The sequence below is a fragment of the Streptomyces sp. H39-S7 genome (assembly GCF_027158205.1).
Lineage (GTDB): Bacteria > Actinomycetota > Actinomycetes > Streptomycetales > Streptomycetaceae > Actinacidiphila.
On the sequence record NZ_JAPVLU010000018.1, the window covers coordinates 1 to 180531 of the forward strand.

Here is a 180531-nt window from a genome sequence, read left to right on the forward strand (position 1 = left end):
GAGGAGTACCGGGCCAAGACCGGTACTCCTCGGTGTCGTCCTGCGCGGCGCCGCGCAGCTCCTGCGCGGACGCCTCGGCCTGGCCGCGCAGCCGCTCGGCCTCCGCCTCGGCCTCGCCGCGGATGCGCTCGGCCTCCTCGGCTGCCGACCTGGTGGTGGACCGGGCGTCCTGGGACGCCTTCGTCAGCACCTCCTCGGCGCTCCTGGCGGCCTGGGCCAGCTGGGCCGCGGCGTCCTCGGAGGCGGCTGAGCGTGCCTTCTCCTGCGCCTCGGCGCGGATCCGCTCGGCCTCGGCGAGCGCGTCGGCGCGGACCTGCTCGGCCTCGGCCTTGGCGGCCTCGGACTCCTTGGTCGCCTCGGTGACCATGCGGGCGATCTCGGCGCGGGCGGTACGGGTGCGCTGCTCGTTCTCCGCCTCGGCGGTCGACAGCCGCTTCGAGGCGGCCGCGTTGGCCTCCTCGCGCAGCCGGTCGGCCTCCGCGCGGGCCTCGCGCAGCGAATCGTCGGCCTCGCGCATCCGCTCCTGGGCGAGCCGGGTGAGCTCGGTGGCCTCCTGGCGGGCCGCGTCGGAATCGCTGAGGGTGGACGTGCGCAGCTGCTCGGCCTGGCTGCTGGCTTCCTGCGCCTGGTTGGAGGCCGCGTTCAGCAGCCGTTCCGCGTCGGTCCTGGCGCGCCGCAGCAACTGCTCGGCCTCGGACTTCGCGGACTCCGCGTCGGCGGTGAGCCGCTCGCGGGTCTGCTCGGCGATCCGGGTCGCCTCGGCACGGGCGGCGGCGAGCGCCGCCTCGGACTCGGCGCGGGTCTCGTCCAGCAGCCGGCGGGCCTGGGACTCGCTGCGGGCCCGCAGCTGCTCGGCCCAGGCCACGTTCTCGTTGACGTGGGTCTCGACGGTGGCCCGGCGCTCGCCCAGCTCCTCGTCGAGCTGGCGGCGCCGGGCGACCGCCTCGGCGTGCCATTCGGCCTCGAAGCGGGACTGCCGCTCGGCCTGCTCCTGCAGCAGGCGCTGGGTGGCCGCCCGCGCCTCGCGCAGCTCGCGCTCCGCGTCGGTGCGCAGCTGGTCCGCCTGGATCTGGGCGTTGCGCAGCAGCTGGTCGGCCTGGTGGCCGATGTTGTCGTAGGCGGGGCGCGAGGCGAGATTGCGCCGTGCCTCGTGAAGTTTGGCGCGCAGAACCTCGACCTGGTAGCCCAGGTCGTCGGCGTGCTCGACGGCCTTACCCCGCTCGGTCCGAAGCCGCTCCATCTCGGCCTCGAACAGCGAGAGGTGGTCATCGGCCTCGTAGCGGTCGTTGCCCCGCACTCCGCGGTCCCATCCGTCCCCTGGCGTTCTCACCCGCCAACCGGGTGAGACTCTCCGGAACCCCGTTTGCGCGGGGCCCTATGGAGAAGTGTGTCTGATCCACGCCGTGGAGCGGGCCGGTACCCCACGCCCACCCGTCGGCTGGGCCACTCTACCGGCCCAAGGGGGGCTGGGGTCAGTGGTCCTTGGCCGCGGTCACCAGCTCGGTGAGGACACCATGGCAGTCCTTGGGGTGCAGGAACGTGATCCGTGACCCCATGGAGCCGATCCGCGGCTCTTCGTAGAGCACGCGGACGCCCTTTCCCGCGATGTCCGCGGCGTCGCCGTCGACGTCCGCGGTGCCGAAGGCGATGTGGTGCACGCCCTCGCCGTTCTTTGCCAGCCATTTGCCGACCGCGGAGTCCTCGCGGGTCGGTTCCAGCAGCTGGAGGTAGGAGGCGCCGCCGTCGGAGGTCTCGTTGATCTTGAGCATGGCCTCCCGGACACCCTGCTCCTCGTTCACCTCGGAGTGGTGGACCTCGAAGCCGTACGTGGCGCGGTAGAACTCGACGGTGGCGTCGAGATCGAAGCACGCGATACCGATGTGGTCGATGCGAGTCAGCATGGGAACAGTGCACCGCTACCTGACCCCGTAACGCAACGTGCGCGCGATCACACGTTCCGCCCGATGACCGCGCGCTTACCGCTCAGTACATTGACGGTAACCCTCGTTAACTTCTCTCTTCCTCTGCTGAAGGGGCCGCACCATGAGCCAGCCACGTACGTCCGTGATCGTCGCAGGTGCCAGAACTCCCATGGGAAGGCTGCTGGGATCCTTGCGATCCTTCAGCGGCGCCGACCTCGGGGGTGTCGCGATCAAGGCGGCGCTGGACCGCGCGGGGATCGGCGGCGACCAGGTGCAGTACGTCATCATGGGACAGGTGCTACAGGCCGGCGCCGGCCAGATCCCGGCCCGCCAGGCCGCCGTCAAGGGCGGCATCCCGATGAACGTCCCGGCCCTGACGATCAACAAGGTCTGCCTCTCGGGCCTTGACGCGATCGCGCTCGCCGACCAGCTGATCCGCGCCGGCGAGTTCGACATCGTCGTCGCCGGCGGCCAGGAGTCCATGACGAACGCCCCGCACCTGCTGCCGAAGTCCCGTGAGGGCTTCAAGTACGGCGCGATCGAGATGCTCGACGCGATGGCGTACGACGGTCTCACCGACTCCTTCGAGAACATCCCCATGGGCGAGTCCACGGAGAAGCACAACACCCGCCTCGGCATCGGGCGTGCGGCCCAGGACGAGATCGCGGCCCAGTCCCACCAGCGCGCCGCCGCCGCGCAGAAGAACGGCCTGTTCGAGGCCGAGATCACCCCCGTCGAGATCCCGCAGCGCAAGGGCGAGCCGGTGATCTTCGCCAAGGACGAGGGGATCCGCGCCGAGACGACCACGGAGTCGCTCTCCAAGCTCCGTCCCGCCTTCGCCAAGGACGGCACGATCACCGCGGGCACCTCCTCGCAGATCTCCGACGGCGCCGCCGCGGTGGTCGTCATGAGCAAGGCGAAGGCCGAGGAGCTGGGCCTGGAGTGGATCGCCGAGATCGGCGCCCACGGCAACGTCGCGGGACCGGACAACTCGCTGCAGTCCCAGCCCTCCAACGCCATCGCGCACGCCCTGGCGAAGGACGGTCTGACCGTCGAGGACCTGGACCTCATCGAGATCAACGAGGCCTTCGCCGCCGTTGCCGTGCAGTCGATGAAGGACCTCGGCGTGACACCTGAAAAGGTGAACGTCAACGGCGGTGCGATCGCCCTGGGTCACCCGATCGGGATGTCCGGCGCGCGCGTCGTCCTCCACCTCGCGCTGGAGCTCAAGCGGCGCGGCGGCGGAACGGGCGCCGCTGCGCTCTGCGGCGGGGGAGGTCAGGGCGACGCCCTGATCATCCGCGTCCCCGGCAAGTAACCGGACAAAGACGCAACTGGCACCACCCACCGGCGAGTGAGCCGAAGGGGCGCGTCGGTGTCGGGGGAGGGAGCACGGTCGACTTCCCCCAGACTCCGTCCGGGGGGACCCCCGGACCGGCTCCAGCGCCCCGGAGGCGAACCGAGCCTTGACAAAAGAGGAGCGCGAAGCGATGGACGTCGCCACGCTGGTCGAGCAGGCGCGGGAGGGCAGGCCGCGGGCTGTTGCCCGGCTGATCTCGCTGGTCGAGGGGGCGTCCCCGCAGCTGCGCGAGGTGATGGCGGCGCTGGCGCCGCTGTCCGGCGGTGCGTACGTGGTCGGCCTGACGGGCTCGCCGGGCGTGGGCAAGTCCACCTCGACGTCCGCCCTGGTCACCGCGTACCGCAAGCGCGGCAAGCGGGTCGGCGTGCTGGCGGTGGACCCGTCCTCGCCGTTCTCCGGCGGCGCGCTGCTCGGTGACCGGGTCCGGATGTCGGAGCACGCCTCCGACCCCGGCGTCTACATCCGCTCGATGGCCACCCGGGGCCACCTCGGCGGCCTTGCCTGGTCGGCCCCGCAGGCGATCCGGGTGCTCGACGCGGCCGGCTGCGAGGTGATCCTCGTCGAGACGGTCGGCGTCGGGCAGTCCGAGGTGGAGATCGCCGCCCAGGCGGACACCTGCGTGGTGCTGCTGGCGCCGGGCATGGGCGACGGGATCCAGGCCGCGAAGGCCGGAATCCTGGAGATCGGCGACGTCTACGTGGTCAACAAGGCCGACCGCGACGGCGCCGACTCCACCGCGCGCGAGCTGAACCACATGCTCAGCCTGGGCGAGTCACGCGGCCCGGGGGACTGGCGCCCGCCGATCGTCAAGACCATCGCGGCCCGCGGCGAGGGCATCGACGAGGTCGTGGAGGCCCTGGAGAAGCACCGCGCCTGGATGGAGGAGCACGACGTCCTGAACGCCCGCCGACGCCGCCGCGCCGCCAACGAGGTGGAGAACATCGCCGTCACCACCCTGCGTGAACGCATCGGCGACCTCCACGGCGACCAGCGCCTCGACGCCCTGGCCGAACGCATCATCACCGGCGCCCTGGACCCGTACACGGCGGCGGACGAACTGATCGACAGCGTGACGCAGGCGTAGGCGCTTGGACCAGCAGACGCGATCGGATGCGAGGGGCCGGGCTCGCACTGGGGGTGCCCCCGGCCGGAGGTTGGGGGAGGGTTCCGAAATGCTGCCGTGTATGTGTGGGCGGCCACGCCCGTAAATACACGATTTCGGAACCCCCCGCCGGAGAGATCGGCCGCACCCGCGACCCGCGACCCGCGACCCGCAGGCGACTACCGCCCGCGCGCCGACCGCAAGTGCTCAGCGACCGGCGCCAGCGCCCGATAGAGCGCAGCCAAGTCGTCCCCCGGCAGCAGGTCGATGAAATTCTCCCGGACCGACGCCACGTGGTGCGGCGCGACCTTCCGCATCGTGTCCCAGCCCAGCTCCGTGAGCACCGCGTACAGCCCCCGCCGGTCGGACTCGCAGTTCTCGCGCCGGACCATGCCGGTGCTCTCCATGCGGGTGATCTGGTGGGAGAGCCGGCTCTTGGACTGAAGGGTGACGCGCGCGAGGTCGCTCATCCGCATGCGCCGGTCGTCGGACTCCGAGAGGTTGACCAGGATCTCGTAGTCGTTGTTGGTGAGGCCGAACGGCTGCAGGTCACGCTCCAGCTGGTGCATCAGCAGTCGGCTGACGTCGAGATGGGTGCGCCAGGCGCGCTGCTCGTCCTCGGTGAGCCACTTGGTGCCGTTCTGAGTCTCCATGCGTTGAATTCTACAGGTAGTTGAAATCCGTATGAACGGGCCCCGTAGTCAACCGGTCACAGCCCGGCACGAAGCCGTCCGAACGCCTGGTCGGACGGCTTCCCGTCACAGCCCGAAGCGCCGCTGCAGATCCCCCAGCTGACCGGGCAGCCGCGGCACCTGTCCCTGCTGTCCGCCGGGAGCCCCCGGAACGCCCGCGCCGGGCACGCCCGGCCCCGCCGACGCCGGAACGCCGCCGGTCGCCGTCTCCGGCATCAGGACCTCCGTGGACTGCAGCAGCACCTGCCCGGCACCCACGAACTCGAACTGGTGCTCCTCGCCCGAGGTCCCGCCGATCCCGGTGAGCGCCCGCAGGCCGCCCAGCACGCCGCGCATGTAGCCGTGGTCGTAATGGTGGCAGGGGGAGGGGCAGTCCGCCCAGCCGACCAGTGCCTGCGGGTCCACCCGGATCGGGGGCTCCACGAAGTGCACCGCCCCGTTCGACGCGGCGACGAACTTGCCGGTCCCGATCAGGGTGAGGAAGCCGGGGATGATCGACTGCTTGAGCGCCAGGCCGGGCTGAAAGGCGAGCAGGTTCCCCGACCGGATGGTCAGGTTGCCGTTCTCCAGGTCGAAGGAGTTGACGTCGTACGCCCGGTCCGCGAGCAGCAGCTTGCCCTGGCCCTCGGCGACCACCCAGTCCGCGGCGTGCATCGGCGAGTGGAAGTTGGCGGCGACCAGCCGGTCGAGCCGGCCGTTGCCGATGCCGTGGAAGTCGATCTGCCCGTAATAGGCGATCATCTTCCCCTTCTGCAGGAACCACTGCCCCTTGAGCTCGACGCTGAACGCGTACGGGTTGACGTTGTCGTCGACCGGCAGCGAGTGCGGATCGTGGATGACGGGCCCACCGGCCATCGCGGTCACAGCGCTTCTCCGTTCGCTTCTCCGCCCGATCGGCGAAAGTCCCGCCTGGCCTGCGACCGCGGCCCGCAGACCGCTCGTGCGCCGCTCACAGCTTGTCCTCCGACGCCTGTACGTACACCGTGCCCTGGCCGGACAGCTCCAGCTGGAACGCCTCGCCCGAGCCCCGCCCGACCATGTCCCGCCAGCCCAGCGCCGTGGACAGCTTGTTGCGCACGTCGCCGCGGTGCGCCACGTACGCCTGCGGGTCGACGTGCACCGGTCCCTGGTGGGTGATCGGCAGCTCGATGACGCCGCCGTGCGCCATGACCGCGACCGAGCCCTTGCCCTGCAGCGTCGTGGTGAACAGTCCCTGGCCGGTGACCTGGCCGCGGATGACGCCCATGACGCCGCCCTGCGATCCCATGAACATCGTGGACTGCTGCAGCGTGCCGTCGAAGGCCAGCAGCCGGTCCGCCTCGACGTAGAGCGTCTCGCCGCTCAGGTCGATGGTGTGGATGTGGTGGCCGCCGTGCCCGAACATCACCGAGCCCTGGCCCTCGACCGTCATCAGCGGCGTCGCCTCGTTGGCGACCCGCCGGCCGATCATCGAGGCGATACCGCCCTGGCCGCCCTGGATGTTCGGCGTGAACGACACCTCGCCGCGGTAGGCGAGCATCGCGCCGCGCTGGCTGAAGAGCCGCTGGCCGGGCAGGATCTGCGCCTCGACCATCTTGGAATTGATCTTGGTGAACGGCACTAGAGCTGTCCCCCGATCGTGTTGCGCTCGCTGGGCTGCACGTAGACCAGGCCCTCGCCCTCGAAACGGATCTGGAAGCTCTCGCCCGATCCCTCGCCCATCACCGTCCGCCAGCTGACGCCGGTCTGGAAGTGCTGCTGCAGGTTGCCGGTGTGCGCCACGTACGCGCCCGGGTCGACCTGCAGCGGCATGCCCGCCGAGACCCGCAGCACGATCGCCGGGCCGTCCGAGGTGATCGCGGCCTGGCCGACGCCCTCGACGGTCGTGGTGAACAGGCCGTTGCCCTGGGTCGCGCCGCGCAGCCCGGTGAAGGTGGTGCCGGTCCGCAGCCCGGGGTCGGTCGCCAGCAGGTTGCTGGCCTCGACGTAGAGCTTCTCGCCGTTCAGCCGCACCAGGTTGATCTCGCTCGCACGGTCGGCGAAGTAGCACGTGCCGTGCCCCTTCACCTCCATGACCTCCATGGATTCGCCGGTGAGCCGGCGGGTCACCATGCCGCGGATCCCCTCACCGCCCCCGGACATCTTTTTGAACGCCATCTGGCCGTCGTAGGCCACCATTGCGCCGTTCTTCGCCTTGACGGCGTCGCCGGTCATCTCCACGGCGAGTACCTTGCTGCCCTGCAATCGGAACATGGCCACGATCAGACGCTATCCGTCCGTGCGGGAACCGTCACCGGTTCCGGGTGAACAGGCTTTTCCCCGGCTGCCACCTCGACCTCCAGCAGCGATGCGCTGCGGCGCTCGGCCTCGAACGCCTCGACGCCGCCGCGCAGCCCGAACAGCCGCTTGGACAGCGCGATCCACAGCACCGCCAGGATGTTGAGCGCCAGCGTCGCAATCTTGATCCAGCTGATCTTCTCGGTCAGCTCGAAGATCTCCAAGGGCAGGAACGCGGCGGTCGCGACGACCGTCAGGTACTCCGCCCAGCGCTTGCCCCACCAGAGCCCGAACGCCTCGATGATCTCGATGAGCGCGTAGACCAGCAGCGCGACGGCGACGATCACCAGCGTCGAGTGCTTGTAGTCGAAGGTCTTGCGGATGGTGTCGACGACCGGGGAGTGGTCCAGGTCGTAGTGGAAGTGCTCGGCGACCGGGCCGAAGACCGAGAGCTGGTCCTCGAAGAGCCGGCGGACGGAGTCCTGGGAGTTGCTGAAACTCCATACCGCCCACGCGGCGAGCACGATGAAGACGCCGCGCAGTCCCCGCTCGACCGCCAGGAACCGCAGGATGAACAGATCGCGCAGCGCCCGCCCGCGCGGCACCTCGGGTGCCTGGTCGGCGGGGCCGAAACCGTGCGGCTCGCCCAGTGCGAAGTCACCGCAGCGCAGGCAGCGCCAGACCTCGCCGACGGACGTGGTGGCGTGCAGCCGCTCGCGCAGGTGGGTCTCGTCCGGCGCGTAGGTGATGTGGCCCCGGCGCGAGCAATGGCGCCGGTCCCAGTCGAACTTCATCGGTGCCGTTCCCCCGGTTGTCGTCATCCTCGGTGGTCTTCCGAGTGCTTCTTCGTGGAGGGGGACGCTATCGCCCGCCCTCCGGTTCTCGACCCCCGGGGCCGGGCCGGGGGAGAGAGCGGCGATAATGGACGGGCCTTGTGATCACGTTCACAAGAACCGCCCCCGTCGATGATGAGGAATCCGTGGACATCAAGACCGCCTCCGCCCTGCGCCGGCTCCGCCTGGTCTCCGCCCCCGAAGCGGTGTCCTTCCTGCTGCTGCTGGTCTGCTCGATCCTGAAGCGCACCACCGACTTCAACGCCGTCCCGGCGATGGGCATGATCCACGGGGTGCTGTTCATCCTCTACCTGATCCTCTGGGCCTGGGCCTGGTACAAGGCCCCGTGGACGCTGGGCCGTGCCGCGCTCTACGCGGTCCTGTCCGTCCTCCCCACCGGCGGCTTCTTCGCCGAGCGCATGCTGCGCCGTGAGGCCGAGTCGGAGATCGTCGCCGCCCGCGCCCGCCAGGAAGGCGTCGTCGCGTGATCGTCGCCTTCTCGGTCTCCCCGCTGGGCGTCGGCGAGGACGTGGGCGAGTATGTCGCCGACGCCGTCCGCGTCGTCCGGGAGTCGGGCCTCCCGAACCGCACCGACGCGATGTTCACCACGGTCGAAGGTGACTGGGACCAGGTCATGGATGTCGTCAAGCGCGCCGTCGCCGCCGTCGAGGCCCGCGCCCCGCGCGTGTCCCTGGTGCTGAAGGCCGACATCCGGCCGGGCGTGACGGACGGGATGACGTCGAAGGTCGAGACCGTCGAGCGCTACCTCGCGCCAGAGGACTGAGCAGCGCCCCTACCCCCCGCCGGTGGCGAGGGTGAGGCCGAGCGGTGTCCTCTCGTACAGCACCCGGTGGCCTTCGCGGTGCGAGGTGAGCAGCCCCGCCTCGCGCAGGACGGACAGGTGGGCGGAGACGGACGACAGCGCCAGTTCATGACGGCGGCCGAGCGCGCTGGTCGTCGTGGGCGCGTCGAGGTGGGTGAGGATCGCGGCCCGGTTGGGCCCCAGCAGCCGGATCAGCGGTTCGGCCGGCGCCGGTCCCGGCACGGTCCACAGGGTGGCGGTGCCGCGCGCCGGATAGACCAGCGTGGCCTGCCAGGGCGGGTCGAAGCCGCTCACCACGTCCGGCCGGACGAAGACGCTCGGCACCAGCAGCAGCCCCTTGCCGTCGAGGGTCCTGACGTGGTCGGGCCGCCGGTCGACCGTGAGCGTGCCGTCCGTCCAGCTCATCCTGGGGTGCAGGTCGGCGAAGAGCCGCTCCGGGCCGCCGTCGGCCAGCCGGCGCGAGTGGAAGGCCACGTCGGCCTCCAGCACGGCGCGCATCCGGGGCCAGAACGGGGCGAGGAGCGTGTCCCAGACGCGGGCCATCAGCTCCGCGAGCTCGTCCACCGTCCGCGCGGGATCGTCGAGCAGTGCTCGCGCCCGTTCGCTCTCGGCGGCGCCCGGCGTCACCGCCAGCGCCCTGACCAGATCGGCGCGGGCCACGGCCGGGTCGGTGCCGCGGACCCGTGCCAGCTCCTCGTCGATCGTGGCGAAGACCCCGTCGGGCGGCGGGCAGAGGAAGTCGGGGTTGTGGCCGCGGCGCGGCATCACCAGCTCGAACGGGCTCAGGTCGAACCTCCGGGCCACCGTTCTGACCTGCCGCAACCACGGCAGGTGGTACCCCTGTCGGGCGGGTGTCCGCAGGGTGCGGATCGCCTCCTGGGTCTCCCAGAGCGGGGAGATGGCGAACCGGGAGGAGAGCAGGTCCTCGGCCATGAAGTGCATGTGGAACGGCATGACATCTCCGAAGTTTCGTTTTCAGCCGAAACAGTAGAAGGCATGTCCCGGTGTCCGCCAGGCTGCGTCCATGACAACGGAAAACTCAGACTCGGGACTTCAGAAAAGTGACGAGCCGCCCTGCGACGGGACAGCGGGGGCGACGGCCGATCCCGTCGAGCCGCAACCCGCCGGATATCGCACGGTGTTCGCGGTCCGTGAGTTCCGGCCGATCTTCGCCGCTCACGTGCTGTCCATGTTCGGCAGTTTCTTCGCCGAGGTCGCACTGGCGATGCTGGTCTTCCAGCGCACCGGGTCCCCGTTGCTGACGTCTCTGATCTTCGCCCTCGGCATGCTGCCGTACGCGCTCAGCGGAGTGCTGCTCTCCGGCGTCTCCGACCGGTACCCGGCCCGCCGGGTGCTCGTGACGTGCGACCTGCTCTGCGCCGGCTGCGTCGCGCTCCTCGCGCTGCCGTTCACGCCGCTGGCGGTGCTGTTCGTGCTGCGGGCGGTCCTCGCGATGATCACGCCCCTCTTCCAGGGGACGCGGGCCGCGAGCCTCGCGGACATCCTGGAGGGCGACGTGTACGTCCTGGGACGTTCGCTGCTCAGGATCGTCTCGCAGAGCGCGCAGATCATCGGGTTCGGGATCGGCGGCCTGGTGCTGGTGGTGCTGTCGCCGCGCGCCGCCCTCACCGTGGCCGTGGGCACCTTCCTCTGCTCGGCCGTGCTGCTGCGCTTCGGCACCTTGGACCGGCCCGCGCGCGTCACCGGCAACGGCTCGATGATGCGGCAGTCCCTGCTCGGCGCCCGCCAACTGCTGAGCCACCGCAGGATCCGGGCGCTGCTGCTGTGGTGGTGGGTGCCGCCGATGTTCTTCGCGGTGGCCGAGGGGCTGGCGACGCCGTTCGCCGTCGCGGCCGGCGCCGGTTCCGCGGGAGTCGGCCTCCTGCTGGCGGCGATGCCCGCCGGGACGGTGGTCAGCGAGCTGGCGGCCGGCACGCTGCTCTCGCCGGCCGCCCGCACCTGGATCGCGATGCCGCTCGCCGGCCTCGCCCTGGTGCCGATGGCGCTGTTCGCCTTCCACCCGCCGCTGCCGGTGGCCATAGGGATCATGCTCGTGGTGGGGCTCTGCTCCGCCTACGCGCTGGGCATGGACAAGTGGTTCGTCGAAGCGGTGCCGGAGGAGATGCGCGGCCAGGCGATGTCCTTGCTGGGCGCGGGCATGATGACGCTCCAGGGGCTCGGCATGGCGATCGGCGGCGCGGTGGCCGAGGTGGCCCCGCCGTACGCCGTGATATCCGGGGCCGGGATCCTCGGCGTGGTGAGCACGCTGCTGGTGCTGCGCTCGGTCGCGGCGACCGGCCGAAGCGCCGTGGAGACGGTCTGAAGGACACCTTTTTGCCGCAGGTCGACGCGCGTAACACTTCGCCCGGGCGAGGGCCGGGAACCGGTCGGCGACGGCCGGTTCCCGGCCCGTCCGGTCAGCGCCGCGCCAGGTAGGCGTGCATCGCCCGGTGCAGGGTCTTGTTGACCGCGCCCTGCAGCGGCAGCTCCCACTCCCCGAGCGTCTCGACCGCCTCGCCGCCGGTGCCGAGCTTCCAGCGCAGCAGCCCGAACGAGCGCGCGTCGGGATCCAGGCTGTCCGGTACGCCGCGCATGTCGTACACGGACGCGCCGAGCACGTGCGCGTCGCAGAGCATCCGCCACTGCAGCGCGTTGCTCGGCCGCACCTCGCGGCGGTGGTCGGCGGAGGCGCCCGTCTGGTACCAGACCCGGGATCCGTCCGGGGAGACGAGCAGGGTGTGCGCGGCGAGGATCTCGCCGCCGTGGCGGGCGGTGTAGAGCCGCATGGCGCCCGGCCGTTCCGCGTTCAGCACCTCGTACTGGCGCCGGTAGTACGCCAGGTCGCGCCCCAGCCGGAAGCCGTCGCGCCGCTCGGTGACGCCCAGCAGCTCGTGGAAGACCGCCAGCTCCTCCTCGCCCGCGACGGCGGTCTCCACCCCCGCCTTGGCGGCCTTCTTGACGTTCCGCCGCCACTCCTGGTTCAGCCCGGTCCACAGGTCGTCCAGGCCGCGGCCGGCCAGCGGCACCTCGAAGATCAGCCGGGGCTGGGCGTCCCCGTTGTAGCCGTCCTCCCCGCCGCGCCGCCAGCCCGCCTCGCGCAGCCGGTCCGCGACTGCGGCGCCCAGCGGGTCCACCAGGTCCGGCAGGACGTCGCCCATCCGGCGGCCGGGCGCCACCGCCTCCTTGAGGGTGCGCGCCGACCACCGCCGGTACGGCAGCGGCGGACCCATCCGTACGGCGAAGGCGCCGGTACCGCGCAGATGGTCGAGCAGCGGGTCCAGCCAGCGCTCCAGGTCCGGCGCCGACCAGTCCAGCACCGGGCCCTCCGGGAGGTACGCGAACGACCTGCGGACGCCGGGCAGCTGCCGGTACAGGGCCAGCGCCGAGCCCACCATCGCCCCGGTGTCGTCGAACCAGCCCAGACTCTCGGCGGACCAGCCCGGTTTGACCCGGGCCCAGGAGGGGCTCTGCAGGAAACTGACCGCGCGCGGGCCCGGCCGCCGCACGAACTCCAGGTGCTCGGCCTCGCTGACGGGGCGCAGCACGAGACGTGGCGCCGGGCCGGGGAAGACGTCGCGGGCGGAGTCCTGGTGGGTGGTCATCGTCAAGGCTCGTCCTCCACGGTGCGGTGGGCCTGGCGGCCCGCTCACCTGTCTCACGCCCCACAGGGGTGCGATGTGACAGAGATGTTCGCGACAGTGCGCACCGGTTTCCCAAGGGGACTCGCGACGGGCAGACTTCGGCCTCTGCGCGGCCGCCGGCCGCGCCCGGCCGGGGAGCACAACGGGTGACATCAGCAGTGGGCAGTGACGCGGGGACCGGCGACCCCGGTCGGGACGCGGTGCGCGGCGCCCCCTACGGCGGTCCCCTCCCGCCGGAAGTCGTCCTCCCGCCCGCCCCCGCGGGACAACCGGCACCCGTGGAAGCACCCGCCGCCTCCACCGGGACGGACTCCGCCGCCTCGCTCAAGCGCAGCGGCAGCGTCATGGCGCTGGGCTCGCTCGCCTCGCGCGCCACCGGGTTCGTGCGCAGCGGCATCATCACCGCGGCCCTCGGCACGACCCTGCTCGGTGACGCGTTCAGCGTCGCGAACACCGTCCCGAACATCCTGTACATCATGCTCATCGGCGGGGCGCTGAACTCGGTGTTCGTCCCTCAGCTGGTGCGCGCCGCCAAGGAGCACAGCGACGGCGGCGCCGCCTACACCGACCGGCTGCTCACCCTCTGCCTGATCGCCCTGCTGGTGATCACGGCCGCCGCCGCGCTCGCCGCCCCCTGGCTGGTCAGCGCGTACGGGCCGGACTTCACCAGCGCCCAGCGCGACCTGACGATCGCCCTCGCCCGGTACTGCCTGCCGCAGATCCTCTTCTACGGCGTCTTCACCCTGCTCGGCCAGATCCTCACCGCCCGCGACCGGTTCGGCGCCATGATGTGGTCGCCGGTCCTGAACAACGTCGTCGTCATCGCGGTGTTCGGCCTGTACCTCGCGGTGGCGCACGACACCACCGCCGCCGGCACCATGAGCGAGGCCAACGCGCTGCTGCTGGGGCTCGGCTCCACCGCGGGCATCGCCGTGCAGGCCCTGGCGCTGATCCCGGCGCTGCGCGGCGCCGGATTCCGCTGGCGGCCCCGTTTCGACTGGCGCGGCTCCGGCCTCGTGCAGCCCATGCGGGCCGCCGGATGGACGCTGCTGCTGGTCTTCGTCAACCAGATCGCGTACTGGGTCGTCACCCGGCTCGCCACCTCGGCCGGCGCCCACGCGCTGGCCGGCGGCAGCCCGGTGGGTGTCGGCTTCGCCGCCTACAGCAACGCCTACCTGCTGTGGGTCGTCCCGCAGGGGATCATCACCGTCTCCCTCGTCACCGCCCTGCTGCCGCGGATGAGCCGGGCCGCCACCGACGGCGACCACGCGCGGATCGGCGCCGACCTGTCGTACGGGCTGCGCGGCTCGGCCGCCGCGATCGTGCCGGCGGTCCTGGCCTTCCTGGCGCTCGGCCCGCAGATCACCGGTGTCGTCTTCCAGCACGGCCGCACCACCGACGCGGACGCCCAGGCCATCGCCTGGATCCTGATGGCGTTCGCCCTCGGCCTGCCGGCCTTCGCCGGCCAGTACCTGCTGGCCCGCGGCTTCTACGCGCTCGGCGACACCCGTACGCCCTTCTTCCTCAACGTGGTCATCGCGGCCGTCAACGCCGGGCTCGCCCTCGCCTCCTACACGCTGCTGCCCGCCCGCTGGGCCGTGGCCGGCATGGCGGGCGGCTACGCGATCGCCTGCTGCGCCGGGCTGGCGTGCACCACGTGGGTGCTGCGCCGGCGGCTGAAGTGGCGGCCCGCCGTCCTGGGCATGCATGTCCGGCTGGCCGTCGCCTGCCTGCCGGGCGCGGCCGCCGCGTACGGGATCGCGCAGGGCAGCGGGCGGCTGCTCGGCACCGGCTTCGCCGGGGACGCCGCCGGGCTGCTGTTCGGTGGCGCCGCGCTCGTCTGCTCCGTCCTGGCGCTGTCCGGACCGCTGCGGCTGACCGAGGTGCAGTCCCTGGCCGCCCCGGTCCTGCGGCGGCTGCCGGGTCGTTGAAAGTTCTCCCAGCTGAAAGTTTTCTTGATTTCGTTGTCACCTTTTGGGCCCGCTGAGCGTGTACGTAGCGGGAGGGACATTGATTATCCGTACGGCACACGCGCTCCCGGGGTGGGTGTGAGTCGGCACGCGACACCGCAGGACGACTTCGACGAGTTCTACGCGGTTACCGCGAAACGCCTGGTCGCCGCGGTGTTCGCGATGACCGGCGATCTTGGCGAGGCCGAGGACGCCGTGCAGGAGGCGTATGCCCGCGCGTGGCAGCGGTGGGCGAAACTCACCGCCGAGGGGGACCCGACGCCCTGGGTGCGGACGGTGGCCCTGCGGCTGGCGGTGAGCACGTGGCGCAAGACACGCAACCGGGTGCGGGCACACTTCAGGTACGGCGCACCGGCTGACGCGCCCGCCCTGGCACCCGACCGGGTCGCTCTGATCGCGGCCCTGCGGGAGTTGGGCGAGGAGCAGCGGACGGCTGTCGTGCTGCACCATTTGATGGACCTGCCGGTCGAGGAGGTCGCCCGGGAGACCGGAGTGTCCAACGCGGCGGTCCGTACCCGGCTCAGCCGCGCACGCAAGGCGCTGGGCGACCGGCTGACCGAGGAAGAGGAGGTGCCCCTCCATGGCTGACCCGCTCGACGACCGCCTGCGGGACCTGGCTCGCGACACCGAGCCGCTGATCGTCCTCGCCGGTCCCGCGGACGTCCGCAGGCGTGGGGAGCGCCGCCGTGCCCGGCGCCGGGTGGGCGCGGTGGCCGTGGTGGCCGCGGCCGCGCTGGCCGTGGGCTCCTGGCTGGTCGTGCCCCGGCTGGAGAACGGCGCGCAGACGCCGATGGTCGGCGGTTCGTCCTCGCCCGACCCGCTGCCGGCGGACGTCCTGGCGGGCGAACTGCTCCGGCCGACCGCCCTGCCCTGGGACTCGGTCTGGCACTGGCGCACCGGCTCGCCGGCCGCCACGGCGAAGCTCCCACTGATGCGGTGCGGGACGTCGCTGTACGATCCGGCCTCGGCGAGTGTCCGTTTCTATCTGGGGAACGAGACCAGCGGCGCGCGCTACACCGTCCACGGCCTCCGTGACGCGGAGGCCGCCGCCGCGGAACTGGACCGCGTACGCGCCGAACTGGGCAAGTGCGGAGTCGTCCCTTCTTATGGGGGGAAGGATGGGATGACCACGGAAGCCGTGCTCCGCGTCTACGGGGCGACGAAGAAGGACGGTTGGCTGAGCCAGGTCTGGCTGGCGACGAAGGGCCGGTACGTGTCCCTGCTGCAGACGGTCACGCCGGTGATCGTGGGCGTGAACACGCCCTACCTCGACGGGACTCCCTTGCTGTGCATGTTCCGCTCCCTCGACAGGCTCGCTCCCTCCCGCGCCCCGGGCACCCCCACCATCACCCCCACGACTTCTCCCTCCACCGGATTCGCCGGGGGCTTCCCGGCCGGCGTGGAGCCTTCGGCCGGAAGCGGGGCCACGGCGGTCCCGCCGCCCGACAGGAAGCTCCCGCTGCCGCACTACATCGTTCCCAACTCTTCTGACCGCTGCTGATGAGGACAACTTCCGTGACACCCATACGTACGTCCCGCGTTCACTTCGCCCGCATACGTGCCCTGGCCGTGCCGGCGCTGCTGGCCGTCGCGCTGACCGCCTGTGGCGGCGGTGGCGGTGACAACGGCGCCAAGGGCGACGACTCCAAGGGCGGCGACAAGGGCGCCCCGGCAGCCGCGCCGGTCACCTTCTCGCCCGCCAACGGCAAGACCGGGGTGGACCCGGGCAGCCCCGTGAAGGTGTCGCTGACCGAGGGCACCATCGGCGCGGTGACCGTGACCGCCGCGGCCAAGAGCACCGACGGCGTCGAGCCCGTCGAGGTCACCGGCAAGCTGGACGCCGCCAAGCACAGCTGGCTGTCCGACCGCACGATGACCCCCGGCACCGCCTACACGGTCAAGGTCACCGCGGCCGACAAGTCCGGCACGCAGAAGGAGCAGACCAGCACCTTCACCACGCTGGCCGCGGCCAAGACCAACGGCGTCACCGTCACCCCGCTCGGCAACGCGGTGGTCGGCGTCGGCCAGCCCGTCTCCATCGCCTTCGACAAGCCGGTCACCAACCGCGCGGCCGTCGAGAAGCAGCTGTCCGTGACGACGACGCCCGCCGTGCAGGGCAGCTGGGGCTGGATCACCGACCCGCTGACCGGCACCCAGCGCGCCGACTGGCGCCCCACCGCGTACTGGGCCAAGGGCACCAAGGTCACGATGACGGCCAAGCTCAGCGGCCTCGACACCGGCGGCGGCCGCTACCTGCGCCGCGATGTCACCTCGACCTTCACCATCGGCACCGCCCGGGTCTCCAAGGTCGACATCAAGGCGAAGAAGATGACGGTGACCGAGGACGGCAGGACCGTCAAGGTCATCAACATCTCGGCCGGCAAGGCCGACTTCCCGACCTGGAACGGCCGCATGACCGTGATCAGCAAGCAGTCGACGATCCACATGACGTCGTCGTCGGTCGGCATCGCCACCAACAAGGACGCCGCGGACTTCTACGACAAGGACGTCAAGATGGCGGTGCACCTGACGACCTCGGGCACGTTCGTGCACGCCGCTCCGTGGAACGACGCCAAGATGGGCAAGGAGAACACCAGCCACGGCTGCGTCGGGATGTCCGACGCCGACGCCAAGTGGTTCTTCGACAAGGCCGTCCGCGGTGACGTCGTCGAGGTCACCGGATCGACCCGCGCCACCGTCGACAAGGGCAACGGCTACGGCGAGTGGAACCTCGACGCCGCGGCCTGGGCGAAGCTGAGCGCCCTGTCCTGACCCGGCACGGAATCCGCTCCCACGGGGGCCGGGTTCCGATGGACGAGACAGCCCCTCCCACTATGTGACCGACGGGTAGGCTCAGCGGCGTGCCGAAGCCCCTGAGCCTGCCCTTCGACCCCATCGCCCGCGCCGACGAGCTGTGGACCCAGCGCTGGGGACGCGTTCCGTCGATGGGCGCCATCACCTCGATCATGCGGGCCCAGCAGATCCTGCTGGGCCAGGTCGACGCCGTCGTCAAGCCGTACGGGCTGACCTTCGCCCGGTACGAGGCGCTGGTGCTGCTCACCTTCAGCAAGGCGGGCGAACTGCCGATGTCGAAGATCGGCGAGCGGCTGATGGTGCATCCCACGTCGGTCACCAACACCGTGGACCGCCTCGTCGGTTCCGGCCTGGTCGCCAAGCGCCCCAACCCGAACGACGGACGCGGCACCCTCGCCTCCATCACGGACAAGGGACGCGAGGTGGTCGACGCGGCCACCCGCGACCTGATGGCGATGGACTTCGGCCTCGGCGTCTACGACGCCGAGGAGTGCGGCGAGATCTTCGCGTCGCTGCGCCCGCTGCGGATAGCCGCGGGCGACTTCGAGGACGGGCGGTAGCCGGGCCCGGTGAAGGCGCCGGAAGGCACCGGCTACGCTCGATGCCATGAAGCAGAGTGTGCTGACCCGCTACCGGGTCATGGCCTACGTCACCGCCGTCATGCTGTTGGTGCTGTGCGCCGCGATGGTCGTCAAGTACGGGTTCGACAAGGGGCAGGACCTGACCCTCGTGATCTCCCAGATCCACGGCGTCCTCTACATCATCTACGTCGTCTTCGCCTTCGACCTGGGCAACAAGGCGAAGTGGTCGCTCCCCAAGCTCGGCTGGGTGCTGCTGGCCGGCACCATCCCGACCGCGGCCTTCTTCGTCGAGCGCAACGTGACGCGCGAGGTGGCCCCGCTGGTCCTGGCCGCGGACGGCGAGCCTGCCCGGGCGTGACGCCGGCCGTGTGACACATTGCACGTGACGCATCGCACCGCCCTCCCCGCAAGGGATGGGCGGTTTGCCATCGACATTTACTAGGACGTCCTAGTAAATTCGAGGGTATGGACGCCGAAGGCATCGAAGAGGGCCGCCAGCGCTGGCAGGCCCGGTACGACGCGGCTCGTAAGCGGGACGCGGACTTCACCACACTCTCCGGGGACCCGGTCGAGCCCGTCTACGGGCCCGCCCCTGGCGAGGCCGTGGACGGCTTCGAGCGGATCGGCTGGCCTGGCGAGTACCCGTTCACCCGTGGTCTGCACCCGACCGGCTACCGGGGCCGCACGTGGACGATCCGGCAGTTCGCCGGCTTCGGCAACGCCGAGCAGACGAACGAGCGCTACAAGATGATCCTGGAGGCCGGCGGCGGCGGCCTCTCCGTCGCCTTCGACATGCCGACCCTGATGGGCCGCGACTCCGACGACGGCATGGCGCTGGGCGAGGTCGGCCACTGCGGTGTCGCCATCGACTCGGCCGCCGACATGGAGGTGCTCTTCGCGGGCATCCCGCTCGGCGACGTCACCACCTCGATGACGATCTCCGGCCCGGCCGTCCCGGTCTTCTGCATGTACCTGGTCGCCGCCGAGCGGCAGGGCGTCGACCCGGCCCTGCTCAACGGCACCCTGCAGACCGACATCTTCAAGGAGTACATCGCGCAGAAGGAGTGGCTCTTCGCCCCCGAGCCCCACCTGCGCCTCATCGGCGACCTCATGGAGCACTGCGCGACGGGCATCCCCGCGTACAAGCCGCTCTCCGTCTCCGGCTACCACATCCGCGAGGCCGGAGCCACGGCCGCGCAGGAGCTCGCGTACACCCTGGCCGACGGGTTCGGGTACGTGGAGCTGGGGCTGTCCCGCGGCATGGACGTCGACGCGTTCGCCCCCGGGCTGTCGTTCTTCTTCGACGCGCACCTCGACTTCTTCGAGGAGATCGCCAAGTTCCGCGCCGCCCGCCGCATCTGGGCGCGCTGGATGCGCGACGAGTACGGCGCGAAGACCGACAAGGCGCAATGGCTGCGGTTCCACACCCAGACCGCCGGCGTCTCGCTCACGGCCCAGCAGCCGTACAACAACGTCGTGCGCACCGCCGTGGAGGCGCTGGCCGCCGTCCTGGGCGGCACGAACTCCCTGCACACCAACGCGCTCGACGAGACCCTCGCGCTGCCGAGCGAGCAGGCCGCGGAGATCGCGCTGCGCACCCAGCAGGTCCTGATGGAGGAGACCGGCGTCGCGAACGTCGCCGACCCGCTCGGCGGCTCCTGGTACGTCGAGGCCCTCACCGACCGTATCGAGGCCGACGCCGAAAAGATCTTCGACAAGATCAGGGCGCTCGGCGCGAAGGCGGTCCCCAGCGGGAAGCACTCCGTCGGTCCCATCACCAGCGGCATCCTGCGCGGTATCGAGGACGGCTACTTCACCGGCGAGACCGCCGAGTCGGCCTTCCAGTACCAGCGCGCCCTGGAGAAGGGCGAGAAGCGCGTCGTCGGCGTCAACTGCCACCACGGCTCGGTCACCGGCGACCTGGAGATCCTCCGCGTCAGCCACGAGGTCGAGCGCGAGCAGGTACGCGTCCTGGCCGCCCGCAAGGCCGCCCGCGACGACAGCGCCGTCCAGGCCGCCCTCGCCGCCATGCTGGCCGCGGCCCGCGACGGCTCGAACATGATCGCCCCCATGCTCGAGGCGGCCCGCGCCGAGGCCACCCTCGGCGAGATCTGCGGCGTCCTGCGCGAGGAGTGGGGCACGTACACGGAACCGGCCCGTTTCTGAGCCGCGCGCGATCGTGGGCTCCCCTCCGCACGGGTGGAGCGGAGCCCACGAGCGGGTGATCCCCGCCCTCAGCGAATAGGCTGAAAGCGGTTGGGGGAACACCGCTGGAGGGAGCGCCGTGGAATACGCCCGCATGCGTCGGATCGCCGATGAGCTGTCGGCGAGGCCGGAAGCCTGGGCTGTGGAGATCAGCGGCGGCGAGATCATTATGATAATGAGTCCGGCGAAGCGGCATGAATTCATCGCGTTCCAGATCGCTGACCAGCTCAACGACCAGCTCAGGGGCACGGCCCCGCGGGTGATCGCGCAATCCGGCGCCGAGATCGAGGACCCGCGCGGGGCGGCGGCGCTGCGCCGTCCGGACATCACGATTCTCCCCCTGGATGTCCTCAACGAGGACGGAGACACCGTCGACCCCGCGGAAGTGGCGGCGGTCGTGGAAGTCGTGTCGAAGTCGAATCCCGAAAACGACTACGAGGGCAAGACGCGCGACTACGCGGTGATGGGCATCCCGTTCTATCTGCTCGTGGATCCCCGCAGGGGCACAGGTCTCGTCCTCTCCCGGCCGCGCTCCACGCCGGAAGGTCCGCGATATGCGGCCCGTGTCGAGTTCCTGTTCGGTGAACGGGTGCAGGTGGGCGCGTGGCATGTCGACACGGAGGGCTTCCCGCTGTACTGAACGCCGGGTGGCATTGCCCCCGCAGCGGAATCTGGATCACCATGGTCGTGTCGCTGGAGCACAACGGAAGGCACCACATGGCCCTCGAAGCCACCGTCGGGGACGACGGAATGATCTACATCCGCGAGACGGACGAGCCGGAGATCGTGGCCGTCACCAGTCCCGCCAAGTGGGAGGCGTTCGTGAAGGGCGTCAAGGCAGGGGAGTTCGACGCGTTCGCGGAGGAGCCGGACGAGGCCGGCTAGGGGCTCCTCGGGCCCGGCGGGGCCTCGAAGGCCAGCCGGAACAAAGCGCCGCCTCCCGCTGCCGGCTCCGCCGTGATCGTGGCGCCGTGGGCGTGGGCGATCTGCCGGGCCATGGCGAGGCCCAGGCCGGAGCCGGGCAGCGCGCGGGCGGAGTCCGCGCGGTAGAACCGGTCGAAGACGTAGGGGGCGTCCTGCGGGGCGATCCCCGGTCCGTGGTCGCGGACCGTCAGCTCCACCACGGCGCCCGCCCGGGTGAGGGCGACCTCCACCGGAGCCCCCGGTGGGCTGAACTTGGCCGCGTTGTCCAGGAGGTTGGTCAGCAGCCGGCTGAGCCGGGCCGGGACGCCCGGGACGTGCGCCGGAGCCGCGGCCGGGTCCGCGGTCAGGGTGAAGGGGACGTCGGGCCAGTGGCCGCGGGCGGCCCGTACGGCGTGGCCCGCCAGGTCGGCGAGGCCCACGTCCTCGACCAGCGGCAGCGGTTCCTCGTCCCGTGCCAGCTCGATCAGGTCGTTGACGAGCTGCGTGACCTCGCGCAGCTGCCGCTGCAGCGCGCCGGAGGCACGGTCGCGCTGGGCGTCGGTCAGCCGGTCGGCGCGCGCCAGCAGGTCGGCGTTGGTACGCAGCGCGGTGAGCGGGGTGCGCAGTTCGTGCGAGGCGTCGGCGACCAGCCGGCGCTGCGCCGTGACGGACTGTTCCAGCTCGCCGAGCATGGTGTTGAACGCGGTGGCGAGCCGGGTGACCTCGTCCTGGCGGCGGGCGGGCCCGGCCGGGATCTCGATCCGGTGCCGGGCGTCCCGGGTGGCGGCGATCCGTTCCGCCGTGGCCGTCAGCCGGGCCACCGGCGCAAGTCCCGTCCGGGAAACCCAGTAGCCGAGGACCGCGGCGAGCAGCACCCCCGTCCCGCCGACCCCCGACAGCAGCCAGGCGGCCTGCCGCACCCCCTGCTCCACGGTGTCGGACCGCACGGCCACCTGCAGTGCCCTGCCGCTGCCGAAGCGGCTGGTGAACATCCGTGCCGGATGCCCGGCGAGCGTGACGTTGCTGAAGTACGCCGGACGGTCGCCCGCCGCGACCTCCCGTACCGGCCCGGAGACCGGCAGCCGGTACGGCTCCCGCGGGTCGGCCGCCGGGTCCGCCGGGACGATCTGCGAGCAGGCGGGCGCCGACAGGTACACGCACTCCCCGGCCACCACCTGCGGACCTTCACCGCGGTGCTGCTGCTTGACGAGCGTCGCCGACTGGGTGAGATGCAGGTCCAGTTGATGGACGAGCTCGTAGCGGATGACGAAGAACGCGGCCGCGCAGACCCCGACCGCGACCAGGGCGACGGCGGCGGACGCCGCGACCGCGAGCCGGGTGCGCAGCGGCCGGTGCCGGCGCCAGCGCGCCATCCCGCGGGTGCCCGTCACCCGAGGTCCAGCCGGTAGCCGACGCCGTGCACGGTCTGCACCAGCCGCGGCTCGCCGCCCGCCTCCAGCTTCCGCCGCAGATAACCGACGTAGACGGCGAGCGAGTTGGAGTCCGGGCCGAAGTCGTGGCCCCAGACCCGCTCCAGGATCACCTCGCGCGGCAGCGCCTGGCCCGGGTTCCGCATCAGCAGCTCCAGCAGCGCGAACTCGGTGCGGCTGAACTCCAGCGGCCGGCCACCCCTGCTGCCGGTGCGGGTGAGCGGCTGGACGACCAGATCCGCGAAACTCAGCTCCGGATCCTCGCCGGCCCCCGACGCGGCCCGGCGCAGCAACGCCCGCAGCCGGGCCAGCAGTTCGTCCAGCGCGAACGGCTTGACGAGGTAGTCGTCGGCGCCCGCGTCCAGGCCGTCGACCCGTTCGCTCACCGAGTCGAGCGCCGTGAGGACGAGGACGGGCGTGCGGTCGCCCAGCCCCCGCAGGCGCCGGCACACCGCCAGCCCGTCGAGCACCGGCATCATCACGTCCAGCACGATCGCGTCCGGCTGCCAGGCCGCCACCTCCGACAGGGCGGCGAGCCCGTCGGCGGCCCCGCGCACCGCGTACCCCTCGACGGTGAGGCCGTCCTCGACGGCGGCGCGTACCTCGGGTTCGTCGTCCACGACGAGGATGCGGGCGGGCGGTTGCGCAGTGTCCATGGGCCCAAGGGTCCCAAACCGGACTCTTAGAACCCTCTTAGAGCGTCCCGTCAGCGTTGCGGCCATGCGGAACTCAGAGCACATCCCCCTGTCGGTGGTCATCGGGGCGGGCGGTACCGGCGGGCACATCTATCCGGGACTGGCCCTCGCCGACGCCCTGCGCCGGGCCGATCCACGGGCGGTCGTCACCTTCGTCGGCACCGAACGCGGGCTGGAGACCCGGCTGATCCCCGAAGCCGGCTACCGGCTGCACACGGTCGACATGATCCCGTTCGACCGGTCGCTCGGCGCCCGCCGCTTTCTGCTGCCGGCCGCGCTGCTGCGGTCGGCGGTGGCCTGCCGGGCCATCCTGCGCGAGCAGGGCGCGCAGATCGCGGTGGGGATGGGCGGCTATCCCAGCGCGCCGGTGATCCTGGGCGCGCGGCTGGCCGGACTGCCGAGCCTGGTCCACGAGTCCAACGCGGTGCCGGGCCGCGCCAACCGGTTCGCGGCCCGGCTCACCCCGCACGTCGCGCTGGCCTTCGACCGCAGCCGCGCCCATCTGCCGTCGGGCATCAGCCCGGAGACCGTCGGCATGCCGCTGTCCGGGCCGCTGGCCACCCTGGACCGGGCCGCCCTGCGCGGCAGGGCCCGCGCCGAACTCGGCGTGCCGGCGGGCGCCCGGCTGATCCTCGTCAACGGCGGCAGCCTGGGCGCCACCCGGCTGACCGAGGCGGCCGTCGGACTCGCCCGGCGCTGGCGGGACCGGGACGACGTGCGGCTGCTCATCAAGACCGGCCCCGCCGCCCTCGCGGAGACCAGGACCCGGCTGGCCGGGAGCACGGTCGCCGAGGCCGTCGCGTACCTGGACCGGATGGACCTCGCCTACGCGGCCGCCGACCTGGTGATCTGCCGGGCCGGTTCGGCGACCATCGCCGAACTCGCCACGACCGGGGTGCCCGCCGTGCTCGTCCCGTACCCGCACGCGCCCGGCGACCACCAGACGCACAACGCCCGCGTGCTGTCCGACGCCGGGGCCGCCGTACTGCTCCCCGACGCCGAGGCGACCGCCGACCGGCTGGCCGCCCTCGTCGAACCGCTGCTCCGTGATCCCCGCCGGCTCGCCGCGATGAGCGGCGCCGCCGACCCCGGCACCCACGCCCGCGCGGCCGATCTGCTCGCCGCCAAGACTCTGGAACTGAGGAACGCCGCATGACCGACACCGCATCCCCGAACTCCGACTGGACCGGCCGCACCGTCCTGGTGACCGGCGCCGAGGGCTTCATCGGCAGCACCCTGACCGACCTCCTGGTCGAGCGCGGCGCGAACGTCCGCGCCCTGGTGCACTACAAGCCGTACGGCGAACGCGGCCACCTCGCCCGCTACCTGCGGCCGGGCAGCCCCGTCGAGATGCTCGCGGGCGACGTGCGCGACGCGGGCCGCGTCATGGACGCCGTCGACGGCTGCGACACCGTCTTCCACCTCGCGGCCCTGATCGGCATCCCGTACAGCTACCAGGCCCCCGAGGCCTACGTGCAGACGAACGTGGCCGGCACGCAGAACGTGGCGGGCGCCTGCCTGCGCCACGGGGTGCGGCGCCTCGTCCACACCTCCACCAGCGAGGTCTACGGCAGCGCGCTCACCGTGCCGATCAGCGAGAGCCACCCGCTGCAGCCGCAGTCCCCGTACTCCGCCTCGAAGATCGGCGCGGACATGACGGCGCTGTCGTACTTCCACTCCTTCGAGCTGCCGGTCACCGTCGTCCGGCCCTTCAACACCTACGGCCCCCGGCAGTCCGCGCGCGCCGTCATCCCGGCGATCCTGGCCCAACTGCACTCCGGCGCCCGCGAGATCCGCCTGGGATCCCTCACCCCGACCCGCGACTTCACCTACGCCACCGACACCGCCGCCGGCTTCCTGGCACTGGCCGGCTGCGACCGGGCCCTCGGCGAGGTGGTCAACCTCGGCACCGGCCGCGAGGTCTCCATCGGCGACCTCGCCCGCTCCCTGATCGCCGCCTCCGGCCGCGAAGCCGAGATCGTCACCGACCCCACCCGCCTCCGCCCGTCGGGCAGCGAGGTCAACCGACTACTTTCGGACAATTCTCGCGCGCGCGAATGGGCGGGCTGGGAGCCGCAGGTCTCCCTGGAGGAGGGCCTGCGCCACACCTCGGACTGGATAGCGGAGAACCTGCACCTCTTCGCACCGGACCGCTACCAGGTGTGAGCGGCGGCCCGGTCAGCGGATGGCGGCCAGGCCGCCCAGCAGCAGCGTCGTGAAGGTCCGGGCCCAGGTGGGGTCCACGGGTTCGCCGCTGACCAGGGTGCGGTGGACGACCGCGCCGGCGATGACGTCGAAGATGAGGTCGATCTGGGTGGTGGCGTCCGTGCCGGCGGGGTCCTGGGGCTCGTCCGGGGGGAGTTCGCCGCGCTCCTGGGCGCGGCGGCGGCCGAGGACCACCAGGCGCTTCTGGCGGTCCACGATGGCCTCGCGGATGCGCTGCCGCAGCGCGTCGTCGGAGGTGGACTCGGCGACGACGGCCATCAGGGCCGTCCTGGCCTCGGGGAGCGCCAGCAGGGCCGCGAACTGCAGCACCACGTCCTCGATGTCCGCCTGGAGGCTTCCCCGGTCGGGCAGTTCCAGTTCGTCGAAGAGCACCGCCACCGCGTCGACGACCAGCTCGTTCTTGCCCGCCCAGCGGCGGTAGAGCGTGGTCTTGGCGACGCCGGCCCGGGTGGCGACGTCGCCCATCGTCAGCTTGCCCCAGCCCAGTTCGACCAGGGCGGCCCTGGTGGCCTCCAGGATCGCGTGGTCGGCGTCGGCGCTGCGGGGGCGGCCGGTCTTCTTCGCGGAAGTGCCGTTGTGCATGGCTGGGACCATACCGGTCAGTACGTGGAGGGGCCCGCGGCCGCACCGTGACCGGGATCACGTCGTCTCACGGGGTTGGCGCTTGCCGCGATTGGACATCCAGCAGTTACGCTACGACTCGTAGCGAAAGAGCGATGACCACTGGCGCAGGTGGGGACCCACGCCGAGAAGGACACTCTTGAACAGCGGTGCGCGCTCCCGGCTGTCCGCGAACCAGCGGAGCGGCCGGGGGCCGTTCACACTTTTTTACGACGAGGGGGGAGGATTGACCTCATGCAGCCACGGAACATGTCCATGAGCGGTGTGGTCGACCTCGCCGCACTGAAGGCGGCCGGTGAGGCCAAGACGAAGGCCGAGCAGGCCAGGGCGCAACGGCAGGACGCCGGCGCCCCCGCCCCTTCCGCCGCCACCCCGCTCGTCATCGATGTCACCGAGGAGACTTTCGAGAGCGCGGTACTGCAGCGCTCCTCCGAGGTCCCGGTCGTCATCAGCTTCTGGGCCGAACAGGCCGAGCAGAGCAAGCAGCTCAACGCGACGCTGGAGCGACTGGTCGGCGAGTACGCCGGCCGGCTCCTGCTCGCCCGCGCCGACGTCTACGCCAACCAGCTGCTGTTCCAGCAGTTCGGCGCCCAGGGCGTGCCGGCCGTCTTCGCGGTACTCGCCGGTCAGGCGATGCCGCTCTTCCAGGGCGCGGCCGCCGACGACCAGATCCGCGAGGTGCTGGACCAGCTGATCGCCGTCGGCGAGCAGCGCTTCGGCATCGTCGGCACTCCCGTCGAGGCGGGCGCGGCTCCGGCCGCCGCCCCCGAGCCCCGGCCCGCCACTCCGCAGGAGCTGGCACTGTCCGCCGCGCACGACGCGCTGGACGCGGGCGATCTGGGCGGCGCCGTCCAGGCGTACCGGAACGTGCTGGCGACCGAGCCGGCCAACGCCGAGGCCAAGCTCGGCCTGGCCCAGGCCGAGCTGCTGCAGCGGGTGCAGGACGCCGACCAGCAGGCGGTCCGCAAGGCCGCCGCCGACAACCCCGCCGATGTGCCGGCCCAGCTGGCCGCGGCGGATCTCGACCTCGTCGGCGGACATGTCGAGGACGCCTTCGGGCGGCTCGTGGACACGGTGCGGCGTACGGCGGGTGACGACCGGGACGCGGCACGGCTGCGTCTCCTGGAACTCTTCGACGTGATCGGCACCGACGATCCCCGCGTGGTGACAGCGCGTGCAGCACTGGCTCGCGTGCTGTTCTGACCGCGGCTGATTCCGTGATTCGGCGACCGCACTTTACGCAATCGTGATGAAGTGCGGTCGCTGTCACGTCGGGTGAAAGATCGACACCCTTTCGTACGGCAATCTTCTCCTTTGTCGGACATTCACGCCCTCGACGTAACTACCGAGCGTCATATCGCGACGTTCGATGATCGCGCTCTCGTCATGCTTCCGTTACTCGCTAGTAACGAGACCTCTTGTGCAGCGGCTGGGAATGGACCACCATCGGCCAAGCTCGGTCCTGTACCCCCGACCATCCGACAGCCAGTCGGCACGGCTGGGGGCGACCCTCGGCGGAAGCCGGGGGAGGGTCCCCACCGAGTGGAAGCGCACGGCGAACCTGTCGGCGCTTCCGGACAGGGGGGTCTCTGCCCACCCAGCAGGGCCTGTCCAGCAGGTTGCGCGAGAGCGTGGCCAGTGGTTGTCGCTCGGGGGTGATCGCTGATGAATCGGACTGTGCCGTCCGCATACCCGCGGACCGGCCTTCGGTGACGGCGCTCCCTTTCCCGAGGACGTAGCTCTTCTCCCCATCCCGGCCCCGGATCTCCATATCCGGCCGGATGTGTACGTCCGATCAGGAGGAAAGTCATGGAGTCGGTCGTTAGAGGCGGCACCAAGTGGAAGCGGTTCGCCGTAGTCATGGTGCCGAGCGTTGCTGCCACGGCAGTGATCGGCATGGCGCTCGCCCAGGGCGCGCTCGCGGCGTCGTTCGCGGTGTCCGGCCAGAGTTTCAAGGTCTCCGCCGAGCGGCTCGACGGTGAGGGCTTCGTTCAGTACGGCGGTCTTGACGCCCACTCCGGCGGGGGTGCCCCTGAGGCGGTCGCCGTCTCGGGCTTCAAGAAGGCCTACATCACCAAGATGTGCCAGTCCGTCGTCGTTCCCGTCCCCGGCTTCGGCAGCGTCTCGCTGAACCTGAACGCGGGCATGAAGGGCGACCAGGGCGCCAACAAGGATCAGCGTGTCGAGGCCGACAACCTCTACATCGACCTGAACCAGCTCGACGCCGACGCTGTCTTCGAGGACATCAACATCGGTGTCGCGGCGGGGTCGACGAACAAGGCGCAGGGTCCGGCGCAGACGTCCGGCCAGGGCGCTCCCGCCCTGCCGAACAGCTTCGCGCAGGAGGCCCGCAAGGCCACCCTGACCGACGTGAAGCAGACCGCCTGGGCGACCAGCGCGGGCACCTTCAAGCTCAAGGGCCTCAGCATGTCGGTCAAGCCCGGCGTGCACGAGTGCTACTAGGCACTTGAAAGACCGGGTGCGGGGCCTTGCGCCCCGCACCCGGCTCCCCTCCAACTTTCTTGCGCAAAAGCCAGTCCCAGGGAGCTGTTCCATGAGTGCCGAGTCGCCAGGGCTGCGTCATCACCAACCGAATGCCTTTCACACCGCCCACACGCGGTTCCGCAACTGGCGGTGGCAGCGACCGTTCTGGGCGGGCCTGCTGACCCTCCTGGGTGGTATCCCCATCGCGTACTTCCCGTACGCGAACATGACCCTCGGGCAGCTCACCGTACGGATGTCCACGACGACCGGCTCCAGTTCACTGGTCATCGGCATCCTGTTGATGGTGCTCGGTCTGACGTTGTGGTTCCAGCCGCTCGTCCGCGTCTTCGCGGGAGTGGCCGCGATCCTGCTGGCACTGGTGTCCATCCCGGTGTCCAACTTCGGCGGATTCCTGATCGGCTTCCTGCTGGCCCTGATGGGCGGAGCGCTCGCTGTCGCCTGGGCCCCCGGTGTCCCGGCGAAGGCCGAGAAGGCCGAGCCGGCCGCGTCGGCCGAGCTGCCCGACGGTGGCGCCGCGGTACCGCAGCAGTCCTACGCACCACAGACGGAGCAGCACGCGGCGTCGACGGGCACTGGCACGGACGACGAGACGACCAACAACCATAGGAGGGCGTAGTGCGGGGTGACGAGGCTCTGCCGGCCCACGGCGACGGACCCCGTACCAGATTGGTGCCGCGCCACGCCGCACCGAAGAAGTCGCTCTTCACCAAGCTCCACATGCCCGCGGGCAAGGCGATAGCCATCGCCGCGATGCCCACAGCGGTACTGATGGGCATGGGCATAACACCGCATCTCGCGCTCGCCGACGAGATGCCGAAGAACCCGTACGCTCCCGGCCCGTGTGTCACGCAGTCCGACACGCCCGCCCCGGACGCCACCACCACGAAGCCGAGCACGAAGCCCTCCGCGTCGGAGAGCGCCGCGCCGAGCACCAAGCCCACGTCCTCGCCCAGCCCGTCGGCGAGCACGGCCGATCCGCAGGCCGCCGCCAAGGCGCTGCCGAAGACCGTCGTGCCCACGACCGTGCCGAAGAGCGAGGCCGCCGCGCCGAGCACCGCCCCGCAGGCGACGCCGAGCCCGACGAAGTCCATCAACCCGTGGGACCCGCTGGGTGTCGGTGACGCCATCAAGGACGTCCTCGGTCTGAACAAGCCCGCCACCCCGACGACGGCGCCCACCACCGCGCCGACGACGGCGGCGCCGACGACCGCGCCCACCACGGCGCCGACGAAGGCACCGAGCACGAGCCCCGCCAAGGTCCCGGCGGCGAAGTCGTCGTCCCCGGCCGCCCTGACCGAGAAGTCGGCCAAGGCCCTGGAGGACGCGGCCGACAAGGCGGCGGCCGCCGAGAAGTCCGCCACCGCCACCGCCACGCCGTCGGCGTCGGCGAGCGCCGCGGACGGCAAGACGCCATTCCCGTGCCCGACGCACGACGCCAAGGCACTGGCCGACGCCTCGTACGAGAAGACCCCCGCGCCGCTGCCGGACCAGCCCTGGTTCCTGGAATCCAGCATGCTGACGCTCAAGGGCCTGGACTACAAGGGCATCGTCGAGGTCAGGACGGCCGGCGGCGTGGTGAAGAAGGTCCTGAAGTTCACCGCGAGCTCGCTGGACATCCAGGACCTGCACCAGATCGTCAGCGCGAACGGGCACGTCTACCACGTGCAGGGACCGGGCACGACGTCGACGATCCAGAACGGCACCGTGACGATGTACACCGAGGAGCTGAAGGGCAACCTCTTCGGTCTCATCCCGGTGACGTTCAGTCCCGACACGCCCCCGCCGATCAACGTCCCGCTGGCGGTCTTCACCAACGTCAAGATCCGCCAGGCCGGCCAGTTCGGCGGCACCCTGCACATCAAGAACCTGCACCAGACGATCACGCAGGGTTCGTACCCGTAAAGACCCGTCCGGGAGCCGCACAAAAGCCGAGGGCGCCGACCCCACTGGGGTCGGCGCCCTCGGCGCGTCCGGTACCGCTCACGCCCCCGGCCGCGACGCCATGTGCGATGGCGTCGTGGGCCGGGTGGGGCAGGCCGGCCGGTGACTACTTGCTGAGATCGTCGCCCAGGTGGTGCACCCGGACCATGTTGGTGTTGCCGGGGACGCCGGGGGGCGAACCGGCGGTGATGATCACGGTGTCACCCGCGTTGTACTCCTTGAGCTTGAGCATCTCCGTGTCGACGACCTCGACCATGGCGTCGGTGTTGTCGACGTACGGGACCACGTACGTCTCGACGCCCCAGGTCAGCGCGAGCTGGTTGCGGGTCGAGGGGTCGGTGGTGAACGCCAGCACCGGGGCCGGGACGCGGTAGCGGGCCAGGCGGCGGGCGGTGTCGCCGGACTGGGTGAACGCGACCAGGGTCTTGGCATCCAGGAAGTCGGCCAGCTCGGCGGCGGCACGGGCCACGGCGCCGCCCTGGGTGCGGGGCTTCTTGCCCGGCGCGAGCGGCTGGAGACCGCGCTTGAGCAGCTCCTCCTCGGCGGCCTCGACGATGCGGGACATCGTCTTGACCGTGTCGATCGGGTACTTGCCCACGGAGGACTCGGCGGAGAGCATGACCGCGTCGGCGCCGTCGAGGATGGCGTTGGCGACGTCGGAGGCCTCGGCGCGGGTCGGGCGCGAGTTGGTGATCATCGACTCCATCATCTGGGTCGCGACGATCACCGGCTTGGCGTTGCGGCGGCAGAGCTCGATGAGCTGCTTCTGGACGACCGGCACGCGCTCCAGCGGGTACTCCACGGCGAGGTCGCCACGGGCGACCATGACCGCGTCGAAGGCCATGACGACGGCCTCCATGTTCTCGACCGCCTGCGGCTTCTCCACCTTGGCGATGACGGGGACGCGGCGGCCCTCCTCGTCCATGACGCGGTGGACGTCCTTGACGTCCGAGGCGTCGCGGACGAACGACAGGGCGACCATGTCGACGCCCATCGCGAGCGCGAAGCGCAGGTCCTCGATGTCCTTCTCGGACAGCGCCGGGACGTTCACGGCCGCGCCGGGAAGGTTGATGCCCTTGTGGTCGGAGATCACTCCGCCCTCGACGACGAGACAGCGCACGCGCGGTCCCTCGACCTCGATGACGCGCAGGGCGACGTTGCCGTCGTTGATCAGGATCGGGTCGCCCTTGCTGACATCGCCGGGCAGGCCCTTGTACGTGGTGCCGCAGATGGTCTTGTCGCCGGGTACGTCCTCGGCGGTGATGGTGAACTCGTCACCCGAGACCAGCTCGACGGGCCCGTCGGCGAACTTGGCCAGCCGGATCTTGGGGCCCTGCAGGTCGGCGAGGACGCCGATGGCACGGCCGGTCTCCTCGGCCACCTTGCGCACCCGCTGGTAGCGCTCCTCGTGCTCGGCGTGTGTTCCGTGGCTGAAGTTGAAGCGGGCCACGTTCATGCCGGCCTCGGCCAGCGTCTTCAGCTGGTCGTAGGAGTCGACGGCGGGTCCCAGGGTGCAAACGATCTTTGCTCGGCGCATGGGCGCAATCCTATCGGGTTTGTTCCGCTCCGGAATATTCCTGGGGCGTCATGGGTATGAAGCGTGGTCAACGTTGAGCGAACGCGTAGGTGGCGCGGGCGATCTCGAGCTCCTCGTCGGTGGGGACCACGGCCACAGCGACGCTGCTGCTGTCCGTGGAGATCAGCCGCGCGGCGTGGCCGCGGACGGCGTTGCGTACGGCGTCGACCTCGATACCGAGGGCGCCCAGGCCCCGCAGGGCCGCCTCGCGCACCGCGGCGGAGTTCTCGCCGACTCCTGCGGTGAAGGCGATGACGTCCACTCGGCCCAGTACAGCGGTGTACGCGCCGACGTATTTGCGCAGGCGGTGGACGTAGATGTCGAACGCCAGCCGGGCGGCCTTGTCGCCCTCGGCCATGCGGCGTCCGATCTCGCGCATGTCGTTGTCACCGCACAGGCCGAGCAGGCCACTGCGTTTGTTGAGCAGGGTGTCGATCTCGTCCACCGTCATTCCACCTACGCGCGCCAGGTGGAAGACTACCGCCGGGTCGAGATCGCCCGAACGGGTGCCCATGACCAGACCCTCCAGCGGCGTCAGGCCCATCGAGGTGTCCACGCAGACCCCGCCCGCCACCGCGGAGGCGGAGGCGCCGTTCCCCAGGTGCAGCACGATGGCGTTGACCTGCGACGACTCCTTGCCCAGCAGCTTCGCGGCGGCGCGTGAGACGAACGCGTGCGAGGTGCCGTGGAAGCCGTAGCGCCGGATGCCGTACTCGTCCGCCGTCGCGGTGTCGATCGCGTACCGGGCGGCGTGCTCGGGGATCGTCGAGTGGAACGCGGTGTCGAAGACCGCGACCTGCGGCAGGTCAGGGCGCAGCTCGCGGGCGACCTTGATGCCGGTGATGTTCGCCGGGTTGTGCAGCGGGGCGAGCGGCACCAGCTCCTCGATCGCCGCCACGACCTCGTCGGTGATCAGCGTCGGCTCGGTGAAGCGGGTGCCGCCGTGCACGACGCGGTGGCCGACCGCCGCCAGCTCGGGGGAGTCCAGGCCGAGGCCCTGCCCGTTCAGCTCGTCGGCGATGATGCGCAGCGCCGCGTCGTGGTCGGCGACCTCGCCCTCGCCGATCCGCTCGACCAGCCCGGAGGCGAGCCGCGCGTCCGGGCCCGGGGCGGCGGCCATGTCCAGCAGCTGGTACTTCACCGAGGACGAGCCGGAATTGAGGACGAGGACGCGGGACGGGGTGCCGGCCCGGCCGTCGGGGCTGCTCACTGGGTTTCTCCTTCGCCCTGCGCCTGGATGGCCGTGATGGCGACCGTGTTCACGATGTCCTGGACCAGCGCGCCGCGCGACAGGTCGTTGACCGGCTTGCGCAGGCCCTGCAGCACCGGTCCTACGGCGACCGCGCCGGCCGACCGCTGGACCGCCTTGTAGGTGTTGTTGCCGGTGTTCAGGTCCGGGAAGACCAGCACGGTGGCCTGGCCGGCCACCGCGGAGCCCGGCATCTTGGTGGCCGCCACCGACGGTTCGACGGCCGCGTCGTACTGGATCGGACCGTCGACGGCCAGGTCCGGGCGGCGCTCGCGCACCAGCTCGGTGGCCTTGCGGACCTTGTCGACGTCCGCACCGGAACCCGAGGTTCCGGTGGAGTACGACAGCATGGCGATCCGCGGCTCCACGCCGAACTGGGCGGCGGTGGCCGCCGCCTGGATGGCGATGTCCGCCAGCTGTTCGGCGTCCGGGTCCGGGTTGACGGCGCAGTCGCCGTAGACGAGGACCTTGTCGGCCAGGCACATGAAGAACACCGAGCTGACGATCGCCGCGCCCGGCGCGGTCTTGATGATCTCGAAGGCCGGGCGGATGGTGGCCGCGGTGGAGTGCACCGCGCCCGACACCATGCCGTCGGCCAGGCTCTCCTGCACCATCAGGGTGCCGAAGTACGAGACGTCGGAGACGACGTCGTAGGCCAGCTCGTAGGAGACGCCCTTGTGGGCGCGGAGCTCCGCATACAGCTCGGCGAACCGGTCGCGCAGCGGTGACGTCTGCGGGTCGACGACGGTGACGCCCGGCTGGTCGAGGCTGATGCCCAGGTCCGCGGCCTTCTTGCGGACCACGTCCTCGTCGCCGAGCAGGATCAGGTCGCACACCCCGCGCCGCAGCAGCACCTCGGCGGCCTGCAGGATGCGCTCCTCGGTGCCCTCCGGCAGGACGATGCGGCGCCGCCCGGACCTGGCCCGTTCGATCAGGGTGTGCTCGAACATCATCGGGGTGACGCGCTCGCTGCGCGCGACCGACAGCCGCTGCGTCAGCTCGGCGGTGTCCACATGCGTCTCGAACAGCCCCAGCGCGGTCTCCGCCTTGCGCGGGGTGCCCGCGCCCAGCTTGCCGTCCAGCGCGAACAGCTCGGCCGCGGTGGGGAAGCTGCCGGCCGCGACCGCGATCACGGGGGTGCCGGGCGCGAGCCGGGCAGCCAGCGCCAGGATGTCCGGGCCGGGCCGCTCATCGAGGGTGAGCAGCACGCCCGCGATCGGCGGCGCACCCGCCGAGTGCGCGGCGAGTGAGCCGATGATGAGGTCGGCGCGGTCGCCGGGGGTGACCACCAGGCAGCCGGAGGTCAGCGCGGGCAGGAAGGCGGGCAGCATCGCGCCGCCGAAGACGAAGTCCAGCGCGTCCCGGGAGAGCCCGGCCTCGTCGCCGAGCAGGACGTCCGCGCCGAGCGCCTCGACGATCTGCGCCACCGTGGGCGCCGACAGCGCGGGCTCCTCGGGGATGACGTAGACGGGCACCTCGGGCCGGTGGGCGAGCCTGCGGCCGGCCTCGACGGCCTCCGCGGGACCCACGCGGTTGGCGACCACGGCGATGACGTCGCAGCCGAGGTTGGTGTAGGCGAGATAGGCGTTGCGGACCTCGGCGACCACCGATTCGGCCGTCTGGTCGATGCCGCCGACCACCGGCAGCACGGAGGCGCCGCATTCGTTGGCGAGCCGGGCGTTGATGCCCAGCTCCGCGGGGAGGTTCGTCTCCGCGAAGTCGGAGCCGAGGATCAGCACCGCCTCGTACTCCCGGGCGACCTCGTGGAAGCGGTCCACCAGCCTGGCCGTCAGCGCGTCGCGCCCCTGCTCGGCCTGGAGCGCCGCCGCCGCCTCGTACCCCATGCCGTAGACCGTGGACGGGTCCTGCGTCAGCCGGTAGCGGCTGCGCAGCAGATCGAACAGCCGGTCGGGCCCGTCGTGCATCAGCGGCCGGAACACCCCCACCCGGTCGACCTGGCGGGTCAGGAGCTCCATCACCCCCAGCTCGACCACCTGGCGGCCGTCGCCGCGGCCGATCCCCGTTACATAGACGCTGCGCGTCACGCGCGTTCTCCGATCCATCGTCGCGCTGGGTTGATCTTCATCGCTGCTGTATCACTACTGCTCTCGCCGCTTCTCGGTCCGGACTTCTCGTTCCGGAGTTCCCGGTCCGGACCTCTCGATGGCTGGATCCCGCCGCCGCTTTCCGGTTCGTGCCTACCCCAAGACGCTAACGCGACGCTGGTGCGGTCGCTTGCCGACGCCGGGCCCGTGCCACGGCGGCTTCCGGCCCGTCCCACGATGCCATCTGCCCGTTCGCCGGGGACAATGCCCCCCCGGGGGGTGGCGGGAGAGGGGCGCTTCGGCCCGTCGCGGGCGCGGTGCGGGACCCTGTGAGCCGGCGCCGTGTCCCCGGGGCACGCGGCGGTACGTATCACCGCACTGTTCCCATAGGGTGAAATAGGCTGACGAGGGAGGGGCGACGGTGGAGATCCTGGCGACCGGAGTGCAGAAGGACGAGCGGCCCCTGCTGGAACGGGATTTCGCCGGCCGCTACTCGCTGCGCTGCCTGGAGACCTTCCTGACCATCGACACGGTGCCGCTCGCGGCGGGTTACGAGATCGTCAGCACCAGCGTGAACGCCCAGCTGGACGCCGACGTGCTGGAGGTGCTCGCCGAGGGCGGCACCAAGCTGATCGCCCAGCGGTCCACCGGGTTCAACAACATCGATCTGGAAGCGGCGGAACGGCTGGGCGTCGCCGTGTCCCGCGTCGCCTACTACTCCCCCTACTCGGTGGCCGAATTCGCCTGGACGCTGGCCACCGCCCTCAACCGCCGGATCGTCCGCGCTGCCATCCGCACCCGGGACTTCAACTTCCGCCTCGACGGACTGCTCGGCCGGGACTTCCGGGGCCGTACAGTCGGCGTCGTCGGCACCGGCAAGATCGGCGCGGCGTTCACGAGCATCGCGCACGGCTTCGGGATGAAGCTGCTGGGCTGGGACATCACGGCCGATCCAGCCTGTGTCGAGCTGGGCATGGAGTATGTCGACCTGGACCGGCTGTTCCGCGAGTCCGACCTGATCTCCCTGCACGTACCGCTGCTTCCCGAGACCCACCACCTCGTCGGCGCGCAGGCGCTGGCCCGGATGAAGGATGACGCGATCCTCATCAACTCCAGCCGCGGCGGGCTGATCGACTCCGCGGCCCTGGTCGAGACGCTGCGAGCCGGCCGGCTCGACGGCGTGGGCCTGGACGTCTACGAGGAGGAGGCCGGTGTTTTCTTCCTCGACAAGTCGTTGGAGATCATGACGGACGACACCCTCGCCCGCCTGCTCACCTTCTCCAACGTCCTGATCACCTCGCACCAGGCCTACTACACCGTGGACGCGCTCGACCAGATCGTCGAGGCCACGGTCCGCAACGTCGACGACTTCCTGGCCGGCCGGGCCGGCGCCGGCACCCTGGTCCCCAGGCCCGCGCGGCCCGGAGCTCCCGAAGCCGCGACCGGCCCGGCCACCGCCCCCTAGCACCCCAGATCCCGTAACCCTCCAGGAGAGACCAGCCCATGCGTATCGGAGTCCTCACCGCAGGCGGCGACTGCCCCGGCCTCAACGCCGTCATCCGGTCGGTCGTGCACCGCGCGCTCACCGGCCACGGCGACGAGGTCATCGGCTTCGAGGACGGCTTCGTCGGGTTGCTCGAAGGCCGCTTCCGGCCGCTCGGCCTCAACTCGGTCAGCGGCATCCTGGCCCGCGGCGGCACCATCCTCGGCTCGGCGCGCCTGGAGCGCGCCCGGCTGCGCGAGGCGGCGGACAACGCCGAGGAGCTGTGCCGCCAGTACGGCATCGACGCCCTCATCCCGATCGGCGGCGAAGGCACCCTGACCGCCGCCAAGATGCTGTCGGACGCCGGGATGCCGGTCGTCGGCGTGCCGAAGACCATCGACAACGACATCTCCGCCACCGACCGCACGTTCGGCTTCGACACCGCCGTCATGGTCGCCACCGAGGCCATCGACCGGTTGAAGACCACCGCCGAGTCCCACCAGCGGGTCATGGTCGTCGAGGTGATGGGCCGGCACGCCGGCTGGATCGCCCTGGAGTCGGGCATGGCGGGCGGCGCGCACGGCATCTGCGTCCCGGAGCGGCCGTTCGACCCCGCCGACCTGGTCGCGATGGTCGAGGAGCGCTTCGCGCGCGGCAAGAAGTTCGCCGTCATCTGCGTCGCCGAGGGCGCGCACCCGGCCGCCGGGACCATGGACTATGGCGTCGGCGCGGTCGACAAGTTCGGCCACGAGCGGTTCGGCGGCATCGGCACCCGGCTCGCCGTCGAACTGGAGCAGCGCCTCGGCAAGGAGGCGCGTCCCGTCATCCTCGGCCACGTCCAGCGCGGCGGCGTCCCCACCGCCTACGACCGGGTGCTGGCCAACCGCTTCGGCTGGCACGCGGTCGAAGGCGTCCACAAAGGGGCCTTCGGGCACATGACCGCGCTGCGCGGCACCCAGATCGAGATGGTCCCGCTCGCGGACGCGGTGGTCGAGCTGAAGCGGGTCCCGGACGAGCGGATGGACGAGGCCGAGTCGGTCTTCTGAGCAGGGCGCTCTCCTGAGCAGGCCGACGCGGCCTGCCGGACGATTCGGCTGAAGTACCCCGAACGCACCACGCACTTGATCCGGTGGGCACCGGCGGTGCAGTCTGATCCATCCGACGACGGAGGCGGATGAAAGCAGGTGCCCCGCGTGGCGACGACAGTGGACGATGCACCCGGCTACGGCTCCGACCACGGACCGGCCGGCTGGCGGTGGACGCTGTTCTTCTGTCTGGCGGCCGCGGGTCTGCTCGGGGGCGCGCTGGGCGGCAGCCTCTTCGAACTCACCGAGTACGGGCAGTACACGTATCTCGCCCTCGGGCCGATCGTCGGCGGCGCGCTCGGAGCGGTCTGCGGCGGCCTGGCCGGCGGGGTGCTGGTCTGCCTGCCGCCGCGCTGGGCCTTCGCTCCCGGGGCGGCGCCCTGCGCCGCCGCCGCGGCGGTGCTCCTGCTGGAACTGGGCACGGTCGACGCGTTCACCTCCGAGGGTGCCGCGGAGCAGTTCTTCTCCGGCGGCCCCGGGCTGACGATGCTGCTCGTCCCCGCGCTGGCCGCGGCCGGTGTCGCGCACGTGGTGGCGCGCGGCTGCCGGCGGTTCGGGCAGGCGGGCTCCGCCACCCCGTGACATGACCGAGCCCCGGACAACAGCTCGTGGCTGCGGGCCGGGGCGCGGAGTTCGGAGGAGGCGGGATCAGCCGGTGTAGACGGCGAGCGCCTTGGTGAAGTCCCAGGCGTTCTGGGTGATGCCGCTGCAGGCGTCCGGGTCGGTGCCGGAGCCGCACTTGCGGTCGCGGTTGACGGACCAGTAGCTGACGCGGGCCAGGTGGTGGCTGGTCGCGTAGGAGACCATCGACTTGAAGTTGGCGAGGGTGACCTTCTCGCCGGCGCTGTCGGTGATGCCGTTCATCGAGGAGAAGCCGACCTTGCGGTAGGCCGCGTCCGAGGAGAGCCCGTAGGCACCGGCGACGTCGTTCTTCAGGCCGTCGACCGCCGACTTGGTGGTGGCGGCCATGTCGACGGCGCCCTGGTCGTAGTCGAACGGCATGACGGCCCAGGCGTCGGCGTTCAGGCCGGCGGCGGCGCCCTTCTTGATCAGGTCCTTGCCGTTGGAGTCGGGCCCCGTGGGGGTGGTGCCGAAGGTGATGTACACCTTCACGGCGCTGTTGTTGGTCTTGATGATCTTCAGGGCGTCCACGGTGCGCTTGCGGACCGTGGAGTTCTCGACCGCGGAAGCCTCGATGTCGATGTCGATGGACTTCAACTGGTAGGCGTTGATCACCTTCTGGTAGGCGCCGGCCAGTGCGGAGGCCGAGGTGCACTTCTCCTCGAGCTTGTTGCCGCTCCAGCCGCCGAAGGAGACGGTGACGTCGCCGCCCGCGTTGCGGATCGCGTTGATCGTCGACTGGTCGGTGCCGCCGGTGAGGGCGCGGGACCCGTCCCACTTGGGATTACAGCCGCCGTCGGAGAGCATGAAGGCCATCGTGAACTGCTTGATGCCGGTGGCCGACATCACGGACGTCGCGGACGGCGGGGTGCCCCAGCCGAGGTACAGGTAAGGGGCCGCCATGCCGCTGGGGAGAGCGGCGGCGGCCTGCGGGGCGGCCTTCGCGGCGGTGGGGGTGGTGGCCTGGGCGGTCGCGCCGAGCGCCGCCGCCGCGGCGAGTCCTGCGGTCGCGGCCAGCGCGATGCGGCCGCGGCGGGAGTGCGGGAGAAAGAGCATGGGGGAGAACTCCTAGCGTGTACGGGAGTTGGCTCTGGAACGCTGCGTGAACGCTAGTGGTCCCGCAACCCGACGACAAGAGATTGGTTAGGAAAGTTTCCTATTGCTGCGGGGAGAGCAGCCGTTCAGCTGCCGACGCGGCCGTCCCGACCCGGCCCCGGGGACCAGCGGTAGCTGAGCTCCGGTCGCCCCACCTGCCCGTACTGGGGGCTGCGCACCGCACGTCCGGTGTCCACCAGATGTTCCAGATAGCGCCGGGCGGTGATCCGCGAGACGCCGACGGCGGCCGCGGCCGCGTTCGCCGAGATCCCGTCGTCCGCCTCGCGCAGCGCGCTCGTGACGGCCTCCAGCGTCGGGCCGCTGAGCCCCTTCGGCAGCACGGGCGACTCCGGGCTGCGCAGCGACGCCAGCGCCCGGTCCACCTCGTCCTGCCCCGAGGCCTCGCCCCCGGCCAGCTCGCGGCGGAAGCGGGCCCACCGGTCGAGGCGGTCGCGCAGGGTCGGGAAGGTGAACGGCTTGAGCAGGTACTGGACGACGCCGGCGGACACCGCCTGCCGGACCACCCCCAGGTCGCGGGCGGAGGTCACCGCGATCACGTCGGCGGTGTGGCCGGCGGCCCGCATCGCCTGGACGACCTGCAGACCGTGCCCGTCCGGCAGATGGAGGTCGAGCAGCACCAGGTCCACCGGGTGCTGCCGGAAGAAGCGGAGCGCCTCCCCGCCGGAGTGCACCGTGCCGACGACCGTGAAACCGGCCACCCGCCCGACGTACAGCGCGTGGGCGGCGGCGGCGATCGGATCGTCCTCGACCACCAGGACGCGGCTGGTGCCGGCGCCGGGATTCTGTCCGGTCCTGGCGGTGTCGCTCATGTCCGTGCCTCCCGCTGCAGCGGCATGCGGACGGTGAACACCGCGCCGCCCTGGTCGTCCTGCCGGCCCAGTTCCACGGTGCCGCCGCCGCGCCGCGCGGCCTGCTCGACCAGGGCCAGGCCGAGCCCCCGCCCCTCGCTCTTCGTCGTCCAGCCGCGCCGGAACACCTCGCGCAGCACCTCGGGATCCACCCCGCGGCCGGTGTCGGTGACCTTCAGCAGCAGTTCGTTCCCTTCGGTGCGCGCGGTGACCGCGACCTTCGGGCGGCCCACGCCCTCGACGGCCGCGTCCAGGGCGTTGTCGACGAGATTGCCCAGGATCGTCACCAGGTCGCGCGCCGCGAACCCCTCGGGCAGGACGCCGTCGTCGATCCGGCTGTCGTCGGTGACGGTCAGCTCGACCCCGCGCTCGTTGGCCACGGCCGCCTTGCCCAGCAGGAGCGCGGCGAGAACCGGTTCGCCGACGGCGCCGACGACCTGGTCGGTGAGGGTCTGCGCGAGCTCCAGTTCGGCGGTCGCGAAGTCCACGGCCTCGTCGGCGCGGCCCAGTGCGATGAGCGAGACCACGGTGTGCAGCCGGTTGGAGGCCTCGTGCGCCTGGGAACGCAGCGCCTCCGCGAAGCCCCGCACCGAGTCCAGCTCGCCGGTCAGCGCCTGCAGGTCCGTGTGGTCCCGCAGGGTGACGACGGTCCCCCGGCGTTCCCCGCCGAGCACCGGTGAGGTGTTGACGACCACGACCCGCTCGGCGGTCAGATGCACCTCGTCGACGCGGGGCTCGGCGGCGAGCAGGGCGCCGGTGAGGGAGGCCGGCAGCCCGAGCCCGTCCACGTAGCCGCCGACGACCTCGCCGGTCAGGCCGAGGAGTTCACGGGCCGCGTCGTTGCAGAGCAGCACCCGGCGGTCGGCGCCGAGCAGGATCAGCCCCTCGCGCACCGCGTGCAGGGTCGCCTGGTGGTAGTCGTACATCCGGCTCAGCTCGCCGGCGGCCATGCCGTGCGTGTGACGGCGCAGCCGGGCGTTGGCGAGGTACGTGCCGAGGCCGCCGATCGTGAGCGCGGCGGCCGCGACGGCGAGGAGGACGACCAGTTGGCCACGCACCTCATGGCTGATCGCGTCCACCTTGATGCCGACGCTGACCAGCGCGACGACCCGGCCGCCGGGCCCGTCGCGCACCGGGGCGACGACCCGCACCGACGGGCCGAGGGTGCCGGTGTACGTCTCGCTGAAGGTCTCGCCGCGCAGGGCGCGCGCGGTGTGGCCGAGGAACGGCTCGCCGATCCGCTCGGGGTCGGGGTGGGTCCAGCGGATGCCGTCCGGGGCCATGATCGTCACGAAGTCCACCCCGGCGTCGGCCACCACCCGCTGCGCGTACGGCTGGAGCTCCGTGCTCGGATCGGTGCCGGGCGCCGCGAGGGCGGCCCGCCGGACGGCGGGGGAGTCCGCGAGCGACGCGGCCACCGCCCGCACCCGGCCGTCCGCCGCGTCCTCGGCCCTGCTGTGCGCCTGGACGTAGGCCAGTAGGGCGCACCCCGCGACCACGGCGGCCACGATCACCACCTGCATGGCGAACAACTGGCCGGCGAGGCTGCGGGGACGCGGGGGTGCGCGCCGGATGGTCGGCATGTCCCACAGTGTGCACGTCCCGCCGCGAACTCAATGAACGCAAACGTGACCCCGGTCACGCGGGCCGCGCATAGTCACCCCAGTTACGAAGACCTCGGGAGGCAGACGTGACAGCGCAGAGCCGCGATGTGACACCGCAGACACCGCAGATCCGCAAGAAGGACCGCACGCACTACCTGTATCTGGCAGTGATCGCGGCGGTCCTCGCCGGGATCGTGCTGGGGCTGGCCGCGCCGGGTGTGGCCAAGGAGTTCAAGCCGCTGGGCACTGGCTTCGTGAACCTGATCAAGATGATGATCTCGCCGATCATCTTCTGCACGATCGTGCTCGGCATCGGATCGGTCCGCAAGGCCGCCAAGGTCGGCGCCGTGGGCGGGCTCGCGCTCGGCTACTTCATGGTGATGTCGACGGTGGCGCTCGCGATCGGCCTGGTGGTCGGCAACGTGCTGCACCCCGGCAGCTCCCTGCACCTGACCACGGCGGCCAAGGCCGCCGGGCACAAGCAGGCGGCGGGCAGCGAGGGGACCGTCGACTTCCTGCTCGGCATCATCCCCAAGACGATGGTGTCGTCCTTCACCGAGGGCCAGGTGCTGCAGACGCTGCTGGTCGCGCTGCTGGTCGGCTTCGCCGTGCAGGCGCTCGGGAAGTCCGGGGAGCCGGTGCTGCGGGGCATCGGGCACATCCAGCGGCTCGTCTTCCGGGTGCTGGCGATGATCATGTGGGCGGCGCCGGTGGGCGCGTTCGGCGCGATGGCGGCGGTGGTCGGCGAGACCGGCACGGACGCGCTGAAGTCGCTGGCCGTGATCATGATCGGGTTCTATCTGACCTGTGCGCTGTTCGTGGTCGTCGTGCTCGGCACGCTGCTGCGGCTGGTCGCCGGAGTGAACCTCTTCGACCTGCTGAAGTACCTCGGCCGCGAGTTCCTGCTGATCCTGTCGACCTCGTCTTCCGAATCGGCGCTGCCGCGGCTGATCGCCAAGATGGAGCACCTGGGCGTCAGCCGTCCGGTCGTCGGTATCACCGTGCCGACCGGCTACTCCTTCAACCTCGACGGCACCGCCATCTACCTGACGATGTCCTCGCTGTTCATCGCCGAGGCGATGGGCGACCCGCTGTCGGTCGGTCAGCAGATCTCCCTGCTGCTCTTCATGATCATCGCCTCGAAGGGCGCGGCCGGGGTCACCGGCGCGGGCATCGCCACCCTGGCGGGCGGCCTGCAGTCGCACCAGCCCGCCCTGGTCGACGGGGTCGGCCTCATCATCGGCATCGACCGCTTCATGAGCGAGGCCCGCGCCCTCACCAACTTCGCGGGCAACGCCGTCGCGACCGTCCTGGTCGGCACCTGGACCAAGGAGTTCGACAAGGAACGCGCCGTGCGGGTCTTCGCCGGAGAGCTGCCGTTCGACGAGGCCACGCTGGTCGACGACCACGCGGAGGTCGCCCCGGGCGACAGTGACAGCGACGGTGTCGACCTCGGAAAGGCCGACCCGGTGCCGGCCCCCAGGGACCGCGAGACCGCACCGGCCTAGAGAACGGCCTGGGGAGGGAACGGCCTAAAGGTTCTGCAGGCCGCTCCAGAAGCGCTCGCTGACGGTGTCGAGGAAGGCCCGGCCGCTCTCGCCGCCCGACGCGGGCACGTCGTTGCCCCAGTTGAGGGTCGCGACCATCACGGACTGGTACTGCGAGTGCAGGCCGCGCAGCACCGCTTCGATCCGGTGCCGGGGCAGCGGTACCAGGGCCGTGACGGGTTTGACGTAGGCCTGCCAGCGGGACGCCACGGCTTCCCGCAGCAGTCCGTCCAGCCGCTTGTCGCCGCCGGTGACCGTCAGGAGTTCCGGCAGCGACAGGCCGAGCGCGTCGGCCAGCGCGGTGGTCTGCCGCTCGTTGCCGGTCCAGCGGCCCGTGACCTCCATGCGCTCGTAGTCGGAGATCGGCATGCCGATCGCCCGCGCGAGGTCGGAGGGGGCGACACCGCGGGCCCAGCGGTGTTCCAGCAGGGTGGTCGGCGTGCTCATGAGATCGGACGGGTCGCACCACAGGGCGCCGGCCAGAGCGGGCAGCTCGGAGGCGCGGGGCACGAGTTCACCGCGCTCCCAGGCGGCGATGGTCTCGGGCCTGACGGGAGTGCCGTAGGAGATCCACATGGCGTGGGCTATGTGGGAGTGGTTCATCCCGAGCTGGGCACGCAGCCGTCTGATCGCCGATGCGTCGAACGGCAGCCGGGGCGGATCAGAAGAGGGTCGGTGCACGGGGTCAGCGTAGGGGCGCTGGTCCCCCGTCCACATGGTACGGACCCCCGAACCGGGGGGCGTGAATGCGCCACCGGTTCGGAGGAACGTACGAGTGCGGAGGTCAGGCCGGTCGCAGCCAGACCGTGGCGAGCGGCGGGAGGGTGAGCAGGACGCTCTGCTCCTGACCGTGCCAGGGCGTCGCCTCGGGCTTGATGACCAGATGCCCGGTGCTACTGATGGGCGTGCCGCTGCCGCCGTACCGCGCGTCGTCGGTGTTCAGCACCTCCTGCCAGGCCCGGTCGGGAACGCCGACCCGGTACTTCTCACGGATCACCGGGGAGAAGTTGCTGACGCACACCAGCGGTTCGCCGTCCGCGTCGTAGCGCAGGAACGAGAAGGTGTTGTCGTCGGCCGCGCCGCCGTCGATCCAGGCGAAACCGCCCGGGTCGGTGTCGCGCTGCCAGAGCGCCGGCGTCGCGCTGTAGGTGCGGTTCAACTCCCGGACGAGATCGCGGACCCCGCGGTGGTCGGCGGCCGCCGGGTACGTCTCGTCCAGCACCCACCAGTCGGGCCCGTGGTCGTGCGACCACTCCGAGCCCTGCGCGAACTCCTGCCCCATGAAGAGCAGCTGCTTGCCCGGGTGCGCCCACATGAAGCCCAGGTACGCGCGGTGGGTGGCGCGCTGTTGCCACCAGTCGCCCGGCATCTTCGAGACGAGCGCGCGCTTGCCGTGCACGACCTCGTCGTGGGAGATCGGCAGCACGTAGTTCTCGGAGTAGGCGTAGACCATCGAGAACGTCATGTCGTTGTGGTGGTACTTGCGGTGCACGGGCTCCTTCGACACGTACTCCAGGGAGTCGTGCATCCAGCCCATGTTCCATTTCAGGCCGAAGCCGAGCCCGCCGGAGTCGGTGGAGCGGGTGACGCCGTCCCAGGCGGTGGACTCCTCGGCGATCGTCACGACCCCCGGGCAGCGCCGGTAGACGGTCGCGTTCATCTCCTGCAGGAACGCCACCGCGTCCAGGTTCTCCCGGCCGCCGTGCTGGTTGGGCGTCCATTCGCCGTGCTCGCGCGAGTAGTCCAGGTAGAGCATCGAGGCCACGGCGTCGACCCGCAGGCCGTCGATGTGGAACTCCTCGCACCAGTAGACGGCGTTGGCGACCATGAAGTTCCGCACCTCGGTGCGGCCGAGGTCGAACTCCAGGGTGCCCCAGTCCGGGTGCTCGGCGCGGTTGGGATCGCCGTGCTCGTAGAGCGGCGCGCCGTCGAAGCGGGCCAGTGCCCAGTCGTCCTTCGGGAAGTGCGCGGGCACCCAGTCCATGATCACGCCGAGGCCCGCCCGGTGCAGCGCGTCGACGAGGTGCTTGAAGTCGTCGGGGGAGCCCAGCCGCGACGTCGGCGCGTAGTACGACGTCACCTGGTAGCCCCAGGAGCCGCCGAACGGGTGCTCGGCCACCGGCATCAGCTCGACATGGGTGAAGCCCAGGTCAGCGACGTAGGTGGGGAGCTGTTCCGCCAGCTCGCGGTAGGTCAGACCCGGCCGCCAGGACGTCAGGTGCACCTCGTAGACGGAGAACGGCGCCTGGTGGACGGGGACCGCGGCACGCCGGGCCATCCACTCGGCGTCGTTCCAGGTGTACTGCGAGGACGTGACGATCGACGCCGTCGCGGGCGGCAGTTCGGTGCTGCGGGCCATCGGGTCGGCCTTGAGCGTGCGGCCGCCGTCCGGGCAGGCGATGTCGAACTTGTACGCCGTTCCCTCGCCGACGTCCGGCACGAACAGCTCCCACACGCCGGTGGAGCCGAGCGAGCGCATCGGGAAGCCGGTGCCGTCCCAGAAGTTGAAGCCGCCGGCGATCCGCACCCCGCGCGCGTTGGGCGCCCAGACGGCGAACCGGGTGCCGGTGACGCCCTGATGGGTCATCGGCCGGGCGCCGAGCGCGTGCCACAGCTGCTCGTGGCGGCCCTCACCGATCAGGTGCAGGTCCAGCTCGCCGAGCGAGGGCAGGAACCGGTACGGGTCCTGCACGGCATGTTCGCCGTCCTCGTACCGCACCAGCAGCTCGTACTCCGGGATCTCCCGCAGCGGGAGCACTCCCGCGAACAGCCCGTCGCCCTCGTCCAGCAGCTCCGCGCGCAACCCGCTCGCGGAGACGGCCACCCCGAGCGCGTACGGCCGCAGCACCCGGAAGAGCACCCCGCCGTCGACGGGGTGGGCGCCGAGCAGACCGTGCGGGTCGTGGTGCGCACCCTCCAGCAGCCGGCCGCGGTCCGCGTCCTCCAGCGGATCGGCCGGGCGTACGCCATGGCTCGCGACCCGCAGCGGAGCGGTCGTCCGGGGCGGCGCGGCGGGCGGTGAGACGGGCCGGGCCGGCGCGACAGGGGCCGGCGCGGCGGGAGCGGCGGGAGCCACCGGCGGCGCGGGGGTGGCCGGGGGAACGGGCCGGGGGGTGGTGATGGCGCCGGGGTCACGGGTCTCGCCCCGGGACGGCGGAACGGCTTCGGCGGCGTGCCGGGGAGTGCCTCCCGAGGCGGGCGGACGGGTCGCTCCGGACTCGTACCCCCGGGCGGCGGCCTCCGACACCGCAGGCGCCGGAGCGCGGGCGGGGGCGGGAGCAGGAGCGGGGGCGGGGGCGGCGGGGCGTCTCGCGGGGGCGGGCGCCGGAGCCGCTGTCGGTACCGGCGCGGGCGCCGCGGCGGCGGGCGGCACGGGCACCACCGGCCGGCCGAGCGGCGGCTCACCCGGCGCCTTCTCCTCCGGGGGTACGGCGGTGGGGGGCACGGCGCCGGGCGTGCCCGGCGTGAGGGGAGACGGGTTGCGCTCGGTCACGGTGTGATCCTCCTCGGAGGGGGGTTGGCGGCCAGACGATCGATGGCTGACATCGGGATGGGGAGCCAGGCGGGGCGGTGCCGGGCCTCGTACAGGACCTCGTAGACGGCCTTGTCGGTCTCGTACGCGCGTATCAGTACGGGCCGGTCGCGCGGGTCGGTGCCCGAGGTCGCGGCATAGCCCGCGCAGAACGCGTCCCGGTGGCGCTCCGCCCACGCGCCAGCCGTGGGAGCGGCCGGGTCGCGGTGCCGGGCCGCGTAGTCGAAGGAGCGCAGCATGCCCGCGACGTCCTGGACCGGTGGCGCGGGCAGCCGGCGCTCCGACAGCGGGCGCGAGGGCTCGCCCTCGAAGTCGATCAGCAGCCACTCGCGGCCGCCGGTGCGCAGCGCCTGGCCGAGGTGCAGATCGCCGTGGATGCGCTGGGCGGCCACCCGTTCCCCGGTGCCGCCGAGTTCCGACAGGTCGTGGAAGGCCGCCCGCAGCCGGGTGCGGTACGGGCGCAGCTCCGGTACTTCGGCCGCGGCGGTGTCCAGCCGCTGCGCCATGGTCGCCGCGATCAGCTGGATCCTGCGGCGGTCCAGCGAACCGGTGGGCAGCGCCCGGGCCAGCGCGGCATGGACCTCGGCGGTGGCGGCGCCCAGGGCGCGGGCGTCGGCGGTGAACTCCGTACCGTCGTCCATGGCCCGCAGGGCCAGCTCCCACCCGTCGGCCGAGCCGGGCAGGTAACGCTGCAGCACGCCGAGCGTCGCGGGTTCCGCGCCGATGCCGTCCGGGGCGCCGGCCCCCGGTGGTTGCAGCGACTCGAACCAGGCCGCCGGCGCCGCGACCCGCCGTGAGCCGTCACGGGCGAGGGCGAGGGAGAGTTCGAGGTCCGGGTTGGCACCGGGGGAGACCCGGCGGAAGACCTTGAGGATGTACTCGTCGCCGTAGATGACCGAGGTGTTCGACTGCTCCGCGGTGGACAGCCGTGGCGGCAGCCCGGCCGGGACGTTGGCCGCGGGTTCGGTGAAGAAGCGCAGCCGCCCGGTGCGGCCCGGGGCGCGGAGACGTTCCAGCAGCACCGCGGTGAGCCGTGGGTCGTGCAGCCCCTCGTAGACCGTCAGACCGTCGAGCGGCCCGCCGGTCGCCTGGCCGAGGGCGGCGGGCACGAGGGAGGGCGGCAGGAGGCTGCGGGTGCCGAGCAGCAGTTGGTAGCAGTCGGCTCGCTGGCCGTTCTGTTCCACGTCGAGCAGCAGGTGGAGCAGGCCCGGGGTGCCCGGGCGGCCGCCCACGGGCAGCAGTTCCGTCGCCGACACCAGGTCGAAGCCGGTGATCGGCCGGCCCTTGCCGGCGAACCAGCGCTGCCGCGGTAGCCATTCCAGCAGCAGTGGGCCGAGGGAGTGCAGCAGCCCGGGGGCTGTGGCCGGTGAACGGCCGGTGGTAGGAGAGGTGCGGGTCCAGGAGCTGTCCGACATGACGTCCTTTCCCCGGGGAATCGCGCACCCGCCCGGAAGCATGCGGCGGGGAGTGCGCGTAAGCCTCCCGGATGACGGGCGGTGGCTGTCCGGCGACACGGGGAGCCTGCCCCGGCCGGGTGACAGGAAACCGCCGTACGGGCCCGCCCGGAGAGTGTTCCGGGCGGGCCCGCGCGCCAGGACGGCCGAGGGGATCGACGCGCGGCCGGCGGCGCTTACACGGGATCGCGGCGCAGCCGGAACCAGTAGAAGCCGTGACCGGCGAGGGTCAGCAGGTACGGCAGTTCGCCGATGGCGGGGAACCGCACCCCGCCGATGAGCTCGACCGGGTGCCGGCCGCTGAACGTCCGCAGATCCAGTTCGGTGGGCTGGGGGAAGCGGGAGAAGTTGTGCACGCACAGGACGAGGTCGTCGCCGTACTCCCGCAGGAACGCCAGCACGGCGGGGTTGCTCGACGGCAGTTCCGTGAAGGAGCCGAGGCCGAAGGCAGGGTTCTGCTTGCGGATCTCGATCATGCGCCGGGTCCAGTGCAGCAGCGAGGAAGGGCTGCTCATCGCCGCTTCGACGTTGGTGACCTGGTAGCCGTAGACCGGATCCATGATGGTCGGCAGGTAGAGCCGGCCGGGGTCGCACGAGGAGAAGCCCGCGTTGCGGTCGGGCGTCCACTGCATGGGGGTGCGGACCCCGTCCCGGTCGCCGAGCCAGATGTTGTCGCCCATGCCGATCTCGTCGCCGTAGTACAGGATCGGCGAGCCGGGCAGCGACAGCAGCAGTGCCGTGAACAGTTCGATCTGGTTGCGGTCGTTGTCCAGCAGCGGGGCGAGGCGGCGGCGGATGCCGATGTTGGCCCGCATCCGCGGGTCCTTGGCGTACTCCGCGTACATGTAGTCGCGCTCTTCGTCGGTGACCATTTCGAGGGTCAGCTCGTCATGGTTGCGCAGGAAGATGCCCCACTGGCAGGTCTGCGGGATGGCCGGGGTCTTGGCCAGGACTTCCGAGACCGGGTAGCGCGACTCGCGGCGCACCGCCATGAAGATGCGCGGCATCACCGGGAAGTGGAACGCCATGTGGCACTCGTCGCCACCGGCCTGGAAGTCGCCGAAGTAGTCGACGACGTCCTCAGGCCACTGGTTGGCCTCGGCGAGCAGCACGGTGTCCGGGTAGTGCAGGTCGATCTCGGCGCGGACCCGCTTCAGGAACCGGTGGGTCTGCGGCAGGTTCTCGCAGTTGGTGCCCTCCTGCTGGTAGAGGTAGGGCACCGCGTCGAGCCGGAAGCCGTCGATTCCCAGGTCGAGCCAGAACCGCAGCGCGGCCAGGATCTCCTCCTGGACCTGCGGGTTCTCGTAGTTGAGATCCGGCTGGTGGGAGAAGAAGCGGTGCCAGTAGTACTGCTTGCGCACCGGGTCGAAGGTCCAGTTGGACGTCTCGGTGTCGACGAAGATGATCCGTGCGTCCTGGAACTCCTTGTCGTCGTCCGCCCAGGTGTAGTAGTCGCCGTACGGGCCGTCCGGGTCGGAGCGGGACTGCTGGAACCACTCGTGCTGGTCACTCGTGTGGTTCATGACGAAGTCGATGATCACGCGCATGCCGCGCTGGTGCGCCGCGTCCACGAACTCCACGAAGTCGGCGAGGTCGCCGAATTCCGGGAGCACCGCGGTGTAGTCGGAGACGTCGTAGCCCCCGTCACGCAGCGGCGAGGCGAAGAAGGGCGGCAGCCACAGGCAGTCCACCCCCAGCCATTGCAGGTAGTCGAGCTTGGCGGTGATGCCCTTGAGGTCGCCGACACCGTCACCATTGCTGTCCTGGAAGGACCGCACGAGGACTTCGTAGAACACCGCCCGCTTGAACCAGTCGGGATCTCGGTCCTTTGCCGGTGTGTCCTCGAAGGTGTCAGGAACGGGTTCGTTGACGATCAACTGAGTGACCCTCCGATCGAAGGAGACGGTCGCAGATGAACGATGTGCGCGGGCGTACAGCCCGGTTCGAGGCGCACATAGTTTTCCCTGCCCCAGTGGTAGGTCTCGCCGGTGAGCTCGTCGCGCACCGGGACGGACTCGTGCCATTCCAGGCCGAGTTCCGGCATGTTCAACGAGACGGTGGCCTCCTGGGTGTGGTGGGCGTCGAGGTTGACGACCACCAGTACGACGTCCTCGCCGCTGCGTTTGGAGTACGCGAGCACCGCGTCGTTGTCCGTGGGATGGAACGCCAGGTCACGCAGCTGTTGCAGGGCCGGATGGCGGCGCCGCAGCCGGTTGAGCCGCGTGATGAAGGGGGCCAGCGAACGTCCTTCCGCCTCGGCCGCGGCCCAGTCGCGGGGACGCAGTTCGTACTTCTCGGAGTGCAGGTACTCCTCGCCGCCGTGTCGTACGGCGTCGCCCTCGCACAGTTCGAAGCCCGCGTAGACCCCCCAGGTGGGTGACATCGTCGCGGCCAGCACGGCACGCACCTCGAACGCCGGGCGGCCGCCGTGCTGAAGGTACGCGTGCAGGATGTCCGGCGTGTTGACGAAGAAATTCGGCCGCATGTAACTTGCCGCGTCACCGGACAGTTCGGACAGGTAGTCGGTCAGCTCCTCCTTGGCGGTGCGCCAGGTGAAGTACGTGTACGACTGCTGGAAGCCGATCTTCCCCAGGGTGTGCATCATCGCCGGCCGGGTGAACGCCTCGGCCAGGAAGATGACGTCGGGGTCGGTGCGGTTGATGTCGGCGATGACCTTCTCCCAGAAGACCACCGGCTTGGTGTGCGGGTTGTCGACCCGGAAGATCCGTACGCCGTGCTCCATCCAGTACCGCAGCACGCGCAGCGTCTCGTGCACGATGCCGGGCATGTCGGCGTCGAAGGCGATGGGGTAGATGTCCTGGTACTTCTTCGGCGGGTTCTCGGCGTAGGCGATGGTGCCGTCGGGCCGGTGGGCGAACCACTCGGGGTGCTTGTCGACCCAGGGGTGGTCGGGGGAGCACTGCAGGGCGAAGTCGAGGGCGATCTCCAGCCGCAGCTCACGGGCCCGCTGCACGAAGAAGTCGAAGTCCTCGATGGTGCCCAGGTCCGGGTGGACGGCGTCGTGCCCGCCCTCGGGCGAACCGATCGCCCAGGGGCAGCCGACGTCGTCGGGGCCCGCGATGAGACTGTTGTCCGGGCCCTTGCGGAAGGCGCTGCCGATCGGGTGGATCGGCGGCAGGTACAGGACGTCGAAGCCCATGGCGGCGACGGCCGGCAGCCGTTCGGCCGCGGTGCGGAAGGTGCCGGAGACCGGCGGGCGGCCCGCCTCGACGACCGCGCCCTCGGAGCGGGGGAACAGCTCGTACCAGGAGCCGAAGAGCGCCCGTTGCCGCTCGACCTGCAGGGGCATCGGGCGGGAGGCGGTGACCAGCTCCCGCAGCGGGAAGCGGTCGAGGACGGCGGTGACCTCGGGGGTGACGGCCGCCGCGTGCCGGTGCGCCGCAGTCCTGCTCTCGTCGAGCAGCACGTCGACGGCGGCCAGCACGGCGGCCCTGCCGTCGTTCTTGGGCACTCCCGCGGCGGCCTGCTCGTGCAGCCGGGCGCCTTCGGTGAGAACCAGTTCGGTGTCGATCCCGGCCGGGATCTTGATGCCGGCGACGTGCCGCCAGGTGGCGACCGGGTCGCTCCAGGCCTCCACCGTGTACGTCCAGCGGCCTTCGGCCGGCGGGGTGACGTCCGCGCCCCACCGGTCGCTGCCGGGAGCCAGCTCCCGCATCGGGGTCCAGGGTCCCGAACGGCCGTTGGGGTCGCGCAGCACGACGTTGGCTGCGACCGCGTCATGGCCTTCGCGAAAGACCGTGGCAGTGACCTGGAAGGTCTCGCCGGCGACCGCCTTGGCGGGTCGGCGGCCGCAGTCCACAAGCGGGCGGACGTCGAGGACGGGGATACGACCGATCATTTCCTCACCTGGGAGCGCTGGTGGATGGACAGGAGAAGGATGCTCCGGAGGCTGCTTGCGCCGACGGGCGGCGGCGCGGCGAGCAGCTTCCTTGCGTGCTCCCGCTCTTTGTATCTGCTCCTGTGGATGTGTTCTCGCGTGCATGGCCGCTCCTGTCCGCGTTCACTCGGTTGGAGGGTCGGGCTAATGGCGGAGTGACGACGGGGATCGGACGGCTCCGCATTGCCGGGAGCCTTCCCATTGGATGGCAGACAAAAGCTCCCGTGAAGGGGTACTCGTGCGTACTTTGCGGGGAGTTGGCGAAGCCGCCCGGCCCTCGGGACGGAGGGGGCCGGGCGGCTGGTCGGTGAAGGTGCCGGTAGAAGGTCAGAGCGGGCGGCTGGACCACGTCTGCCAGGGCTGCGCGGCCACCCAGTCGGCGACGGAGGTGAGCTTGATCCCGAGCGCCTGCTCGGCCTCCCGGGGGTCGCCGTCCATCAGCCGCTCGTCCGTGCCCTCCGCCATGTAGTGGTAGATCCCGGCGACGCCCGCGGCCGCGTTCGGGCCGATGGCCTTGGCCAGCGCGGCCTCGAAGGCTGCGGGCGGCAGCGCCTGGTAAGCGACCGGCCGGCCGAGGCCCTCGGCGAAGGCGGCGGCGAGTTCCCCGCCGTCGACGGCCTGCCCGCCGCCGATGTCCAGAATTCGCCCGTCGAGGCCGTCGTTGAAGAGCGCGGCGGCCACCGCGACCGCCAGGTCGTCGTGCGAGATCCACGCGACCCGCTGGTGGGCCGGGAGCGGGTATGCCAACACGCCCTCGTCGACCAGGGCCGGGCCGTTCCAGGGACTGAACAGGTTGTCCAGGTAGACCGGGGGCCGCAGCACGACCAGCGGCACACCGCAGTCGGCCAGCACCGCCTCGGCGATCCGGCGGGTCTCGAACGCTGCCACGCCGGCGGTGTCCGCCGGTACCCGGGTGTTCGCGTTGTACACGATCCGGGTCACGCCGGACTCGAGCGCGGCCTCGGCGATGTGGATCGCGTACGTCTCTATACGTACAGGGTCGTACTCCAATGGCATGGTTACCACTGCGTGCGTGGCGCCCTTGAACGCCCACATCACGTCGTCCCGGCTGCCGAGGTCACCGGCCACGAACGAGACCCCCGCGATGTCGGGGCGCGCCACGGCGGGCCGCCGCGTCAGGCTGCGGACCCGGTGCCCGCGTCCGGCGAGCAGCCGGGCCACCGCGCCCCCCTGGAAGCCGGTCGCACCCACGACCAAGCAACGCTGGTGAATCTCCTCCGACATCGGTGTGTCGCCCTTCGCTAGAATGAATCTGCGATTCCGCCTCATCTCAGGCTGGACGGGGCGCACAGAGGCGGCAATAAGCAAACCGGGACGGGGATTAAGGGTTCGTCCATGGAATCTGGCGGGAACGACCTCCTCAGCGAACTACTGCGGCCACTGCGCCTGACCGGCGTCTTCGACAGCCTCTGGACGGTGCGCGCGCCCTGGGCCATCGAGGGGGACTCCGAGCAGAGCTGCGCGATCCTGCACTACATGGTCGAGGGCGACTGCTGGATCAGCGCGGGCGGCGACTGTCCGCCGATCCAGCTCCATCAGGGGGACTTGGCGGTCTTCCCCACCGGGACCGCCCACCGCCTCTCCGACCTGCCCGACCGGCAGGGCGTCCCGCTCAAGGCGGTGCTCCCGCAGCGCGAGCCCGGCACGTCCGGGGTGCTCGTCGTGGAGGGCACCGGGGAGCGCAGCCGCATCCTGTGCGCCGGGCTGCACTACGACGCGACGGCCGCGACCTCGCTGTACCGGGCGCTGCCGTGGGCTCTGGTGCTGGACCGGACGCAGGTCGACAAGGAACCGCTGCTGCGCGAGACCCTGGCCTCGCTCGCCGTCGCCGAGCGGCGCGGCGAGCCGGGATCGCAGCTGGTCACCCTGCGGGCGTTCGAGATGGCCTTCGTGCTGGCGCTGCGCCCGCTGCTGCGCGAGCTGTCCGACAACCCGGCGGTGCTGCCGGCGCTGCGCCACCCGGGCATCAGCAGGGCGCTCGTCATCGTCTCCACCCGCTTCGCGGAACCATGGACGATCGAGGCGCTGGCCCGGGAGGTCGGCATGTCCCGTTCGGCCTTCACCGCCACGTTCCGGGAGCTGGTGGGCGAGGCGCCGGCCCGGCATCTGACCGGGCGTCGGATGCAGGAGGCCGCCCGGCTGCTGACGGAGACGGCGGTTCCGCAGGCCGCCGTGCCGCCCCGCGTCGGCTACCAGAGCGCCGTCGGGTTCCATCTGGCGTTCCGCAAGTGGTTCGGGACGACTCCTGGTGAATACCGTGGCAACTGGCCGGTTCATAAACGGGACCGGCAGGACGTTCATTGATTAGCACACGTGTATGAGGCAGTCTCTTCAACGGCGCGTCGAAGATCGTTGAGGAGACACGGTGACCAGGTCCGGCCAGGAGTACAAGGATTCGCTGCGAGACGGACGCGAGATATGGATCGACGGTGAGCGGGTCAAGGACATCACCGTCCACCCGGCCTTCCGCAACACCGTCGACTCCATCGCGGGGCTGTACGACCTGTCCCACGACTCCCGGCACTTCGCGGCGCTCACCCGGAACGGCGTGCACCGGGCCTTCCTGATACCCCGTTCGTACGAGGACCTCGTCGCCCGCCGCACCGCGCACAAGCTCTGGGCAGAGGCGAGTTTCGGCCATCTGGGCCGCACCCCCGACTACATGGCGGCCGGGATCACGGGCTTCGCGGCAGCACCGGCACTCTTCACCACGGACACCTTCGACGGCGCGCCCAACGTCGCCGCGTACCACCGGCGGATGTCGGAGGGCGACCTGTACCCGACGTTCACCATCACCAACCCGCAGATCGACCGGACGAAGTCCGCGGCCGAGCAGGAGGAGGACGACCTCGTCGTCCGGGTGGTGGAGGAGCGTGACGGCGGCATCGTCGTGCGCGGTGCCAAGATGATCGGGACCGCGGCGGTCTTCGGCAACGAGGTTCTCGTCGGCACCATCGAACCGCTGGCCCCGCAGGACGTCGAGCACGCGCTCTGCTTCTCGATACCGGTCGACACCCCCGGGCTGAAGTTCATCTCCCGCACCTCCTACGAGGCCCAGGCGCGCAGCGTCTTCGACAACCCGCTCTCCTCGCGCTTCGACGAGAACGACGCCCTGCTGGTCTGCGAGGACGTCTTCGTCCCGTGGGAGAACGTGCTCGCCTACCGCAACGTCGACGTCTGCTTCGGCCAGTGGTGGCAGACCCCCGCGTACGTGAACTTCGTCCACCAGGCGGCCACCCGCTTCTGGACCAAGCTGGAGTTCCTCACCGGCGTCGCGATCCTGCTCGCCAAGGCCAACAACACCTACCAGCTGCCGGCCGTGCAGATCCAGATCGGCCGCCTGATGGGCTGGGTCGCGCAGGCCAAGTCGATGGTGCTGGCCGCCGAGGCCGGGTACGAGCAGGTCGACGGCGGACGCGGCGGCGTGATGCCCGACAAGGAGATCTCCTACGCGCACCGGATCATGGCCGGTGACATCTACCCCCGGGCGATCAGCGAGATCAAACTGCTGGCCGGCGGCGGCGTCATCCAGCTCCCCGCCTCCGCGCAGGACCTGCTGCACCCGGAGATCGGCCCCGTCCTCGCGAAGTACATCCGCTCGCCCGGACACCCGGCGCAGGACCGCGTCAAGCTGCTCAAGCTCGCCTGGGACGCCCTCGGCACGGAGTTCGCCGGACGGCACGAGCAGTACGAACGCTTCTATCACGGCGCTCCGCACGTCTATCTGATGCAGCAGGCGTGGGAGGGCGACACCGGTGCCTGCGAGAGCCTGGCCCGGACCTGCCTCGACGGGTACGAACTGCCGCCAGTGCCCCGTGCCTGAGGCGATGGCGCACGGACGCGGCCTCGCCCTCGCCCTGCTGGCCTCGACCCAGCTCCTGCTGATCCTCGACACGGCGATCATCAACGTGGCGCTGCCGTCCATCGGCGACGACCTCGGCACCGACGCCGCCGGCCTCTCGTTAGTGGCCAACGCGTACCTGATCACCTTCGGCGGCTTCCTGCTGCTGGCCGGACGGATCGCCGACCTCGTCGGCCACCGCCGGCTCTTCACGGCGGGGCTGGCGCTGCTGTCCGCGTCCTCCCTCGGCGGCGCCTTCGCTGGCGACGCCCGGCTGCTCGTGGCGGCCCGCGCCCTCCAAGGGGTCGGTGCGGCCTGCGCGGCCGCCGCCGCGTTCGCGCTGGTGCTGCTGCTCTTCGCCGAGGGCCCGGAACGGCACCGCGCCCTGGGGGTGTTCGCGGCACTCGGGGGGCTGGGCGGCGCGCTGGGCACGGTGCTGGGCGGCGTGCTCACCTCCGGCCTGGGCTGGCGCTCCACGTTCGTGCTGAACGTGCTGGTGGGCGTGGCGCTCATCGCCCTGACCCCGGCCGCGCTGGGGCCATTCCCCGCCCACCGCGATCGGACCGCCGCAGGCCGCGGCGGTGGCCTGCGGGAGTTCGACCTCGGGGGCGCCCTCACCGCCACCGGCGGCCTCAGCCTGATCGCGTACGCGCTGGTCGACGCGGGTAGCGCGGGCTGGACCGGCGGCGGCACCCTCCTCGCCGGAACCGCCGGACTGCTCCTGCTGGCGGCGTTCGCGGTCATCGAGACCCGGGCCGCCCGTCCGCTGGTCCCTCCCGGCGTCCTCGGCCGGCCGACGCTCCGGCTGGCCAACATCCTCAGCGCGCTGGCGCAGATGGCGCTGTTCCCGATGTTCTTCCTGGTCAGCCTCTACCTGCAGAACGTGCTGGGCTACGCACCGGTCACCGGCGGACTCGGGCTGCTGCCGCTGTCCGCCGTCGTCGTGCTGACCGCGCCCAGGACCGGGTGGCTGGTCGCCCGCTTCGGGCTGCGTCCGGTGATGACCGCCGGATTCGCGACGGTGGCCGCCGCCACGGTGTGGCTCGCCCTGTCGCTGTCACCGGACGGTTCCTTCGCCACCACGGTCCTCGCCCCCAGCCTGCTGATCGGGATCGGGCTGCCGCTGGTCATGGTCACCACCAACATCGCCGCGACCGCGCAGGCCGGAGCCGGTGAGACCGGACTGGTGTCGGGGCTGGTCAACACCAGCCAGCAGTTCGGCTCCGTCCTCGGACTCGCGGTACTCGTCGCGGTGGCCGCCGCCCACACCCGCACGGCGGGACACGGCGCCGCCGCCGAGACCGCGGGCTTCCGCACCGCGCTGCTCGTCGGCGCCGCGTTCGCCGCGGCCGCCACCCTCCTGACGCTGCTGCCGCGCGCCGTGTCGCGCGAGAAGGCCGACCCCACCCCCAGCACACACACATCCTTGTGACCCTCGGAATGACGGTGCCCCACATGTCTGTGCTCCACGTGCTCCAGGGCCAAGAGCCCTACTACCGGATCGAGGAGATACGGGGTGCCGACCCGCTGGGAGCGGACGAGGCCTGCGAGAAGCTCCGCGTCATGAACGCGGACGGCGACGTGTCCGGCATGGTCACCGCGCTGCGCGAACTCCTCCCGGCCGCCGACGTCCTCGACGACCTCTCCACCGTCGAGAACCTCGCCGCCATGCGGGACCTGGGCATCTTCCTCGGCTCGATCAAGCGGCACGGCACCGAGCCCCTGGACGCCGTACCGGAAGCGCTGCCGGTGCTGCGCGCGCTGGGCCGCCGCACCGGCATGGTCCCGCGGGACACCGTCCACCACTACACGGCCTGGAACCCGGTGGGCGCACGCCAGCGCATGTACACCGGGGACCCCATGGAGGCCTGCCTCCAGGACGCCGTGCGCATGGTCTTCCCCAGCCTCTGCGCGTCGCTGGACGCCTGCTCGGAACTGGCCGCGCTCGAACCCCACGACACCCGGTTCGCGGCCTGCCTCGACCGGCTCGCCGGACTCGTCCAGGCCATGGTCGATTCGATCGACTTCACCATCGCCAACGTCTCACCGGTCTTCTTCGCCCGGGTGCTGCGCCCCTACTTCGAGGAGATCACCCTCGACGGCCGCGAGTACCTCGGCCCGGCGGCGGCCCAGGTCCCGCTCTGGCTCGTCGACCTGACGCTCTGGCAGTCCGACCGCAGCGCCGGGCGGTACGAGACGTTCCTCGCCGAGTCGGTGCCCTACAGCCTCCCCGCCTGGCGCACCTTCCACGCGCGGTACAAGGGATCCCCCTCGGCGGTCGGCAAGCTCTCCTTCGCGTTCAGCTGGGAGGAGGGGGACCGGCTGCCCCCCACCCTGCGGGCCGGCGCCGTCGCGCTGGCACGGGTGCTGCGCATCCTGAAGACCTTCCGCGCCCGGCACATCCGTATCGCCCGCGAGGCGTACAGCGACGAACTGCGGCTGTACGACTACGGGAGCGGCGGCGCACCGGTCGAACTGCTGCGCTCCGTACTCGACCTGACCCGTGAGAACGAAACGCTCGTCCGGCGCTCCACCGAAGGGGAACGATGAACCGCGTCGTCATCGCGGGAGGCGGCATCGCCGGCCTCACCGCGGCGCTCAGCCTGCACGCCGTCGGCCGCACCGACGTGCTGGTCGTCGAGGCCGCCCCGGAGATCCAGCCGGTCGGCGCCGGACTCAACATCATGCCCAACGCGGTCCGGGAGCTGGCGGCGCTGGGGCTGTACGAGGAACTGGCCGCCGTGTCGGTGCCCACCAGTGAGCTGCGCTATTACCACAGCAGCGGGAGCCTCGTCTGGCGGGAGCCGCGCGGTATCGGCGCCGGATACCGCTGGCCGCAGCTGTCGATCCACCGGGGCCGGCTGCAGGACGTGCTGGCCCGCGCGGTCCGGGAGCGGCTCGGCCGCGGGGCGATCCTCTCCGGCGCCCGCGTGGACGACTTCGCCGAGCTGCCCGGCTCGCGGCTGCGGGTGGCCGTCAGGGAGCGGGCCGGCGGGACCACCACGGACATCGGCGCGGAGATCCTGATCGGCGCGGACGGCATCCGCTCGGCGGTCCGCTCCGCCATGTACCCGGGCGAGGGCGAACCGCCGTGGAACGGCATGCTGGTCTGGCGCGGGGTGTCCTGGATGCCGGCCGACCGGGTCGCCACCTTCATGTTCATCGCGGGGAACGACCGGCAGAAGGCCGTCGTCTACCCGCTGACGGTCCCCGCCGCGCCCGGCGAGCGGGTGCTCGTCAACTGGGCGCTGGCGATGCCGGCCGAGCGGGGCGGCGCCACCCCGGACCGCAGTGCATGGAACCGCCGGGTGCCCACCGGCACGTTCCGCCACCACTACGAGGGCTGGACCTTCGAAGGGGTCGACGTGGGCGAGGTCATCGACGCCGCCGAGGCCGCCTTCGAGTACCCGATGGTGGACCGCGAACCGCTGGTGCGCTGGACCTTCGGCGGGGCGACGCTGATCGGCGACGCCGCCCACGCGATGTATCCGATCGGCTCGAACGGCGCCACCCAGTCGATCATCGACGGCCGGGCGCTGGCGCACGCGATGGCTGCCCACGAGGACCCCGCACGGGCCCTGCTGGCGTACGAGGCCGAGCGCCGGCCGCCCATGACCGAGCTGCAGCGCTCCAACCGGCGGCTGGGCCCGGAGGTGGTCATCAACATGGCCCACGAGCGCGCCCCCGACGGCTTCACGGACATCCACGACGTGATCCCGCGCACCGAGCTGGAGACGATCGCCAGGCGGTACGCCGTGGCGGGCGCGTTCGACCCGGCCTCGGTGAACCAGGGATCGCCGTACGACGTCCCCGCCGTCCGGCCGGCGCGCTGAGCGGACCCGCGCCGCCGCGCGCGGTGAACGCGCCGGGGCGGATGCCTCGGCGCACGTCCGTTCGGGCGTTTGAACGACCGGATCGTGGAGAGCGGACGGACCGGGGGGCGGGACCCCGCTACCGTCGTAGCGTGAAGGCAATCCGTCGTTTCACCGTGCGAACTGTCCTGCCGGAACCGCTGCGTCCGCTCGGCGAACTGGCACAGAATCTGCGCTGGTCCTGGCACCCGGAGTCCAGAGAGCTGTTCCAGAGCGTCGACGAGGAGGGCTGGCGGGCCGCTGCAGGAGACCCGGTGCGGCTGCTCGGCGCCGTCTCCAAGGAACGGCTCGGGGCCCTCGCCCAGGACCGCAGATTTCTCCGCCGTCTCTCCTCAGCCGCCGAGGACCTGACCGACTACCTCACCAATCCGCGCTGGTACCAGGGGCAGTCCTCCGAACTCCCCGCCGCCATCGCCTACTTCTCGCCCGAGTTCGGGATCACCGCGGCCCTGCCCCAGTACTCGGGCGGCCTCGGCATCCTGGCCGGGGACCACCTCAAGGCCGCCAGCGACCTCGGCGTCCCGCTGATCGGCGTCGGCCTGCTCTACCGGCACGGCTACTTCCGCCAGAGCCTCTCCCGGGAGGGCTGGCAACAGGAGCACTACCCGGTCCTCGACCCCAACGAACTGCCGCTGACCCTGCTGCGCGAGCGGGACGGCACCCCCGCCCACGTCGTCCTCGCCCTGCCCGGCGGCCGGTCGCTCACCGCCCACATCTGGAAGGCCCAGGTGGGCCGCGTCCCGCTGCTGCTCCTCGACTCCGACGTCGAGGAGAACCACCGCACGGAACGCGATGTCACCGACCGCCTCTACGGCGGCGGCAGCGAGCACCGGCTGCTTCAGGAGATGCTGCTCGGCATCGGCGGGGTGCGCGCCGTCCGCGCGTACTGCCGGCTCACCGGGCACCCGGGCCCCGAGGTCTTCCACACCAACGAGGGCCACGCCGGATTCCTCGGGCTGGAGCGCATCCGCGAACTCGGCGGGGAAGGGCTCGACTTCGACGCGGCCGTCGAGGCGGTCCGCGCCGGCACCGTCTTCACCACCCACACACCCGTCCCCGCCGGGATCGACCGCTTCGACCGCGAGCTGGTCGGGCAGCACCTCGGCGACGGCGGCGAACTGCCAGGCGTCGACATCCAGCGGGTGCTGGAACTGGGCATGGAGACCTACTCCGGCGGCGACCCGAACGTCTTCAACATGGCGGTGATGGGGCTGCGGCTGGCCCAGCGCGCCAACGGCGTCTCCACCCTGCACGGCGCCGTCAGCCGGCAGATGTTCGCCGGGCTGTGGCCCGGGTTCGACGCCGACGAGGTGCCGATCGCCTCGATCACCAACGGGGTGCACGCCCCCACCTGGGTGGCCCCCGAGGTCTTCCGGCTCGGCGCCCGCCAGATCGGCGCGCAGCGTGCCGAGGACGCCCTGATGATCGGCGAGACCCAGCGCTGGGAGCCCGTCGCCGAGATCCCCGACCCCGCGGTGTGGGAACTCCGCCGGGTGCTGCGCGAGCAGCTGGTGGAGGACGTACGGCGCCGGGTGCGCGCCTCGTGGCGGCAGCGCGGCGCCGGCCACGCGGAGCTGGGCTGGGTGGACGACGTCCTGGACCCGGACATCCTGACCATCGGCTTCGCCCGCCGCGTCCCGTCCTACAAGCGGCTCACCCTGATGCTCCGCGACCAGGACCGGCTGATGGACCTGCTGCTGCACCCCGAGCGGCCGATCCAGATCGTCGTCGCCGGAAAGGCCCACCCGGCGGACGACGGCGGCAAGCGGCTCGTCCAGGAGCTGGTGCGCTTCGCCGACGATCCCCGCGTGCGGCACCGCATCGTCTTCCTGCCGGACTACGACATGGGCATGGCCCAGCACCTCTACCCCGGGTGCGACGTCTGGCTCAACAACCCGCTGCGCCCCCTGGAGGCGTGCGGCACGTCGGGCATGAAGGCAGCTCTCAACGGCTGCCTCAACCTGTCCGTGCTCGACGGGTGGTGGGACGAGTGGTTCGACGGCAACAACGGGTGGGCCATTCCCACGGCCGATGCCGGGGAGAACGGGCAGAGCACGGGCCATGATCCCGACCGCCGGGACGACATCGAGGCGACGGCGCTCTACGAGCTCATCGAGAACCAGGTCGCCCCGCGCTTCTACGACCATGACGCGAACGGCCTGCCCGCCCGCTGGATCGAGATGGTCCGGCACACCCTGGTGACCCTGGGTCCCAAGGTGCTCGCGGGACGCATGGTGCGCGACTACGTCGGGCAGCTCTACGCCCCGGCCGCCCGCGCGCACCGGACCATCGCCGGCGACGCCGCCCGGGAACTCGCCTCCTGGAAGGCCCGGATCCGCCGGGGCTGGAACCAGGTCGCCGTCGAGCACGTGGAGACCGGCTCGGTGGGCGGCTTCCCCGAGCTGGGTTCCACCCTGACCCTGCGCGTCCAGGTGACCCTGGGCGACCTCGACACCGGCGACGTCGACGTCCAGGTGCTGTCCGGGCGGGTGGACGAAGCGGATCGGATCTCCGACCCGGCCGTCCTGTCGCTCAAGCCGTCGTCGCATCCCGACATCGAGGGCCGCAGAGTGTACGAGGGCCCGCTCACCCTCGACCGGACGGGCCCCTTCGGCTACACCGTCCGGGTCCTGCCCACCCATCCGCTGCTCGCCGCTCCGGCGGAGCTCGGCCTGATCGCCACTCCCGCCGAGTCCGAGGGCATGACGGCGGGCATACTCCGCTGACGCACGAACGCGACGGCCGGTACCAGGAACTCCTGGTACCGGCCGTCGCGCTGTTCGCTCGTGCTGTCGTGCGGTCGAGCCGTGCGGTCAGGCCGCGCGGCGGCCGCCGCCCGTGCCGTCCTCGCGGCGGGCACGACGGCCCACGGCGCCGCCGCGGCCCGCTGCCGTGCGGCTGCCGGCGGCGGGACGGCCGGGGGTGCCGCCGCGGCCGTTGACGCCGGCCCGGCCGGAGCCGGCCGCCGCGCCCTCGGCGTCGGTGCGGGGGCGTCCGCCGCGTCCGCCGCGGGTGTTGCCCCCGCTGCGCGGCGGGCCCGTCGGAGCGGCGGTGGCGCCCGCACCGACGGCGGTCGCGCCACCGGGGCGGCGGCCGCGGCCACGGGTGCCGGCGACCTTGTTCGTCTTCGGCTTGGCGGCTTCCTGGGCCGCGGCGTGCACCGGGTCGTGGATGGTGACGGCCGCGCCGGACGGCTTGCGGGCACCGGTGACGCGCACCAGCTCCGGGTCGCCGGGGCGGACCCGTGCGGTGTGCGGCTTGATGCCGGCCAGCGCCATCAGCCGGGCGTTCTCGCGGCGCTGCGCGGGCAGCACCAGGGTGATGACGGTGCCGGACTCGCCGGCCCGCGCGGTACGGCCGCCGCGGTGCAGGTAGTCCTTGTGGTCGCCGGGCGGGTCGACGTTCACGACCATGTCGAGCCCGTCGATGTGGATACCGCGGGCGGCGACGTTGGTGGCGACCAGCGCGGTGGCCTTGCCGGTGCGGAACTGGTCCAGGGCGCGGTTCCGCTGCGGCTGGGACTTCCCGCCGTGCAGGGCGACGGCGGTGACGCCGGCGGCCAGCAGGTGCTTGGTGAGGCGGTCGGCGCCGCGCTTGGTGTCGACGAACATGATCACGCCACCCTCGCGGGCGGCGATCTCGGCGGTCACGGCGCGCTTGGTGTCGTCGTCCACGTGCAGCACGTGGTGCTCCATGGTCGTCACGGTCGCGGCCGACGGGTCGACCGAGTGCGTGACCGGGCTGTGCAGGAAGCGCTTGACCAGCCGGTCGACGTTCTTGTCCAGCGTGGCGGAGAAGAGCATCCGCTGGCCGTTCGGCTTCACCTGGTCGAGCAACTTGGTGACCTGCGGCAGGAAGCCCATGTCGGCCATCTGGTCGGCCTCGTCCAAGACCGTGATCTCGACCCGGTCGAGCGCGCAGGCCCGGCGGTCGATGAGGTCGGCGAGCCGGCCGGGGGTGGCGACGAGGATCTCGGCGCCGTTGCGCAGCGCGGCGATCTGGCGGGTGATGGACGCGCCGCCGACCACGGTCGTCTGGCGCAGCCCGAGCACCTGGGCGTAGGGCGCGAGCGCCTCGGTGACCTGGGTCGCGAGCTCACGCGTCGGTACCAGCACGAGCGCCAGCGGACGCTTGGGCTCGGCGCGCTGTCCGGCGGTGCGGGTCAGCATCGGGAGCCCGAAGGCGAGGGTCTTGCCGGAGCCGGTACGGCCACGGCCCAGCACGTCCCGGCCGGCGAGCGCGTCGGGCATCGTCGCGGCCTGGATCGGGAACGGCTCGGTGACGCCGTTGGTGTTCAGCGCGGTGACCAGCGCGGGAGAGATCGAGAGTTCTGAGAACAACTTCAAGAGTGAACCTTCCTCGTGACGGAGACGAGGGAGGTCCCTCGGCGCCAGGGGCCGTCCGGCGGATCGCGGACTGCCTCTTCGACGCCTGCGGACCGGCGTCCTGCGGTGCTCCGAAGAGCGCCGCACTTGTTTTGTTTCCGCTGCGCGCGAGAGGCCCGCACCGCCAAACGGTGCGGGCCTCTCACTACTGGGCGCGGTGAGCGCTCAGGGGTGCCTTAAAGAGGCGTGATGTTCTCGGCCTGCGGGCCCTTCTGGCCCTGCGTGACGTCGAACTGGACCTTCTGGCCCTCAACGAGCTCACGGAAGCCCTGGGTGGCGATGTTCGAGTAGTGGGCGAAGACGTCAGCGCCGCCGCCGTCCTGCTCGATGAAGCCGAAGCCCTTTTCCGAGTTGAACCACTTGACGGTTCCGGTAGCCATGTCTGTCTCCCTAATGGGTGCAGTTAATACAGCACCCGCACTTTACGGATGCCGCGTCGCCGCGATGATCTCCCCACACCGGACATGACGCCGGTAAAACAAATGTGCGCCTGGCCGCAAGGACCGGGCGCACATGGAGTTCATGGGTACCACAACTGCAACGCAGCCCACTGTATCAGAAACGTCGCGGACGATCATCTCGAAAGCGGTCGCGCCGCATGACTCACGTCACACCGCGCGACCGCCGCATCGAGCCGATCAGTCCGTCCGGGGTGCCCTCAGAGGATCCTCAGGGCGTCCGTTCCGGGTCAGAAGGTGAGCTTCCAGCTGTTGATGTAGCCGGTGTCGGCGCTGTAGACGTCCTGCACCTTGAGCCGCCACGTGCCGTTCGCGACCTCACTGGAGGCGTTGACGGTGTAGGTGGCGACCACGTTGTCCGCGGAGTCCGACCCGCTGGAGTTCTTCAGCCGGTAGGTGCTGCCGTCGGGGGCGACCAGGTCGATGACCAGGTCACCGCGGTAGGTGTGGACGATGTTGACGGCTACCTGCAGGGTGCTCGGGGCGTTGCCGGTACGTCCGGTCACGCTGATGTTGGAGTACACCGCCGCGCCGGCGTCCGGGATCGAGACGTCGGTGGTGTTCTCGAAGACGTTGCCACCGCCGGTGGAGGTGATCGTCCAGGTGAACGTGGCCGAGCCGGTGGCGTTGGTGGAGTCCTTCGCCGTGACCGTCGGGTTGTAGGTGCCGATGGTGGTCGGCGTGCCGGAGATCAGGCCGGTGGAGGCGTTGATCGTCAGGCCGGTCGGCAGGCCGGTAGCGGAGTAGGTGAGCGCTCCGCCGTTGGTGCTGCTGGCCTGGATCTGCAGGCTCGCCGCGGTGTTCACGACGGTGCTCTGGTTGGCCGGCTTGGTGACGGTGACGCCACTGGTCGGCACGCGGGCGCCGACGCCGATGGCGGCCCAGGTGTTGGCGACCGTGTTCCACGTCGCGCTGCCGGATCCGTACAGGTCAGCGGTGGCCTGCAGGCTCTGGGTGCGGGCGGCCGCGTAGTTGGTCGTCGAGGTGAAGCGCTCGCTCAGCGCCTTGTACCAGATCTTCGAGGCGGCGTCCCGGCCGATGCCGGGGACCGGCAGGTTGTCGGCGGTCGGGCTGTTGTACGAGACCCCGTTGATCACCTTCGTGCCGCTGCCCTCGGACAGCAGGTAGAAGAAGTGGTTCGCCGGGCCGGACGAGTAGTGCACGTCCAGGTTGCCGATGCCGGAGTACCAGTTGTCGGGCGACGTGCCGTCGCGCGAGGGCTTGTCCTGGTAGCGCAGCGGAGTGCCGTCGCCGTTGATGTCGATCTTCTCGCCGATGAGGTAGTCGCCGACGTCGCTGGCGTTGTTGGCGTAGAACTCGACCGAGGAGCCGAAGATGTCGGACGTCGCCTCGTTGAGGCCGCCGGACTCACCGCTGTAGTTCAGGCCGGCGGTGTTGGAGGTGACGCCGTGGCTCATCTCGTGGCCCGCGACGTCGATCGCCGTCAGCGGCTTGTTGTTGCCGCTGCCGTCCCCGTACGTCATGCAGAAGCAGCCGTCGTCCCAGAAGGCGTTGACGTAGGCGTTGCCGTAGTGGGTGCGGGAGTACGCGCCGACGCCGTCGTTGCGTATGCCGGAGCGGCCCATCACGTTCTTGTAGAAGTCCCAGGTCTCCTGGGCGCCGTAGGCCGCGTCGACGCCCGCTGTCTCGGCGTTGGACGGAAGGCCGTTGCCCCACGTGTCCGTGGACTTCGAGAAGAGCGTGCCGGTGCCCGAGGAGCCGTGGTTGAGGTTGTAGGTCTTGTGGTTGCCACGGCCGCTGTCGGTCATCGTGTACGTCGAGCCGGACAGCGTGGTGCCGATGGTGACCTGGCCGCTGTACTCGCTGTTGCCGACGCCGGTCTCGATGCCCTGGTACTGGAAGAGCCGGGAGCCGGTCTTGGCGTCGGTGATGACGTGCAGCTGGTTCGGGGTGCCGTCGTCCTGCAGCCCGCCGACGACGGACTCCCAGGCCAGGGCCGGCACACCGGAGGCCGCCCAGACGACCTTGCGCGGGGAGCCGGCCAGGGCCGGGCTCTTCGCGCCCGCTTCCTTGGCCCGGCTGATCGCGAAGGACTTCGCGGATTCGGCGCTCGCGGTGGCGGTGGTGCTCGGCACCGAGATCTCGGCGTTGGTCGCCCGGTTGACGCTGGTGGTGGCGCCGGCCGGCGTGCTCGCGATGACCAGGTCGCCGCCCAGGACGGGCAGGCCGTCGTAGGTGCGCTGGTACCGGGTGTGCACGGTGCCGTCGGCGTCCCGCAGAACGCTGCTCGGGATGAGTCGTTCCTTGGCGCCGAGCCGCAGTTCGCCCGCGGTGCGGGAGACGTTGGCGTTGGCGTCGGCCAGGAGTGTCGCGCGCTGCGAGGGCGACAGCGCGGCGGGCAGGCCGCCGGAACGGGGCTGGACGTGGGAAGCGCTCTGTGCGTCGGTGCCGGCCACGGCGGTGCCGGAGGGCAGCGCCACGGCCAACAGTGCGGCGGTGGCGGCGAGTGCGCCTGCCGCGACTGCCTTGCGGGGGGATCGTCTCACTACGGAACTCCTTCTGCGGCGGCCACTGGGTCGGGCCGTGAACAGACGGGCAGGTGGGGTTGTGTGCTGCCCGGGTAGAGCGACGTGCTGGTGGGACGTGCGTAACCGCCGCTTCTGCGCGGCCCCGCGGTACTGGTGGGGTAGTGCTCTGCGGCGGCTGCGGGAAGAGTGCCACTGTTTACCGGTACATGTCATTGGGATGGCGCAAACTTGGCCGGTTTCCGTCCGTTGACCGATGAGCGGCGCCCGTTATACGGACGCCGCCGTTTCGGATGACGGGCGGCAGCGGGCACGGCCAGGTCGGCGGGGCCGTCCCGCTCAGACCAGACTGTCCCGCCAGGCCGTGTGCAGATCCGCGAACCGGCCACGCTCCGCGATCAGTTCGGCGGGGGCTCCGTCCTCGACGATCCGGCCGCCCTCCATGACCAGCACCCGGTCGGCGATCTCCACCGTCGAGAGCCGGTGCGCGATGATCACCGCGGTCCGGCCGCGCAGCACCGTGTCCATCGCGTGCTGCACCGCACGCTCGCCCGGGACGTCCAGCGAGGACGTCGCCTCGTCCAGGATGAGGACGGCGGGATCGGCGAGCAGCGCCCGCGCGAACGCCACCAACTGCCGCTGGCCGGCGGAGATCCGGCCGCCGCGTTTGCGGACGTCCGTGTCATAGCCGTCCGGCAGCGCGCAGATGAAGTCATGTGCTCCGATCGCCTTCGCGGCCCCCTCGACCTCCTCGCGTCCGGCATCCGGTCTGCCGATCGCGATGTTCTCAGCGACCGTTCCGGAGAACAAGAAGGCCTCCTGGGTCACCATCACGACCCCGCGCCGCAGTTCCGGCAGCGCGAGATCCCGCAGGGGGACGTCGTCCAGCGTGATCCGTCCGTCCGTCGGGTCGTAGAAGCGGGCCAGCAGCTTGGCGAGGGTGGACTTGCCCGCGCCGGTCGCCCCGACCACCGCGACCGTCTGCCCGGCGGGAATCCGCAGGTCGAAGACGGGGAGGATCTCGCCGCCGGTGCGGTACGCGAAGCGGACGCCGTCGAAGCGCACCTCGCGACCCGGCAGCCCGCCCTCACGGCCCGGCAGCCCCCGCGGGTCCTCCGGCTCGGGCACCGAGGGGCGCTGCGCCAGCAGGCCGGCGATCTTCTCCAGCGACGCGGCGGCCGACTGGTAGGAGTTGAGGAACATCCCGAGCCGGTCGATGGGGTCGTACAGCCGCCGCATGTACAGCACGAACGCCGCGAGCACCCCCAGGGCCAGACCGCCGCCGGCCACCCGGTACGCGCCCCACAGCACGATGCCGGAGATCGCGGCGTTCGCCATCAGCCGCGAGCTGACGACATAGCGCGCCATCTCCAGGATCGCGTCGCCGTTGATCCGCTCATGGACGCCGTTGAGCTCGGCGAAGTCCGCCTCGTTCGGTTTCTCACGGCGGAACGCCTGGACCGGCCGGATGCCGTTCATCGTCTCGGTGAACTTCACGATCACCGCGGCGATGGCCGTGGACCGCTTGCGGTAGACGACCATCGAGCGCTTCTGGAAGGACCGGATCATCAAGTACAGCGGGCCGCAGGAGAACAGCGCCGCCAGCCCCAGCCTCCAGTCCAGCCAGAGCAGGATCACCGAGATGTAGACCGACGACAGGATGACGCCGATCAGCTCCTCCAGTCCCTCGCTCAGCAGCTCGCGCAGCGACTCGACGTCCGAGGTGGCGCGCGCGATCAGCCGGCCCGAGGTGTAGCGCTCGTGGAAGTCCAGGCTCAGCGCCTGCGCGTGCCGGAAGATCCGGCCCCGCAGATCGATCAGCACGTCCTGGCTCACCCGGGCCGCGACCCGGATGAACCACCGCTGCAGCAGCCCGGAGGCCAGCGCGCAGCCCAGGTAGACGCAGCCGAGCAGGATCAGCGGCCCGTGCCGGCCGTCGCGCAGCGCCGGGATCGCCCGGTCGATGCCGTACGCCACCAGCAGCGGCCCGGCCTGCACCGCGGCCTGCTGCACCAGCAGCAGCACCGCCGCCAGCCGGACCCGGCGGGTGTGCGGGGCCAGCAGCGACTTCAGCAGGCTGAGCTGAGCGCCCTCGGGGGAGGGCAGCACGTCCTTCGTGAACGGGTCGTCCGGGGCCTCCGGACGGATCGGGTCGCCCGCGGCGCTGCCCGGCTCCTCCTCGGAACCGGCCGTTCCGGTCTGTTCGGCCACGGAGGTCATCGGGCCACGCTCCTCTCGCTGTCGCCGGACATCAGATGGCGGTACTCGGCGCTGTCGGCCAGCAGTTCGTGATGGGTGCCGACGGCGGTGACGCGGCCCTCCGACATCAGCGCGACGCGGTCGGCCAGCATGACCGTGGACGGCCGGTGGGCCACGACGAGCGCGGTGGTCTCCGCCAGGACCTCGCGCAGCGCGGCCTCGACGAGCGCCTCGGTGTGCACGTCCAGCGCGGACAGCGGGTCGTCCAGCACCAGGAAGGCCGGACGGCCGACGACCGCGCGGGCCAGCGCGAGCCGCTGCCGCTGACCGCCGGACAGGCTCAGGCCCTGCTCGCCGACCTGGGTGTCCAGGCCGTGAGGCAGGCGGGCGACGAAGTCGCACTGGGCCGTCTCCAGCGCGCGCAGGACGGCGGCCTCCTCGGCGCCGCCCGGCCCCGCGCCCATCGCCACGTTCTCGCGGACGGTCGCGGAGAAGAGCGTCGGCTCCTCGAAGGCGACCGCGACCAGTTCGCGCAGCCGCTCCCGGGACAGCGTCGCGATGTCGGCGCCGTCGAGCGTGATCCGGCCACTGGTGGCGTCGTGCAGCCGGGGGATCAGCGCGCTGAGCGTGGTCTTGCCGCAGCCCGTGGCGCCGACCAGCGCCATCGTCTCGCCGGGGCGGATGTGCAGATCGATGCCGTGCAGCAGGTCCGGGGTGTCCTCCGGCGCGTCCGGGTAGCGGAAGCCGACGCCCTCGAACCGCACCCCGTCCGCGAGCTCCGCCGCCCTCGCCGGCTCGGCACCGAGGCCGGAGGCGTCGGCCTGTACGGCGTCCATCGCCTCGAAGTAGCGGTCCGTCGCCGTCGCCGACTCGTTGCTGATCGCCAGCAGGAAGCCGATCGACTCCACCGGCCAGCGCAGCGCGAGCGCGGTGGTCAGGAAGGCGACGAGGGTGCCGGCCGACAGGTCGCCGTCGGACACCTGCACGATCCCCAGGATCAGGGCCGCGCCGATGGCAATCTCGGGCAGCGTCATGATCAGCGCCCAGATGTCCGCCAGCAGCCCGGCCTTGTGCAGTTCGGTACGGCGCAGTCCGTGCGCCTTCGTGCGGAACGCGTCCGTCTGGCTGCGGTGCCGGCCGAACGCCTTGATGATCCGCACGCCGAGCACCGACTCCTCGACCACCGTGGCCAGGTCGCCGGCCTGGTCCTGCGCGGAGCGGGCGGCCAGCGAGTACCGGGCCTCGAACACCGAGCAGAGGATCACCAGCGGGACGATGGGCAGCAGCAGCACCAGCCCGAGCGTCCAGGCCTGGGAGAACAGGATCGCGAAGCCCAGCACGATCGCGGCGCCGTTCACCACCAGGAACACCAGCGGGAACGCCAGGAACATCCGCACGATCTGCAGGTCCATCGTGGCCCGCGACAGCAACTGCCCGGAGGCCCAGCGGTCGTGGAAGGCCACGGGCAGCCGCTGCAGGTGCCCGTACAGGGCGGCGCGCATCGACGCCTCGACGCGTGCCAGCGGCCGCGCCACCAGCCAGCGCCGCAGCCCGAACAGCCCGGCCTCCAGCAGGCCGAGGAGCAGCAGTACACCGCCGCCCAGCCACACCCCGGACGGGTCGTGGTCCGCGACCGGGCCGTCCACCATCCACTTCAGGACGAGCGGGATCAGCAGCGCCATGCTCGACGCGAGGACGGCAGCCAGCGCGGAACCGGCCAACCGGCCGCGGATGGGGCGTACGTAGGGCCACAGCCGCACGAGGGACCGGACGGCTGATCGGGGTCTGGGGGGCGCGGGGTCAGAAGTCGCTTCAGGCATCGATTCGACGATACGGGCGAGCACCGACACCGCTCACCCGGTTTTCGCGCCGGATGGTGCCACCCGCCGCAGATCACGGATGGCGGGCACCGACAGCAGCGTCACACAGACGAGCACGGCCACCACGCTGCCCGCCAGCAGCACGTGCCGGGCGCCGAACGCGGATGACGCGGGCCCGGACAGGGCCTGGCCCACCGGCAGCATCGCGACCGACCCCGCGACCTCGTAGGCGTGGATCCGGTTCAGGATCTCGCCGGGCACCTGCGTCTGCACGCTCGTCGCCCAGTTCACGCCCCAGTACGCCCACGAGGCGCCCGCGACGAAGATGCAGCCGCAGATGGCCGGGACCGGCAGGTGCAGGCCGACGGAGCCCGGGTACAGCGCGCTGCCGAACAGCGCGATGGATCCCGCCCGCAGCGGGAAGTGCGACCGGAACCGCATCGCGAGCAGCGCCCCGAGCGCGGTGCCCGCGCCCAGGCAGGAGTTGACCAGGCCGTACGCCTTGGGGCCGTGCTCCGGCAGGATCTCGCCGGCGGTGAGCGGGGTGGCCGGGCCCATCACCACGACCATGAAGACCATCCAGATCACGATGACCGTCCACATCCACGTGCGGCCCCGGAACTCCCGCCACCCTTCGACGAGGTCGGCCCGGAAGGTGCTGGTCTTCGGCCCGGTGCTCTCGTGGGCGACGGGCGGCAGCCGGAGCAGGAACACGCAGACCGCGCTCACCCCGAAGGTGACCGCGTCCACCGCGATCACGCCGCCCGCAGACGCGAACGCCACCAGCAGCCCCGCCACCGCGGGGCCGGCCAGCGCCATCACCGACTCGGCGGTCCGCACCACCCCGTTGGCACCCTGCACATCGGTGGCGACCCGGGGCACCGTACTGGCCACGCCGGGCTGGAACATCGCGGCGGCGACGCCGTTGACGGCGGTGATCGCGCACACCTGCCACAGCACCACGTGGTCGGCGAAGAACAGGCCGGCCAGCAGCGCCATCATCACGAGCCGCACGAGGTCCGCGCCGATCATGAGCAGCCGGGCGTTGAACCGGTCCGCGATCACGCCGCCGAATATCACCAGTCCGGCGAAGCACCCCATGTACGACGCCATCACCAGCCCGACGGCGCCGGCCCCGTACCCGTACTGCAGCAGCCCCGCCGCCATCGCCACCGGCAGCATCGAGTCCCCGAGCATGGCGATCGACCGCGCGGTGAAGTACAGCCGGAAGTTCACCGTCCACAGCCCGGGGACTTTCCCGGGTGCGGTGGGCGGTTCGGCCGACAGGTCGGTGAGGAGGGGATTCTCGAAGGGCTGTGGTGTGGATGAGGTCACGGAGATCGAGTGTGGACTGGACCAATTCTCCGTGTCCAGGGGTTTCAGTCGGTGGACGTCCGCTGGGCCGGGGCGGTCGTGGCCGGGAGGGCGCGCAGCAGCAGGAGGGAGCGGCCGGGCACCGTCAACGAGCCCCCCGCCGGGTAGCCGGTGCCGGGGGGTCGCGACTGGTCCTCGGCGGTGGTGTCGAGGAGCAGTTCGTAGGAGTCGGCCCAGGGACGGCCGGGGAGGACGAAGCGGGCGGGGCGGTGCGAGGTGTGGGCGATGATCAGGAAGCTGTCGTCGGTGATGGGGACGCCCTGGGCGTCGCGCTGCGGGATGTCGTCGCCGGAGAGGTACATGCCGATGGTGTGCGACGGGGCGTACCAGTCGCCGTCGGTCATCTCGCCGCCCGCCGCCGTGAACCACGTGAGGTCCGGCAGCCCGCCGGGGGTCTGGGAGCGGCCGGAGAAGAACGCGCGGCGGCGCAGCACCGGGTGGGCGCGGCGCAGTGCGATGAGGCGGGCGGCCAGCGTGCTCAGCCCCTGCCAGTCGGGGTCGTCCAGGAGCGACCAGTCGATCCAGCTGATCTCGTTGTCCTGGCAGTACGCGTTGTTGTTGCCGCCCTGGGTGCGGCCCATCTCGTCACCGGCCACCAGCATGGGGACGCCGGTCGACAGCAGCAGCGTCGAGAGCAGGTTGCGCAGCTGGCGGCGGCGCAGGGTGTTGATCCCGGGGTCGGTGGTCGGGCCCTCGGCGCCGCAGTTCCAGGAGCGGTTGTCGTGGGTGCCGTCGTTGTTGTCCTCGCCGTTGGCCTCGTTGTGCTTGGACTCGTAGGAGACCAGGTCGCGCAGGGTGAAGCCGTCGTGCGCGGTGATGAAGTTGACCGAGGCGTACGGGCGCCGGCCGCCCCACGCGTACAGGTCGCTGGAGCCCGAGAGCCGGTAGCCGAGGTCGCGGACGTCGTGCTGGGCACCGCGCCAGAAGTCGCGCACCGCGTCCCGGTAGCGGTCGTTCCACTCCGTCCACAGCGGGGGGAAGGCGCCTACCTGGTAGCCGCCCATCCCGACGTCCCACGGTTCGGCGATCAGCTTCACCCGCCGCAGGACCGGGTCCTGGGCGATGACGGCGAGGAAGGGGGAGAGCATGTCGACGTCGTGCATGGAGCGGGCGAGCGCCGCGGCCAGGTCGAAGCGGAAGCCGTCCACCCCCATTTCCGTCACCCAGTAGCGCAGGGAGTCGGTGATCAGGCGCAGGACGTGCGGCTGCACGACGTGCAGGGTGTTGCCGCAGCCGGTGTAGTCGGCGTAGCGGCGCGGGTCGTCCTGCAGCCGGTAGTAGCCGCGGTTGTCGATCCCGCGCAGCGAGAGGGTGGGGCCCTGCTCCCCGCCTTCGGCGGTGTGGTTGTAGACGACGTCCAGGATGACCTCGATACCGGCCGCGTGCAGGGCGCGCACCATCCGTTTGAACTCGCCGACCTGCTCCCCGCGGGTGCCGCCGGCCGTGTAGGCGGCGTGCGGCGCGAAGTACCCGACGGAGTTGTAGCCCCAGTAGTTCTTCAGCCCGGCCCGCTCCAGGTGCTCCTCGTGGGCGAAGTGGTGGACGGGCAGCAGCTCGACGGCGGTGACGCCCAGTCGGGTGAGGTGCTCGATCGCGGCCGGGTGCGCCAGGCCCGCGTAGGTGCCCCGCAGCTCCTCCGGTATGCCGGGATGGCGCTTGGTGAAGCCCTTGACGTGCAGTTCGTAGATGACGGAGTCCGACCACGGCGTCTTGGGGCGGTGGTCGTCGGACCAGTCGTCGTCATCGTGGACGACGACGCCCTTGGGCACGTACGGGGCCGAGTCCCGGTTGTCGCGGACGGTGTCGGCGATCTGCCGCTCCGGCCAGTCGCGGACGTGCGCGTAGACCTCGGGCGGCAGCGTGAACTCCCCGTCCACCGCTCGGGCGTACGGGTCGAGCAGCAGCTTGGCGGGGTTCCAGCGGGCTCCGGTCCACGGGTCCCAGCGGCCGCTGACCCGGTAGCCGTAGCGCTGCCCCGGCAGCACGCCGGGCACGAAACCGTGCCAGATCTCGTGGGTCAGCTCGGTGAGCGGTGCCCGGGTCTCGGTGCCGTCCGCCTCGAACAGGCAGAGCTCGACGGATTCGGCGCCGCCCGCCCACAGCGCGAAGTTGGTCCCCGGGCGGCCGTCGGGGCCGGTGTGGAAGCGCGCGCCGAGCGGCTCCGAACTGCCGGGCCAGACCGTTCGGGGCGCGCTGCCGCCCTCGGCCTCCGGGTCGGGAACCGACTCCGCCGGCTGTTCCTGGGCGGGCCCCGGCACCGCCGGCGGAGGTGCCGTCCGCAGGCCGTTCGGCCGGGGGACCGCCTCAACGGCCTCCATGGCCTCGTGCTCGCGTGTCTCTGACACGTGCTCGCCTCCCGCGGCTCGACAGGATCCGGCCATGCGCGTCCGCGGCCACGGTACGGCGGAACCCCACGCGTCCCACTAAAGCCCTGGCCGGACGCGGCCCTTCCCGGCGTCCCGTGCCGGGTCGGTGCCGTCTCCTCCTACCATTCCTTCCCATCGGGACGCGTGGAGTCACACGTGTGATCGGTGTCGTACCTGTTGCGTGACTGTTCTCGTACAGGTGGGCGGCGGGACGTTTCCCCGGGGGTGCCCCTCTCGTTGACCCCGTGTGACGAACGCGGTTGTGAGGCGCGCCCTGAGCGCCGGGGCGGGACTGGTAGGAGCGGTAGTACTCGGCGGGCTCCTCGCCGGATGCGGGGCGGCGGGCGCCAGGGACGTCGTCCCGCAGGTGTCGGAGGCGGTCATCGTCATCACACCGGACGACGCCGCGCACGATGTGCCCGCCGACGGGCAGTTGCGGGTCGGGGTGGAGAAAGGCGAGCTGACGCAGGTCAAGGTGGCCGACGGCGAGGGCGTACCGGTCGCCGGCACCCTCGCGGAGGACCGCCGCGGCTGGCTGCCCACGGGCCGGCTGGCGCTCTCCACCCAGTACACGGTGGACGCCTACGCGGTGGACGGGCAGGGCCGGCGGGCCGCCAAGCACGCCGTGTTCACCACGCTGGTGCCCAAGCACAAGTTCATCGGCTTCTACACTCCCGAGGCCGGATCCACCGTCGGCACCGGCATGATCATCACCGTCAACTTCAACCGGCCGGTCACCGACCGTGCGGCGGTCGAGCGGGCGATCACCGTCCAGGCGAAGCCCGAGGTGGAGGTGGCCGCGCACTGGTTCGGCAGCCGGCGCCTCGATCTGCGCCCGAGAAAGCACTGGCGGGCCGGCACCGTGGTGACGATGTCGCTGCGCCTGCGGGACGTCGAGGGCGCCGAGGGCGTGTACGGCATCCAGGACAAGAACGTCCGGTTCACGATCGGCCGCGACCAGACCAGCACGGTCGACGCGGACGCGCACACCCTGACCGTGCGGCGTGGCGGCCAGGTGTTCAGGACACTGCCGATCTCGGCCGGCAGTCCTGAGCACCCCACCTATCAGGGCACGATGGTGATCGCCGAGAAGTTCGCCCTGACCCGGATGAACGGCCAGACGGTCGGCTTCGGCGGGGAGTACGACATCCCCGACGTCCCGCACGCCATGCGCCTCACCCGTTCCGGGACGTTCCTGCACGGCAACTACTGGGCCCCGCCCGGGACCTTCGGCGCCACCAACACCAGTCATGGCTGTGTGGGGCTCGCCGACGTCAAGGGCGGTCGCTCGACGACGGCGGCGGGATGGCTCTTCGAGCACTCGCTCGTCGGCGACACCGTCGAAGTGATCAATTCACATGACCGCACGGTCGCGGCGGACAACGGCATGGGCGGCTGGAATCTCAGCTGGCGGGAGTGGCGCGCGGGCTCCGCCGTGCCCCGGGACGCAGAGTCCTCCTCCTGACGCCGCCCCCTCCGCGCTCCCTCCGGGCCCGGTCCGCCCCCGGTCGACAACCGGGTGGAGGGCCGGGCCCGGAGCCCGTTTCCGGAAACGATTCCGGAGCCGGATCCGACCTCATGCCGCGCTCACAGCCGACTGGGACTGAATGGTGACAATCCCGTGTCACCGGCCCTACCTTGCGTGTGATTATCTGTCGTTTGCGTGAGCACCATGCGCGCAGAAGCCCCAGCGGCTCTGCAGCGGCCACGTGCAGGGGGGTCAGGGTCGGATCGGCCGGGCAGAATCGCTACCGGGGTGCCGTAGTCGGGCATTCCGGACGCGTGGGCGGGCGGCCGTGTGAGGGGAGCAGAAAGTTGAAGCCGATACAGGCGGCGCCGGGCGCCAGGCAGACATTGCTGGCACTGGCGCTGGGGGCGCTGCTGTTGATGACCACCGCGTGCGGTGGCGGTGGCAACGGTACGAACAGCGGTGGCACCGGCGGCACCGGCGGTGACAAGCCGGCCGGGGCGCAGGCCGGCACGACCGCGGACACCAAGGCGTCGGCCGCCGTGGTGACCATCACGCCGAAGGACGGCGCGAACAACGTGGCCACCAGCGGCGCCCTGAAGGTCACGGCCGCGAGCGGCAAGCTCAGCTCCGTCACCGTCAAGGACGACAAGGGCGCCACGGTCAAGGGCGACATTGCCGGCGACGGTGCCAGCTGGGCGCCGGCCGAGCACCTGGGCACCTCCACCAAGTACACGGTGGACGCGATCGCCAAGGACAACGACGGCCGCGAGTCCGCCAAGCACGCGGTGTTCACCACGATCACGCCGAAGGATTCCTTCGTGGGCTTCTACACGCCGGAGGACGGCCAGACCGTCGGCGTCGGCATGGAGGTCTCGCTCAACTTCAACCGGGCGATCACCGACAAGAAGGCCGTCGAGGCGGCCGTCCGGGTCACCGCTTCGCCGTCCGTCCCCGTCAAGGGCCACTGGTACGGCAACCAGCGGCTGGACCTGCGCCCCGAGAAGTACTGGGCGGCCGGCACCAAGGTGACGCTGAGCCTGCGGCTGAACGGCGTCGAGGGCGCCCCCGGCGTCTACGGCAAGCAGTCCAAGGACGTGAAGTTCACCGTCGGCCGCAGCCAGGTCAGCGTGGTCGACGCCGCGAAGCACACCATGACCGTGAGCCGTGACGGCGCGGTGATCCGCACCATCCCGATCAGCGCGGGTGCCCCGGCGAACCCCACGTACAACGGCAAGATGGTGATGACCGAGAAGTACGACGTGACCCGGATGAACGGTGACACGGTCGGCTTCGGTGGCGAGTACGACATCAAGGACGTGCCGCACGCCATCCGTCTGACCAACTCGGGCACGTTCATCCATGGCAACTACTGGGCCGCCAAGTCGATCTTCGGCGGCTCCAACACCAGCCACGGCTGCGTGGGGCTGTCCGACACGCGTGGCGCCGGTGACCCGTCCACCCCGGCCGCCTGGTTCTACAACCAGTCGATGGTGGGCGACGTCGTCCAGGTGATCAACTCCAAGGACAAGACCGTGCAGTGGTACAACGGCCTCAACGGCTGGAACCTCTCCTGGAGCGAGTGGACCAGCTGACCCGCTGAACCACTGATGTGACCTCCGTCGCCGGGCGGGCCTGTTCTTCGGGCCCGCCCGGCGAAGTAGTCTCCGGACCATGACTGTGAGCCTCGAAGTCGCCGAAGGCGTCGGCACGATCCGCGTCGACCGCCCGCCGATGAACGCACTGGACATCGCCACCCAGGACCGGCTGAAGGTGGTCGCGGAGGAGGCGGGGCGGCGCGACGACGTACGCGCCGTGGTCGTCTGGGGCGGGGAGAAGGTGTTCGCCGCCGGAGCGGACATCAAGGAGATGCAGGCCATGTCCTACGAGGGCATGGTCGACCGGTCGCGCGCCCTCCAGGAGTCCTTCACCGCGATCGCCCGCATCCCCAAGCCGGTGGTCGCCGCGGTCACCGGTTACGCACTGGGCGGCGGCTGCGAACTGGCGCTCTGCGCCGACATCCGCATCGCGGCCTCGAACGCGAAGCTGGGCCAGCCGGAGATCCTGCTCGGCCTGATCCCGGGCGCCGGCGGCACCCAGCGGCTGACGCGCCTGGTGGGTCCCTCCCGGGCCAAGGACCTGATCTTCACCGGCCGGATGGTGAAGGCCGAGGAGGCGCTCGCCATCGGCTTGGTCGACAAGGTCGTCCCCGCGGAGCAGGTCTACGCCGAGGCGCACGCCTGGGCCGAACGCCTCGCCCGCGGCCCCGCGTACGCGCTGCGCGCGGCGAAGGAGGCCATCGACGGCGGCCTGGAGACGGACCTGGAGACCGGACTGACCATCGAACGTGCCCTGTTCGCCGGGCTGTTCGCGACGGCCGACCGCGAGACGGGCATGCGCAGCTTCGTCGAGGACGGCCCGGGTAAGGCGAAGTTCCACTAGGCATCGCCCGGGGCGGGACGTCCGGGGAAGGGTCGGGCGCGGGTCCGCCGTGGACCGGCGCCCGACCCACCGCACCTCTTTCGGGGGCCTGTTGACATTGGGCCGACCGGGTGGCGGGACCTTAAAACAACCTTAAGCAAGCCTTAAGGAAAGTGCGGCCGACCGGGCTGGTAGCTGATCGTCAGCGCGTCATCACTGCAGGTCACGACAGCTTCTGATCGATGATCGATGCCCATGGCATATGCCTGGGAACGCTTCTGGAACCCCTCATTCCGCTCGGCCAATTCCGTCGGATCCACCCCGAACCCCCTCCGGTGCGGCCATGATGAACGCATGGCGGGCCGGGGAGCATCGGAACAACCGCAGCGGGCGGGCATCGCCGCTGCGGAGTGGCCGTCGGCGGCGCCCGACGAGGCGGCCGCCAAAGCCCTCGATCTGGTCGGGGACCCGTCGGTGGAAGAGGTCCGGCTGACCTCGCGGCCCGAATCGGCCTCGACCGCGCGCCGGCTCTCCGTCTCGGTGGTGCGCCAGTGGGCGCTTCCGCAACTCGCGGACACCGTCGAGTTACTGGTCTCGGAGTTGGTCGGAAACGCCGTCCGGCACACCGGCGCCCGCACCTTCGGGATCCGGATGCTGCACCGCCGCGGCTGGATTCGCGTGGAGATCCGCGACCCCTCGCGGGCGCTGCCCTGCCTGCTGCCGGTCCGCGAGCTCGACATCAGCGGCCGCGGCCTCTTCCTTGTCGACAAGCTTTCCGACCGCTGGGGTGTCGACCTCCAGCCGCGCGGCAAGACGACGTGGTTCGAACTGCGCGTCCTGGACCGCTGAGGGCCGTACGTCCTTACCTTCCTCCGGTGCAACGCGAAGAGGCCCTCTCGTGTCGTTGTACGACACGGTGAGGGCCTCTTCGTACCGCCGCGGAGCAAGGGGGGGTGTGGTCCGCGGCGCCCGAGGAACGGCTCAGCCCGGGTCAGGGGGCCGTTGGCACCGACTCTGACACAGGGGGCAGGGGGCAGGCAAACCCTTATTTGGGACATTTGATAGCATAAGGAACTAATCGCTTGCGTATGGGGGAGTGAACTGTGCCACTTGCCTTGTAAACAGCGAATATGAAGTGACTCGATCTTGCTTTCGAACCATTCGCTATGCGGTGGATCGTATGGACCCGGTGCTCATCAGGGGGATCGCGGCCGCACGCAGCTCGTCGCTCAGCGGGCTGGGGCGCAGGGTGGCCGGGTCCAGCTTGACCTGGGCCCGGCGCCCCGACGCGTGCACGGTCCCGTGGTCGGCGGAGAGCAGGCGGAAGCCGTACACGATGCTGGTGCGCCCCAGGTGCTCGATCCAGATGTGCACAGCCGCGTCGCCCGCGCCGAGGATCGGCGCCAGGTACTCGATCCGGAACTCACGGACCGCGAGGAACGTGTCGTCGTACTGGGTGCGGTCCGCGGTGTACGACCAGCCCCGGTCGACCCAGTAGGCGGTGATCGCGCGCTCGACGAACAGCGCGTAGCGGGCGTTGTGGACCATTCCCAGGGCGTCGAGGTCGTCGAAGTGGATCTGGACGGGGAAGATCTGCGCGGCCGGCGCCTCGGGGGCGGCCGGCGGCTGGGCGGTGGTCGTCATGGTTCAGCTCTCCGGGAGGATCGAAGGGTCGGTGCAGCGGGATCTGAGCCGTTCCAGGACGGCCCGGTGCGCTTGGGCGAAGACGGTGGCCCGGTCCATGAGCCGGGAGCGGGTGACGACGGCCTCGCCGAGCGCGTCGATCTCGAACGTCAGCTGGGCGGCGTCCACGTCCGCCCGCAGCTCGCCGAGGGCGATCGCCTCCTCGACGAGGTCCTGGATGTGCCGCACCCAATCGGTGACCGACTGGGCGACGCGGTCGCGCACCGCGCCGGGCCGGTCGTCGAACTCCGTCTGTACGGCGGCGAAGAAGCAGCCGCCGGGCAGCACGTCCTCGGCGTAGAAGGCCAGCCGGGCCTCGTGCAGGGCGAGCAGCCGCCGCACCCCGGCCGGCGCGTCCTGCGCCGGCCGCATCACGAGCGCGCCCCACTGCTTGCGGGCCCGGTCGATCACGTCGAGCTGGAGCTGTTCCTTGTCCCGCCAGTGCGCGAACAGTCCGGACTTGCTCACCCCGAGCGCTCCGGACAGCCGGGCCAGGGAGAGCCCGTCCAGTCCGTCCACCGAGGCGAGGGCCACGGCCGTGTCCAGCACGGCCTGCCGCGTCCGCTCCCCGCGTACGCGCCTGCCGTCGGGCCGCTCGCTGTCTGCCATGGCATCACCGTAACAGAAAGACGACCGACCGGTCGCACTTATTGTTCGGGTCGGAAACCCCGATAATCTGAGCTCGTCAATCAGGCACAGAGAAGGGGCGGGTCACGTGGCGGACATCGAGGCAGCGAAGAGGGCTTTCGACCGGTATGACCTCGACAAGGACGGTCAGATCACGGCGGCCGAGTACAAGAAGGTCATGGCCGAGCTCGGGGACTTCTACACCACCGAGCCGGTCGCCCAGGCCGTGATCAACGCCAACGACACCGACGGTGACGGGCAGCTCTCGTGGGACGAGTTCTGGGCCAAGCTGCAGGGCTGACGCCCGTGAGCGGGGGGCTGACGCCCACGACTGGGCCCGGCACCATGAGGTGCCGGGCCCCAGTCGTTCCGGCCCGGCGGCCTCAGCACTCGATGACGTTGACCGCGAGGCCGCCGCGCGCCGTCTCCTTGTACTTCACCTTCATGTCAGCCACTTTTGATCATGGACTTGACCTGCGATTTTGGCGCAGCAAGGTTCGATTCGCAACACGTCAGGGACTAGCCAGGGACTTTCACCCGACGGCTACCTGCAAGGTGTCCGGCGGCACTCGGCACCCATGGGGCGGGGTGGGATCGCACACCGAATGTTGGTGTTCTCGCGTCGAGGCCGGCTTTGTTGAACTGGCGTACTCGTCATGCGTAGGTCTCGGGTCCGAATCCCGCACGGGGGACGGGTCAGATCTTGATCACGCGGATACCTGGGCCGCACAGCATCAGGAGATCCTCAGGGTCCGACGTCAGGACGGTCACGGGGGCGGGCGAAGCGAGTGCGGTGGCGGACACGATGGCGTCGAGTGCGTACTTGTGGCCGTGCAGCCCCGCCGTGGCGAGCAGCTTGCTCGCGTGGCGGGCGATGGCCTCCGTGGGCGGGATGATGTTCACGCGTGAGACGGCGTGGTCGAAGCGGGCCTGGTTGGTCCTGGGATCGCGCGCTTCGACGAGTGTGACGGAGCTGGTGATGACGCGGATGTCCTCGGCCTCGGCTGCGGCCAGCCATTCGGTGAGTTCCGGTGTGCGTCGTACGAGCTTGGACAGGCCTTCGCAGTCCAGGACGAGGGTGCCGCTCACGCGGCGTCCGCCGAACCCGCCGTGGCGCCGCGCAGAAGCGCTCGCTTGGCCTCAACCGCGGCCTGGTCGACCGGGCCGTGCTCGGCTTCCGCGTCCTCGATGAGCTCGCGCAGCCGGTCCCGTTCCAGCTGGCGCTGAATGAGGGCCTCGACGTACGCGGACATGCCCCGGTTGCCGGTGCGCGCCTTGAGGGCCGCGATGGTGCCTTCATGGAGCGAGACGGAGACCGGACGGACGGGGCCTTCTCCGGGCGCTGGCGAGGTGGTCATGACGCTACATTAACAAAAGTCTTGTTATTGGAGTCGGGTGATTTTGGGCGCCACCCTGCGGACCGCGGCCCATCCTCAAGGTCACCAATGGCTTCCCCACAGGCGCCGAGCGGCTGGCGATGGAGCTTGGGTGGCCGCTCTTCGCCAGGGATCTCCCAGGGACTTTTCAGGGACTTTCAGCTCTGTCACGGGGACTCTTCAGGGACGATCCGCCGTGCGGACGGGGAAGGCCGTGACAGAGCTGAAAGAACCGGAACCGCTGATCAGATGCGGTTTCTCAGCACTCGATGACGTTGACCGCGAGGCCGCCGCGCGCCGTCTCCTTGTACTTCACCTTCATGTCAGCGCCGGTCTCCTTCATGGTCTTGATGACCTTGTCGAGGGAGACGTGGTGCCGGCCGTCGCCGCGCATGGCCATCCGGGCGGCCGTGATGGCCTTCACCGCGGCCATGCCGTTGCGCTCGATGCACGGGATCTGGACCAGGCCGCCGACCGGGTCGCAGGTCAGGCCCAGGTTGTGCTCCATGCCGATCTCGGCCGCGTTCTCGACCTGCTCGGGGGAGCCGCCCAGCACCTCGGCGAGGGCGCCGGCCGCCATCGAGCAGGCGGAGCCGACCTCGCCCTGGCAGCCGACCTCGGCGCCGGAGATGGAGGCGTTCTCCTTGAAGAGCATGCCGATCGCGCCGGCGGCGAGCAGGAAGCGGACGACGCCCTCCTCGTCGGCACCGGGCACGAAGTTCATGTAGTAGTGCAGGACGGCCGGGATGATGCCGGCCGCGCCGTTGGTGGGCGCGGTGACGACCCGGCCGCCCGCCGCGTTCTCCTCGTTGACGGCCATCGCGTAGAGGGTGACCCACTCCATCGCGAGCGCCTTCGGGTCGCCCTCCACCCGCAGCTGCCGGGCGGAGTTGGCGGCGCGGCGGCGGACCTTGAGGCCGCCGGGGAGTATGCCCTCGCGGGACATGCCGCGCGAGACGCACGCCTGCATGACGCCCCAGATCTCCAGCAGCCCGGTACGGATCTCGGCCTCGCTGCGCCAGGCCTTCTCGTTCTCCAGCATCAGGGCGGCGATCGACAGGCCGGTGTCGCGGGAGAGCCGCAGCAGTTCGTCGCCGGTGCGGAAGGGGTGGCGCAGCACGGTGTCGTCGAGCTTGATCCGGTCCTCGCCGACCGCGTCCTCGTCGACGACGAACCCGCCGCCCACCGAGTAGTACGTCTTCTCCAGGAGGGGCGCGCCGTCCGTGTCGTAGGCGAAGAGCGTCATGCCGTTGGCGTGGTACGGCAGGGAGCGGCGGCGGTGCAGGATCAGCTGGGACGAGGCGTCGAAATCGATCTCGTGGGCGCCGAGCAGGTTGAGCCGGCCGCTGGTGCGGATGCGGGCCACCTCGTCGTCGGCGGTCCCGACGTCGACCGTGCGGGGGGAGTGGCCCTCCAGGCCGAGCAGCACCGCCTTGGGGGTGCCGTGGCCGTGGCCGGTGGCGCCCAGTGAGCCGAAGAGCTCGGCGCGGACGCTCGCGGTGTGGGCGAGCAGTCCCTCGTTCTTGAGGCGGTGGGCGAAGATCCCGGCGGCGCGCATGGGGCCGACGGTGTGTGAGCTGGACGGGCCGATGCCGATCGAGAACAGGTCGAAGACCGAGATGGCCACGAGAAGACTCCTTGGTCGAGCAGACGCCGTTGTCTGCCGGGTAGTGCGCGGGACAGGGGGTGCGGGGGACATGGTGCGGGGCACCGGCTCACCTTCCAGTGTGCGCGGTGCCCCGACCTGACGCGTACGGCGGGCTGATTACAGTCCGGGGTACAGCGGGTGCTTCGCCGCCAGTGCGGAGACGCGGGCGGACAGGTGCTTGGCCTGGTCCTCGTCGAAGGCCGGCTTCAGGGCCTCGGCGATGATGTCGGCGACCTCGGTGAAGTCCTCGGTGCCGAAGCCGCGGGTGGCCAGCGCCGGGGTGCCGATCCGCAGGCCCGAGGTGACCATCGGGGGACGCGGGTCGTTCGGGATGGCGTTGCGGTTGACCGTGATGCCGACCTGGTGGAGCCGGTCCTCGGCCTGCTGGCCGTCGAGCTCGCTGCTGCGCAGGTCGACCAGGACGAGGTGCACGTCGGTGCCGCCGGACAGCACCGAGACGCCGACCTCGGTCAGGTCGGGCTGGATGAGGCGCTCGGCGAGGATCTTGGCGCCTTCGAGGGTACGGACCTGGCGGTCCTTGAACTCGTCGGTGGCCGCGGCCTTGAAGGCCACTGCCTTGGCCGCGATCACGTGCTCCAGCGGGCCGCCCTGCTGGCCGGGGAAGACCGCGGAGTTGATCTTCTTGGCGTACTCGGCCTTGGAGAGGATCACGCCACCGCGCGGGCCGCCGAGCGTCTTGTGGGTCGTGGTGGTGACCACGTCCGCGTACGGCACGGGGGAGGGGTGCAGCCCGGCCGCGACGAGGCCCGCGAAGTGGGCCATGTCGACCATCAGGAGGGCGCCGACCTCGTCCGCGATGCGGCGGAACTCGGCGAAGTCGAGCTGGCGGGGGTAGGCCGACCAGCCCGCGATGATCAGCTGCGGGCGGTGCTCCTTGGCGAGGCGCTCGACCTCCTCCATGTCGACGAGGCTGGTCTTCTCGTCGACGTGGTAGGCCGCGACCTTGTAGAGCTTGCCGGAGAAGTTGATCTTCATGCCGTGGGTGAGGTGCCCACCGTGTGCCAGGTCCAGGCCGAGGATGGTGTCGCCCGGCTTGATCAGGGCGAACATCGCGGCCGCGTTGGCCTGGGCGCCGGAGTGCGGCTGCACGTTCGCGGCCTCGGCGCCGAACAGCGCCTTGACCCGCTCGATGGCGAGCGTCTCGATGACGTCGACGTGCTCGCAGCCGCCGTAGTAGCGGCGGCCGGGGTACCCCTCGGCGTACTTGTTGGTCAGGACCGAGCCCTGGGCCTCCAGGACGGCGACCGGCGCGAAGTTCTCCGAGGCGATCATCTCGAGGGTGGACTGCTGGCGGTGCAGCTCGGCGTCGACGGCGGCGGCGACGTCCGGGTCGAACTCATGAAGGGAGCTGTTCAGGAGCGACATGGGATCTTCCTGGTCGAGGTCGGGATCACGGAGCGGGGTCCGGGAGGCTCAGCTGCCGGTGAAGGCGGAGTACTCCTCGGCGGAGAGCAGGTCCGAGGGCTCGTCCGACGTCTTCACCTTGAACAGCCAGCCGCCCTCGAAGGGGGCCGAATTGACGAGGGAGGGGTCGTCGACGACGTCCTGGTTGATCTCCGTGACCTCGCCCGTGACGGGGGAGTACAGGTCGCTGACCGACTTGGTCGACTCCAGTTCGCCGCAGGTCTCGCCGGCGGTGACGGCGGCTCCGACCTCCGGGAGCTGGACGAAGACGACGTCACCGAGCGCGTCGGCGGCGTGCGAGGTGATGCCCACGGCGGACACTCCGGCCTCAGAGGCGGAGAGCCACTCGTGCTCCTTGCTGTAGCGCAGCTGCTGGGGGTTGCTCATAACGGAATTCTCCCGGATGTGAAGGTGTGCTCGCGCGAGGGGTGGGCGGGTCGGTCAGCGCTGTCGCTTGTAGAAGGGCAGCGCAACCACCTTGTGCGGCTCTTGAGCGCCGCGGATGTCGACGGCCACGCCCTCGGTGCCGGGCGCGGCGTGGGCCGCGTCGACGTAGGCGATGGCGATGGGCTGTCCGAGGGTCGGGGAGGGCGCACCGGAGGTGACCTCGCCGATCACGGTGCCGTCGGCGGCGGTGACCGGGTACCCGGCGCGCGGCACGCGGCGGCCCTCGGCGATCAGCCCGACCAGCTTGCGCGGCGGCTGCTCGGCCGCCTTCTCGGCTGCGGCGGTCAGTGCGGTGCGTCCGACGAAGTCGCCCGGCTTGTCGAACTTCACGACCCGGCCCAGACCGGCGTCGAACGGAGTGGTGGCGGTGGTCAGCTCATGCCCGTAGAGCGGCATGCCGGCCTCCAGGCGCAGCGTGTCGCGGCAGGACAGGCCGCACGGGATGAGGCCGACGCCGGCCCCCGCCTCGGTGATCGCCTTCCACAGCGACTCGGCGTGTTCGGGGGCCACGAAGAGCTCGAAGCCGTCCTCGCCGGTGTAGCCGGTGCGGGCGATCAGCGCGGGGACGCCCGCGACGGTCCCGGGCAGTCCCGCGTAGTACTTGAGCCCGTCCAGGTCGGCGTCGGTCAGGCCCTTCATGATGCCGGGGGACTCGGGGCCCTGGACGGCGATCAGCGCGTACGCGTCGCGGTCGTCGCGGACCACGGCGTCGAACGCCGTGGCGCGCTCGGTGACGGCGTCCAGCACGACCTGGGCGTTGCCGGCGTTGGCGACGACCATGTACTCGTCCTCGCCGAGGCGGTAGACGATCAGGTCGTCCACGATCCCGCCGTCGGCGGCGCAGATCATCGTGTAGCGGGCCCGGCCGACGGCCAGCGCCGAGATGTGGCCGACGAGCGCGTAGTCCAGCGCCTCGCCCGCCTGCGGGCCGGTGACGGTGATCTCGCCCATGTGCGAGAGGTCGAACAGGCCGGCGCGGGTGCGGACGGCGGTGTGCTCGTCGCGCTCGCTGGCGTAGCGCAGCGGCATGTCCCAGCCGGCGAAGTCGGTCATCGTCGCGCCCAGAGCGCGATGCAGGGTGTCGAGCGCGGTACGGCGCGGGGCGTCGTGGGGCGGCTGGCTCATCAGGCGGGCTCCCGGTACAGACGTGGTGAGACTCTCATGGCATGGACAAAGGATGACGAAACCCCGAAAGGAGGGGCCTCCCCATCTGTCATCGGAACCTGAGAGGTTCACCGCGGCCCTGGGGCCCCGGCTTGCACCTTGGGTGGGACGGGTCGTGAACGGACCCGTCCGCTTTTCAGATGTGCCTCGCCCGCGCGGTGACTGTGCCTGAGAGATTCAAGGGAGGACTTGCTCCTTCGGCGCCCTGCTCATGATGGCAGGGACTCTCCCGCGCGGCCTCGAACGGCCAGTATGCAAGTTGTGGCGCTCATCATTGCATGCGGCGGAAGCCACCGGGCCTCTGGGGATTCCCTTTACTTGCCATTACCCTCTCTTTACTGCCAGTGGCCGGCCTCCGACGGGGCCCCGGCCGCCGGGCGGGGTGAACGGGGGGAGGCGGGGGCCGTGCAGGTGGACGAGTGGGCGGCCGGGACGACGCTGCGCTACCCGGCGGGGGACGTGCTGGTCGTGTCGGGACTGCCGGGCAGCGGAAAGAGCACGCTCATGCGGCGCGCCGTCGACGAGCGGGAGGCGACCGGCACCGGCGGGTCCGGGGCGGTCCGCCGGATCGACTCGCAGGACGTACGGCTGCACTGGGAGGCGTTGATGCCGGCCCTGCTCCCGTACGCGGCGTACCGCCCGCTGGTGCGGCTCGACCACTACGCGAGGCTGCGCCGCGCACTGCGCACCGGCGCCAGCCTCGTCGTGCACGACTGCGGCTCGCTGGCCTGGGTGCGGCGCTGGCTGGCCCGCGACGCCCGGCGCCGCGGCCGGGGGCTGCACCTGCTCGTGCTGGACGTCCCGGAGGACGCGGCCCGCGCCGGGCAGCTCGCTCGCGGCCGGATGGTGTCCGGGTACGCCATGGCCCGGCACCGCAGGGCCGCCCGGCGGCTGGTGGCGCTGGCCGGACCCGGCGGACGGCCCGACGGCTGCGTCTCCGCGCTGCTCCTGGACCGGTCCGCGGCGGGCGCGGTGCGGCGGATAGTCTTCGGCGGCGCCCTGGCGGTCCCCTGGGCCTCCCCGGCGGCCGTTACCGCGGATCAGGGCAGTCGCCAACCCGGCAACCGCTAGGGTTCGGCAGGGCGGCAGGCGTCGCAGACGCCGGGCACCGGCCGCACCCGGCAGACATTCCCGGCTCTACTCCGCGAGGCACAGCGCAGTGAACCCGCAGCACGTGGCCGACCCCTGGCCCGCCAACGAACTCGAGGCCGTATTCGCCGCGAGCGTCGGTCTCCCGGGCGCCAACGCCCGGCTCCTCGAAGTGCTCGGCCGCTCCCCGCTGTGGGTGCCGCTGCCCAACGGCGGCGGTCCCGACAGCAGGGACCTGGACCTGCCGTCCTTCGAGATCGACGGCACCCTGTACATACCGGTGTTCAGTTCCGAGCAGCAGTTCCTGCGGGCCGCCCAGGGGATGGCCTGCACCGTCGCGCCGGCCCGGGAGTTCGCCCGGGGGCTGCCCCCGGAGGTCGGCATCGCCGTCAACCCCGGCGGGACGGCCGGGATCCCGCTGCCGCCCCCCGTCGTCCAGGACCTCTGCCGCTCCGACCGCGACCCGCGGACGCCGACCGGTGGCCGGGTCCGGCTATGGGAGCCGGATCCGGACGACGAACCGGTGGACTTCCTCGCCGCCGCGGCCGGCGAGTTCGCCGTCACCCCGGTGGTGCTCTCCGCGCGGCGCGCGGTCGCCAGCGTGGAGGGCGCGCCGCCGCAGCTGTTCGTCGGCGTCGAGCTCGACCGCTGGCAGGAGGAGGACCGGGCCGCCGCGATGGACGCGCTCGGCCGGGCTCTCGGCGCGGCGCCGCTGTCGCTGCCGGTGCAGCTGATCCTGCTGGACATCGCCCAGGACCCCGTCGGCGACTGGATGCTGGAGCGGGTCCGGCCCTTCTTCGGACGGGACTGAGGCCGTGCGCTGTCTGCGGGGGCGTACAACCTGGTTTGATGGCGGGCGGTGCACAGGCGTGCGCCGCACCCGGTGACACCGGTGGCGGAGAGAAGGGGCGGACCCACGTGATCGCGGGCGCGCAAGGCGGTGCGGCGGCAGCCGGCCACGTCGAGCAGATGCTTCGGCAGGTGGCGCCCGGACGATTCGACGCCTACGAGGACCTGCTCGTGTCACTCGCCGGCGGCCAGGTCTGGATGCTGCTGTGGCACGGCTCACCCGGCTCCCCGGACGCCCAGTACGGGAACATGGAGATCGACGGCTACGGCTACGCGCCGGCCGTAACCTCCGCCCAGGAGCTCGCCACCAGTGGCTGGAACCGGGCCCACGAGGTCGTGCAGGGCCGCGACATCGCCACCGCGCTCTTCCCCGAGCGCTGGGGACTGTGGCTGAATCCGCACGCCCCGGGCGGCGGCGTCGGCATCCCCTGGCTCGACCTGCGCCGGATCGCCACCGGCCTCGACCGGCTGCCCGCGGGGCCGCTGCAGATCGGCGAGCCCGCCCTGCAGATCCCGCAGTTCTACGCCCTGCTCTCGCAGCACGCCCACCGGACGCCGGCCGTACGGTCGCTGCGCCGCGCATGGGTGCAGCCCGCGGTCGGCGAGCCGTATCTCGCCATCGGCCTGGACATGTACGACTCCTCGCCGCAGGCGGTGGAGGCGGTACGCCTGATGATGCAGCAGTCCATCAGCGGAGTGCCGGACGGGCTGGCCGTCTCCACGGTCGCCATGGCGGACGAGTACGACCCCGTCGCCATGTGGATGCGGACGAACGGCCAGCCCTTCTTCGACCGTGAGGCGCACGCCGCCTCCGGCCCGGCCCCCGCGGCCGCCTGGGGCTGGCCGCAGCAGGGCTGGCCGCAGGGCCAGGCGCCGCGCTAGGTCCCGCCCGACCGCGGCCCGTGCGGGGTCACGCCCCGGTCAGTGCTGCCCCGATCAGGCCGAGCGGCGGGCTGCCGAGGTCGAGCAGCGCGCCGTGGAAGCGTTCCAGCGAGAAGCCGGAACCCCAGTCGCGGCGGGCCCGCTCGCGCAGCCGCATGATCTCCAGCTTGCCCCAGGTGTACCGGCCGTAGGCGGCGTCGAAGGTGCCGCGGCGGGCCTCGGAGGCGGCGCCCGCGCGCGCCAGGTGGGCGTCGCGCATGAACAGCTCGGTGGCCTCGTCGACCGTCAGCGCGCCGGTGTGCAGGCCGATGGCGCAGGAGAGCCGGGTGACGCGCACCAGCGCCTCCAGGGCCACCCCGATGGCGAACCGCGGGTCGCGGGCCCGGAAGCCCTCTTCGAGGCAGACCTCCTCGACGTAGTGGGCCCAGCCCTCGCAGAAGGACAGCGAGTGCAGCACCCGTCGTACGGGCGTGGGCGCGCGGCGCAGTGAGCGCCCGTGCGCGAAGTGGCCGGGGGCGACCTCGTGCACGGTGATCGAGGGGAGGCTCGTGCGGCTGAAAACCGTCAGCCACTCCTCCCGCTCGGCTTCCGGCCAGTCGGGCTCCGGCGGGGTGACGTGGTACCAGGAGGCGGCGTCGGGTTCACCGGGCGCGGCCCAGGACATCATCGCCATCGCCCAGCGGCGGGAGGCCGGCGCCGGGCCGACCTGGCAGTCGCCGTCCAGGTGCGGCGCGAGCCGCTTGGCCCGGGTGAACTCGATGACCTCCTCGGTCAGTCGGGCGGCCTCCGGGATGACGCCGTCGGCGGCGGGGTGGTCGGCGAGGAGTTCCGCGATCAGATCGTCGACGTCGCGGTTCGGATCGAGCGCGCGGCAGGACTCGGTCAGCAGCTCCGTCAGCCGGTCCCGCTCGCGGGCCGCCTCGGCGGCCAGGGCCGTCAGGTCGACCGGCAGGCCCTCCTGAGCACCCATCAGCGCGGCCAGCGCGTCCCCGCCGAGCCGCGGGTCGGGGTCGCCGGTCCTGGCGGCGCGGACCACGTGCGCCACCAGCCGCTCGTGCGCGGGGAGCGCCGCGGCGGCCTCGGGGCCCTGGTCCGGGTGGAGTCCGGCGGCCAGGCCCCGGACGGCGCCGAGGAGCGCGGTCGCGACGGGCGCGCTCACGCGGTCGAGCGAGGTGATGGCAGCGTCCACCGCCTCCGGCCACTGCGCCAGGTGCTTGAGCCGGGCGGCGGCCCGCTCCTCCCGGGGGGCGTACTCCCTTTCGTAGCAGGCCAGTTCCAGGTTGGACAGGTGGGGGTACGGGTCGCGGCGGTGCAGCTCCAGCTCGCCGTACTGGACCCGCAGCGACTCCTCGAAGACGGCCAGGTGCGCGTCGTCATGGCGCTCGCGCGCGCCGTCCGGAGCCGGGCGCCCGCGCCGCGCGTGCGCGAGGGCCGACAGTCCGCGCCGGACGCCGGCGGGCGACAGATCCTGTACCCGCCCGTCGTACTCGTGCAGACCGGCCATTTCCCGGACAGTGGGGATCATCAGGTCGCACACCGCATGCAGCCGATCATTCATGAGCCGACGTTACCTCCGGTCCGAGCCCATAACGGACGATGATTCGCCAGATCACAGTTGCGCATCCATTCGTTCTGAAGTCTGGCGGGTGATCGCGGACTGGATGAAGACTCTCGCCGCAAGGGGCTCGCGGCCCCGGCGAACACCTGCTCCGCCTGCACCAACAGCACTGCCTGCACCGCCTGTTTTCCCTGCAATTCGCAAGGCACAGCACAGCAGCACGACTGATGAGTGAAGAGCAAAGCCGCTACAGCGGCGGGCGCGCGCCGGTTATCCGCCGGCGAGAGGGGTCAGTTTCACCATGACCGCACCGATCGAGACCACTGCCGCACAGGCCGGGGCGCAGCCCGAGGCCATTCTCAGTGGGGTCGAAAAGAGTCAGATCGAGGGACGTTCCCTCGGCCAGATCGCCTGGCTGCGCTTCCGGCGCGACAAGGTGGCCGTGGCCGGAGGGATCATCGTGATCCTCCTGGTGCTGCTTGCCGTGCTGGCGAAGCCGATCGAGGCGATCTTCGGACTGGACCCCAACGAGTTCCACCAGGATCTGGTCGACCCGGTACTCCTCGCGCCCAAGGGCGCCTGGGGCGGCATGAGTTGGGAACACCCGCTCGGCGTCGACCCGCAGTTCGGCCGCGACCTGCTGGCCCGGGTGATCGAGGGTTCGTGGGTGTCGCTGCTCGTGGCGACCGGCGCGACGATCCTGTCCAACGTCATCGGTACGGTGCTCGGCGTCATCGCGGGCTACTACGGCGGCTGGGTCGACAGCGTGATCAGCCGCATGATGGACACCTTCCTGGCCTTTCCCCTGCTGCTCTTCGCGATCTCCATTTCGGCGTCGTTGCAGGACGGCGCGTTCGGGCTGGACGGACTTCCCCTCCGCATCTGCGTATTGATCTTCGTCATCGGATTCTTCAACTGGCCCTACATGGGCCGAATTGTGCGCGGGCAGACCCTCAGCCTGCGCGAACGTGAGTTCGTGGAGGCCGCCCGCAGCCTGGGTGCCCGCGGTCCGTTCATTCTCTTCCGTGAGCTGCTCCCCAATCTTGTGGCGCCGATCCTCGTGTATTCGACGCTGCTGATTCCGACCAACATCATTTTCGAGGCGGCACTGAGCTTCCTCGGGGTCGGAATCGCCCCGCCGCAATCCTCCTGGGGCGGCATGCTCACCAGCGCGATCGACCTCTACGAGGCGGATCCGCAATACATGATCGTGCCCGGACTGGCGATCTTCGTCACCGTCCTGGCCTTCAACCTGCTGGGCGACGGGCTGCGCGACGCCCTCGATCCCCGCAGCAAGTGACCCGCGGCGCGACCTTCCGCGCGCGGCTGTGTATCTCCACCGAACGAGGGGGCTTTCCTCGGCATGAACAGCAGAAAAGCGACAGCGGTGCTGGCGCTTGCCACGGCTCTGGCCTTGGGAGCGTCCGCTTGCAGCAGCAGCGACAACAAGAAGACCACCGAGGGCAAGGGATCGAGCGCGGGCACCGACGCCGCTCTCACCCAGGTCGTCAACAAGAGTGACAAGGCGGGCGGGACCGTCTCGTACGAGCACTCCGACGTGCCCGACTCGCTCGACCCGGGGAACACGTACTACGGCTGGGTGCAGAACTTCTCCCGGCTGTACGGCCGCACGCTGGTCACCTTCAAGCCCGCCGCGGGCGCCGAGGGCCTGCAGATCGTCCCCGACCTGGCCACCGGCCTCGGCAAGGCCAGCGCCGACGCCAAGACCTGGACGTACACGCTGCGCAAGGGCGTGAAGTACGAGGACGGCACCGAGGTCACCTCCAAGGACGTCAAGTACGCGATCGAGCGCAGCAACTTCGCGCCCGAGGCGCTGTCCAACGGCCCGACGTACTTCAAGGCGTACCTGGTCGGCGGTGACGCGTACAAGGGTCCGTACAAGGACAAGAGCCCCGGCGGCCTCGCGTCCATCGAGACCCCGGACGACTCGACGATCGTCTTCCACCTGAGCAAGCCCTTCGCGGACTTCGACTACCTGGCGACGTTCTCGCAGACCGCCCCCGTGCCCGCGGCCAAGGACACCGGCGCCCAGTACGTGAAGCACATCATGTCGACGGGCCCGTACAAGTTCGAGTCCTACGACGACGGCAAGAGCGCCGTCCTGGTGCGCAACCCGCAGTGGACCAAGGAGAACGACCCGCTGCGTCCCGCGCTCCCCGACAAGATCACGATGAAGTTCAAGGTGAACGGCGTCACGATCGACAAGGACCTGCTGGCCGGCACCATCACGGCCGACGCGGCCGGCGCGGGCGTGCAGCCCGCGAGCCAGCCGCAGGTGCTGAAGGCGGACAACAAGAAGAACACGGACAACTCCTACGCGGGAGCCACGTCCTACCTGGCGCTGAACCTGCACGTGAAGCCGTTCGACAACCCCGACTGCCGCAAGGCGATCCAGTGGGCGATCGACAAGACCTCGGTGCAGACCGCGGCGGGCGGCAACGTGAAGGGCGACGTCGCCACGACGCTGCTGCCGCCGTCGGTCAACGGCTACAGCAAGTTCGACCTCTACCCGACGCCGGGCAACAAGGGCGACTCGGTGAAGGCCAAGGCCGCGCTGACCGCCTGCGGCCAGCCCGGCGGCTTCACCACCAACCTGTCGGCGCGCTCCGACCGCCCCTCCGAGATGGCGGCGGCGACGGCGATCCAGAACTCGCTGAAGCAGGTCGGCATCACGGCCAACATCAAGAGCTTCCCGGCCGGTAAGTACTTCTCCAACTTCGCGGGTGTCCCGGACTACGTCCACGCCCACGGCATCGGCATGATGATGATGGCCTGGGGCGCCGACTGGCCGACCGGCTACGGCTTCCTCGACCAGATCATCGACGGCAGCGCCATCAAGCCGTCGGGTGGCAACAACCTGATGGAGCTGAACGACCCGGCCATCAACAAGGCCCTGTCGGACGCCATCGCCAACACGGACAGCGGTGCCCGCACCAAGGCGTGGGGCGAGATCGACAAGCTGACCATGGAGAACGGGTCCGTGGTGCCGCTGCTGTACCGCAAGAACCTGCTCTACCGGCCGCCGTCCGCGACCAACGTCACGATCACCCAGGCCTACCTGGGCATGTACGACTACCTGCTGCTGGGCTCCTCCAAGTAACCGGAAGGCAGGTGAAGGCTTCGGTGTCCGCCGGGCCGGGTGACCCCCGGCCCGGCGGCCCCGGCGCCGCACGGCTGTGACTGCGTACATCATTCGACGCGTGATCGCCGCTTTGCTGCTGCTGCTGGTCGTCAGCGCGGTCACATTTGCGATCTTCTTCCTCCTGCCGCGCCTCGGCGGGCAGAACACCACCCAGTTGGCGACCCAGTACGTCGGCAAGGACGCCAACCCCGAGAGCATCGCGGCGGTCAAGAAGAACCTCGGGTTCGACCTGCCGCTGTACGAGCAGTACTGGCACTTCATCAAGGCCATCGCCGTCGGGGCGGACTACAAGTTCGGCCCGGACGCCTCGGTCTGCCACGCGCCCTGCTTCGGCTACTCGTTCAAGAGCCACATCGAGGTGTGGCCCGAGCTGAAGTCCCGGATCCCGGTCACCCTGTCGCTGGCCATCGGTGCCGCCGTGATCTGGGTCACCTCCGGGGTGGCGATCGGTGTGCTGTCGGCCCTCAAACGCGGCTCGGTCTTCGACCGCTTCTCCATGGGCATCGCGCTGGCCGGCGTCTCGCTGCCGACGTTCTTCACCGGCATGCTCGCCCTGGGCGTCTTCCAGTACAACTGGCAGATCTGGGACAACGTCCAGTTCGTGCCCATCTCCGAGGATCCCCTCCAGTGGGCCTGGAACCTGGTCCTGCCCTGGTGCAGCCTCGCCTTCCTCTACTCCGCCCTCTACGCGCGGCTCACCCGCGCCGGGATGCTGGAGACGATGGGCGAGGACTACATCCGCACCGCGCGGGCCAAGGGGCTGCGGGAGAGCAGGGTCGTCGCCAAACACGGGCTGCGGGCCGCGCTGACCCCGATCGTCACGATCTTCGGGATGGACTTCGGCCTGCTGATCGGCGGCGCGGTCATCACGGAGAACGTCTTCTCCTTCAAGGGGATCGGCGCCTATGCCGTCGACGGGATCCGGGACAACGACCTGCCCATCGTGCTCGGCGTGACCATGGTCGCGGCCTTCTTCATCGTCATGTGCAGTCTCCTGGTGGACCTGCTGTACGCCGCTATCGATCCCAGGGTGAGGTACTCGTGAGCACCGCCGGCAGCGATCCGCTGCGGAAGGACAGCGACAGCGACCCGTTGCGCGCGCAGGACGGGCCGGCTCCGAGCGGGGTGTCCGCGGTCGGCGAACCGGTGCTCAGCGCCCGGCCGGACACCGGGGACGCCTTCCTGGCGGTACGCGATCTGAAGATCCACTTCAATACCGACGACGGCCTCGTCAGGTCGGTCGACGGGATCAGCTTCGATCTCCGGCGCGGCCGGACGCTGGGCATCGTCGGCGAGTCCGGTTCCGGCAAGTCCGTGACGTCGCTGGGCATCATGGGCCTGCACCGCACCGCCAAGGCCAGGATCTCCGGTGAGGTGTGGCTGGACGGCGAGGAGCTGATCGGCGCCGACCCCGACCGGGTACGGCGGTTGCGCGGGCTGAAGATGGCGATGATCTTCCAGGACCCGCTGTCGGCGATGCACCCCTACTACACGGTGGGCGCGCAGATCGTCGAGGCCTGCCGGGTGCACCAGAACGTCAGCAAACAGGTCGCGCGCAAACGGGCGATCGAGATGCTGGACCGGGTCGGCATCCCCGAGCCGCACCAGCGGGTTGCCGACTACCCGCACCAGTTCTCCGGCGGGATGCGCCAGCGCGCGATGATCGCGATGGCGCTGGTCAACAACCCGGAACTGCTGATCGCCGACGAGCCGACCACTGCCCTGGACGTCACCGTGCAGGCGCAGATCCTGGACCTCATCCGGGACCTGCAGAAGGAGTTCGGCTCCGCGGTCATCATGATCACGCACGACCTGGGCGTGGTGGCGGAGCTCGCCGACGACCTGCTGGTGATGTACGCCGGGCGCTGCGTCGAACGCGGTACGGCAGAGAAGGTCTTCACCGAGCCGCAGCACCCGTACACCTGGGGCCTGCTGGGCTCCATGCCGCGCATGGACCGCGAGCGGGCCGACCGGCTCAACCCGGTCAAGGGCGCCCCGCCCAGCCTGATCAACGTGCCGTCCGGCTGCGCCTTCCACCCGCGCTGCCCGTACGCCGGGCTCAACGGCGGTTCCAGCGAGACGATCGTGCCGGAGCTGCGGGAGACCGCGGCCGGGCACTGGTCGGCCTGCCACCTCGGCGAGCAGGACCGGGACCGGATCTGGACCGAAGAGATCGCTCCCAAGCTGTGAAGGACCGGACCGTGCCTCAAGAAGACGTGAAGATCCCCCAGCAGGCCACCGCGGGGGCGGAGCCCCTGCTCAGGGTCACCGGGCTGGTCAAGCACTTCCCGATCACCAAGGGGATGCTCCGCCGGCAGGTCGGCGCCGTGCAGGCGGTCGACGGGATCGACCTCCAGGTGGCGGCGGGTCAGACGCTCGGCGTGGTGGGGGAGTCGGGCTGCGGCAAGTCCACCATGGGACGGCTGATCACCCGGCTGCTCGAACCCAGCGGCGGGAAGATCGAGTTCCAGGGCCGGGACATCACCCACCTGAGCGTGGGGGAGATGCGACCACTGCGCCGCGACGTGCAGATGATCTTCCAGGACCCCTACTCCTCGCTCAATCCGCGGCACACCATCGGCACCATCGTCGGAGCGCCGTTCAAGCTCCAGAAGGTGGCGACGGAGGGCGGCGTGAAGAAGGAGGTGCAGGGCCTCCTGGAGCTGGTCGGGCTCAACCCCGAGCACTACAACCGCTATCCGCACGAGTTCTCCGGCGGGCAGCGGCAGCGCATCGGGATCGCGCGGGCGCTCGCCCTCAAGCCGAAGCTGGTCGTGGCGGACGAGCCGGTCTCGGCGCTGGACGTCTCCATCCAGGCGCAGGTGGTCAACCTGCTGGACGACCTGCAGAGCGAGCTCGGGCTGACGTACGTGATCATCGCGCACGACCTGTCCGTCATCCGGCACGTCTCGGACCGGATCGCGGTGATGTACCTCGGCAAGGTCGTCGAGGTCGCGGACCGCGAGGCGCTCTACGCAAGGCCGATGCACCCGTACACCAACGCGCTGCTCTCCGCGGTGCCGGTGCCGGACCCGAAGCGGCGTACCGCGCGCCAGCGGATCCTGCTCACCGGCGACGTGCCCTCGCCGATCAACCCGCCGTCCGGCTGCCGCTTCCACACCCGCTGCTGGAAGGCGACCGAGGTGTGCTCCGCGCAGGAGCCGCCGCTGGTCACGCTGGAGACGGGGCACCAGGTGGCGTGCCACCACCCGGAGAACACGCCGGAGAGCGCGCCGGAGAACGCCTCGGGCGGAACCCCGGGCGATGCCCCGGACATCGGTAATCAGCCAACTGACCTTTAGTGCATGACGACTTAGCGAAAAGTCATGGTCATGACGAGGGGGGAGGGTGCAGAGTCGGCGCGTCACTGTTCGCGCTCGAAGGGCATCCCCCCATGGCACCCTCCCGTCCGGCCAGACTCCTCGGCTCCGCGCTCGCCGTCATCAGCGTCTCGGCCTGCCTGATCTCCGGCGCCCCTCCGACGGCCGCCGCCTCGCACCATCCCGCGCCCGGCGCCCCGGGCGTCGGGGACCCGTACTTCCCGGAGCTCGGCAACGGCGGCTACGACGTCGAGCACTACGGACTCGACGTCTCCTACGACCCGGCCAGTGACCGGCTCGACGGCCGGGCGGCCGTCACCGCCCGCGCCACCCAGAACCTCTCCTCCTTCGACCTCGACCTGCAGCAGCTCACCGTCACCTCGGTCAGCGTGGACGGCAAGCCGGCGCGGTTCACCCGCAGCGGCGACGAGATCGCCATCACCCCGCGCCACGCGTTGCGCAAGGGGCAGCGGTTCACCGCCACCGTCGTCTACGGCGGAGTGCCGGAGCCGCTCAGCGGCCCCATCGTCTTCGGCTCGAAGTACGGCTGGATGAAGACCACCGACGGTGTCTTCGTCGCCTGCGAGCCGAACGCCGCCTCCACCTGGTTCCCCGGCAGCGACCACCCGTCCGACAAGGCCACCTTCGACATCCGGATCAGCGCCCCCAAGGGCCTCAAGGGCGTTTCCAACGGCGTGCTGACCTCCCAGTTCGACAAGGGCTCGCGCACCGTCTCCACCTGGCGCGAGTCCCGTCCGATGGCGACCTACCTCGCGACGGCCACCATCGGGAAGTTCGACGTGAAGACCGGGACCACACCCGGCGGCATACCGATCTACGTGGCCACCGACCCGGTCCTCGCCAACGGCTCGGTGGACGTCTACGCGGTCACCGCGGAGGCCACCGACTACTGGTCCCAGGTCTTCGGCCGCTACCCCTTCGAGGTCACCGGCGCGATCGTCGACGACATGCCGGAGGCCGGCTTCTCGCTGGAGGTGCAGTCCAAGCCCGTCTACTCCGCGGTCCGCAGCGAGTCCACGATCGTCCACGAACTGGCCCACCAGTGGTTCGGCGACTCCGTCAGCGTGGACCAGTGGAAGGACATCTGGCTCAACGAGGGCTTCGCGACCTACGCCCAGTGGCTGTGGACCGAGCACCGGGGGACCCGCTCCGCCCATGACGCGTTCCTCGCCGCGTACAACGGGCGTCCGGCCACGGCCGCCTTCTGGCAGATCGACGTCGCCGACCCGCAGCGCGACACGATGTTCGCCGACGCCGTCTACACCCGCGGTGCGATGACGCTCCAGATCCTGCGCGAGCGGATCGGCGACACCGCCTTCTTCGAGCTGCTCAAGGCCTGGACCTCGCAGCACCGGTACGGCAACGCGCACACGGCCGAGTTCACCGCGCTCGCCGAGAAGGTGTCGGGGCAGCAGCTGGACGACCTCTTCGGGACCTGGCTCTCCACGAAGGGCAAGCCGACCCTGACGTAAGAGACCATATGGCGTGATCCCGGAACTCTTCACCCCCTCCGTCCAGCACGCGATCGATCTCGTCGGCATCTTCGTCTTCGCGATCTCCGGCGCGCTGGCCGCCGTCCGCAAGAACTACGACGTGTTCGGCATCGCCGTGCTCGCCGAGGTGACCGCGCTGGGCGGAGGGATCTTCCGCGACCTGATGATCGGCGCGACGCCGCCCGCCGCCTTCAGCGACCTCGGCTACTTCACCACCCCGCTCCTCGCCACGGTGCTGGTGTTCTTCCTGCACCCCGAGGTCGCGCGGATCAACACCACCGTCAACGTCTTCGACGCCGCCGGCCTCGGCCTCTTCTGCGTGGCCGGCACCGTCAAGGCCTACGACTACGGACTCGGCCTGGCGCCGTCCGCCGCCCTGGGCCTGGCCACGGCGGCGGGCGGCGGTGTGCTGCGCGACCTCCTCGCCAACGAGGTGCCGAACCTGCTCCGCTGGGACCGCGACCTGTACGCGGTCCCCGCCATGGTCGGCTCGATCATGGCGGCGCTGCTGATCAAGTTCGGCGCGCTCAACGGCACCACCAGCGCTCTCGCGGCCGTCACCGCCTTCGTGCTCCGGCTGTGCGCCATGTACTTCGGCTGGCGCGCGCCGCGCGCCTGGCACCGCAGGAGCCGGGCGACGAGCGAGGAGGAGGCGCGGGACGCGATGTAGGTCCTGGGCTCGTCCGGCGGTTACCGTCCCAGCGCCGCGCCGCCGTTGATGTGCAGGATCTGGCCGGTGACGTACGCCGCCTCGGGGGAGGCGAGGTACCGGATGGCCGCCGCGATCTCGCTCGGGGCGCCGGGTTGTCCCGTCAGGGTCTGGGAGACCCGCGACGCGACGAAGTCGGGCGTCGCCCGGTCGCCGAAGAACTCGGTGTCGCCGACGAAGCCGGGCGCCACGGCGTTGGCCGTCACCCCGTCGGTGCCCAGCCGCTGCGCCAGCTCGAAGGTGTAGGCGTGCAGGGCGGCCTTGGCGCCGCCGTAGGAGCCGGGGCCGCGCAGCGCGGCGATCGACGACAGGTGCACGATGCGCCCGCCGGGCCGCCGGAGCTGCGGCAGCAGCGCCTCGGTCAGCAGGACCGCGGTGAGCACGTTGGCCTCGAAGTTCTTGCGGTAGCCGGCCGCGATCCCCTCCAGCGTCCCGTCCGAGGACGAGGCGACGTTGCCGCCCGCGTTGGTGACGATGACGTCGACCGGGTCGTCGCCCTCGACGAACCGCGCCGCGTCCCGCACCTGCTCCGGGTCGCTGAGGTCGGCGGCGGTCCAGCTCACCAGTCCGCCGCCGTGCGTGGCGTTGAGCTTGTCCGCCGTCTCCCGCAGCAGCTCGGCGCGCCGGCCGATGATGACGACCCGGTCGCCGTCGGCCGCGAACGCCTCCGCGGTCGCGAGCCCGATACCTGTGCCGCCACCGGACACCACTACCCGTCGTCCCACTGTGTACTCCGTCATGTATATGAACCCGAGTCATGTCCTTGGTTGGAAACTAGGGAGCGGGCCCGTCGGTGTCAAGGGATCCGGGAGGCGGACGGGACTGGACAAGACGGCGCTACTCGCGGGTAACATGCGGCCATGGCATATGCGGCAGCTCAGGCGACCATCGGGGACAGCGAATTCGACCGGGACACAGCGGTCGTCCCGCGGCCCGGCGAGCCGGGCGTCTACGACGCCGACCTCTCGGCGGGCTGGACCATCATCCAGGCCGTCAACGGCGGCTACCTGCTCGGCGTGATCGGCCGCGCCCTCCAGCAGGCGCTGCCGCACCCCGACCCCTTCACCGTCACCGCGCACTACCTCACCGCCTCGCAGCCGGGCCCCGCGACGATCCGCACCGAGACCGTCCGCGCCGGGCGCACCCTCTCCACCGGCCAGGCGTCGCTCTTCCAGACCGACGCCGACGGCCGCGAGGTCGAGCGGATGCGCGTCGTGGCGGCCTACGGCGACCTGGACGCACTGCCGGACGATGTGCGCACGACAGCCGCCGTACCGCCGATCCCGCCCTACGAGGAGTGCTTCGGCGCCGACGCGGCGCCCGCCGGCAGCACCGCCATCGACGGCTCCACCGCCATCATCCAGCGCCTGGACCTGCGGCTCGACCCCGCCACCGCCGGCTGGGCGATCGGCGCCCCCTCCGGCAAGGGCGACATGCGCGGCTGGCTCGGCCTGGCCGACGGCCGCGACCACGACCCGCTCTCCCTGCTGCTCACGGTCGACGCCCTCCCGCCGACCGCCTTCGACCTCGGCATCAAGGGCTGGGTGCCGACCGTCGAGCTGACGGTGCACATCCGCTGCCGCCCCGCACCGGGCCCGCTGCGCGTCGCCATCACCACCCGCAACCTGGCCGGCGGCTTCCTGGAGGAGGACGCGCAGGTCTGGGACAGCGCGGACCGCCTGGTCGCGCAGTCCCGTCAGCTCGCGCGGGCCCTTCTGTCCTGACGCAGGCCCGCACGACCGTAGAATCGGCGTCATCATGGCCTACCTCGACCACGCCGCCACCACGCCGATGCTTCCGGAGGCGGTGCGGACGATGACCGCGCACCTGACGGTCACCGGCAACGCCTCCTCGCTGCACGCACCCGGGCGGCGGGCCCGGAGAACCGTCGAGGAGTCCCGCGAATCGCTCGCCGAGGCACTCGGCGCCCGCCCCAGCGAGATCGTCTTCACCGCCGGCGGGACCGAGTCCGACAACCTCGCCGTCAAGGGCCTGTACTGGGCGCGCCGGGCCGAGGACCCGCGCCGGGTCCGGGTACTGGCCAGCCCCGTCGAACACCACGCCGTCCTGGACGCCGTCGACTGGCTCGTCGAGCACGAGGGCGCGCGCGTCGAGTGGCTGCCGGTCGACGCGTACGGCCGGGTGCACGCGGACACGCTGCGCGAGGCGATCGAACGCGACCCCGGGACCATCGCCCTGGCGACCGTGATGTGGGCCAACAACGAGGTCGGCACGATCATGCCGGTCCGCGAACTGGCCGCGGTCGCCCGCGAGCACGGCGTCCCGCTGCACGCGGACGCGGTGCAGGCGTTCGGCCAGATCGAGGTCGACTTCGCGGCCTCCGGCCTCGACGCGATGACCGTGACCGGCCACAAGGTCGGCGGCCCCTACGGCGTCGGCGCGCTCGTGCTGCGCCGCGAGCACACCCCCGTCCCGCTGCTGCACGGCGGCGGCCAGGAGCGCAGCCGCTCCGGCACGCTGGACGTCCCCGCCATCGCCGCCTTCGCGACGGCCGGCGCGCTGGCCGCCGAGCGGCGCGAGCAGTTCGCCGACGAGGTCGGCGCGCTCCGCGACGACCTGGTGGAGAAGGTCCTCGCCGCCGTCCCGGAGGTCGTGCTCAACGGCGACCCGTCGCGGGAGGGCCGACTGCCGGCCAACGCGCACTTCTCGTTCCCCGGCTGCGAGGGCGACTCCCTGCTCCTCCTCCTCGACGCCCAGGGCATCGCCTGCTCCACCGGCTCCGCCTGCACGGCCGGCGTCGCCCAGCCCAGCCACGTCCTCATCGCGATGGGCCAGCCCGCCGACCGCGCCCGCGGCTCCCTGCGCTTCTCCCTGGGCCACACCACGACCCGGAACGAGATCGACGCCCTGGCCACGGCGATCGGCCCGGTGGTGGAACGAGCCCGCAAGGCGGGCCTGAGCTAGCAGTCCCGGGCCGGGCAGCCGCATCAGCCCGCCGGGTGTTCGAGGGCACCCCTGCGGGCCGCGCGGGTAATCCCGTCGAACCGCGCCGGAGGCGCGTCGTACTCTGGAGGGGTTATGACTGACTCTCCCCGCGACGCTCGTCGCCTGCGCGTACTGGCCGCCATGAGCGGCGGCGTCGACTCCGCGGTCGCCGCGGCCCGCGCCGTCGAGGCCGGCCACGACGTCACCGGTGTCCATCTGGCCCTCTCGGCGAACCCGCAGTCCTTCCGGACCGGCGCCCGCGGCTGCTGCACGGTCGAGGACTCCCGTGACGCCCGGCGCGCGGCCGACGTCATCGGCATCCCGTTCTACGTGTGGGACCTCGCGGAGCGATTCCGTGAGGACGTCGTCGACGACTTCGTCGCGGAGTACGCGGCCGGCCGCACCCCCAATCCCTGCCTGCGCTGCAACGAGAAGATCAAGTTCGCGGCGCTGCTGGACAAGGCCATCGCGCTGGGCTTCGACGCCGTCTGCACCGGCCACTACGCGACCGTCGTGGTCAGCGACGACGGCACCCGCGAGCTGCACCGCGCCTCGGACGCCGCGAAGGACCAGAGCTACGTGCTCGGCGTGCTCGACGAGCGCCAGCTCGCCCACGCGATGTTCCCGCTCGGCGACACCCTCACCACCAAGGACGAGATCCGCGCCGAGGCCGAGCGCCGCGACCTGGCCGTCGCGAAGAAGCCGGACAGCCACGACATCTGCTTCATCGCCGACGGCGACACCCAGGGCTTCCTCGCCAAGCACCTCGGCAGCGCCGAGGGCGAGATCCTGGACGAGGACGGCTCCACCCTCGGCACCCACGGCGGAGCGTTCGGCTTCACCATCGGGCAGCGCAAGGGCCTGCGCATCGGCACCCCCGCCGACGACGGCAAGCCGCGCTACGTCCTGGACATCTCCCCGGTGAACAACACCGTCACCGTCGGCCCGGTCGAGGCGCTGGACGTCACCGCGCTCACCGCCATCAGGCCCCGCTGGTGCGGCACCCCGCCCACCGGCCGCGCCACGTACACCGCGCAACTGCGCGCCCACGGCGAGGACGTTCCCGTCACCGCCGAACTGGTCGACGGCGAGCTGCTGGTGGACTTCGACGGCGAGCCGGTCCGCGGCATCGCCCCGGGCCAGGCCGTGGTGCTCTACGACGGCACCCGCGTCGTCGGTTCCGCGACCATCGCCACCACGCGGCGCGCCCGCGCGGAGGCCGCCCGGGCCTAGGCGCACGCGCGTCGCCTCGTAGGGTGGCGGACATGAACATCTGTGTCTTCATGTCCGCCGCCGACCTCGACGAGCGCTACACCGTGCCGGCCCGCGAGTTCGCCGGGCTGATCGGCAGGGGCGGCCACACCCTGGTGTGGGGCGGGTCGGAATCGGGCCTCATGAAGGTCGTGGCGGACGGCGTGCAGGAGGCCGGCGGCCGGCTGGTCGGCGTGTCCGTGGAGTTCCTGCACAAGGTGGCGCGCGAGAACGCCGACGAGATGGTGATCACCGCGGACCTCGCGGAGCGCAAGGCGCAGCTGCTGCTGCGCTCGGACGCGATCGTCGTCATGGTCGGCGGCACGGGCACCCTGGACGAGGCGACCGAGATCCTCGAACTGAAGAAGCACGGCCTGCACGCCAAGCCGGTCGTGCTGCTGAACGCGGCCGGGTTCTACGACGGCCTCAAACTGCAGTTCCAGCGGATGGACGCCGAAGGCTTCCTTCCGCTGCCCCTGAGCGACCTGGTCTTCTTCGCCGAGGACGGCGCCGAGGCCATGGCATACCTGGAGGAGAACGCGTGAGCACGCATCTGATCACTGGCGCCGGTTCCGGCATCGGCGCCGCCGTCGCCCAGCGGCTGCTGGACCGCGGCGACGAGGTGCTGCTCCTCGCGCGGGACGCCGGACGGGCCAAGGAGCTGGCGGCGCGCTTCGAGGGCGCCCGCACCCTCGTCGGCGACCTGGCGGAACCGGCGCGCCTGTCGTGGGCCTTCGCCCACCAGCCGATGCCGGACCGGCTCGACTCGCTGCTGCACATCGCGGGCGTCGTCGAGCTCGGCGGGATCGGGGAGCTGACCGCGAAGGTCTGGCAGCAGACGCTCGCCGTCAACCTCATCGCACCGGCCGAGCTGACGCGGCTGGTCCTGCCCCAGCTGCGGATGTCGCAGGGCCATGTCGTCTTCGTCAACTCCGGCGCGGGGCTCGCCGCGCACGCGAACTGGGGGGTGTACGCGGCGAGCAAGCACGGCCTGAAGGCCGTGGCGGACGCGCTGCGTCAGGAGGAGCACGGGAACGGGGTGCGGGTGACGAGCGTGTACCCGGGCCGCACCGCCACCCCGATGCAGGAGAAGGTCCACCACCAGGAGGGGACGGAGTACGACGCGTCGCGCTGGATCGACCCGTCGTCGGTGGCCACGGCGATCCTCACGGCGATCGACCTGCCGCGCGACGCCGAGATCAACGACCTGACGATCCGCCCGGGGCGCTGACCGCGCCCCTGACAACTGGGTGGGAATCCGCGGGCAGCGCGTCTCGTACGCTTCGTGCGTGAGTACGGATGCGAAGTTCACGCTGCCCGCCGGTGCCGCTACCGGTGTCGGGTCGATGCCCGGAGGTGATGCGCGGGAGGCCGCGCGGACTGCTACCGGGGCGGTGGAGGCGCTGCCGTTCCTGCCGGAGCTGCCCGCGCGCGGGCCGGGGGCGGACATGATCGGGCGCACGCTCGGGATACTGGTCGACCTGTACGCCCGGGTGGAGCCGAGCGGGTGGCGGTTCGGGGACCGGCCGGGGCGGGACAGCCGGCGGGCCGTGGCGTGGCTGGGGGAGGACCTGGACGCCCTGGAGGAGTTCACCCAGGGGTTCCGGGGCCCGCTCAAGGTGCAGGCCGTCGGGCCGTGGACGCTGTCCGCCTCGGTCGAGCGGCCCAACGGCGAGGCCGCGCTCGGGGACCCCGGCGCCGTCCGGGACCTGGCCGGATCGCTCGCCGAGGGGCTGCGGCTGCATCTGGCGGACCTGCGCCGCCGGGTGCCCGGCGCCGAGCTGGTGCTGCAGCTGGACGAGCCGTCACTGACCGCCGTGCTGCGCGGGCAGGTGCGGACGGCGAGCGGGTACCGGACGTACCGGGCCCCCGACCGCCAGGTCGTCGAGGACCTGATCCGCGGCCTGGTCGAGGCCGCGGACGTGCCGGTGGTCGTGCACTCGTGCGCGCCGGACGTCCCGTTCCGGATGCTGCGGCGGGCCGGGGTCTCGGGCATCTCGTTCGATTTCTCGTTGTTGACGGAGAGTGACTGGGACGCGTTCGGTGAGGCGGTCGAGGGCGGCACCGCGCTGTTCGCCGGTGTCGTGCCCGGCACGGACACCGGATTGTCAGACCCTGCCGGTAGCGTGAGTGGTGTTCGGGCGCTGTGGCGCAGGCTGGGGCTGGATCCGGGGGCGTTGGGCACCTCCCTGGCCGTCACCCCCTCCTGCGGTCTGGCGGGGGCCTCGCCGGCCTATGCCCGTGCCGCTCTGGTGCACTGTGCCAAGGCGGCACGATCGCTCGTCGACAACCCTGAGTGAGGAAGGACAGGACCGCCGTGGAGATTCCTGCCGAAGTGCGCGAACAGCACGCTCAGTTGGCCGAGCAGATCGAGGAGCACCGCTTCCGCTACTACGTCAATGACGCGCCGGTGGTCAGCGACTCCGAGTTCGACCAGCTGCTGCGGCGGCTGGAGGCGATCGAGGAGGAGCACCCGGGCCTGCGCACGCCGGACTCGCCCACCCAGAAGGTGGCGGGGGCGTACCAGACGGACTTCACCTCGGTGGTGCACCGCGAGCGGCTGCTGTCGCTGGACAACGCGTTCGACGACGAGGAGCTGTCCGCCTGGGCGGACCGCGTCGCCGCCGAGCTGCAGGGCATCCCGTACCACTTCCTGTGCGAGCTGAAGGTGGACGGCCTCGCCGTCAACCTCACCTACGAGCACGGCAGGCTGACCCGCGCCGCGACCCGCGGCGACGGCCGCACCGGCGAGGACATCACGCCGAACGTCCGCACCATCTCCGACATCCCGGACCGGCTCTCGGGGGACCGGATCCCGGAGCTCGTGGAGATCCGCGGCGAGGTGTACTTCCCCGGCGAGAAGTTCGAGGCGCTCAACGCGCGGCTGGTGGAGGCCGGCGACAAGCCGTTCGCCAACCCGCGCAACGCCGCCGCCGGCAGCCTGCGGCAGAAGGACCCCCGGGTCACGGCCTCCAGACCGCTGCACATGGTGGTGCACGGCATCGGCGCCCGTGAGGGCTTCGACATCGACTGCCAGTCGCACGCCTACGAGCTGCTGCACGAATGGGGCCTGCCCACCGCGACGCACAACAAGGTCGTCGGCTCGCTCGACGAGGTACGGGAGTTCATCGCCTACTTCGGCGAGCACCGGCACGACGCGGTGGAGCACGAGATCGACGGCGTCGTCGTCAAGGTGGACGAGATCCCGCTGCAGGGCCGGCTCGGGTCGACGTCCCGGGCGCCGCGCTGGGCCATCGCCTGGAAGTACGCGCCCGAGGAGGTCAACACCAGGCTCCTGGACATCCGGGTGGGCGTGGGGCGCACGGGTCGGGTCACGCCGTACGCGGTCGTCGAGCCGGTCACCGTCGCCGGCTCCGAGGTCGAGTTCGCGACGCTGCACAACCAGGAGGTCGTCAAGGCCAAGGGTGTCTTCATCGGCGACACGGTGGTGCTGCGCAAGGCCGGCGACGTCATCCCGGAGATCCTCGGCCCGGTGGCCGATCTGCGGGACGGCAGCGAGCGCGCGTTCGTGATGCCGTCGGAGTGCCCGGACTGCGGTACGGCGCTGCAGCCGATGAAGGAGGGGGACATCGATCTGCGGTGCCCCAACGCCCGTTACTGCCCGGCGCAGTTGCGCGAGCGGATCTTCTACCTCGTCGGCCGCAAGTGCCTGGACATCGAGAACTTCGGATACGTGGCGTCCGCGGCGCTCACGCAGCCGCTGGAGCCCGCGGAGCCACCGCTGGGCAACGAGGGCGACCTGTTCGACCTGAAGATCGAGGAGCTGTTGCCGATCCGGTCGTACGTCCTGGACCAGAACACCGGTCTGCCCAAGCGGGACGCCAGGACCGGCGAGGAGAAGATCGTCACCTTCTTCGCCAACCAGGAGGGCGAGCCGAAGAAGAACGCGCTGGCCATGCTGGAGAACATCGCGGCGGCCAAGGAGCGGCCGCTGGCGCGGCTCCTCACCGGGCTGTCGATCCGGCACGTCGGCCCCGTCGCGGCCGAGGCGCTGGCCAGGGAGTTCCGGGACCTGGACCGGATCAAGGACGCCGAGGAGGCCGAACTGGCGGCGGTGGACGGGGTCGGGGGGACCATCGCCGCGTCGGTCAAGCAGTGGTTCGCCGAGGACTGGCACCTGGAGATCATCGAGAAGTGGCGCGCCGCCGGGGTGAAGTTCACCGAGGAGGGCTCGGACGAGGGCCCGCGGCCGCTCGAAGGCCTCACCGTCGTCGTGACCGGCACCCTCGCCGGCCATACGAGGGACGGCGCGAAGGAGGCGCTGACCTCGCGCGGGGCGAAGGTCGCCGGGTCGGTCTCCAAGAAGACGTCCTTCGTGGTGGTGGGGGACAACCCCGGCTCGAAGTACGACAAGGCCGTCCAGCTCAAGGTGCCGGTCCTCGACGAGCCGGGCTTCGCGGTGCTGTTGACGGAGGGTCCGGAAGCCGCCAGGGAGGCCGCGGTCAACCCGGACGAATAACCGGACGCCCATCACCCGTTCGGCCTATATCCGTACGTTCCGGGTGCTCGGATCCCATTCGGGCAACCACCGTCGATCGGTGCCCGGCGCAGCCTTCCGCGGCCTACTGTTGAGAGACACGCTGGAAGGGCATGAACCTTCCAGCAACCTTTGCGGGTTTTCCGCCGCGGGCACGGTGCGGTGGACCCAGGTGTCGCACCAGGTTGCGAGAGGGACGGGAATGGAACCGACGGAGGGCGCCGCACCGGCGCAGCGGCTGCGTTGGCCGGCCGCGCCGGTACTGCCCCCGGCGGTCTTACGCATCGCGGTGGTGACCGTCGCGGGCCTCGCGCTGGTGGCCGGTGTGGTGGGAGCGATCCACGAAGGCCGGGCGCTCTTCCCCGGCGGCACGGTCGGCTGGGCGTTCGCCGTCCTCACCGGCATCATCGTCGGCCACCTCGTGGCGATGGGCCGCGACCGCTGGTGGGGCGGCACCGGCTCCGGCGCGGCCCTCACCCTGGCGATGCTGCTGCTCTACGGCTGGATGCCGTCGGTGCTGGTCAGCCTGGCCGTCGTGGTGCTGGTCGGTGCCGCGCGCCGGCACCGCTGGCGACAGGCACTGCTGCACGGCGCCGTGGACATCCTGGGCGTCGGCACGGGTTCGCTGACCCTCGCCTGTTTCGGTGTGCACCCCTCGGTGGCCACGCCCTGGCACCCCGAGGACTGGGGGCTGGCGGCCGGTCCGGCGATCGTCGTCACCGCTCTGGCCTATCTGACCGCCACGCGTGCGCTTCTGTGGTTCGCGGTCGCCCCGCGCGGCGGCGGTCTGCCGACGGTTGCCCGCACCGCGCTGATGCGCCAGGGCATGGTGGGCGTCGCCCTGCTGGGACTCTCCCCGCTGATCCTCGTCGTCGGCTGCGACATGCCGGTCCTGCTGCCGCTGTTCGCCGTCCCGCTCATCGCCCTGGACTCGACGCTGTGGATCGCGCACGCCCGCGCCGAGGAGCAGTTGCGCGACCCGCTGACCGGCCTGCCCAACCGCCAGTGGCTGCTGGAACGGGCCTGGATCGCGCTGGACGACGCGGAGCGCAAGGGCGAACGCACCGCGCTGATCCTCATCGACCTCGACAAGTTCCGGTCGGTCAACGACACCCTCGGGCATCTCGCCGGCGACCGGCTGCTGCTCCAGGTCGCCGACCGGCTGCGGCTCGCGCTGCCCCGCGGCGCCGAGGCGGCCCGGCTGGGCGGCGACGAGTTCGCCGTCCTGCTGCCCTGCTGCGACTCCCCGACCCGCGCCCAGCGCATCGCCCGCGCCCTGGTGGCGGCCCTCGGCTCACCGCTGAGCCTCGACGGGCTGACCCTGGTGCTGGAGGCCAGCGCCGGCGTCGCCGTCTTCCCCGACCACGCGGTGGACGCCGAAGGGCTGCTGCGCCGCGCGGACGTGGCGATGTACCAGGCCAAGCGCGACCGCAGCGGCGTCGAGGTCTACGAGGCGACCCGTGACGGCAACACCCCGGACCGGCTCGGCCTGTTGGGGGATCTGCGCCGGGCGCTGGACACGGGCGACGTCGAGCTGCACTACCAGCCGAAGGTCTGCTTCGACGGGAAGATCGCCGGCCTGGAGGCGCTGGTGCGCTGGGAGCACCCGCAGCGCGGCCGGGTCAATCCCGAGGAGTTCATCGCCATGGCGGAGACCTCCGGACTGATGCCCCAACTGACCGAGTACGTGCTGGAGACGGCGCTGGGCCAGGTCGCCCGCTGGCGGAAGATGGGCCTGGACGTGCCGGTCGCGGTGAACGTCTCGCCGCGCGACGTGCACAGCCCCGGCTTCGCGGGCGCGGTCGCCGCACGGCTGGCCCGGCACGGCGTACCGCCGGGCTCGCTGCAGCTGGAGATAACCGAGCACGTCCTGCTGGAGGACCCGCAGCGGGCCGCCGACACCATGGCCGGGCTCACCATGCACGGGGTGAAGATGTCGCTCGACGACTTCGGCACCGGCTACTCCTCCCTGGTCCACCTGCGCAAGCTGCCGGTCAGCGAGTTGAAGATCGACCGCTCGTTCGTGGCCCGGCTGGTCCTCGACAACGAGGACGCCGAAATCGTCCGCTGCACCGTCGACCTCGCGCATTCGCTCGGGCTGCTCGTCGTCGCGGAGGGCGTGGAGGACGACGAGACCTGGGAGCGGCTGCGGGACCTCGGCTGCGACGCCGTACAGGGCTGGCTGGTCGCCGCGGCGATGCCGCCCGACGAGGCGACCGCCTGGCTGCGGGCCCGCGAGCACGGCTGGCGCCGCCCCAACGCGCTGGAGCGCGAGCCGGAACCGGAGCACGCACCGGTGGCGGACGCGGACCAGCCGTCCGCCGGGCAGGCCGTGACGTAGTACGGGCCGACCCCGCCCGCCCACCGCTTGCGCCGACCGCGCCCGCCCACGGCCTGCGCCGACCGGGCTCGTCCACCGCCGCGCCGGGCGTGTCGACCGCCCGCAGTGGTAACCGTTTCGTCGCCAGGGGGTCCGCCCCCATAGGATTGGCCGCGAAACCATCGAACTCACCCCCAGAGGATCGCTGCATGCCTGGCATCACACGCGAGGAGGTCGCCCACCTCGGCCGGCTGTCGCGTCTTGAGCTGAAGGACGAAGAGCTCGACCACTTCGCCGAGCAGCTCGACGTGATCATCGGCGCGGTCGCCCGCGTATCCGAGGTGGCCGGCGAGGACGTACCCCCGACCTCCCACGCGCTGCCGTTGACCAATGTCATGCGCCCGGACGAGGTCCGGCCGTCGCTGACCGCGGCCGAGGCGCTCTCCGGCGCCCCGGCGCAGGAGCAGCAGCGCTTCAAGGTGCCGCAGATCCTGGGGGAGGACTAACCACCATGACTGACCTGACCAGGCTCACCGCGGCCGAGACCGCCGCCGCCGTCGCCTCCGGCGAGGCTTCCGCCGTCGATGTCGCCCAGGCCCACCTGGACCGCATCGGCGCCGTCGACGAGAAGGTGCACGCCTTCCTGCACGTCGACACCGAGGGCGCGCTCGACGCCGCCCGCGCCGTCGACGAGCGGCGCGCCAAGGGCGAGAAGCTCGGCCCGCTGGCCGGCGTCCCGCTCGCGCTGAAGGACATCTTCACCACGAAGGGGATCCCGACCACCGTCGGCTCCAAGATCCTCGAAGGCTGGATCCCCCCGTACGACGCGACGGTGACCAAGCGCCTCAAGGACGCCGGCATCGTCATCCTCGGCAAGACCAACATGGACGAATTCGCCATGGGGTCGTCGACCGAGAACAGCGCCTACGGCCCGACCGGCAACCCGTGGGACCTCACCCGGATCCCCGGCGGCTCCGGCGGCGGCTCGTCCGCGGCGCTCGCCAGCTACCAGGCGCCGCTCGCGATCGGCACCGACACCGGTGGCTCGATCCGCCAGCCCGCGGCCGTCACCGGCACGGTCGGCGTCAAGCCGACCTACGGCGGCGTCTCCCGCTACGGCATGGTCGCCTTCTCGTCCTCCCTCGACCAGGGCGGGCCCTGCGCCCGTACGGTCCTGGACGCGGCGCTGCTGCACGAGGCGATCGCCGGCTACGACCCGCTGGACTCGACGTCCATCGACGCGCCGGTCCCGTCCGTCGTCGAGGCGGCCCGCAACGGCAACGTCCAGGGCATGCGGATCGGCGTCGTCAAGGAGTTCGGCGGCGAGGGCTACCAGGCCGGCGTCATGCAGCGCTTCAACGAGTCCGTGGAGCTGCTGCGCGAGCTGGGCGCCGAGATCGTGGAGATCTCCTGCCCCTCGTTCAAGCTGGCGCTGCCCGCGTACTACCTGATCGCGCCGTCCGAGGCCTCGTCCAACCTGGCCCGCTTCGACGCCATGCGCTACGGCCTGCGGGTCGGCGACGACGGCACCAAGTCCGCCGAGGAGGTCACCGCGCTCACCCGCGAGGCCGGCTTCGGCGACGAGGTCAAGCGCCGCATCATCCTCGGCACGTACGCGCTCAGCTCCGGCTACTACGACGCGTACTACGGCTCGGCGCAGAAGGTCCGCACGCTGATCACGCGCGACTTCGAGGCCGCCTTCGGCACCGTGGACGTGCTGGTCTCGCCGACCACCCCGACCACCGCGTTCCCCATCGGTGAGCGCGTGGACGACCCCATGGCGATGTACCTCGCCGACCTGTGCACCATCCCGTCCAACCTGGCCGGCAACGCTGCGATGTCCGTCCCGTGCGGCCTGGCCCCCGAGGACGGGCTCCCGGTCGGGCTGCAGATCATCGCCCCGGCCATGGCCGATGACCGGCTCTACCGGGTCGGTGCCGCGGTCGAGGCCGCGCTCACCGGACGATGGGGCCACCCGCTGCTTGAGGAGGCACCCGCGCTGTGAGCACGTTGAAGAAGGCCAAGGGCTTCAAGAAGAGCAAGCTCGGCATGTACATCTCGATCGGCACCACGATCTTCGGCGCCGTGAGCACCATCAAGCAGGCGCGCAACGCCAGGGGCGACAACGACCGGCTGATGCTGGCCGACGCCGTGATCAGCGCCGCCGCCATCGCCACCGGCCTGGCACTGCTCGTCCGCGAGCTGCGCAGCCTCGCCGACGACGACGTCCTGGCGGACTGAGAGGTATAGGAATGACCGTCACGGACCTGGAGTCCTACGAGGACGCCCTGTCGGTGTACGACCCGGTGATGGGCCTTGAGGTCCACGTCGAGCTCGGCACCAAGACCAAGATGTTCTGCGGCTGCTCGACCACCCTCGGCGCCGACCCCAACTCCCAGACGTGCCCGACCTGTCTGGGCCTGCCGGGTTCGCTCCCGGTCGTGAACGCGATCGGCATCGAGTCGGCCATCAAGATCGGTCTCGCGCTGAACTGCGAGATCGCGACCTGGTGCCGCTTCGCGCGGAAGAACTACTTCTACCCGGACATGCCGAAGAACTTCCAGACCTCGCAGTACGACGAGCCGATCGCCTTCAACGGCTATCTGGACGTCGTGCTGGAGGACGGCGAGACCTTCCGCGTCGAGATCGAGCGCGCCCACATGGAGGAGGACACCGGCAAGTCCCTCCACGTCGGCGGCGCGACGGGCCGTATCCACGGCGCCTCGCACTCGCTGCTCGACTACAACCGGGCCGGTATCCCGCTCATCGAGATCGTCACCAAGCCGATCGAGGGCGCGGGGGCGCGGGCCCCGGAGGTCGCCAAGGCGTACGTCGCCGAGCTGCGCGAGCTCATCAAGGCGCTGGAGGTGTCCGAGGCGCGCATGGAGCAGGGTCAGATGCGCTGCGACGTGAACCTGTCGCTGCGCCCGCACGGGCGCGAGAAGTTCGGCACCCGCTCGGAGACGAAGAACGTCAACTCGCTCCGCTCGGTCGAGCGCGCGGCGCGCTACGAGATCATGCGGCACGCGGCGGTGCTCAACTCCGGCGGCACGATCGTGCAGGAGACCCGGCACTTCCACGAGGAGGACGGCTCCACCACGGCCGGCCGCATCAAGGACAACGCCGAGGACTACCGGTACTTCCCGGAGCCCGACCTCGTCCCGATCGCCCCGGCCCGCGAGTGGGTCGAGGAGCTGCGGGCCGGTCTTCCCGAGCTGCCCCGGGTCCGCCGGGACAGGCTCAAGAGCGAGTGGGGCATCTCCGACCACGAGATGCAGTCGGTGCTCAACGCGGGCGCGATCGACCTGATCACCGCGACGATCGACGAGGGCGCCCCGTCCGACCAGGCCCGCAAGTGGTGGATGGGCGAGCTGGCCCGTGCCTCGAACGAGACGGGCAAGGAGCTGGCCGACCTCGGTGTCACGCCGGCCCAGGTCGCCCGGGTCACGGCGCTGGTCGCCGAGGGCTCGCTCAACGACAAGCTGGCCCGCCAGGTCCTCGAGGGCGTCCTCGCGGGCGAGGGCGGTCCCGACGAGGTCGTGGAGAAGCGCGGCCTGAAGGTCGTCTCCGACGAAGGCGCGCTGGGCGCGGCCGTGGACCAGGCGATCGCGGCCAACGCCGCCGTCGCCGACAAGATCCGCGGCGGTAACCTTGCGGCGGCCGGCGCCCTGATCGGCGCGGTCATGAAGCTGACCCGCGGCCAGGCCGACGCGAAGCGCGTCCGGGAGCTGGTGCTGGAGAAGCTCGGCGTGCAGGGCTGACCGCACGGTCGACGTTCTGTGCACACGGTGAAGGGCGGTCCCGGAAGGGGCCGCCCTTTCCTTGTGAGGAAGCGCACGAAACCCCCAAAGGATCATTTTTCGCTGTAAGAGTGTGCAGCTGTACCTGAAGCGTTCTTTGAGGGCTGTTTCCCTGAAAGATCCACCCGAGATCCCCAGGGAAGCAGGCATGGCCGCACTCGCCCGGTGGTGTCTCCGCCGTCGTCTCACCGTCGTTCTGCTGTGGATCGCCGTGCTCGCGGGCCTCACCGCGGGCGCCGCCGTCGCCGGCTCCGCCTACTCGAACGACTACGAGATACCCGGCACCGAGTCCGGCCGCGCGGTCACCCTGCTGGAGCAGGCGTTCCCGCACCGCGCGGGCGACTCGGACACGATCGTCTGGCAATCCACCGACAGCGCTAACGGCAGCGTCCGCGCCGACAGCGTCGAGCAGCGGATGACCAGGACCCTCGACAAGATCGCGAAGCTCCCGGGCGTCGCCTCCGTGACCAACCCGTACAACGCCGAGGGCGCCGGCCGCATCAGCCATGACAGCCGCACCGCCTACGCCGACGTCACCTTCGACAGCGCCGCCGACGACCTCGGTGCCGGGCAGGCCGAGGCCGTCGTGGACACCGCGAAGGCCGCCGAGGGCGGTGGGCTGCGGGTCGAGCTCGGCGGCGTCGCCGTCGCGGCCACCGAGGGCGACAGTTCCCACCTCAGCGAACTGATCGGGATCGGCGTCGCCGCCGTGGTGCTGCTGCTGGCCTTCGGCTCCTTCGCCGCCATGTGCCTGCCGATCGCGACCGCGCTGATGGGCGTCGGCACCGCCTACCTGGGCATCGAGCTGCTCGGCCACGTGATGACCGTGGCCGACTTCGCGCCGATGCTCGGCCTGCTCATCGGCCTCGGCGTGGGCATCGACTACGCGCTGTTCATCGTCACCCGGCACCGCAGAGGCCTCAAACGCGGCCTGCCGGTGCGCGAGGCGGCCCAGCAGGCCGTCACCACGACCGGCCGCGCGGTGGTCTTCGCGGGCGGCACGGTCTGTGTGGCGCTGCTCGGCATGATCATCCTGCGCCTCAGCTTCCTCAACGGGGTCGCCGTCGCGGCGGCGCTCACCGTCGTGCTGACGGTGGCCGCCTCGATCACCCTGCTGCCCGCCCTGCTGTCGATGATCGGCATGAAGGCACTCAGCCGCCGGGAGCGGCGGCAGCTGACCGAGCACGGCCCGCAGCCCGAGCTGCCCACCGGGCTCGCCGCCCGCTGGTCCGCCTTCGTGGAACGGCACCCCAAGCTGCTCGGCAGCCTGGCCGCGGCCGTGATGCTCGTCCTGGCGCTGCCCACGCTCTCCCTGCACCTCGGCACCTCCGACCAGGGCAACAACCCGGCGACCAGTACCACCCGGCAGGCCTACGACCTGCTCGCGGACGGCTTCGGCCCCGGCACCAACGGGCCGCTGACCCTCGTCGCCGACGTCCAGGGCGCCGACGCCCGGCTCGCCGTCGACAAGCTGCCGCAGACCCTGCGCGACACCCCGGGCGTCGCTTCGGTGACCTCGGCGACCCTCAGTGGCGACACCGGTGTGATCACCGTCGTTCCGGACACCGCACCGCAGTCCCGGGCCACCTCGGAGCTGGTGAACCGGCTGCGCGACGACGTGCTGCCGCGGGCCGAGGACGGCACCTCGCTCCAGGTGTACGTGGGCGGCCCCACCGCGAGCTACGACGACTTCGCGTCCGTCATCGTCGGCAAGCTGCCGCTGTTCGTCGGGGCCGTCGTGGGCCTCGGCTGCCTGCTGCTGCTCCTGGCGTTCCGATCGATCGGCATCCCGCTGAAGGCGGCGGCGATGAACGTGGCCGCGGTCGCGTCGTCCTTCGGGATCGTCGTCGCGATCTTCCAGTGGGGCTGGGGGAGTGAGCTCCTGGGCCTGGGGGCGGCCGGCCCGATCGAGCCGTTCCTTCCGGTGATCATGGTCTCGGTGCTCTTCGGGCTCTCGATGGACTACCAGGTCTTCCTGGTGAGCCGGATGTACGAGGAGTGGCTGGAGACCGGGGACAACCGGCGTGCGGTACGGGTCGGGCTCGCCGAGACCAGCCGGGTGATCAACTCGGCGGCGGTCATCATGATCGCGGTCTTCCTGGCCTTCGTGCTCAGCGGCGACCGCGTCATCGCGATGTTCGGCATCGGCCTCGCGGCGGCCGTCGCGCTGGACGCGTTCATCCTGCGCACCCTGCTGGTGCCGGCGCTCATGCACCTGCTCGGCGGCGCCAACTGGTGGCTGCCGGCATGGCTGGACCGCCGGCTCCCCAGGATCAGCATCGAACCACCTGCCGCCCCTGCCCCCACCCCTGTCCTGGCCCCCGGCCGGCTGCCCGGACCCCGGGCAGCCGAACGGGAGCCGTCCGTCAGCGCCTGAGGGTCGGGTCGCCCAGAGCGAGAATCGGCTCGCTCTCGCAGGACAGGGACTTGTCCAGGTCCACGTCGTACTCGATCCGCAGCCGCAGTGCCCCGGTCACCGGGAGGTTCAGCGTCTCGGGGTGGCCGACGGTGACGGTCTTGAGGGCCAGCTGCGTGCCGTCGGCGAAGAAGGTCACCTTCGCCTGGTGGTTCTTGGAGTCGTCGGCGATGCCGACGACCACCGAGAGGGTCTTCCAGGACCGGTCCAGGTTGTACTCGGTGAATCCCGCCGAGCACTCGTTCTTCACCAGCGCGTCCGCGTACGGCTTGGTGTTGATGGTGGCCGGCTTCGCCGTGAACGCCTCCAGCCCGTCGACCGGGGCCATGGCGGACAGAGCCGCGTGATCCCCCTGGGTGATCGAGGTCGGCTTGCCCGACCCGGAGTCGGAACCGGACGGTTCCGGGGACGACGGGTCGTCGGACGGCGCCGCCGTCGTCGGATCCAAGGTCGTCGGCGCCGAACTGCTCTGCTGCTGCACGGACGCGCTGCTCTTCGGGTCGGCCGTGGCGTCCTTCTTGTCGTCGCCCATGAACTTGACGGCGGCCAGCGCCCCGGCCCCCATCAGGACGATCGCGAGGACCGCGGCCAGGATCAGCCGGCCCTTCCTGCCCCGCTTGGGCGGCAGCGGCGTCGCCGCCGTCGCCGGACCAGGACCAGGACCGTGCCCGGGGCCGCTCGGCGGCGGGGGCTGCTCGTGGAACACGGCCGCCGGCGCCTGAGGCTGGGACTGGGACTGCGGCGGGGAGTACGACGGGGCCTGCGTCTGCGGGTGCGCCTGGGCCCCCAGCACCACCGTGGGCCTGGTGTCCGTCACCGGTTCCCCGGCCGGCGGTGCCGGGATGTACGAGGGCGGCGGCGTGTGCACCGGAGCCGCCTGGGGCGGTGCGGCGACGGGGGCCGGCCGGTCGGGAAGCGGCGGCACGGCCGGGGCCGGGGCGTGGGCGGGCGGCGGCGGGGCGTCCGAGACCGGAACCGCGTCCTTGGGCCCCGAGGTGCGCGGAGTGCGCGTCGTCGAGATCACCGCAGGGCGCAGCTCACGGACCCACGCGGAGAGCGACTCCGGCCGCTTCGCCGGGTCCGAGGCGAAGATCGCCGCGATGCGCGCGGCCCGCTCCGGATCCAGCCCCGCCAGCTCGGGCAGCGCCAGCAGCGCGGCCCTGACCGTCTCCGGCATGGTGCCCGGCGACTCGCCGCTGAGCAGGAAGTACGCGAGGGCGCCGAACGCGTAGCGGTCGGTGGCCGAACTGCGCTTGCCCTCGAAGACCTCCGGCGCGGCGAACCCGGGGGTGAACCACACCTCGGCGGTCTGGTGGTCCGCGGTCAGCTTGCTCAGCCCGAAGTCGACCAGGGTGGCCTGCCCGTTGGCGTCGATCATGACGTTGCCCGGCGAGAGGTCGCCGTGCACGACCGAGCGGCCCGAGGGAGTGGCGGAGCCCGTGTGCAGCCAGTCCAGGACGTCGGCGAGCTGCTCAAGGCAGCGCACGGCCTCGCGGCGCTCCGCGGGGGTGTCCAGGGCGCGCTCGGCGCGCCAGTCGCGCAGGTCCAGGCCCTCCACGTGGTTCATGACCAGGTACAGGGCGCGGCCCGCCGCCTCCGGCGCCGCCTCTCCCGCGCGGTGCGCGGACGGGCCCTCGAAGTGCTCGCGGATGCCGACCACACCGAGGCGGTTGACGAACCGCAGCAGCTCCGCCTGCTCACGCCATTTGGAGCTGATCCGGTCGAACTGCTCCTGCGACAGGGTCGTCTTCGAATCGAGCACCTTGACGACGACGGGCTCGGTGCCACCGCCGAGTTCGATCTCGGCGAGGTAGAGAACGGCCTCGCCTCCGCGCCCGATGGATCGCAACAGGCGGTAACGGTCGGGTGCGCCGTCAGGGCCGATGTACAGACCGGTGTCCACTTGGTGTTTCTTCCCTCCCCCTATAACCCTGGAGTCGCGCGGAAAACATTGCGGCCAGGGGGAGTTCAGGTTGCCGCCCCCGGCTCGGGCGGGTCAAGCGCAGTTGCCGGGCCGTAACAAGGAGATCGCACGCAGCGAACTCTCAGGCTCCTCTCAGAAACGGAACCTACGGTTTCGTCCCATGGACACCCCCAAGACCGACGCACTGGACAAGGCCCCCACCGACCGGGAGACGGAGACCCCGGACGTACCCGCGCAGGTCGTGGTCGACCCGGAGACCCGCGACGAGGACGGCTTCACGGACGACCTCGAAGAAGACGACGACGCGTCCGCGGAGGACGGCTCCGACGCCGAGCCGGCCGGAACGCGGGGCGCGCCCGGTCTGGCGGCCGCCGCGGCATCGGTCGTCGCGGTCGGGCTCGGGCTGTCGTCGCTCACCGGCACCTGGATCGGCGACCTCATGCAGGACCGCGAGCAGCTGATCGGCAACATCAAGTCCTCCGGCGGCACCCCGCACGCCCAGCTCGCCGCCGCGTACGGCACCCCCTGGCACACCGTGGCGCTCTTCAACGGCATCTTCGCCGTGGTCGCGATCCTGGTCGCGGCCGTCGTCCTGTTCCGTCCCGGCCGACCCGCCACGGCGGGGAACCACTGGAGCCAGGCCCTCGCGTGGGGCGGCCTCATCCTGGGCGTGCTCGGCCTGCTGATCGCCGGGGTCATGTGGTTCGACGTCTTCACGGACCTGCCGCTGCTCCCGGCCACGTCCGCGTCGTGATCCGAGGTCGTGATCCGAGGTCGTGATGCCGGGCCTCCTTACGTCCCGCGTACGGAGGCCTCAGGCTCTAAGGCCCCCCGCGCCCGTGCGGCACCCGGTCTAAGTACCCCCGGCCACCGGAGTTCGGGCAGCTGCCCGATGTGGCGCACCCCCCTTGGCGACGAAGCTTGGTGCAGCGGAACAAGCCGCTCAGCCAAGGGGAACACACCATGTACGAGCTCGAACTGCACCGGGTCCGCGCCACCGAACTCCAGCGTCTGGCACGGGACGAGAACCAGGCCCGCGCGGTCATCGCCGTCCGCCGCGGCGAGCGTCAGGCACAGCGCCGTGCGCAGCGCGCGGCACGCCGCGAGGGGCGGGTGACCACGGACACCGGCCGGGTGGGTCGCGTACTGCGCGGCGTACGGCACCACGCGGCGTCCTGAGTGATAACCGTTACTGCGCTGTCGGACCGCCGTGGGATGCTCGGCACCGTGCAGACCCAATCCGTCAGCCCCGTCTTCGTCGGCCGCGACAGCGAAATGACGCGCCTCGCCGATGCGCTCGCCCGCGCCCACGCGGGCGAGCCGCAGGGCCTGGTCGTCAGCGGTGAGGCCGGCGTCGGCAAGACCCGCCTCGGCGAGGAGTTCCTCGCGGCGGCCGCCGCGGCGGGCGCGGTCACGGCCGTCGGCGGCTGTGTGGAGATCGGCGCGGACGGCCTGCCCTTCGCGCCGGTGTCCACGGCACTGCGCTCGCTCTACCGGCAGCTCGGGGACGAGCTGACGGCCGCGGCCGGCAACCAGGCGGGCGAGCTGTCACGGCTGCTGCCGGAGCTCGGCGAGCACCGCGAGATCGCGCGCGACGGGCGCGACTCGCAGGACGACGACGGCCGGGTACGGCTCTTCGAGCTCACCGCCCGGCTGCTGGAGCGGCTGGCGGCGGACCGCACCGTCGTCCTCGTCCTGGAGGACCTGCACTGGGGCGACCGCTCCACCCGCGAGCTGCTCGCCTACCTCTTCCGGTCGCTGCACCGCGGCCGGCTCCTGATCGTGGCCACCTACCGGTCCGACGACATCCACCGCAGGCACCCGCTGCGCCCCTTCCTCGCCGAGCTGGACCGGCTGCGCACGGTCGGCCGGATCGAGCTGTCCCGGTTCAGCCGCGCGGAGGTCCGCAGCCAGATCACCGGCATCCTGGCCGCCGAGCCCGAGGGCGGCATGGTGGACAAGGTCTTCGAGCGCTCCGACGGCAACCCGTTCTTCGTGGAGGAACTGGCCGTCAGCATCCAGCAGGGCTGCAACTCCGGTCTGAGCGACTCGCTGCGCGACCTGCTGCTCGTGCGGCTCGAAACCCTGTCCGAGGACGCCCAGCGCGCCGCCCGGATCGTCGCCGAAGGCGGCACCACCGTGGAGTACCCGCTGCTCGCCGCCGTCGCGGGGCTCGGCGAGGACGAGCTCATCGAGGCGCTGCGCGCCTGCGTCGGCGCCAACATCCTGCTGCCCTCCGAGGACGGCGACGGTTACCGCTTCCGGCACTCCCTGGTCCGCGAGGCGGTCAGCGACGATCTGCTGCCCGGTGAACGCAGCCGCATCAACCGCCGGTACGCGCAGGCCCTGGAGGCCGGCCCCGGCCTGGTCCGCACGGACGAGCGGGCCGCCAGGCTGGCCAGCTACTGGTACTACGCGCACGACCCGGCGAAGGCGCTGCCCGCCGTGCTGCGCGCCTCCGTCGAGGCCCGCCACCGCCACGCCTACGCCGAGCAGCACCGGCTGCTGGAGCGGGCCCTGGAGCTGTGGGAGGACACCCCCGAGGAGATACGCGGCGAGCTGCGCCCCGCGGACTACGCCGAGGTCTATCCGCCGTGCGGCTGCCACCCCGACTCCCCGCTGAGATTCCTGGACCTGCTGGCGGAGATCACGGTGGCCGCCCGGCTGAGCGGTGAGCCCGAACGGGCCTTCGCCGTGGCCAAGCGCGCGCTCCGGCTGGTCGACGAGACGGAGGACGCGCTGCGCGCCGCCTGGTTCCGCGCCCAGCGCTCCCGGCTGGTCCAGGACCTGGGCCGGGGTGACGGCTGGGAGGACGTGTCCCGCGCGCAGGAGCTCCTGCGCGGCATGCCGCCGTCGGCCGTCCACGCCGACGTCCTCGCCTTCGTCGCCGCCTGGATGATGATCCACAAGTCCGGCGAGGAGGCCATCACCACCGCGGAGCGGGCCGTGGACCTGGCCCGCCTGGTGGGCGCGCGCGAGACGGAACTGAACGCCCGGCTGACCCTCGGGCTGCTCCTCGCCGACTCCGGGGACGTCGAGGGCGGCCTGGCGCTGGCCGAGGACGTCTGCCGCGAGGCGCGCGAGCTCGGGCTGCCCGGACTCATAGGCCGCGCCCACGGCAACCTCGCCTCGGTCCTGGAGGGCGTGGGCCGGTCCCGGGACGCCCTCGCCGTCGCGGCCGAGGGCATCGAGCGCGTCCGCGAGATCGCCACCCGCAGCGTGCGGGCCTACCTGCGCGGCAACGAAGGCGAGTCGCTGTTCTCCCTCGCGCTGTGGGAACAGTGCGAGGAGGCCGTCCTGTGGTCCCGCCGCAACGTGTCCGGGCGGATGGCCGCCGGCGGCCAGGCGCTCTACCTGGGCTTCCTGGCGCTGCGCCGCGGACAGGACGCGGCGGCCGACGAGCACGCGCAGGACGCGCGGGACAGTTTCGTGCACGACACGCAGCCGCAGCACATGGTCCCCATCCGGACGCTGACGCTGGAGATCGCCGTCCGGCGCGGCCGTTTCGACGAGGCGCGCGCGATCCTGGCCGACGCGCTCGACGGGGGCCTGGTGCCCGGTACCTCGCGCTACTGGTGGCCGCTGCTGGCCGCCGGCGCCGCCGCCGAGGCGGACGGGCCCTGGATGACCGTCGACGACCGGCACCGCACGGCGCACCTGCGGCGCATCCGCGAGACCGCGTCCGCGCTGCCCCGGCTCGCGCCGGTCTGGGAGGCGCACGCCCTGCTCGTCGAGGCGGAGCTCGCGCGCGCCGAGGGACAGGCCGCGCCCGAGCGGTGGGCCGCGGTGGTCCGCGCCTTCGAACCGGTGGAGCGCCCGTACGAGCTGGCCCAGAGCCGCTACCGGTGGGCCGAGGCGCTGCTGGCCACCGGGCACGAGACGGGGGAGGCACGGGAGGCCAGGGCGAGCCGTGAGGAGGCCGGCGCGCTCCTCGTACTCGCCCACACGGCTGCCGACGCGCTCGGCGCGCGCCCGCTCGCCGACGAGGTCACGCTGCTCGCCCAGCGCGCCCGGATCGCGCTGCACGAGCCGGACGGCCGGGAGGGAGCGCCCGCGCTCGCCGCCCCGGAAGGACCCGCCGATCCCGCCGAGGCACTGGGCCTGACCGCGCGGGAGCGCGACGTGCTGCGGCTGGTCACCGACGGCCGGACGAACCGTCAGATCGCCGAGGAGCTCTTCATCTCGCCGAAGACGGCGAGCGTGCACGTGTCCAACATCCTGGCCAAGCTCAATGTCTCGGGCCGCGGCGAGGCGGCGGCGCTGGCACACCGGCTGCGGCTGTTCACCGTCCCGTCCGTATGACGGCCGAACGGCTCTCCTGGAACCGGGAGCCGTTCAGCCGGCCTTCAACCGCAGGATGCGGTCGTCGCCGGGCTTGGGGTTGCCCCGCCCGTCCGTGTTGCTGGTGGACAGCAGCAGGGTGCCGTCCTCCAGGGTGACCACGGTACGCAGCCGCCCGTAGGTGTTCACGAAGAACGGCTGCGGGGCCGCGGCGGCCTTCGTGCCGTCCAGCGGGATGCGCCACAGCCGCTCACCCTTCAGCGAGGCCATCCAGATGCACCCGGCGGCGTAGGCGATGCCGCTGGGGGAGGCGTCGTCGGTGTGCCACTGCGCGACCGGGTCGACGTATCCCGCCTGGTGCGCCTGCCCCTCGACGACCGGCCAGCCGTAGTTCTTGCCCGGCTCGATGAGGTTCAGCTCGTCCCAGGTGTTCTGCCCGAACTCCGCCGCCCACAGCCGGCCCTGCGCGTCCCAGGCGAGGCCCTGCACGTTGCGGTGGCCGTACGAGTAGATGACGGAGTCGGCCTCGGGGTTGCCGTGCGCGGGCTGCCCGTCCGGGGTCATCCGCAGGATCTTCCCGCCCAGCGACGTCTTGTCCTGGGCCAGCGGCCGGTTCCCGCTCTCACCGGTGCCGGCGTAGAGCATCTTGTCGGGGCCGAAGGCGATCCGGCCGCCGTTGTGGTTGGTGCCGCTGGGGATGCCGCGCAGGATCGTGTCGGGCGCCCCCAGCTGCTGGCCCACGGGCCTGGAGGGGTCGTAGAGCATGCGCGCGATGCGGTTGTCGTCGGCGGTGGTGAAGTACGCGTACACCAGGCGGTCCGAGCCGAAGGACGGCGAGATCGCGAGCCCCAGCAGGCCGCCCTCGCCGCCCGGCGTCCCGCCGGCCACCCCCGGCACCGAGCCGACCTCGGCGGTCTTCCCGGTGGCGGGGTCGACCCTGAGGATCTTCCCGGTGTCCCGGGAGGCGACCAGCAGCGCCCCGTCCGGGAGTTCGGCCACCCCCCACGGCGTGGTCAGGCCGGTGGCGACGGTCCCGGTCACCGTCGCGGTCCCGGTCGCGGGCGCGGCGGACTCGGAGGCCGGGGACTCGGTGGTCGCTGTGGGAACGGCGGCGGAGGAGGTGGCCGGCGCCTTCGTGGCCGGCGGGTCCGGGACCGCGCCGTCGGGCGACGAGCAGCCCGCGAGCAGCGCGGCGGCGGCAAGCACGGAGGTCACGGCGGTCGCGGTGGTGGTACGGCGGTGCACGGCGGGTCCTCCCTCGTGGTGTCCCGCGATGGCATCACGGGCTGGGCCCGCGGTGCCGACGCCGATTGGGACGGCGGGGACGACCCCCGGGAAATTGCAGCACACAACGGGCCCGCGCGGCGCGACTCTTGTGGGTTCTCCCGCACGTGCCGGTCACCACCGGCCCGCGCGGCCGGTCCGCACGGTCCGTCGAGGACCGGTCCGCACGGTCAGTCCCAGGAGCCCCGTACGGCGGGCAGCCCGGCGATCTCCGCGAAGTCCGCCGGCTCCAGGCGCAGCGCGGCCGCCCCGGCGTTCTCCGCCGCCCAGCGCACGGTCTTCGTGCCCGGCACCGGGACCACCGCGGGCCCCTGGTCCAGTATCCAGGCCAGCGCCACCTGGGCCGGGGTCGCGCCGTGCCGTTCCGCGATTCGCCGCAGGCCCGCCACGATCGGCTGGTTCGCGGCCATCATCTCGGCGGTGAAGCGCGGATGACGGGCCCGCAGGTCGTTCGGCTCGAAGCCCTGACCCGGGGTCAGGGTGCCGGTGAGGAAGCCGTTGCCGAGCGGCATCGCCGCCATGAACCCGACACCCCGCGCGGCACACCACGGAAGCAGCGACTCCAACGCCTCGGTGGACCACACCGAGAGCTCCGCCTGCACACAGCTCACCGGAAAGACCTGCTGCGCGCGCACCAACTGCCGAATCGTCTCCTCGTGCATCCGCCCGCCCGTCTCCCGCCGCCACCCCTCCACGGATGCGCCGCGCGTGCCCCCTTTGTTCGTACGCCGGTTGCCGCGCGCTCCGACCGCGCAGAACCCGAGCGAGCGCACCTTGCCCGCCGCCACCAGCTCCGCCATCGCGCCCCAGGTCTCCTCGACCGGGACCTCGGCGTCGATCCGGTGCAGCTGGTAGAGGTCGATGACATCGGTCTGCAGGCGCCGCAGCGACGCGTCGCAGGCCCGCTTGACGTAGCCGGGCCGCCCGTTGGCCACGATGTGCTGCTCGCCCACCAGCAGACCGCACTTGGTGGAGACGAACACGTCCTGCCGCCGCTCCCGCAGCACCCGCCCGACCAGCAGCTCGTTGGTGAACGGGCCGTACATGTCGGCCGTGTCCAGCAGCGAGGTCCCGTTGTCCAGCGCCGTGTGCACCGCCCGCAGGGACTCCTCGCCGTCCTGCCGCGAAGCGCTGTACGCCCAACTCATGGGCATGCATCCCAGGCCCACGGCGCCCACTTCGAGAGCTGCTGCACCGATTGTCCTGCGCTCCACCTGGCCTGCCCCCTTCACCACGCCCCGACAGGGGCGTGGACCAAGGTAACGCCCTCCTCGGACAGTGCGTCGCATAGCCTCCTGACCATGGCTGACACGTTGCTGAACCACCGGCCCCAGGTCTGGTTGCCCATCCCGGCCGAGGAGATCGGCCCGCTGCCCGCGGATCTGGACTACGTCTTCTGGGACGGCGCCGACGCGTACCCGGCGGACCCGTCGACCGCCGCGTTCTACGTCGTCCCGTACATGAAGGGAGCGGAGGTCGCCCGCCGGCCGCTGCCGCGGATGTCGGGCCTCCGCGTCGTGCAGACCCTGAGCGCGGGCACCGACCAGGTCGCCGGACACCTCGGGGACCTGCCGCCCGGCGTGCGCCTGTGCAACGCACGCGGCGTGCACGAGGCGAGCACCGCGGAGCTCACCCTCGCGCTGACCCTCGCCTCGCTGCGCGGCATCCCGCGCTTCGTGCGCGGCCAGGACGCCGAGGAATGGCACGACGGCTTCTACCCCGCGCTCGCCGACAAGAGCGTACTGATCATCGGCTACGGCGCGATCGGCAGCGCGATCGAGGACCGGTTCGTGCCGTTCGAGTGCGACGTCGTCCGGGTCGCCCGCAGCGCGCGGCCCTCCCCGCGCGGCCCGGTGCACGCCCTCGCCGAACTGCCGGAGCTGCTGCCCCAGGCCGATGTGGTGGTGCTCTCCACCCCGCTCACCGAGGTGACCAGGGGGCTGGTGGGAGCGGAGTTCCTGTCCCGGATGAGGGACGGCGCGCTCCTGGTGAACGTCGCGCGCGGGCCCGTCGTCGACACCACCGCGCTGCTGTCCGAACTGGAGTCCGGACGGCTTCACGCGGCACTCGACGTCACGGACCCCGAACCGCTGCCCGCCGGACACCCGCTCTGGCACGCTCCGAACCTGCTCATCAGCCCGCACGTCGGCGGCAGCACCTCCGCGTTCCTCCCGAGGGCCAAGCGACTGCTGCGCGCACAGCTGTTCCGTTTCGCCACCGGGGAGCCGCTCAACAATGTGGTCACCACGACCTGACGTCGCAGGTGGAGAGGGTGCGAGACCCCGCGACCGCACTGCGTGTCGGCGACCTGCCCTGCGGTCACGCTGTGTAGAGGAACTATGTCCCTGAGTGACGGGTCTGGTGTATCGTCCCGACCGGGGGACGCGTCACGGACACCCAGGGGTTTCCCATGGGTGGGCGGCGGCGCGCGAAAGGTCGGCAAGCAAGGGGGGCGACGGGTGATGCACGGCCAATGGCGGGACGACCTGACGCGGTACCGCGGTGTACCGCGACAGCGATACGGGGCCACACGGTGAGTTCGACCGGGGCGGTGATCGCTCAGCCGCCCGCCCACACCGGCCGGGCCGGGCTGGTGCCCCAGCTCCTGGTCGCCGCGCTCTGCGGAGGTTACGCGACCGGCGCGGCGGTGGGCTGGGGATCGACCTGGCTCGCCGACATCATGGGTGACTTCGGGCTCGCCGCCGCAGCGGCCGCGGCCGGCGTCTCCTCGTTCGTCTACGCCCGGACCCTCACCGGCCGCCAACGGCCCACCTGGTTCCTGTTCGCCGGCTCGTCCGCCATGGTGGCGCTCGGCAACGGAACCTGGGGATGGTACGAGGTGGTGCTGGACGGCACGTTGCCGAAGACCTCGATCGCCGACTTCTTCTTCCTGCTCTTCGCCCCACCGGCCATCATCGGCCTGCTGATGCTCGCCAAGCGCCCGGTGACCCGGGCCGGCTGGGTCTGCCTGGGGCTGGACGCCTGGCTCGTCGGCGGCTCGCTGCTCACCCTGGCCTGGAGCCTCGCACTGGCGAACGACGCGAGCCTGGAAGGGCTCAGCGCCGCCCAGGCCGCGCTCCGCCTCGCCTACCCGCTGCTCGACATCGCGCTCGCCAGCATGGTGCTGGCGCTGCACTTCCGGCGCTCCCCGGCGAACCGGGTCGCGGTCAACACCGCCATCGCCGCCCTGGCGCTGACCGTGCTGTGCGACGCGCTGTTCCGCTCCCCGCTCTGGCGCGAGCACTACCAGTCCGGCCACATCCTGGACGCCGGGTGGTTCGCCGGCAGCATGCTCCTGGCCTACGCCCCCTGGGCCGGCCGGCGTGACGCCGCCCGGGTGGACCCGCGCTCCCTCGCGCACTCCAGCCGCAAGGTCGCGGGCTCGCTGGCCGCGCTCGTCCCGTACCTCGCGGCCGGCGTCTGCACCCTCGGCATCCTGTACAACGTGATCGACGGCCGCAAGACCGACCATGTGGTGCTCCTCACCGGCTGCACCGTCGTCCTGGCGCTCGTCGTCCGCCAGGGCATCATGCTGCTCGACAACATCTCGCTCACCCAGGAACTGGCCCAGAAGGAGAACCACTTCCGGTCCCTGGTGCAGGGTTCGAGCGACGTCATCATGATCGCCGCGCCCACCGGCATACTGCGCTACGTGAGCCCCGCGGCCCGGGGCGTGTACGGGCGGGACGCCGAGGACATGGTGGGCACCGAGCTCGCCTCGCACATCCACCCCGAGGACCTGGGGCGGGTGGTGCACGAGGTCCGCAGGTTTCTCGCCGCCTCACCCGCCGCGGAGCCCGCTACGCGCATCGAATGCCGCATCCGCGCCGGGCGCGGCAGGGACGGCGGCGGCTGGCTCAATGTGGAGTCCAGCGTCAACCGATACCAGGGCGGGCTGATCTTCAACAGCCGTGACGTGACCGAACGGGTGCGCCTGCAGGCCCAGCTCCAGCACAACGCCTCGCACGACCCCCTCACCGACCTGCCCAACCGGGCCCTGTTCACCGAGCGGGTGAGCCGGGCGCTCGGCGGCCGCCGCAGCGGCGACGGCGAGGCGGCGGTGCTCTTCGTCGACCTCGACGGATTCAAGGCGGTCAACGATACGGTCGGCCACCAGGCCGGCGACGAACTGCTCGTCCAGGCGGCCCGGCGGCTTCAGGAGTCGGTTCGCTCCGGCGACACGGCGGCACGGCTGGGCGGCGACGAATTCGCCGCCCTCATCTGTGGCGGCAGTGCCGACCGGCAGGTGCGGGAGTACCAGATCCACGAGATCGCCGACCGGCTGCGGTCCGCGCTCTCCCAGCCGTACCGCGTCGAGTCCGGCGAGGTCCGGGTCGCCGCCAGCATCGGCGTCGCGTTCGCCGAGCCGGGTATCACCCCCAGTGAACTCATGCGCAACGCGGACCTGGCGATGTACCGCGCGAAACAGGCGGGCAAGGGCCGCGTCGAGATGTACGCGCCCCAGATGCAGGCCGACGTGGTGCGCCGTGCCGAACTGGCCACCCGGCTGCGCAACGCCCTGCACGACGGGGAGTTCACCCTGCTGCACCAGCCCGTGGTCGAGCTGCGGACCGGCCGGGTGACGGCCGTCGAGGCACAGGCCCGCTGGCGCTCCGCCCAGGGCATCCTCTTCACCCCCGCCGAGTTCCTGCGGGTGGCGGAGGACACCGACCGCACCGCGGAGCTGAGCCGCTGGCTGCTGCAGGAGGCGGTCGAGCAGGCCGCGCTGCGGCACGGATCCGGCCACGCCGTGCCGGTGGCCGTCAAGATGTCCGTCCGCCGGCTGATGCACCGGGACCTGCCGCTCGGCAGCATCGAGACCCTGCTGAGCCGCCATGAGCTGCCCACCGGCGGACTGATGCTGGAGCTGACCGACAACGACCCGCGGATCTCCATGGAGGAACTGGAGCGCAGGCTGTCGGCGCTGCGCCGCCTCGGTGTCCAGATCGCTCTGGACGGCTTCGGCACCGGCTACGCCGCGATGACCGCGCTGCGCCGCCTCCCGGTGGACCTGCTCAAGATCGACCGGAGCTTCGTCGAGGGCATCGTCGAATCCGCCCGGCTGCACAAGATCACCGCGGGCATGCTGCGGATCGCCGAGGACCTGGGCATCCGCACCGTGGCGGACGGGGTGGACCGGCCCGAGCAGGTCGTCGCGCTGCGCGCCATGGGCTGTACGCACGGCCAGGGCATGGCCTTCTCCGGGCCGCTCGACGAGCACCGGCTGAGGGGCTCCCTGACCCGCGGCGGCTACCCCGTACCGCATGGCTCCACCGCCCTGACCGGCGGTCCACTCCCCGTGCGGCGCAACGGAACCACCGGATCGGGTGATCCCCTTCGCTCAAATGCTGAGACGCCCGTCCCACCCGCTTGACACTCCAAGGGGTCCAGGGAGAGGGTCGTGTTCATGCGCACCCGAATTCTCGTACTTGGAAAGCGCGTCGGCTGACCGAGGCCCACCATCGCCTTGGAAAACGCACCGACGCGCTCCCCTCGCTTGCCTGACGGCACGAGGGGTTTTTTGTTGCCTGGCACCCAGAAGAAAACTCATCTTCGAGAGAAGAGAACGCAGATGACCGAGCAGGCCACCGGGGCCCCCCATCCGCAAGCGCGGGCCCGCAACGGGGGACAGCAGCCCACCGCCCCAGAGCGCATGACGGGCGCGCAGTCCCTCATCCGCTCGCTCGAGGCGGTCGGCGCCGACACCGTATTCGGTATCCCTGGCGGTGCGATCCTGCCGGCCTACGACCCGCTGATGGACTCCGTCAAGGTCCGCCACATCCTGGTCCGCCACGAGCAGGGGGCCGGCCACGCCGCCACCGGCTACGCGCAGGCCACCGGCCGGGTCGGCGTCTGCATGGCCACCTCGGGACCGGGCGCCACCAACCTCGTGACCCCGATCGCCGACGCGCACATGGACTCCGTCCCGCTGGTCGCGATCACCGGCCAGGTCGCCTCCAAGGCGATCGGCACCGACGCCTTCCAGGAGGCGGACATCTGCGGCATCACGATGCCGATCACCAAGCACAACTTCCTGGTGACCCGCGCCGAGGACATCCCGCGGACCATCGCCGAGGCGTTCCACATCGCCTCCACCGGCCGTCCCGGCCCGGTCCTCGTCGACATCGCCAAGGACGCCCTGCAGAACCAGACGACCTTCTCCTGGCCGCCGCAGATGGACCTGCCCGGCTACCGCCCGGTGACCAAGCCGCACGCCAAGCAGATCCGCGAGGCCGCCCGGCTGATCAACGAGGCCAAGCGCCCGGTGCTGTACGTCGGCGGCGGCGTCATGAAGGCCCGCGCCACCGCCGAGCTGCGGATCCTGGCCGAGCTGACCGGCGCCCCGGTCGTCACCACGCTGATGGCGCTCGGCTCGTTCCCCGACAGCCACCCGCAGCACGTCGGCATGCCCGGCATGCACGGCGACGTCACCGCGGTCACCGCCCTGCAGAAGTCCGACCTGCTGATCGCGCTCGGCGCCCGCTTCGACGACCGGGTGACCGGCCGGCTCGACACCTTCGCCCCGGGCGCCAAGATCGTGCACGCGGACATCGACCCCGCCGAGATCGGCAAGAACCGCGCCGCGGACGTGCCGATCGTCGGTGACGCCCGCGAGGTCCTCGCCGACCTGATCGTCGCGGTCCAGGCGGACCACGAGGCCGGCCACAAGGGCGACTACGCCGACTGGTGGAAGGACCTCAACCGCTGGCGCGAGACCTACCCGCTGGGCTACGACACCCCGGACGACGGCAGCCTCTCCCCGCAGCAGGTCATCGAGCGGATCGGCCAGCTCGCCCCCGAGGGCACCCTGTTCGCGGCCGGCGTCGGCCAGCACCAGATGTGGGCCGCGCAGTTCATCAAGTACGAGAAGCCCAACACGTGGTTCAACTCCGGCGGCGCCGGGACCATGGGGTACGCGGTGCCCGCAGCGATGGGCGCCAAGGCCGGCGTCCCCGGCGCGACCGTCTGGGCGGTCGACGGTGACGGCTGCTTCCAGATGACCAACCAGGAGCTGGTCACCTGCGCGCTGAACAACATCCCGATCAAGGTCGCCATCATCAACAACGGCGCCCTGGGCATGGTCCGCCAGTGGCAGAACCTCTTCTACGGCGAGCGCTTCTCCAACACCGTGCTGCACGCCGGTGAGACCAACTCGAACAGCGGCTCGACGGTCGGCGTCGGCTCGACGGTGAACCGCGGCACCCGCGTCCCGGACTTCGTCAAGCTCTCCGAGGCGATGGGCTGCGTGGGTCTGCGCTGCGAGAGCCCGGACGAGCTGGACGCGGTCATCGCCAAGGCCAACTCGATCAACGACCGCCCGGTGGTCGTGGACTTCATCGTCCACGAGGACGCCATGGTGTGGCCGATGGTCGCCGCCGGTACCTCCAACGACGAGATCCTCGCCGCCCGCGATGTCCGCCCGGACTTCAGCGACGGCCAGGAAGACTGAGGCGCAGGACCGAGAGAAGGAACGAAGCGACATGTCCAAGCACACGCTCTCCGTCCTGGTGGAGAACAAGCCCGGCGTCCTGGCCAGGATCACCGCGCTGTTCTCCCGCCGCGGCTTCAATATCGACTCCCTCGCGGTGGGCACCACCGAACACCCCGAGATCTCCCGCATCACCATCGTCGTGAACGTGATCGACGAGCTCCCGCTGGAGCAGGTCACCAAGCAGCTCAACAAGCTGGTCAATGTCCTGAAGATCGTGGAACTGGAGCCCTCGGCCGCCGTTCAGCGTGAACTCGTTCTGGTGAAGGTTCGGGCCGACAACGAGTCCCGTTCCAAGATCGTCGAGATCGTCCAGCTGTTCCGCGCCAAGACCGTGGACGTCTCCCCGGAGGCCGTCACGATCGAGGCCACCGGCGGCGCCGACAAGCTCGAAGCGATGCTCAAGATGCTGGAACCCTTCGGCATCAAGGAGCTGGTGCAGTCCGGCACCATCGCCATAGGGCGCGGCGCCCGCTCCATCACCGACCGCTCCCTGCGGGCCCTCGACCGCTCCGCGTAGTACCTCCCGAAGCTCAGCCGTGCTGCGGTCCCGCCCCCGGTGGGACCGCATGGCGAGACCGACGCGCTTTCCTCCGCCCACCGGACGTACTGTGTGGGCAATCCACAGAACCAAGGAGATATCCCAAGTGGCTGCCGAGCTGTTCTACAACGACGACGCCGACCTCTCCATCATCCAGGGCCGCAAGGTCGCGGTCATCGGATACGGCAGCCAGGGTCACGCCCACGCGCTGTCGCTGCGCGACTCCGGCGTCGACGTGCGCGTCGGCCTGCACGAGGGCTCCAAGTCCAAGGCCAAGGCCGAGGAGGAGGGCCTGCGGGTCGTCTCCGTCGCCGAAGCCGCCGCCGAGGCCGACGTCATCATGATCCTGGTCCCGGACCCGCTCCAGGGCAAGGTCTACGAGGAGTCCATCAAGGACCACCTCAAGGACGGCGACGCGCTCTTCTTCGGCCACGGCCTCAACATCCGCTACGGCTTCATCAAGCCGCCGGCCAACGTCGACGTCGCCCTGGTCGCCCCGAAGGGCCCGGGCCACCTGGTCCGCCGCCAGTACGTCGAGGGCCGCGGCGTCCCGTGCATCGCGGGTGTCGAGCAGGACGCGACGGGCAAGGCGTTCGAGCTCGCGCTGTCCTACGCCAAGGGCATCGGCGGCACCCGCGCCGGCGTCATCAAGACCACCTTCACCGAGGAGACCGAGACCGACCTCTTCGGCGAGCAGGCGGTCCTCTGCGGCGGCGCCTCCGCGCTCGTCAAGGCGGGCTTCGAGACCCTCGTCGAGGCCGGCTACCAGCCCGAGATCGCGTACTTCGAGTGCCTCCACGAGCTCAAGCTGATCGTGGACCTCATGTACGAGGGCGGCCTGGAGAAGATGCGCTGGTCGGTCTCCGAGACCGCCGAGTGGGGCGACTACGTCACCGGCCCCCGCATCATCAACGACCAGACCAAGGTCGAGATGAAGAAGGTCCTCGCCGAGATCCAGGACGGCACCTTCGCCAAGAACTGGATGGCCGAGTACGAGGCCGGTCTGCCGAAGTACAACGAGTACAAGAAGGCCGACCAGGACCACCTGCTGGAGACCACCGGCAAGAAGCTCCGCAAGCTCATGAGCTGGGTCGACGACGAGGCGTGAGCCCCGTCGCGTGCGGGGCGGTCGCAGTGGCCGCCCCGCACCGTTGTCCACGGCGTACAGCCACGTGCGGGTGATCCTTCCACCAAGGCACAAGCCGCACTCGGCGGCGCCGATACACTGCAACTACAAAGCGCGTCAGGCTCACAGCGTCGTGCGTCTTCCACGCGGCATGCCATCCCCTCCCTCCCTGGAGCGTCCGCGGGACCGGCCGCCCACGAAGGACAAGTGAGGACCACGTGAGCCAGAAGCCTGTCGTACTCATCGCCGAAGAGCTGTCGCCCGCTACCGTCGACGCGCTGGGGCCGGATTTCGACATCCGGCACTGCAACGGCGCCGACCGGGGTGAGTTGCTCTCCGCGATCAAGGATGCCGACGCCATCCTGGTCCGAAGCGCCACCAAGGTCGACGCGGAGGCCATCGCCGCCGCGCCCAAGCTGCGAGTCGTCGCCCGTGCGGGCGTCGGTCTCGACAACGTCGACGTGGCCGCCGCCACCAAGGCCGGTGTCATGGTCGTCAACGCGCCGACCTCGAACATCGTCACCGCCGCCGAGCTGGCCTGCGGCCTGCTCATCGCCACCGCCCGCAACATCGCGCCGGCCAACTCGGCGCTGAAGAACGGCGAGTGGAAGCGGAACAAGTACACCGGCGTGGAGCTGGCCGAGAAGACCCTCGGCGTCGTCGGCCTCGGCCGCATCGGCGCGCTGGTCGCCCAGCGCATGTCCGCGTTCGGCATGAAGATCGTCGCGTACGACCCCTACATCCAGCCCGCTCGCGCGGCCCAGATGGGTGTCAAGATCCTCAGCCTGGACGAGCTGCTGGAGGTCTCCGACTTCATCACCGTCCACCTGCCGAAGACCCCCGAGACCCTCGGGCTGATCGGTGACGAGGCCCTGCACAAGGTCAAGCCCTCGGTCCGGATCGTGAACGCCGCGCGCGGCGGGATCGTGGACGAGGAGGCGCTCGCCTCGGCCCTCAAGGAGGGCCGCGTCGCGGGTGCGGGCCTGGACGTCTACGCGAAGGAGCCGTGCACCGACTCCCCGCTCTTCCAGTTCGACAACGTGGTGGCCACCCCGCACCTGGGTGCCTCCACCGACGAGGCGCAGGAGAAGGCCGGCATCGCCGTCGCCAAGTCCGTCCGCCTCGCCCTCGCCGGCGAGCTGGTACCGGACGCGGTCAACGTCCAGGGCGGCGTCATCGCCGAGGACGTGCGCCCGGGCCTGCCGCTCGCCGAGAAGCTCGGCCGGATCTTCACCGCACTGGCCGGCGAGGTCGCCGCCCGCCTCGATGTCGAGGTACGCGGCGAGATCACCCAGCACGACGTGAAGGTGCTCGAACTCTCCGCGCTCAAGGGCGTCTTCGAGGACGTCGTCGCCGAGACCGTCTCCTACGTCAACGCGCCGCTGTTCGCCCAGGAGCGCGGTGTCGAGGTCCGGCTGACCACGTCGAGCGAGTCGCCCGACCACCGCAACATGGTCACCGTGCGCGGCACTCTGACGGACGGCACGGAGGTGTCGGTCTCCGGCACGCTGGCCGGCCCGAAGAACATCCAGAAGATCGTCGCCGTCGGTGACGAGGACGTGGACCTGGTCCTCGCCGACCACATGGCCTTCCTCCGCTACACCGACCGCCCCGGCGTCGTCGGCACGATCGGCCGCATCCTCGGCGAGGCCGGCGTCAACATCGCCGGCATGCAGGTCGCCCGCGCGGCCGTCGGCGGCGAGGCCCTCGTGGCCCTGACCGTCGACTCCTGCATCCCCCCGGCCGCCCTGGCCGAGATCGCCACGGAGATCGGCGCGACGTCGTCGCGCGCGGTGGACCTGACGGACTGACCGCAGACACCGACCGCTTGAGGTCGCAGCGTCAGCGACGCAGCCGCCCTTCACTCATATGAAGGGCGGCTTCGTCATTCCCTCCCGCTACGCTGAACGCTGCGGACAGAATCCCGTCCATGGGAGGAATCATGACTGCCGAACCGCTACCGGCCTGGGCTTTCCCGCCTCCGGGCGGATTCACCGCGGACGACCTCGACCGCATCCCCGATCTCCCGCCGCACACAGAACTGATCGACGGGAGCCTTGTCTTCGTGAGCCCGCAGAAGTATTTCCACATGTTGGCCGTGGATCTGTTGAGCACGCTTCTGCGGCAGGCTGTCCCGGAGAAGTTCCGTGTGCTGCGCGAGATGACTGTCGTCCTGAACCGGTCCAATCGGCCTGAGCCGGATATCTCGATCGTGCGGGCCGCAGCGGTTTCCGAGACTGCCGACGAAACCGGCTACGAGGCCGCGGACGTCATCCTCGCCGTGGAAGTCGTCTCGCCCGAATCCGAGGAGCGGGACCGCAAGCGCAAGCCCCAGCTCTACGCGGAGGCGGGCATCCCGCACTTCTGGCGGGTCGAGAAGGGTGAGGGCCGGCAGCCGGTCGTCTACGTCTACGAGCTCGACACGATGACCCGTACCTATGTTCCGTCGGGCATCCACCACGAGCGGCTCAAGGTCCCCGTCCCCTTCACCATCGACATCGATCTCACCGAGATCGACCGTCTCTAGGACCCGGCCGGGCCGTTTCTACAGCCGCGCCGCCTTCAGCGCCATGTGCAGCAGCAGCCGGTCCTCGCCCTCGTCGAGGTCGAGGCCGGTGAGCTGTTCGATGCGGGAGAGGCGGTAGTAGAGGGTCTGGCGGTGGATGGCGAGGGCGGCGGCCGTGCGGCCGGCCTGGCCCGCGCAGTCCAGGTAGACCTCGGCGGTGCGGGCGAGTTCGCGGTGGGACGGTTCCAGCAGGGGGAGCACGGCGGGGTCGGGGGCGGTTCCGCCGGGGAGCGCCGAGAGCATGCGGTACGGGCCGAGGTCCGCCCAGTCCGCGACCGGCGCGAGCCGGGGCTGGACCCGTGCCGCGCGGGCGGCCGCGGTCGCCTGCCGCCAGGCTTCGGACAGCCCGTCCAGACCGCGCGCCGGCTCGCCGAAGCCGGCCATGGCGCCGGGCGCGGCCGATGTCTCCAGCAGTCGCGTCGCAGCCGCGCGGGCGGGGGAGACGTGCTGGGCGGAGCGCAGCCGGACCAGGATGGCCAGCGGGTCGGCGCCGACCGGCCCGGGGGCCGGGATCCAGCAGAGCGCGGCCGCGCCCGGGATCGTGCGGATCCCCGGCAGCTCCCGCGACCCGTCGGCGGGGAGCGTGGCGCCGTCCAGCGCCGGAGGAGCCGTCCAGCCCAGGACGCACACGAGCGCGTGCACCTCGTCCGCGTCCGGCCCGAGCGCCTTGCTCAGGGCGTCCCGCGCGGCCTCGCGCCGCTCGCCGGGGCCCGCGGTCAGCGCCGCGCGCAGCTCACGGCCGACGTCGGCGCCCGCCCGGGACTCGGCGGCCAGCCGGTCGCCGATCCGGTCGCAGACCTCCATCGCGGCGACCAGCCGCGGATCGGGGTCGGGCCCGGCGTCCGAATCGTCGAGCAGCCACACATAGCCGTGCACGATGCCGCGATGCCGCACCGGCAGGCAGATCCGGCCCCGGACGACACCGGCCGCCGGGGCGGCGGGGATGCGCACCGGGCCGGTGGCGCGGGCGATGCCGAAGCGTTCGAACCAGGAGCGGACCTCGGCCGTCGAGCGCCGGGTCAGGATCGAGCGGGTGCGGACGGGGTCCATCACGCCGTCGTCGCTGTCGTGCGCGCCGAAGGCGATCAGCCGGAAATCGCGGTCCTCCAGGGTCGCGGGCGCGCCGACGAGAGCGGACACCTCGTCGACCAGTTCCTCGTAGTCCTCTCGCACCCCTTCATTCTCTCTTACATCTGTATGAGGGATGCCGCACGGATGCGTGACAGGTGTCGATGGTTCACGGGGTAGGTGAACCCTAGATTTCGCGGTGTCGCTGCCTGTTCATGCTCTGATCCTGAAGGAGCCCCCGTGCTCGGTCCTGTGTTGCTCGCCGCCTCGCGCAGCGACCGCATGCGTCGCCTCGTCGCCGCCGCGCCGGTCACCCGCCCTGTGGTGAACCGTTTCGTCGCCGGTGACGAACTGCGTCCGGCCCTGGACAACGTCCGCGAGCTCACCGCGTCGGGTCTGGAGGTCACCCTCGACCACCTGGGCGAGGACGTCACCGACGCGGCCACCGCGAGCGCGACCCGCGACGCGTACCTGGCCCTTCTGCGGGCGCTGGAGACCGAAGGCCTCGGCACGCGCGCCGAGGTCTCCGTGAAGCTCTCCGCGTTCGGGCAGGCGCTGCCCGGCGGCGGCCACGACATCGCGCTGGAGAACGTCCGCGAGGTCGCGGAACTCGCCACCGCGATCGGCACCACGGTCACCCTCGACATGGAGGACCACACCACCGTCGCCTCGACCCTGGGGATCCTCGCCGAGCTGCGCAAGGAGCACCCGGACACCGGCGCCGTCATCCAGTCGTACCTGTTCCGCACCGAGGACGACGCCAGGCAGCTGGCCGTCGCCGGCTCGCGCGTGCGTCTGGTGAAGGGCGCGTACAAGGAGCCCGCGAGCGTCGCGTTCCAGTCCAAGGCTGAGGTCGACAAGGCGTACGTGCGCGTCCTGAAGATCCTCATGGCCGGTGACGGCTACCCGATGATCGGCTCGCACGACCCGCGCATGATCGCCATCGCCCAGGAGCTGGCCGCCCTCTACGGCCGCAAGTCCGGCAGCTACGAGTTCCAGATGCTCTACGGCATCCGCACCACCGAGCAGCGCCGCCTCGCGCAGGACGGCGAGCGCATGCGCATCTACGTGCCTTACGGCGCAGACTGGTACGGATACTTCATGCGCCGTCTCGCGGAGCGTCCGGCCAACCTCGCCTTCTTCCTCCGTTCCTTCCTCCCCAGCCGTTGAGCAACCCTCATCCCCGCTGAGTGACCCTCACCCTTAGGAGCGCATTTACATGGACGCTGTGACCCAGGTCCCCACGCCGGTGAACGAGCCGATCCACTCCTACGCCCCGGGATCCCCCGAGCGCGCCCGGCTCGAAGCGAAGCTGAAGGAGCTGGCCGGCAATCCGATCGACCTGCCGATGACCATCGGCGGCGAGCAGCGGATGGGTGGCGGCGAGCGCTTCGACGTCGTGCAGCCGCACAATCACAGCGCCCGCATCGGCACCTACGCCAACGCCACCGCCAAGGACGCGCAGGACGCCGTCGACGCCGCCCTCGCCGCCGCCCCGGCCTGGCGCGCGCTCTCCTTCGACGACCGCGCCGCGATCATCCTGCGCGCCGCCGACCTGCTGTCCGGCCCGTGGCGCGAGACGCTCGCCGCCTCGACCATGCTCGGCCAGTCGAAGACCGCCCAGCAGGCGGAGATCGACTGCCCGTGCGAGCTGGTCGACTTCTGGCGCTTCAACGTCTCCTTCGCCCGGCAGATCCTCGCCGAGCAGCCGATCAGCAGCGCCGGCGTGTGGAACCGCAGCGACCACCGGCCGCTGGAGGGCTTCGTCTACGCGATCACGCCGTTCAACTTCACGGCCATCGCGGGCAACCTGCCCACCGCCCCCGCCCTGATGGGCAACACGGTCGTGTGGAAGCCGTCCCCGACGCAGACGCACGCCGCCGTGCTGCTGATGCGCGTCCTGGAGGCCGCCGGCCTGCCCAAGGGCGTCATCAACCTGGTGACCGGTGACGGCATCGCCGTCTCCGAGGTGGCGCTCACCCACCCGGACCTCGCCGGGATCCACTTCACCGGCTCGACCAAGACCTTCCAGCACCTGTGGAAGACGGTCGGCAACAACATCGAGAACTACAAGACGTACCCGCGTCTCGTTGGCGAGACCGGCGGCAAGGACTTCGTCGTCGCCCACCCCTCCGCCGACCCGGCGATCCTGAAGACCGCGCTGACCCGTGGCTCCTTCGAGTACCAGGGCCAGAAGTGCTCGGCCTCCTCCCGCGCCTACATCCCGCGCTCCATCTGGGAGAACGGCTTCAAGGAGGAGTTCGCGGCCGAGGTCGACGGCATCACCATGGGTGACGTCACCGACCTGTCGAACTTCATCGGCGCCGTCATCGACGAGCGTGCCTTCGCCAAGAACAAGGCGGCCATCGACCGCGCGAAGTCCGACCCGACGGTCGAGGTCGTCGCCGGCGGCACCTACGACGACTCGGTCGGCTACTTCGTCCGCCCGACCGTCCTGGTCTCGACCGACCCGGCGAACGAGATCTTCCGCGACGAGTACTTCGGCCCGATCCTCGGCCTCTACATCTACGAGGACGACGAATTCGACGCCATGCTCGCCCAGATGGAAGCCGTCTCGCCGTACGCCCTCACCGGCTCGATCATCGCTCAGGACCGCACCGCGGCCGTGGACGCGATGGAGAAGCTGCGCTTCGCCGCCGGCAACTTCTACATCAACGACAAGTCGACGGGTGCGGTCGTCGGGCAGCAGCCGTTCGGCGGAGGCCGCGCCTCCGGTACGAACGACAAGGCCGGCGCCGCGTCCAACCTGATGCGCTGGACGTCGACCCGCTCCATCAAGGAGACGCTCGTCCCGCCGACCGACTACCGGTACCCCCACCAGGGCTGATCCGCCCTGCTGCGGCCCGACCGCATACCGCCGCCCCCGCACTCCGGTCCCCATCCGGGCGCGGGGGCGGCCTGCGTCCGGGTGGTCTCCGTCTCAGATAGTAGGAAGTCCGAGTAACTGTGGAGACATAACGGCGGTGCTGGCCTAGCTTTGTGGGAGCCGAACGAATCGCTCCACCAGCGATCGGCGGATGCGAACCCGCGCCCTTTCGCAGGTCACCCCCTGCGGCGCACGTTCCCCGCCCCGTTCTATGGCGACAACCATCTCCTTGATCTTCCTTTGGAGCTGATCACCATGGACGAGACCGCACGCGAGAACGCGATGAAGGCACTGCAGCGCTCGCTCGACCGCCGGGACAACGGCGGCAGCACCGGCCACGAGGCCCGCTAGCGCGGCGCGCCAGGTACACGAACGAGGCGCCGGACGGGCTGAAAAGCCCGTCCGGCGCTTGAAGAACGTGCTCAGCGAGCCCTACGCGCCACCGTGCTGTGCTGGTTCTTCACTTCGCCCTCCGGGCTACCGTGAAGTGGTCCACGCGCTCGCCCGTCTCCGCCAGTGCGGAGACCGTCAGCGTGGCCGTCCGTCCGGAGGACGCCGGCTCCACCTCGACCGCGATGAACGAGTAGCCCGTGTAGCGGACCCGCGACCAGGTGACGTTCTCGGTGACCTTGCCGCCGCCCTTGGCCGAGTGCCAGGTGGCGACCGAGTCGACGTGGTGCTCGTGGCCCTCGAACGAGTCGGGCGCCGGGAAGTCGTAGAGGCTGCGGCCCGCGCCGCCGGCCGTCACGTAGACGACGCCGTCCCGCTCGGGGTGGACCGTGTCGCCGATGGCGACCGGCTTCGAGACCTTGCCGCCGCGGATCGCGTCGGTGCGCTCGTAGACGTGGTTGTGGCCGTTGACGACCAGGTCGACCTGGTGCTTCTCGAAGAGCGGCACCCACTTCTCCTGCACGCCGCCGTCGGACGCGTGCGCGTTGGTGGTCGAGAAGGCGCAGTGGTGGAAGAAGACCACGATGAAGTCGACGCCGCGCTGCCGGCGCAGCTCGCCCAGGCGCTTTTCCAGCCACGCGGTCTGCTTGCCGCCGCTGATGTCGTAGTTGGCCGGGATCTCGTACGAGACGTCGTTCGCGTCGAGCGCCACGACGGCCGTGTTGCCGTAGACGAAGGAGTACGCGCCCGGCAGCTTCTTCGCGTCGGGGCCGTTGCCCGGCAGGCTCCAGCGGGCCTCCTGGCCGCCGTAGCCGTTGGGGGAGTACCAGGCCTCCATGTCGTGGTTGCCGGTCGTCACCATCCACGGGACGCGGGCCGCGACCGACTCGGTCTGGGCCAGGAACTGGTCCCAGGTCCGCGCGTCGTAGACGGAGGAGTCGGACTGCTGGCCGGAACCGGCCGGGTCGGCGTAGCAGATGTCGCCGGCGTGCAGGTGGAACGCCGGGTTCTGCGCCAGGATCAGGCTGTCGTTGGCGAGCGCGTGGTAGCTGACGCCCTGGTCCCCGAAGGCGGTGAAGGTGAAGCGCTCACCGCTGCGCGCGGGCGCGGTGGTGAAGCTCCCGATGGTGCCGAACGCCTGGCCGGAGGCCGGGTCGAAGCCCTCGTGGCCGACGCCGTAGTAGTAGGTGGTGCCGGGGTGCAGCCCGTCCAGCGCGGCGTGCAGGTAGTACTGGTCCACCGGCGGCAGCTTGCTGTTGAGCAGCTGCGGGGTGTGCAGCGCGCGGACCTCGGCCTGGATCTTGTGGCTGAGGGCCCACGGCTTGAGGCCCACCCGGATGAACGGCTTCTTGACCGCGAGCGGGACCTGCCAGGAGACCCGGAACTGGGTCTTGGGGTCCGCGCCGAAGGCGAGATGGCGGGCGAAGGGGGCGACGAGGGAGCCGCTGACGTGGTGCCCGGTCGCGGGCCTGCCCAGCGGGGTGGGGGAGGGCGAGGCGGCGTTCGCGGTGCCGCTCAGCAGTCCGGCGCCCGCCACCGCCCCGGCGGCGGCGACGGTGCCGCGGATGACCCCGCGGCGCGTCAGCCGGGAACGCAGGTATTCGTGCTGTTCGGCCATGCTCATCCGGTCGGCGAGCTTGTCCGCGATACCCATACGTGGTGTGTCCATGCGGCGCAATCTCGCAGCGCCGTTCGACTCATGGCCGTACTGCGGGTGAACGGGCCATGGCCAGCCTCCCATATGTCCGTCATGCGGACACCAAGTGTCATTCAATGGGACGCCGAGTAGGGTTTCCCGCATGTCTCGCACCCTCAGCCTCGCAGTGATCCCCGGTGACGGAATCGGCCAGGAGGTCGTGGCCGAAGGGCTCAAGGTCCTTGCCGCCGTCCTCCCTTCGGACGTGAAGCTGGAGACGAAATCCTTCGATTTCGGCGCCAAGCGCTACCACGCCACGGGTGAGACGCTCACTGAGGACGACCTTGCGCAGCTCAAGGAGCACGACGCGATCCTGCTCGGCGCGATCGGCGACCCGTCCGTGCCGTCCGGAGTGCTGGAGCGCGGCTTCCTGCTGAAGCTCCGCTTCGCCTTCGACCACCACGTCAACCTCCGCCCCAGCAGGCTCTTCCCCGGCGTGGCCACCCCGCTGGCGGGCAGCCCGGACATCGACTTCGTCGTGGTCCGTGAGGGCACCGAGGGCCCCTACACCGGCAACGGCGGCTCCATCAGGACCGGCACCCCGCACGAGGTGGCCACCGAGGTCAGCCTGAACACCGCGTTCGGCATCGAGCGCGTGGTGCGTGACGCCTACGCCCGCGCCCAGGCCCGCCCGCGCAAGAAGCTCACGCTGGTCCACAAGAACAACGTGCTGGTCTACGCCGGCCACCTGTGGACGAACATCTTCAACAAGGTCGGCGAAGAGTTCCCCGACGTGACCACGGACTACCTGCACGTGGACGCGGCGACGATCTTCCTCGTCACCGACCCCGCGCGCTTCGACGTGATCGTCACCGACAACCTCTTCGGCGACATCATCACCGACCTCGCCGCCGCCGTGTCCGGCGGCATCGGGGTCGCCGCCAGCGGCAACATCAACCCCAGCGGCGACTTCCCCTCGATGTTCGAGCCGGTGCACGGGTCCGCCCCGGACATCGCCGGCCAGAGCAAGGCAGACCCGACGGCGACGATCCTCTCCGTGGCCCTGCTGCTCCAGCACCTGGGCTACACCGACGAGGCCGCCCGCGTCGAGAAGGCCGTGCACGCGGACCTCGCCGAGCGCTCCGCCCCGCGCAGCACCGTGCAGGTGGGCGACGCGCTGGCCGCACGAGTAGCCGGCTGACACCTGGCCCCTGGGCTTATGCCCCGGCCGGGTGCGACCATCAACCCCGGGCCGCACATTTATGCCTATGGCCCCATCGCTGCGATAATCAGCGGTGGGGCCGCTGTGCGAGGGGAAACTCGGACGTCCAAGCACTGGGACGGCGGGTGCGGTCCGCCATGACCTCACGGTGAAGGACACGCAGACATGACGACGCCCACGATCGAGCTCAAGCCTTCCTCGCACCCGCTGTCCGACGCGGAGCGCGAGGCGATCCTCTCCAAGCCCGGGTTCGGCCGCCACTTCACCGACAACATGGTGACGATCCGGTGGACCGAGGGCCGTGGCTGGCACGACGCGCAGCTCGTGCCGTACGCCCCGCTCTCCATCGACCCGGCCAACATGACGCTGCACTACGCGCAGACGATCTTCGAGGGCCTGAAGGCGTACCGCCAGCCCGACGGCACGGTCGCCACCTTCCGCCCCGAGGCCAACGCCAAGCGCTTCCAGGACTCCGCGCGCCGGCTGGCCATGCCCGAGCTGCCGATCGAGACGTTCATCGAGGCCGTCGACGCGATCGTCGGCCAGGACAAGGCGTGGGTGCCCGCCGCCGGCGAGCAGTCGCTCTACCTGCGTCCCTTCATGTTCGCCACCGAGGTCGGGCTGGGCGTCAAGCCCGCCAACGAATACCTCTTCATGGTGATCGCCTCGCCGGCCGGCGCCTACTTCGCGGGTGGCGTGAAGCCGGTCTCCGTCTGGCTCTCCGAGGAGTACGTGCGCGCCGCGCCCGGCGGCACCGGCGCGGCGAAGGCGGGCGGCAACTACGCCGCGTCCCTCGTCGCCCAGGCCCAGGCCATCGAGCACGGCTGCGACCAGGTCGTCTGGCTGGACGCGATCGAGCGCAGCTGGATCGAGGAGATGGGGGGCATGAACCTCTACTTCGTGTCCGGCACCAAGATCCTCACCCCCGCCCTCACCGGCTCGCTGCTCCCCGGCATCACCCGCGACTCGCTGCTGCGGATCGCCGCCGACCTGGGGTACGAGGTCAGCGAGGGCCGGATCTCCGTCGAGGACTGGAAGCGCGGCTGCGCCGACGGCTCCATCACCGAGGTCTTCGCGTGCGGCACCGCCGCCGTGATCACCCCCGTCGGCTCGGTCAAGTCCACCCGCGCCGACTGGACCGTCGCCGACGGCAACCCCGGCGAGGTGACGATGAAGCTGCGCGAAGCGCTGCTGGCCATCCAGACCGGCACAGCCCCGGACCACCACGGCTGGATGCACCAGCTGGGCTGACGCCCGCGTCGTCTCTTTCACCGAGCGCCCGCGTCCGGTCCCTTCCCAGGGACCGGACGCGGGCGTTCTGCGTTGTCGACGGCACGTTCGTTTGAGTGGCGCTCAATACTTCTTGGCATGGCGTACAGCTCATGTGGCTCATGTTTTCCGGAACACGGTTGTCTTGTTAGAGTGGCGTTCTAATTCCTCATGACCTTGCCGGGAGGCGCACCGTGCGACTGACCCCGACCGAGCGGGACCGCCTCCTGCTGTTCGGTGCCGCCGAGCTGGCTCGGGCCCGCCGGGCGCGCGGCCTGCGGCTGAACGTGCCGGAGGCGACCGCGCTGATCGCCGACGCCGTCTGCGAGGCGGCCAGGGACGGCCGCCGGCTGGCCGAGGCCATCGCGGCGGCGCAGGCCGTCCTCGGGCCGGAGGACGTGCTGCCGGGAGTGGCCGACGTGGTCAGGGAGGTGCACGTCGAGGCGGTCTTCGACGACGGCTCCCGGCTCGCGGTCGTCACCGATCCGATCGGCGGCGCGTCCATGGGCGACGGTGCCCCCGGCGCCATCCTGACCGGCCCGGCGGTCGCGGAGCGGGCTCCGTCCGTGACGCTGACCGTGCACAACACCGCGAGCGTGCCGGTCAGCGTCACCTCGCACTTCCACTTCTTCGAGGCCAACCCGCGCTTGGACTTCGACCGTTCCGCCGCGTACGGCATGCGGCTCGCCGTCCCGGCGGGATCGTCGGTGCGCTTCGGCCCGGGGGAGTCCGCGCCGGTGGGCCTGGTGCCGATCGGCGGTGCGCGGGTCGCGATCGGCTTCGCGGGGCTGGTCGACGGCCCGCTGGACGCGCCTGGCGCCCGCGAGGAGGCCCTGCGCAGGGCCGCCGCCTGCGGCTATCTGGGCACCCACATCCCGTTGGAGGGCTCATGACCGGGATCGATCCGCGCGAGTACGTGGCGGTGCACGGCCCGCGTGCCGGGGACCGGGTGCGGCTGGGTGACTCCGGGCTCGTCGTCCGCGTCGAGTCCGACGCGCAGCTGCCGGGTGATGAGTTCCTGGCCGGGTTCGGCAAGACCGCTCGTGACGGGATGCACCTCAAGGCCGCCGCTGTCCGGGACACCTGTGATGTCGTGATCAGCAATGTGGTGGTGATCGATGCGGTGCTCGGTATCCGCAAGGTGTCCATCGGCATCCGCGAGGGCCGGATCTGCTCGATCGGCCGGGCGGGCAACCCTGACACCCTCGACAGGGTCGATGTGGTCGTCGGGACCGGCACGAGCATCGTGTCGGGTGAGGGTCTGATCGCGACGGCCGGCTCGGTGGACACGCACGTGCACCTGTTGTCGCCGCGGATCATGGAGGCTTCGCTGGCCTCGGGTGTCACCACGATCATCGGCCAGGAGTTCGGTCCGGTGTGGGGGGTGGGGGTGAACTCGCCGTGGGCGTTGCGGCATGCGTTCAACGCCTTCGATGCGTGGCCGGTCAACATCGGCTTCCTGGCCCGTGGTTCCTCCTCAGACCCGGCCCCGCTGGTCGAGGCGCTTGTCGAGGGCGGCGCCTCCGGCTTCAAGGTCCATGAGGACATGGGTGCGCACACCCGGGCGCTGGACACCGCGCTGCGTGTCGCGGAGGAGCATGACGTGCAGGTGGCGCTGCACAGTGACGGGTTGAACGAGTGCCTGTCGGTGGAGGACACGCTGTCGGTCCTGGACGGCCGGACGATTCATGCCTTCCATATCGAGGGCTGCGGCGGCGGGCACGTGCCCAACGTCCTGAAGATGGCGGGGGTGCGCAACGTCATCGGCTCGTCGACCAACCCGACGCTGCCGTTCGGGCGGGACGCGGTCGCCGAGCACTACGGCATGATCGTCTCGGTCCATGACCTGAAGACGGACCTGCCGGGCGACGCGGCGATGGCCCGCGACCGGATCCGGGCCGGGACGATGGGCGCCGAGGACGTCCTGCACGACCTGGGCGCGATCGGCATCACCTCCTCCGACGCGCAAGGGATGGGCCGCGCGGGCGAGACCGTGCGCCGCACGTTCCAGATGGCCGGGAAGATGAAGGCCGAACGCGGGCCGATGCAGGGCGACGGACCCGCGGACGACAACGGGCGGGTGCTGCGCTACATCGCCAAGCTCACCATCAATCCGGCCATCGCCCATGGCCTTGCCCACGAGATCGGCTCGCTGGAGGTCGGCAAGCTCGCGGACATCGTGTTGTGGAAGCCGCAGTACTTCGGCGCCAAGCCGCAGATGGTCCTGAAGTCGGGCTTTCCCGCCTACGGCGTCACCGGCGACCCCAACGCCGCCACCGACGACTGCGAACCTCTCGTCATCGGCCCGCTGTTCGGGGCGCACGGCGCGACCGCGGCCGACCTGTCCGTCGCCTTCGTGGCCCGCGCGGCGGTCGAGTCCGCGGACGACCGGATGCCGACCCGGCGCCGCCGGGTCGCGGTACGCGGCACCCGCGGCATCGGCCCCGCCGACCTGCGGTTCAACTCCCGCACCGGCCAGGTCGACGTGAACGGCGACACCGGCCTGGTCACCCTCGACGGTGACCCGCTGCGCTCGGAACCCGCCGACCAGGTGTCCCTCAACCGCCTGTACTTCTTGTGACAAGGACCCGCACACCCATGATGAACACCCCCGCCGCCGACGGCTTCCGGATGCCCGCCGAATGGGCCCCGCACGCCCGCACGTGGATGGCGCTGCCGTCCCCCAACTCCACGTTCGCGGACGGCGAGGACCTCGACGCCTCCCGCCGCGCCTGGGCCGAGGTCGCGCGCACCATCAGCCGCTACGAGCCGGTCACCGTCCTTACCACGCCCGGTGACGGAGACGCGGCCCGCGCGTTGCTCGGCAGCCGGGTCGATGTCGTGGAGCAGCCGCTCAACGACGCGTGGATGCGCGACATGGGCCCGACGTTCCTGGTCCGTGACGGCGAACTGGCCGCCGCGAACTGGGTGTTCAACGGCTGGGGCGGCCAGGAGTGGGCGCAGTGGGACCTGGACTCCCAGGTCGGAGCGAAGGTCGCCGAGCTGGCCGGCGCCCGCGGCTACGCCTCGGCGCTGGTCAACGAGGGCGGCGGCATCCATGTCGACGGCGAGGGCACCGTGCTGCTCACCGAGACCGTCCAGCTCGACCCGGGCCGCAACCCCGGGTGGACGAAGGAGCGGGTGGAGGAGGAGCTGCACGCCCACCTCGGGACGACAAAGGCCATCTGGCTGCCGCGCGGGCTGACCGCCGACTACGGGCTCTTCGGCACCCGTGGACATGTCGACATCCTGGCCGCGTTCGTCCGGCCCGGCACGGTCGTCGTCCACAGCCAGCAGGACCCGTCCCACCCGGACCACGCGGTGTCGCAGGAGACGATCAAGCTGCTCGGCGCTTCCACCGACGCGCGCGGCCGCGCCCTGGAGGTCGTCGAGCTGCCCGCTCCCTCGGCCACCGGGGAGGACGGCGAACTGGTCGACTATTCTTACGTCAACCACTACCTGTGCAACGGCGCCGTCGTGCTGTGCTCCTTCGACGACCCGGCCGACCGGGTCAACGCGGAGATTTTCGGCCGGCTCTTCCCCGAGCGGGAAGTGGTCCTCGTCGAGGCCCGCACGATCTTCGCGCACGGCGGCGGCATCCACTGCATCACGCAACAGCAGCCCCAGGTGTGAACCGAGCGCGGCCCAGGGACGAGTCGGAGGACGCGGTGACCGGACAAGCCCGGGCCAGGCGGCGGCTCAAGCAGCCCCGCGAACTGGTGATGGCCGCCGCGATGACGGCCATCGCGGAGCACGGGCTGGCCGAGCTCACCCTCGCCGGCCTCGGCCGCGAGGTCGGTATGAGCAGCGGCCACGTCCTCTACTACTTCGGCAGCAAGGACGAGCTGCTGCTGCAGACCCTGGAGTGGAGCGAGGAACAGCTCGGCGCCCAGCGCCGCGCCCTGCTCTCCCGCCCGCTGCCCGCCCGCGAGCGGCTCGACCTGATCGTCGACCACTACCTCGCCGACGGCCACCGCGATCCGCACTGGGTGCTGTGGTCCGAGGTCTGGACCCGCTCCCAACTCGGCGAGGAGGGTCTGCAACGGCAGCTCTCCCTGGAACTGGCCTGGCACCGGGACCTGGTGGCGCTGCTCGCCGAGGGCATCTCCCGCGGCGAGTTCCGTGCCACCGACCCCGAACGGTTCTCCGTCCGGCTCCGCGCGCTGCTGGACGGCTTCGGCACCCACCTCGTCGTCGGCCTCCCCGGCACGGACCGCGAAGCGGTCCTCGGCCACGTGCGGGAGTTCCTCCAGGACGGACTGCTCGCGCCCACCGCGTGAGCCGGCGCTGCCGGAGGCGCCCTTGCGGGGGAACGGGTCATTCCGGCACGGTCGTTGACCATGGGCACCCCGGGACGCGTCGACGGACAGCAGCACTGGAAGAAGATCTGGGTCGGCTCGGCCGGCAACATGGTCGAGTGGTTCGACTGGTTCGTGTACGCGACGTTCGCGACGTACTTCGCGGCCTCGTTCTTCCCCAAGGGGGACGAGACCGCCCAGATGCTGAACACCATGGGCATCTTCGCGGTCGGCTTCTTCATGCGGCCGGTGGGCGGCTGGCTGCTCGGACGGATCGCTGACCGCAAGGGCCGAAAGGCCGCGCTGACGCTCTCGGTCTCCCTGATGTCGGCGAGCGCCGTGCTGATCGCGGCGGCCCCCACGTACGCGGTCGCCGGGTACGGCGGCGCGGGCGTCCTGCTGGTGGCGCGACTGCTCCAGGGCCTGTCGGTGGGCGGCGAGTACGCGGCGAGCGCCACGTACCTGACGGAGGCGTCCGCGCCGGGCCGCCGGGGCTTCGCCTCCAGCTTCCAGTACGTGTCGATGACGGTCGGGCAGATCATCGGGCTCGGCCTGCAGATCATCCTCCAGCACACGATGTCGGACAGCGCGCTGCACAGCTGGGGCTGGCGGATCCCGTTCATCGTCGGCGCCCTCGGCGCCGCGATCGTCTTCTACCTGCGGCGCAACATGCTGGAGACGGACGTCTACGAGGGCGCGTCCGCCGAAGCGGGCAACGCCGGGGAGGACCGTGGCACCCTGGCGGCGCTGTGGAAGCACCGGCGCGAGGCGTTCCTGGTCATGGCGCTCACGATGGGCGGCACCGTCGCGTACTACACGTACACCGTCTACCTCACGAAGTACCTGTCCAGCAGCGCGGGACTGCCCAAGCAGACCGCGACCCTGGTCAGCTTCTGCGCGCTGACGGTCTTCGCCTGCCTCCAGCCGCTCGCGGGAGCGCTGTCCGACCGCATCGGCCGCCGGCCCCTGCTGATCACCTTCGCGGTCGGCTCGACCTTCCTCACCGTCCCGATCATGACGGCACTCCGGCACGTCAGCGGCTTCTGGTCGGCCCTCGGGCTGGCCCTGCTCGCGCTGGTGGTCGTCACCGGCTACACCTCGATCAACGCCTGCGTGAAGGCCGAGCTCTTCCCGACACACATCCGCGCCCTGGGCGTCGCCCTGCCCTACGCCCTGGCCAACGCCCTCTTCGGGGGCACCGCGGAATACGTCGCCCTGTGGTTCAAGAAGGGCGGCATCGAGTCCGGCTACTACTGGTACGTGGCGGGCTGCGCGGCCGTGTCGCTCGTCGTGTACCTGTCGATGCGCGAGACGCGGGAGATCGACCTGCACCGGGTGGGGCGCGACATGCCGGACCGTGAGCAAGCGCTCGCATCCTGAGACGGGGCGGAGCGCGGGGCGGGTCTGTGCCAGACTGCTGCCGTGCTCTCCAACGTCATCATTATGGACAGCGCACGCCGGTCCGCAGTGAGCGCCCCGTAGAAAACGTACGGCAGCGACCACCGTGTCCCAGACCCGCGTGCAGACCTCTCGCATCCGCGAGGGGTTTTTTCGTTTCCCGGCCCACCCACGCCGGACGCGAAGCGCGAGGGATCATTGGGGGCAAGTGGAGACGGGTCTTCCGGTAACCACTCATCCGACAGGAGCCTCACCACCATGACAGCCGCATTGGACGACAGCTTCCATGTCTTCGACACCACGCTGCGCGACGGCGCGCAGCGTGAGGGGATCAACCTCACCGTCGCGGACAAGCTGACGATCGCCCGGCACCTGGACGACTTCGGGGTGGGCTTCATCGAGGGCGGCTGGCCGGGCGCCAACCCCCGGGACACCGAGTTCTTCGCCCGGGCGGCCACCGAGCTGGAGCTGCGGAACGCCACGCTGGTCGCCTTCGGAGCAACCCGTAGGCCCAACGGGCGAGCCGCCGAGGACATGCAGGTCAAGGCGCTGCTGGACTCCAAGGCCCCGGTGATCACGCTGGTCGCCAAATCACACGACCGGCATGTCGAGCTGGCGCTGCGCACCACGCTGGAAGAAAACCTGGAGATGATCCGGGACACCGTCTCCTACCTGCGCGAGCAGGGACGGCGGGTCTTCGTCGACTGCGAGCACTTCTTCGACGGCTACAAGGCGAACCCGGAGTACGCGAAGCAGGTCGTGAGAGCGGCGCACGAGGCCGGCGCCGACGTCGTCGTGCTCTGCGACACCAACGGCGGCATGCTGCCGGCGCAGGTCCAGGCCGTGGTCGGCCTCGTCCTGGCCGACACCAACGCGCGCCTGGGCATCCACGCCCAGGACGACACCGGCTGCGCGGTCGCCAACACGCTCGCCGCCGTCGACGCGGGAGCAACCCACGTGCAGTGCACGGCGAACGGCTACGGCGAGCGGGTCGGCAACAGCAACCTGTTCCCGGTGGTCGCGGCGCTGGAGCTCAAGTACGGCAAGAAGGTGCTCCCCGACGGCGCGCTGGCGGAGATGACGCGGATCTCGCACGCCATCGCCGAGGTCGTCAACCTCGCGCCCTCCACCCATCAGCCGTACGTGGGCGTCTCCGCCTTCGCCCACAAGGCCGGTCTGCACGCGTCGGCCATCAAGGTCGACCCGGACCTCTACCAGCACATCGACCCCGAGCTGGTCGGCAACACCATGCGGATGCTCGTCTCCGACATGGCGGGACGCGCCTCCATCGAGCTCAAGGGCAAAGAACTCGGCATCGACCTCGGCGACGACCGCGAGCTCGTCGGCCGAGTGGTCGCGCGGGTGAAGGAGCGCGAGCTCCAGGGCTACACGTACGAAGCAGCGGACGCCTCCTTCGAGCTACTGCTGCGCGACGAGATCAACGGCCGCCCCCGCCGCTACTTCCGTGTCGAGTCCTGGCGCGCGATCGTCGAGGACCGCCCCGACGGCATCCACGCCAACGAGGCGACAGTGAAGGTATGGGCGAAGGGCGAGCGCATCGTCGCCACGGCAGAGGGCAACGGCCCGGTCAACGCGCTGGACCGCGCGCTGCGCGTCGCCCTGGAGCGGATCTACCCACAGCTCGCCGAGCTCCAGCTCGTCGACTACAAGGTCCGCATCCTCGAAGGCCGCCAGGGCACCGACTCCACGACCCGCGTGCTCATCACCACGAGTGACCGTCAGGGCGAGTGGAACACGGTCGGCGTCGCGGAGAACGTGATCGCGGCCTCCTGGCAGGCCCTCGACGACGCGTACGCCTACGGGCTGCTGCGCGCGGGCGTCGACCCGCAGGAGTGAGTCGTCAGCGAGTTACACGGCGGTGAGATCGGCCCCGGCGGCGAAAGCGACGAAGCGGGTCCAGGCGGCGGGGGAGACCGTCAGGGCCGGACCGTCGGGGTCCTTGCTGTCACGGATGTGGATGGCGTGGGGGTGGGCGGCGACTTCGATGCAGTTGCCGCCTTGGTCGCTGCTGTGGCTGGACTTGAACCAAGCGAGGTCGTCGGTGGGGTGCGGGCTTGCTGCGCGGTTCATGAATCTCCTAGCAGATCGTCCAGCAGACCCATGCTCTCCTCCGGGGTCAGGGCCTGTGATCGCAGCATCCCATATTTCTGCTGGAGCGTACTGACCTGATCTGGATCATCATGGAGGAAGCTGACGAGTTGGCCCTCGATATAAGCAAGTTGATCGTGGTCAGGGGTCTCCAGTAGCACCATGGGGCCTGAGAGGCCCGCGTGCCGCTTGCGGTTCGTGGGCATGATCTGGAGTCCCAGAAAGGGGAGTTCGGAGCACCGTCGTAAGTGGCGGATCTGCTGGCTCAGCACCTCCCGGCCACCGATGGGGCGGTGCAGGATCGACTCCTCCAGCAGGTAGTTCATCATCGGCGGCCAGGGCTTGCGCGCGAAGATGTTCTGCCGATCGATCCGCAACGAGACCCATTCCTCGACCTGTTCCTCGCTGATCGGCGGGTAGAGGCAGGCGAAGACCTCCTGTGCGTACTGCTCGGTCTGCAACAGGCCGGGCACGACATGGTTTTCGTACGAGAGCAGGGTCAACGCCTTCTGCTCCAGCTCCATGAAGTCCTGCGCGAACAGTGGATACCGCTCCTTCTCCGGGATCTGCGTCACCGCGACCCCCAGCGCCCCCTTCGTCTCCAGAAGTTGGTCCAGGTGGTCCGCCAGGTCCCCCTTCAGCGGTCTCCGGCCCTGCTCGATCGAGGCGATCGTCTCCTCGTGCACACACAGCCGCTCGGCCAGCGAGAACTGGGTGTATCCCGCTCCTCTGCGGAAGTGGCCCAGCATGGCGCCGATCACGTGCCACGACGGATTCTTCTTGGGCTTGTTGGCCGGTTGCATGACGTTTCCCATTCCCGCCCACCTCAGTACAGGACCCTCTCCCGAGGCGTACAACCCATCCGTACGCCCTGACGCTGTGGTCCACTTTAGTCACTCACTGTGACAGTCTGTCTATGGACAAAATCAATCAACTGAGCCTTTTTCGCGAGGCGTTCTACCGGCGCGAGCGTCGATCCGTTCCCGCCGCGCGGGCCTTCGCCGCCGAGGCGCTGCGGGCGTGGGGGGTGGTCGGCCGGCGGGACGACGTGCTGCTGTGCGTGAGCGAGCTGGCGACCAACGCCCTGCTGCACGGGGTACCGCCGGGGCGCGGTTTCCGGATGCACCTCGCCCTCGACAAGGGCGAGGGCGGCGCCCTGCGCGTCGAAGTGCACGACAGCGGTGGTGGCGATGTGCGGGCGCCGGCACGTTGTCCCCAGGGTGGGGACAGCGGCGGGCGCGGGTTGCTGCTGGTGGCGGAGGTCGCGGACGACTGGGGTGTGCGGCGGCGCGATCCCGGCAAGGTCGTCTGGTGCGAGTTCGCAGCCATTTCCGTCGGTGCACAGCCTCTGGCGGACGCGCGTAGAACTCGGGCACACTCGTCACGCACGACAGCGGCACCCGCTCAACGCTCAACCGCCCCACCGGTTGCACGCATCCCGCAGGAGGCCCCTCATATGACGTTCCGCAGCACCACGACGCTCCGCACCGTCCTCAGCGCCCTGGTCCTCACCCTCAGCGTCCTCTTCGCTCCTGGTTTTGGCCTCGCCGCCACCCAGGACGCCTACGCGGTCAGCAAACTGACGCACGCGCAGGCCACGTCCATGTTCAGTTCGGCGGGAATCACCTGGTCGTCGTCGGGCGGCTGTTCCAACCGAAACGTCTCCACCTGCACGTCCTTCGACCAGCTCAACCTGGCCACCGCGCAGGGCGCCGTCACGCTGCGGCACGCCAGCGGCTGCGCCATCAACATCACCGGCGGCACGGAGACCGGCCACGCGAGCGGCACGTACAGCCACTGGAACGGCTACAAGCTCGACATGGGCAAAAGCACCTGTCTCACCAACTACATCCACCGGTTCACCTACATCGGACTGCGGGGCGACGGCGCTCCGCAGTACAAGTCGGGGTCCGGAAACATCTACGCGGACGAGGGCAGTCACTGGGACGTCCTCTACTACAACTGCGGCGGCTGCTGACGGTTCAGAACGAGCCGGTCACGCGCGGACCTGGTCGTGACCGAAGGGGGACGGGGCCGTAGGGGTTGGGGTCCGAAATGCTGCCGTGTATTTGTGGGCCGCCAGGCCCGTAAATATACGATTTCGGACCCCTGCCCCGGAGGCACCGGCCCCCGACCCACGACGAAGAGTCCGCTCATGACCGGCTGCCTATGCGCGGAGCACCGTGCTCAGAGCCCGGTCTGCCACTGCCACTGCTGGTCGGGGTGGCCGTGGCAGTCCCAGATGACCAGGGGCGTGCCGTTCGCGGTGCTTCCGTTGTTGGCCAGCCCTATGCACTTGTTGACGGCAGCATTACTGCGGAGCGAGTTGTTGACCGAGGCATACCACTGCTGGTCGGGGTGGCCGTGGCAGTCCCAGATGACCAGGGGCGTGCCGTTCGCCGTGCTTCCGTTGTTGGCGAGCCCCACACACTTGTTGGCGCCGGCTTGGCTGTAGAACGCCGAGGCCCCACCGCTGGGGCCACTGGTCCAGCGCTGGTCGGGGTGGCCGTGACAGTCCCAGATGACCAGGGCCGTGCCGTTCGCCGTGCTTCCGTTGTTGGCCAGCCCCACACACTTGTGCGAGGCGGCGAGACTGTGCCAGAGGTAGCTGTCAGCCTGTGCGTCGGCGCTGGCGGTCCCGGGGAGGATCAGTGCTGCGATCCCGGTCGCCGCAGCTAACAGCCCTAGCCGGTATTTCAGACGAGATCTCATGAGCGATTTCTCCCTCGGATCAGTGGAAACTGCGTGACGGCCAGATTTCCGGCAGGCCCTTCGGTCTGTCCAGAGACGGTCCGCTGAGCGGAACCAGCGGGGCTTTTCTCAGCCAGGTGCCGTGACGTCCGGCGAGGACGCTCCCTAGAGCCAGCGCCCGAGTCCTAGCCCGCGGCCGGCGGCCCGGCCAGCACCCGCAGCAGTCGTGCCACCTCGTCCGTGACGGCGGAGCGCCCCGGGCCGAGGTACTTGCGGGGGGCGGTCAGCTGCGGCTGCGCCGGTGACAGTGCTCGGCCACCGACGCGGTGACCGCCACGTTCTCCTCGTACGGCAACGTCGAGGCGTCGAACATCACCGAGGTGAGGCCCAGCGCGACGGCCTGCTCCACGAGCATGCGGTCGGTCGCGTGGTCGAGGTGGACGGCGACCGGTACGGACGCGGCGCGGGCGATGGCGAGGGTCGCGGCCGCGACCGGCTCCAGGGCGCCGTGGTAGAGCACCGCGTTCTCGGTTGCGCGGGGTGTCGGGGTTGAGGCCGTTCGCCTCGGCGATGGCGACCGCCAGCCGCTGCACCCGGATCAGATCGGCCAGCGGGTCGGTGCCCGAGGCCTCCAGCGTGCCGCCGGTGCGCGCCACGTCCCCGTCCAGGCCCTCGGGCAGGTCGCCGAAGACCCAGGCGATCCGGTTCGGGCCGGTGATCGAGATGGGGCCGTGCCGGTACTCCATCGCGGGGTACGACTCGGTCCAGGCGCCCGCCGCCTCCCGCATCTTGAGGCCGGCCTCCAGCGCGATGCCGTAGGACCAGCCGGTGCCCAGGAAGCTGAACTGCTCGGCGCCCAGCAGGTCCGGCGACAGCACCTCGGCGATCGCGCGGCGCGCATCGGCGACGGCGGGCGCGATGTCCTCGCCCAGGTGAGTGCGGAGCAGCGCCAGGACGCTGGTCGCGAAGCGGGTCTGGACGACGGACTTCTCGTCGGCGAAGTCCAGCACGACCAGGTCGTCCACGAGGTCCACGATCGGGGTGTCCGGGTCGCCGATGACCGCCGTGGTCCTGACCGTTCCGCGCGTCCCGCCCGTCCCACGCACCTTGCGGAGCAGTTCCAGTACCTCGGTGGTGGTGCCGGAGCGGGTGATGGCCACGATCCGGTCGTAGTCGCGGCCGTAGGGGAACTCGGAGGCGGCGAAGGCGTCGGTCACGCCCAGTCAGGCGCGCTCGCGCAGAGCGGCGTACGACTGGGCCATGAACCAGGAAGTACCGCAGCCCACGACCGCGACCTTCTCCCCGGTCGCGGGCAGCAGGCCCGCGACCTCGGGGATGAGTCCGGCGGCGCGCTCCCAGCACTCGGCGGGGTGGTGATCTCTTCCGCGGTGATCGACATGGAGGTGCCCTCCCTTCGTCGTTCCGTCCGTCAGGTCGGACGGTACCGGGCCCCGCCCGGAACCGGTGGCGAGGTGGAAAAATGGACTAGACCAGAAGGGTGGACCGTCGGCCGGTCGACAGAACCGGTCGACAGAACCGGCCGACGGAACGGCCGGTCAGCCGAGGTCGGGCTCGGTGCGGATCTCGACGAAGGGTCCGGCGTGCCCGTCGAGTTCGAGCACGGCGATCTCGTTGCGGCCGGAGCGCAGCAGCGGCCACGGCACGTAGAGCGTCCGCTGCGGGCCGCGGTCCCAGTAGCGGCCCAGGCAGAAGCCGTTGACCCAGACGTACCCCTTGGTCCAGCCCGGCAGCGCGAGGTAGCCGTCCGCGGGCTCGTCGACGTCCAGGAAGCCGCGGTGGAAGGCGGCGGCCCGGGACGGTCCTTCGAGCGCGGTACCCCAGGGCAGGCCGTCCGGCGTGCCGTCGCCGAGCGGTACCGGCTCCGCGGTCCAGCCGTGCAGGTACTGCTGGGTGTGCAGCACGCCCGACAGGCCCTTGCGGTCTCCGATCGCGGCACCGTAGTTCACTCGGCCCATGGACTCCACGAGCAGTTCCAGGCGGGCGGTAGGGCCGTCCACCGCGATCTCGGGGCGCTCGCCGCCGTCGCGTTCCAGGACAGCGACCTGCGTGCCGTCCACGAGGACGTGCGCGCGGTCGGCCAGTCCTTCCAGGGTCAGCGGGTACGCCCGGCGCGGGCCGGGGATCTCCGTCCGGTACAGCACCAGGCCGTGGGCCAGGCCCAGCTCCTCGAAGGACGGCGGCACCGGGGCGTGGACGGTGCCGGTCGACAGCCGTTCGATGACGTCGAGGAGCGGTACGGACTCGGTGAGCTCGATCCTGGCGGCCGGCAGCAGCGGCGGCATCGGCTCGGGGTCGGGCGCCGGCTGCTCGGTGCAGGCCGCCAGCACCTCGCGGAACGCCCAGAACTTGGGGGTGGGCGCTCCCCGCTCGTCGATCGGGGCGTCGTAGTCGTAGGACGTGATCGTCGGCTGGTACCCCTCGCCGGTGCGCGGGTCGGCGGTGTTGGCGCCTGCCCAGGTGCCGAAGTTGGTGCCGCCGTGCGCCATGTAGAGGTTGACGGAGGCGTCGTTCTCCAGGATCTCGCGCAGCGCGCCCGCGGCGTCCTCGGGGGAGCGGACGGTGTGCTTCTCACCCCAGTGGTCGAACCAGCCGTTCCAGAACTCCATGCACATCGGCGGGTCCTGCGGCCGGAGGCGGCGCAGCTCGGCGAAGGCCTCGGTGGCGCGGCTGCCGAAGTTGGCGGTGGCGAGGTGGCCGGGGACGGCCCCGCCGGTGAGGAAGAAGTCCTCCGGGCCGTCGGAGGTGAACAGCGGCACGTCGATCCCGCGCGACCGCAGGCCGTCGGCGAGGTGCCCGAGGTACGCGCGGTCCGTTCCGAACGACCCGTACTCGTTCTCTATCTGCACCATCAGGACGTTGCCGCCCCGGGTGGTCTGGTGCGCCGCGATCATCGGGATCAGCCGGTCGTACCAGCGGTCCACCGCCTCCAGGTAGCGCGGGTCGTTCACGCGCAGCCGCAGGTTCCGGTCGGCCAGCAGCCACCAGGGCAGGCCGCCGTTCTCCCACTCCGCGCAGATGTACGGGCTGGGGCGCACGATCGCGTGCAGTCCGGCGTCGGCGGAGGCGCGCAGGAAGCCGTCCAGGTCGGCGAGGCCGTCGAAGGTGTACTCACCGGGGCGCGGCTCGTGGAGGTTCCAGGGGACGTACGTCTCCACGGTGTTCAGGCCCATCGCACGCAGCATGCGCAGCCGGTGCGGCCACTGCTCGGGGAGCGTGCGGAAGTAGTGCAGCGCGCCGGACAGCAGGCGCAGGGGGCGGCCGTCGAGGGAGAAGCCCTCGGGTGACATCTCGAGCATGAGGGTTCTCCGGTGCGGTGACGTGCTGCTGCGGGTGGCGTCAACGTGATCGTAAGTGGGCGTTCCTGTCGTCACAATCCAAAAAATCAAACAGTGTTCAATCCGTTGTGGGCGGTGGAACACGCATGATAGAAACCGCTTACTAGAGAGCAGTGAAGCACACCGTCGTCTTCGCCCTCGGAGGTTCCACCGCCATGTCCTCCCCCTGGTCCCGCCGGACGTTCCTCGCCGGAAGCGGGGCAGCGGCCTTCGCCGCGGGTCTGCCCGCCGTGAGAGCAGCCGCTGCCTCCGACGCCTTCGACACCCTGCGACTGCGCTGGCGCGCCCTCGCCCTGGGCACCGGCTTCGACGCCGCCGCCGAGCCGTACGCGACGAAGCTCGCGACCCTCGGCACCGCCGCGCGCACCTCGCTGGCGTCCATGGCCCCGGCCACCGGATCGCTCTGGCCCGACCAGCCGCTGAACGCCACCGCGTCGATCACCGGGAGCTACGCCCGGCTCAACGAGATGGCGCAGGCCTGGGCCCAGCCCGCCACCGGCTCCACCGCCGACCCGGCGATGGTCGCGGCCGTCGTCCAGGGCCTGGACCACCTCTACGCCCAGGTCTACAACGAGAACACCACCGCGTTCCTCCCCAACTGGTGGGACTGGCAGATCGGCAGCCCCCGGCTGCTGCTCGACACGGTGACCATCGCCTACGACGCGCTCAGCGCCGCCCAGACCGCCTCCTACCTGCGGGCCGTCGACCACTTCGTGCCGGACTCCGCCGTCGGGTCGTACTCCGGCACCAGCACCGGCGCGAACCGCGTCGACCTGTGCCGGGTCATCGCCGTCCGGGGCGTGCTCGGCAAGTCGGCGGCGAAGCTGGCGCTGGCCCGCGACGCGCTCTCGCCGGTCTTCCCCTACGTGACGACCGGCGACGGGCTCTACGCCGACGGCTCGTTCGTCCAGCACACCTACGTCGCGTACACCGGCTCGTACGGCGAGGTGCAGATCGACGGGCTGTCGCGGCTGTTCGCGCTGCTCGCCGGCTCCACGTGGGCGGTCACCGACCCGAACCGGCAGATCATCCTGGACTCCGTCGAGAAGGCCTACGCGCCGTTCCTCTACAACGGCCTGGTCATGGACGCGGTCTCCGGGCGCGCCATCAGCCGGGGCATCGCCACCACCGACCCCACCCGAATCCAGGGCGACGACCACCGGCGCGGCCACCCACTGCTGGCCCACATCGCGCTGCTGGCCGAGGGCGCGAGCGCCACCGAGCGGACCCGCTGGCAGGGCCTGGTCAAGGGATGGATCCAGCGCGACTACTACAGCCCGGTACTGGCGGACGCCAAGCTCGGCATCGCTGACCTCGCCCGGCTGGAGGCCATCGCCGACAGTGCGGTGGCCGCCGTGCCGGAACCTGTTGCGCACCGGCTCTTCCCCGGCATGGACCGGGCGGTGCACCGCCGCGCCGACTGGGCCGCCGTGATCGGCATGGCCTCGAAGCGGATCACGTACTACGAGACCGGCAACGGCGAGAACCTGCGGGGCTGGCACACCGGCTCCGGCATGCTCTCCTGGTGGGGCTCCACCTACGGCAACGGCCAGTACAGCGACGCCTTCTGGCCCACGGTCGACCCGTACCGGCTGCCCGGCACGACGGTGTCGAAGAAGGCGCTGGCGGACGCAGCCGGCGGCACGTGGGGCGCGGCGCGGCCGGACGTCACCTGGGTCGGCGGCGCCACGGACGGGGAGTTCGCGGCGGTCGGCCAGCACCTCAAGGGCCTGTCGAGCACGATGAGCGCCCGCAAGTCGTGGTTCTGTCTCGACGACACCGTCGTCTGCCTCGGCGCGGGCATCACCAGCACCGACGGCACGGCCGTCGAGACCGTCGTCGAGAACCGCAACCTCGGCCCGACCGGCACCCACGGCCTCGCCGTCAACGGCACCACGCAGTCCACGGCGCTCGGCTGGTCCGCGACGCTAGCCGGCACCCAGTGGGCCCGGATCACCGGCTTCGGCGGCTATGTCTTCCCGGGCGGCGGGGGAGCGACGCTCAAGGCGCTGCGCGAGGCGCGCACCGGCACCTGGGCCGCGATCAACACCGGCGGCGCCACCGACGCGCTGACCCGGCGCTACCTCACGCTCTGGCTCGACCACGGCGTGAACCCCGTGAACGCCTCCTACGCCTACCTCGTCATGCCGGGCGCGACCGCCGCCGCCACCGCGGCCCGCGCCGCCGCCACCGGCTGGATGACGACCCTCGCCAACACGGCGGCGCAGCAGGGCGTCGCGGTGCCCTCGCTGGGGTTCACCGGGATCAACTTCTGGTCGGCGGGCACCGTCGGCGGCGTCACCGCCTCGATCCCGGCCTGCGTCACGATCCGCGTCAGCGGTTCCACGGCCACCGTCTGCGTGTCGGAGCCGCCGCGGTCCGGCGCCTCGCTCGACATCACCTGGAACCGGCCGGTGTCCGCCGTCACCGCCAAGGACGCCACGGTGACCGTCGTCGGCACCGGCGCCTCGCTGCGGCTCACCATCGCCCCCGGAACCGCCGGGGCCACCCACCGGGCCACGGTGAGTCTGGCGTGACACGCGGCCTTATTGATTCGATCGCGCGGGCAGGATGCTCGTAAGGTGCCCGCGTGACGGATGACAGTACGCAGGACAGCGCTTTCACCGGCCGGCGGACCGACAGGCCGCGGATCCGGCCCGCGGACATCGCGGACGCGGTTGTCATCGCCGAGATCCACCTGGCCTCACGGGCGAGCACCATGCCGTACCTCCCCCCGCAGCAGCGGAGCCTGGAGGAGGTCGCGTGGTGGGTGGAGAACATCGTCCTCACCGAGGGCCAGGCCTGGGTGGCCGTCGACGACTCCGGCGAGGTGCTGGGCTACGCCGCGCTGGAGGGCGACATGCTGGAGCAGCTGTACCTGCGGCCGGAGGCGCTCCGCCGGGGTGTCGGCTCGGCGCTCCTGAGCGAGGTGCGGCGCAACAGCCCGGACGGCCTGTCGCTGCACGTCTTCCAGGCGAACACCGGCGCCCGCGCGTTCTACGAGCGGCACGGCTTCACCGTCCTCGACACCGACGACGGCAGCCGCAACATGGAGAACCTGCCGGACCTGACGATGCGCTGGATTCCCGGGCCCGGCAGGGGTACGAGTACGGGGTAGGGCCGAGCACCGCAGGCCCCTGACGTACGGTGACCAACGGCACACATACTGGCCGGTAATGTCCGGCGGTCGTGGCCGTAGGGTGATCGCCGTACGCTCCTCCCCACCCTCGACCGACATCCGGGAGACCGCATGCGTTCCGCGAAGGACTTCTTCCGCCCGCTGGCCGTAGGGGCTCCGGCCCCGGTACGGGAGGTGCCGTTCAGGCCCTCGCGGATGATCCACTTCTTCGACCCGGGCAACGAGAAGATGGCCGCCAAGGTCCCCTCCATCGCGCCCCAGGTGGACGTGCTGCTGGGCAACCTGGAGGACGCCATCCAGGCCGACCGCAAGGAGGCCGCCCGGAACGGGCTCGTGCGGATCGCCAAGGCGACCGACTTCGGCGACACCCAGCTGTGGACGCGGATCAACAGCCTGGACTCGCCCTGGGCACTGGACGACCTGCTCACCCTGGTCACCGAGATCGGCGACAAGCTCGACGTCATCATGGTGCCCAAGGTCGAGGGCGCCGAGGACATCCACTACGTCGACCGGCTGCTGGCGCAGCTGGAGGCGAAGGCCGGCATCACGCGGCCGATCCTGGTGCACGCGATCCTGGAGACCGCGACCGGTGTCGCGAACGTCGAGGAGATCGCCGGGGCCAGCCCCCGGATGCAGGGCATCTCACTGGGCCCGGCCGACCTGGCCGCCAGCCGCCGTATGAAGACCACCCGGGTCGGCGGCGGCCACCCCGGCTACCTGGTCCGGGAGGACCCGAGCGCGTCGGACGCCGCCGCGCCGCGCGCCACCTTCCAGCAGGACCTGTGGCACTACACGATCGCCCGCATGGTCGACGCCTGCGCCGCGCACGGGATCCTGCCGTACTACGGACCCTTCGGCGACATCCGCGACACCCTCGCCTGCGAGGACCAGTTCAGGAACGCCTTCCTGCTCGGCTGCGTCGGCGCCTGGAGCCTGCACCCGGTGCAGATCGCCATCGCCAAGAAGGTCTTCTCGCCCTCCCCGGCCGATGTCGCCTGGGCCCGCAAGGTGATCGACGCGATGGGCGACGGCACCGGCGCCGTCATGATCGACGGCAAGATGCAGGACGACGCCACGTACAAGCAGTGCCTGGTCGTCTCCGAACTCGCCGACACCCTCGCCGCCCGCGACCCCGAGCTCGCCGAGGCCTACGCCGCGGCAGAGAAGGAGTGACGACCATGACGGACACCACCCTCCGCCCCCGCCGCTCCGTGCTCTACATGCCCGGAGCCAACGAACGCGCGCTGGAGAAGGCCAAGACCCTCCCCACCGACGCGCTCATCCTCGACCTCGAGGACTCCGTGGCACCGGACGCCAAGGCCGACGCCCGCAAGCGCGTCGCCGCCGCGGCCGCGTCGGGGGAGTACGGCTACCGCGAGGTGACGATCCGGGTCAACGCCCCGGACACCGCCTGGCACGCCGACGACCTGCGCGCCGCCGCGGAGGCGGGCCCGGACGCCGTCGTCGTCCCCAAGGTCGACTCCCCGGAGACCGTCCGCGCCGTCGAGCGCGCCCTGGAGGCGGCCGGCGCTCCCGAACGCACCGCGATCTGGGCCATGATCGAGACGCCGCGGGCGATGTTCGACGCCCGCGCCATCGCCGCCGCGAGCGAGCGGCTGACCGTCCTGGTGATGGGCACCAACGACCTGGCCAAGGAACTGCACGCCGAGCACGTCCCCGGCCGGGCCCCGCTGCTGAACGGCCTGTCGCTGGCCCTCCTCGCCGCCCGCGCCACCGGCAAGACCATCTTGGACGGTGTCTACAACGACGTGCAGAACCTGGAGGGCTTCGAGACCGAGTGCCTCCAGGGACGCCAGTTCGGATTCGACGGCAAGACCCTGATCCACCCGAAGCAGCTGGAGCCCTGCAACCGGCTCTTCGCACCCTCCGACGCCGCGGTCGAGCACTCCCGCAGGATCATCGAAGCGTTCGATCAGGCCACGTCAGAGGGGCGTGGCGTGGTCACGGTCGACGGCCGGATGATCGAGAACCTGCACGTCGAGGACGCCCGCCGGATCCTCGCGCTGGCCGAAGCGGTCGCTGGACGGTAGGGCGAAAGGTACAGAAATCCGGGCCCCGCGCACTCCGCGCGGGGCCCGGTCCGTCTTTGGTTCTGTCGATACCCGCCATGAAGTCGCGGCGGACACTGTACGAAGTGGACCCCCCGGTAGCGGGGGTCCCGCTCGTACTGTCGATACATGAGCTTTCTGGAAGAGGTGCCCACCGAGGTGAACGACGCTCGTGGGCGCGTGGCCGAGCTCCGCGCGATCCGCGAGCAGGTCCTTGCCGGTCCCAGCGAGCGGGCGACCGAGGCGCAGCGCGCCAAGGGCAAGCTGACCGCACGCGAGCGGATCGCCCTGCTGCTGGACGAGGGCTCCTTCAACGAGGTCGAGCCGCTCCGCCGGCACCGCGCCACGGGCTTCGGCCTGGAGGCCAAGAAGCCGTACACCGACGGCGTCATCACCGGCTGGGGCACCGTCCACGGCCGGACCGTCTTCGTGTACGCACACGACTTCCGGATCTTCGGCGGCGCGCTCGGCGAGGCGCACGCCACCAAGATCCACAAGATCATGGACATGGCCATCTCCGCGGGTGCCCCGCTGGTGTCCCTGAACGACGGCGCCGGCGCCCGTATCCAGGAGGGCGTCTCGGCGCTCGCCGGCTACGGCGGCATCTTCCAGCGCAACACCCGGGCCTCGGGCGTCATCCCGCAGATCTCGGTGATGCTCGGCCCGTGCGCGGGCGGCGCGGCCTACAGCCCGGCGCTGACCGACTTCGTCTTCATGGTCCGCGAGACCTCGCAGATGTTCATCACGGGACCGGACGTCGTCCAGGCCGTGACCGGCGAGAAGATCTCCCAGAACGGGCTCGGCGGCGCCGACGTCCACTCCGAGGTCTCCGGCGTCTCGCACTTCGCCTACGACGACGAGCAGCACTGCCTCGAAGAGGTCCGCTACCTGCTCTCGCTGCTCCCGCAGAACAACCGCGAGAACCCGCCGGCCACCGAGACCTCCGACCCGGCCGACCGCCGCGGCGACGTGCTGCTGGACCTCGTGCCGGCCGACGGCAACCGCGCGTACGACATGCGCAAGGTCATCGAGGAGATCGTCGACGAGGGCGAGTACCTGGAGATCCACGAGCGGTGGGCCACCAACATCATCGTCGCGCTCTCCCGGCTGGACGGCCAGGTGGTGGGCATCATCGCCAACCAGCCCAACAGCATGGCGGGCGTCCTGGACATCGCGGCCTCGGAAAAGGCCGCCCGTTTCGTACAGATGTGCGATGCCTTCAACATCCCCCTCATCACTCTCCTGGACGTACCCGGCTTCCTGCCCGGCGTCGACCAGGAGCATGGTGGGATCATCCGGCACGGAGCGAAGCTGCTCTACGCGTACTGCAACGCCACCGTGCCGCGGATCTCGCTGATCCTGCGCAAGGCCTACGGCGGCGCCTACATCGTCATGGACTCCCAGTCCATCGGGGCCGACCTCACGTACGCCTGGCCCACCAACGAGATCGCGGTGATGGGCGCCGAAGGTGCCGCCAACGTCATCTTCCGCAAGCAGATCGCCGAAGCCGACGATCCCGAGGCCATGCGTGCCCGCATGGTCAAGGAGTACAAGGCCGAACTGATGCACCCGTACTACGCCGCGGAACGCGGTCTGGTGGACGACGTCATCGACCCGGCCGACACCCGCGAGGTACTCATCCGCTCGCTGGCGATGCTCCGCACCAAGCACGCTGACCTGCCGTCGCGCAAGCACGGCAACCCGCCGCAGTAATGGAGACCACTTTGAGTACTCCCGCCGACACCCTGGTCCCGGAAGCCCCCGAAACCATAGCCGTGTCCCCGGCCCGCGACACCCTGGTCCGCGTCGAGAAGGGCCACGCCAGCGCCGAGGAGCTCGCGGCTCTCACCGCGGTCCTGCTGGTCCGTGCCGCCGCCAACGGCCACGCCGCCACGAGCTACGAGCAGCCCCGCTCCACGGCCGGCTGGCGCCGCCTGGAGCGCACCCCGGGCTTCCGCAGCTCGCACAGCTGGCAGGGCTGATCCCTCCAGGCCGACCCTCCAGCAGGGCACAGAACGACAGAATGCCGGGCAGGCCCTCAAGGGGCCGCCCGGCATTCGCGTGTGGGGGGAGCCTCAGCGCAGGCGCGCCATCAGCGCGTGCTCGACGAGGGTGATCAGCGCGGACTTGGCCTCACCGCGGTTGCGGGCGTCCGTGGTGATGATCGGTGCCTCGGGCCCGATCTGCAGGGCCTCGCGCACCTCCTCGGGACCGTAGGGCTGGTGGCCGTCGAATCCGTTGAGCGCGATCACGAACGGCAGGCCGCTGTTCTCGAAGTAGTCCACGGCCGGGAAACAGTCCGCCAGCCGTCGGGTGTCCACCAGGACGACGGCGCCGATCGCCCCGCGCACCAGGTCGTCCCACATGAACCAGAAGCGGTCCTGGCCCGGTGTACCGAACAGGTACAGGATCAGGTCCTCGTCCAGCGTGATGCGGCCGAAGTCCATCGCCACGGTGGTCGTGGTCTTGTCGGGCGCGTGCGTCAGGTCGTCGATGCCGGCCGACGCGGAGGTCATCACGGCTTCGGTGCGCAGCGGGTTGATCTCCGAGACGGCACCGACGAACGTGGTCTTGCCCACGCCGAACCCGCCCGCCACCACGATCTTCGCGGAGGTCGTGGAGCGGGTCGCCCCGTTAGAGCTTGCGAAGTCCACTGAGCACCCTTTCAAGCAATGTCACTTCTGGCTGACCACCCGCGGACTCGTCGCCACCGGGCTGGTGGACGGCGACCAACCCGGCCTCGGCCAGGTCGGCGACGAGGATGCGGGCGACGCCGAGAGGGATCGACAGCAGCGCGGAGATCTCCGCGACCGACTTGATCTCCCGGCAGAGAATGCAGATCCGCTGGTGCTCGGGCAACTGCCCCCGCAACTGCACCGGGTCGGCGGTGGTGCTGACCAGCGCCTCGATGGCGAGCTGGTAGCGGGGCCGGGTCCGGCCACCGGTCATGGCGTACGGCCGGACCAGCCCGGAGGGCGCCTGGGCGCGCTGCCGGCCGGCCGGCGGCCGCGCCGGTGCCTGGGGCGGGTCGTACGGCTGGATCCGGGGCTGGCGGTAGCGCGGCTCAGGAGTAGGAGCCGAGGGGAAGTTGTAGCGGTTCAGAGGCGGCTGCTGCTGCTGGCTGCCGTACGGATCTCCGCCTGGTGGCGTTGTCACGGTTCCTCCTCCTGATGAAGGTTGTGGGGGTTGCGTTCCCGCACCCTATGGGTACGGGGACGCGCCCGCACGCCTGTCTGTTAGTTGAGCAGGCACCTAGTTGAGAAGACTGCCTAGTTGAGCAGACTGCCTTGGAGTTCGGAGCGCAGGTCGGGGGTGAGGACGGTCCCCGTCCGGTCGACGAGCAGGGCCATCTCGTAGCCCACGAGGCCGATGTCGCACTCGGGGTGCGCGAGTACGGCGATCGACGAGCCCTCGGAGACGGACATGATGAAGAGGAATCCGCGTTCCATCTCGACGACCGTCTGGTTGACAGCGCCGCCTTCGAAGATGCGGGAGGCTCCGGCGGTGAGCGAGGTCAGGCCGGAGGCGACGGCGGCGAGCTGGTCGGCGCGGTCGCGAGGGAAGCCCTCGGACATAGCGAGCAGCAGGCCGTCGGCGGAGACCACTACCGTGTGGGACACCCCGGGGGTGTTGTCCACGAAGTTGGTGATCAACCAGTTCAGGTTCTGTGCCGCCTGGCTCATCGGACTCAACTAACGCTCCTGGTTCTGAGGGCCACCGTGGTGATTGCCGGGGGCCTGGCCGTTCGTGTCAGTTCCCGCAGTGCGTCCTTGCTGGACGCCACGGCGCAGGTTACTCAACCGGCCGCGGACATCCTCCGGCGCGCGGGAGACCTGTGGGCCACCCTGCGGAGTCTGCTGTGCGGTACCCGCGACCAGGTTGGCCTTGGGTACTCGACGGGGCAGGCCGGAGGGGGTCACCCCACCCGCCTTGGGTTCGCGGACCTGTTCGGCCCGCTGCCAGTGCTGGTCGTTCTGGGAACGCCAGTCGGTCTCTGCCTCTTCCGGCGCCTGTTCCGGCTCAGGATCGGGCTGGGGGACCGGCTGGGCCGCCGGTTCCGCCGCCGCCTGGTCCGGCTGCGGCCACTGCCGGTCGCGGCGTGGCAGGCCGGCATCCGTCAGCGAGGGGGAGCCTACGCTCTCCGGAGCCTCGAAGGGCGTTCCGGGAACGGAATCCGGCACCTGCTGGTCATGGTGGGCGACGGGCTGCGCCCAGTCGTCCAGCACGGGTGGTGCGGAAGGTCCTGAAGGGGCGGGCTGGGCAGGGAAGTCCTGCTGCCAGTCCGGCTCGTAGGACCCCGGCTGTTGGTAGGAGGCCTGCGAGTTGTACTCGTCCTGCCCGCCGAAGCCCTGTGCCGCGAAATCCTGCCCCTGGAAGTCCTGGGCCGGAAAGTCCTGGGCCGGGTAACCCTGCCCCTGGAAGTCCTGGCCCTCGGAGTAGCCGCCGTCGTACTGCGGCTCGTACCCCTGCGGGCTCTGCGGCTCCCGCTGCTGCGGGACGTCGCCGAACATGGCGACGTCCTCCGGCCGCTCCGAGGCCGAGGCCTCCAGCTGGGCCCGCCGCTCCTCGCGCAGGAGCGAGCGGCCGACGGGGTCGAGCTGTCCGGGCACGCCACCGATGGTGAACGCGGACTGGTCGGTCCGCTCGTACTGGGAGTCGTCGAAGCCCAGCTCGGCGGCGGTCGGCTGGTAGCCGAACTCCGCGGTCGAGTGCTCGGGGACGATGCGCGACACGGTGAAGTCCGAGTCGTCGTCCTCGGGCAGCTGGTCCTCGCCGCCACCACCGTGGGTGATCGGCTCCGGGAGCATGACGAGCGAGGTGGTGCCGGCCTGCTCGCCCGAGGGGCGCAGCTGGACGCGGACGCCGTGCCGGTCGGCCAGGCGGCCGACCACGAACAGGCCCATCCGCTGGGAGATCGCGACGTCCACGGTCGGCGGGTCGGCCAGCTTGTGGTTGATGTCGGCGAAGTCCTCGGCGGTCAGGCCGATGCCCTTGTCGTGGATCTCGACCATGACGCGGCCGTCCGGCAGCCGGGTCGCGGTGACCCGCACCTTGGTCTGCGGCGAGGAGAACGTCGTGGCGTTCTCCAGCAGCTCGGCCAGCAGGTGCACGAGGTCGGTCACGGCGGTGCCGTGGATGTCCGTCTCGGGTATCCCGACCAGCTCGATGCGCTCGTACGCCTCCACCTCGGAGGCCGCCGCGCGCAGCACGTCGACGAGCGGGACCGGCTGGTTCCAGCGGCGGCCGGGCTCCTCGCCGGCGAGGACCAGCAGGTTCTCGCCGTTGCGCCGCATGCGGGTGGCGAGGTGGTCCATCTTGAAGAGGTTCTCGAGCTGGTCCGGGTCCGCCTCGTTGTTCTCCAGGTCGGTGATCAGCGTGAGCTGCCGCTGGATGAGGCCCTGGTTCCGGCGCGAGAGGTTGGTGAAGATCGCGTTGACGTTGCCCCGCAGCAGTGCCTGCTCGGCGGCGAGCCGGACGGCCTCGCGGTGCACCTGGTCGAAGGCGCGGGCGACCTCGCCGATCTCGTCGTGGCTGGTGATCGGGATGGGGACGACGGTGGTGTCCACCCGGCCCGGGTCCGTGCGTGACAGCTGGTCGACCAGCCCCGGCAGCCGCTGCTCCGCGACGTCGAAAGCGGCGTTGCGCAGCTTGCGCATGCTGCGGCTCATGTTGCGGGCCATCATGCCCGCGACGATGAAGGCCAGGATCAGCGCGAGGACGACGATGGCCGCGTTGATGATCGCGTCGGTCTTGGCGCTGGAGGAGATGGACTCCGCGTCGTTCACGGCGGTGTCGGCGAGGTTCTGCTCGACGGTCCGGTACGCGTCGAAGGCCAGCGTGTTGCTGGCGAACCAGCTCTCGGGCGTGATGCCCTCGGCCCGGAGCTCCTTGGCCGACTTGTCCGAGGCGATCTCGCCGACCATCTTCTCGATGGACGGCGGCGGCACGAACGTCTGACCTGCCGCCTCGGCCTGGGCGGCGGCGGCCGAGAGCTGCTCCTTGCCCTTCTTCTCCGCCGCGGCCTTGGCGTCCTTCAGGCTCTGGGCGTCGGCGGGGGTACCGCCGCCGCTGTACTCCTGGAGCGCAATGCCCTGCAGGTAGAGGTACGAGGTGAGGGCGGTCTGCTGGAGCTTCTTCTCCCGGGCTGGCACCTGGCCCTCGACCAGGATGTGCATGCCGATGGAGCGGGTCAGCGACTCGGCGGCCTTCGACAGCGAGATGGCGTAGAGGGTACGGCCGTAGCTGGTGATGTTGCCGGTGCCCAGGCTCAGCTCGTTGGCGAGCTCCATCAACGGGTGCTGGACCTCGACGTACTTCTCTTCGGTCTGCTTGTCGGGCAGCTGCCGGGTGTAGGCCGCCTTGCGGATGGTCTGCAGCATGGGCTCCTTGGCGCGGAAGCCCTCCACCCGGCGCTCCAGCGAGGCGGAGTCCGGCATCTGGTCGACGGCCTCGTCGAAGGCCTCCGCGGCGGCGTCGGTGGCCGCGTAGGCCCCCGTGACGACCGGGTCGCTGCGGTTGCCCTGGAGGAGGGGAACGACCGTGATGTCACGCTCGTTGATCAAGGCGTGGCTGTAGCCCGCGGCGGCGCGCACCAGGATGGCGGTGCGCTTCGCGGCATCCGCCTCCTGCCAGGTGTGCACCGAGTTCTGCACGGTGAAGCCACCCATGATCAGGGCGACGATGACCGGGATGAGGAGGATGGCGTTCAGCCTCGTGGCCACCCGCCAGTTGCGCACCGCGAAACGGCTGCCGGAGCCGACGGGCTCCGGGGTGGCGACAGCGGTCGCGTCGGGCACGCCGTCGTACCGCTGGGGCGGCGTGAAATTGCCCCGGGGGCCTTCCGGGGAGCCCGGCTCTGCTCGCCTCGTGTCCCTCACTTGACCAACAACCTCTCGGCGACAACACAGCAAAGTGCCGTTACTACTCTCGGGTTCTGCGAATTTCAGCACGTCATGGGGGTACTAGCCAAACGTCGTACAAAGCGCAACCAACAGTCGAACACGCCGACATAAATGGGGCATACGGTCTTCGGCGTACGATTTCGCACGGCTGGTATCACCCCAACGGAGCCGATCGAGCGCGGGGGGTGTTCGCCGCCCGCCGATTCTCTGTCGAAACGTTATGAACGCAAGAACCGGCCGTGTCAAATGACACAGCCGGTCCTCGTGACAACTGGCAACCATGAAGGCTTACTTCAGTCGCGCCAGCAACGCGTGCTCCACGAGCGTGATCAACGCGCTCTTCGCCTCGCCGCGGTGCCGGGCGTCCGTGGTGATGATCGGTGCCTCGGGCCCGATCTGCAGGGCCTCGCGCACCTCCTCCGGCCGGTAGGGCTGGTGGCCCTCGAAACCGTTGAGGGCGACGACGAACGGCAGGCCGCTGTTCTCGAAGTAGTCCACGGCCGGGAAGCAGTCCGCCAGCCGTCGCGTGTCGACCAGCACGACGGCGCCGATCGCCCCGCGCACCAGGTCGTCCCACATGAACCAGAAGCGGTCCTGGCCCGGCGTACCGAACAGGTACAGGATCAGGTCGTCATCGAGGGTGATACGGCCGAAGTCCATCGCCACCGTGGTGGTCGTCTTGTCCTGGACGTGGCTGAGGTCGTCGATCCCGGCCGACGCGGAGGTCATGACGGCCTCCGTGCGCAGCGGGTTGATCTCCGAGACCGCGCCGACGAACGTGGTCTTGCCCACGCCGAAGCCGCCCGCCACCACGATCTTGGCCGAGGTGGTGGACCGGGCCACAGGCGGGCCGTAAGCCGCCTGCGGTTGCGGTCTAGAGCTTGCGAAGTCCACTGAGCACCCTTTCGAGCAGTGTCACATCAGGCTGTCCGCCGGCCTCGCCACTGCCCGGCTGGTGAATAGCGACCATGCCGGCCTCTGCGAGGTCGGCCACGAGAATGCGGGCCACACCGAGCGGGAATCCAAGCAGCGCGGAGATCTCCGCGACCGACTTGATCTCCCGGCAGAGGTGGCAGATCCGCTGGTGTTCGGGGAGCAGCCCCTGGTACTGGCCCGCGTCGGCGGTAGTGCTGACCAGCGCCTCTATGGCGAGCTGGTAGCGGGGCCGGGTACGGCCACCGGTCATGGCGTACGGCCGCACCAGCGGCTGGTCGCCTTCATCCCCGTACGGCGCGTGGTGGGACGCGCCGTACGGGCCCGGCGAGGCGGGTGGCGGGGTCATGAGGGTCCTCCGTGTCCGGGCAAAACGGTCTCGGTGCAGGAAGTACACATCGTGCGGAAAAGCGTGAGCGGGGCAGTCAGTGCAGCAGACTGCCCTGGAGTTCGGAGCGCAGGTCAGGGGTGAGGACGGTCCCGGCCCGGTCGACGAGCAGGGCCATCTCGTAGCCCACGAGGCCGATGTCGCACTCGGGGTGGGCCAGTACGGCGATCGACGAACCCTCCGAGACGGACATGATGAAGAGGAATCCGCGTTCCATCTCGACGACCGTCTGGTTGACAGCGCCGCCTTCGAAGATGCGGGAGGCTCCGGCGGTGAGCGAGGTCAGGCCGGAGGCGACGGCGGCGAGCTGGTCGGCGCGGTCGCGAGGGAAGCCCTCGGACATCGCGAGCAGCAGGCCGTCGGCAGAGACCACCACCGTGTGGGACACCCCAGGGGTGTTGTCCACGAAGTTGGTGATCAACCAGTTCAGGTTCTGTGCCGCCTGGCTCATCGCACTCAACTAACGCTCCTGATTATTCGTGCCGAAGCCCCGGCCGTCGGTGTTGCCATTGCCTGCTTCACGGCCCTGCTGAATGCCGCGCCGGAGGTTCGTCAGCCGGCCGCGCACATCGTCGGGCGCCCGGGAGACCTGCGGACCGCCCTGCGGCGCCTGCGGGGGAGTGGCCCCGCCTGCGACCAGGTTGGCCTTGGGCACCCGGCGTGGCAGACCGGAGGGAGTGACCCCGCCCGCCGACGGCTCGCGGACCTGCTCGGCCCGCTGCCGCAGTTCGTCGTTGGGAGAGGTACGCCAGTTCGGCGTCTCCCGGGGAGCCGGCTGGGTCGGCTGGGCCGGGGAGACCGGCCGCGCCTGCACCGGAGCCGGGGCGGGCTGTTCCGCCCGGACCCGCTGGGGCTGCTGCTGCGGCTGGGCCGCCGGCAGCGGCTGCTGCTGGGCCGGCGGCGTCTGCCGGGGCTGCGGAGCGGGACGGACCGGAGCGGCGGGTGCCTGCGCGGTGGGTGCGGCGGGCGCCGCCCGTTCCACGTGCACCTGCTGCATCCGCTCGGCCTGACCGGTACGGAACCAGTCGGACTCGATCGACGCGAAGATCGGCGTGGGCTCGTCACCGCGCGACGGGGCCGGCGGCAGCGCCATCGGCTCGGAGGCCGGCGGCAGCTGCGGCTCGAGACCGCGGTTGGGCTGCGGGTACCCCTGCTGCTGGTTGCCCTGCTGCTGGTTCACCCGGCCGTTCTGCGACGGCTGGCCCTGCTGCGGCGGCCGGTTGCCCTGGAAACCGCCGTCGGCCGGCCCGCCGCGCTGCGGCAGACCCTGCGCCGGGACGTTCTGGCCCGGGTATGGCTCGGTCAGCGACCGGTCGCCCGCCGGGGGGTTGCCGACCACCGGGAACTGCCCGGTGTCGGTCCGGCCGTCGGGGTAACCGGCGCCGGGGCCGGCCTGGAGGCCGCCGCCCGGCAGCGGGAACTCGCCGGTGCCGCTGTTGTCGGGCTGGGGACGCTGGAACTCACCGGTGGACTCCGGCTGGTACCCGTCGGGGCGAGCCCCGCCGCGTGCCGGGGCCGGGCCCGGTGCTCCGCCGAAGACGTCGGAGCGGAAGCCGCCGGGGCCCGCGTCCTGCGCGGTGGGCGCGGGGTACGGGTTGGAGGTCGGCGAGAACGGGTCGCTGAGCGGCAGACCGGCGTCCTGGCGGGATCCGGCGCCGGGACTCGGGCGCTGGTAGTCGCCCCGCGGCGGCTGCTGCTGCTGCTGCGGGCGGGAGCCGGGCGGCGGACCGTCGAAGTCGGGGCGCTCGAACCTGGCGGTGGACTCCACGTCCTCGTGGCCGCGCGGAGCGTCCATCGCCGGACCGCGGCCGACCGGGGCGGGCGGGAAGCCCTGCTGCTGGTTCCCGCCGCGCTGCGGCTGGCCCTGCGGGGGCTGCTGCTGGCCGCCCTGGGCCCAGCTGGGTCCCGCGGGCTGCGGCTGGCCGTTCTGCTGGCCACCGCGCCGGGTGCCGGTGCCGGGCTGGCCACCGGGGCCTGCCGGGCCGGAGTTGAGCGCCGGGCGCTGCCCGCCGCCCGCGACCTGGCCGCGCTGCGGCGGCCGGCCGACCTGTCCCGCGGGACCGGCGGGGGCACCGAAGGCGTTGGTGGCGGGGGCGCCGGGGCCGTTGGGCGTACCCGGCATGCCCGTCGCGATGGGGCCGCGCTTGCCGGCGGCCGCGTTCTTGGCGTTCTGGCCGCCCTGCGTGACGTCCACCGGCAGCATGACGAGCGCGGTGGTGCCACCGGAGTCGGACGGGCGCAGCTGGATGCGGATGCCGTGTCGCAGGGACAGGCGGCCGACCACGAACAGGCCCATGCGGCGGGAGACCGAGACATCCACGGTCGGCGGGTTCGCGAGCCGCTCGTTGATGTCCGACAGGTCCTCGGGCGAGAGCCCGATGCCGGTGTCGTGGATCTCGATCAGCACCCGGCCGTCCGGCAGCGCGTGGCCGGTGACCTTCACCTTGGTCTGCGGGGAGGAGAACGACGTGGCGTTCTCCAGCAGCTCGGCGAGCAGGTGGACGAGGTCGTTGACGATACGGCCGGTGACCTCGGCGGCGGGCACCGAGGTGAGCTCGATGCGCTCGTACTGCTCCACCTCGGACGCGGCGGCGCGGAGCACGTCGACCAGCGGCACGGGGCGGGTCCAGCGGCGGCCCGGCTCCTCACCGGCGAGGACGAGGAGGTTCTCGCCGTTCCGGCGCATACGGGTCGCGAGGTGGTCGAGCTTGAAGAGGCTGGACAGCTGGTCCGGGTCGGCCTCGCGGCTCTCCAGTTCGGAGATGAGCGAGAGCTGGCGCTGGATGAGCCCCTGGCTGCGGCGCGAGAGGTTGGTGAACATCGCGTTGACGTTCCCTCGCAGGAGCGCCTGCTCGGCGGCGAGCCGGACGGCCTCGCTGTGGACCTCGTCGAACGCGCGGGCCACCTGGCCGATCTCGTCCCGGCTGTGGATGCCGATCGAGACGACGGAGGTGTCGACGTCCTGCGGGTCGGACTCCGACAGCTGCTTGACCAGCTCGGGCAGCCGCTTCTGGGCGACGTCCTGGGCGGTCTCCTGCAGCCGGCGCAGCGAGCGGATCATGGAGCGGGCCACGATGAAGGCGCCGACGACGGCGACACCGAGCACGATCAGGATGATCGCACCGTCGATGATCGCCTGGCGCTGGGCCTCGCCGCGCAGCTTGAGGGCCTGCTGCTGCATCTCGTTGAGCAGCGACCGCTCGATGTTGGTCATCGCCTGGATCTTGCTGCGGGCGGCGTCGTCCCAGTCGCGGTAGGTGGCGCCGCTGTCCGAGAAGGTGTTGATGCCGCTCTTGGAGTTCAGGATCCGGGCGGCGGTGGTGTCGTGGTTCTTGATCGTGTCGTTGCCGCCCTCGAGGGGGGCCATCAGCTCGGCGTAGTCGCTCGTCGAGTCGCCGATGTTGTAGATCTTCTGGAACCGGGTCAGCGCGGTCTTCTCGGACTGCGCGGCGGCCCTGGCGTACTGCCAGTCGTTCTCCGAGATCGTGACGCCGGCCTGCGGGGCGAGCGCGGCGCTGATCACCGCGCGCTGGATGGACTCGAACTCCTTGGCGGAGGAGAACGCGGCCAGCGCGCGGGTGCTGCGGATCATCTCCTGGTTGCTGGTCGCCTGCGCCATGTCCTGGGACAGCGCGAGCAGCGACTGGATCAGCGAGTCGTACTTGTTGACCGTCAGCGCGATGTACTGCGGCTGCTGGTACGCCTGGTCGCGGATCTCGTTGATGCTGCCGAGCTGCTGCTCGATGGCGAGCAGGGTGGCGCGCACACCGACGAAGACCTGGTCGTTCGGGTCGACGTCGTCGGTGGTGGTCTGGAAGACCTTGCGGTAGCGGTCGGTCGCCTCACGAGAGGCGCCGACGGCGTCGTCGCTCTTGCCGGTGCCCGAGGACATCGGTCCCGCGGAGCGGTCCCGTTCCTCCTGCAGGGCGCCGGCGAGGTCCGTCGCGTGCTCGGTGATCTCGGTGAGCTGCTTCATGTGCTCGAGCTGGGCGATGTTGTCCAGCGAGCTGGAGATTCGCAGCGCACCCAGCGAGGTGGCCGCGACCACCGGCAGGGCGAGCAGAGAGATCAGACGGGTGCTGATCCTCCAGTTGCGCATGGCTATTCGGGGGCCTGGCTTACCGACACCGCCCGTGATCCGGCCGGCGTCGATGCCGCTGTGCGTGCTTGAGCGTCCGGCGGCCGCGGTGTTCACGGCGTCGTCGGATCGCTGCGGCGACGGACCGCTGTCTGCTCCGCCGGGCTGCTCCGGGTCGCCCGCAGCGCCGCTGTCCCTCTTGAAACGTCCCTGCACTAGCGTCGCAACCTCTGGACCAGGCGTCCCCCGCATGTGCGGCGGGACGGTGTCGAGTCATGGGGGCCCCGGTGATCCCGGAGTAGGGATGACCGACGATGCCCTTCACCGCCACTCGATGCTCGTACGCGCCCCCTGACGCGCTGGCTTCGATTGATGTGGTGGTCCGGGGAATTCCAGCACAGTGCAGGATCTCCAACAAGGCCCGCAGCCCAGTCAATGGAATGAGTGACTCAATGCGTCGGTCCGGGCACGGAGGGTTCAGGTCCGTTTCGGAGAAAGCCCGCGATTCTGGAACTTTTGGGCACTCAGGGGTGCTCCGGGCAGGTCGCCCCGCGTGCGACAGGGTGCCGGACCAAGTCCGTGAAATACCGGAATGTCCGCTTGGTACACCCTTGCGGGTGGTCCGATTCGGGTCGAATGTCGGGTAGTTCGTGAGCAAAATCACAGCACGATCGTTGCCTGGGCAGCGGAAAACGGGGAACTGTCGCCACTAGCCTGGATCTTTACGCACGGCAGCGTTCTGTAAACCAGCGCACCCAGGTGAATCCGCAGACCCGCGTCGCAACCGGCGCCCCGAACCCCCTGAGGCCCAGACACCCCATGAAGACCACCATGCTGTTCCGCCCGATCGCCAACCCGCGCCGCACCACCCTCATGCACCTCAAGGATGCCGAGGAGCTGCAGGCGCCCGTGATCGCGGCCGAGGACATCATCGGCGACGTGCTGCCGCAGCAGACGGCCAACCCGCGCCGCACGATCCTGGTGGACGCGCCCACCGTCTGACCCGCAGCGCGGGGGAAATCAGCCGGGAGCCCCGGGGCCTCACGTTAACCTGGAGCGATCCAGTCTTCGGCCAGTGAGGGGCAGCAGCTTCCCGTGCGCATCGCCAGGTTCTCCATCGACGGCAATGTCGCCTTCGGCGCGGTCGAGGGCGACCCGACCGTCCCCGACGGTCTCGTCCTCGACATCATCAAGGGCATCCCGTTCGCCGAGTTCGAGCTCTCCGGCACCAAGGTGCCGCTGAACAAGGTCCGGCTCCTTCCGCCGGTGCTCCCCAACAAGGTCGTGGCCATCGGCCGCAACTACGCCGAACACGCCGCGGAACTGGGCAACGAGGTCCCCGCGGTCCCGGTCGCCTTCTTCAAGCCGTCCACTTCCGTGGTCGGTTCCGGTGACCCGATCGTGTACCCCTCGTTCTCGAACGAGGTGCACCACGAGGCGGAGCTGGCCGTCGTGATCAGCCGGCTGTGCCGCGAGGTCCCGCGCGAACGCGTCAAGGACGTCATCCTCGGCTACACCTGCGCCAACGACGTCACCGCACGCGACGCGCAGCGCACCGAGGGCCAGTGGGCCCGCGCCAAGGGCTTCGACTCCGCGTGCCCCCTCGGCCCCTGGATCGAGACCGAGCTGGACCCCTCGGACCTCGCCATCACGGCGACGGTCAACGGCGAACTGCGCCAGGCGGGCCGGACCAGCCAGATGGTCCGCTCGATCGAGGACCTGATCGTGCACATCACCGAGGCGATGACCCTGCTCCCGGGCGACGTCATCCTCACCGGCACCCCGGCAGGCGTCGGACCGCTCAACGTCGGCGACGAGGTCGCCGTCTCCATCGAAGGCATCGGCACTCTCACCAACAAGGTGATCAAGCGTGGCTAGCGCATCCCCCGTACGCGTCCGTTTCTGTCCCTCGCCGACCGGCAACCCGCACGTGGGCCTGGTCCGCACCGCCCTGTTCAACTGGGCCTTCGCCCGGCACCACCAGGGCACGCTGGTCTTCCGCATCGAGGACACCGACGCGGCCCGGGACTCCGAGGAGTCCTACCGGCTGCTGCTCGACTCGATGCGCTGGCTCGGCTTCGACTGGGACGAGGGCCCCGAGGTCGGCGGCCCGCACGCCCCCTACCGGCAGTCCGAGCGGATGGACATCTACGCGGACGTCGCGAAGAAGCTCCAGGACGCCGGGCACGCCTACGACTGCTACTGCACCACGCCCGAGCTGGACGAGCGCCGGGCCGCCGCCCGCGCCGCCGGCAAGCCGTCCGGCTACGACGGACACTGCCGTGACCTGGGCGCGGAGCAGGTCGCGGCGTACCAGGCCGAGGGCCGTACCTCGATCGTCCGCTTCCGGATGCCGGACGCGCCGATCACCTTCACCGACCTGGTGCGCGGCGAGCTGACCTTCACCCCGGAGAACGTGCCCGACTTCGGCATCGTCCGGGCCAACGGCGCGCCGCTCTACACGCTGGTCAACCCGGTCGACGACGCGCTGATGGAGATCACGCACGTGCTGCGCGGCGAGGACCTGCTGTCCTCCACCCCGCGGCAGATCGCGCTGTACGGCGCGCTCGCCGAGATCGGCGTCGGCAACGGCACCACCCCGGCGTTCGGCCACCTCCCGTACGTCATGGGGGAGGGCAACAAGAAGCTCTCCAAGCGCGACCCGGAGTCCTCGCTCAACCTGTACCGCGAGCGCGGCTTCCTGCCCGAGGGCCTGCTCAACTACCTGTCGCTGCTGGGCTGGTCGCTCTCGGCCGACCAGGACCTCTTCTCGATGGACGAGATGGTCGCGGCCTTCGACATCGCGGACGTCAACGCCAACCCGGCACGCTTCGACCTGAAGAAGTGCGAGGCGATCAACGCCGACCACATCCGCCGGCTGGACGTGAAGGCCTTCACGGAGGCCTGCACCCCGTGGCTGAAGGCCCCGCACGCCAACTGGGCCCCTGAGTCCTTCGACCAGGCCGCCTGGGAGTCGATCGCCCCGTACGCCCAGACCCGCCTCCAGGTCCTGTCGGACATCACGGCCAACGTCGACTTCCTCTTCCTGGACCAGCCGGTCGAGGACGAGGCGTCCTGGCAGAAGGCGATGAAGGAGGGCTCCGACGCCCTGCTGCGCACCGCCCGCGCCAAGCTCGCCGACGCCGACTGGTCCGACCCGGAGTCGCTGAAGGGCGCGGTACTGGCGGCGGGCGAGGAGCACGGCCTGAAGCTCGGCAAGGCCCAGGCCCCGGTCCGCGTCGCGGTCACCGGCCGCACGGTCGGCCTGCCGCTCTTCGAGTCCCTGCAGATCCTCGGCCGCGACCGCACCCTGGCGCGGGTGGACGCGGCGCTGGCGAAACTCGCAGGCTAGGGAGTGTCCGGTCCTGGGGCTGACGGCTCCGGGGCCGCCGTCCTAGGGTTGGCGGCATGCCGATCCGTGCGGTCCTCTGGGACGTAGACGACACCCTGTTCGACTTCACGACAGCCGACGAGCAGGGGTTTGTGCAGCATGTGGCGGCCGAGGGCCTGGCC

145 protein-coding genes, 5 pseudogenes and 2 riboswitches are annotated in these 180531 nt (G+C 71.0%); of the genes and pseudogenes, 90 read left to right on the top strand and 60 right to left on the bottom strand.

Features of this window, described 5'->3' with window-relative positions:
* Nucleotides 1–1297 (bottom strand): annotated as a pseudogene (locus O3X23_RS18790) (hypothetical protein); the annotation flags it as partial.
* Between the two features lie 175 nt (nt 1298–1472).
* Entirely contained in the window at nt 1473–1901 is a 429-nt protein-coding gene (mce, locus tag O3X23_RS18795) for a methylmalonyl-CoA epimerase (RefSeq protein ID WP_138357147.1), read from the bottom strand.
* A 163-nt stretch (nt 1902–2064) separates the two neighbouring features.
* Here mce and O3X23_RS18800 point away from each other — a divergent pair, with 163 nt between their 5' ends.
* Nucleotides 2065–3240, top strand: a complete 1176-nt coding sequence (locus O3X23_RS18800) for an acetyl-CoA C-acetyltransferase (RefSeq protein WP_269272705.1) — start codon at nt 2065–2067, stop codon at nt 3238–3240.
* 172 nt (nt 3241–3412) lie between these two features.
* Complete coding sequence (gene meaB / locus O3X23_RS18805) at nt 3413–4366, top strand: methylmalonyl Co-A mutase-associated GTPase MeaB (RefSeq protein WP_269272583.1); 954 nt, start codon at nt 3413–3415, stop codon at nt 4364–4366.
* A 197-nt stretch (nt 4367–4563) separates the two neighbouring features.
* On the opposite strand, the gene O3X23_RS18810 is transcribed toward meaB, so the two are convergent.
* From O3X23_RS18810 to O3X23_RS18830, 5 genes are all read right to left on the bottom strand, one after another.
* Nucleotides 4564–5037, bottom strand: coding sequence for a MarR family winged helix-turn-helix transcriptional regulator (locus tag O3X23_RS18810; RefSeq protein WP_269272584.1), 474 nt, complete (start codon nt 5035–5037; stop codon nt 4564–4566).
* 105 nt (nt 5038–5142) lie between these two features.
* On the bottom strand, nt 5143–5931 hold the full coding sequence (locus O3X23_RS18815) for an AIM24 family protein (protein WP_269272706.1): 789 nt from the start codon (nt 5929–5931) through the stop codon (nt 5143–5145).
* A 94-nt stretch (nt 5932–6025) separates the two neighbouring features.
* The gene (locus O3X23_RS18820; RefSeq protein ID WP_138357144.1) at nt 6026–6676 is read right to left on the bottom strand and encodes an AIM24 family protein; all 651 of its coding nucleotides are present in this window, start codon (nt 6674–6676) and stop codon (nt 6026–6028) included.
* A complete protein-coding gene (locus tag O3X23_RS18825; RefSeq protein ID WP_269272585.1) occupies nt 6676–7314 on the bottom strand; it encodes an AIM24 family protein in 639 nt (212 codons plus the stop codon). The genes O3X23_RS18820 and O3X23_RS18825 overlap by 1 nt, the downstream gene beginning before the upstream one ends.
* A 2-nt stretch (nt 7315–7316) precedes the next feature.
* Nucleotides 7317–8126 (bottom strand): DUF2127 domain-containing protein, encoded by an 810-nt coding sequence (locus O3X23_RS18830; protein ID WP_269272586.1) that lies wholly within the window; start codon nt 8124–8126, stop codon nt 7317–7319.
* Nucleotides 8127–8311: 185 nt separating this feature from the next.
* On the opposite strand from O3X23_RS18830, the gene O3X23_RS18835 reads away from it, so the two are divergent.
* Nucleotides 8312–8653, top strand: a complete 342-nt coding sequence (locus O3X23_RS18835; RefSeq protein WP_269272587.1) for a DUF3817 domain-containing protein — start codon at nt 8312–8314, stop codon at nt 8651–8653.
* Nucleotides 8650–8949, top strand: coding sequence for an MTH1187 family thiamine-binding protein (locus O3X23_RS18840; protein ID WP_269272588.1), 300 nt, complete (start codon nt 8650–8652; stop codon nt 8947–8949). Before O3X23_RS18835 ends, O3X23_RS18840 begins: the two co-directional genes overlap by 4 nt.
* Before the next feature lie 9 nt (nt 8950–8958).
* Here O3X23_RS18840 and O3X23_RS18845 read toward each other — a convergent pair whose 3' ends face one another.
* Nucleotides 8959–9942: an ArsR/SmtB family transcription factor gene (locus O3X23_RS18845; RefSeq protein WP_269272589.1), complete on the bottom strand. Its 984-nt coding sequence runs from the start codon at nt 9940–9942 to the stop codon at nt 8959–8961.
* Nucleotides 9943–10126: 184 nt separating this feature from the next.
* Here O3X23_RS18845 and O3X23_RS18850 point away from each other — a divergent pair, with 184 nt between their 5' ends.
* On the top strand, nt 10127–11311 hold the full coding sequence (locus O3X23_RS18850; RefSeq protein WP_269272590.1) for an MFS transporter: 1185 nt from the start codon (nt 10127–10129) through the stop codon (nt 11309–11311).
* Nucleotides 11312–11405: 94 nt separating this feature from the next.
* On the opposite strand, the gene O3X23_RS18855 is transcribed toward O3X23_RS18850, so the two are convergent.
* The gene (locus O3X23_RS18855) at nt 11406–12590 is read right to left on the bottom strand and encodes a lipid II:glycine glycyltransferase FemX (protein WP_269272591.1); all 1185 of its coding nucleotides are present in this window, start codon (nt 12588–12590) and stop codon (nt 11406–11408) included.
* A 317-nt stretch (nt 12591–12907) separates the two neighbouring features.
* On the opposite strand from O3X23_RS18855, the gene murJ reads away from it, so the two are divergent.
* The 9 genes from murJ to O3X23_RS18900 all read left to right on the top strand — a co-directional run bounded on the left by murJ (nt 12908) and on the right by O3X23_RS18900 (nt 21084).
* Entirely contained in the window at nt 12908–14560 is a 1653-nt protein-coding gene (murJ, locus tag O3X23_RS18860) for a murein biosynthesis integral membrane protein MurJ (protein WP_269272707.1), read from the top strand.
* Nucleotides 14561–14677: 117 nt separating this feature from the next.
* On the top strand, nt 14678–15187 hold the full coding sequence (locus tag O3X23_RS18865) for a SigE family RNA polymerase sigma factor (RefSeq protein ID WP_269272592.1): 510 nt from the start codon (nt 14678–14680) through the stop codon (nt 15185–15187).
* Nucleotides 15180–16100, top strand: a complete 921-nt coding sequence (locus O3X23_RS18870) for a hypothetical protein (RefSeq protein WP_269272593.1) — start codon at nt 15180–15182, stop codon at nt 16098–16100. Before O3X23_RS18865 ends, O3X23_RS18870 begins: the two co-directional genes overlap by 8 nt.
* A gap of 14 nt (nt 16101–16114) precedes the next feature.
* The gene (locus O3X23_RS18875; protein ID WP_269272594.1) at nt 16115–17371 is read left to right on the top strand and encodes a L,D-transpeptidase; all 1257 of its coding nucleotides are present in this window, start codon (nt 16115–16117) and stop codon (nt 17369–17371) included.
* 89 nt (nt 17372–17460) lie between these two features.
* On the top strand, nt 17461–17973 hold the full coding sequence (locus O3X23_RS18880) for a MarR family winged helix-turn-helix transcriptional regulator (RefSeq protein WP_138357132.1): 513 nt from the start codon (nt 17461–17463) through the stop codon (nt 17971–17973).
* 46 nt (nt 17974–18019) lie between these two features.
* Entirely contained in the window at nt 18020–18352 is a 333-nt protein-coding gene (locus O3X23_RS18885) for a DUF3817 domain-containing protein (RefSeq protein WP_269272595.1), read from the top strand.
* A 107-nt stretch (nt 18353–18459) separates the two neighbouring features.
* Entirely contained in the window at nt 18460–20160 is a 1701-nt protein-coding gene (locus tag O3X23_RS18890; RefSeq protein WP_269272596.1) for an acyl-CoA mutase large subunit family protein, read from the top strand.
* A 118-nt stretch (nt 20161–20278) separates the two neighbouring features.
* On the top strand, nt 20279–20839 hold the full coding sequence (locus tag O3X23_RS18895) for a Uma2 family endonuclease (protein ID WP_269272597.1): 561 nt from the start codon (nt 20279–20281) through the stop codon (nt 20837–20839).
* A gap of 77 nt (nt 20840–20916) precedes the next feature.
* The gene (locus O3X23_RS18900; RefSeq protein ID WP_269272598.1) at nt 20917–21084 is read left to right on the top strand and encodes a DUF397 domain-containing protein; all 168 of its coding nucleotides are present in this window, start codon (nt 20917–20919) and stop codon (nt 21082–21084) included.
* On the opposite strand, the gene O3X23_RS18905 is transcribed toward O3X23_RS18900, so the two are convergent.
* Together O3X23_RS18905 and O3X23_RS18910 are read right to left on the bottom strand one after the other, a co-directional pair.
* Nucleotides 21081–22493: a sensor histidine kinase gene (locus tag O3X23_RS18905; protein ID WP_269272599.1), complete on the bottom strand. Its 1413-nt coding sequence runs from the start codon at nt 22491–22493 to the stop codon at nt 21081–21083. The genes O3X23_RS18900 and O3X23_RS18905 overlap by 4 nt on opposite strands.
* Complete coding sequence (locus O3X23_RS18910; protein WP_269272600.1) at nt 22490–23188, bottom strand: response regulator transcription factor; 699 nt, start codon at nt 23186–23188, stop codon at nt 22490–22492. The genes O3X23_RS18905 and O3X23_RS18910 overlap by 4 nt, the downstream gene beginning before the upstream one ends.
* A gap of 64 nt (nt 23189–23252) precedes the next feature.
* Here O3X23_RS18910 and O3X23_RS18915 point away from each other — a divergent pair, with 64 nt between their 5' ends.
* Both O3X23_RS18915 and O3X23_RS18920 read left to right on the top strand, forming a co-directional pair.
* Nucleotides 23253–24383: a UDP-N-acetylglucosamine--N-acetylmuramyl-(pentapeptide) pyrophosphoryl-undecaprenol N-acetylglucosamine transferase gene (locus O3X23_RS18915; RefSeq protein WP_269272601.1), complete on the top strand. Its 1131-nt coding sequence runs from the start codon at nt 23253–23255 to the stop codon at nt 24381–24383.
* Complete coding sequence (locus O3X23_RS18920) at nt 24380–25393, top strand: SDR family NAD(P)-dependent oxidoreductase (RefSeq protein ID WP_269272602.1); 1014 nt, start codon at nt 24380–24382, stop codon at nt 25391–25393. The genes O3X23_RS18915 and O3X23_RS18920 overlap by 4 nt, the downstream gene beginning before the upstream one ends.
* Nucleotides 25394–25405: 12 nt before the next feature.
* Here the strand turns inward: O3X23_RS18920 and O3X23_RS18925 are convergent, their stop codons facing one another.
* Complete coding sequence (locus tag O3X23_RS18925; protein WP_269272603.1) at nt 25406–26035, bottom strand: TetR/AcrR family transcriptional regulator; 630 nt, start codon at nt 26033–26035, stop codon at nt 25406–25408.
* A gap of 273 nt (nt 26036–26308) precedes the next feature.
* Here O3X23_RS18925 and O3X23_RS18930 point away from each other — a divergent pair, with 273 nt between their 5' ends.
* The 4 genes from O3X23_RS18930 (at nt 26309) to O3X23_RS18945 (ending at nt 30481) form a co-directional block, all read left to right on the top strand.
* Nucleotides 26309–27277: a tetratricopeptide repeat protein gene (locus O3X23_RS18930; protein WP_269272604.1), complete on the top strand. Its 969-nt coding sequence runs from the start codon at nt 26309–26311 to the stop codon at nt 27275–27277.
* A 606-nt stretch (nt 27278–27883) separates the two neighbouring features.
* Nucleotides 27884–28537, top strand: coding sequence for a DUF6230 family protein (locus O3X23_RS18935; RefSeq protein ID WP_269272605.1), 654 nt, complete (start codon nt 27884–27886; stop codon nt 28535–28537).
* A 91-nt stretch (nt 28538–28628) separates the two neighbouring features.
* Entirely contained in the window at nt 28629–29195 is a 567-nt protein-coding gene (locus O3X23_RS18940) for a DUF6114 domain-containing protein (protein WP_269272606.1), read from the top strand.
* The gene (locus O3X23_RS18945; RefSeq protein WP_269272607.1) at nt 29195–30481 is read left to right on the top strand and encodes a hydrogenase expression protein HypF; all 1287 of its coding nucleotides are present in this window, start codon (nt 29195–29197) and stop codon (nt 30479–30481) included. The genes O3X23_RS18940 and O3X23_RS18945 overlap by 1 nt, the downstream gene beginning before the upstream one ends.
* A gap of 145 nt (nt 30482–30626) precedes the next feature.
* Here the strand turns inward: O3X23_RS18945 and pyk are convergent, their stop codons facing one another.
* From pyk to pta, 3 genes are all read right to left on the bottom strand, one after another.
* Entirely contained in the window at nt 30627–32057 is a 1431-nt protein-coding gene (gene pyk / locus O3X23_RS18950) for a pyruvate kinase (RefSeq protein WP_269272608.1), read from the bottom strand.
* A 67-nt stretch (nt 32058–32124) separates the two neighbouring features.
* On the bottom strand, nt 32125–33306 hold the full coding sequence (locus tag O3X23_RS18955; RefSeq protein ID WP_269272609.1) for an acetate kinase: 1182 nt from the start codon (nt 33304–33306) through the stop codon (nt 32125–32127).
* A complete protein-coding gene (gene pta / locus O3X23_RS18960; RefSeq protein ID WP_269272610.1) occupies nt 33303–35390 on the bottom strand; it encodes a phosphate acetyltransferase in 2088 nt (695 codons plus the stop codon). Before pta ends, O3X23_RS18955 begins: the two co-directional genes overlap by 4 nt.
* Before the next feature lie 421 nt (nt 35391–35811).
* On the opposite strand from pta, the gene O3X23_RS18965 reads away from it, so the two are divergent.
* The 3 genes from O3X23_RS18965 to O3X23_RS18975 all read left to right on the top strand — a co-directional run bounded on the left by O3X23_RS18965 (nt 35812) and on the right by O3X23_RS18975 (nt 38540).
* Nucleotides 35812–36855 (top strand): 2-hydroxyacid dehydrogenase, encoded by a 1044-nt coding sequence (locus O3X23_RS18965; RefSeq protein ID WP_269272611.1) that lies wholly within the window; start codon nt 35812–35814, stop codon nt 36853–36855.
* Between the two features lie 38 nt (nt 36856–36893).
* A complete protein-coding gene (locus tag O3X23_RS18970) occupies nt 36894–37919 on the top strand; it encodes an ATP-dependent 6-phosphofructokinase (protein ID WP_269272612.1) in 1026 nt (341 codons plus the stop codon).
* A 147-nt stretch (nt 37920–38066) separates the two neighbouring features.
* Nucleotides 38067–38540 carry a hypothetical protein gene (locus O3X23_RS18975; protein WP_269272613.1) on the top strand — a complete coding sequence of 158 codons (474 nt, stop codon included), beginning with the start codon at nt 38067–38069 and terminating at the stop codon, nt 38538–38540.
* 66 nt (nt 38541–38606) lie between these two features.
* Here the strand turns inward: O3X23_RS18975 and O3X23_RS18980 are convergent, their stop codons facing one another.
* From O3X23_RS18980 to O3X23_RS18990, 3 genes are all read right to left on the bottom strand, one after another.
* Nucleotides 38607–39635 carry a chitinase gene (locus tag O3X23_RS18980; protein ID WP_269272614.1) on the bottom strand — a complete coding sequence of 343 codons (1029 nt, stop codon included), beginning with the start codon at nt 39633–39635 and terminating at the stop codon, nt 38607–38609.
* 125 nt (nt 39636–39760) lie between these two features.
* On the bottom strand, nt 39761–40504 hold the full coding sequence (locus O3X23_RS18985; RefSeq protein WP_269272615.1) for a response regulator: 744 nt from the start codon (nt 40502–40504) through the stop codon (nt 39761–39763).
* Nucleotides 40501–42126: a sensor histidine kinase gene (locus tag O3X23_RS18990; protein ID WP_269272616.1), complete on the bottom strand. Its 1626-nt coding sequence runs from the start codon at nt 42124–42126 to the stop codon at nt 40501–40503. The genes O3X23_RS18985 and O3X23_RS18990 overlap by 4 nt, the downstream gene beginning before the upstream one ends.
* Nucleotides 42127–42233: 107 nt before the next feature.
* On the opposite strand from O3X23_RS18990, the gene O3X23_RS18995 reads away from it, so the two are divergent.
* Nucleotides 42234–43655 (top strand): cation:dicarboxylate symporter family transporter, encoded by a 1422-nt coding sequence (locus O3X23_RS18995; protein WP_269272617.1) that lies wholly within the window; start codon nt 42234–42236, stop codon nt 43653–43655.
* Between the two features lie 24 nt (nt 43656–43679).
* Here the strand turns inward: O3X23_RS18995 and O3X23_RS19000 are convergent, their stop codons facing one another.
* From O3X23_RS19000 to O3X23_RS19025, 6 genes are all read right to left on the bottom strand, one after another.
* Nucleotides 43680–44375 (bottom strand): helix-turn-helix domain-containing protein, encoded by a 696-nt coding sequence (locus O3X23_RS19000; RefSeq protein ID WP_269272618.1) that lies wholly within the window; start codon nt 44373–44375, stop codon nt 43680–43682.
* Between the two features lie 103 nt (nt 44376–44478).
* The gene (gene glgB, locus O3X23_RS19005; RefSeq protein ID WP_443047899.1) at nt 44479–47076 is read right to left on the bottom strand and encodes a 1,4-alpha-glucan branching enzyme; all 2598 of its coding nucleotides are present in this window, start codon (nt 47074–47076) and stop codon (nt 44479–44481) included.
* A 107-nt stretch (nt 47077–47183) separates the two neighbouring features.
* The gene (locus tag O3X23_RS19010) at nt 47184–48641 is read right to left on the bottom strand and encodes a maltokinase N-terminal cap-like domain-containing protein (protein WP_269272619.1); all 1458 of its coding nucleotides are present in this window, start codon (nt 48639–48641) and stop codon (nt 47184–47186) included.
* Between the two features lie 215 nt (nt 48642–48856).
* The gene (gene treS / locus O3X23_RS19015; RefSeq protein WP_269272620.1) at nt 48857–50557 is read right to left on the bottom strand and encodes a maltose alpha-D-glucosyltransferase; all 1701 of its coding nucleotides are present in this window, start codon (nt 50555–50557) and stop codon (nt 48857–48859) included.
* Complete coding sequence (locus O3X23_RS19020; RefSeq protein WP_269272621.1) at nt 50554–52539, bottom strand: alpha-1,4-glucan--maltose-1-phosphate maltosyltransferase; 1986 nt, start codon at nt 52537–52539, stop codon at nt 50554–50556. Before O3X23_RS19020 ends, treS begins: the two co-directional genes overlap by 4 nt.
* A gap of 366 nt (nt 52540–52905) precedes the next feature.
* A complete protein-coding gene (locus tag O3X23_RS19025; RefSeq protein ID WP_269272622.1) occupies nt 52906–53823 on the bottom strand; it encodes an SDR family oxidoreductase in 918 nt (305 codons plus the stop codon).
* A gap of 111 nt (nt 53824–53934) precedes the next feature.
* Between O3X23_RS19025 and O3X23_RS19030 the strand changes: the two genes are divergently transcribed.
* From O3X23_RS19030 to glgP, 6 genes are all read left to right on the top strand, one after another.
* Nucleotides 53935–54903: an AraC family transcriptional regulator gene (locus O3X23_RS19030; RefSeq protein ID WP_269272623.1), complete on the top strand. Its 969-nt coding sequence runs from the start codon at nt 53935–53937 to the stop codon at nt 54901–54903.
* Between the two features lie 61 nt (nt 54904–54964).
* Nucleotides 54965–56422: a 4-hydroxyphenylacetate 3-hydroxylase family protein gene (locus O3X23_RS19035; protein ID WP_269272624.1), complete on the top strand. Its 1458-nt coding sequence runs from the start codon at nt 54965–54967 to the stop codon at nt 56420–56422.
* A gap of 4 nt (nt 56423–56426) precedes the next feature.
* Nucleotides 56427–57872, top strand: a complete 1446-nt coding sequence (locus O3X23_RS19040; protein ID WP_269272625.1) for an MFS transporter — start codon at nt 56427–56429, stop codon at nt 57870–57872.
* Nucleotides 57873–57895: 23 nt separating this feature from the next.
* Nucleotides 57896–58990 carry a monodechloroaminopyrrolnitrin synthase PrnB family protein gene (locus tag O3X23_RS19045; protein WP_269272626.1) on the top strand — a complete coding sequence of 365 codons (1095 nt, stop codon included), beginning with the start codon at nt 57896–57898 and terminating at the stop codon, nt 58988–58990.
* Nucleotides 58987–60273, top strand: coding sequence for a flavin-dependent oxidoreductase (locus O3X23_RS19050; RefSeq protein ID WP_269272627.1), 1287 nt, complete (start codon nt 58987–58989; stop codon nt 60271–60273). Before O3X23_RS19045 ends, O3X23_RS19050 begins: the two co-directional genes overlap by 4 nt.
* A 131-nt stretch (nt 60274–60404) precedes the next feature.
* On the top strand, nt 60405–63038 hold the full coding sequence (gene glgP, locus O3X23_RS19055) for an alpha-glucan family phosphorylase (RefSeq protein ID WP_269272628.1): 2634 nt from the start codon (nt 60405–60407) through the stop codon (nt 63036–63038).
* 87 nt (nt 63039–63125) lie between these two features.
* Here glgP and O3X23_RS19060 read toward each other — a convergent pair whose 3' ends face one another.
* The 7 genes from O3X23_RS19060 to glgX all read right to left on the bottom strand — a co-directional run bounded on the left by O3X23_RS19060 (nt 63126) and on the right by glgX (nt 75379).
* Complete coding sequence (locus O3X23_RS19060) at nt 63126–64784, bottom strand: DEAD/DEAH box helicase (RefSeq protein ID WP_443047890.1); 1659 nt, start codon at nt 64782–64784, stop codon at nt 63126–63128.
* An 89-nt stretch (nt 64785–64873) separates the two neighbouring features.
* The gene (locus O3X23_RS19065; RefSeq protein ID WP_250977822.1) at nt 64874–65077 is read right to left on the bottom strand and encodes a cold-shock protein; all 204 of its coding nucleotides are present in this window, start codon (nt 65075–65077) and stop codon (nt 64874–64876) included.
* Nucleotides 65078–65385: 308 nt separating this feature from the next.
* A complete protein-coding gene (locus O3X23_RS19070) occupies nt 65386–67662 on the bottom strand; it encodes a M4 family metallopeptidase (protein ID WP_269272630.1) in 2277 nt (758 codons plus the stop codon).
* A gap of 318 nt (nt 67663–67980) precedes the next feature.
* Nucleotides 67981–69861, bottom strand: a complete 1881-nt coding sequence (locus O3X23_RS19075; RefSeq protein ID WP_269272631.1) for an ABC transporter ATP-binding protein — start codon at nt 69859–69861, stop codon at nt 67981–67983.
* Entirely contained in the window at nt 69858–71660 is a 1803-nt protein-coding gene (locus tag O3X23_RS19080; protein WP_269272632.1) for an ABC transporter ATP-binding protein, read from the bottom strand. Before O3X23_RS19080 ends, O3X23_RS19075 begins: the two co-directional genes overlap by 4 nt.
* Before the next feature lie 33 nt (nt 71661–71693).
* The gene (locus O3X23_RS19085; protein WP_443047892.1) at nt 71694–72995 is read right to left on the bottom strand and encodes an MFS transporter; all 1302 of its coding nucleotides are present in this window, start codon (nt 72993–72995) and stop codon (nt 71694–71696) included.
* Between the two features lie 44 nt (nt 72996–73039).
* Entirely contained in the window at nt 73040–75379 is a 2340-nt protein-coding gene (gene glgX, locus O3X23_RS19090) for a glycogen debranching protein GlgX (protein ID WP_269272633.1), read from the bottom strand.
* A gap of 283 nt (nt 75380–75662) precedes the next feature.
* Between glgX and O3X23_RS19095 the strand changes: the two genes are divergently transcribed.
* The 4 genes from O3X23_RS19095 to O3X23_RS19110 all read left to right on the top strand — a co-directional run bounded on the left by O3X23_RS19095 (nt 75663) and on the right by O3X23_RS19110 (nt 80138).
* On the top strand, nt 75663–76865 hold the full coding sequence (locus O3X23_RS19095; protein WP_269272634.1) for a L,D-transpeptidase: 1203 nt from the start codon (nt 75663–75665) through the stop codon (nt 76863–76865).
* Between the two features lie 317 nt (nt 76866–77182).
* The gene (locus O3X23_RS19100; RefSeq protein WP_443047893.1) at nt 77183–78463 is read left to right on the top strand and encodes a L,D-transpeptidase; all 1281 of its coding nucleotides are present in this window, start codon (nt 77183–77185) and stop codon (nt 78461–78463) included.
* A 79-nt stretch (nt 78464–78542) separates the two neighbouring features.
* Complete coding sequence (locus O3X23_RS19105; RefSeq protein WP_269272635.1) at nt 78543–79310, top strand: enoyl-CoA hydratase/isomerase family protein; 768 nt, start codon at nt 78543–78545, stop codon at nt 79308–79310.
* A 333-nt stretch (nt 79311–79643) separates the two neighbouring features.
* Nucleotides 79644–80138: an ATP-binding protein gene (locus tag O3X23_RS19110; protein WP_443047894.1), complete on the top strand. Its 495-nt coding sequence runs from the start codon at nt 79644–79646 to the stop codon at nt 80136–80138.
* A gap of 315 nt (nt 80139–80453) precedes the next feature.
* On the opposite strand, the gene O3X23_RS19115 is transcribed toward O3X23_RS19110, so the two are convergent.
* A complete protein-coding gene (locus O3X23_RS19115) occupies nt 80454–80933 on the bottom strand; it encodes an acyl-CoA thioesterase (protein ID WP_269272637.1) in 480 nt (159 codons plus the stop codon).
* Nucleotides 80934–80936: 3 nt separating this feature from the next.
* Complete coding sequence (locus O3X23_RS19120; protein ID WP_269272638.1) at nt 80937–81581, bottom strand: TetR/AcrR family transcriptional regulator; 645 nt, start codon at nt 81579–81581, stop codon at nt 80937–80939.
* Nucleotides 81582–81687: 106 nt separating this feature from the next.
* Here O3X23_RS19120 and O3X23_RS19125 point away from each other — a divergent pair, with 106 nt between their 5' ends.
* On the top strand, nt 81688–81900 hold the full coding sequence (locus O3X23_RS19125; RefSeq protein WP_269272639.1) for an EF-hand domain-containing protein: 213 nt from the start codon (nt 81688–81690) through the stop codon (nt 81898–81900).
* 395 nt (nt 81901–82295) lie between these two features.
* On the opposite strand, the gene O3X23_RS19130 is transcribed toward O3X23_RS19125, so the two are convergent.
* The 6 genes from O3X23_RS19130 to gcvT form a co-directional block, all read right to left on the bottom strand.
* Nucleotides 82296–82688, bottom strand: coding sequence for a type II toxin-antitoxin system VapC family toxin (locus O3X23_RS19130; protein WP_269272640.1), 393 nt, complete (start codon nt 82686–82688; stop codon nt 82296–82298).
* Entirely contained in the window at nt 82685–82957 is a 273-nt protein-coding gene (locus O3X23_RS19135) for a hypothetical protein (protein ID WP_269272641.1), read from the bottom strand. The genes O3X23_RS19130 and O3X23_RS19135 overlap by 4 nt, the downstream gene beginning before the upstream one ends.
* A 277-nt stretch (nt 82958–83234) precedes the next feature.
* Nucleotides 83235–84602, bottom strand: a complete 1368-nt coding sequence (locus O3X23_RS19140; RefSeq protein ID WP_269272642.1) for an L-serine ammonia-lyase — start codon at nt 84600–84602, stop codon at nt 83235–83237.
* Between the two features lie 138 nt (nt 84603–84740).
* Entirely contained in the window at nt 84741–86009 is a 1269-nt protein-coding gene (glyA, locus tag O3X23_RS19145) for a serine hydroxymethyltransferase (RefSeq protein WP_269272643.1), read from the bottom strand.
* Between the two features lie 48 nt (nt 86010–86057).
* A complete protein-coding gene (gcvH, locus tag O3X23_RS19150) occupies nt 86058–86435 on the bottom strand; it encodes a glycine cleavage system protein GcvH (RefSeq protein ID WP_269272644.1) in 378 nt (125 codons plus the stop codon).
* A 54-nt stretch (nt 86436–86489) separates the two neighbouring features.
* The gene (gcvT, locus tag O3X23_RS19155; protein WP_269272645.1) at nt 86490–87620 is read right to left on the bottom strand and encodes a glycine cleavage system aminomethyltransferase GcvT; all 1131 of its coding nucleotides are present in this window, start codon (nt 87618–87620) and stop codon (nt 86490–86492) included.
* A 75-nt stretch (nt 87621–87695) separates the two neighbouring features.
* A riboswitch (glycine riboswitch) is annotated at nt 87696–87805 on the bottom strand.
* A riboswitch (glycine riboswitch) is annotated at nt 87806–87901 on the bottom strand.
* A 163-nt stretch (nt 87902–88064) separates the two neighbouring features.
* Between gcvT and O3X23_RS19160 the strand changes: the two genes are divergently transcribed.
* The 3 genes from O3X23_RS19160 to O3X23_RS19170 all read left to right on the top strand — a co-directional run bounded on the left by O3X23_RS19160 (nt 88065) and on the right by O3X23_RS19170 (nt 90479).
* Nucleotides 88065–88730: an AAA family ATPase gene (locus tag O3X23_RS19160; RefSeq protein ID WP_269272646.1), complete on the top strand. Its 666-nt coding sequence runs from the start codon at nt 88065–88067 to the stop codon at nt 88728–88730.
* A gap of 88 nt (nt 88731–88818) precedes the next feature.
* Nucleotides 88819–89559 (top strand): enhanced serine sensitivity protein SseB, encoded by a 741-nt coding sequence (locus O3X23_RS19165; protein ID WP_443047895.1) that lies wholly within the window; start codon nt 88819–88821, stop codon nt 89557–89559.
* 158 nt (nt 89560–89717) lie between these two features.
* The gene (locus O3X23_RS19170; protein ID WP_269272712.1) at nt 89718–90479 is read left to right on the top strand and encodes an enhanced serine sensitivity protein SseB C-terminal domain-containing protein; all 762 of its coding nucleotides are present in this window, start codon (nt 89718–89720) and stop codon (nt 90477–90479) included.
* 28 nt (nt 90480–90507) lie between these two features.
* On the opposite strand, the gene O3X23_RS19175 is transcribed toward O3X23_RS19170, so the two are convergent.
* Nucleotides 90508–92037, bottom strand: a complete 1530-nt coding sequence (locus O3X23_RS19175) for a DUF885 family protein (RefSeq protein ID WP_269272647.1) — start codon at nt 92035–92037, stop codon at nt 90508–90510.
* A 301-nt stretch (nt 92038–92338) separates the two neighbouring features.
* Here O3X23_RS19175 and O3X23_RS19180 point away from each other — a divergent pair, with 301 nt between their 5' ends.
* From O3X23_RS19180 to O3X23_RS19210, 7 genes are all read left to right on the top strand, one after another.
* Nucleotides 92339–93337, top strand: coding sequence for an ABC transporter permease (locus O3X23_RS19180; protein ID WP_269272648.1), 999 nt, complete (start codon nt 92339–92341; stop codon nt 93335–93337).
* Between the two features lie 63 nt (nt 93338–93400).
* On the top strand, nt 93401–95158 hold the full coding sequence (locus O3X23_RS19185) for an ABC transporter substrate-binding protein (RefSeq protein ID WP_269272649.1): 1758 nt from the start codon (nt 93401–93403) through the stop codon (nt 95156–95158).
* A gap of 76 nt (nt 95159–95234) precedes the next feature.
* Nucleotides 95235–96245 carry an ABC transporter permease gene (locus O3X23_RS19190; RefSeq protein WP_269272650.1) on the top strand — a complete coding sequence of 337 codons (1011 nt, stop codon included), beginning with the start codon at nt 95235–95237 and terminating at the stop codon, nt 96243–96245.
* Between the two features lie 80 nt (nt 96246–96325).
* A complete protein-coding gene (locus tag O3X23_RS19195; RefSeq protein WP_269272713.1) occupies nt 96326–97390 on the top strand; it encodes an ABC transporter ATP-binding protein in 1065 nt (354 codons plus the stop codon).
* A gap of 11 nt (nt 97391–97401) precedes the next feature.
* Complete coding sequence (locus tag O3X23_RS19200) at nt 97402–98502, top strand: ABC transporter ATP-binding protein (RefSeq protein WP_269272651.1); 1101 nt, start codon at nt 97402–97404, stop codon at nt 98500–98502.
* Nucleotides 98503–98594: 92 nt separating this feature from the next.
* On the top strand, nt 98595–100013 hold the full coding sequence (locus tag O3X23_RS19205; protein WP_269272652.1) for a M1 family metallopeptidase: 1419 nt from the start codon (nt 98595–98597) through the stop codon (nt 100011–100013).
* A 13-nt stretch (nt 100014–100026) separates the two neighbouring features.
* Nucleotides 100027–100704: a trimeric intracellular cation channel family protein gene (locus tag O3X23_RS19210; protein WP_269272653.1), complete on the top strand. Its 678-nt coding sequence runs from the start codon at nt 100027–100029 to the stop codon at nt 100702–100704.
* 20 nt (nt 100705–100724) lie between these two features.
* Here the strand turns inward: O3X23_RS19210 and O3X23_RS19215 are convergent, their stop codons facing one another.
* Nucleotides 100725–101483, bottom strand: a complete 759-nt coding sequence (locus O3X23_RS19215) for an SDR family NAD(P)-dependent oxidoreductase (protein WP_269272654.1) — start codon at nt 101481–101483, stop codon at nt 100725–100727.
* Between the two features lie 120 nt (nt 101484–101603).
* On the opposite strand from O3X23_RS19215, the gene O3X23_RS19220 reads away from it, so the two are divergent.
* The 13 genes from O3X23_RS19220 (at nt 101604) to O3X23_RS19280 (ending at nt 117935) form a co-directional block, all read left to right on the top strand.
* Complete coding sequence (locus O3X23_RS19220; protein ID WP_269272655.1) at nt 101604–102467, top strand: thioesterase family protein; 864 nt, start codon at nt 101604–101606, stop codon at nt 102465–102467.
* Nucleotides 102468–102501: 34 nt separating this feature from the next.
* Nucleotides 102502–103668, top strand: coding sequence for a cysteine desulfurase family protein (locus tag O3X23_RS19225; protein ID WP_269272656.1), 1167 nt, complete (start codon nt 102502–102504; stop codon nt 103666–103668).
* Nucleotides 103669–103782: 114 nt separating this feature from the next.
* Nucleotides 103783–104922 carry a tRNA 2-thiouridine(34) synthase MnmA gene (mnmA, locus tag O3X23_RS19230; protein ID WP_269272657.1) on the top strand — a complete coding sequence of 380 codons (1140 nt, stop codon included), beginning with the start codon at nt 103783–103785 and terminating at the stop codon, nt 104920–104922.
* Nucleotides 104923–104954: 32 nt separating this feature from the next.
* Entirely contained in the window at nt 104955–105485 is a 531-nt protein-coding gene (locus tag O3X23_RS19235) for a TIGR00730 family Rossman fold protein (protein WP_269272658.1), read from the top strand.
* Nucleotides 105482–106171, top strand: coding sequence for an SDR family oxidoreductase (locus tag O3X23_RS19240; protein ID WP_269272659.1), 690 nt, complete (start codon nt 105482–105484; stop codon nt 106169–106171). The genes O3X23_RS19235 and O3X23_RS19240 overlap by 4 nt, the downstream gene beginning before the upstream one ends.
* 58 nt (nt 106172–106229) lie before the next feature.
* On the top strand, nt 106230–107240 hold the full coding sequence (locus O3X23_RS19245; RefSeq protein WP_269272660.1) for a methionine synthase: 1011 nt from the start codon (nt 106230–106232) through the stop codon (nt 107238–107240).
* Nucleotides 107241–107257: 17 nt separating this feature from the next.
* Complete coding sequence (ligA, locus tag O3X23_RS19250; RefSeq protein ID WP_269272661.1) at nt 107258–109420, top strand: NAD-dependent DNA ligase LigA; 2163 nt, start codon at nt 107258–107260, stop codon at nt 109418–109420.
* Between the two features lie 220 nt (nt 109421–109640).
* Complete coding sequence (locus O3X23_RS19255) at nt 109641–111779, top strand: putative bifunctional diguanylate cyclase/phosphodiesterase (RefSeq protein ID WP_269272662.1); 2139 nt, start codon at nt 109641–109643, stop codon at nt 111777–111779.
* Nucleotides 111780–111967: 188 nt separating this feature from the next.
* Nucleotides 111968–112264, top strand: a complete 297-nt coding sequence (gatC, locus tag O3X23_RS19260) for an Asp-tRNA(Asn)/Glu-tRNA(Gln) amidotransferase subunit GatC (protein ID WP_138354932.1) — start codon at nt 111968–111970, stop codon at nt 112262–112264.
* A gap of 5 nt (nt 112265–112269) precedes the next feature.
* Entirely contained in the window at nt 112270–113763 is a 1494-nt protein-coding gene (gatA, locus tag O3X23_RS19265; protein ID WP_269272663.1) for an Asp-tRNA(Asn)/Glu-tRNA(Gln) amidotransferase subunit GatA, read from the top strand.
* 44 nt (nt 113764–113807) lie between these two features.
* Entirely contained in the window at nt 113808–113999 is a 192-nt protein-coding gene (locus O3X23_RS19270; RefSeq protein ID WP_269272714.1) for a hypothetical protein, read from the top strand.
* Nucleotides 114000–114010: 11 nt separating this feature from the next.
* Nucleotides 114011–115519: an Asp-tRNA(Asn)/Glu-tRNA(Gln) amidotransferase subunit GatB gene (gene gatB / locus O3X23_RS19275; RefSeq protein WP_269272664.1), complete on the top strand. Its 1509-nt coding sequence runs from the start codon at nt 114011–114013 to the stop codon at nt 115517–115519.
* A gap of 187 nt (nt 115520–115706) precedes the next feature.
* Nucleotides 115707–117935: an MMPL family transporter gene (locus O3X23_RS19280; RefSeq protein WP_269272665.1), complete on the top strand. Its 2229-nt coding sequence runs from the start codon at nt 115707–115709 to the stop codon at nt 117933–117935.
* Here the strand turns inward: O3X23_RS19280 and O3X23_RS19285 are convergent.
* Nucleotides 117925–119877, bottom strand: coding sequence for a protein kinase domain-containing protein (locus O3X23_RS19285; protein ID WP_269272666.1), 1953 nt, complete (start codon nt 119875–119877; stop codon nt 117925–117927). The two genes, O3X23_RS19280 and O3X23_RS19285, sit on opposite strands and share 11 nt — an antisense overlap.
* 181 nt (nt 119878–120058) lie before the next feature.
* Between O3X23_RS19285 and O3X23_RS19290 the strand changes: the two genes are divergently transcribed.
* The 3 genes from O3X23_RS19290 (at nt 120059) to O3X23_RS19300 (ending at nt 124200) form a co-directional block, all read left to right on the top strand.
* Complete coding sequence (locus tag O3X23_RS19290; protein ID WP_269272667.1) at nt 120059–120652, top strand: hypothetical protein; 594 nt, start codon at nt 120059–120061, stop codon at nt 120650–120652.
* Between the two features lie 209 nt (nt 120653–120861).
* On the top strand, nt 120862–121077 hold the full coding sequence (locus O3X23_RS19295) for a hypothetical protein (protein WP_269272668.1): 216 nt from the start codon (nt 120862–120864) through the stop codon (nt 121075–121077).
* Nucleotides 121078–121113: 36 nt separating this feature from the next.
* The gene (locus O3X23_RS19300) at nt 121114–124200 is read left to right on the top strand and encodes a helix-turn-helix transcriptional regulator (RefSeq protein WP_269272669.1); all 3087 of its coding nucleotides are present in this window, start codon (nt 121114–121116) and stop codon (nt 124198–124200) included.
* Between the two features lie 33 nt (nt 124201–124233).
* On the opposite strand, the gene O3X23_RS19305 is transcribed toward O3X23_RS19300, so the two are convergent.
* Nucleotides 124234–125424: a PQQ-dependent sugar dehydrogenase gene (locus O3X23_RS19305; protein WP_269272670.1), complete on the bottom strand. Its 1191-nt coding sequence runs from the start codon at nt 125422–125424 to the stop codon at nt 124234–124236.
* Between the two features lie 209 nt (nt 125425–125633).
* On the bottom strand, nt 125634–126677 hold the full coding sequence (locus O3X23_RS19310) for an aldo/keto reductase (RefSeq protein WP_269272671.1): 1044 nt from the start codon (nt 126675–126677) through the stop codon (nt 125634–125636).
* Nucleotides 126678–126764: 87 nt separating this feature from the next.
* Between O3X23_RS19310 and O3X23_RS19315 the strand changes: the two genes are divergently transcribed.
* The 7 genes from O3X23_RS19315 to O3X23_RS19345 all read left to right on the top strand — a co-directional run bounded on the left by O3X23_RS19315 (nt 126765) and on the right by O3X23_RS19345 (nt 137146).
* Complete coding sequence (locus O3X23_RS19315; RefSeq protein ID WP_269272672.1) at nt 126765–127718, top strand: 2-hydroxyacid dehydrogenase; 954 nt, start codon at nt 126765–126767, stop codon at nt 127716–127718.
* A gap of 218 nt (nt 127719–127936) precedes the next feature.
* A complete protein-coding gene (locus O3X23_RS19320) occupies nt 127937–130837 on the top strand; it encodes a putative bifunctional diguanylate cyclase/phosphodiesterase (protein ID WP_443047896.1) in 2901 nt (966 codons plus the stop codon).
* 198 nt (nt 130838–131035) lie between these two features.
* On the top strand, nt 131036–132913 hold the full coding sequence (locus tag O3X23_RS19325) for an acetolactate synthase large subunit (protein ID WP_269272674.1): 1878 nt from the start codon (nt 131036–131038) through the stop codon (nt 132911–132913).
* Nucleotides 132914–132944: 31 nt separating this feature from the next.
* Nucleotides 132945–133472: an acetolactate synthase small subunit gene (gene ilvN, locus O3X23_RS19330; protein WP_269272675.1), complete on the top strand. Its 528-nt coding sequence runs from the start codon at nt 132945–132947 to the stop codon at nt 133470–133472.
* Nucleotides 133473–133599: 127 nt separating this feature from the next.
* Complete coding sequence (ilvC, locus tag O3X23_RS19335) at nt 133600–134601, top strand: ketol-acid reductoisomerase (RefSeq protein ID WP_269272676.1); 1002 nt, start codon at nt 133600–133602, stop codon at nt 134599–134601.
* A gap of 236 nt (nt 134602–134837) precedes the next feature.
* Nucleotides 134838–136430, top strand: a complete 1593-nt coding sequence (serA, locus tag O3X23_RS19340) for a phosphoglycerate dehydrogenase (RefSeq protein WP_269272677.1) — start codon at nt 134838–134840, stop codon at nt 136428–136430.
* A 131-nt stretch (nt 136431–136561) separates the two neighbouring features.
* On the top strand, nt 136562–137146 hold the full coding sequence (locus O3X23_RS19345; protein ID WP_269272678.1) for a Uma2 family endonuclease: 585 nt from the start codon (nt 136562–136564) through the stop codon (nt 137144–137146).
* Between the two features lie 18 nt (nt 137147–137164).
* Here O3X23_RS19345 and O3X23_RS19350 read toward each other — a convergent pair whose 3' ends face one another.
* The gene (locus tag O3X23_RS19350) at nt 137165–138358 is read right to left on the bottom strand and encodes a PucR family transcriptional regulator (protein WP_269272679.1); all 1194 of its coding nucleotides are present in this window, start codon (nt 138356–138358) and stop codon (nt 137165–137167) included.
* Nucleotides 138359–138493: 135 nt separating this feature from the next.
* On the opposite strand from O3X23_RS19350, the gene O3X23_RS19355 reads away from it, so the two are divergent.
* Together O3X23_RS19355 and pruA are read left to right on the top strand one after the other, a co-directional pair.
* Nucleotides 138494–139423 carry a proline dehydrogenase family protein gene (locus tag O3X23_RS19355; RefSeq protein ID WP_269272680.1) on the top strand — a complete coding sequence of 310 codons (930 nt, stop codon included), beginning with the start codon at nt 138494–138496 and terminating at the stop codon, nt 139421–139423.
* 49 nt (nt 139424–139472) lie between these two features.
* Nucleotides 139473–141101 carry an L-glutamate gamma-semialdehyde dehydrogenase gene (gene pruA / locus O3X23_RS19360; RefSeq protein WP_269272681.1) on the top strand — a complete coding sequence of 543 codons (1629 nt, stop codon included), beginning with the start codon at nt 139473–139475 and terminating at the stop codon, nt 141099–141101.
* A gap of 499 nt (nt 141102–141600) precedes the next feature.
* Here pruA and O3X23_RS19365 read toward each other — a convergent pair whose 3' ends face one another.
* A complete protein-coding gene (locus O3X23_RS19365; protein WP_269272682.1) occupies nt 141601–143199 on the bottom strand; it encodes a purple acid phosphatase family protein in 1599 nt (532 codons plus the stop codon).
* 130 nt (nt 143200–143329) lie between these two features.
* On the opposite strand from O3X23_RS19365, the gene O3X23_RS19370 reads away from it, so the two are divergent.
* The 8 genes from O3X23_RS19370 to cimA all read left to right on the top strand — a co-directional run bounded on the left by O3X23_RS19370 (nt 143330) and on the right by cimA (nt 153210).
* A complete protein-coding gene (locus O3X23_RS19370) occupies nt 143330–144367 on the top strand; it encodes a 3-isopropylmalate dehydrogenase (RefSeq protein ID WP_269272683.1) in 1038 nt (345 codons plus the stop codon).
* Between the two features lie 186 nt (nt 144368–144553).
* Entirely contained in the window at nt 144554–145639 is a 1086-nt protein-coding gene (locus tag O3X23_RS19375; RefSeq protein WP_269272684.1) for a branched-chain amino acid aminotransferase, read from the top strand.
* A gap of 212 nt (nt 145640–145851) precedes the next feature.
* Nucleotides 145852–146550 carry an urease subunit gamma gene (gene ureA / locus O3X23_RS19380; protein WP_269272685.1) on the top strand — a complete coding sequence of 233 codons (699 nt, stop codon included), beginning with the start codon at nt 145852–145854 and terminating at the stop codon, nt 146548–146550.
* Nucleotides 146547–148238 carry an urease subunit alpha gene (locus tag O3X23_RS19385; RefSeq protein WP_269272686.1) on the top strand — a complete coding sequence of 564 codons (1692 nt, stop codon included), beginning with the start codon at nt 146547–146549 and terminating at the stop codon, nt 148236–148238. The genes ureA and O3X23_RS19385 overlap by 4 nt, the downstream gene beginning before the upstream one ends.
* Before the next feature lie 20 nt (nt 148239–148258).
* Entirely contained in the window at nt 148259–149290 is a 1032-nt protein-coding gene (locus tag O3X23_RS19390) for an agmatine deiminase family protein (protein ID WP_269272715.1), read from the top strand.
* A gap of 35 nt (nt 149291–149325) precedes the next feature.
* Nucleotides 149326–149937: a TetR/AcrR family transcriptional regulator gene (locus tag O3X23_RS19395; protein WP_269272687.1), complete on the top strand. Its 612-nt coding sequence runs from the start codon at nt 149326–149328 to the stop codon at nt 149935–149937.
* Nucleotides 149938–149997: 60 nt separating this feature from the next.
* A complete protein-coding gene (locus tag O3X23_RS19400) occupies nt 149998–151335 on the top strand; it encodes an MFS transporter (RefSeq protein ID WP_269272688.1) in 1338 nt (445 codons plus the stop codon).
* A 276-nt stretch (nt 151336–151611) separates the two neighbouring features.
* Nucleotides 151612–153210 carry a citramalate synthase gene (gene cimA / locus O3X23_RS19405; RefSeq protein WP_269272689.1) on the top strand — a complete coding sequence of 533 codons (1599 nt, stop codon included), beginning with the start codon at nt 151612–151614 and terminating at the stop codon, nt 153208–153210.
* A gap of 12 nt (nt 153211–153222) precedes the next feature.
* Here the strand turns inward: cimA and O3X23_RS19410 are convergent, their stop codons facing one another.
* Entirely contained in the window at nt 153223–153444 is a 222-nt protein-coding gene (locus O3X23_RS19410) for a DUF397 domain-containing protein (protein ID WP_269272690.1), read from the bottom strand.
* A complete protein-coding gene (locus O3X23_RS19415) occupies nt 153441–154265 on the bottom strand; it encodes a helix-turn-helix domain-containing protein (protein WP_269272716.1) in 825 nt (274 codons plus the stop codon). Before O3X23_RS19415 ends, O3X23_RS19410 begins: the two co-directional genes overlap by 4 nt.
* A 113-nt stretch (nt 154266–154378) precedes the next feature.
* Here O3X23_RS19415 and O3X23_RS19420 point away from each other — a divergent pair.
* Together O3X23_RS19420 and O3X23_RS19425 are read left to right on the top strand one after the other, a co-directional pair.
* Nucleotides 154379–154762 (top strand): annotated as a pseudogene (locus tag O3X23_RS19420) (ATP-binding protein); the annotation flags it as partial.
* Nucleotides 154763–154918: 156 nt separating this feature from the next.
* A complete protein-coding gene (locus O3X23_RS19425; protein WP_269272717.1) occupies nt 154919–155440 on the top strand; it encodes a hypothetical protein in 522 nt (173 codons plus the stop codon).
* 209 nt (nt 155441–155649) lie between these two features.
* Here O3X23_RS19425 and O3X23_RS19430 read toward each other — a convergent pair whose 3' ends face one another.
* The 4 genes and pseudogenes from O3X23_RS19430 to O3X23_RS19445 form a co-directional block, all read right to left on the bottom strand.
* Complete coding sequence (locus O3X23_RS19430; RefSeq protein ID WP_269272691.1) at nt 155650–156174, bottom strand: RICIN domain-containing protein; 525 nt, start codon at nt 156172–156174, stop codon at nt 155650–155652.
* 277 nt (nt 156175–156451) lie between these two features.
* A pseudogene (locus O3X23_RS19435) lies at nt 156452–156685 on the bottom strand (class II fructose-bisphosphate aldolase); the annotation flags it as partial.
* Nucleotides 156666–157552: pseudogene (locus O3X23_RS19440) on the bottom strand (SIS domain-containing protein); the annotation flags it as partial. The pseudogenes O3X23_RS19440 and O3X23_RS19435, both read right to left, overlap by 20 nt.
* 157 nt (nt 157553–157709) lie before the next feature.
* Nucleotides 157710–159470, bottom strand: a complete 1761-nt coding sequence (locus O3X23_RS19445; RefSeq protein ID WP_269272692.1) for a glycoside hydrolase family 35 protein — start codon at nt 159468–159470, stop codon at nt 157710–157712.
* Nucleotides 159471–159664: 194 nt separating this feature from the next.
* On the opposite strand from O3X23_RS19445, the gene O3X23_RS19450 reads away from it, so the two are divergent.
* From O3X23_RS19450 to O3X23_RS19475, 6 genes are all read left to right on the top strand, one after another.
* Nucleotides 159665–162046, top strand: a complete 2382-nt coding sequence (locus O3X23_RS19450) for a polysaccharide lyase 8 family protein (protein WP_269272718.1) — start codon at nt 159665–159667, stop codon at nt 162044–162046.
* Nucleotides 162047–162099: 53 nt separating this feature from the next.
* On the top strand, nt 162100–162627 hold the full coding sequence (locus O3X23_RS19455; protein ID WP_269272693.1) for a GNAT family N-acetyltransferase: 528 nt from the start codon (nt 162100–162102) through the stop codon (nt 162625–162627).
* A gap of 132 nt (nt 162628–162759) precedes the next feature.
* Nucleotides 162760–163821, top strand: a complete 1062-nt coding sequence (locus tag O3X23_RS19460; protein ID WP_269272694.1) for an HpcH/HpaI aldolase/citrate lyase family protein — start codon at nt 162760–162762, stop codon at nt 163819–163821.
* 5 nt (nt 163822–163826) lie between these two features.
* Nucleotides 163827–164699, top strand: coding sequence for an HpcH/HpaI aldolase/citrate lyase family protein (locus tag O3X23_RS19465; RefSeq protein ID WP_269272695.1), 873 nt, complete (start codon nt 163827–163829; stop codon nt 164697–164699).
* 147 nt (nt 164700–164846) lie between these two features.
* Complete coding sequence (locus O3X23_RS19470) at nt 164847–166430, top strand: acyl-CoA carboxylase subunit beta (protein ID WP_269272696.1); 1584 nt, start codon at nt 164847–164849, stop codon at nt 166428–166430.
* A 56-nt stretch (nt 166431–166486) separates the two neighbouring features.
* Nucleotides 166487–166699: an acyl-CoA carboxylase subunit epsilon gene (locus O3X23_RS19475; protein WP_269272719.1), complete on the top strand. Its 213-nt coding sequence runs from the start codon at nt 166487–166489 to the stop codon at nt 166697–166699.
* 93 nt (nt 166700–166792) lie between these two features.
* Here the strand turns inward: O3X23_RS19475 and O3X23_RS19480 are convergent, their stop codons facing one another.
* From O3X23_RS19480 to O3X23_RS19515, 8 genes are all read right to left on the bottom strand, one after another.
* Complete coding sequence (locus O3X23_RS19480) at nt 166793–167371, bottom strand: GTP-binding protein (RefSeq protein WP_138358192.1); 579 nt, start codon at nt 167369–167371, stop codon at nt 166793–166795.
* Nucleotides 167352–167873: a DUF742 domain-containing protein gene (locus O3X23_RS19485; protein WP_269272698.1), complete on the bottom strand. Its 522-nt coding sequence runs from the start codon at nt 167871–167873 to the stop codon at nt 167352–167354. The genes O3X23_RS19480 and O3X23_RS19485 overlap by 20 nt, the downstream gene beginning before the upstream one ends.
* 113 nt (nt 167874–167986) lie before the next feature.
* The gene (locus tag O3X23_RS19490; RefSeq protein WP_269272720.1) at nt 167987–168400 is read right to left on the bottom strand and encodes a roadblock/LC7 domain-containing protein; all 414 of its coding nucleotides are present in this window, start codon (nt 168398–168400) and stop codon (nt 167987–167989) included.
* 9 nt (nt 168401–168409) lie between these two features.
* Entirely contained in the window at nt 168410–171595 is a 3186-nt protein-coding gene (locus tag O3X23_RS19495) for a nitrate- and nitrite sensing domain-containing protein (RefSeq protein ID WP_443047897.1), read from the bottom strand.
* A gap of 312 nt (nt 171596–171907) precedes the next feature.
* A complete protein-coding gene (locus O3X23_RS19500; protein ID WP_374117340.1) occupies nt 171908–172513 on the bottom strand; it encodes a GTP-binding protein in 606 nt (201 codons plus the stop codon).
* Nucleotides 172494–172901 (bottom strand): DUF742 domain-containing protein, encoded by a 408-nt coding sequence (locus O3X23_RS19505; protein WP_138358185.1) that lies wholly within the window; start codon nt 172899–172901, stop codon nt 172494–172496. Before O3X23_RS19505 ends, O3X23_RS19500 begins: the two co-directional genes overlap by 20 nt.
* Nucleotides 172902–172977: 76 nt before the next feature.
* Nucleotides 172978–173391: a roadblock/LC7 domain-containing protein gene (locus O3X23_RS19510; RefSeq protein ID WP_331283924.1), complete on the bottom strand. Its 414-nt coding sequence runs from the start codon at nt 173389–173391 to the stop codon at nt 172978–172980.
* 9 nt (nt 173392–173400) lie between these two features.
* Nucleotides 173401–177270 carry a nitrate- and nitrite sensing domain-containing protein gene (locus tag O3X23_RS19515; RefSeq protein WP_443047898.1) on the bottom strand — a complete coding sequence of 1290 codons (3870 nt, stop codon included), beginning with the start codon at nt 177268–177270 and terminating at the stop codon, nt 173401–173403.
* Between the two features lie 567 nt (nt 177271–177837).
* Between O3X23_RS19515 and O3X23_RS19520 the strand changes: the two genes are divergently transcribed.
* From O3X23_RS19520 to O3X23_RS19535, 4 genes and pseudogenes are all read left to right on the top strand, one after another.
* Nucleotides 177838–178020: a hypothetical protein gene (locus tag O3X23_RS19520; protein WP_269272702.1), complete on the top strand. Its 183-nt coding sequence runs from the start codon at nt 177838–177840 to the stop codon at nt 178018–178020.
* Nucleotides 178021–178113: 93 nt separating this feature from the next.
* Nucleotides 178114–178896 carry a fumarylacetoacetate hydrolase family protein gene (locus O3X23_RS19525; protein ID WP_269272703.1) on the top strand — a complete coding sequence of 261 codons (783 nt, stop codon included), beginning with the start codon at nt 178114–178116 and terminating at the stop codon, nt 178894–178896.
* Entirely contained in the window at nt 178889–180370 is a 1482-nt protein-coding gene (gene gltX / locus O3X23_RS19530) for a glutamate--tRNA ligase (protein ID WP_269272704.1), read from the top strand. The genes O3X23_RS19525 and gltX overlap by 8 nt, the downstream gene beginning before the upstream one ends.
* 56 nt (nt 180371–180426) lie before the next feature.
* Nucleotides 180427–180531, top strand: a pseudogene (locus tag O3X23_RS19535) (HAD family hydrolase); the annotation flags it as partial.

Coding starts and splice junctions, on each gene's coding strand:
- O3X23_RS19400 (WP_269272688.1), top strand. CDS start 149,998: ATGGGCACCCCGGGACGCGTCGACGGACAGCAGCACTGGAAGAAGATC.
- O3X23_RS19325 (WP_269272674.1), top strand. CDS start 131,036: ATGACCGAGCAGGCCACCGGGGCCCCCCATCCGCAAGCGCGGGCCCGC.
- O3X23_RS19065 (WP_250977822.1), bottom strand. CDS start 65,077: ATGGCTACCGGAACCGTCAAGTGGTTCAACTCGGAAAAGGGCTTCGGC.
- O3X23_RS19520 (WP_269272702.1), top strand. CDS start 177,838: ATGAAGACCACCATGCTGTTCCGCCCGATCGCCAACCCGCGCCGCACC.
- O3X23_RS19280 (WP_269272665.1), top strand. CDS start 115,707: ATGGCCGCACTCGCCCGGTGGTGTCTCCGCCGTCGTCTCACCGTCGTT.
- O3X23_RS18990 (WP_269272616.1), bottom strand. CDS start 42,126: ATGCCGACCATCCGGCGCGCACCCCCGCGTCCCCGCAGCCTCGCCGGC.
- O3X23_RS19020 (WP_269272621.1), bottom strand. CDS start 52,539: ATGATCGGTCGTATCCCCGTCCTCGACGTCCGCCCGCTTGTGGACTGC.
- O3X23_RS19185 (WP_269272649.1), top strand. CDS start 93,401: ATGAACAGCAGAAAAGCGACAGCGGTGCTGGCGCTTGCCACGGCTCTG.
- pruA (WP_269272681.1), top strand. CDS start 139,473: ATGGACGCTGTGACCCAGGTCCCCACGCCGGTGAACGAGCCGATCCAC.
- O3X23_RS19105 (WP_269272635.1), top strand. CDS start 78,543: ATGACTGTGAGCCTCGAAGTCGCCGAAGGCGTCGGCACGATCCGCGTC.
- O3X23_RS18985 (WP_269272615.1), bottom strand. CDS start 40,504: ATGAGCGACACCGCCAGGACCGGACAGAATCCCGGCGCCGGCACCAGC.
- mnmA (WP_269272657.1), top strand. CDS start 103,783: ATGACTGACTCTCCCCGCGACGCTCGTCGCCTGCGCGTACTGGCCGCC.
- O3X23_RS19490 (WP_269272720.1), bottom strand. CDS start 168,400: ATGAGCCAGGCGGCACAGAACCTGAACTGGTTGATCACCAACTTCGTG.
- O3X23_RS19505 (WP_138358185.1), bottom strand. CDS start 172,901: ATGACCCCGCCACCCGCCTCGCCGGGCCCGTACGGCGCGTCCCACCAC.
- O3X23_RS18845 (WP_269272589.1), bottom strand. CDS start 9,942: ATGCCGTTCCACATGCACTTCATGGCCGAGGACCTGCTCTCCTCCCGG.
- O3X23_RS19025 (WP_269272622.1), bottom strand. CDS start 53,823: ATGTCGGAGGAGATTCACCAGCGTTGCTTGGTCGTGGGTGCGACCGGC.
- O3X23_RS19315 (WP_269272672.1), top strand. CDS start 126,765: ATGGCTGACACGTTGCTGAACCACCGGCCCCAGGTCTGGTTGCCCATC.
- O3X23_RS18900 (WP_269272598.1), top strand. CDS start 20,917: ATGGCCCTCGAAGCCACCGTCGGGGACGACGGAATGATCTACATCCGC.
- O3X23_RS19385 (WP_269272686.1), top strand. CDS start 146,547: ATGACCGGGATCGATCCGCGCGAGTACGTGGCGGTGCACGGCCCGCGT.
- O3X23_RS19415 (WP_269272716.1), bottom strand. CDS start 154,265: ATGCAACCGGCCAACAAGCCCAAGAAGAATCCGTCGTGGCACGTGATC.
- O3X23_RS19375 (WP_269272684.1), top strand. CDS start 144,554: ATGACGACGCCCACGATCGAGCTCAAGCCTTCCTCGCACCCGCTGTCC.
- O3X23_RS19045 (WP_269272626.1), top strand. CDS start 57,896: ATGTCTGTGCTCCACGTGCTCCAGGGCCAAGAGCCCTACTACCGGATC.
- O3X23_RS18910 (WP_269272600.1), bottom strand. CDS start 23,188: ATGGACACTGCGCAACCGCCCGCCCGCATCCTCGTCGTGGACGACGAA.
- glyA (WP_269272643.1), bottom strand. CDS start 86,009: ATGTCGCTCCTGAACAGCTCCCTTCATGAGTTCGACCCGGACGTCGCC.
- O3X23_RS19430 (WP_269272691.1), bottom strand. CDS start 156,174: ATGAGATCTCGTCTGAAATACCGGCTAGGGCTGTTAGCTGCGGCGACC.
- O3X23_RS19425 (WP_269272717.1), top strand. CDS start 154,919: ATGACGTTCCGCAGCACCACGACGCTCCGCACCGTCCTCAGCGCCCTG.
- O3X23_RS19390 (WP_269272715.1), top strand. CDS start 148,259: ATGAACACCCCCGCCGCCGACGGCTTCCGGATGCCCGCCGAATGGGCC.
- cimA (WP_269272689.1), top strand. CDS start 151,612: ATGACAGCCGCATTGGACGACAGCTTCCATGTCTTCGACACCACGCTG.
- O3X23_RS18925 (WP_269272603.1), bottom strand. CDS start 26,035: ATGCACAACGGCACTTCCGCGAAGAAGACCGGCCGCCCCCGCAGCGCC.
- pyk (WP_269272608.1), bottom strand. CDS start 32,057: ATGCGCCGAGCAAAGATCGTTTGCACCCTGGGACCCGCCGTCGACTCC.
- gatA (WP_269272663.1), top strand. CDS start 112,270: ATGACTGACCTGACCAGGCTCACCGCGGCCGAGACCGCCGCCGCCGTC.
- O3X23_RS19180 (WP_269272648.1), top strand. CDS start 92,339: ATGACCGCACCGATCGAGACCACTGCCGCACAGGCCGGGGCGCAGCCC.
- O3X23_RS19300 (WP_269272669.1), top strand. CDS start 121,114: ATGCTCGGCACCGTGCAGACCCAATCCGTCAGCCCCGTCTTCGTCGGC.
- O3X23_RS19135 (WP_269272641.1), bottom strand. CDS start 82,957: ATGACCACCTCGCCAGCGCCCGGAGAAGGCCCCGTCCGTCCGGTCTCC.
- O3X23_RS19460 (WP_269272694.1), top strand. CDS start 162,760: ATGCGTTCCGCGAAGGACTTCTTCCGCCCGCTGGCCGTAGGGGCTCCG.
- O3X23_RS19030 (WP_269272623.1), top strand. CDS start 53,935: ATGGAATCTGGCGGGAACGACCTCCTCAGCGAACTACTGCGGCCACTG.
- O3X23_RS19050 (WP_269272627.1), top strand. CDS start 58,987: ATGAACCGCGTCGTCATCGCGGGAGGCGGCATCGCCGGCCTCACCGCG.
- O3X23_RS18890 (WP_269272596.1), top strand. CDS start 18,460: ATGGACGCCGAAGGCATCGAAGAGGGCCGCCAGCGCTGGCAGGCCCGG.
- O3X23_RS19225 (WP_269272656.1), top strand. CDS start 102,502: ATGGCCTACCTCGACCACGCCGCCACCACGCCGATGCTTCCGGAGGCG.
- gatB (WP_269272664.1), top strand. CDS start 114,011: ATGACCGTCACGGACCTGGAGTCCTACGAGGACGCCCTGTCGGTGTAC.
- O3X23_RS18885 (WP_269272595.1), top strand. CDS start 18,020: ATGAAGCAGAGTGTGCTGACCCGCTACCGGGTCATGGCCTACGTCACC.
- O3X23_RS19075 (WP_269272631.1), bottom strand. CDS start 69,861: ATGACCTCCGTGGCCGAACAGACCGGAACGGCCGGTTCCGAGGAGGAG.
- O3X23_RS19010 (WP_269272619.1), bottom strand. CDS start 48,641: ATGTCGGACAGCTCCTGGACCCGCACCTCTCCTACCACCGGCCGTTCA.
- O3X23_RS19295 (WP_269272668.1), top strand. CDS start 120,862: ATGTACGAGCTCGAACTGCACCGGGTCCGCGCCACCGAACTCCAGCGT.
- O3X23_RS18830 (WP_269272586.1), bottom strand. CDS start 8,126: ATGAAGTTCGACTGGGACCGGCGCCATTGCTCGCGCCGGGGCCACATC.
- mce (WP_138357147.1), bottom strand. CDS start 1,901: ATGCTGACTCGCATCGACCACATCGGTATCGCGTGCTTCGATCTCGAC.
- O3X23_RS19290 (WP_269272667.1), top strand. CDS start 120,059: ATGGACACCCCCAAGACCGACGCACTGGACAAGGCCCCCACCGACCGG.
- O3X23_RS19175 (WP_269272647.1), bottom strand. CDS start 92,037: ATGAATGATCGGCTGCATGCGGTGTGCGACCTGATGATCCCCACTGTC.
- O3X23_RS19370 (WP_269272683.1), top strand. CDS start 143,330: ATGTCTCGCACCCTCAGCCTCGCAGTGATCCCCGGTGACGGAATCGGC.
- O3X23_RS19110 (WP_443047894.1), top strand. CDS start 79,644: ATGGCGGGCCGGGGAGCATCGGAACAACCGCAGCGGGCGGGCATCGCC.
- O3X23_RS18930 (WP_269272604.1), top strand. CDS start 26,309: ATGCAGCCACGGAACATGTCCATGAGCGGTGTGGTCGACCTCGCCGCA.
- ilvN (WP_269272675.1), top strand. CDS start 132,945: ATGTCCAAGCACACGCTCTCCGTCCTGGTGGAGAACAAGCCCGGCGTC.
- O3X23_RS18980 (WP_269272614.1), bottom strand. CDS start 39,635: ATGCTCTTTCTCCCGCACTCCCGCCGCGGCCGCATCGCGCTGGCCGCG.
- O3X23_RS18935 (WP_269272605.1), top strand. CDS start 27,884: ATGGAGTCGGTCGTTAGAGGCGGCACCAAGTGGAAGCGGTTCGCCGTA.
- O3X23_RS19270 (WP_269272714.1), top strand. CDS start 113,808: ATGTACATCTCGATCGGCACCACGATCTTCGGCGCCGTGAGCACCATC.
- gcvH (WP_269272644.1), bottom strand. CDS start 86,435: ATGAGCAACCCCCAGCAGCTGCGCTACAGCAAGGAGCACGAGTGGCTC.
- O3X23_RS18970 (WP_269272612.1), top strand. CDS start 36,894: ATGCGTATCGGAGTCCTCACCGCAGGCGGCGACTGCCCCGGCCTCAAC.
- O3X23_RS19115 (WP_269272637.1), bottom strand. CDS start 80,933: ATGACGACCACCGCCCAGCCGCCGGCCGCCCCCGAGGCGCCGGCCGCG.
- O3X23_RS19120 (WP_269272638.1), bottom strand. CDS start 81,581: ATGGCAGACAGCGAGCGGCCCGACGGCAGGCGCGTACGCGGGGAGCGG.
- O3X23_RS19170 (WP_269272712.1), top strand. CDS start 89,718: ATGCTTCGGCAGGTGGCGCCCGGACGATTCGACGCCTACGAGGACCTG.
- O3X23_RS19510 (WP_331283924.1), bottom strand. CDS start 173,391: ATGAGCCAGGCGGCACAGAACCTGAACTGGTTGATCACCAACTTCGTG.
- O3X23_RS19220 (WP_269272655.1), top strand. CDS start 101,604: ATGGCATATGCGGCAGCTCAGGCGACCATCGGGGACAGCGAATTCGAC.
- O3X23_RS19410 (WP_269272690.1), bottom strand. CDS start 153,444: ATGAACCGCGCAGCAAGCCCGCACCCCACCGACGACCTCGCTTGGTTC.
- O3X23_RS19255 (WP_269272662.1), top strand. CDS start 109,641: ATGGAACCGACGGAGGGCGCCGCACCGGCGCAGCGGCTGCGTTGGCCG.
- O3X23_RS19205 (WP_269272652.1), top strand. CDS start 98,595: ATGGCACCCTCCCGTCCGGCCAGACTCCTCGGCTCCGCGCTCGCCGTC.
- O3X23_RS19515 (WP_443047898.1), bottom strand. CDS start 177,270: ATGCGGGGGACGCCTGGTCCAGAGGTTGCGACGCTAGTGCAGGGACGT.
- O3X23_RS19470 (WP_269272696.1), top strand. CDS start 164,847: ATGAGCTTTCTGGAAGAGGTGCCCACCGAGGTGAACGACGCTCGTGGG.
- O3X23_RS19445 (WP_269272692.1), bottom strand. CDS start 159,470: ATGCTCGAGATGTCACCCGAGGGCTTCTCCCTCGACGGCCGCCCCCTG.
- O3X23_RS18915 (WP_269272601.1), top strand. CDS start 23,253: ATGCGGAACTCAGAGCACATCCCCCTGTCGGTGGTCATCGGGGCGGGC.
- O3X23_RS18815 (WP_269272706.1), bottom strand. CDS start 5,931: ATGGCCGGTGGGCCCGTCATCCACGATCCGCACTCGCTGCCGGTCGAC.
- O3X23_RS19365 (WP_269272682.1), bottom strand. CDS start 143,199: ATGGACACACCACGTATGGGTATCGCGGACAAGCTCGCCGACCGGATG.
- O3X23_RS19235 (WP_269272658.1), top strand. CDS start 104,955: ATGAACATCTGTGTCTTCATGTCCGCCGCCGACCTCGACGAGCGCTAC.
- O3X23_RS19040 (WP_269272625.1), top strand. CDS start 56,427: ATGGCGCACGGACGCGGCCTCGCCCTCGCCCTGCTGGCCTCGACCCAG.
- O3X23_RS19215 (WP_269272654.1), bottom strand. CDS start 101,483: ATGACGGAGTACACAGTGGGACGACGGGTAGTGGTGTCCGGTGGCGGC.
- gatC (WP_138354932.1), top strand. CDS start 111,968: ATGCCTGGCATCACACGCGAGGAGGTCGCCCACCTCGGCCGGCTGTCG.
- O3X23_RS18855 (WP_269272591.1), bottom strand. CDS start 12,590: ATGACCACCCACCAGGACTCCGCCCGCGACGTCTTCCCCGGCCCGGCG.
- O3X23_RS19080 (WP_269272632.1), bottom strand. CDS start 71,660: ATGCCTGAAGCGACTTCTGACCCCGCGCCCCCCAGACCCCGATCAGCC.
- O3X23_RS19345 (WP_269272678.1), top strand. CDS start 136,562: ATGACTGCCGAACCGCTACCGGCCTGGGCTTTCCCGCCTCCGGGCGGA.
- O3X23_RS19320 (WP_443047896.1), top strand. CDS start 127,937: ATGGCGGGACGACCTGACGCGGTACCGCGGTGTACCGCGACAGCGATA.
- gcvT (WP_269272645.1), bottom strand. CDS start 87,620: ATGAGCCAGCCGCCCCACGACGCCCCGCGCCGTACCGCGCTCGACACC.
- meaB (WP_269272583.1), top strand. CDS start 3,413: ATGGACGTCGCCACGCTGGTCGAGCAGGCGCGGGAGGGCAGGCCGCGG.
- O3X23_RS19465 (WP_269272695.1), top strand. CDS start 163,827: ATGACGGACACCACCCTCCGCCCCCGCCGCTCCGTGCTCTACATGCCC.
- O3X23_RS19450 (WP_269272718.1), top strand. CDS start 159,665: ATGTCCTCCCCCTGGTCCCGCCGGACGTTCCTCGCCGGAAGCGGGGCA.
- O3X23_RS18870 (WP_269272593.1), top strand. CDS start 15,180: ATGGCTGACCCGCTCGACGACCGCCTGCGGGACCTGGCTCGCGACACC.
- O3X23_RS18940 (WP_269272606.1), top strand. CDS start 28,629: ATGAGTGCCGAGTCGCCAGGGCTGCGTCATCACCAACCGAATGCCTTT.
- O3X23_RS18810 (WP_269272584.1), bottom strand. CDS start 5,037: ATGGAGACTCAGAACGGCACCAAGTGGCTCACCGAGGACGAGCAGCGC.
- O3X23_RS18920 (WP_269272602.1), top strand. CDS start 24,380: ATGACCGACACCGCATCCCCGAACTCCGACTGGACCGGCCGCACCGTC.